A 227,526-nucleotide genomic window follows, 5' to 3' on the forward strand; every position below is an offset into this window, starting at 1 on the left:
CCAAGCTTACGACGAGGGTTCGATTCCCTTCACCCGCTCCAGCCGCTCATCTGAAAAGCGCGCACCAGGTCTAGCCTTCCAACGTTGATCCACCGGGACGAGCAGGCACGATCCCGGGCGCTTCCCGGCCGCTAATATAATCGACGCCGCGTTATCCCGCCGCCCGTCAGATAGCGGCCGTTCAGCTTCGCGCCGCTATGCGCGCGGCGATGTTTACGCGTATCCTGATTACCGCCGGCGCGCTGCTGGCTGCCTTCCCCGCCCTCGCCTGGGGCGCCAACGGCCACCGCATCACCGGCGCTATCGCCGAACAGAATCTGAGCGGGCTGGCGAAGGCCAATGTGCAACTGCTGATTGGATCCGAAACCCTGGCGGAGGCTGCGACATGGCCGGACGACATGAAGTCGGATCCCGCGCCGTTCTGGCAGAAGACGGCCAGCCCGTGGCACTATGTCACCGTCGCCCATGGCGACGCCTACAAGGCGAGCATGGCGCCACCCGAAGGCGACGCGATTACCGCGCTCGGCGCGTTCACCGCAACGCTGCAGGATCCGGCGGCGTCGATCGAGGACAAGCGCACCGCGCTGCGCTTTGTCGTTCACATCATCGGCGACCTGCATCAGCCGCTTCATGTCGGTCGCGGTAACGATCGCGGCGGCAACGATACGCCGGTGGCCTTCTTCAACCGACCGACCAACCTGCACTCGCTTTGGGACTCTGGCCTGATCGAACAGAAGCAGCTGTCCTTCTCGGAATATGCGAGCTTCCTCTCGCGCGCGATCACCCCAGAGGATGTCATTGCCTGGAGCGATCCGCGCCCGGACACCTGGATGACCGAAAGCGTGAAGCTGCGTGAGCAGATCTACCCGCAGGACCCCAAACTCTCCTGGTCGTACGCCTACCAGCATCGTTCGGCACTCGACGGCCGCCTCAAGCAAGCGGGCATACGCATCGCAAGCTACCTGAACTGGCTGTTCTCGCCGGGCGCCCCCGACAAGTCGCAGCATTCATCATCGACGATCGCGGAATAGCTGCATCGGATCAGCCGCCGAGCGGGCCATACGTTAATCGAGGTTTGCGCTTGCGCTCCCACTCGCGGATGGTGGGTCGTGTCGCCCCAACAACGAAGGCTCTTCGATGCTCCACGCCCTTCACCCGCTCGCGCAACAAGCAGCCACGCTGCTGACCCAGCGACGCCAGACGATTGCGGTCGCTGATGGTGCAACCGGCGGGTTGATCCTGGCAGGGCTGCTAACGGTACCGGGCGCGACGCGCTTCTGCCGCGGCGGGGGCGTCATATATTCGCTGAAGGGGCGCGACATCCTGCTCGGCCTGCCGCGTGAAGCGCTGACCGGCATGGAGTCCGTCACCGAAGCCTATGCGCTTCTCCAGGCGCGAGGCATCCGCGACCGTTTCGGTGCCAACTGGGGCATCGCCGAAACCGGCTCCGCCGGCCCCGATCAGCATCCACGCGGTGCGCCGACGGGCCGCAGCTGCATCGCAGTGGTGGGGCCGGACGTCGCGCGGGCAATCACGGTCGACACCGGATCGCCCGACCGCATCGCCAACATGGAGGCGTTTGCCCGGACCGCCCTCACCTTCCTCGTTGACACGCTGAAGGCCGCACCCGCCCCAACGCCCGTCTGACGGTGCCCGCGACGCCGCTACCAGTCTCAGCCGTCGCGGCAGGCCAGCGCGCGTTCAAACACCGCCTCGAACATCGGTGCCGTCAGGCGTCCGGTGTTCTGGTTGTAGCGCGAGCAATGATAGCTATCGATCAGCAGCCGTCCGTCCGGCATGCGATGTTCCGCCAGATGGCCGAACTTCGCCTTCGGCAGCCGCCCGCCCAGCGCCTTCACCGTCGATTGATGCGCGATTTGCCCCAGCGCGACGAACACCTTCGCCTTTGGCAAAGCGGCGATCGGTGCTTCCAGGAACGGGCGGCAGGTGCGGATTTCCTCCGGCGTCGGCTTGTTCTCGGGCGGCAGGCAGCGGACGGCATTGACCAGCATCGCCCCGCGAAGCTGCAGGCCGTCATCAAGTCGCGCCTCGAACGTCCCTTCGCTCAACCCGTATTTGGCGAGCGTTGCGTACAGCAACTCGCCCGCATAATCGCCGGTGAAGGGGCGACCGGTGCGGTTCGCGCCATGCTTCCCCGGCGCCAACCCGACGATCACCAGCCACGCATCGGGGTCGCCGAACGCTGGCACCGGCGCATTCCACCAACCCGGGTATTCGCTGCGCAGCGCGTCGCGGAAGGCGGCGAGGCGTGGGCACAGCGGGCAATCGTGCGGCGGTTCGGTGGCTGGCAAGGCAGAGGGTGCGTGATCCATCGCCGTCCGATAGGCGCAGTGGCATGACGCGCTCAACCTATGTCGTGGGAATCGGCTCAAACCGGCGCGGGCGACATGGCTCCCCTACCGCGGAGGTTGCCGCCGCGCTGGCCGCGCTTCCCGGCCGCCTCGTCGTATTTGCCCCGATCATCGTCACTGCGCCGCTCGGCCCCTCGATCAGGCGCTTTGCCAACACGGTCGCCGTGATCGAGAGCGATTGCGCGCCCGGCGACCTCCTCCGCCGCCTTAAGGCGATCGAGCGGGCCTTCGGTCGCCGGCGTGGACAACGCTGGGGCGCGCGGGTGATCGATCTCGACATCCTGTTGTGGAGCGGGGGCAGCTGGGCAGAACCAGGCCTCATCATCCCGCACGCCGCGCTTCGCACCCGCGATTTCGTTCTGGGCCCGCTGGTGCGGATCGTGCCCGGCTGGCGCGATCCGATCAGCGGTTTGACCATGCGACAGCTCAATGCCCGGTTGACCAGCCGCCGCGCTCTGCCTAGGCGCAGCGGCGCTGGTGCGGGTCCGTAGCTCAGTCGGTAGAGCAAGCGACTTTTAATCGAGAGGTCCCGGGTTCGAGCCCCGGCGGACCCACCAGCATCCCCCTCGATCCGCCGCTGCGGCGCGATAACATTGTCACAACGGCGCTTTAAGTGACACGGGCCATTCCAGGCGTGCTGCCGCGACGCTCCAGCGATCACCGCCGTAGCTGCCAGGCGCCGCCTAGGGGCGGTCGTCGTTCATGATGTGATTGCCGTCGATCGCGTAGGTCGAGAAGTGCTCGGCCTCGGTGTCCATGTAGAAGCCGTAGAGCCGCTTCCACCTGATCACGGCCAGCGCCGCGTTCAGCGCGTTCAGCTCGACCACCTGGATGTTGGTCTCGTAAGGGTCGGCGGTCCGGTCGGCGGCCAGGGGGATCCGGCGCCTGTCCCAAACATGATCCCGCATCGGCGGCGTGCTCGTGGTCACCCGCACGATGCCGGTCAGTCCGCCATCCGCCGCCTGCAGTCCCATGCCGACGTCGATGAAGCTGACGCCGCGATCCTCCAGCCGTTCGATCATGGGGCGCTTGATCGCCGGCTCGTCCAGGCAGAGGAAGACGAAGTCCATCCGATCGAGCAGCGACAGCGTCGCGGGCCCCATCCTCATCCGATGGGGGACGATGCCTCGATGAAGCCGCGAATAGATCCTATCGAAGTGATCGACCTTGGCGCGCCGCTCCGCGAACTCTTCGAGCGCGACAGCGCCGGGGGCCCTGAAGGCGTTGTGTTGCAGGAACTGGTCGTCGTCGAACAGGTGGATGCGGCTGACCGGCGTCTTGCTGACGAAGTCGAGCACATAGCCGCCGGTGCCGCCCAGGCCCACGATCCCGACGGTCTGACCGGAAATGCGCTCGGACAGCCTGCCGATCCCGCTGCGCGGGGTGGCTGTGTCCACATAGTGGAACGGCGATTCGCCGGCACCGGCGGCTACGATCCTGCCGGTGCGGGCCGTGGCGGTGGGATCGAGCGCTGCCGCATGAGCCGATATCTGATCCACGAACGTGACCATCTTTTCGTAATAGTCGACGAACTCGCGCCCGATCGGCCTGCTGCACAGCCAATGATCGACGACCAGGCCGCCGCCGAGATCGCGTCGCTGATGCTGGGCATGAACCATGTTGACGAGGGGGCGGCCCTGACGGTCGCAGGGAAGGGCCCCCACGAACCAGACCTGATGGTCGCGTGGCGCGACCGTGCGGTCACCGGCGAGATCGAGGCGCGACACGAGCTGACCTCGGCGAACCCGCCGATGACGATCGACGTAAGGAACGTCGCGCACGACCAGGAAGCCCGCGATGATGGCCACGTCGTAGCCATCGTCGACAAGGCGCCTGAGGTCCGGGCTACGACTTGTTCGTGGCGCTGACATTGAACACCTCGCCGCGGCGGACCTTGATCGCATCCTGCGACAGCAGCGAGCCCTCGGGACGCTCGGGCGGCCCGCGGCGGTAGGTGACCGTCAGCGCCCGACTTGAGGCGCTGGCGAGGTCGGTCCCGGGAAAGGCCATGCCGACGAGATCCTCGAACGTGACCTCCGGGCGTTCCAGCAGCACCTGCCGCCCGTTGATGACCACCGGCACGGACGAGCGTTCCGGCACCGCGTCGCGCGCATCGATCTGCGGCGGCCAAGGCGTGGTGAGATCGACGACCGACCCGCGGCGCAGCGGCTCGGGATCGCCGTTCATATAAAGGTCGACGTCCTCGCCGATGCCGCCGATCGCGCGGATCTCGCTCTCCGTGATCGCAGGCCCGCCCCAGTCCCAGACCAGGCCTGCCACACGCAGATGATGAACCGTCGAGCCGCGGAAGGTCCGGAAGGCTGGACGGGCGTCGGGCGCCAGCTCGAGGTGCCAGTCCTGCGCGACGTGAGCGGCGCGGCCGCCATCGATGCGTACGACGATCCCCTCACCACCAATTCCCGACTGCTCGAGCACCTCGCTCATCGCGATGGTGGCTGCGGTGACGGAAACCACCTTGCCGTCGATCTCGATCGAGGATCCTTCATCCTGATTCATCTTCTTCTCCTTCTCTTGATCATCCGAGTTGGGTTTCGAGCCACTGCCGCGCGGCGGCGTAGGTGCGGGCCGTCGAGCTCGCGCCCTGCAGACGCGCAAGGTAAGCGATGCCTTCCTCGGCGCGCGGACCGACGCGGTCGATCACGCCGAGGTCGACGGCCGCCTCGGCCAGGATCTCGGCGAGATGCAGCGGCACATCGCGGCCGACGGGAAATCGAAGCTCCACGGGTCGGAGCAGACGCAGGAGATGCGCGGTCAGCGCCTCCGGCTCTTGACCCTGGATCATCCAGTTCACGTGCCGCAGGTCGACGGTCGCACCGCACGCATAGTCCACCCAGCGGCCGGCGGTCTCGGGATCGATCATGCGCGCGAGCTCGGCCTGGCCGGCGGCATCGAGCGCTTCGACGCCGTAGACGCTGACGACCGGGTTGGCGCATCGCGAGACCGCCATTGCGAGCACGGGAGCGGACGGCAGCACGAGATCCGGTCCGCAGCCGCTCGGCCGCAGCTGCTCCATGCCCAGAGGACCGCCCACCGCCACTCCGACGTGCGGCAGACCCGCCAGGTCGGCGATCCGCCGCGCCACGTGCGTGCGCCCGACGCCTGCGGGGCCGCGAAGCAGCAGCGGCGGGAGGGCGAACCAACCGCCCTCGGTCCCGGCGAAGCGGGCGAGACCGCACCCGACGGCCGCACGCAACTCCTCCTGCCAGCCGAAGCCGAGATCGAACGTGAGCCGCTCGCGGTCTCGGCCCGAACCGCCGCGCAGCTCGAGCGCCGTGCTCAGTCCCAGTGGCGACGGCTCCCCGGCGAAGCTCTCCGCGATCACCGCGGACGCACCGGCCGAGACTTTCGAGGCGATTGCCGGAGGACGGTCGCGCCCAGGATCGTGATTCGTGCCGACCATGTTCATTCCCCCCTCCAGAACCGGAGCGGGCGGCGACCGCCGGAGGCCAGGCCGCGGCGCTTCACGTCGGCTTCGGTCTCGCGCATGCCGGCGATGATGACGCGCTCGAGCGCGACCGGCCCTTCGGTCTCGACGATGCCCCGGAAGTCGCGGAAGCGGGGCTTCTGCCAGCGCAACCAGTCCAGCACCCGCTCGCGCTCCCACTTCTCGGAGAAGCGCATGACGAAGAACGGCTGGTCCTCGTCACCGCTCTCCAGGGACAGGCCGGGCCGCTTGTTCTTCGGGTCGAGCACGAACAGCTCGACCCGCTCGTGCAGCCTGCAACGCTCCTCCGCCTTCAGGCGAGCCGTCGCCTCCGCGATGGCGGCCTGCTCTGCGTCGCGTTCCGCACCATCGATCACGACCGACGTGACGGCGTGCTCGCCGAACAGGCAGGCCAACCTCGCCCAAAGTGCCCACTGATCCGGCCGCGCGGCCATCCAGTCGAACACGCACCGTGCCCGCTCGGGCCCGACCTCGCCGCTCCACACGGCATCGCGCCTGCCCGCCTCGCCGGGCACGGCGCGCACGAGCAGCACCGCGCCGCTCTCCGCGTCGAGTGCGGGCCAGCAGCCCTCGCCGGCATCGGGCGCCTCCGTCAGCACGTGGCTGCGATCGGCGGCCCGGTGGCCGCGGCGATGGTCGGCGGTGGTCACAGGAATCTCGTCGTGGGCGAGATCTCCTCGAACGTCGGGCCCAGCGCCCTCGCCGAGGACGAATAGACGTTGGCCGCCAGCCAGAACTCTTCGCGCACGCGCTCGTCGTCCGTGACCTCCGTCCACCAGGTCTTGCGCGCAGGGTCCCAGCGATAACCACGCGAGCGCAGCAGATCCTTAACCGAGAAGTCGGCACCGACCGCCCGCACCACCCAGCTCGGCCTCGCCGAACGCTCGAGCAGATCCGCCAAGGCCGTCCGCCCGTCCTCGAACGGGTGGCGCAGCAGCTGGATCACGGCGTCCACGTCGGCACCCGCGCGGTGGCCGTCGTGGAACCAGCCCGCCTGACACAGGAGGAAGCCGAGGCTGCGCCCGTCGAAGCCGCGCCCCCGCCAGTCGATCTGCTCCATCGAGCACGCCCATGCGAGACCCTGCGCACCGTCCAGCCGCCGCTCGACCCAGCGGCGGTCGAACCGGCTGTGGTGGGCGATCACGACGGTCGCGGACCGCAACAGGCGCGTCGCGGCCTCGTCATCGATGAACCGGCCGGCGACGTCCTCGTCGCGCAGCCCCGTGAGCGCGGCGATCTCCGGCGGAATCGGCTTGCCCGGATCCTCGGTCCATTCGTAGGGCCGGTCGATGTGGGTGATGACGCCCTCATCGTCATAGCGGAACCGGCGAGCGGCGAGCTCGATGATGGCGTCGCGCTCGAAGTCCAGGCCGGTGGTCTCGACGTCGAGCACCAGCCCAACATGCGGGCCCTTGCCTGCGCCCTCACCGGTCGGGCCCTCCTGCACGTCGAGCCTGTGCAGGATGCGGACGGACGAATCGCCGCCTTCCGCGGGCGCGACTTCGCACCCGACGTTCGAGAACGACATGGTTGCCTCCGTATTCGATTGTGGTGTCGGTCGTCTGGTGCGCTCGCCCGGGATCAGGACGGCAGGCGCTGCTCCACCGTGATGTCGAGACCGGCGAGCATGGCGGGGCGGCGCCGGCGGCCGGCGGCGATCAGCGTGTCGACGACGGCGGGCGGCACCATGCCCATCGTCGCGGGGCAGTCTGGGTCGAAGCCGACCCGGATCTCGGCCTGTCCCGCCGCCGCCGAGCCGAACCGCGCGCGGATGCGCTCGCGAACGACGGCCGCCGACGGCGCGACCGACGCGTGGAAGGCGTGGAGCAGCTCGCCGCCCCGGGCGATCACGACGACCGCACTGTAGAGGCGCAGCCGGCGACTACCGGGCGGACCGCTCGCGATCCCTCCACGCTCCCCGCCGAGCCACGGGCCGCCGAGGTCGTCGTCGCCCGGGCTGTCAGCGAGCAGGGCGTCGATGCGAGCCGGCGCGGCGTCCAGCCCGATGGAGAGCCCGTGCAGCAGGACCGCGCGCATGCAGTCGTCGCGCTCGAGACAGGCCTCGATCGCCGCGGCTCCGCGGAACAGCCGGCGCGGGGCGAGCATCCAGGCCACGGGATCGTGGGCGATCCCCTCACGCTGGAAACGGGCGCCCGCCTCGGCGGCGACGAGAGCGAGACGGGTCAGCCCCCGCCGCGAGGTGGCGACGATGCCGTCGTTAGGCTCGTCCGCATCCAGGGGATCCTGGTAGTCGATGTCGCTGGTCGGATAATCGACCCGCATGGCGCCATGATCCGCGCCCAGAGTGATGGCGTTCATAGCCCTACTCCCAGTCGCCGGTGGTTCTGACGCTCACTCGCCCGGCCTTGGCGACGGATGGCCGGACGGCGACGATATGGATCCGTCGCTTCCTATTTCAACCTTTCTAGGAACAACGAAATATATTTTGATGGTTAACGCTCGTTTCACGAGTGTGGCCACGCCGGAACGGCTTGCGGAGGCTGTCGCTTCGACTATTCTAGAGGGGTGGAAAAGATGAAAGCGATCGAGGTGATGAGCGCGCTCGCGCAGCCGACCCGTCTGGAGGTCTTCACCCAGCTCGCCCGCGCGCGGCCGGACGGCTTATCCCCTGGCCAGCTTGCCGAACGCATCGGCACGCCGGCGAGCACCATGTCGGTGCACCTGACCATCCTGTCCCGCGCCGGCCTGATCTCATCGACCAAGAAGGGGCGCAGCATCATCTACAAGGCGGAACCCGACGCGATCCGCGATCTGGCATTGTTCCTCATGCATGACTGCTGCCTCGGCTGCGCCGACGTGAGCGAACCCGATCCCAGCAGCATGGACTGCTGCTGCGGGGAGCGGGTCCGTTCGCGCCTGGGCGACAAGTCGATCGGCTAGAGACAATGATCGCTGGGTCAACCGAGGCATCAAAGCCGCCGGCGACCACCCGCCGTAAGCTCAGGCGTTAAGCAGAAAGGGCATGCTCCGGAGCAAGGGCGCCTCCACTCTGCGATGTCGGCCAGGTTGGTTTTCGGACAGTTCCGGGCTCGCCGTCCGCGGTGCAGGATCTTCGTGAAGCCATTCGTCGCCGCCCCATACGCCGGTGACGTGCCACATCTCGTAATAGTAGAGCCATTCCGCCGCCCAGGGGACGATCGAGTCCGCCAGCAACATCCAGTCGTTCCAGTCGCGGCTCCGCGGATGGAAGAGGCAGAGTTCGGCACCACGCGGATTGTCGTGGCCGCCATAGAGGTGCGGCACCGGCTCATGCGGCGCCTCATCGCGGCGCGACAAGGGGGACAATACGCGAACGCTGGGCCACCGACTGACGAACGCGAACCGGCCATCGTCGGCGCCGCGATGATCAACTATTCGGACGAAATAGGCCTCCGAAACCGGACGCAGCTCGCCCTCCCAGATCGTCACCCAGGGAAGATCGAGCACCGGGCGCAAACCTGGGAACTTATCGGCCATCGCCTTCGCCTGCATCCCGGACAGCACTTCCGCGAACCTCGGACGCCAATTTGTTGAGCCGGCCGTGTAAAGCGGCTCAGACCAACAAACGCCCGGGTTCCGGATCACCGCGCGGGTTCGCCGTAGAAGCGATGCGTCGGCGCCGCGACGCTTCCGGCGGGAACCGCCCCGGCGAAGCTCACCGCACCTGTCTTTCCGGCGGCGAACTGGCCCGACCGGCTCTGCGCGGCGGCTCGGTCCAGTGCCTGCTGGAAGCCACCGCGCGCCGCATTCTCGCCGAACAGGTCCTTTAGGATATCGAGCTTGCGCACCTGAGTGCCGTCGGCACGCGCAAGCTCGTCGAGCCGCTCGGCTAGAAAGACGAGGTCGGCGGCGAAACGATGGTTGGATCCGCTCTTCCTCGGCCAACGGTCGGACAGCACGTCGTCGCGGCACGCGGGGTTCTCCACCCGAAGGTTCGCGACCGATACCTCGCGGGCGACATGCAATGCGGTAGAGCGCAGGTCCGTAACGAGGCCGGTGCCCTGCGGGGCCTGAGCGGCGAGGCAGGACAGCAACACGGACGGACAGCGGTCGTAGCCCCCGCGATCGCAGCGGATGTCGCGGAAGCGCTTGAGCAGCTGGATGGCGAGCAGCCGGTCGGGTTTGTGTTCGGCCGGGGTCTGCTCCGGCACCGGCACCACCTGAGCCCGGGTGGCGCGGGTAGCGATCACGCTGCGCGGGCGCACGCGCCCGTCGAACCAGCGGGCGAAGCCCTCCGGGTTCGCCAGCGCATGGTCGGGACGCTGCGGGTGTCGATCGAAGATCGTTATCACACGCGGATCCCTGAACGGCACCAGCACCGCCGGCGTCACGTCCAGGTGCATGTTGGCGTAGCCGAGCGTCACGCAGCGCTTCTTGATCTCGCAGGTGGTGAACTTCAGCCGACCCTTGCCCTGTTCAAGCGACCGCGCGACGAGGCGCAACACCGCCTCTGGATCCGACTGCGGATCGAGCGCCAGCTCGAGGAGCAGGTCGATGTCGTAATCCTCTCGATCGTCATAGGCCGAGATCGTCGATCCCATGCGGAACGAACCCTGCGGATAGATCACAGGGCTGTAGGCCGGGAAGCCGCTCTCGTGCTCGTCGAGATAGCGGCTGACCGCGTCGAAGTGCCCCACTGCCTCCTTGTAGGCAGTGGGCGTGAGTTGGATCCGCCGGGCCACGTCGGCGAGCAGATCGTCATAGTATCGGTCGACGGGCGTCGAATGCAGCATCTCAGTTCCTCTCGTCGATGTTGGACGGGACGAACGGCTCCCGCGTGCCGATAAAGAAGCATTTCTCGAGGATCGGCAGCTGCGCCCGAGCGCTGGCTCGTCCCATCTGCACCAACGTCTCGACCTTGGATGCATCGTCCAGCGAGACGAAGCCGGGCTCGACCATGGGGTTGATGCGGTGAAGGTGCGGATTGGTATGCGGATGGCCGAGCAGCAGCTTGGCCGTCGCCTGACTGAACCGATCCTGCCCTTGGAACATCAACTCCAGCAGCCACTTCACATCCTTCATGCCGACCACCTCCTTGACCGGATGGAGGGTGTCGGTGCAGCCGAGCGACAGCATACGGACCTGGTCCATCTGCCAGCACAGGATGCTGGCCGCCTCGATGGCCGCCGAACCCATGGGGTTGTTTGCCCAGATGCCGCCGTCGAGCAGGTGCGAAGCACCCTCAAAGCTGTGCGCCGGAAGGAATGAAGGTGCAGCGGCGGTGGCGAGTGCGGCATCGACCGCGAGCCGCTCGTGATCGACTCGGAAGCGCTCGTGATGCGCCGTCTTGAAGACGTAAGGGCCGCCATGGGCGGAGTCATAGGCGGGGATCACCAGCCGCGTCGTGCTATCGCGGATCCGGCGGGTGCCGAACACCTCCTCGAGTGCCCTGCGCAGCTCCGCGGCTTCATACTTGACGGTGCCGACGTGGCGCGCGGTGCGCCGGAGGCCACGCCACTTCGCTCGCAGACCTGCGAGCGGTCCACGCAGTGGCGCCTGGTCGAAGATCGTCGGCCCCCGCTCCACGTAGAAGCGGCAAATCTCAGCCGCGCTGAGTCCCAGTCCAAGTCCAAGCGCGATGATGCCGCCAGTGGATGTGCCGGCGATGAGGTCGAACTGATCGACGACGCGCTTGCCGGTTAGGCGCTCCATCTCGGCGAGGAAGGCAGCAGGGAGCGCACCCTTGAGGCCACCGCCGTCGATCGCGAGGATCCGCCGCGGAAGGTCCGCTGCACTCCTTTTCACCGCGTCCGACTCGTCGACCATCATCAGCCCTTTCCTACATGGTGTAAGATATAGTGAACGAGAAACGTCTTGTAAACCAGCGCGCACGTAGCGTAAGATTCATCAGACGGCGCCGGTTGGTGCCGGGGAGGTATGAGCTTGTCACTTGCCACGAAGCTGAAGGAGCTGCGCACGCGTAGCCGGCAATCGCTTCAGCAGGTCGCCGACGGAGTTGGCGTGTCCAAGGCGCACATCTGGGAGCTCGAGACGGGCAAGAGCCGCAATCCCGGGATCGAGCTGGTGCGAAAACTCGCCGAGCACTTCTCGGTCACCATCGCCTATCTGACCGATGATGCCGAGGCCGAGGAACGCGATCCGGCGGCTCTCCAGTTCTTCCGCGAGTTCGGCGGTGACCTGTCGACACGGGATTGGGAGACGCTCCGAACCGTCGCGGCGAGCCTCAAGGACCGGTGATGGTCAACGAGGCGCTGCTGATGGATCTCGCCGATTGCGGATCCCCCGAGCGCCTCCTCGCGGTCATCCTTGACCACCATCGCGACTGGAGGCCGCCAGTGGATGTCGAGACGTTCGCGCTCAGCGTCGGTATCCTCGAATTCCGCGACTTGGAAGTCGACGGGTTCGTAGGCGCGCTGATGACGGACCTCGAGAAGACGAAGGGCATCATCCTGTCCGCCGTCGGGATGGCCGCGCCCAGACGCCGATTCACGATCGCCCACGAGCTAGGGCACTTCCTGATCGCCGCCCACCGGGGCGACAAGCGCTGCACGGCCAGGGATCTGATGGAGCGCGGACGCGAGACGCTCCACCAGAAGGAGGAGGCGCAGGCGAACCGCTTCGCGGCCGGCCTGCTGATGCCCAAGCCTTGGTTTGCAGCGCAAACGGACGGCATGGGTTCACCCGACGTTGGCCATCTGCGCCCGCTCGCCACGACCTACGACGTCAGCTTGGAGGCGGCAGCGAACCGCTATGCGGAGCTTTCCGGTGAGACGTGCGCGTTCGTCTTCGTCCGCAACGGGCGCGTGCGGTATGCGCGTCCTTCCCGCTCGTTTCCATCGCTCGTCCTGCGTGCAGGCGATGTTGCGCCGACATCATCGTCGACGCGCTTCGGCGGTGGTTCATGGGACCGCGCCGATCCCTCGGACTGGATCCGGCCGGAACGCAGTCGAGCACCCGATCTGCGCATGCAGGTTCTGGACCAGGCTAACGGCTTCCAGACCGTGCTGCTCCACATCGACGCGGACGACGAGGAGGAGGCCGAGGAGCAGGACGATCTCGCGCAAAGCTACCGTGCCCGTTTCCGCTGAATTCGATCCGCTGATGGATTAGCACCAGAGCGTATCGGGCGACGGAAGGATCGGTCAGACCCGATGGATGTTGATCATCAGGATCACATCGGCTATTGCCGATGAATGACCGATGAGATCGCTCTAGCGGCGCTTGCCGCGCTTGCACATCCCACGCGGCTCTCCGCCTTTCGCCTGCTGGTGAGGCACGAGCCCGACGGACTGTCCACGGGCGAGCTCGTCGAGGCAACGGCCCTGACACAGAGCACCTTCTCGACGCATCTCGCGGTCTTGGCGAAGGCGGGACTGGTCCGGGCTGAGAAGCGCGGCCGGCAGCAGATCCAGCGAGCGGAGATCGACACGCTGCGCGCGCTGATGGTCTTCCTCGCCAAGGATTGCTGCCAGGGCCGCGCGGACCTGTGCGAGCCGCTGCTGGCCGAACTCTCCTGCTGCTGACATGAGCCGATACATGCCGACCGACATCGTGATCTACCACAATCCCGAATGCGGGACGTCACGCAACACGCTGGCGATGATCCGCAACGCCGGCATCGAGCCGCACGTCGTCGAGTATCTCAAGACGCCGCCCGCCCGGGCGCTGCTTATCCAGCTGATCGAGCGAGCAGGTCTAACCCCAAGGCAGCTGCTGCGCGAGAAGGGCACGTCATACGGTGAGCTCGGTCTGGGCGACGAAGCCTTGAGCGATGAGGCGCTCGTCGACGCGATGATGGCGAACCCAGTTTTGATCAACCGGCCGCTGGTCGTGACGCCGCTCGGCGTGCGCCTGTGCCGTCCATCCGAGTCCGTGCTCGACATCCTGCCCGGGCCGCAGCGTGGCGCCTTCGCCAAGGAGGACGGCGAACAGGTCGTCGACGCCTCCGGCCAGCGCGTGCGCTGATGGGCACGTTCGAGCGCTACCTGTCGCTCTGGGTGGCGTTGTGCATCATTGCGGGGATCGCGCTGGGACAGGCGATCCCAAAGGTCTTCGCCGCGATCGCTGCCGCCGAGGTGGCGCGCGTCAACCTCGTCGTGGCGGCGCTCGTCTGGCTGATGATCATCCCCATGCTGCTGAAGATCGACTTCGCCGCGCTCGGCTCGGTCCGGCAGCACTGGAAGGGCGTCGGCGTCACGCTATTCGTCAACTGGGCCGTGAAGCCCTTCTCCATGGCCGCGCTCGGGACGATGTTCCTCGGCTGGCTATTCGCGCCGCTGCTGCCGGCGGGGGAGATCCAGTCCTACATAGCGGGCCTTATCCTGCTGGCCGCTGCGCCCTGCACCGCCATGGTGTTCGTCTGGTCGAACCTATGCGACGGCGAGCCGAGCTACACGCTCAGCCAGGTCGCGCTCAACGACGTGCTGATGGTCTTCCTGTTCGCGCCGCTGGTCGCGCTGCTGCTCGGCGTCGCCTCGGTAACCGTGCCCTGGGACACGCTCCTGCTGTCGGTCGCCCTCTACATCGTCGTCCCGGTGATCGTCGCGCAGGGCATCCGCCGGGCCCTGCTCGCCGGCGGCGGCCAGCCGGCGCTAGAAAGGCTGCTGGCAGCGCTCGGCCCCGCCTCGCTCATGGCGCTGCTCGCCACGCTGGTGCTGCTCTTCGGCTTCCAGGGCGAGCAGATCGTGGCGCAGCCCCTCATAATCGCGCTGATCGCCATGCCGATCCTCATACAGGTCTATCTCAACGCAGGCATCGCATACTGGCTGTCCCGGCGGCTCGGCGTGGCGTGGTGCGTCGCCGCTCCGGCCGCGCTGATCGGCGCGTCCAACTTCTTCGAGCTCGCGGTTGCGGCGGCGATCTCGCTGTTCGGCCTCAAGTCCGGTGCAGCCCTGGCGACGGTGGTCGGCGTGCTGGTCGAGGTGCCCGTCATGCTGAGCGTCGTCGCCATCGTCAAGCGCACGCGCTTCTGGTATGAGGGCGCTCCGGCGTGAACCGTACGATCTTCGCCCCACTGGCAGGCGGTGCACGCGACATCCTGAAGCTGGCGCTGGACGCCGCCGGTCTTCCGACCGACGACCTCGACCACCCAGGCCGCGCCTTCTTCGAGCTGTCCGACGACAACGGGCCGATCGGGTTCATCGGCATCGAGGGCGATGGACCGGATCGCCTGCTCCGCTCGCTGGTGGTGCTGCCGAGCCGCAAGCGCCAAGGACATGGTGGGCTTCTCATGGCTCATGCCGAGGCGCTAGCGCGCCGGGAAGGCGTCGAGCGCCTGCACCTGCTTACTACGAGCGTCGCCGGGTTCTTTCGCGGGCGCGGCTATCGCGACGGCGACCGCACGACGGCCCCGGCCGCAATCACCGGCACCGCCCAGTTCTCGTCGCTCTGCCCAGCGAGCGCCTCATATCTCGTCAAGGAACTCGCATGAGCCGCCTCCGCCAGCTGCACGACGTGGACGTCCTGCCGGCGCTCGATCGCGACTTCGTGATCCACCGGCCCGCTGCCGGTCTCGGCGACGACAAACCGCCGCCCCGCATCCTGTTGCTGTATGGCTCGCTCCGTCAGCGGTCGTTCTCGCGCCTGGCGACCGAGGAAGCTGCGCGGCTGCTCCAGCTGTTCGGCGCCGAGACCCGCGTCTTCGATCCGTCGGACCTGCCGCTGCCCGACCAGGTAACCGGTGACGATCATCCGGCCGTCCACGAGCTGCGCGAACACGCGCTGTGGTCCGAGGGCATGGTCTGGTGCAGCCCGGAGCGGCACGGACAGGTGACCGGCATCATGAAGGCGCAGATCGACCATCTCCCGCTCGAGATGAAGGGCATGCGGCCGACCCAGGGCCGCACGCTCGCCGTCATGCAGGTGTCTGGCGGATCGCAGTCGTTCAACGCGGTCAACACGCTGCGGCTGCTCGGCCGGTGGATGCGGATGTTCACGATCCCCAACCAGTCGTCGGTCGCCATGGCCTACAAGGAATTCGACGAGGCCGGGCGCATGAAGCGGTCCAGCTATTACGACCGCATCGTCGACGTGATGGAGGAGCTGGTCCGCATCACGGTGCTGATGCGGCCGCACGCGGCCCAGCTCGTCGACAGGTATTCGGAGCGCAAGGCGGCCGGCCAGAAGGCCGCAGCCGAAGACCCTTCCGCCATCGCGATCAAGGGGAAGGCCTAGGCCAGCGTGGTGGACGCCGACCGCGCCGGAACGAAACCTGGCGGCTTCCGGATCGCCGCCGCCCCTTGACCCTGTAGGGGCTAGAGGGTGCAAGAAGCGAGCGACTCGCAAGAAGCCCTACCATGTCCCGACACGTCGCCGTCATGCTCTACCGCTGGTTCACCTGCCTCGCCGCGACCCTGCTGCTCTCAGGTGCGTGGGCGGCGTCTGCGAGCGCCCAGTCGCGCGACGCGGACGTGCAGACCACCTGGCGGCTGCTCGACTATGTGGCGGTCGACTATCCCGAGGCCGTCTCGGGCGGGCAGGTCAGGAACGCCGCTGAATACGCCGAGATGGGAGATTTCGCGGCGCAGATCGAGGCGCGGGTCGCCGGCCTGCCACCAACTGCCACCAAGCCCGACCTGGTCCGTCGCTCGCAGGCGCTGAGACGCACGATCGCTGGCAAGGCGCCAGCCGACGCGGTCGCAGTCCAGGCCAAGGGTCTCGGGCAGGCGTTGCTCGCCGCATACCCGGTCCCGCTGGCACCGGCCACGCCGCCGGATGTCACGCGGGGGCGGACACTCTATGCGCAGAACTGCGCGTCTTGCCACGGCGCAACGGGAGACGGGCGCGGACCGCAGGCCACCCGCCTCGATCCACCGCCGATCGCGTTCACAGACAAAGGCCGTGCCGACCAGCGCAGCCTCTTCGGCCTCTACCAGGTGATCTCCCAAGGCCTTGAGGGCACCGCCATGCCGAGCTTCGCCGGCCTGCCGGAGGCCGACCGCTGGGCGCTCGCGTTCGAGGCGGGCGGCTTCGCCTACCCCGATGCGCTCGCACGCGAAGGCGAACGGCTCTGGCGCAGTGATGCCTCGATCCGCGCGCGGCTGCCGAATCTCGCCGCCCTCGTCGGCATCACGCCCGCCGCCCTGTCGACCGAGCTCGGGCCGGAGAAGGCAGCGGCCGTCACGGCGTTCCTGCGCCGGCACCCCGACGCCGTGACGAGCCGCCCGGACGGCTCACTGGCGCTCACCCGGGAACGCCTGGACGCCAGCCTGGCCGCATACCGCCGAGGCGACCGCAGGGCGGCCGCCGACCTGGCGCTCTCAGCCTATCTCGACGGGTTCGAACCGGTGGAGCCTGTCCTCGCCGCACGCGACGCGGCCCTGATGGCGCGCATCGAGACGGCGATGGGACGCCTGCGCGCTGCGATCGGCACCGGCAGGCCGGTCGCCGAAGTGGAAGCGGCCAACCACGAGCTCGCCTCGCTGTTCGGCGAGGCCGAGGACGCACTCGCGCCCGAGCGCGCCAGCAGCGCGTCGAGCTTCCTCGGCGCCTTCGGCGTCCTGCTGCGCGAGGGGCTTGAGGCGCTGCTGATCGTCGTGGCCATGATCGCGTTCCTGCGCAAGACGGACCGGCAGTCGGTCCTGCCGCTCGTCCACGCCGGGTGGATGACCGCGCTCGCCGCGGGCGTCGCGACCTGGTTCGTCGCCACCCACCTCATCAGCGTGAGCGGCGCGTCGCGCGAGCTGACCGAGGGCTTCGGCTCGCTGTTCGCCGCCGTCATCCTGCTGATGGTCGGCATCTGGATGCACGGAAAGAGCAGCGCCGAGGCATGGCAGCGCTACGTGCGGGAGCGGGTCACCGCCGCACTGACCAGGCGTTCCGGCTGGTTCCTGTTCCTGCTGGCGTTCGTTGTCGTCTACCGTGAGGTGTTCGAGACCATCCTGTTCTACGCCGCACTCTGGGCCGAGGGGAACGGCGGCGCGATGCTCGCGGGCGCCGGGACCGCCATCGCGCTCCTGGCGGTCATCGCATGGGTGATGCTCCGCTTCAGCGCCCGGCTGCCGATCTCGCGCTTCTTCGGGTGGAGCTCGGCGCTAATCGCGGTGCTCGCGGTGGTGCTCGCCGGCAAGGGCATCTCAGGCCTGCAGGAGGCGGGCATCATCGGTGTCGCGCCCATAGAGAACGTCCCGCGCATCGAGATGCTGGGACTGTATCCGACCGTCGAGACGCTCGGGGCGCAGGTGTGCGCAGTGCTCGCACTGGTCTGGGGCTTCCGGCGGAGCGGCCGCGCCCGGCCGGCAGCCTCAGAGCGGGCGCTACCAGCCGAATAGCCGCACAGTGGCGAGGACGCCCGCAAAGCCCAGGCAGGCGAGCGACGGCAGCACGGTCATCGCCATGCCCAGCGCCCGCGCTCCCGCTCCCCCTGCATAGCGGCGGTAGAACAGCACGCGCCCCACGGCGAACAGCAGGCCGGACGCGGGAAGAAGGGCGAGCACGGCACCGTCCGCGACCGAAGCGAGGACCAGCTGGCACCAGACGCCGACGAAGGCCTGCTCGATCGTGTTCTGGAGGAACGCGGCCTTGACCGCGAGGACGGGACTGGGCGGCCCCGCCGCCGCCCCGCCGATGTCGGCCGCGGACTCGTAGCGTCCCTTCGACACCAGCCGGATCGCCACGACCAAGCAGAGCAGGTGCGGGACGCCCGCCTGGACCCCGAACGCCAGCCGCTCTGCAAGCCCGCCGGGCATCGGGATCAGCTGCGGCAGGAAGACGACCGAGGCTGCGCATACCGCCGACGTCAACAGGAACGCCGTCGCGGCACCCCGCCTGACGAGCCGCTGTTCGGCCGCGATGTCCATGACCGTTCCTCCCACGTCAGCCGGGTCGCAGACCCTCCAGCAGAGTGATGCTGCCCGTGATCGTATGGATGCGGTCGACCTCGCGCACCTTCTCGAAGCCCGCCTCGCGGATCAGGTCCGGAAGGATGCCGTCCGCATTCGGCTGCGTGTCCTCCACCCCGTCGAGCCGCTGGATGGTGAGCCGGAACAACAGGCGCATCAGCCCGCGCTGCCGCCCATAGTCAGCGATCAGCACCCTGCCGCCAGGACGGAGCGCCGCATAGATGGCGGCCATGCCGGCGCGCTTCTCGACCAGAGGCATCTGGTGGAAGACGAGGCTCGACACGACCGCGTCCGCGGGGCCCGTCACGTCGCGCGCGAACCCCTTGCGCCATTCGATCTCAACGCCGGCATCGGCGGCCTTACGCCGAGCGATGGCGAGCGCCTCGTCGTCCGGATCGATCCCGATCACGGTGGAGGCGGGTGCAGCCGACTTCAGCATCACGACGAAGCTGCCCGTGCCGCACCCCACGTCGGCGATCGTCTCGCCGGGTGCCGGCTCGAGCGCCGCCAACATCGCCTGACGCCAGCGCATCTCGCGCGTCCAGCGACGGATCGCCCGGTCGTAGTCGGCCGTGTCGCCGGTGCCGAGCGGGGGCGTGTAGGTCTGCGCAGTCACCTCCGGCCTCTCGGCTTACGCTCGGCCATCTCGCGCCGTGCGTCGCGGATGATGTCATACGCGGAGTGGAGGAAGATCACCGCGATGACGCCCGCCACCACCAGGTCCGGCCAGGCGCTGCCGGTCCACGCGACCAGCGCCGCGGCGGCGATCACCGCCACGTTCGCCAGCGCGTCGTTGCGCGAGAACAGCCAGATGGCGCGTGCGTTCGCGTCGCCGCTCCCGCGGAACCGCGCCAGCACCAGCGCGGCCGCTACGTTCACGACCAGGGCGACGACCCCGATGCCGCCCATCAGGTCGGCCTCGGGCGGGACGGCGTTGAACGCGCGCCAGATCGCCGACACGAGGACGCCGGCCCCGAGGACGCCGAGGAAGACGCCCTGCACGAGGGCGGTGCGGCTGCGGGCGGCCGCCGACCACGCGAGCGCCAGCAGTCCGACCAGCGTGATCGAGCCGTCGCCGAGGAAGTCGAGCGAGTCGGCCTTCAGCGCCTGCGATCCGGCGACGAAGCCGCCGACCAGCTCGCACGCGCCGAAGCCAAGGTTCAGCACGACGACGATCCACAAGGCGCGTCGATAGGCGGGGTCCACACCGGCCCGGGCCGTGTCGGCCTCGCATCCGCAGTCGCTCATCGTCAGCCTCCAAAAGCGAGTCGCGACCCATGTGCACCCTGTAGCCGCTACAGGGTCAACCCGCCCGGATCACGAAGGCCCCAGCGCCTCGATAATGCGGCATTCGGATATCACTCCCTGGCCGCACTGGTCGATCATCCCGCTCAGCTCCTTCCGCAACGAACGCAGGTCGGCGATCTTCTGGTCGACCTGCGCCAGATGCTCGCGGGCGACAACGTCCACCGCCTTGCACGACCTGTCCCGATCGTCGGCCAGCGAGAGCAGCTCCCGCACCTGGTCGAGGGTGAAACCGAGGTCGCGGGCCCTACGCACGAAGGAAAGGCGGGCGAGCTGGTCTGGCCCATAGTCGCGGTAGTTGCCGTCGGTTCGGGCGGGCTCCGGCAGCAGCCCGATCCGCTCGTAGAAGCGGATGGTCTCCACCTTCGTGGCGGTGGCCCGCGCGAGCTCGCCGATCTTCACCCGAACTTCCCCTTGACCCTGCAGCAGCTACAGGGTGCATCTACCCCTCCACGTCGAGTCGCACGAGGTGGAAAATGGCTTGCAGCAGCATTATTTCGGGCAGGCGGCCTTCCTCGGCGAGGACCGCATGAAGCCTTCGCACCCATCATCATCGATCCCCCACCTGGTCGATGCCGAACTGGCGCGCCACCGCGCCGCAGCCCGCGTCGGGGACGTTGGCGGCGCATGGTGGGCGCTCGAGCGTGCCCACATCCTGTCACAGCCCAGGCTGCCGCTGCACCTACGCGTGCACTGGAGCATGCTCATTTACGCGCTTCGTCTGCATGATCTGCGCGAAGTTGCCGGCCAAGTGGCGCGTCTCGCCCTCGCACCCCTCGCTGCGATGACGGGGCGCGTCCCCGTCGGCAACACAGGGCGGTCGAACGTGAGCGCCTTCCGCCCCATGCCGATCCCGGACGATCTCCGCTCGGTTATGGACGGCGGCCCCAGGTAATGCGCCCGTCGCTGACACGCGGCGAGGCCCGTGCTACGAACCGCCCGATGGCCCGGCTGTTCAGCCTGTTCGCGATGCTCGCACTCTCACTGTCGCTGACGGTGGGATCGGTCGCGCACGCGCAATCCTCCATCGCTTGCGCCGAGATCGCCCAGGCCGTCGACGGCGATGCGGACGCGAGTGGCGACCAGATGCCCGGCGGCTGCAAGAAGGGCTGCCTCACCACGCGAGCTGCCACGGGCACCACGTCATGGTGACGTCCGGCGACACCGCCGGCAGGTCGACGGCCATCGCCGAGGCGCAGCCCTTCCCCCGGTCCGAGGCGGCACTCGCGGGCGCATCGACGGACCCGGCGCTCCGCCCTCCGCAGGCCTGACGCGAACCGGCTCACACCGGACCTTTCGAGCGTCAGGAGAAGTGGAAAATGCATCGAATGCTCGCGGCCGCCCTGGCCGCAACCGTCTGCGCATCATCGACGCAGGCGCAGACCGGCCCCACGGCGGCCGTGCAGGACGGGCTCACGCTCGATCAGGCACTCGAACTCGCCGAAGCGAACGCTCCGGGCGTCGGCGCGGCCGATGCGGGCGTCCGGGCCGCCGAGGCGCAGCGCCGCGTCGCCGGACTGCGCCCCAACCCGTCGGTCAACGTCGAGGTGGAGAACGTCGTAGGAACGGGCGAATACAGCGGCATCCGCGGCGCCGAGACCACGGTCGGCATGTCGCTGCCCATCGAGTTTGGCGGCAAGCGCTCGGCGCGGATCGCCGTGGCAGACACGCAGACTGCCCGGGCGCGGCTGGCGGTGGTGGCGGCCCGTGCCGACCTTCGGCTTCGCGTGACCCAGCTCTACAACGAGGCGGTGGCTTCCGAACGCCGGCTGCTGATCGCGCGGGATCAGCTAGGCATCGCCACGGAGGGACTGAGAGCGGCGAACGTGCGCGTGCGCGCGGGCCGGGCATCGCCGCTGGAGGAGCAGCGGGCCGACGTCGCCCGCATCAACGCGACCACAGGACTGTCGCAGGCCGAACGGGCCACCGTGCTCGCACGCGCCAACCTCGCCCGCCTGATCGGACGAGACCCCGGCGCGTTTGACCTCGCCTGGCTGGACAGGGTCGGCGCCGGTGCCGGTCCACGCCTGGCGGCGAACGCCGAGGGCACGCTTGCGCTCGCCGCAGCCGAGGCCGAGGTCGCCACCGCAAATGCACAGGTGCGGCTCGCCCGCAGCCAGCGCGTTCCAGACCTGACGCTGAGCGCCGGGGCTCGTCGGCTTGAGGCCACTAACGACGTCGCGGCGGTCTTCGGCGTCAGCCTGCCGATCCCACTGTTCAACAACGGCCGCGCCAGCATCGACGCCGCCCGAGCCCAGAGCGACCAGGCCGTGGCGCTGCGGCGCGTCGCGCTGCTGGACGCGCAGCAGGCGATCGCCACGGCGGAGACCGACCTAGCCAACGCGGAGGCGAACGCGCGCGCGGCGAACGGACCGGCGCTCGCCGCGGCTCAGGAGGCCGCCCGCGTCGCCCGCATCGGCTACCGCGAGGGCAAGTTCGGCCAGCTGGACCTGCTCGAGGCCGAACGCACGCTCGCCCAGACCCGCTCGGCCGCCATCGACGCGCTCGCCGCCTATCACGACGCCAAGGCACGCCTGGAGCGACTCACCGCCCGCGCGCCCGCCAACACGGAAGCCCAGCCATGAAGAAGACCATACTGCGGGCGCTCGTCCCCGCGACCTTCGCACTGACGCTCGCCGGCTGTGGCGGCGGCGCCGAAGCGCCTGCCGAGAACGCCGCCAACGAGCACGCGTCCGAGGAAGGCCACGCCGAGGAAGGCGTGGTCACGCTCACTCAGCAGCAGATCACCGAAGCAGGCATAGAGGTCGTCCGGCCTACGATCGGCGGCGTCGCGGGCGCCATCGAGGTGAGCGCCACCATCGAGGGCGATCCCCAGGGCGTGCAGGTCGCGTCCGCCGCGATCGCCGGGCGGCTCGTGTCGCTGACCAGGAACCTCGGTCAGCCGGTAGGACGCGGCGACGTGCTCGCCGTGATCGAGAGCCGCGAGGCGGCGTCGCTGAAGGGCGAGATCGAGGCGGCGCGCGCCCGCGCGGCGCTGGCACAGTCCAACCTCCGCCGCGAGCAGCGCCTGTTCGCCGAGCGCGTCTCGCCCGAGCAGGACCTGATCGCCGCCCGCACCGCCGCGACCGAGGCCAACATCGCCCTGCGGCTCGCGCAGCAGCAGCTCGCCGCGACCGGCGGCGGCGGCGGGGCGCTCAACCGCGTCACCGTGCGCTCGCCCATCTCCGGGCAGGTCATCGCCCGGTCCGCGACCCTTGGCCAGACGGTCGCCGCCGACGCGGAGCTGTTCCGCATCGCCAACCTCTCGAAGGTCTCGGTCGCTATGTCGCTGCTTCCGGCCGACGCCGGACGCGTGCAGCCTGGCGCCCAGGTCGAGGTCACGGGCCCGGGGCGCCGGCAGGCGGCACGGGTCACGTTCGTGTCGCCGGTCCTCGACGAGACCACCCGGCTGGTGCCGGTCATCGCGACCCTCGACAACGGCGGCAACACCTGGCGCGTGGGCGAGACCGTCAACGCGTCGATCATCGTGCCGGCAGGCGGCGACCGCACCGTCGCGGTGCCGTCGGCGGCCGTCCAGATGATCGAGGACAAGCCGCACGTCTTCGTGCGCACCGCGACGGGCTTCAAGGCCGTGCCGGTGACGCTGGGCCGGCGCAACGGCGGCCAAGTCGTCGTCACGGCCGGTCTCAACGGTGGCGAACGCATCGCGTCCACCAACTCCTTCACCCTCAAGGCCGAGCTCGGAAAGGGCGAAGCCGAGCACGAGGACTGACCCGTGATCGCCCGCATCGTCACCTTCTCGGTGGAGCGGCGCTGGTTCGTCCTGCTGCTCACCGCCGTCGCCGCCATCGCCGGCATCTTCGCGCTCCAGCGGCTGCCGATCGACGCCGTCCCCGACATCACCAACAACCAAGTCCAGATCAACGTCGTCGCACCCGCGCTCTCACCCGACCAGGTCGAGAAGCAGGTCGCCTTCACCGTCGAGACCGCGCTCGCCGGCATCCCCGGCCTCGAATACACCCGCTCGCTCAGCCGTAACGGCTTCGCCCAGATCACGGCGGTGTTCGACGAGGGCACCGACATCTACTTCGCGCGCCAGCAGGTGTCCGAACGCCTGCGCACCGCCGAGGAGGACCTGCCCGACGGCGTGAACCCCGAGATGGGGCCGATCGCCACCGGCCTCGGCGACATCTTCATGTGGACGGTCGAATACCGCGAGCTGGACAAGGTCAACCACAAGAGCGGCGAACCCGGACTGCAGCCCGACGGCAGCTACATCAGCCCCGAAGGAGACCATCTGGTCAGCGAGGCGGACAAGGCCACCTACCTGCGCACGGTCCAGGACTGGATCGTGTCGCCGCAGCTGAAGGGCACCCCGGGGCTCGCCGGGATCGACTCGCTCGGCGGCTACACCAAGGAATACCTGGTGGTGCCCGACGTGCAGCGCATGGCGGCGATGCGGATCACGCTCCAGGATCTCGCCACCGCGCTCGAGCGCAACAACACCAGCGTCGGCGCGGGCGTCGTCAACCGGAACGGCGAGGGCCTGTCCGTCCGCGCCGACGGGCGCGTCCGGAACGCCGACGAGCTCGCCCGCACGGTCATCGCGACCCGCGAGGGCGTGCCGATCGTCCTCAGCCAGGTCGCTGCCGTCCGCACCGGTCAGGGTCTGCGCATGGGATCGGCTTCGGAGAACGGCCGCGAAGTCGTCGTCGGCACGGCAGTCATGCGGATCGGCGAGAACAGCCGCACCGTGTCCACCGGCGTGTCCGAGAGGCTCGAACAGATCGGTCCGTCGCTTCCGGTCGATGTCATCGTCAAGCCGGTGCTCAACCGGACCGAACTGGTGAACTCGACGATCGTCACCGTGTCGCGCAACCTGGCCGAGGGCGCACTGCTCGTCATCGTCGTCCTGTTCGCGCTGCTCGGCAACTTCAGGGCGGCGCTGATCGCCGCCATGGTGATCCCCATCACGATGCTGCTCACCAGCATCGGCATGCTGCAGGCCGGGGTCTCGGCCAACCTGATGAGCCTCGGCGCACTCGACTTCGGGCTGATCGTCGACGGCGCCGTCATCATCGTCGAGAACTCGCTGCGGCGGCTCGGCGAGGCTCAGTACGGTCGGGACGATCCGCTGCCGCTGAAAGACCGCCTAGGCATCGTCGCGGCGTCCGCCCGCGAGATGATCCGGCCCTCCGTCTACGGCCAGGCTATCATCATCCTCGTGTACGCGCCGCTGCTGACCTTCACCGGCGTCGAGGGGAAGATGTTCGAACCGATGGCGCTGACGGTGATCATCGCCCTCGTGTTCGCCTTCATCCTGTCGCTGACGTTCGTCCCTGCCGCCATCGCTATCTGGCTGTCGAAACGGGTGGAGGAGAAGGAGAGCCGCGCCATCGCATGGCTGCGCCGCCGCTACGAGCCGGGCCTCGACAAGGCCATGCGCCGCCCCAGCGCCACGTTGGGCGTCGCCGTCGGATCGCTCGCGCTCGCCGCCGCGGCGTTCACGACCCTCGGCCAGGAATTCCTGCCGCAGCTCGACGAGGGGAACGTGCTGGTCCAGGCGATCCGGATCCCCGGCACGTCTGTGGACCAGAGCCAGGCCATGCAGGCGCAGGTCGAGAAGGCTATCACGAGGGAGCCGGAGGTGCAGTTCGCCTTCTCGCGGACGGGAACGTCGGAGATCGCGTCCGATCCGATGCCGGCGAGCATCAGCGACACGTTCGTGATCATGAAGCCCCGAAACCAGTGGCCGGACCCAAACCTCGACAAGGCGGAGTTCGTCGAGCGGCTGGAGAAGCGACTGTCCGGGCTCCCCGGCAACGCGTATGAAATCACCCAGCCCATCCAGATGCGCTTCAACGAGCTGATCGCCGGCGTGCGCGGGGACGTGGCGGTCAAGGTGTTCGGCGACGACTTCGCCCAGATGAACGCCACTGCCGAGCAGATCGCCGACATACTGCGTCGGACGCGGGGCGCCACCGACGTCCGCGTCGAGCAGACCGAGGGGCTTCCCATGCTCGACATCCGACCGAACAGGACGGCCATGTCGCGGGTGGGCGTGACGGCCGGCGACGTGCAGGACACCGTCGCGGCCGCCATCGGCGGACGCGAGGCCGGCGTGATCTTCGAGGGGGACCGGCGATTCCCCGTCGTGATCCGTCTGCCCGAAGCCGCGCGTTCCGATCTGACCGCCGTCGCCCAGGTGCCGGTGCCGACGCCCGAAGGCGGGTTCGTGCCGCTGTCGACCGTCGCGGACATCGGCATCGTCGATGGACCGAACCAGATCAGCCGAGAGAACGGTAAGCGGCGCGTCGTGGTGCAGGCGAACGTGCGCGGGCGGGACGTCGCGGGCGTGGTCGCGGACGCGCAGCAGGCGATCGCCTCCGGCGTGAAGATGCCGCCCGGCACGTATCTAGAATGGGGCGGCCAGTTCGAGAACCTCGCGTCGGCGCGGGACCGGCTGCTGATCGTCGTGCCGATCTGCTTCGCGGTCATCATGCTGCTGCTCTACGGGGCGCTCGGATCGGTGCGGGACGCACTGATCGTCTTCACCGGCGTGCCGCTGGCCCTGGTCGGTGGGATCCTCGCACTGCTGCTCCGGGGCATGCCGTTCTCCATCTCCGCAGCGGTCGGATTCATCGCGCTGTCCGGCGTCGCGGTGCTCAACGGACTGGTGATGCTGTCGGCGATCCAGGACCTGATGTCCCGAGGCCTCGACCGGGCCGCGGCCGCCCGCGAGGGCGCGCTGGCGCGCCTGCGGCCCGTCGCGATGACGGCGCTCGTCGCGTCGCTCGGCTTCGTGCCGATGGCGCTCGGGCACGGTGCCGGCGCGGAGGTGCAGAAGCCGCTGGCGACGGTCGTCATCGGCGGGCTGATCTCGGCCACGCTGCTGACGCTGTTCGTGCTGCCGACGCTCTACGCCCGCTTCGGCCAGCGGCGGATCGAGGCGGGCGCGACGGACGCGACCACCGACATCGAAGGACCGCAGACGCATGGCGCATGATCACGGAGCCGGCGGTCACTCCCACGACCACACCGCCGGCGCGAACGCGAGGATGCTCGGCTGGGCGCTCGCCCTCACGTCCACCTACCTGGTGGCGGAGGTCATCGGCGGCTTCGTCTTCAACAGCCTCGCGCTGCTGTCCGACGCGGCCCACATGCTCACCGACGTCGCCGCGCTTGTGATCGCGCTGATCGCCATCCGGATCGGGCAGCGCCCGCCCGACGACAAGCGCACGTTCGGCTATCGGCGCTTCGAGATCTTGGCAGCCGCCTTCAACGCCGTCCTGTTGTTCGGCATCGCGATCTACGTCTTCGTCGAGGCGATCCAGCGCTTCACCGATCCAGAGCCGGTGCAGTCGTGGGGCATGCTGATCGTGGCCGCGATCGGCCTCGTCGTGAACCTGATCTCGATGCGGCTGCTGACCGCCGGCAAGGACGGCAGCTTCAACGTAAAGGGCGCCTATCTCGAGGTGTGGGCGGACATGATCGGGTCGGTCGGCGTCATCGTCGGCGCGCTCGCCATCAAGTTCACCGGCTGGACGTGGATCGACCCGATCGTCGCCGTGGCGATCGGCCTGTGGGTGCTGCCGCGGACCTGGCTCCTGCTGCGCGACACGACGAACGTGCTTCTCGAGGGCGTGCCGTCGGGCCTGCGGCTGGTCGAGGTGCGGGCGGCGGTCTCGGCCGTCCCCGGCGTCGCGGGGCTCCACGACCTGCACGTCTGGTCGATGTCCAACGACGACGTCAGCTGCACGATGCACGTCACGCTGGCAGCCGGCGCCGATGCCAACACCGTCCGCAAGGCGGTCGCCGGGCTGATCGACGAGCGGTTCGGCATCGAGCACGCGACGATCCAGACCGAGGGACCGGGCGAGGCGTGCGAGGAGAGCGGGCATCTCCATAGCTGACGACGGGAAGCCGCCGGCGGCGCGGCGAGCGCCGGGCCGGTGGGACGGACGAGGACGACGCCGAACTCCGCGTCCGCCTTGAGGCGCGCCAGCAGACGGCGCAGATTGCGCGGGAGATGGGAAGGACGATCGACGGCCTGCGAGGCCGGGCGCAGGTGCTGGGGCTCACCCTTACGCCGTCGCAGCGGCCGTGGCGGTCGTATCCGCGGCGCAGGTGATCACGGCTCGAAGGCGGTGATGATCGGGCAGGCCCCGGCGGAGCCGCCGGCACAGGCGTCGGCCAGCCGCGCCAGCGCCGCACGGGCGCCCTGGAGTTCCGCGATCCGGGCATCGAGCGCGGCCACCCGGGAGCGTGCCAGCTCACGAGCCCGAGCCCTGTCATCGATCGCGTCCAGCTCGAGAAGCTCGCCGATCTCGTCCAAGGTGAACCCGGCGCCCTGTGCCGAGCGGATGAAGCGCAGGCGCCGGACATCGGGCTCGCCGTAGCTGCGGAAGCCACCGCCGCCCGGCCGTTCGGGTTCGCGCAGCAGACCCCGCCGCTGATAGTAGCGCACCGTCTCCACGCCCACCCCGCCGGCCTTCGCCAGCCTCGCGATCGTCATCCTCGACATAGGCTCTTGACTCCGGACCATACTACGGACCCCATATGGGCCGGGTGCCGTTGAACCGCAAACGAGGAGCGCACCCGTGTCGACCCGTCCCACCGCCGTCCTTCACCGCATGGTGATGCCCGAACACACCTGTCCCTACGGGCTCAAGGCGCTGGACCTGCTTCGGCGCAAGGGCTTCGAGGTCGAGGACCATCACCTCACCACGCGCGCCGAGACCGACGCCTTCAAGGCCGAGCACGGCGTGAAGACCACGCCGCAGGTGTTCATCGGCGGCGAGCGCATCGGCGGATACGACGATCTGCGGCGGCACTTCGGGTTGCACGTCGCCGAACCCGGCGCCACCAGCTACCGCCCGGTCATCGCGCTCTTCGCCATGACCGCGCTGCTCGCGCTGGCGGCGAGCCATGCCGCCTTCGGCATGCCGTTCACGCTCCACGCGCTGCAGTGGTTCGGCGGGTTCAGCATGGCCGTCCTGGCGCTGCTCAAGCTGCAGGACGTCGAGAAGTTCTCGACCATGTTCCTCAACTACGACCTGCTCGCCAAGCGCTGGGTCCGCTACGGCTACGTCTACCCCTTCGCCGAGGGCTTGGCCGGCGTCCTCATGGTGGCCGGCGCGCTGAACTGGCTCTCCATCCCGATCGCGCTGTTCATCGGCACGGTAGGCGGCGTCTCGGTCTTCAAGGCGGTCTACATCGACAAACGCGAGCTAAAGTGCGCGTGCGTCGGCGGCAGCTCGAACGTGCCGCTCGGCTTCGTCAGCCTGACCGAGAATCTCGGCATGATCGCGATGGCGGTCTGGATGCTGACCGGCAGGGGCGGAATGTGAGGCCGTGCGGGCAGCCGTCGCGCAGCTGCTCGCACCGTCATCCGGCCGCCGAGACCGGCTCCAGCGTGCCCAGCCACGCGACGAGCGCCAGCACCGCGATACCCAGCGCGGCCTCGAACGCCAGGCTCAGCCGCAACGCGCCGATCTCACGTCGCGCCGCCCCCGATGACGCGACCGATCCAAGGGCCGGGGTCAGCCGAAACCTGTTCAAGGATGCCAGCCCCACCATCGCCGCGAACGCCGCGAGCTTAGCCAGCAGCAGCTGACCGTAGAGCGTCGAGGTCAGGCCGGACAGGCCGTCGGGTCCCAGAACCAGCCAGCCGTTCACGATCCCCGTGACGACGATGATCGCAACCGAAGCCGTGCCTGCGCGGGAAAAGCCGTGAAGCGCACGCCAGGACAGATTGAGATGCCCGGCGTCCATCCTCGCCGCCGGTCTGGCGACGAGCAGGACGAGACCGAGAAGCGACCCCATCCAGAACGCGGCCGCGAGCAGGTGCAAGATGTCGGCGCCCAGGTGCAGCGCGCCGAGCGCGCCCTCGCTCATCGCACCGTGACCGCCCCAGGCCAGCGTGGCGGCCGCCAACGCGAAGGCGGCTGCCGACGCCGCGGTGCGCACCCGGGCGGATACCGTGCCGCGGACGGTCGACGCCGATCCGACCGCCAGGACCAGCGCCACCATCCGGATCGTCCAGGCGGCGCCATACGGCGTCTCGTCCACGATCATCGTCAGAGCCTCGCGATCGACCTGCGCCAGCGTCGTGCCGGCCATGGCGGCCGTCATGACGAGCAGCCCACCGGCGGAAAGGACGAGGCCAAGGCACCCGCAAGCGACCAGCACCGCACGCAGCGGCATGACCCTGGCGGTGCCGGCCGGCGCGGTCAGCGCGAAAGCCGCCAGGCCGGAGGCCAGCATCAGGTCGAGGTAGAGCGCGAACCGGATGGCGATTCCCGCCCAGTCCATCGTCAGGCGACCTTGAAGGCGTAGCTGCCCTTGACCCGGTGGGTGTCGGCCGACACGCCGTGCCAATCGAGGCGGTAGGTGCCCTTGGGCAGCGGCTTCGCCAGCGTGAGGATCATCGTTTTGCGATCAGGGCTGACGGCCATCTTGGCAGGCATCTTCATCGGCGGGTGCGAGTCCATCCCGGGCATGCCCGTCATCACGATGTCCGCGCCCGAGAGCTTGGGCAGCAGCGCCTCGGTGAAGGTCACCTGGACCCGCGCCGTCGGTGCGACCGTGGCGTTCGGCGCCGGATTGGCCGAGACCAGCTTGGGGTGGGCCATGGCAGGTGCCGCGATCGCCATGAGGGCGGCAGCGGCGACGACAGCTTGGAAACGCATCTTCGACTCCATCGTGAGATCAGGGATCATCGAGGAATACGCGCCGCGCCGCTCGGACCCTCGCGGACGTCGGTGCACTTCTCGACTGCGCGCACCGGCGAGGGCTGCTAGCAACTAACCCGTATTAGGGGGAATGGAGAACCACATGGACTTCGATCTCGATGCCGCACTCCGTCGGGTCGCCGACGACGAGCATCCCGGGCTGAGCTCGATCGACGCGGCCGTGTTCAATCGCGTGCGGGCCAACCGGACGAGCGCGCGGACCGGCATCGGCGCCGTCGCCTTCGCCGCCGTCGGTGCGATCGTGCTGGGCACGATGACTGCCGGCCCCGCGGCCTCGCCCGCGAGCGCCGCCCCCATCGATCCCTTCGGCGTGGCGGGTCCACTCGCACCGTCGACGCTGCTGCTCACCGAGCGATGACGCGCGGACGCTGGACCGCGCTGGTCGCGGTCGTCGCCTTCCTCGCCGCGATCGGCGGCGTGTTCGTCGGCCGCGTGCTCATCCCGGCGCGGCATGCGCAGACGTCGGAACTGCACGCCCTGCTGCACCATGACCTCAAGCTCGATGCCAGTCAGGAAGCCAGCATCGAGCAGCTCGAGCGCGAGTTCGCGGGCAAGCGCAAGTCGCTGGAGGCGGAGCTGCGCGCCGACAACGCGCGGCTCGCCGCCGCCATCGAGGCCGAGCACGGGAATGGCCCCAAGGTAGCCGCGGCCGTGGACGCGTCGCACCGCGCCATGGGCGAGCTGCAGAAGGCGACGCTCACGCACGTGTTCGCCATGCGCGAAGTGCTGCGCCCCGAGCAGAGGGCGGCATTCGACCGCGCGGTCACCAAGTCGCTGACCACCGGCGACCGGTGAGGGCCGATCTGGCGGCACTCGCCGATGGCGACCTCGCAAGCCGTTCGGCTGCCGGGGACGACGAGGCGTTCGCCGAGATCATGCGAAGGCACCGCCAGCGGGTCTACCGCCTTATCCTCGCCAACGTCGCCGACGCGGACGAGGCGCTGGACCTCGTGCAGGAGACGTTCGTATCGGCCCACGGCGCGCTCCGCCGGTTCGATCCGAACCGGCCCATGTCGGCGTGGCTCGCGCGCATCGCGCTCAACAAGTCGCGCGACTGGGCCCGCCGGCGCGCGGTCAGGCGTATGCTCGGCCTGGCCACGCCCGTCGAGGAGATCGCCGAGCTGCATGCCGACGACCAGCCCCTGCAGGACGTGCAGGCGTCCGACCGAGCCGAGCTCGACCGGCTGGCCCGAGCCGTGGCGCAGCTGCCGTCGTCACAGCGAGAGCCGCTCGTGCTCTGCGCGGTCGATGGGCTCAGCCAGGCCGAGGCGGGCGAGGTGCTCGCGATCAGCGAGAAGGCCGTCGAGACGCGCATCCGGCGGGCCCGGCTGACCCTGGCGCAGCTGCTCGGCCGGAACTGACGCCCGCAGGGGCGCGCGAGGCAGATGATCGCTGAATCGGGCGGCGAGGGCTGGCAGGGCACAAGCCGTATTCGCACCCATGGGGGATACGCCGCGACCGAAGGACGAAAGACGGGAAGGCTGGCAGCCCAGCCACCTTCGCCGTGACGCCGGTGCCGGGGCCTTCGGGTGGATGGACGCGATGCGCTGCGTTCTCGCCACCGCCGTCGCGTTCGCGCACGCATGGTATCTGCTCATCGAGGATTTTCGGCAGCCCGCGTCCGTGCCCGCGACCGCCGGGTATCTTCTCGCAGGCTATTCGCACGCATGCGTCATCCTCTTCTTTGTCCTGAGCGGCTTCTGGATCACGCGCAGCGTGAGCCGGCGGCTCGATCGCGGCTGGCGCTGGCAACCCTATCTGATCGACCGCCTCTCGCGCCTCGGCATCGTGCTGGTGCCCGCGCTGGCGCTTGGCGGCGTGCTCGACTGGATCGGACTCGAACTGCTCGGCTCGACCACCCACCGCGGCCTGACCGACACCTACGTCATGCGGCCGGACCTCCCCGACACGCTCGGCTGGCGCGCGCTGATCGGCAACCTCCTCTTCCTGCAGACCATTCTGGTGGCGCCGTTCGGCAGCAACGGGCCGCTCTGGAGCCTGGCGTTCGAGTTCTGGTTCTACATCTGGTTTCCCGCGCTGGCGGTCAGCCTGCGCTCCCGCCGGCCGTCGCCACTGCTGATCACCGCCGGCCTGATCGCGTTCAACCCACATCTGGCGATCGGCTTCGGCTGCTGGCTCTGCGGCACGCTGCTCCACTGGGCGAACGGCGAGCGGGACGCGAAGGCGCCTCCGCCGCGCGGCTGGCTGGTCCTTTCCGCGCTGATGTTTGCCGCGATGCTCGTCGTCGTGCGGCTGCGCGGGCTGGACGGCCTGGAGCTGCCGCTCGCCGCGGCGTTCGCGGTCCTTCTCCACACGCTGATGCGCGTCGATCCGGCCCTGCCTGCATGGGCCCGGCCGCTGGCGTCCTACGGTTCGAAGGCGAGCTTCTCGCTCTACGCTGTCCACTTCCCGCTGCTCGCGCTGATGGCCGGCATCGTCATAAACGAGCAGCGCCTGCCACCAACGACCGTCGGTATGGCCATGGTGGCTGCCGCCGTCTCGATCACCGTCGCGTTCTGCTGGGCGTTCGCCTGGTGCACCGAGCGCCACACCGGCCGTCTCCGCGACGCGCTGTCGCGCATGCCCCGGCAGCCAGCCCATCCCAGATCCGCTAGCGAATGAGCAAGCGCCCGCCTTTGCTGGATCGAGTGTTGTGGCTGCCACGCCGCTGCATTAAAACGGTCGCCATGTCCGGATCACACCCGTTCCGCATGCTTGCCTTGGCGCTCATCGGCGTCATGCTCGTTGTGCGCGCGGGCCCCGCGTGTGCGGGGATGCTCCAGCCAGTCCCGCTAGTCGCGCAAGCACGCGCCGATGCTAACATGGATTGCCATGGCATGGCTGGGTCCCATGAACGCAGCAAGGACGGCGATCGCAAGAACGTCCAGGCGACCTGTGGCGCCGCCTGCGTGGCCGTGCCCCCGATGTCACCTTCACCTCAGGCCTCGGCGCCTAAGCCTCCGGCAGCGTTGGAAACCGGTGGGCTGGTGATGGCCGGCATGAGCCTGGCGCTGATCCCGCCCCCTCCTCGAGCGTGACCCGCCGACTTCGCACACGAACATCGAGTTAGAGGAATATCACATGAACACGTTGAAGATCATGGGCGCCGCGTTGGCGCTGACCATCTCGGGCGCTGCGGCCGCAGCCACCGCCGACTGCTGCAGGGACATGGCCTGCTGCAAGGAAGGCGCGGACTGCTGCAAGGAGAAGGACGGCAAGAAGTCGGACTGCTGCCACGACATGAAGAAGGGCGGCGATCACGCCGGCCATGACATGTCGGGCACTCCGAAGAAGTGATCGGGGCGGGAGCGGCCATGCCGCCCCCGCAAATCAAGCCGCCCGCAATTGCGGGTGTCCGCCGGTGCAGCGGTGCGGCTCCACCGTGACGTGGACCAGTTCCTCGTGGATCGTCACCCGCGCGGCGTATTCGGCCGGTGACAGCGGCTGGTCGGCGACGAGCGAGACGATCGCTGCGAACTTGCCGGGGCCGACCTGCCAGACATGCAGGTCGGTGATGACCGCATCGCCGTCCTCTATGCCTTCGCGGATCTCCTGCTCGAGCCCTGGATTCGCGCTTGCGTCGACCAGCACCCGGCCGGTGTCGCGCAGCAGCCCCCACGACCAGCGGGCGATGACGACCGCGCCGACGACGCCCATCGCGGCATCGGCCCAGGTCCACCCGAGATAGCGCCCCGCGAGGAGCGCGACGATGGCCAGGACCGACGTCAGCGCATCGGCCAGGACGTGGAAGTAGGCGGAACGCAGGTTGTTGTCGTGATGGCCGTGCCCATGGGCATGGTGGTCGTGACCATGGTGGTCATGTCCGTGCGAATGCCCCTGGTGGTGATCGGCACCGAGCAGCCAGGCGCTGACGAGGTTCACGGCGAGGCCGAGAACCGCGATCCAGAGCGCTTCGCCATAGGCGATGGTCGACACCGCGAAGAGGCGCATGATCGACTCCGCCCCGATCCCAAGCGCTATGAGGGCCAGCACGAGCGCGCTTGCAAACCCGGCGAGCTCGCCGACCTTGCCGGTCCCGAAGGTGAAGCGCGCATCGGAAGCGTGGCGGCGGGCATAGCCGTAGGCGAGCGCCGCGACGCCGAGCGCCCCTGCATGGGTCGCCATGTGGAACCCGTCGGCAAGCAGCGCCATCGAGCCGGTGAGCCAGCCGGCGACGATCTCGACGACCATCATGGCGGCGGTGAGGACGACGACGTAGCGCGTGCGCCGGGCGTGATGGTCATGTGCGTCGCCCAGGAACACGTGTTCGTGCACATGCGCGCTGGTCTGATCGTGGTGCATGGGCTGCCCCGGGTGAAGGTAAAATTGACCGGCGCCTATACAGGCTCAGTCCGATCCCGAACAGTCGGGCGCCTCGATTGGGAAGCGGCCGGTGGCCCCCGCCGCAGCGGGGGCCGGGGGGTCACTGGGTGCGCTTGCCGCGCGCGCGCAGCCACGCGTTGAGCTGCCCGACTTCCCGCGTCTGGTCCGCGATGGTCTTCGTCGCCATCTGGCGGACCCGGGCGTCGCGGGTCTCGCGCAGCACGATGCGCGACATCTCGATGCCGCCGCGATGGTGCTCGATCATCTTGCGGACCCAGGTCTCCGTCGCGTCGGCGCCGACGGCGGCCATCATCTTCTCGTGCATCCGCATCTCGGCCGGCGGATATGGATTGGCAGGCGTCGCCTGCATCGTCATTCCGCCCGGTTGGCGGTGACCGGCATGGCCGCTCTGCTGCGCAACGGCGGTGCCGCCCGCGATGGCGGCGAGGGCGATGGCGCTCAGGACTGCTTTTCTCACACGAACTCTCCAGTTGCCCCGCTCATCCACCATACGCGGGAGCGCCGGCTACCCCTCCGCCCTGCGGCGCCTTCTTCTCGGCCAGCGCAGATAGAGCAGGATCGTCCCGGCGATCGCGAGCAGAAGCCCCCCGGCGGCGAAGGCCTTGAGCCATGGCGTGTTGAAGTTCTCGTGCTCGCTCCAGTCCATGATGTGGAGCGCCCAGAAGAAGTCGTAGAAGCGCCAAGTTTCGGTGCGCACGGCGGCGATCCGCCCGGCCTCGTCGACATAGACGCGCGTCGCATCCGGATCGGCGAACGCGACCTGCCAGGCGGGCAGCCGTCCCTTATACTCGGCGGTGTTGGCAGTGACTCGGGTCACCTCGAACAGGGGTTTCGGTCGGCCCGTGTAGGCGGCCGATGCGATCTCGCCCGCGGCCGGGGCACCGACCGCGGGAAGCAGCGCCCCGGTCAAGGCATCGTGAATCCGAAACGTGCCCGGCGCGGTCTCGATCTCGACGATCGGCCGATCGAGAAGCAGGCGATAGCGCGCGCTGCGTATTTGCGATCCCGCCGCGATCCGCTCCAGCGGGGCATAGGACCGCGTCGGAAGCACCCCGGCGGGTTCGCGCTGCACGAGATGCTCGCCACGCACGCGCTCGATCGGCAGCAGGCTCATCACCAGACCACTGGTGAACCAGAGCAGGAGCTGAACCCCCACGACGAGCGCCAGCCAGCGGTGAAGCCGGCTCGCGCCTATGTGCAGCTGCATCCTCGTGCTTCGCATTCGCCCCCCTTGACGTCAGGCGCGCCTCACTGGCGCGCAAGCATGCCCTTCATCTGATCGATTTCCTGCTGCTGCGAGCGGATGATGTCCTGGCACAGCGTCTTCAGCTCGGGGTCACGCAGCGACGCCTCGCGGCACATCAGGATCGCGCCCGAGTGGTGGGGGATCATCGACCGCAGGAACGCCGTGTCGCCGATCGTCGTCTGCGTGCGGATGAGCGCAAAGCTCGCGACGAACACGACGATCGATCCGACCAGCAGCAAGCCGTTGGCGCGCTTCGACGGGAACATGTGCGGCATGGCGACGATCATCAGCACGATCATCGGCGTGACCATCATCAGCGCCATGTAGAACATGTTGAGGTTGTTGTAGAAGCTCGACAGGCGGTCGATCATCACGAACATGACGAAATACATGATGATGCCGCCGACCAGCGACTGCACCGCGAGGTTCACATAGGGGTTCTTCATCCGGCTACTCCCTGCTGCCCGCTCGCCCCCCGGCCAATCAGAACCAGGCGCGAACGCCCGCCACCACGCTGAAGCCGCCGGTGCCCTCGCCCGCGGCGCGGGCATAGCGCGCCGTGTCGCCGAGCCTGCGCTCCCAAGACACGCCGACATAAGGCGCGAACTCGCGCTTGATCTCGTAGCGCAGCCGCAGCCCGGCTTCCGCGTCCGTCAGTCCGGACCCCAGGCCGCTGGAGCGCACGTCCTGCGCCGACAGGTTCAGCTCGACGCGCGGCTGCAGCACGAGTCGCTGGGTGATCCGCTGGTCGTAATAGCCTTCCAGGCGCCCGAACACGTCGCCCTTGTCGGACAGGAACAGCGCGCCCTCGACGTCGAACCAGTAGGGCGCAAGCCCTTCGAAGCCGACCGTGGCGTAGGTGCGGTCCGGGCCGGGCCCGAAGTCCTGGCGGACGCCAGCCTGCAGGTTGAAATAGGGCCCGACGGCCCGGCTGTAGAGCGCCTGCACCTCGCCCTCGGTATTCTCGCGGAACGTCCCTTCGCCCTCGCTCTTGATCGTCAGGCGGTTGATGTCGCCGCCATACCAGAACTCGCCGTCCCACCTGTAGCCGTCACGGCCGTCGCGGAACTGCACCTCGGCAAGGTTCAGCATCAGCTGCGAATACGACATGCCGCCATGCTCGCGGCGCAGTGCCGTCCGCGCGGGTGCCATCGCGTCGCGGCCCCACACGCGATCGGCGTAGTTCGCCTCCGGCGCAGCGGGCGCGGGTGCGTTCCCGGCCGGCAGCGCGGTGCCGCCCTTGCCCATGGGGGCCGAAGAGACGGCAGGCGCGGTCGCCTTGGGGGTGCAGTGACCCATCGCGGCATGCTCGGGCAGACAATCGGGATCGGTCGCGGCCGCAGCCGCAGGCGCAGGTGCAGCAGCCGCAGCGGGTGCCGACTGTTGCGCCGCCGACGTCTTGGGCGTGCAGTGGCCCATCGCCGCATGCTCGGGCGGGCACGAGGGATCGATCGGTGCCGCACCTGGGGCCGCCGCGGCGGATGATGGCGACGTTGAGGCACGCGGTGCCGGACGCGCAGGCGCCTTGACCGCCGGCTTCGGCTTAGCCTTCGGCTTCGGCCTCGCCTTCGGCGCGGGCTTGGCCGCCGCAGCCTTCGGCTTGGCGGCCACGGGCATCTTGCAATGGCCCATCGCCGCGTGTTCGGGCGTGCACTGGGCGGCCGAAGCCAGCAGCATGGCGCTGAGGACGAGGCTCATTTCGTATCTCCGTCGCGCGGCCGGACGGAGACGACCTGCATCATCCCGGCGTGCATGTGGTAGAGCATGTGGCAGTGGAACGCCCAGTCGCCGACGGCATCGGTGGTGACGTCGAACGTGGCGGTGCCGCCCGGCTGGACCTGGATCGTGTGCTTGCGCGGCGCGAACTCGCCATGACCCGTGACGAGCTCGAAGAAGTGCCCGTGCAGATGGATCGGGTGACCCATCATCGTGTCGTTGACCAGCGTGATGCGCACCCGCTCGTCCTTCAGGAACGGTATCGGCTTCCTGACCTCGCTGAGCTTCTCGCCGTCGAACGCCCACATGTAGCGTTCCATGTTGCCGGTGAGGTGGATGCGCATCGACCGGTCGGGCGCGCGCACGTCCGGGTTGCGGTCGACCGCCATCAGGTCGGTGTAGACCAGAACCTTGTGGCCGACGTCGTCGAGGCCCTGACCCGGCTCGCCCATCCGGTCGACCGGCATCGGCGAAATGGTCTGCACGGTCGGCGTCGTCTTGACCTCCGGCGCGACCGAGAAGTCGCGCATCGAATGATCCATGCCGCCCGAACCGTGGTCCATCGCGCCCTGCTGACCGCCGCCGGACGCAGCGTCGCCGGTCGGCTTGCAATGGCCCATGGCGGCGTGTTCCGGCGGACATGCCGGCGCCGCCGCGCCTGCCGGCTTGGCGGGGTCCATGGCGGAATGGTCCATGCCCGCCATCGATCCGCCGGATCCGTGATCCATGCCGCCCATGCCCATGTCCTTCATGTCGGCGAGCGGGCGGCGGCGCAGCGGCGGGACGGCGGCGGCCATGCCCGCACGCGGCGCGAGGGTCGCGCGAGCCATGCCGGACCGGTCGACGCTCTCGCCGACGATCGTGTAGGCGCGCTCGTCGGCGGGCTGGACGATGACGTCGTATGTCTCGGCGACCGCGATCTGCATTTCGTCAACGGCGACGGGGCGGACCGGCAGGCCGTCGGCCTGAACGACGGTCATCTTGAGGCCGGGGATGCGGAAGTTGAAGGTCGTCATCGCCGAGGCGTTGATAATCCGCAGCCGCACGCGCTCGCCGGGGCGGAAGAGGCCGGTCCAGTTGTCGCGCGGGCCGTGGCCGTTGACGAGATAGGTGTAGGTGCTGCCGGTCACGTCGGAGACGTCGGTGGGGTCCATGCGCATGGCGCCCCATTCCAGCCGTTCCTTGGCCGACTGGTCCTTGCCCGCGAGCAGGCCGGCCAGCGTCTGCTTCTGGAAGTTGAAGTAGCCGCCCTGCTGCTTGAGCTTCTTGAAGATGATGTGCGGGTGCATCTGGCTGTGGTCGGACAGCACGATCACGTGCTCGCGGTCCGACTGGATCGGGTCGACGCCCTTGGGGTCGATGACGATCGGGCCGTAGTGGCCGAGCTGCTCCTGCAGGCCCGAATGGCTGTGATACCAGTAGGTGCCCGACTGCACGATCGGGAATTCGTAGGTGAAGGTCGAGCGCGGCTTGATGCCGGGGAAGCTGACGCCGGGCACGCCGTCCATGTGGAACGGCAGGATGAGCCCGTGCCAGTGGATCGAGCTGTCCTCGTCGAGCGCGTTCTCGACGTGCAGCCGCACGTTCTGGCCTTCGCGCAGGCGGATGAGCGGGGCCGGCACCGTGCCGTTGATGCCGATGGCGTGGCTCTCGCGACCGTCGATCATCATCATCTGGTGCGCGATGCGCAGGGTGATGTCCTCGCCCGACACCGTCGGCAGCGGCTTGACGATCCCTGCGGATACCGACTGCGCCCAGGCGGGCATGTAGGCCGCGAGAGCGAGGCCGCCGCCGGTCAGCGTGGCACCGCGCAGAAGCTGGCGGCGATCGATGGTGCGCGTCATGGATGTTCCGGTGTCTGCCATAGGTGGATCTGCCTTCTGATACGCGCCGGACGCCCTTAGCCCTCGATCGTTCCAGCGCCCGTTCGGGCATGCCTCGCCGAAGCGGGGGCGCTCGTCGCACGCCCGGCTGGCGACGGCTGGCGCGGCGCGCTTCAGATCGGTCCGCGACGAGTGGCCGCGCTTCGGCCAGCGCCGCCGCGTCGATGCGAGGCGGATCGGGAGCGCCGTCCCGAGCGCGATCGCGCCGTCAAGCTGACGGCACCTGACTGCCAGTCCGGGGGGAGGGGCGGGGAAGAGCCTTACGAGAAGGAAAAGAGCATGAGCGAACTCGACCTGTCGGGTATCGACCCGCTGCGTCGCGGCGAGGTCAGGCGCCGGATCGGCGTGCTGGACCGCTATCTCGCCATCGAGCGCCCGACGCGCGCCGATGCGGAACGGCATGCCGGCGAGATCGGCATCGGCGTCGCCCAGTTCTACCGGCTGGCCAAGGCCTGGCGCCTCCACCGCAAGCCGCAGATGGTCGGGGCGGGAGAGCGCGGGCGGCCCAGGACGCGGCGCGACGGCGTGCCCGAGAAATCGCGGTCGATCGTGGTCGAGGTCATCGACGAACTCGGCGCGGATGCGAAGCTGGCCGACCTGCTCCGCGAGGTGGCGCGACGATGCGATGCGGCGGGCACCGTCACGCCCTCGCGCGGAGCCCTTTGGACATATGTCATGGACTCGCGCGCCACCAGCCCCATCCGGACCGACGAGCCGCGCCGCATCGTGGTTGGACGCGTATGGACCGAACTGCCCACGGTGCACGGCGACGGCACCATGTTCCCGGAAGTCGCGATCGCCATGCTGCTGCCCGAACGGACGATCACCGGCGCCGACGTCTCGCTGGATCCCGGCAAGCGCGCCAGCGCGGCGCTGGCCCTCGCCCGAGCGTTCGCGACCATGGACGATGTTCCCGCCGACCTGCAGGTCGAGGTCTCCGCCGCCGACCGCGAAGAGGTGCTGCCGGTGCACCTCGCGCGCCTAGGCCGGGAACCCGTGCGTGCCGGAAGATCAACGGGCTCGACGATCGTCGGCAACCTGGGCCGCACGGTCGGCGGGATGCGGATCCTGCACCGGCCGCACACCGCCAACCCGGATCGCCTGCTCGCCGCCCGCGCCGTCGCTCCGCTAGATCGGCACGCCGCAGCGGCGGAAGTGGAACAGGCGATCCGCCGGCACAATGCCGCGCTCAGCGGCAGCGCCGCCGCAGCCGGACCGGCCTAGTCGTGCTTGCCGCCCAGCGTCGCCAGCGCATCATACAGGTTCGGCGGCGGTTCAGCGGACCCCGCGCGGGCTAGGTCGATCGCGTCGTTGTGCGCGTCGGCCGCGCGGCGTAGCGCATCATAGGCGTCGGCCTCGGTCCAGGCGGTCATGTCGCCGTTCGCGGCGAGCGCCTCGCCTGCCAGGGTGCGCGTCGGCGTGAATGTCACCTTGCCGAGGCGCGGACCCAGCGTCCGGGCGATCATCCGGCCATAGCGCCGCTCGCCGCGCTCGAGGATGAAGTGGGTGTCGCGGAACCGGGCGTTCAGTTCGTGCATGACGCTCGCTATCCTGGCGACGTCCTCGCCTGCCGTGATGCGCATCACGGAGAACACGTTCGACCAGCGCCACCGCCCGCCCTCGCGCTCGATCGTCCGCAGCGCGTCATTCGCAGCCGCGTTGTGCCCCCAAACCACCGCCTCGATCGACCCGACGCCGACGCCCAGCACCGCGCCGGTGCCCGCATCCATGCAGAGGAAGCCGATGTGTGGACGTCCATCCGCGCGGGGCAGCGATGTCGCGACGCAATCGGACAGGATCACCTGGCCGAGCGGCATCGAGGAAGCGATCCGCCGCTGCTCCGCCTGCACGATCTCGCGCAGCTTCGTCGTGCCAGGCAGCTTCGCACCCTCGGGCAGGCGCGCGAAGCGAACCATCCTGTCGACCAGCGCGCTGGTCGACATGTCGCCGAACAGCAGGATCACCTGGCGCGCGGCGTCGGTCAACGCGTCGAGAACGTCGCTGCCGACCTTCGATTTACGCGCGCCCGCGCGCGCGAAGACGCCGAGCGAAGCAAGGGAGGGCGCGCCGCGCCACTCCGCGGCGATGCGGTAGAACCGGCTAACGCTTATGTCGCCGGCGAGAGAGGCGGCCGCCTCGACCTCCAATTCGCCGCGCCCTCCATCCCAGCGCCGCAGCGCCTCGAAGCGCGTCAGCGCCCTTGCCCTCTGCGACGGCGTAAGGCGCCGCCAGACGTCCGCCTCGACGGCCGCACGATCCTCAAAGGCCGCGACCAGCTCCGACGGAAGCGAAAGCTCGCGATCCTTGTCCGTTTCCATTGGCGCTCGTTAACCACCAAAGTCGCGATTGTCGAATAAAAACGCGAGAATTCTGTTGTTGCCCGGTCCAAACCGCATATATGCCACTTCCGAATAAGAATGCGACTGACTGAGTCGACGCGTCGGTGACGCTGCCGCTCCGTCACGCAGGTTGCGGAAGGCGTTGCAGATGTTGCGAGACGAACAGCGGATCGGGGATGCAGATTCCGAGCAGCCGGTGGCCGAGGCGAGCGGTTCGCCAAGTGTGGGTGCGGCGAGTGTCCCCACCTCGCGGCTCCCCGCCTTCATCCACGCGCATCCGCTCGCGCGCTGGAACCCCTCCCGGCGTCCTCCGCGCCACCCCGTCACGCGCGTGCCGCATCGGCATGCCGTCGCCGACCATCTCAACGGCGCCAAGGACCCTGCCGACTGGATCCTGATCGGCATCGAGGCCGCGGACGACCTCGGCATCGTTCGCACGGGCATGACCTACGACAAGGACTACGGGACGAGCGCCGGCTTCTTCGAGAAGCCGAAGCGCCTCCAGTTCTTCGAAGGGCCGAACGAACCGGCCGTCGCCGACCACCTCGAGATGTCGCCACGCTACCTCGACTTCCAGTTCCAGCCGCTCCGGCTGACGTTCCGCCGCGCGGACGGACGCGTGATCCACAAGTATCCCGACGTCGGGATCGAGTACGACGACCACAGCGTCCGCTTCGGCGAGATCAAGTCGGACGACGCGTGGTTCCAGGCGGAGGGCATCCGGAGGCCGCTCGAACGGATCGACATGGCGATGTCGGCCTCGGGCATGGACACGCTGCTCAGGATCAAGGGGACGATCTTCCGCAGGGACGAGGTGCTGAAGGCGCACGGCATCGCCATGGAGGCCCGCCTGACCAGCTTCGATCCGTCGACCGATGGCCGCGCCGCCCGCGCGGCCGTCATGGCCGCCGGCGGCCGAGCCCGCTATGCCGACGTCGTCGCCGCGCTCGGTGGCCAACGCGCGCACGCGGTCGACAAGCTCTACGCGATGCTCATGCGGCGCGTGGTGGACTTCGACCTCTCGTCTGAGCCGACAGCCGACACCGTCGTGACGGCGCCGCGACCCGCGAGCGCGTTCGCGCTGCGCGAGCTGCTCGCGCGCTTCCAGCGGCAGGCCGCCTGATGCCGAGCCCGCTCCGCATCCCCGCCGGCACCGTCTTCGCGCACGACGGCGTGCGTATCTCCTTCGTCGAGGAGGTGGACGACTTCGTCCTGCGTTTCGTCGTCGAAGGGACCGAAGACGAGTTCTTCGTCGAGGCGGCACCCGGCGTGAGGGTGCGCCCCACCGTCCAGTGGCTGCTGGACGAGTTCGCAGCGGGTCGTCTGCGCGAGTTCACCGCAAGCGAGGCGACGCTCTCGGAATGGCGCGGACGCTATCTTGGTTGGGACCGTACGGCCTGCCTCGCCAAGCAGCCCAGGGCCGTCCGCAAATACGAACTCGCGCTCGCAGCGCTCGTCCAGGGCAAGCCCAGATCCGCGACGGTGCTCGAGGACTTCGCCAAGGAGATGTATCCGGACGACGAGATCGCATCGGGCCGCTCGATCATCCGCTGGATGAACAATCTCGAGGACTTCGGCGAGAAGGTCGGCGTCATGATGAATCGCAGCGGCCGGGAGAAGGGCCGCTCGCCGCTGCCGCCGATCGTCGACAGGCTCGTGCATCAGGCGATGGCTCTCCACTGGTCGGTCGACGCCATCAAGAAGATGGACGCCTACGCGCTGACCGTCGCCGCCTGGCACCGGCTGAAGGAGGCGGGGGCCACCGGCCTGGGCGATGCCCCGCCGCACAAGAGCACGGTCGTGAACCGCATCAACAAGTGCGAGGACATGGAGGCCTGGACCTCCAAGCACGGGCCGCACGAGGCCAATCGGTATTTCCTCGCCTCCGGCGAGAGCATGCCGATCACCCGTCCGTTCCAGCTCGCCTACATAGATGGAACCGAGTTCGAGCAGGTGTGCCTGTTCTCGGCCGACGCCGAGATCCCCAGCAACAAGATGAAGATCGTGCAGACGATGGATGCAGCGGCGATCTTCGCCTACCCGACCAACCCTTTCAGTGGCCCCTACAGATCCGAGATGGGGATGTGTGCTCTCATGGGCGCGCTGACGCCGCCTGTCCTCACGGAAGAGGAGATGGCGGCCGACCCCATGCGCGTGCTGTTCTTCGGTCGCCAAGGCCTCCTCCGCGGTGACAACGACAAGGCCATTATACCGCCCTCGGCAATCGGTAACCTCGCGAGCGTCATAGGAAGGGTCGAGCTGGCGAAGAAATATGGACCCGACGAGAAGTCCAACCTCGAGAACTATTTCGGATGGTTGAAGCACCGGCTGGGTGGCGAGCCTGGAACCGTTCTGTCCGCCCGTAGCCGGCGGCGCTCGATCAGGCGAGATCCGATGAAAGAGGCGGCAATGACCCGCGCCAGCTTCGCACGTAAGCTGGAGGCGCTGCGCCTCGAATGGAACGACACCGGCCACGAGGCCATCGGGTGGCGGACACCGAATGAGGTGATGCTCGAGCACATCTCGGCACACCGCGTTCGCTTCAGCTACCCCAAGGACGTCCGGCGCAACCTCGCTCGCACCGTTCCCGGCGTGCTCACCACCGACGGCGTCGTCCACGACAACATCACCTACAGGTGGAACCGCGAGGGCGTGACGCGCACGCTGTCGAGCAACCTCGCCGCCCAGGCTTTCTCCAAGCGGTTGGAAGGCACCGCGAAATGCGACGTGTGGTTGCGGGTCTTCGACTGGAACCTCGACGTCATCGAGATCATGGACGAGGCAGGCAACGACTTCGTCGAGCTCTGGTCGGACGATCCCGACTACACCCTGTTCCTCACGCGATTCGAGCACAGGTTCCACCAGTCCTGCATGATCGAGGGCAGCACCGGCGCGCAGACGGCGGAGCAGCGCGCCCTACGCCGGGCGGAGTCCCTCCAGCAGCAGTGGGAGGATCTGCACAATCTCCCCTATGCCATCGCCAAGAAGGCAGGGGCGGTCCTCGAGCGTGCGGAAGTGCGCGCGAAGGCGCGCAACGTAGCCGACGACCCCGACCTCACCGACTTCTCCGCCTTCATGATCCCAACGGACCTGGGCGGCGCGCAGCGGGCGGACGTTCCGCTCGGTCCCACGCAGTCGCGCTCCGCAGACGGTCCTGACGATGCCACGGACACGCGCGCGGACATGAACCGTGGCCCGGCGGGCGACTGGGGCGGGCTCGATCCCGCGCCCCGGTCCAATCTCGACATGCTCGTCGCCGACCAAGAGCAGGAGGACCTGGACGGCGGCATCGACTGGGACGCGGACGATGACCGCCGCTCCGAGGATTCCTCCCCGGGAGATGATGCATGACCGACGCGAAAAAGGACCCGCTTGGCGTCCAGCCGCCACCCGTCCGCGGTGATTCCAAGCCGGTGTTCACCGATCCCGCCCGCAACGCGAGGGTCGAGGCGGTCGTCCCCTTCTTCAAGACGAACTATATCGAGCACGAGCCCCAGACCATCGTGGTGGAGCAGCTGCTCAGCTACCTCAAGTCCATGCAGTCGCTCCTCGGTGGGCCGATCGACGGCCGCTGCCTTTCCGAACACAGCAACGCCGGAAAGTCGCGCATGATCGAACATCTCGTTCGAATGGCGGCGTTGAGGCGGGCCGAGGCGGGGCTGCCGCCCAACCCGCACCAGATCCTGTGCATCGAGCTGGACAAGACCACGTCGGTCGCGACCTGGCTCCGCCGCATCCTCTACGAGATGGGCGACGACCACTGGAACGATCGCAACGCGAAGATCGAGGATCTCGAGGATCGCATCCTCACCATGTCCCGCAGACTGGGCGTCGAGGGGATCGTCGGCGACGAGGTGCAGCACCTCGATCGAAAGACCACTGATGCCAGGCAGGTCACCGACCGGTTCAAGACCTTCCTGAACCGTGGCATCCTGCCGCTCATTCTCGTCGGGGACGAGGACGCCGAGAAGTTCTTCGAGAAGAACGGCAAGTTCGCCTCCCGCCTCGGCACGCCGCTCCAGCTGAAACCGCTCGATCCCCGCGGTGACGCTCACGACAAGGAGCTCTTCCTCACCTTCTGCGAACGCCTCGACCAATCGATGGTCGACGCAAAGATCATGGATGAGCCGAGCGGCCTCGACAAGGCGGGCTTCCGCACGCAGCTCGTGACGGTCAGCGGCGGGCACGTCGGTCGCGTGTGCCGTGTCGTATGCGAGGCGGCGCAGCACGCGCTACGTCGCGGATCGCCCGTGATCGAGCGGCATGACATGAGCGTCGCGACCCGCGGTTTCGCCATGAAGCTGAAATGGGTGCTCCACGACCCGTTCTCGAAGCGCGGCGGCTCGTGAAGGTCGCCGACGCCCCGTTCAAGCGCCTGCGGTTCGAATACGTGCCCGATCCGCGCGAGAGCCTGGTCGGCGCGCTGGCGGCCGCCTGCCGGCAGCACCGACTCCACGATATCCCGACCGCACTCGAGGGCGGCGGCATCCAGATGCCGAGGACCGGTCTGATCCAATGCACCGGCCCCGACACGATCGAGCGCCTGGCCCGCATCATGCGCACCGAGTCCGAGAACCTGCACGCGATCGCCTTCGCGCCGACGGACCAGAGGAGGCTCGTGGCGCTGGCCGACCTCCACGCGCCACGCAGGTTCTTCGACTTCGAACGTCGGCGGATCGCCCCCCAGTCGCTGCAGGCCAAGCCGTATCACCGCAGCGATTGGCTGAATCGCCTGCTGCCCTACTGTCCCGAGTCACTGGAACTCCTCGTGGACGTCTGCCCGGTATGCGGTCCGCTCGGCTGGCGGCATACGCGTGGGATCGCGGCCTGCGAAAAGTGCGGCGACCCTATCCCACCGTCCAGCGAAGATCCGCTGCCGGTCGCATCGGCCGACGACTACCGCCTCTTCGCCGACCTCATGTCGCGCAATCCCGACATCGGCCAGAATGCCGTGCAACAGCTGCCGGATGCCATGCAGGCGTTCTCCCGCACCGCCCTGGTGAACGTGGCTCTCAAGGCCGCCGTCATCAGCAGCCTGGAATTCAGCGGCCGCGGCGTGGACAGGCTGCTCTCAGCTGATGCCGCCATTGTTGCCGACGTGGTCGGGCGCGGCGCCGCCCTCCTCAGGGGCTGGCCGGCTTCGATCCGTTCGTTCACCGACGCCAGGCTCGGCGAGATCGCGGGGAACGTGGCCGCCTACGACGCGATGCGGCGCGACATCCGATGGATCGCGCAGCGTTCGGTGGCTGAGGAGCAGCAGCTCGTCGCCATGGCGTTCCCCGACATTGACGGCCGCAAGGTCAAGACCTTCGCGAAGGACGTCCGCTACTACACGGCGACGGAGACCAACACGTTGCTGTGGACCTCGTCGCGGCAGCTCGAACAACTCCGCAAATCCGCAGCCCTGAGATGGGAGGAACTGCCCGGCGGCCTGCGCAAGCGCGTGCGATACGACGCGGACGACGTCGATGAACTTCGGCGAATTCTGCGGAATTCGGTATCACCCGAAGCGGTCGGTGCCCGGTTCGAACTTCCTGTATACGCGATCGGGCAGATGATCGCGCTCGAACTGCTCGAAGCGCACGACCATGCGGGCGCCGTGATCCTGCAAGGGCAGCAACTACGCACCGGGTCGGTCGACGACTTTGCCCGCCACCTCCATGCCACGGCGATTCGCCAGACACCACCTGCCGGTTTCGTTCCCCTGCGCAGCGCCATGATGCGGTTCCCTGGCGAGAAGCCGTGGGCACGCGTTCTCAAGGCCATGCGCGACAGGCACATCCCGTTTTACGTAGAAGGCACCCAGGGTGCGACCACGCGCAACATGCACGTCAATCCCGCGAGACTGCCGCGCGCACCATTGTCACAGACCGAGCGCGGCGACGAGATCTTGATTCTGACGCATGTCGCGATCCGAGATGCCTGCGAGATCCTGGGTCTCGGCTTCGAGGAGACGGCGAACGCTACTGCGTCGGCCAAGATCGAGATCATCCGCAGGAAGAAGGGAAAGGGCGTCGCGAGAGACGACCTCGTCAACCTGGCAGCATCAATCGCGTCTACCGGGGAGGCGGCCGCCTTCTCGAACAGGAACGCAGTGGAACTCTATCATGAGTTCAAGCGCCTCGGCGTCACTCGCCTTCACGACGCATGGTGCCGCCGGTCGCTCGTGGAACTCGGCCTAGTCAACGACATGTGCCGAACGCTGCTCGATCGCTGCCGCGGCGACGGCGACGGCGACGCGCTTGCGCCAGACCTATAGAACATGCACCTATCAGCAGGTGCGGCGACCTTCAGACTTTTAGCTTTATGACAAAGTTAAAGCGCCGCAGCGTCCGCAGCGCCCTCCTCGCGCCGTTCCGGCGCTCAGTCGGCCTGCACCTCGTGATCGGGGCGTCCCGTGGCCTCGAACGTGCTCACATTGCGGATCGTGGTCTCGGCGATGCTGGTCATCGCCTCCACGGTGAAGAACGCCTGATGCCCGGTGACCAGCACATTGGGAAAGGTGAGCAGCCGCGCGAACACGTCATCCTGGATCATGCTGTTGGACTGGTCGGAGAAGAACATCCCGTCCTCCTCCTCATAGACGTCCAGCCCCAGCGTGCCGATCGCACCCGATTTCAACCCGTTGATCACCGCGCGCGTATCGATCAGCCCGCCGCGGCTGGTGTTGATCAGCATCGCGCCGCGCTTCATGCCGGCAATCGTCGCATGATCGATCAGGTAATGATTGGTCGTGGTCAGCGGGCAGTGCAGCGTGACGATATCCGATTCCCGCAGCAGCTCCGGCACCTCGACATAGCTGCCGCCCAGCGCCTCGAAGGCCGGCTGGTGCACCGGATCGCTTGCCAGCAGGCGACACCCGAACCCGGCGAGGATGCGCGCGGTCGCCAGGCCGATCAGGCCGGTCCCGATGATCCCCACCGTCCGCCCCTGCATGTTGAACCCGATCAGCCCGTCGAGCGCGAAATTGCCCTCCCTCACCCGGTCTCGCGCGCGATAGATCTTGCGGTTGAGCGACAGCATCAGCGTGACGGTATGCTCCGCCACCGCCTCGGGCGAATAGGCCGGGACGCGCGCGACCACGATCCCCAGGGCGCGCGCCGCCGCCAGGTCCACGTTGTTGTACCCGGCGCTGCGCAGCGCCACCAGCCGCGTCCCCCCGTCATGCAGGGTCGCCAGCGTCTCGGCATCGAGGTGATCGTCGACAAAGGCGCAGACGCACGGCGCCCCCGCCGCGAGCGTCGCCGACTTGGCCTCGAGCCGTGGCTCCAGGAAGGCCAGTTCGTGCTGGTTGCCCAGCCTTTCGTTGGCCTGCGACAGGAACGTGCGGTCGTACGACCTGGCGCTGAAAACCGCGATCTTCACCTGTCATCTCCCTCGGTTCGTGATCGTCGACGTGCGGACCGCACGGATAGCAGCACGCCCAGCGGCACGGCACAACCGCGTGATCGGCACGATGCCCGCACGCCGGGGCGGCCGAAGGGGGAGCGCTTTACCACACCATGCGTTGGAATGACGGCGACATCCGGGGAGAAGCGGGTGATGATGGCAGCGATCGCACGGGCAACCCGGCGCAGGACAAGCGCCAACGGCTGCGCGGCGGCGTCTTGACGGACGCGGGAAACGATCACGCGTGGCACGCCCTGGCCGCAGAGGACGTCTGCGCCACGCTTGAAACCGGCCCGGGCGGGCTTTCTCCGGACAGCATCACGGAGCGCCGGCAACGCTACGGCCGGAACCTCCTCCCCGCCCCGCCTCGCCGCAACCCGCTCATGCGCTTCCTTGCGCAGTTCAACAACACGCTGATCTACGTCCTGCTCGGCGGTGCGCTGGCCGCTTCACTGCTCGATCATGCCATCGACGCCGCGGTGATCATCGCGGTGGTGCTAGCCAATGCGGTGATCGGCTACATCCAGGAAGGCCGCGCGGAGCGTGCGCTGGAATCGTTGAAAGAACTGGTCGCGCCCCATGCCTCGGTCCTGCGTGAGGACCACCGCGTGACCGTGGAGGTCGCCGATCTGGTGCCCGGCGACATCGTGCTGCTGGAGGCAGGCGATCGCGTCCCCGCCGACCTGCGCCTGATTGAAACACATCGCATGCTGGTGGACGAGGCACTGCTGACCGGCGAATCCGTCACCGCGGGCAAGGACGTCGCGCCGCTTCCCGCCGACGCCCCGCTTGCCGACCGGCACAACATGGCATTCTCCGGTACGCTGGTCGCCGCGGGCCAAGCGACGGGCGTGGTGGTCGCGACCGGCGTCGCGACCCAGATCGGCCGCATCAGCACGATGATCCACGCCGTCACCCCGATGGCGACGCCGCTGCTGGAACAGATCGATCACTTTGCCCGGCGCTTCACCTGGTTCGTTCTGATGGGCGGCGTCCTTCTGTTCGCCTTTGCCGTTGCCGTGCGCGGCTATGACTGGATCGACGCGTTGATCGCGGTGGTGGCGATCGCAGTCGGCATCGTGCCGGAGGGGCTGCCCGCCGTCATCACCATCACGCTGGCGATCGGCGTGCGACGGATGGCGCATCGCCACGCTGTCATTCGCAAGCTGCCCGCGGTCGAGACACTCGGCGCCACCTCCGTCATCTGCACCGACAAGACGGGCACACTGACGCGCAACGAAATGACCGTCCGCTCGGTGATCGCCGCCACGGGGCAGTGGTCGATCACCGGTGCGGGCTATGATCCCGCCGCCGGCGAGGTGCGCGGCACGCCCGCAATCGCCGCGGCGGGGGCGGAGCTTCTGTGGTGCGCGCAACTGTGCAACGACGCGGAGCTGCACCAGGAGGACGGCGAATGGCGGGTCGAGGGCGATCCGATGGAGGGCGCGCTGCTCGTCCTGGCCCGCAAGGCCGGGGAGCATGTCGATGCGGTACGCAGCAGCTGGCCGCGCTGCGACTCCATCCCCTTCGATGCGGCGCATCGTTTCATGGCGACGCTCCACCAGGATCCCGATGGCGGCCGTGTCGCCTATATCAAGGGCGCGCCGGAAACATTGTTCGGCATGGCGGCGCCCGGGCTCGACATCAACCGCTGGACGCAGCGCGCGGCCGACGCCGCTTCCTCGGGTGAACGTGTCCTCGCCTTCGGCATGAAGACCTTTGCCGACGATCACGGCACCCTCACCTTTGATGATGTCAGGAGCGGGATCACCTTCCTCGGCATCATCGGCTTCATCGATCCACCGCGTGACGAGGTCGCGTCGGCAATCGCGCAGGCGCGTTCGGCCAGCATCGATGTGAAGATGATCACCGGGGATCACGCCGCCACCGCGCTCGCCATCGCGCGCCAGCTCGATCTCGCGCCCGATCCGCGCGCGCTGACCGGCGTCGAGATCGAGGCGATGGACGACGCGACGCTCGCCGCCAATGTGCGTGACACCGCGGTGTTCGCGCGCACCAGCCCGGAGCACAAGCTGCGCATCGTGCGCGCGCTCCAGTCGCACGGGCTGACCGTCGCGATGACCGGCGACGGGGTCAATGACGCGCCCCCGCTCAAGCAGGCCGACGTTGGGGTCGCCATGGGCATCAAGGGCACCGCTGCGGCCAAGGAAGCCGCAGAAATGGTGCTGCTCGACGACAATTTCGCCTCGATCGTCAGCGCGGTGCGCGAAGGGCGCACCGTGTACGACAACATCCGCAAGGTGATTACCTGGGAAATCCCCACCAACGGGGGGGAAACGCTCACGGTCGTCCTCGCCATCATCCTTGGCTTTGCACTGCCGATGACCGCGACGCAGATCCTGTGGATCAATCTTGTGCTGTCAATAACGCTCGGCCTCGTCCTGGCTTTCGAGCCGTCGGAGCCCGGCGTGATGCAGCGAGCGCCCCGCCGTCGTGACGCGCCGCTGCTTTCGCCTTTTCTGTTATGGCGGGTCGTGATCGTGTCGATCCTGTTGGCGATCGCCACGCTCGGCATCTTTTTCTACACGCTGGATCAGGGGCGAGGGCTTGAGGTCGCCCGCACGATGGTCGTCAACATGTTCGTCGTTGGCGAAATATTCTACCTGTTCAACGTGCGTTACCTTCACCTCACGTCGTTCAGCTGGACAGGCGTGCTCGGAACGCCGCTGGTATTGTTGTCCATTGCCGTCCTGGTCGCGCTGCAATTGTTGTTCACCTTCGCACCATTCATGAACCGCGTGTTCGGCAGTCGTCCGCTGACCCTGGTCGATGGCATGATGATCATTGCCGTCGGTGCCACGCTGATGATCGTGCTGGAACTGGAAAAGCTGCTGATGCGGCGGCTCGGCTGGTTCTCCGAACTGCGCGATTGATCCCTCTTGTCGAGCCCGAACACTCGACGGCCTGAGGTAAGACGGAAACGCTGCTTTTCTCTATTACCGCAGGCCGATGCACGATCGGTGTTTATTCTTGCGTCTTGACCGGCTTACGGCTCCAATCGCCATGACCGACGTTATGCTGCACATGCGCATGTCCAGCGCGCTGCCGCAAAGCTGATCCAACAGGAGAATTACTGTCCATGTCGGACAAGATTGAAATGGGCGTGTCCCGCCGCGGCGTGCTTGCCGGCAGCGCCGCCACGGTCGCGGTCGCTGCCACGCCGGCGCATGGTGCGCCCCTCTCCCCGCCCAGGAAGCCGGAGGCGCCGATGATGCCCGTCCGTTTCACCGTGAACGGCGAACCGCGTTCGCTGACGCTCGATCCGCGTACCACCCTCCTCGATGCATTGCGGGAGCATCTCACGCTCACCGGCACCAAGAAGGGCTGCGATCATGGCCAGTGCGGCGCCTGCACCGTAATCGTCGATGGGCAGCGGATCAATTCCTGCCTCAGCCTTGCGGTGATGCACGAAGGCGACGCGATCACCACGATCGAAGGGCTCGGCACGCCGGAGAAGCTGCATCCGATGCAGGCCGCCTTCGTGAAGCACGACGGCTATCAATGCGGCTATTGCACCCCGGGGCAGATCTGCTCCGCGGTCGCCGTGCTGGAGGAGATCAAGGCCGGCATTCCCAGCCACGTTCAGGCGGACGTTGCCCAGCGTCCGGGCTTCACCACCGTTGAAATGCGCGAACGGATGAGCGGCAACATCTGCCGCTGCGGCGCTTATTCCAACATCGCCGATGCCATGGCCGAGGTCGCTGGCGCTGACGTTGCGGAGGCAAAGGCATGAGGGCGTTCACTTACGAACGGGCGACCGATCCCGTCGCCGCCGCGCGCATCGTCGCGACGAAGCCGGGGGCAAAGTTCATCGCCGGCGGCACCAACCTCCTCGATCTGATGAAGATCGAGGTGGAAACACCGACCCATCTTGTCGACGTGCAGGATCTCGACCTGGACCGGATCGAGGCGACGCCCGAGGGCGGCCTGCGCATCGGCGCCTTGGTCAGCAACACCGCGCTCGCCGCCGACGATCGCGTACGCCGCGATTATGGCGTGCTGACCCGCGCGATCGTTGCCGGCGCCAGCGGCCAGCTGCGCAACAAGGCGTCGACCGCCGGCAATCTGCTCCAGCGTACGCGCTGCCCGTATTTCTACGACGTCAACATGCCCTGCAACAAGCGCAAGCCCGGCTCAGGCTGCGCCGCGATCGGCGGCTATTCGCGCCAGCTTGGCGTCATCGGCGTGTCCGACAAATGCATCGCCACCTTCCCCGGCGACATGCCCGTGGCGCTCCGGCTGCTCGATGCGGTGGTGGAAACGGTCGACCCGCAGGGGCAGCGCCGCTCGATCCCGATTGCCGATTTCCATCGCTTGTGGGGCGACCGGCCGGAACAGGATACGGTGCTCAGTCGCGGTGAGCTGATCACTGCGGTCACCCTTCCCGCCCCGCTCGGCGGCAAGCATTTCTATGAAAAGGTGCGCGATCGCGCCTCCTACGCCTTTGCCTTGGTCTCGGTCGCGGCGGTGATCCAGCCCGATGGCACCGGCCGCGTCGCCTTTGGCGGCGTCGCGCCAAAGCCGTGGCGCGTGGAGGAGGCGGAGGCGCTGCTGCCGCAGGGCGCGGCGGCTGTTACCGCGCGCGCCTTCCAGGGCGCCACCCCCACCAAGGACAATGCGTTCAAGCTGCCGCTCGCCACGCGCGCGCTGGCTTCCGTGATCGCTCAAGCGAAGGCCTGATCCCATGAAGTTCGAAACTGCCGAGGGTCAGAACCCGATCGACCGCCTGAAGGTCGTCGGTCGTGCGCACGACCGTATCGACGGCCCGCTCAAGACCAGCGGCCTTGCGCCCTACGCCTATGAGCATCACGAGGGGATCGAGAATCCGGCCTATGGCTATATCGTCGGCGCCGGCGTGGCGAAGGGGCGCATCACCCGTATCGACACCGCGGCGGCCAAGGCCGCACCCGGCGTCATCGCCATCGTCACCGCGGCCGATGCAGGCAAGCTCGGCAAGGGCAAGAACAACACGGCGAAGCTGCTCGCCGGCCCCGAGGTCGAACATTACCATCAGGCGGTCGCGCTGGTGGTGGCCGAAACCTTCGAACAGGCGCGTGCCGCAGCCGGTCTGGTACGGGTCGATTATGCCCGCGCGAATGGCCGCTATGACCTCACCGAACAGCTGAAGGTCGCGCCGCTCGTCGGCGGGTCGGGCGGCCCGAACAGCGGCAGCTCGCCGGTGGAGCGCGTCGGCAAGTTCGAGGAGGGGTTCGCCGCCGCCCCGGTGAAGCTCGACGCCCAATATCACACCCCCGATCACAGCCACGCGATGATGGAGCCACACGCCTCGATCGCAGTGTGGAACGGCGACGAGCTGACCCTTTGGACATCGAACCAGATGATCGCCTGGAGCAAGCGTGATGTCGCGCTGACGCTCAACATGCCGGAGGACAAGGTCCGCCTGATCTCGCCCTATATCGGCGGCGGGTTCGGCGGGAAGCTGTTCGTGCGCGCCGACGCGGTGATGGCCGCGCTCGGCGCGCGCGCGGCGAAGCGCCCGGTGAAGGTCGCGCTGCAACGCCCACTCATCGCCAACAACACCACGCACCGCCCCGCCACGCATCAGCGCGTCCGCATCGGCGCGATGAAGGACGGCACGATCACCGCGATCGCCCATGAAAGCGGCTCGGGCGACTTGCCCGATGGAGGCCCGGAGACGGCGGTGCAGCAGACCAAGCTGCTCTACGCGGGCCCCAACCGCATGACCGCGATGCGCCTTGCAGTACTCGATCTGCCTGAGGGCAATGCCATGCGCGCGCCGGGCGAGGCACCGGGCATGATGGCGCTGGAGATCGCGATGGATGAAATGGCCGAGAAGCTCGGCATGGATCCCGTCGCCTTCCGCATCAAGAACGACACGCAGGTCGATCCCGAGAAACCGCAGCGCCGCTTCTCGCAGCGCCAACTCGTCCGTTGCCTCACCGACGGCGCGCAGCGTTTCGGCTGGGACCGCCGCCAGGCGAAGCCGGCGCAGGTGCGCGATGGCCAGTGGCTGATCGGCATGGGCGTCGCCTCCGCCTTCCGCAACCACCTCAACATGACGTCGGGCGCGCGTGTGCGCCTGTCGCCGGACGGCATCGTGACGGTCGAAACCGACATGACCGACATCGGCACCGGCACCTACACGATCCTCGCGCAGACCGCGGGCGAGATGCTGGGCGTGCCGGCCGAGGCGGTGGTGGTGAAACTGGGCGATTCCTCCTTCCCCGTCTCGGCCGGGTCGGGCGGGCAATGGGGCGCGGCGAACTCGACCGCCGGCGTGTACGCCGCCTGCGTGAAACTGCGCGAGCAGGTCGCCCAGCGGCTCGGCTTCAACTCGGCCGATGCGGTGTTCGACGCCGGCCGAGTCACCAGCGGCAATCGCGCCGCCGCGCTGCGCGATGCCGCCGCTCAGGGTGAGCTGGTCGCGGATGAGAAGATCGAGTTCGGCAAGCTCGACGACGAATGGCAATTGTCGACCTTCGGTGCGCATTTTGTCGAGGTCGGCGTCAACGCCTATACCGGCGTCACCCGCGTCCGCCGCATGCTCGCGGTCTGCGCCGCGGGCCGCATCCTCAATCCCAAGGCCGCGCGCAGCCAGGTGATCGGCGCGATGACGATGGGCGTCGGCTCGGCGCTGATGGAGGAGCTCGCCGTCGACAAGCGCTTCGGTTTCTTCGTCAACCACGATCTCGCCAGCTACGAGGTGCCGGTCCATGCCGACATCCCGCATCAGGAGGTCGTCTTCCTCGACGAGGCCGATGACAAGGCCAATCCGATGAAGGCCAAGGGCGTCGGCGAACTCGGCATCTGCGGCGTCGGCGCGGCGGTGGCGAACGCGATCTACAACGCCACCGGCGTGCGCGTGCGCGATTACCCGCTCACGCTCGACAAATATCTCGACAAGCTGCCGGCGGTCGCCTGACCGGCGACGCTTCAGCGACGCGTGGCGGCGCTGCGCCGGGCCGGCAGGGCCTGGCGCACCGCTGGCACGATGCGGCGAACGATGATCTCAACCCCGCGCGCATTGGGGTGCCGCCCGTCCGCCTGGAACAGCGCCTGGTTGCCCGCCACGCCCTCCAGGAAGAACGGATAGAGCGGCACGCCATGCTTGCGCGCCAGCCGGGGATACAGCCCCTCAAAGGCACGCCGATAATCACTGCCAAGATTCGGCGCCGCGCGCATCCCGACCAGCAGCACCGGGATGTCGCGCCGCTTCAGCTCGGTCAGGATCAGGTCGAGGTTCTTCTCCGTCGCGGCGGGCGGCAGGCCGCGCAGCATGTCGTTGGCGCCCAGCTCGACGATCACCAGGTCCGGCTTGCGCTTCAACCCGCGCAATCCCCAGGCCAGCCTCGCCCGTCCCTGCGCGGAGGTGTCGCCGGCGACGCCGCCATTGCGCACCGTTACGTCGGGCATCGACCGGCGCAGCGCCGCCTCCAGCCGCGTCGGAAAGCCCTGCGCCGGTGGCAGGCCATAGCCGGCCGTCAGGCTGTCGCCGAACGCCCAGACCAGCCGCTCCGCCCGCACCGGCGTCGCCACCAGCAGCACGCCCGCGATCAGCAACGGGACGGCCAGCAATGCGACAGCCGGGGATTGGACAGCGGCCATCATCGCCCTGTATCCGCGCCATTGTGACAGCATCCGCTTCTCCTTCGCCGACCGGCGCCAGCCCGGATGACCGCCCGGACGGCAGACCCGGCGATACCATCGTCATCGACGCGCGCAATCTGACGCTGGCGCTCGGCCGTCCGCCGGCCCGCACGCAGATCCTGCGCGGTATCGACCTCACGGTGCGGCAAGGGGAAAGCGTCGCGCTGCTCGGCCCGTCCGGATCGGGCAAATCGTCGCTGATGGCGCTCCTGTCGGGCATGGAACGGCCCACCGGCGGCAGCGTCAGCGTCGCCGGGCTCGAATTCGACCGGCTGAGCGAGGATCAGCTCGCAATCGCGCGGCGCGGCCGCATCGGCATCATCCTGCAGGCGTTCCACCTGCTGCCGACGATGACCGCGCTCGAAAATGTCGCCGTGCCGATGGAACTTGCCGGCATGGCGGAGCCGTTCGCCCGCGCCAAGGAGGAACTGACCGCCGTCGGCCTGGGCCATCGCCTGACCCATTATCCCGCCGAGCTGTCGGGCGGCGAGCAGCAGCGGGTCGCCATCGCCCGCGCACTCGCCCCGCGCCCCGCGCTCCTCTTCGCGGACGAGCCGACCGGCAATCTCGATGGCACGACAGGCGCCGCGATCATGGACCTGCTGTTCGCGCGCCATGCCGCCGCCGGCACCACGCTCTTCGTCATCACCCACGATCCCGCGCTCGCCGCGCGCTGCGGACGCGTGATCGCCCTGGCCGACGGTCGCATCGTCAGCGACAACGCCGCCGCATGACCAACGCCTGGCGGCTCGCGCTGCGTGATCTGCGCGCCGGCGGCCGCGGCTTGTGGCTGCTGCTGATCTGCCTCTTCCTCGGCACCGCCGCGCTGGCGGGCATTGGGTCGCTGTCGGCCTCGATCACCGGCGCGCTCGACGCGCAAAGCCGCCAATTGCTCGGCGGAGACCTCGAACTGCGCGTGTCGCAGCGCCGCGCCACCGTGGAGGAAAACGCCGCCTTCGCCAGCTTCGGCCGAACGTCGGAGACGATTGCCGTCAACACCATGGCCCAGCCGCTCACCGGCGGCACCCCGGCGTTGATCAACCTGCGCGCCGTCGACCATGCCTGGCCCTTGATCGGCCGCTTCACGCTGGAGCTGGGGGCTTTGCGCCCACGCCCTGCCGGCAACCAGGTGGCGATCGCCCCCGCACTGGCGCAGCGGTTGAACGTGAAGGTCGGCGACACCGTCCGGATCGGCGCCGCCCCGATGCGCATCATCGGCCTGATCGCCGACGAACCAGACGCCCTCGGGTTCAGCTTCGGGCCGACCGCCCTGGTTGACATGGCGGGGCTCGACGCCACCCGCGTGCTCCAACCCGGCAGCCTTTATCAGGCGCGCACCCGCATCCTGCTGCGCCCCGGCCTCGATCCGGCATCGGTCGGCAACACCGTCACCCGCCGCTACCCCAGCGCGGGGTGGAGCGCGCGGACGCCGGAGGATGCCTCCGGCAATGTGAAGCGCAGCATCGACCAATTGGGCCAGTTCCTGCTGCTCGTCGGCCTCGCCGCGCTGGTCATCGCCGGCATCGGCATCGGCAGCGGGGTCAGCGCCTATCTCGCCCGCAAGAGCCGGATGATCGCCACGCTGAAGGTGCTGGGCGCGCATTCGCGCACGATCGCCGCGGTGTTCCTGATCCAACTCGGGCTGGTGGCCTTGCTGGCGGTGGTCGCCGGCCTGGCGCTCGGCACCGCGATCCCGTGGCTGGTCGCGCAGCTCGCCGGGGACGCGCTGCCGGTGCCACCACGCCTCGGCATCTATCCCGCGCCGCTGCTGGTCGCGGCTGGCCTCAGCCTGCTCGTTGCCCTCCTCTTCTCGCTGCCCGCGCTTGCGCGCGCGCGCTCGGTCCCGGCGGCCAGCCTGCTGCGCGACGCCATCGGCAGCGTGACGCGGCCGTCGCCCCGCGTCCTCGCCGGCATGGGCGTCGTCCTTGCCCTGCTCGTCGCGCTGACCGTGCTGACCGCCAGCAACCGCGCGATCGCCCTGGGATTCACCGCCGCAACCGGGGCTGTGCTCGCGCTGCTCTGGCTGCTCGGGATCGCGTTGCGCGCGGCGTTGTCCCGCCTTCCCCGCCCGCGCCGCCCCTTGTTCCGGCTGGCGCTCGCCAATCTCTATCGTCCGGGTGCTCAGACCGACCGGCTGGTCGTTGCGCTCGGCCTCGGCTTCTCCCTGTTCGTGGCGCTCGCCGTCATCGACACCAGCCTGTCGAACGAGCTCGCCAGCGCCGCGCCGGCCAAGGCCCCCCGCTTCTTTGCCATCGATGTGCAGCCGGAGGATGAACCTGCCTTCCGGGCCGCCGTCCGCCGCGCCGCCCCTGCCGCGACGATCGAGGCGGTGCCCTCGCTGCGCGGCTCGATCGTCGCGCTCGAGGGGCAACGCGTGGCGGACATGAAGAACCTGCCGGAGGATGCATGGATCGTCCGCGGCGACCGCACCATCACCTGGTCCGCCACCGTGCCGCCGCGCAACAGCGTGGTCGCGGGCACATGGTGGCCGCGCGACTATCGCGGTCCGCCGCTCATTTCGCTGGAGGATCGCGCCGCGCAGCAGCTCGGCCTGAAGGTCGGCGACACGATCACCGTCGCGGTGCTCGGCGTCGATGTCCCCGCCCGTATCGCCGCGCTGCGAAAGGTCGATTGGCAGGGGCTCGGCCTCAACTTCGCCCTGATCTTCTCCCCCGGCTATATCGAGGAAGCGCCCCACGGCATCCTCGCCAGCGTCTATGCCCCCGCCGGCCGCGACGGCGCGATCGCGGGTGAAGTGGCCCGCGCGCTCCCCTCCGTCACCATGCTCCGCACCGGCGACGTGATCGGCCAGATCAGCGAATTGCTCGGCCGCGTCGCCATCGCGATCCGCGCCGCGGCCGCCGTCACCGTCGTTGCCGGCATTGTCGTCCTCATCGGCGCGGTAACCGCCTCGGGACAATCGCGGCGATACGACACTATCATCCTGAAGCTGCTGGGCGGCAGCCGCGCGCAGCTCCTCACCGGGCAGGCACTGGAATATGCCCTCCTCGCTTTCCTGCTCGCCGGGGTTGCTTTGCTCATTGGCATGGCGGGGGGCTGGTACGTCGTCACCCAGGTGCTCGATCTGACATGGGCGCCCGACCCGCTCGTGGTCGCGCTGACGCTTGGCGCCGCGATCGTCGCGACGCTCGGCATCGGCGTGCTCAGCAGCTTGCCCGCACTGCGCGCCTCCCCCGGAGAGGGGCTGCGCAGCGACTGAGGCACGCGCCCCGCGCGACGATCATCGTTCCCTGTCCGTTCCCACGCTGCTATGGCGTGCCGCATGTCCGGCGGTCCGACTCGAAAGATCATCCATGTCGACATGGACGCCTTTTTCGCGTCGGTGGAACAGCGCGATGATCCCGCGCTGCGCGGCCGTCCCGTCGCGGTCGGCCATGCCGCGGCGCGCGGCGTCGTTGCCGCCGCCAGCTACGAGGCGCGTGCCTTTGGCGTGCGCAGCGCACTGCCCTCGGTCACGGCGCTCCGCCGCTGTCCCGACCTCATCTTCGTCCCGCCACGCTTCGACGTGTACAAGGCCGTCTCGCGGCAGATCCATGCGATCTTCGCCGAATTCACTCACCTCATTCAGCCCTTGTCGCTCGACGAGGCCTATCTCGACGTAACCGAGAACCGCGCCGGCCTCCCCACCGCCTGGGCCACCGCAAAGGCAATCCGCGCGCGCATCCTGGAGGAAACCGGCCTCACCGCCTCGGCCGGCGTATCGTACAACAAGTTTCTAGCGAAGCTCGCCTCCGACCATCGCAAGCCGAACGGCCAGTTTGCGGTAACGCCCGACATGGGCGCCGCCTGGGTCGAAACGCTTCCCGTCTCGCGCTTTCACGGCGTCGGCCCCGTCACCGCCGCAAAGATGAAGCGGCTCGGCATCGAAACCGGCGCTGACCTGCGCGCCAAGTCGCGCGACTTCCTAGAACGGCATTTCGGCAGTTCCGCCGACTGGTATCATGCCATCGCACGCGGCATCGACGACCGCCCGGTCAATCCCAACCGGGTGCGTAAATCCTCCGGCTCGGAAACCACCTTCGACCGCGATCTCACCGACCCGCAGGAGATTGAGGCCGGCATCATCCGCATGGCCGACGACGTCTGGGCGTGGTGCGAAAAGGCGCAGGCCTTCGGCCGTACCGTGACCGTGAAGATCAAGTTCCAGAGCTTTCGCCAGATCACCCGCAGCCGCAGCCACAGCCAGGTGGTGGACAGCCGCGACCTGCTGGTCAGCGCCAGCCTCGATCTCGTCCGCTCGATCTACCCGCCCGAAACCGGCATCCGGCTGGTCGGCGTCACCGTCTCGAACTTCGACACTGCCGCCCGCGACGATCCCCAGGATCTGCCGCTGTTCGACGCCGCCACGTCCTGATCGGCGGGATCAGCGCCCCGGCATCGAAAAGGACGGCGGATCGCTCGCGGGGAAGCTTTCGTCCGACGCCTCGTCCACTTCGGACCAGCGCGGCTGCGGATCGCGGATCGCCTCGGGCCCAGCGTCGCGCACCTGGCTGAAGCCGCCCTGTTCGCCCGCTGGCCGGGCCAGTGCCGCGGGCGGCGCGGAGGCCACTTGGTCGCGACGATCGTCCTCGTCATCCTCCTCGCGGCGCAGGCGTCCGGCGGCATAGCCCAGCACCAGCGCGACCAGGATCCACGGCAGCATGGTGCTGCGCGTCTCCCGGGCCCGATCGCGACCGCCCGGCGCCGGGCGGAGCGCTTCGGCATAGGCGACGCCGGACACCTCCTCGACGACAATGACCTCGTCCACCGTGTCGACCGTTCGGTGATAGCCCGGTGCCGCGCGATCCGCCGCGCCCTCACCGCGCATGCCATTGTCGCCAGGCGCCTGGTGGTTGGAGGAATCCGCCATGCCATAGATGCGCGTGTCGGGGTCGGCCATCGGATTGCCTCCTGGCGGCTATCGTTTCTGCGTCACGGAACAAGCCGTGACGCCGCATCCCGGTTCCGCATCCCGCCTGCGCTTTTAACCTGAGTCAGGGTTTCTCTTCCCTAGATTCCCCGCGCCTCCGGCACATCGAGCGCGCTCAGCCGCGCCTCATGCCCCGCGCGGTCGATGCGGTAGAATTTCCACACCGCGATCGACAGGAAACTGAGCGCCGTGACCAATGTCAGGAACGTCCAGCCAAGCGACGCCAGCGTTTCCGCCGGCACCTGCCCCGGCAGCGCGCGGGGCGGAAAGGCGATCAGCGTCAGGATCATGCCGCCCATCACCGTTCCCATCGCGGTAATCAGCTTCTGGATGAACTGGTCGGCCGCCGTGATCAGCCCCTCCGACCGCCGCCCGGTCTTTGCCTGCGCATCCTCCACGATGTCCGCGATCATCGAACTGACCAGGATGAACCCACCATAATAGAGCACCGCCGAGGAGAAGGCGAAGCCGATCAGCGTCGGCAGCAGCCGCGGATCGCCATTGTCGAAAAACATTCCGGACAGCCGCAGCAGCAGCGGCGTGTTGACGAGGATCGTCCCTACGAAGAACAGCCCCATGCATGCCGGCTTCTTGCCGAACCGCCGCGACAGCATCGCGCCGACGATGGCCCCGAACGGCGTCGCGACGAACCCCGCGACCGTGGTGAGCAGCAAGGCCGACGCCGGCAGCCCCCAGATGAACGTCGCGACATAGGCTTCCAGCACGGTACGGATGCCAAAGCCGATGCCGGCAAGCGCCCCCGCGATCACCGCCACAGCCATGTTCCGGTTGCGCAGCGTCTCCGCCGCCTCGCGCAGCGACTGGCGCCACCCGCCGGTGCGCTCGGGCGGCTCGTACAGGACGCTGCGGTACCGCCGCGTGCCGAATGCGTTGACGAACATCGCGGTCAGCATCAGCAGCGCGGACGCAATCCCCAGCTTGCCATAGCCTGATCGTACCAGCTGCCCGACCGCGCCGGCCTCGGGCGACAGGAACCAGCCGAGGCCAAGGAAGGCGGTGATCATCGCCCCCACCGTGCCCAGCACCCAGCGCCAGGCGACCAGATTGGTGCGCACATGATATCCCGGCGCCAGTTCCGGCGTCAGCGCATTGGCCGGCACCTCGAAGAAACTGTAGCACAGGTTCAGCAGCATGGCGCACGCCAGCAGCCAGGCAAAGGTCATGCCGGGCGACATGCCGACCGGCGGGTTCCACAACATCGCGCACAGGATCGCGGTCGGGATCGGTGCGGCGAACATCAACGTGTGCCGCCGCCCCCAGCGCGATCGCAGGGTATCGGAAAAATGCCCGATCGCCGGGTCCCACACCGCATCGAAGGCGATGACGATGCCCAGCGCAAGGCTCACCGTCCACGCCTCCAGCCCGACGACCTGGCTGTAGAACAGGAGCATCAGCGACCTGAGGTAGATGATCGATCCGCCCGCAATCGCGCCGGACCCATGCGCGACCTTCGTCGACAACGGCAGGGACGCGGGCGCAGGCCGTCTCGGTGTCTCCGCCACGCCGGCTGCAATGGTGGCCATGATCCTCTCCTACCGTGCGCCTGGATGCCCCAGGCTTGCCATGCCGTGCAGCGGCGCCCCCATGCTGGGGCGTCCGCTGCGGAACTTCAGAACCTGAATTGCACTTCCACCCCGGCCTGGCGGGGGAAGGTGTAACTGTAGACTTGGCGGTAATTGGTCCCCGCGCCGGTCGAGAAGGCACCGTCATAGCCCAGCGTGTCGAACAGGTTGCGGGCGTAGAGGATCACGGTGATGCCATCGTCCGGCCGTGTGTAGGTGATGCGCGCATCGACCTGGTCCCACCCCGGCGCACGGCTGATCGGGCTTTCGAACACCGAATAATAAGCGTCCGACCGATAGGCGTAGCTCGCCGCCAGGAAGATGTGGTCGTTGGCGCCCACCTCGATATCGTAGAGGCCGGAAATGGCGACCTTGTGCTTCGATGCCGCGGGCAACCGGTTGCCGGTGATGTCCTCCAGGATGTTGCCCGGCATCCCCTCATCGTCGAACCGCCGCGGGGCACGCAAGATCTTGGTGTCGTTGAACGAATAATTGGCGGAGATTTCCAGCGACCGCGTGACGTTCCACGCGCTCTCCACCTCGATGCCCCACGACCGCGACTTGTTGATGTTGAAGAAATTGGTCGTGGTCAGCGTCGATCCCGGCCGCACCACCACGATCGGAATCTGCGCATTCTTGTAGTCGTAATAGAAACCGGTGACGTTCAGCATCAGCGACGACAGCGGGCGGCTTTTCACGCCCACTTCGAACGCGTCGACGATCTCCTTGTCGACCACCGGGCTGTCGGCATAGCTCCCCAGGTTGAACCCGCCCGCCTTCAGGCCGCGGCTGTAGCTGCCGAACACCAGCGTGTCGTTGTTCGCCTTCCAGTCGAGCCCCAGCCGCCAGGAAAAGCCCGACCAGCTATCCTCCAGCTCGCGCGTCGCCGCCCCAACACCGGGCAGGTTTAGGAGGAAGCGGGTGAGGTCCTGCGCCGCCGCCGCCGCGCCGCACGCGCCCAGCCCCACGACGGTCGCATCCGCCCCCGGCGTCAGCGTGCAATAGGTCGCCGCGCCCGCGGGCTGCCACTGGATCACGCGATAGCTTTCGAACCCGCGCTTCTTGTCCCAGGAATAGCGCAGGCCAGCGGTCGCCTTCAGATCATCGACCAGCTCGTAATCAACCTGGCCAAACCCCGCGAGGCCATCGGTGCGCAAATCCCCCGACCCCTCGTAAAAGGCGCGCCGCGGGTTGGTGGGGCAATTGGGCACGATCGCGAAGGTCCCCGGCGCAACGCAGATCGGCGCCGCAATCCGCTGACTCAGCGTGTCGCTATTGTCGCCATCGACGAACCAGGTGACTGGCTGGAAGTATTTCTCGTGGAATTGATACGCGCCGACGATCCAGTTGAACCGCCCCTGCGTCGCATTGGATAACGTCAGCTCGTTGGTGTAGTACTTCTTGTCTTCCTGATAATCCTGCACATAGGTTGCATTGTAGGAATAGGTACGGAACGCATTGGCCAGCCCGAATGGCGCCAATGCCGGGATCGGCGCAGAACCGAAATTGGTCACCACCAGCTGGTTGGCGGTATAATCCAGGTCGGCAAACGCCTGATATTTATACTGTGTGTACCCCCCGACATATTTCAGCGCCACGCCGCCGATATCCGCGGTGAAGTTCGCGACGATGGTATGATTGTCGCTCAGCAGCGACTGGTTCAGCGTGTTGCTGTTGATCCGCCGCGGGTCGGTGACCGATGGATTGGGAACACCATAGCCGAATGCCGCTGCCGGGGTCAGCGAACTGTCCGTCGCCCCGTCAATGTCATTGGTGACATAGGGGCTGACCTGCGCGCCGATCGGATTGCTGTCGTTCCACTCGGCATGGCTGTATTTCAGCCACAACTGCGTGGTGTCGGAAAAATCATACTGAAGCTGACCTTCCAGGAAGAAGCGATTGACGAACCCCTCGTCGCGGGACGTCGCGGTGCGCGCGATATTCTCGTACCGCGACCCCGTCGCCCGCGTGACCTGCGCGGACAGCCGGGCCTTCAGCCCGCCCACGATCGGCCCCGACAGATACCCTTCCGATACCAGCTGCAGATTATCGACGGACGAGCGCCACTCTCCGGCCTGCTCTTCCGTAGGCCGTTTTGAAATGACGTTGATGGCACCGCCCACCGAGTTGCGGCCGTAGAGCGTTCCCTGCGGCCCGCGCAGGAACTCCACCCGCTCGACGAACATCGGCGTCTTGGATGCCTCGGCATTGGACGCGGTGTAGAAACCGTCATTGTAGATCGCGACGCCGGGGTCGGATCCGATCGTGTTGGTCAGCCGCCCGATGCCGCGCAGCGACAGCCGGTCGAGCGACGATGAAAAGGTCAGCCCGGGCGTGAAGTTCGCGAAATCTTGGATCGACCGGATGCCGCGCCGGTCGCGGTCGCTCGATTCAAAGACGCTGATCGCGATCGGCACGTCCTGGATCGCTTCGGCCCGGCGTTGCGCGGTGACGACGATGTCGTTGATTGTCGCAAGATCGAATGGCGCCGGCGGCCCCGCCTGTGGCCCCGCCTGTGGCCCCGCCTGTGGCCCAGCCTGTGGAGCGCCGGCAACGCCTCCTGGCGCCGGGGGATTGCCGGGGTCGCTCGGGGGAACCGCCTGCACGCCCCCTTGCTCGCTCGCGTGCGCCGCCGCATGCCCACTCAGCAGCGCGATCGCTGTCGCGCCTGCCCGCATCCTCGCCTTCATCGCCGTTCCTCCTCCTGAAAGAGGCGGCCGGGGGCGCTCGCGTCGCTCCCGTGTCCGCTAGACCAAGGTCATCAGCTTCTCGTTTCCATGTATTGAGGGGCTCACCGCGCCATTCGGACGCGCGATGCGGGATGCCGTCGTCGACCACGCCAGCCACCGCCACCTGCTTGTGCGCCGCAGGATGTTCGATGCCGAAGGGTCGAGACGAAAGAGTGAAGGATCACACGCGTGGTGGCCGATGCCTCGCGGCATCGTTGCGCCGATCGACGGCCCGATGGGCCCGATCCGGCATGCCTGACCGATGGCCGGCGCGAATGGTTCCGCGTACCGCCGCATGATCTTCCTCTCCGTAACCAGTTTTGGAAGAACTGTCGCGACTGTCAAGTTTCAATAATGGCTATGGGTAGTGCCACGCGCCGAAATGGCCTATGTTCGTGCCGTGACACGCAGGATCTCCTCGGATCACGATCGTACCGCCCGCTTCACGCAGCGGCGCTCGCAGATCCTCGATGCGGCATCGGCGCAGATCAACCGCCACGGCGCGCGCGGCATGACGCTGACTGCCGTCGCCAGGGCGCTCGGCCTCGATACCAGCAGCGTGACTTATTATTTCAAGCGCAAGGATCAGCTCGCCGCCGCCTGCTACGAACGAACGCTCGACTGGGCGCTCGACACGGCGCGGGAGGCAGCACGCCAGCCGACCGCCGAGGCGCGGGTCCGCCACCTGATCGCCGCGCAATTCGATCTCTATCGCCGCGCGCGCGAGGGGAAGGCCGGCGACTTCGCCGTCCTGTCCGACATCGGCGCGCTGGACGCCAAAATCCGCGAGCCGCTGGAGGCGGCCTATTTCGAAAGCTTCGCGATCATCCGCGGCTTCTTCGCCCCTGCGGGCACGCCGGCATCGGGATCGCGCTCGGCCATCGCCGCGACTCACCTCGCCGCCAGCCTGCAATGGCTCCCCGCCTGGATCGACCGCTATCAGACACGTGATTTCCCGCGGGTGGAGGAGCGGCTCTACGACGTCCTCGCGCACGGCCTCGCGCGCGGCGCGGCGCCCTGGCCGGTTAGCGTCGAACCGCTGCCGGTGGATGCGGCGGACAGCGCGCAGGGCCGCTTCCTCGCCGCCGCCACCCGTCTCATCAACGCCCATGGCTATGCCGGCGCCAGCGTGGAGCGGATCGCGGCCGAGCTGGGGGTCAGCACCGGCAGCTTCTACCACCATCTCGACAACAAGGACGATCTGGTCCTCGCCTGCTTCCGGCGCTCCTTCGACACGATCGAGGCGGCTCAGGCTGAAGGGGACAGGCTTGGCCATGATGAGGGCGAGCGCCTCGCCATCAGCCTCGCGTCGCTGATCGGCCTTCAGTTCACCGACGACAGCCCGCTGCTGCGAATGAGCGCCTATCAGGCGCTGCCACTGGAGCTTCGCAGCGACATGCTCGCGCTCGCCGGGCAGCTCACCCGCCACGTCGCCGGCACGATCGCGGACGGCATTGCCGATGGCTCGATCCGCCCGGTCGACCCGCTGGTCGCCAGCCAGACGGTCATGGCGGCGGTCAGCGCGGCGTCCGACATGCGGCGCTGGGCGCAGGCGCGCGATCCGGTCGCGGCGGTGCAGGCCTATCTCGAACCGTTGCGGGCCGGAATTTTCCACTAGGCGGCCGCCGCTGACGCAGGCGAGGCCAATGGTCTCCGCTATCGATCCGCCGCCGTCGCCGCCGGGCCCGGGGGCGGCGCCCCGAACGTCGCCCAGTCATCCTCCCCGCCCGGGTGCGGCGGATCGCCCGCAATACTGTTCGGCTCGACGATCGCCCCGGTCCGCAGCCGGTGCAGGTGCACCTTGGCGATCATGTTCGCGGAGATCGGCGCAGTGATGAACAGGAACACGCAGATCAGCAGCTCGTGCGCCGTCCACACCCCCAGCCGCGCCTGGAAAAAGATCATCGATCCGATCAGCAGCGCGCCCAGCCCCAGCGTCGTCGCCTTGGTCGGCCCATGCAGCCGCTCCATCGTCGATGGCAACCGCACCAGCCCCCAGCTGCCGATCAGCACGAACGCCGCGCCCAGCAGGATCAGCAAGGCAATCAGGGCCTCCACCGCCATGCTCATTCGACGATGTCCCCACGCAGCACGAACTTGCAATAAGCGATCGTGCTGACGAACCCTACCATCGCCATCAGCAACGCCGCCTCGAAATAGGCGTTGGTCTCCCCGATCATCCCGATCAGGATGATGATCGCGATCGCATTGATCACCATCGTGTCCAGCGCCACGATCCGGTCGCCCAGCGCCGGACCGCGCATCAGCCGCCAGCAATTGCACAACAGCGCCAGGGACACGGCGGCAAAGGCGAGGTGGAGCGCCGTCCCGATCATGCGAACACCCGCTGCAACCGCGCCTCGTACCGCTGCTTGATGCGCGCGATCTCGGCTTCGGGATCGGGCACATCCAGCGCATGGACCAGCAGGAAGCGGCCGTCCGCCGACACGTCGGACGACACCGTCCCCGGCGTCAGGCTGATCGTCCCCGCCAGCACCGTGATCGCCTCGGGCGTGTCGAGCTCCAGCGGAATCACCAGCCAGCGCGCGCGCAGGTCGCGATTGCGGCGGAACAGGATGACAGCAGCGACCTGGAAATTGGCCACCACGATGTCGAACAGCACGATGGCCGTATAGACCAGCAGGTCGCGGCCGAACCGCACCTTCGGCCGGTCGGGCCAGAACGGCGCGGTGAAGCGCGGCAGCACCACCGCGAAGACGGCGCCCAGCACCAGCGCCCCGACCGACAGGGTGTTGGCCATTAACAGCCAGATGACGAGCAGCAGGGCCGACAGGCCGGGATGGGGCAACAGCTTCCTCATCGCCCGTCCGCCGATCCCAGCGTCGCCGTGATATAGGCCTGCGTGTCGAAAAGCTGGTCGGCCGCCGCCACTGCCCAGCCGCTCGCCGTGCCCGCCGCGATCGTCAGCGCAACCAGCGCGGCAATCGCTAGTGCGGGCCCGAGAAACGCGGCGCGCGACAATGGCGCGGCGGTGATCGCCGCCGCACCCGGCGCCGCCGCCTTCCAGAAGATCGTGCTGCCGGTGCGCGCGAACCCGATCACCGCCAGCAAGGTGGTGACAAGGATGGTTGCCCAGATCGCAGCCTGGGCCGGCATGTCCGCCGTGGCACGCAGCATCAGCAGCTTGCCGATGAAGCCCGACAAGGGCGGCAGCCCCGCCGCCGCGATCGCCGCCGCCAGGAACAGGAATCCCGTCGCCTGCTGCCCCGCGAAGCGCGGGGCCGCGACCGCCGCCTCGCCATATTGACCGCGCAGCCGCAGCGTCACGTCCGCGACCAAGAACAGCGCCGCGCCGGCAAAGGTCGAATGCATCAGATAATATATCGCGGCCGCCGTGGTCACCGGCGTCCAGTCGGACAGGATCAGCATCACCGTGCCGGTCGATCCCATTACCGCAAACGCCGCCTGCTCACGCAAGCCCCGCGCCGCCAGCACCCCGGCAAAGCCGAGCGCCGCCGTCAGCAGCGCGGCGGGAAACAGCCAGGGCGACGGCACCCATGCCGCTGCGCCTGCGCCGGCGCCGAAGATCAGCGGCACCACACGGATCAGGGCATAGACACCCACCTTTGTCATGATCGCGAACAACGCCGCCACGACGGGCATGGTCGCACTATAGGTCCGCGGCAGCCACAGGTGCAGCGGCACCGCCGCCGCCTTCAGCGCAAAAACCACCGTCAGCAGCAGCCCCGCCGCCCGCATCAGGCCAGCGTCGCCAGGCGGCACCTCCGTCACCCGCCGCGCCAGATCGGCCATGTTGAGCGTACCGGTCAGCCCGTACAGCAGGCCCAGCGCGATCAGGAACAGCGCTGATCCGACAATATTGACGATGACATAGGCCACCCCCGCCTTCAGCCGCGCCGCGCCCTGCCCGTGCAGCATCAGGCCATAGGATGCGATCAGCAGGACCTCAAAAAACACGAACAGGTTGAACAGGTCGCCGGTCAGGAATGCGCCGTTCAGCCCCAGCAGTTGAAACTGGAACAAGGGATGGAAATGCCAGCCGCGCCGATCAGCGCCGGTCGCGAGCGCATGAACCATCACGATCACGCCCAGCACCCCCGCCAGCACCAGCATGGCGGTGGACAGGCGATCGAGCACCAGGACGATCCCGAACGGTGCCGGCCAATTGCCCAGCGGATAGGTGCGGATCACCCCATCGGCCGCCTGCGCGAACAGGACGATGCCCGCCAGCAGCGACAGGATGCAGCCTGTCAAAGAGACACCCGCGCCCAGATGGCGGCGCCGACGCATCACCAGCAGCGCCACCGCCGCCGTGATCGCCGGCAGCACCACCGGCGCGATCACCAGTTGATCGGCCAGCGTCATGGCTGGTCCTCGATCTCGTCGGGCTCGATCCGCCCATCGACCTGGTCGGAGCCGCTTTCGAGGAAGCTGCGCAGCGACAGGATGACCACCAGGGCGGTCATGCCAAAGGTGATGACGATCGCGGTCAGGACCAGCGCCTGGGGCAGCGGATCGGTGTGTTCCGCCACCGCCTTGTCATACAGTGGTGGTCGATTGACGATCAGCCGCCCGACCGCGAACAGGAACAGGTTCACCGCATAGGACAGCAGGGTCAGGCCCAGCACGACTTGAAAGGTGCGGCCCCGCAGCGACAGATACACGCCGCCCGCGACCAGCGCGGCGATGGCGGTCGCCACCAGGAATTCCAGGCTCATGCCGCGCCCCCGTCGTCGGGCTGGCGTGCCGCGCGCTGCGCCACATGGCTCAATTGCGCGAGCGCCATGGTGACCGCGCCCAGCACCACGCAGGCAACGCCCGTATCGAACAGCATTGCCGTCGCCAGCTCGAACTCGCCGATCAGCGGCAGGTGGAAATAGCCGAAGCTGCTCGACAGGAACGGCGCACCAAAGGCGAGCGAGCCAAGCCCCGTCGCCACCGCGATCAGGACGCCAAAGGCGATCAGCGGATGCTCGCCGATCTTTCGCCGCTCGTCGGTCCAGTCGAAACCGGACGCCAGATATTGCAGCAGGATGGCGATGGCGAACACCAGCGCCGCGACGAACCCGCCACCGGGCTGATTGTGGCCACGCAGGAAGATGTAAATGCCGACCAACAATGCGATCGGCAGCAGCAGCCGCGTCACCATCACGAACATCACCGGGTGGCGTTCGGGCGAATGCGGCATGTCGCTGCGCCACGCGCGCAGCCGCCGCCCCGCGACGCCGCGCACCGCCGGCTCTAGCAGCGCAAAGATCGCCAGCCCGGCAATGCCAAGCACGATGATCTCGCCCAACGTGTCAAAGGCGCGAAAATCGACGAGGGTCACGTTGACCACATTGGTCCCGCCCCCACCGGCGTAGCTGTTCGCCCAATGGAAGGCGGAAATCGTGTCGCCCTGCACCCGCGTCATGATCGCCCAGGCGCCCACGCCAGCGGCGCCGCCGACGAACAGCCCGAGCAGCCCGTCACGCACTCGCCGCCCCCTGCCCGACAGCAACCGCGGCGTCTTGGGCATCAGGTGAAGCGCGAGCAGCAGCAAAAGGATCGTGACCACTTCGACCGCGATCTGGGTCAGCGCCAAGTCCGGCGCGGACAGATGGATGAACGCCAGCGCCATCACCAGCCCGATGACGCTGATGAAGATCAGCACCAGGAACCGCTGCCGATGCATCAGGACAACCGCCAGCGTCGCGACCAGCAGCAGCAGCCAGGCAATGATTGCGGTCATGCTCGCCGGCGTTGTCGCCCGGTCGCCGGTGACGATCGTGCCGGCCACGCCGGCGCCATCGACGGCGAACAGCGCCGCGACCGCGAAAACCATCAGCAGCGCGCGTTGCAGCGACGGCGCGTGGATGGTGAGCGTCATCCGCCGCGTGGCGGCTATCAACGCCTCAAGCCAATGCTCGAACAGCCTCTTCGCATCTGGCGTCTTCCACGCCCGGACGCGTCGTTCCAGCAGCGGATAACCCGACAACAGCAGGGCACCGACCAGTACCGCACCGATACTCAGCACCAGGGCGACGTTGACCCCGTGCCAAAGCGCAAGGTCGACTTTCACCGCTGCGCCACCGGTCACTGCCGCTGCGGCCTCGATCACCAGCGGCCCGGCAATCGCCATCGGCAGCAGCCCCAATGCCAGCGCCAGGACAGCCAGCAGCAGCGAGGGTCCCAGCATCAGCGCGCCGGGGTCATGCGGCGCCGGCACATCGCCGGTGCGCGTACGTCCGACATAGAGGCCGATGGCGTAGCGCAAGGAATAGGCCACCGACAGCGTCGCACCGATCGCCGCCAGCGCCGGTACCAGCCACGGCTGCCCCAACGCCACGGTATGGGCGCTCTGCTCCAGCATCATTTCCTTGGAAATGAACCCGCCAAGCGGTGGCAGCCCGGCCATCGCCGCGGCAGCCAGCGTGCCGCCAACTGCGGTCAGCGGCATCAACTGCGCCAGCCCGCCCAGCCGACGGATGTCGCGCGTTCCCGTCTCGTGATCGACGATCCCCGCGTTCATGAACAGCGCAGCCTTGAACGCGGCATGGTTGAGGATGTGGAATATCGCCGCCACTACCGCCGCGGGCGTCGCAAAGCCGAGCAGCATCACCATCAGGCCCAACTGGCTGATCGTCGAATAGGCCAGGATCGCTTTCAGATCGTCACGGAACAATGCGACGCTCGCGCCGAAGATCAACGTGACCAGCCCGGTGGTCGCCACCAGCGCGAACCACAAATCGGTACCGGCCAGCACCGGCCACAGCCGCGCGAGCAGGAACACGCCCGCCTTCACCATCGTCGCCGAATGCAGATAGGCGCTCACCGGGGTTGGCGCGGCCATCGCGTGCGGCAGCCAGAAGTGAAACGGGAATTGCGCCGATTTGGTGAACGCGCCCAGCAGGATCAGCGTCAGTATTGCCGGGTAGAGCGGCGATTGCTGCACCAGTTCGCGCTGAGCCAGCACTGCGGGCAGCTCATAGGAGCCGGCGACCTGCCCCAGCAGCAGCACCCCGGCGATCAGCGCCAGCCCGCCGCCGCCCGTCACGGCCAGCGCCATCCGCGCACCCTGTCGCGCGTCGGCCCGGTCGCGCCAGAAACCGATCAGGAGGAACGACGACAGGCTCGTCAGTTCCCAGAAGATCAGCATCAGCAGCAGGTTGCTCGACAGGGCAATGCCGATCATCGCGCCCTGGAACAGCATCAGGAACGACAGGCACCGCCCCGTCGCCTCCGCCCGCGCCAGATATCCTTGCGCATAGATGACGACGAGCAGGCCGATGCCAAGGATCAGCCCGGCGAACAGTAGCCCCAGCGGATCAAGCCACAGGCTGACGTCGAGGCCGAGCGCCGGTACCCACGGCACCTGCACCGCAATCGGCGCGCCTGCCAGAACCTCCTGCGCACGCGACAGCAGCAGCGCCAGCCCGGTCGCACTGGCCGACGCCGCAATGGCGACGTGCACCGAGCGCGGAAAGCGCGCCAACAGGCCGATCGCGACTGCGGCTGCGAACGGCAGCGCCAGAAGAACAAGAAGGGTCAAACGAGATCCTGCATCGTCTGGCCCCTCTTACATGCCTGCGCGCTCAGGTCGACCTGCGTTGATCCGCCGACCAAGCCAGCGCCGTGACGTGTCAGTCTGGCAGGGCGGCGGTGGCGATGATCTCCACCTTATAGTCCGGGGATGCGAGCTTCACCTCGCCCGTCGCGCGGGTCGGGGCATTGCCGCCGCCGATCCACTCTTCCCACACCATGTTCATGGCGTCGAAGTCGGCGATGTCCGCCAGCCAGATCGTCGCATGCAGCAGGTTCGACTTGTCGGTCCCGGCCAGGGCCAGCAGTGCGTCGATTTCGGCCAAAGTTGTCCGGGTCTGGGCCGAAATGTCCTCGCCGGGATTGCCCACCTGGCCGGACAGATACACGGTACGGCCGTGAATCACGACCTGGCTCATCCGGCCATCCTGGTCGATCCGGGTAATCGTCATCGCGTTTCTTCCCTTCAGTAGCGGTCGAGGCCCAGCCCATCGACGGGAATGGGCGGCTGCTTTCCGCTGATCATCGCCGCGGCAACCGCGCCCGATCCGCACGCCATCGTCCACCCCAGCGTGCCGTGGCCGGTGTTGAGGAACAGGTTCTTCACCTTTGTGGCGCCGATGATCGGCGGGCCGTCCGGCGTCATCGGGCGCAGCCCGCTCCAATACCCGGTCTCGCGCGTTTCCGCCGCGCCCGGGAAGAGATCGTTTAGGCAATGGAGCAACGTCGCCTCGCGGCGCGGGGGGAGCGAGCGGTCAAATCCGGAAATCTCCGCCATGCCCCCGACGCGGATCCGATCGCCCAATCGCGTGATCGCGATCTTGTACGTTTCGTCCAGCAGCGTCGATTCCGGTGCACGCGTCGTATCGGTGATCGGCACGGTGATCGAATAACCCTTGACCGGGTACACCGGCACCCGCAGCCCAACCGGCGCGACGACGTGCGGCGAATAGCTGCCCATCGCCACCAGATAGGCGTCGCCGCGGATCACCCCGGCGCTCGTCCGAACGCCGGTAATCGCTCCGCTTGCCTGCTCCAGCGCCTCCACGTTGGTGGACCAGCGGAAATCCACCCCCTCGGCCGCCAATCGCTCGGCAAGCTTGGTCGTGAAGATGTGGCAATCCCCGGTCTCATCATTGGGCAGACGAAGGCCGCCGGCGATCAGGTGCCGCGACGAGGCAAGACCCGGCTCCGCCCGCACGCAGCCATCGGCGTCCAGCAGTTGGAATGGTACGCCGTAGGAGCGAAGCACCTCGACATCCTTCGCGCTGCCCTCAACCTGCTTGGTCGTACGGAACAGCTGCAGCGTACCCTGCGCCCGTTCGTCATAGGCGATGCCCAGGCTCGTGCGCAGCGCGCGCAATTCATCGCGGCTGAACTCCGCCAGTCCCACCATGCGGCTCTTGTTCAGCGCGTAACGCTCCTCGGTGCAGTTGCGCAGCATCATCGCCAGCCACGCCAGCATCTGCGGGTCCAGCTTGGGCCGCAGGATCAAGGGCGCGTGGCGCATCATCAGCCATTTGATTGCCTTTGCCGGGATGCCGGGCGCTGCCCAGGGTGAGGCATAACCGGGCGAAATCTCGCCCGCATTGCCGAAGCTGGTTTCCAGCGCGGCGGCAGGCTGGCGGTCGACCACGACCACCTCATGCCCCTCCTGCCGAAGATAGTAAGCAGCAGTCACGCCGATCACACCGGCGCCGAGAACGACGACCTTCAACGTACCTCTCCAGCGATGCAGGCGGTGGCCATGCCGTGCTCCTTGTAGAAGCGCGCGTGCCGCCGGCCCAGGCTTGTCAAAATTTCGTAGGGGATGGTGCCGGCATCCGCGGCGACCTGGTCCAGGCTCTGCCCAGGGCCGATCAGTTCGACGAGGTCACCCTCGCCCAGCGCGCCCTCGTCCAGCGCGGTAATATCGACCATGATGCTGTCCATCGAGACCCGGCCGACGATCGGCAGTCGCTTGCCGTCGTGCCATGCAGCGCCCCGGTTGCTCAGCGCGCGCGGCCAGCCGTCCGCATAACCAATGGCCAGCGTCGCCAGCCGCCGCGTATCCGGTGCGGTGTAGGTCAACCCATAGCCTACGCCGGTGCCAGCAGCGATCTGGCGCGTCTGCAGGATGCGCGCGCGCAGGCCCACCACCGGCTGGATCACCGCCGCGCCCGGCGGCAGTGGCACGCCGTACAGGGCAATTCCGGCACGCACGACGTCATTGTGGAAAGCCGCCGGCAAGGCGCTTCCGAAACTGTTCGCGATCGATCGCGGCACGCCGGGGAATAGCGCGGTAAGCGCATCGAAGGTGCTCAATTGCGCGGCATTGCTCGGCGCACCCGGCTCGTCGGCCGATGCGAGGTGGGTCATCACCAGCCGCAGCTCCACCTCCGTGGCAAAGCCCGGATCACAGGCCACCCGCCGCGCTGTGGCGCCATCCACGCCCAGACGCGACATCCCGGTGTCGAACTGCAGCGCAGCCGGCAAACGCTGCCCGCGCCGACGCGCCGCCTCACGCCACCGCTGGAGCGCGCCGGGCGCATTGAGCGCCGGAACGAAGCCATGGTCTGCGCAGAGGTCCTCTGCCCCCCGATCGAGCCCGTTCAGGATCACGAGCGTGCAATCGTCGCCAAGAACGTCGTGAAGCTCGATTGCTTCGCACAATTGCGCGACAAAGAACGTCCGGCATCCCGCTTGGTACAGGGCCGGTACGGCGCGCCGTGCGCCAAGGCCATAAGCGTCCGCCTTGACGACGGCGCCGCATTGCGCGGGCGCGACATGATCGCGCAGGTTCCGGTAGTTTGCCGCGAGCGCGTCCAGATCGATCGTCAGCTCGCTGGAAAAGGTCATTTCGTGCGTCATCGCCCTTGGCATTATTACGCGCATGGTGGATGCGGCACCTGCAAATGTCCGCTCCTTTCTGCGACGGATGTTGCGAAATATGGTGTTCATTAGCAAAAACCGCTCAGTCTTCGAAGGATTCTGCAACCATGCTCGACGCGGTGGATCGTCGCATCCTGAACCAGTTGCGGCTCAACGCGCGGATCACGAATACGGCCCTCGCGCGGGAGGTCGGATTGTCGGAATCCGCTTGCCTTCGACGGCTGAAGATCATGGAGAAATCGGGCGTCATCCGCGGCTACACTGCCGTGGTCGCTGGCGTCGATACGGATGAGGGGACGGTCGCCATCGTCCAGGTCGAATTGCTGCGCCAGTCCGAGGAATATCTCTCCCGCTTCGAGGCCGCGATGCGCAAACATGCCCAGATTCGCGAATGGTACCTGCTCACCGGGATGGGCGATTACCTACTCCGCGTGCAGATCGCCGACATGGAGGATTATGCGACCTTCCACCGCGAAGTGCTCTCGCGGCTGCCGGGGGTCTCGCGCATCACGTCCAGTTTCGCGATGCGCAGCCACCGCAAGGCCTGAGGTCACGCGGCGCCTGGATCAGGCGACGGCAAGCTCGCGAAACGGCGCGCCGGTGCATGCGCGCACCTCGTCCCGCGTGACGCCGGGTGCCAGCTCAACCAGGGTCAGCCCCTCCTCACCGCATTGCATGACGCACCGGTCCGTGATCACCAGATCGACGCAGCGCGCGCCGGTCAGCGGCAGGGTGCAATTCTCCAGCACCTTCGGCTTCCCGTGCTTCGACACGTGATCCATCACCACTATCACGCGCTTCACGCCGGCCACCAGGTCCATCGCCCCGCCGACGCCCTTCACCATCGCGCCCGGTATCGTCCAGTTCGCGATGTCACCGCGCGCCGAGACTTCCATCGCCCCAAGGATGGTCAGGTCGATATGCCCGCCGCGAATCATCGCGAAGCTGTCGGCGGAGGAGAAGAAGCTTGATGTCGGCAGCAGGCTAATCGTCTGCTTGCCCGCATTGACCAGGTCGGGATCAACCTCATCGTCATAGGGGAATGGCCCCATGCCCAGCATGCCGTTTTCCGACTGCAGGATCACGTCGATCCCTGCCGGAATGTGATTGGCCACCAGCGTCGGAATGCCGATGCCCAGGTTGACGTAATCACCATCGCGCAATTCGCGCGCGGCACGCGCCGCCATTTGGTCGCGAGTCCAGGCCATCACGCCACCTCCCGGGGTCGAGTCATCAGCTTCTCGATGCGCTTTTCGTTGATCGTGCATTGGACGATGCGGTCGACGTAGATGCCGGGCGTATGGACCAGATCGGGGTCGATGCTCCCGGCGGGCACGATCTCCTCCACCTCGACGACCGTGACTCGGGCTGCGGTCGCCATCTCGGGATTGAAGTTTCGCGCGGTGCGGCGGAACACCAGATTGCCCGCGGGGTCCGCCTTCCACGCCTTCACGATGGCAAGGTCTGCGCGCAGCCAAGTCTCGCGCACATAGTCCCGCCCCTCGAACATCTCCGCCGGCTTGCCTTCGGCCAGCAGGGTGCCCGCCCCCGTTGCGGTGTAGAAGGCGGGGATGCCAGCCCCGCCCGCACGGATGCGCTCCGCCAACGTCCCTTGCGGCGTCAGCTCCAGCTCCAGCTCGCCCGACAGATATTGCTGCTCGAACAGCTTGTTGTCGCCAACATAGGACGCGATCATCTTCGTGATCTGCCGCGATTGCAGCAGCATCCACAGGCCGAAGTTGTTCGCGCCCGCGTTATTCGAGATAACCGTCAGCCGCTGGACCCCGGAGGCCCTGATCTCGGGTATCAGGCTCTCCGGGTTGCCGGTCAGGCCGAAGCCGCCCGACATGATGGTCATACCGTCGAACAGCACGCCCTCCAGCGCCTGAGCCGGGCTGTCGTAGATCTTGGAGCGCATCGCCGTGCCTCAGGCCTGGTGGATTGCCTTGACGTTCAGGAACGGCTCCAGCCCCTCGCGCCCGCCCTCGCTGCCGAAGCCGCTGTGCTTGACCCCTCCGAACGGCGAATCCGCGCCGCTGATGGCAAAGCTGTTGATGCCCACCATGCCTGCCTCGATCGCATCCGACACACGCGCGGCACGGCGTCCGTTCTCGGTAAACATGAACGATGCCAGGCCATACGGCAGGCGATTGGCGCTGCTGATCGCCTCTTCCTCGGTGTCAAACGGCTGGATCAGGGCGACCGGGCCGAACGGCTCGTTCGACATGATGTCCGCCTCCAGCGGCACGTCGGCCAGCACGGTCGGCTGATAGAAGAAGCCGCCATCGATCCGGCCGCCACCCGCCATCACCCTCGCGCCGCGCGACACGGCATCGTCGACCAGTGCCTCGATCGCATCCGGACGGCGGCCATGTGCCAGCGGGCCCATCTTCGTCTGCGGATCCATGCCATTGCCTACCGCCACGCCGCGCGTACGCTCGGCAAAGCCGTTGGCGAACTTCTCATAGATGCTGCGCTGAACGTAGAAGCGGGTCGGCGATACGCACACCTGCCCTGCATTGCGGAACTTCTGCGGCACGACCATGTCGAGCGTACGCTCCAGATCGCAGTCATCAAAGATCAGCACCGGTGCGTGGCCGCCAAGCTCCATCGTCGTCCGCTTCAGATCTTCCGCTGCCAGCTTCATCAGGTGGCGACCGACAGGTACCGAGCCGGTGAAGCTCAACGCGCGGATCACCGGCGATCCCAGAACGTGCCGGCTGACGAGGTCCGGATCGCCGAACACCAGCTGCAGCACCTCGCCCGGCAAACCCGCGTCGAGCAGGCAGCGAACGGCAGCGCTGGTACAGCCGGGCGTTTCCTCCGGCGGCTTGGCCACGACCGAGCACCCTGCCGCCAGCGCGGGCGCCAGCTTCTTGATCATTAGATAGACCGGGAAATTCCACGGCGTGAACGAGGCGACCGGACCAACCGGCTGGCGAATGACGATCGATCGCGAACCCGCCGGCCGCATCAGCACGCGTCCTTCGATCCGGGTCGCTTCGGCGGCATAGAAATCGAGCAGCTCGGCGCTCGCGCCCACTTCGCCGCGCGCCTCACCGATCGGCTTGCCCTGCTCGGTGGTCAGCAAGGTGGCGATCGCCTCCACCCGCTCGCGCATCAGCGTCGCCGCCTTGCGCAGGACCGCCGCGCGCTGCGCAGGTTCGGTGTTGCGCCACGTCACGAAACCACGGCCGACCGAATCCAGCGCGCGGTCAAGATCGTCCTTGGAGGCGAGCGGTACCGCCGCGATCGCATCGCCGTTTGCCGGGTTCAGCACGGGCTGAGCATCGCGTCCTTCGCTGCCCTGCCACGCGCCGTCCACGAACAACTGCAATTCAGTATCGTAAGCCATAATCCTCCGCGCGGGACGATCGTTGCGTCCCGACTGTTGATGTTCGCATAGCGCCGGAAAGTTCGCTTTACGAGCAAAATTCGCGGCGATATGGCTCTACCATGACTGAAGCACTTAGCGGAAAGACCATCCTTCTGACCGGCGCGTCGAAGGGCATCGGGGCAGCAACGGCGCGCATCCTGCTCGATGCCGGCGCGCACCTGATCGCCCATTATGGCAGCGACGAAGCCGGCGCGCGGCGGGCAGTCGACGGCTTTCCGGAAGACCGCGTGACGCTGCTCTCCGCGAACCTGGGGGATCGGGCATCGACGCTCGCGCTGTGGGATGCGGCGCTTGCGTGGCGCGGGCGGATCGACGTGCTCGTCAACAATGCGGCGGTGATGCCGTTCAACGGAGCATTCGACGGGCCGGATGAGGATTTCGAGGCGGCGTGGGACCAGTCGTTGGAGGTCAACGTGCGCGGGCCAGCGCGGCTGATGCGCGCGGCCGTGAACCACTTCAAACAGGCCGGAGGTGGTGCGATCGTCTCCATTTCGAGCTGGGCAGCGCAGCGCGGCGTCACCAATCCGGCCACCATCGCTTACGGAGCGTCGAAGGCGGCGGTGCGATCCGCCACCCAGTCGATCGCGCGCGCCTACGCTCGCGACAATATCCAGGCCTATATCATCGCGCCCGGCGTCGTCCGCACGCGCTTGTCAGAGGAGTTTGCCGCCAGCCAGGGCGGCGAGGAGGCGGTCAACGCCACCTTGGCGAGCGGCGAATGGGTCACACCTGAGGAAGTCGGCAACATCGTCGCCTTCGTCGCCAGCGGCGCGGCGCGGCAGCTGTCGGGCGCGACGCTCGACGTGAACGGCGCGACGTACATCCGCTGACATGCGCATCACCCTGCCCGGAGCGGAACGCCGCGGCTCACCCTTCGCGCTGACCTTTGATGGGGAGACGATCGAGGCGTGGCCGGGCGAAAGCGTCGCCGCCGCACTGACCTCGGCGGGCAAGCGGGCGCTGCGGGAGGCGTCCACCGGCGCGCCGCGCGGCATGTGGTGTGGCATGGGGGTATGCGGCGAATGCCGGGTGGAGGTAGATGGGCAGGTCCGCCTTGCCTGCATGACACCGGCCCAGCCCGACCAGCAGATCAAGCAGGCGCCTGCCCGCGTCGTGGCAGGCGAAAAGACGATAATGCCCGCCCCCGGCGCGGCTACGGTGGAGACCCCCGACGTGCTGGTCGTCGGCGCTGGGCCGGCGGGTTTGTCCGCCGCGCGCATCGCGGCTGCCGCCGGCCTCGACGTCCTGATCGCCGACGAGCGCGCAATGGCGGGCGGGCAATATTTCAAGCAACCGGCCAGTGCCTTTGCGATCGATCCTGAGCGCAGCGATCGGCAGACCGCCGAGGGGCGGGCGCTCATCGGGCAGACACTGGCGGCCGGCGCGCGCCTGCTGCATGGGCGTACGATGTGGGCCGCCACGCGAGACGAGGCGGGGCAGCTGTCGATCAGCCTTTCCGGTGATGCAGGCGCGGTGGTGGTGCGACCGAAGCGGCTGGTGCTGGCGATGGGCGCCTATGAGCGGGCGTGGCCGGTGCCCGGCTGGACGCTGCCGGGCGTCATGACGGCGGGGGCGGCGCAGACGTTGCTGCGCGCCTATGCGACCGCGCCGGGGCGGCGCGTGCTGGTGGCGGGCAATGGCCCGCTCAACATTCAGGTTGCGCGCGAATTGCTGCGCGCAGGATGTGAGGTGGTGGCGCTGGTCGAGGCTGCACCGGCACCGGGGCCCAGACGCACGCTCGATGTGCTTCGCATGGCCAAGGCTGCACCAAGGCTGGTGATGGATGGCGCGGGGATGCTGGCTGCGTTGCGCCGGGCGAAGGTGCCGATGCTGTACGGCCATGTGGTGACCGGGATCGAGGGCTTCGACAAAGCGGAGAGGGTCACGGTCGCGAGGACCGATGCCGACGGTACGATCGTCCCCGGCAGCGAGCGGTCGTTCGCGGTTGATGCGGTGTGCCTGGGCTATGGCTTCCTGCCGCAGGCGGAGGCGGCGCGGGCGCTGGGATGCGCGACGGAGAGCAGCGCCGATGGCACGATCCGGGTGGTGCGCGACGATGCCGGGCACACCACGATCGAGGATGTTCAGGTGATCGGCGACGGCGGCGGACTGGGCGGCGCGCGGATCGCGATGGCGCAGGGTGTGCTTGGCGGCGCGGCGCTGGTGGAGGCGCTGGGCGGGCGACCTGTTGCCGCCGCGGAGCGTGCGAAGGCGGTCCGCGAGTTGGGGCGGCATCGTGTGTTCCAGGATGCGCTGTGGCGCATCTACGCGCCCGTGGGGCTGCCGAATTTGCGGCCTGACGCGCTGCTGTGCCGGTGTGAAAGCGTAACTGTTTCGGCCGTGGATTCGCTGGTGTCGGCCGGTCTGCGGGATATTTCGGCCATCAAGCGCGCGACCCGCGCGGGCATGGGCGCGTGCGGGGGAAGATATTGCGCCGCCGTGATCGAAGCGCGCCTGAAAGCGGCCGGCGAGGGCAACGTGGCCACCGCGCTGCCGGGCTTTGCGCCGCGCGCCCCGTTCAAGCCGACGACGATCGATCAGATCGTCGCTACCGCAACGAATGGTCGCATAAAGAACGAAAGTTCGACAGAAGAACATTGACTGGCCGGAGGGTCATTGTCATTCGACGCAGCGGGGAGGGCTGCCGTGCTGCGCCTGTGCTGGATGTTATCGTTTCTGATTGCTGTGGTGGCAGGCGGGATGGCGCATGCGCGCACGCTGGAGGATGTCCGCCAATCGGGTGAGATCCGCGTCGGGGTGAACCCCAATTTCCCGCCGATGAGCAGCTATGGCGACGACAACCGGCTCGCCGGTTTCGACGTCGATGTGGCGCGGCGCATCGCCGACGCGCTCGGCGTCAAATTGACGCTGGTGCCGACCGAGGCCGCGCAGCGGGTCCCGTTCCTGGTGTCGGGCCGCATCGACATGTCGATGGGCGCGCTGACCATCACGCCCGAACGCCAGGCGCTGATCGATTTCACCATTCCGCTCCATTCGGAAGCGATGGGGGTCATCACCACCGATCGCGTGAAGGCGGAGCGCTGGGAGGATCTGAACCGCCCCGACATCACGCTGGTCAACATGCGCGGCAACCAGTCGGTCAGCGTGCTGCAGGAAAAGCTGCCCCTGCCCCGCCGCCTGCTGGTCGACGGCAACGCCGACACGATCCGCGCGATCGCGCAGGGGCGCGCCGACGCGCTGATTGAGAACACCGATTTCTTCCTGGGCTTCACGCGCAACTATCCCGAGGTCAAATGGCGCGTCCTGCCCGACCCCATCTTCGCCGCCTGGTGCGGGATCGGCGTCGCCAAGGGCAATGCCAGCCTTCAGGCCGAACTCGACCGCGTGCTCCATGCGCTGCACAAGGACGGCAGCATCGCCGCCATGTGGCGCGACCATTATGCCGCGGACATGAGCGTGCCGGTGGGCGAGGAGCAGATCGCGCCAGCGCTGCGCGATCGTCCCGCCGCGACGCAGGCGGAGACCAGCGGCTACGCCTTCGATTTCAGCGGGGTGATCGGCCAGATTCCCTATCTGCTGGGCGGCGCGGCGATATCGCTGCAGATCGCGTTCCTCGCCTTCATCATCGGCGCCTCGATCGGCCTCGGTGGGGCGATGGCGCTGCTTTATGCGGCGGGGCCGGTTCGCAGATTCGTCAGCGGCTATGTGACGCTGTTCACCAACACGCCTGCGCTGGTGCAGATCTTCCTCATTTATTACGCGCTGCCGGACGCGGGGATCAAACTGGGCTCTTTCACTGCGGTGGTCATCGGCCTGACGCTGAACGCCGGCGCCTATCTGACCGAGATCATCCGCGCGGGCGTCGCATCGGTGCGGCCGGCGGAACTCGAGGCGGCGAGCGTCCTTGGTCTCCACCGCCGCGACGTGATGACTCATGTCATCGTGCCGCACGTGTTGCGCACGGTGTACCGCCCGCTGGCCAATTTCTTCATCGTGCTGGTGCTCGGCAGCTCGATGGCCGCGCTGTTCGGCGTCGAGGAACTGACCGGCCGCGCGATCAACGTCAGTACCACGAGCCTGCGCACGATCGAGACGTTCGCCGTCGCGGGCCTCATCTACATCGCCCTGACCCTGATCGCCTCCGCGGCGCTGGCGTGGTTCGGGCGCACCTTCTTCCGCGTCCGCACGGGGGCCTGACCATGATCGAGTCCATCGTCGAAAGCGCGCCGCGCTTCTTCACGCCGGGGGTCGCGCTGTTCCTGCTCGGCGCGCTGTGGCGCACGATCGTGATGACGGCGATCGGCTGCTCGCTCGGCTTTGCGTTCGGCATGGGACTGGCCGTCCTGCGGCGCACCCGCGCGCCGGCGCTGGCGCCCTTGCGGTTCGCCGCGATGCTGGTCGTCGAGACGTTCCGCCGCCTGCCCTTCCTGGTGCTGCTGATCCTGTCGCTGTTCGCAACGCAGATCATCGCGCCGGAGCTGTCGCTGCTCGGCATCGCGACGGTGGCGATCACGCTTTATGCCACCGCCTATCTGTCCGAGATCATCCGCGCCGGCCTCGATTCCGTGCCGCGTACCCAGGTGGAGGGCGCCGAGGCGCTCAACTTCAACGCCTGGCAGGTGTTCTGGCTGGTGGTCCTGCCGCAGAGCTGGCGCATCATCCTGCCGCCCGCCACCGCCTTCATCGTCATGTTCATCAAGGATACCTCGCTCGCCTCGCACCTAGGCGTCGTGGAACTGACCTTTTCGGGCAAGATCCTGGTGAACCGCGGCTTCCCGCCGACTTTGGGCTTCGGCGCGGTCCTGATCCTCTATTTCCTTCTGTCTTGGCCGCTCGGCCTGCTCGCCAAGCGCCTGGAGAACCGCCTTGCACCATCTCGACGTCCGTGACCTTGAAGCCAGCTATGCCGGCAACCCTGTCCTGCGCGGCGTTACCCTGTCCGCCGACAAGGGCGAGGTCGTCAGCCTGATCGGCCCGTCGGGATCGGGCAAGAGCACGCTGCTGCGCGTCCTGATCGGCCTGACGCCGCCGACGGCGGGGGCGGTCTGCATCGGCGGCACAGCGGTCGATTATGCCGACAAGCGCAGCCTGCGCGCGCTGCGCAGCCGAATGTCGATCGTGTTCCAGCAGTTCAACCTGTTCCAGAACATGACCGCGCGGGCCAATGTCGCGATCGCGCCGGTGAAGGTGCACGGCGTGCCCAAGCGCGAGGCGGAGGAGCGCGCAATGGCGCTGCTGGAGAAGGTCGGCCTGGGGCACAAGGGCGACAGCTACCCCGATCAGCTGTCGGGCGGCCAGCAGCAGCGGGTGGCGATCGCCCGGGCGCTGGCGGTCGAGCCGGAGATCCTGCTGCTCGACGAAGTGACCTCAGCGCTTGATCCCGAGCGTGTCGGCGAAGTGCTGGACACGGTTCGCGCGCTGGCGGGGGACGGCATCACCATGCTGCTGGTCAGCCACGAAATGGCGTTCGTGCGCGAAATATCGACCCGCGTGGTGATGATGGATGCCGGGCAGGTGGTGGAGACCGGGACATCGGCGGAGATCTTCACCGCGGCAAAGATGGAGCGGACGCGTGCCTTTGTCGGTGCCGTCATCCGGCACGCGGCCTGAAGGCGTCGAAGGGCGCCGCCATCGGGGGCGCCTTGCCCTGCACCATGCTGGCGATCGCGCGCGCCGCCGCCGGGCCGCCGGTGAAGCCCATCCACGGCACATAGTTCAGGAACACGCCGGGCGCGCCGGGCAGCTCGCCCAGGATCGGCAGCCAGTCATCGGTGCCGTTGACGAAGGCCGCCCAGCTGCGCACCAGTTTCAGCCCGCCGATCGCCGGCACCGCAGCGCGGGCGAGCGACAGGTTCTGCGCCAGGTTTTCGATATCGACCACCGGCCGCCCCTCCGCGTCGAGCCGCGCCGACCAGCCGCCGCCGATCAGGATGCTGCCCGCGCGCGTCTGCTTCATGGTGAGCTTTTCGCCAGCACTGTAGACGAGATGCTTGATCAGCGGCGCGGCCGGCTCGGTCACGCTCACCTGGATCGGGAAGGCCTGAACGCCCAGCGTCACGCCCAGCGACTGCGTCAGCGCGCCGCTGGCCGAGCCGGCGGCGATCACGATCCGATCGGCGGTGTAGCGGCCAGTGTCGGTGGTGACGGTATAGGCCCCCGCCTCGCGCCGGAGCGCCGCTGGGCCGCTGTAGCTGGCGATCTGCGCGCCCGCCGCCTGCGCGGCGCGGGCGAAGGCGGGGGCGACCAGCATCGGATTGGCCTTCCCCTCGATCGGGCAAAGCGCGCCGCCGATCAGCGATTCGGAAAGATAGGGTGCGTGTTCGCGCAGCGAACGGCTGTCGAGCAGTTCCATCGGCAGCCCGGCGGCCCGCTCAACCTGCGCCTTGGCCGCGATCTCCGCCATCTCCGCCTCGGTCGCACCGACCAGCAGGCCGCCGCCGAAGCCGATTTCGAGATCGGTGCCAAGCTCCGCCTCCAGCGTGCGCCAGATGTCGAGCGACGCCATGTAGAAGGGGATCGCTTGCGCATAGTTCTGCGCCCATTCCGGGCCGAGATTGCGGAAGGGATCGTGCGGGATCTGGGCGTGAAGGCTCCCGGCATTGGCGCTGCTCGCCAGGCCGCTGAGCCCCGCCTGTTCGACCAGCGTCACGGCAACGCCATCACGCGCCAGATAATAGGCCGTCGCACATCCGGCGATCCCGCCGCCGACCACGATCACCTCGTCCACGCGCATGCTCCCGTTATTAACCAACACCGTAACGTTCCCATCTTGCCACTGCAAAGTTGGGCGCTATGGTTACAAGTGTTCGCTTATCGCATCGCATGACGAAAGCATATCCGTCATGCGTCCCCAGACAGAAAGCAGGTTCATGAAGAAATTCCGCGGTAGCTACACCGTCGCGGTCACGCCGTTCTCGACCGATGGCGCCACCGTCGATGTGGGCGCGCTTCGCTCCTTCCTCGACTGGCAGATCGACTGCGGCGTGCCGGGCATCATCATGCTGGGCACCACGGGCGAGTTCCTGACCATCAGCCGCGAGGAACGCCGCACGATCGTCAAGGAGACGGTGAAGCATGTCGATGGCCGCATGGACGTGCTGGTCGGCACGATGGATGCCTATACGCCCAACGCCGTCGCGCACAGCGCAGAGGCGCAGGCGCTGGGCGCCGATGGCCTGATGATCATCCCGCCTTATTATTACACGCCGACCGACGACGAGATCTTCGCCTATTATCGCGCCATCTGCGACGCGGTCACCGTGCCGATCATGGTGTACAACAATCCGGTGACGTCGAACCGCGACATGAGCGCGGCGCTGATCGCCAGGCTGACGAACGCGTTCGAGCAGGTCCGCTACATCAAGGAGGCGAGCATGGACGTCGCCCGGGTGTACGACATCGTCGAGGAAACCGGCGGGGTGATGAACGTGTTCGCCGGCGAGCGTCCGGTGGAAAGCTTCCTGCTAGGCGCGGTCGGCTATGTGAACCCTTACGGCAACTACCTGCCCTATTCGACGACACGGATGTGGGAGCTGCTGGAGGAAGGGCGCGTGCGCGATGCCGCCGCGATCCAGCATCTGGTGCACCGCGCCGATCGCATCATCGCGGAGGGCCACCCGACCTATGGCCATCAATGCTATTCCAAGGCGCTGGCCGCTGCGGTCGGCCATCCGGTCGGCGATGTGCGCCAGCCGCTGACGACCTTCGCCAGCCTGGGGGATGAGGGCAAGCAGAAGCTGGCCGCGATCCTCGCGATCTTCGAGGAGATCGACGCGCTGATGAAGGACATTGACGCGCGCAAGACCGACACCGTCGGGACCGCCGCGTGAGCGAGACGCCCGCCCTCTTCACGCCCTTTGCGTGCCGGGGCGTGGCGTTCCGCAACCGCATCATCCTGTCGCCGATGTGCCAGTACGTCGCGCAGGACGGGCACGTCACCGACTGGCACCGCGCCCACCACGCCCGGTTCGCGCTGGGGGGCGTGGGCGGCGCGCTGGTCGAGGCGACGGGCGTCACGGCGGACGGGCGGATCACGCCCGGGTGCCTTGGCATCTGGTCCGACGATCATGTCGCCGGGCTGTCGACGATCACCAGGCTGTACCACGATCATGGTGCCGCCGTCGGCATCCAGCTGGCCCATGCCGGCCGCAAGGCGAGCGCAGAGGTGCCGTGGGACGGGGCGCAGCCGATCGACCCGGCGGACCCGCGCGCGTGGCAGACGGTGGCGCCGAGCGCGCTGCCGTTCCTCGATGGCTGGCCGACGCCGCATGCGCTAAGCGAGGATGAGATTGCCGGCGTCATCGATGCGTTCGCTGCCGCTGCGCAGCGCGCGGTCGCTGCTGGCTTCGATTTCGTCGAGGTGCATGGCGCGCACGGCTATCTGATCCACAGCTTCGTCTCGCCGCTGAGCAACCAGCGGAGCGACAGCTGGGGCGGCGACGAGGCCGGGCGGTTCCGGCTGCCGCTGGAGATCGTGCGGCGGCTGCGCGCCGAGCTGCCCGAGGGCATGCCGATCTTCTATCGCCTGTCGCTGTTCGACGGCGTCGACGGCGGGCTGACGGTCGATGACATGGTGCGGCTGGCAGCGGCGCTGCGCGCGGCGGGGGTCGACGTGGTCGACTGTTCGTCGGGCGGCGTGCGCGGCAGCTCGGGCGTGGCCGATGCCCCCCCCTCCCCCGGCTATCTCGTGCCCCATGCAGGGCGCATCCGTGCCGAAGGCGGCGTCGCGAGCATGGCGGTGGGGCTGATCGTCACGCCCGAAATTGCCGAGCAGGCGATCGCGTCGGGCAGTGCCGATCTGGTCGCGATCGGGCGCGAATTGCTGGCCGACAGCAACTTTGCCTATCGCGCCGCGGCCGAGCTGGGGATGGAGCGGCCCAATGCGGTGTTCCCGCGTAACTACGCCTTCTTCCTGGAGCGTCGGCGGTATCGCTGAGCTCGCTTAACCGACAAGGAAACGCCCGCGTCGCCCCTGGCAGCGCGGGCGTCTTCGTTTCGTCCCGAGCCCCGCCGGTATCATCGACGGGGCTCCGGCGATCAGCGCATCGTGCGAACCTGATCGTCCTTGCCGGTCATTTCCCAGCGGATCAGCGCGATCGGAATGATACCCGACTGGATGAACCGATCATGGAATTTGGTCAGATCGAAATCATCGCCCTTGGCCAGCCGCTCCTCGGCCAGCAATTGTTCGAGCTGAACCTTCCCGAAATAATAGTTCAGGCCAAGTCCCGGCTGACGCAGGTAGAGCGCCATGTCGTAGATCGCGGTGTCGTCGGTCTTCTCCATCCAGCGCGGGGTGCGACCGGAGAGTGACTCGAGCGCCTGGTCGAACGTCCATTCATTCGCCTGCGCCAGCAGCTCCGCCTTTAGCCGTGCGCCGCGATTGGCCTGCAGCACATAATGGATCTCACGCGCCTTGGGCCGATCGTCGAGCCAGCCGGACTGGAGCAGCATTTCCTCCAGATAGAAGGCCCAGCCCTCCAGCCGTCCGCTGTCGATGAACCCAAGTCGCTCGTCGCCGCGGATCGGCCGGGTGTCGCGCTTGCGATAGGCGCTGTCGAAGATGTGCCCCGGCAGGTTGTGCGCGCGCAGGCTGCGCGGATCGCGATCCTCCGCCTCGCGGAAGAAGTTGCGGTCGATCGGCGCGTCGAACGGCCCCGGCACCGCCGGATCCTGGTTGGCGGGCATGACATAGGGGCCCTCGGGCGGCGGCACCGTCAGCCAGTCGGGCACGGTCATGATCCGTCGTTCCTTCAGGAAGCGCAGCAGATCCTCATCCGCCTCACGCCGAAGCGCCTCGAACCCCTCGAGCGACGTCACCGGCGCCGGCATCGGCGTCGCCTTATGCTCATGTTCCTCAAGCGCGAGGAAGGCCATGCTGCGTTCCCATTCGCGTTCGCCCAGCGCCTTCAGCTCGGCGAAGGTCCACGGCATCAGCATGACATTCTTGATGTACCAATCGAAGTCCGCAACGCCGATGCCGGCATGCTGCTTCACCCGCGGCTTTTCGGCGCGCAGCCATGCCGCGAAGTCGCTCGAGGCCTTTTCTGCGGCACGCGCCGGGCCGACCAACTCTGGGTGATGCTTCGCCAGATCGCGCGCCATCCGGCCATAGACGCGCGTCTCAATATCATGGTGCATGATGCCGAGGTCGATCAGGTCGCCGCGCGCATCGGTCAGCGTCAGGCGCGCATTGACCAGGATCGTCGGCGTTGCCCGCAACTGCGCCGCAAATGTCGCCTTTGCGGCCGCGTCGGTGATCGGCAGCTTGGGCGGGGAAAAAGCGGTCTTCACCTTCGGTCCCCAGCCAAGGTCGAGCGTCGACCACCAGCTTGGGTCGCGCGCCCACGGGCGCAGGACGCGGTGTTCGAAATCGACCCCGCGCATTTCGGCAAGCGCCAGCATCAGGTCGGCGCGCTGCGGGATCGGCCACGCCTTGTCATCAATCGCGCCGATCTGAGCGACCGCACGCTGCGCCGCCTGCTGCCGCGCGGCCATCGCCGCTTCGGACACGTCGGGCACATGGTTGCGGACGGTGAAGTCCACGTCCTTGCGCGCCTGCTGATAGAGCGCGACCAGACCGTCATGCGTGCGCACGCTGCCTGTCGGCGTCGTCATGGATGGCGCGGCCTGAAGCGCCGCGGGAGCCGCGATAGCTGGGGCGAGCGGCACCATCAGCGCCAGCGACGCGCTCATCATTCCCCGGAACATTCTATTCATCAAACCCCTCCCTTGTCCGCCAACCGAAACACGATCACAGTGCGAACGCAAGTTCGCATGGCGCATTTAAGTGAGAAGGATCGGCGATGCAGGATGCCAAGCCGTGGATGATCCCGCAGGACGAGTTACGTTCGCTGATCAACCGCGTACGCGCGGGACGAACGTTGCAGCCCGCATCATGGCCGGACGGGGCGCGCTTCGCCGTCGCGCTGTCGTTCGACTGCGATCATGAATCGTTCGAGATCGGCGCCGGCGGGCGTGCGATCGGGCGCCTCGCCTGGGGCGAGTTCGGGCGAAGGGTGGGCCTGCCGCGCGTGCTGGACGTGCTGCGTCGTCATGACGTGCCGGCAAGCTTCTTCATGCCTGCGCTGTGCGCCATCCTTGATCCGGACGAGACGCGTGGGCTGATCGGCGCGGGTCACGAGGTCGGCATGCATGGCTGGGTGCATGAGAATAACAGCCTGCTCGACGCGGCGACCGAGCGCGAGTTGATGCTGCGCGCGCATGACGTGCTCACCCCGCTGATCGGGTCGCCGCCGGTCGGCTTCCGCTCCGCCAACTGGGACCTGTCACCCAACACGATCGCGATCGTCGCGGAAATGGGGCTGCTGTACGACAGTTCGCTGATGGCGGACGAGGTCCCGTACGAGCTGCTGCTCGACGGGCGGGCCACGGGGGTCGTCGAGATACCGGTCGAATGGCTGCGCGACGATGCCGTCTACATGATGTTCAACCGGACGCCCGCCACCCGCCCGTGGATGACCCCTGACGACGTCTATTCAATCTTCAAACGCGAGCTGGAAGCCGCGGCGGTCGAGGGCAGCGTGTTCCAGCTGGTCATGCACCCCTTCGTCATTGGCTACCGATCGCGCATCTGGATATTGGAGGCGCTGATCGAGGCGGCGAAGGATCTGGGCGGCGCGTGGTTCGCCACCCATGCCGACATCGCGCGCTGGGTGCGCGACGCCGGCGGGCTGGGCGGCCGGGGCGAATAGCCACCGGCTGCCCTTCATCGGTTACGGCTTGATCCCCAGCTTTTCGAGTTCGTCGGTCTTGCCCAGCATTTCCCAGCGGATCAGCGACAGCGGGATCATCCCGTGGCGGTTCAGGCCGTCGAAGAATTCGCGCGGACGGAATTGCTGGCCGCGATCCTCCGCCATTTCGGTCAGCAGCCGCTCGACCATCGCCTTGCCGGTGATGTAGCTGGGGCCGTAGCCCGGCAGCCGCAGGTACATCTGCTGTTCAAAGCCGAGCAGCGGCAGCGTCGGCGACATATAGCCGTTGGGCGTGCGCGCGACCTGCATGTCCATCGCCGCCTTCAGGTCGATCATGTTGGCCTGCGCATACAGCGAGGCGAGGCCACGCGCGGCGCGCTGCGCCTGCATGATCCACACGAATTCGCGCGACCGAGGCTCATCGTCGAACAGCCCGGCGTGGAGCATCAGTTCCTCGACCGCAGTCGCCATGCCTTCCGAGCGGCTGAGCCACACATTGTACAGCAGGGGCCCGCGGCGCACCTCGCTCGGGTGCGGATCGGCCTGCATCATGCGCAGGTCCCACCAGTGATAATAATGCGTCCACAGCGTCATCGGCGCGCGGTGCATCACAATGTGGAAGAAGTTCTGCTTTTCCGGCGGGACATAGCTGCCCACCCGCTTCATCAGCTCCGGTTCCATATAGTCCCGGATGGTCAGGATGTCCTTGTCCTTCAGGAACTGCATGTACTTGCGCACCGATGCGGCGGCGAGCGCGTCATATTCCTGCGGGGTGGAGGCGCCGACCAGCTGCGGCAGGTTGCGATTGCGCTGTTCCTCCATGCGCAAGGCGGCGTGCGAGCGATCCAGCTCGCGCTGCATGATCGCGACCTCGTCGGCCCAGGTGAGCGTCGACAGCTGAACGTTCTTCAGGAACCAGTTGTAATTCTCGATGCCAACGCCCGACGGGCCGGTCTTGCGCGGCGCCTCGGCCTTCACCCAGGCGATGAAGCTGCGCGTGGCGGTCGCGGCATCGCTGACGGCGCGCACCAGCTTCGGATCGCCGCCGGCAACCTTGCGCTGAAGGTCGTCGAGCGCCTCCTGCTGGCCGCCCAGCGTGACGAGGCTCGCGGTCCACAGGTCGCGGGCGTTGCCGGTCAGGTTGACGCGCGCCTGGCGCAGCAGCTCGGGGATATGCGCCAGCTCGCCCGCCAACTTCTTCGACGCGGCGGCATCGAGCGGGAAGCTGTAGGTCCATAGTTCGACCGGCATCGGGTGGACCGGGCCTTCGTGCGCGGGCGTATCGCTCTGCGCCGCCCAGACGGAAAGGTACCAGGCGGGGTCACGTTCCCACGGCTTCGCGACGCGCAGGTCGAAATCGAGGCCGTTCATCTCCGCGCGGATGATCTCGCGATCGACCTTCTGCGACACGGTCCAGCCGGTGGTGGGCAGCGCGTCGAGCCGGGCACGAAGCTGCTTCAGCCCCGCCGCCTGCCGCGCCAGCGCGGGGGCGCTGTAATCCGTCGCGCCGTTCTTCACCTCACCAAGCTGCAGCGTGCGCCAGTCGCGGAACACGCTTTCCAGCGTGTCGTGCCGTACCTGCGCCGCCAGCGGGGTCGGCACGGCGAGCGCCGCCATCGTCCCCATCATCGCCGCCGCCAGCAACAAACCATGTTTCATCTACCATCCCCTTCCCGCGCGGTGCCGGCCACCTACCGGTCATCCATCAGGCGCACCGGCAACTTGCCTTCGCCGGCCATGACACAGCAGCAGTGGTCGCACCAGATACAATGTGCGCAGAGCGGCTATGTGTTCGCCTGACGATATCTTTCTTGACAGTTCGGATGCCCGCACACGATAGTACGCACAGAGAGCAGGATGTTCGCTGAGCGACCAAGGTTGGATCGGCGCCCGCACCTGCCGACGTGCACACTGCGCGAAGCAACAAATGCCAAAAGGAGTCGATGCCATGTCCTTGAAACGCCGGCCAATGACGCTGGTGATCGCTGCCGCGCTGATGACGACGGCGATGCCGGGCATTGCCGTTGCTCAGGGCGGAACGACGCTCGCCGCAGCATCCACCACCGCACGCCCGCCCTCGGGCCAAGGCAGCTACCAGGACCTGCTGCGGACTTGGGGTGAGTTCCTGGAATGGCGCACGGCGCAGGCCAAGAGCAAGGATTTCACCCCAGCCGCGATCGAGGCACGCCGTGCGCAAGTGGGCGGCTACCTCAGCGCGATGGAGAATATGAACGTCGCCGGCTGGGAGCGGGCGCAGCAGGTCGACTGGCTCGCCGCGCGCGCCAAGATGAACGAGGAGGATTTCCTCCTGCGTGTCTCGAAGCCGTGGGAGCGTGATCCCGGTTTCTACGTCGACCAGATGCTGCGCGTGTCGTTCACCGAACTGCCCGCCAAGGGCGCCGCGCTGATCACGCTGCGCGGCCAGCTCCGCGAGATGCCGACGATCGTCGCGCGCGCCAAGGCAACGCTGCGCAACGTGCCCGGCGACTATGCCGATCTGGCGCTGCATAACCTGACCAACGCCGATGGCGTCGGCCATGGCCATCCGTACCGCAAGGTGCCGCCCGCCGGCATCATCGGCTGGTTCGACGATCTGGAAGCGCGCGCGAAGACCACGCAGCCGGCGATCCTCCCCGACATTCGCGCCGCGCGCGCCGCCGCGGCTGACCTTCGTACGTGGCTGGAAGCGGAGCGGCCGAAGATGACCGCGCCGGCCGGCGTCGGCGAAGCGAATTTCAACTGGTATGTGAAGAACGTGAAGCTGCTGCCGTACAATACGGACCAGCTGCGCACGATCGGCCATCGCGAAACCGAGCGCCTGTGGGGCATGCACGCGCTGGAGAAACATCGGAACCGCAACCTGCCCGAGCTGACGCTGCCGGCCAGCGAGGCGGACTATGAAAAGCGCAAGGCCGACACGCTGCGCGACATCCACGCCTTCCTGAAGGACGAGGAGATCATCACCGTCCCGGCGGACATCGGCTATCTCTATGTCAACGTTCCGTGGATCGTGCGGCCGAACGGGCCGAATTTCTGGGAGCAGATCCAGTATCGCGATCCCAGCCCCGACCTGTTCCACGCCACCATCCCCGGCCACGCCTTTGACGGGCAGATGGACAAGCGTGACACCCATCCGATCCGCAGCAAGATCGACGATGGCGTGCGGACCGAAGGCTGGGGCACGTATCTGGAGGAAGCCGCCCAGCGGCTCGGCTTCTTCGACAAGGATCGCGCGCGCACGCGTGAGCTGATCGACCTGTTCGGCATCTTCCGCGCGGTACGCGTCGCCGGCGACCTCGACCTGCAGCTCAACCGCGCCAATGTCTCGCAGGTCGTGGCCGAGTGGCAGAAATATACGCCCTGGCTCGACGCGGACGTGGCGCGCGTCGACGCCGAAATCTACCTGCGGCGGCCGCCGGGCTATGGCCTGGGCTATACGATCGGCATGGTCGAGATGCAGAAATTGCTGGGTGACGTTCGCCGGCATCAGGGCGACAAGTTCGTCCTCCGCGATTTCCACGATCGCATGATGACGATCGGCCGCATACCCTTGTCACTGATCCGATTCGAGATGACCGGCAACGACGACGAAGTGTCCACTTTCTGGCGACGCGACCCTCTCCCCGGAGGGGCGTAGTCGGAAACGGCCGCCATCGCTCCCCAGCGATGGCGGCCGTTTCCCCGGTGTCATCATGCATGTTCCCGCGCCGGGGGAACCCAGAAACTCAGGGGTGCTGACCGGCCATGGTCGGCCCCCTTTTTTTCGTCCCGGCCGCGGGCCGGACGTGATGTGTCATTTGTGACTTGTTGGATCGGCGGGTCAAGCACTTAACTGGCGACAAGCACAAAAAAGGCGCGGAGCATCAGCCCCCGCGCCCTTTTCGTTGCCTGATGTGGTTGTTCAGATCGCTTGCGTGCCGATCCATTCCTCGATCCGCTGTTCCAGCACGCCGAGCGGCATGATGCCCGACAACAGCCCCGCATCATGGAAGGCACGGATGTCGAAGCGCGCGCCGAGCCGGCGACGTGCGTCCTCCCGCAGGCGGATCCATTCGCGCTGGCCGATCTTGTAGCTCGGCGCCTGCCCCGGGATTAGGCAATAGCGATCGACCTCCGACGTGACGGAGTCGCGACTGCTGCCCGTGGCCGCGACCATATAATCGACCGCTTTCTCGCGGCTCCAGCGATGGTGGTTCAGGCCGCTGTCGACCACCAGGCGCGCCGCGCGGAACAATTCGCTCTGCAAATAGCCGAGGCGGCCAAGCGGATCTTTCTCGAACACGCCCATCTCGTCGGCGACGGTCTGCGCGTAGAGTGCCCAGCCCTCGACATAGGCGCTGCATTCCATCGTTCGGCGCCACATCGGGATGCTTTCATTCTCCTGCGAGAGCGAAATCTGCATGTGGTGGCCCGGAACGGCCTCGTGATGGGTGAGCGTGGCCAAGCCGACGATGGAGCGATCCTCCATCTCGCGCATGTTGATGAAATAGGAGCCCGGCACGCTGCCATCGATGCTGCCGCGGCTGTAATAGCCGCCTGCCTTGCCGGCCTCGATCGCCTGCGGGATCCGCTTGGCGACAACCAATGCGCGTGGCTGGGTGCGGAAATAGCGCGGCAGCAGCGCGCTGATCTCCTCGATTTGGCGCGTGGCATCGACCAGCATCTTCTCCCGGCCGGCGTCCGAATTCTCGTACACGCCGTTCATGTCGATCGCCATCGCGTGGATGCGCTGGCCCAGGGTGCCTCGGGTATAGCCGCCCGGTTTCAGGATCGCCTCGATATCGGCGGTGTTCTGCGCCACCATCTCCAGGCCAAGGCGGTGGATCTCGTCACCGCTGAAGGCCTTGGTGTTGAAGAGGCGGATGCCCCAATCGTAATAAGCTTCGCCGTCCGGCAGGCGCCACGCGCCGGCATCATGATCGGCGGTCTGCCGCTGGCGTTGCAGCTCGGCGATCTGGCGGTCGAGCGCGGGATAGACGCGCTTCTCGACCAGCTCGGTCGATCGCTTCGCCCAGTCTCCCGCCACGCCGCGCGCGGCCGCACGCCGCGCCACCGACGTGGCGAGCATCGATTGCGCCGCGGGCACGCCGCGCAGCAGTGAAATCTGCCTGATGCACGTATCGAGGATGAAATCGGGGGCCGACGCACCATTGGAGGCGTCGCGCCGCGAGCGTTCGGTGTCCTGATCCAGCACCGTCGCGAAGGCATCCAGGCGGCTGAGATAAGCCTCGGCGTCCTCCGCCGTCTCGACCCGGTGAGCGGTGTCGAGGAAGTCGGGGATGTTGTTGTACGTGCCATCGAGCTGGTTGACGGCATAGGCGCGCGGGTAACCCGGCTCGCCATATTTGAACCGGTCATACCCCTCGAGGGTGATGTCGGCGTAGAATTTCATCGATCGATGATTGACCAGGTCGATCCCGGCCAGCTTCGTCGTGTCGATCTGCGCCAGCTCCGTGCGGGCACGCCGCAGCGTGTCCATCGAGCGGGCGAACGCGCCCTTCGACCGGTCGTTCAGCAGGCGCCGTGCCGCGGCATGTTCCGCGCCGCGGTCCAGCCCGAGCGAGGTCAGCCGCTGCGGCGACGACGCGATCTCTTCGCGCCACACACGGGCGTAAAGAGCATCGAGCCGCGCCGCCGTGGCAGGATCGGATCGGGGAGCCCCCTTCCCGGCCCGGGCCATGGCCCCACCGGGAAGTGCGGCGACTGCGGCACACGCAACGCCGGATTTCAGAAGGCTCCGCCGATCCATCATCTTACTGCTTCCTTGCCTCAGAACTTCGCGACAGCGCCGATCCGGAACATGCGGCCCAGGCCGTCATAGGTGCCCGGATAGGTATTCGCGGTGGCGCCGAGGCCGCCCACGTCGTTGCCGAACACCTGCGGCTGGCGATCGAACAGGTTCGAGATGCCGGCCGTGAGCGTGAAGGCTTCCGACACGTTGAGCGAGGTATCGAGGTCAAAGTAGTTCGCCGCACGCAGGCTGGTGACCGGCGACGGACGGGTGTCGGTGCCGAGCGCGAAGCGATCGAGTTCCACCTTGCCGATGTGGCGCCAGCGCAGCGACACGATCGTACCGCCATTTTCGTAGGCGAGACGGCTGGTCGACTTGAACTGCGGGATCAGGCCGTTGCAGATCGCGCCGAACCGGCCCGAGCATTCATAGGCCGGCAGCCCTTCGCCACCCTGACGGATGAAGCTGTCGACATAAGTGGCGTTGCCGCCGAAGCGGACCTGGCCCGAGCCGATCGGCACGGAATAGTTCACCGCGAAGTCGAAGCCCTTGGTCTCGATCCGGCCAGTGTTGACGAGCGTGGCGTAAACGCCGGTTTCGTTGCCACCGAACAGCGAGCCGTTGATCGGATCACGCAGGATCGACTGACAGAACACCGAATTGATGTTCTGCGTGTTGAAATAGCAGGCGTTGAGCGCGTTCTGTGCGCCGCCGGCCAGCGATTCAATCGCATCGACGATCTTCAGGCTGTAATAATCGACCGAGACGACGAGCCGCGGGATGAACGACGGCTGGAAGATCGCGCCGATCGTATAGGTGTCCGACTTCTCGACGTTCAGGTTCGGGTTACCGCCCGTGAAGCCCTGGAACTGGCCGGCCGGCGGCAGCGGCACGGCGCCATAGCGGCCGCCGGGGACGCCGGTCGCCTCGCACAAGGCCTGGCTGGCAGTCGGGTTGACGCCCGCGCACGGATCGATGCCGGTGACGGCGGTCTCAACGCGCGGCTGGAACAGCTCGTTGATGTTCGGCGCACGAACCGCGCGCTGGTACAGGCCGCGGAAGCGAATGTCGCGGACCGGGGCCCAGTCACCGCCTGCCTTGAAGGTGTGAACCGTGCCGGCAGCCGTCGAATAGTCCGAGATGCGATAGCCGCCCTCGAACGACAGCGCCTCGAAGAAGGGCCGCGATTCGATCAGCGGGATGCGGATTTCGCCAAAGGCTTCCTTCACGTTGAAGTTGCCGATGACGGTCGCCGCGGTGCCGAAGCCGGCCGAGCGGCCTGCCTCGTAATTGGCGTCGGGGCGGTAGCTCGACCCTTCCTCGCGATATTCGACACCGAAGGCGAGGCCGATCGGATTGTCGGCGAACGGCGAGCGGATATTGCCGAGGTCACCCGACAGCGTACCACCGGCGACCGTCTGACGGGTCATCGCCTGAACCTGAAGGTCGAGCGAGATGAAGTCGAGCGCGGCCTGGCTCACCGACGAGGGATCGTTGGTGAAGATGTTGAGCGGGACGCAGCCGCCGGTCGGATCGATGCACTGCGGCGTGCCGTTGACGTCACGCACCAGCAGCGCCTGCTGAATGAGGCCAAGGTTGGCGTCGCCGGTCAGCTGGGTGTTGAGGTCAGTGCGCGAATGCTGGGCGAATACTTCCCAGTTCCAGCCGCCCACCTTGCCGCGCAGGCCGCCCTGCACCTGGAAGGCGTTGCGGGTGAATTCGGAGAAGCGCGGCGCGGCGAAGCGATAGCCGATCTGCGTGCGCAGATTGCCGTTGGCGTCGACACCGCCGGCACCCGCCTCGACCCGCAGCGCCGCGACGGTCGCCGGCGCAAGGAACGGATTGTCCGGATTGAGGCCGAACGAGGCGAAGAAGGTGCCGCTCGGCGCAAGCTGCGTGGACACGCGGTTGTGCGCAAAGGTGAAGCGGCCGAACGCCTCGATCCCGTCGGTCACGTCATAGCGGACGTTCGCACCGCCCAGCCAGCGCTCCTGCGGGACCTGCAAATAGTTGACCGGATTGGTGTTGTAGAAGCTCGCCTCGCCGTTGAGCGTGCCGCCGGGACCGAACGAGACGGTGCCGTCGCCATCGGCGTCGATACCGCGGTTACCCGGGGCCGACAGGACGATGTTTGCGGGGAAGGAAGTGGTCGAACCGGCGCGGATCAGGCTGGTGCGGTCGCGGCTCGGCTGCAGTGCGTAGCGCGAGAATTCGCGCTGGCCCTGGAAGATCGGCTCACGCTTCGTATAGCCGCCCCACATGGTCATGTGGCCGCGACCGTCGGCGAATTCGCCGCCGACCGTCAGGTTTGCGTCGAACAGATGCCCGTCGCCACGCTCGGTGATCTGCGAGGTCAGGCCAAGCTGCGCGCCCTCGAAGCGGTCGTTGAAGATGAAGTTGACGACGCCCGCCAGCGCGTCCGAGCCGTACACGGCCGATGCGCCGCCGGTGACGACTTCGACCCGCTTCAGCAGGGCGACCGGGATGGTGTTAAGATCGACCACGCCGGTGTTGCCCGATGGCATCCAGCGCTTGCCATCGACGAGGACGAGCGTGCGGATATCGCCAACGCCGCGCAGGTTGACGGTCGTCGTACCGTTGCTGCCGTTGTTGTTGGTGCTGCTGGTGCCAGGCGTCGCCTGCGGGATTTCGACCAGCGAATCCTCAACGTTGACGGTGCCCTGAAGCGCGAGTTCCTGCGAATCCGTGGTGTTGATCGGGCTGTTCGACAGGAGGTTCGGCACGGCGATGCGCGAGCCGGTCACCACGATATCGCCGCCGCCATTGTCCGCGGCGGGCTGGCCCGCCAGTTCACCGCCCACCTCCTGCGCGGCCGCCGGAAGCGACACAAACAGCGCAGCAGTGGTCAACAGGATACGCCTGGCTGCGGAAGCCCTAGTCATCAACAAACCCCTTTGCTCTTTTCGTTCGCACGGCGCAGTTTTGTTCGTAGAGCGCACTTGTCGTCAAGCATTTTCCTGCGTAGTTCGAACGCGGGGCACAACAAATTTGCGATTTCCTCGCACTACGTGGAACTTTTTGGAGGGATCTGATGCGCTTAGTTCGGGCTGCAACAGCCGGCGTTTTTTTGGTGGCATGCAGCGGGGCGGCTGCCGCCCAGCCTAATGAAGCCGCCTACAAGGACGCGCTGAGCCTGCGTGAGCGCACGATGTACCTGACCGATGGGGTGGCGGATGCGGCCGTCTGGTCAAACGACGGCAGCCACTTCCACTATCGTCGGACCGAGAAGGACGGTTTTCGCTTCATCAGTGTTCGCTTGGCGGACAGGGAGAAGCGCGATGCGTTCGATCATGCGCGTCTTGGCGGTGCGATCGGCAAGATCACTGGCGACACCTATCGCGCCGATCGCCTGCCGTTCAGTGAGTTCGCGCTCTCCCCCGACGATCGCGCCATCCTGATCGCGGTTGGTGACCGGCGGCTCACCTGCGCGCTCGACACCTATGTCTGCCGCCCCACACCTGCCGCGCCGGGTCGTCCCAAGGCGATCGGCGTGCTGCGTGACCTAAGCGTGCCGGCCGACAACACGCCGCGCGTGTCACCGGATGGCCGCTATGTCGCGATGGTCGAGGGCGACAATCTGGTGGTGCGCGCTACGGCCGACGGACGCGAGCTGGTCCGCAGCGGCGACGGCTCACCCGGCAATTTCTACGATCCGGAGACGATCACCTGGTCGCCGGATTCTACGCGCGTCGTCATCAACCGCGTGCGCGCGGGGCATCGCCGCGAGATCTATCGCGTGGCGAGCTCGCCCACCGACCAGCTCGAACCCAAGCTGATCACCCAGCTGTACCCGAAGCCCGGCGACGTGATCGATATCGATCGCCCCATCCTGTTCGATGTCGCTGCCGCCAAGCAGATCGACGTCGACCCGGCATTGTTCGACAATCCCTATCAGCTGGGCAAGGTGACGTGGCGCAAGGATTCCGCCAGCTTCGCCTTCACCTACAATCAGCGCGGTCATGCGGCGTACCGGCTGATCGAGGTGGATGCGCGTACCGGCAAGCCGCGCGAGGTGATGGCGGAGAAGTCCGACACCTTCGTCTATGCGCCCCGCATGGACCATCGCGATGTCGATGGCACCGGGCGCGAGATCATCTGGATGTCGGAGCGCGACGGCTGGAACCACCTCTACCTGGTCGACGGGCGCGGGGGCAGGATCCGCAACCAGATCACCAAGGGTGACTGGGTGGTGCGCCGCATCGTCAGCGTCGACCCCGCGACCCGCACGATCATCTTCACCGCCAATGGCCGCGAGGGCGGCGATCCATATCTCCAGCATTTCTACCGCATCGGCTTCGACGGCCGCGGCCTGACGCGGCTGACGCAGGCGGACGCGTTCCACGATGTCGTCTTCTCGCCGGACGGGCAGCATTATGTCGACATCTATTCGCGCACCGACATGCCGCCGGTCGCCGAGCTGCGCCGCACCGCCGACGCCTCGCTGGTGGACACGATCGAGAAAGCCGACATCTCGCGCCTGCTCGCCGCTGGCTGGAAGGCGCCGGAGACGTTCGTCGCCAAGGGCCGTGACGGGAAGACCGACATCTGGGGCGTGATCGTCCGCCCGGCCGATTTCGACCCGACCAAGAAATATCCGGTGATCGAGAACATTTACGGCGCCGGCTTCGACGCCTTCGTGCCGAAGAAATGGTGGCCGTTCGGCTTCCACGCCGGCGGCGACGAAGTGGTCGGCATGCAGGCCCAGGCGAACCTCGGCTTCATCGTCGTCCAGATCGACGGCATGGGCACGCTGCACCGCTCAAAGGCGTTCCATGATGTGACGTGGAAGAATGTCGGCGAAGGCGGCGCGCCCGATCGCATCCTGTGGCACCGCGCCGCCGCGGCCAAGTACAGCTATTATGATGCCGATCGCGTGGGCCTGTATGGCGGCTCGCTGGGCGGGCAGAACGCGCTTGGCGGCCTGCTGTTCTTCCCCGATTTCTACAAGGCGGCGGTGGCGTACAACGGCTGCCACGACAACCGCATGGACAAGGTCAGCTGGAACGAACAATGGATGGGCTGGCCGATCGACGAAAGCTATTCGCGGTCGTCCAACGTCGACAATGCCTGGCGCCTGAAGGGCGACCTGCTGCTGATCTCCGGCGAGCTCGACATGAATGTCGATCCGGCGGTGACGATGCAGGTGGCCGATCGCCTGATCAAGGCGGGCAAGGATTTCGACCTGCTGGTGGTACCGGGCGCCGATCACGGCGTGGGCCGGTCGGAGGAGCCGATGGAGTACGTGCTGCGTCGCCAGTACAGCTTCTTCGTGCGCACGCTGCGCGGGGAAAGCACGCCCAAATTCAACCGGAGCGATGCCACGCCGCCGGCGCGCGCCGCGCTGACAAGCGCGAACTGATCGGTCGGGAGGCGAGCGGACCGGCGTACTTCGCCGGCCGCTCGTCCTCCTGCCCCCCGCCCCGTATGACGCCGGCGGAAAGCGATGCCCTTACATGCCGCGCGTCACCGTCTGCGACGCCGCGATCAGTTCCGGCAGGATGTTCTTGCGCATGTCCTCCGACGTCACGCGCGCCGTCGGGCAGCACACGTTTAACGCGGCGAGTACCCGGCCCTCTCGGTTGCGCACCGGGACGGACAGCGAGCCAAGCCCGATCTCCAGTTCCTGGTCGACGAAGCTATAGCCTTCCAGCCGGACCTTTTCGATCTCGGCACGCAGCTTGACCTTGGACGTCACCGTGTGCGGCGTGATCGGTTCCAGCTTCACGCGATCGATGTAGCGTTCCAGCGCATCGTTCGGTTCGGCCGCCAGCAGAACGCGCCCCGTCGACACCGCATGGGCGGGAGTCGTGCTGCCGATCGTGATGCTCACGTTCACCAGCCGTTCGGATGTCGCCCGCGCGATATAGGTCACGTAGTCACCCGTCAGGACCGCGGCGAAGACCGATTCCTGAAGCTCTCGCGAAAGGTCATTCATGACGGGCTGGATGACGTCGAGAATACCCATCGACGACAGCGCCGAATAGCCAAGCTCAAGCACCTTGGGCTTCAGGCTGAAAAGCTTGTCGTCCTTTTCGGCATATCCTTCGCGCACCAGCGTCAGCAAGAACCGCCGCACCGTGGCGCGCGTCATACCAGTCGCCCGGGAGATTTCACTCAAGGTCATCTTCGGCCGTGTACGCGTGAAGGACGATATCACTTCGAGCCCGCGGGCCAGCGAATTGACATAATCGCGATCACTGACGTCCTGTTCGGCTGAAACCATATTCACTCCTTTGCCGTGCCCGACCGTCGATCGAGGCGGCGTTGTTTGAACCCGGCCTACAATGCTTCAGCCATTGCGTCGATTCCGCGCAGCGCAGAATGCGCCATCCCCTTGCGCGATCGCGCCCCGCGGCATTATTACCACATAGCGCACATGTGTTCGCGTGACGAGCGAGGGGTTTTACGTAATGGCAGTGAGCAGTTCCGGTCTCAGCACGGCGGAGATCGACCGCAAGTTCGTGTTCCACCCCTTCACCATGCTGGCCGACCATGAGCGCAGCGGCCCACCCGTGGTGATCACGCACGGCAAGGGCGCCGTCCTGACCGATGAGCGCGGTATCGACTATGTCGATGCGATGGCCGGCCTGTGGTGCGTCAACGTCGGCTATGGTCGCAGCGAGATTGCCGACGCGCTGCGCGATCAGGCCAATCAGCTTTCCTATTGCCACGCCTTTTCCTCGATGAGCAGCGACAAGCCCGCCCTGCTCGCCCAGCGGCTGATCGACATGGCACCCGCCGGCATGTCGAAGGTGTTCTTCGGCAATTCGGGCTCGGACGCCAACGACACCCAGGTGAAATTGGTGTGGTATTACAACAATGCGCTGGGCCGCGCGCAGAAGAAGAAGATCATCGCCCGCCAGCGCGGCTACCATGGCGTGACGATCATGACCGCCGGTCTGACCGGCCTGCCGGGCCTCCACGCCGGGTTCGACCTGCCGCTGCCGATGGTGCGCCACACCACTGCCCCGCGCCGCCTGTGGGAAGGCCATGGCCTGACCGACGCGGAATTCACCGCCAAGCTGGTCGCGGACCTCGAGGAACTGATCGCGCGCGAGGGCGCGGACACGATCGGCGCGATGATCATGGAGCCGGTGATGGGCGCCGGCGGCGTGATCGCTCCCCCGGAGGGCTATTATGCCGCGATGCGCGACGTGCTTCGCCGCCACGACATCCTGCTGATCGCCGACGAAGTGATCTGCGGCTTCGGGCGCCTGGGCGCGATGTTCGGGTCCGAGCTGCTCGACATGCAGCCGGACATGATCACCGTCGCGAAGGGCCTGACCTCCGCTTACTTCCCGCTCTCCGCCTGTATCGTCGGGCAGCGGGTGTGGGACGTGCTGAGCGGCGCGGGCAGCCAGTTCGGCGCCTTCGGCCATGGCTACACCTATTCCAGCCACCCGCTGGGCGCGGCCGCCGCGCTCGCCAACCTCGACCTGATCGACAAGGAGAACATGCTCGCCCGCGTCGCCGACGAGGGTGCGCATATGCAGGCGGCGCTGCGCGCGGCCTTTGCGGATCATCCCCTGGTTGGCGAAGTACGTGGGCAGGCGCTGATCGGCGCGGTCGAGTTCGTGAAGGAAGTGCGCGATACCGGGCCGGTCGCGTTCGATCCGGCGCTGAAGGTCGCGGCGCGCATCGTGAAGGGCGCGCTAGACCGCGGCGTTATCGGCCGCGCGCTGCCGTCCGCCGACACCGTCGCCTTCTCGCCCCCCTTCGTCATCCAGCGCGAAGAGATCGACCGCTCGGTTGCTGCGTTCCGCGATGCCGCGGATCAGGTTCTGGCCGAGCTGCGCGGCAGCGGCGACGCCTGATCTGAAACTCGGTGCCGCCGCACCCCAAAAAGCGGCGGCACAGACAAGCGAAAAGGGGCGCGCACCATATCGGTCCGCGCCCCTTTCCATCTGCGGTCACGACTGCCGTTCAGGCGCGGGCGTTCTTCCGCTGATGCGCGGCCCAGGTGGTCGAGCCGATCGCCGGATCATCCAGGTTGCGCGGGGCCAGCGGCTTCACGACCTGATTGTGCGGTCCGGTCTTCACCATCTCCGGATCGCGATACGCCTCATCGACGACATGGGCGAGAACATCGATCCAGTAATCCACGTCCTCGCGCGACCACATCTCGCCGGCTTCCGGCGTGAACGGCTGCGGCACGATCCATGGCTCATGGCTCAGCCAGAATGCGTCGATGCCGAAATCGCCCATGCGGTTCTGCACATCGAGCGCGCTGACGCCGGTGTCCTCGAACAGTTTCTCCATGCTGAAGCGGGTCATTTCCAGACGCCAGCCGGGCATGTCGGGGTGCGAGCGGGTGACACCGCGCACCTCAAGCAGGCGCTTCTCCATGTAATTGTTCAGCAGCACCGACATGTCGGACGCTTCGGACAGCCCCTCGACGCCCATCGCGCGGACCCAGGCATATGCCTTGAACACCTGATGCAGGTTGCCGAGATATTCGCGCACCTTGGGCGCATCGACCGATCCGTCCTCAAGCGTGAAGCGATCCTCGGCACGCACCACGCGCGGCCCCGGCAGGAACGGCAACAGCTCTGCCGAACAGCCATAGGCGCCGACAGCCGGCCCACCGCCGCCCTTCGACACGCCGAACGTCTTGTGCAGCATGAACATGCACGCATCGAAGCCCAGGTCGCGCGCGCGGATCTTCGTCATCACGCCGTTGAAATTGGCGTGATCGTAGAAAGCGAGGCCACCGGCGGCCTTTACGATCCGCACCCATTCGTCGATCTCGGGGTTATAAACGCCCATGTCGTCGGGGTTGTTGATCATCAGCGCTGCCGTCTTCGACGACACCGCGGCGCGCAGCGCGTCCAGTTCGGGATAGCCGTTCGGCCCCAGCGGAAGCGTGATGACATCGAAACCGGCGGTCGCGGCGGTCGCCGGGTTGCACGGATGCGACTGGATGCTGGTGATGATCTCGGTGCGCTGCCCCGCCTCGCCACGCGACGCGTGCCACGCGCGGGTGATGCATGCCTGCGTATAGGCGGCGTCCGCCCCGCCCGCCGGCTGGAAAGTGAAACCGTCCATGCCCGACAGCGCGCGCAGCGCCTCTTCCATCCCATGAACCGCGGCCAGCAGGCCCTGAATCGTATCGGGATGCTGCGCCGGATGGACGCCCGCGATCTCGCGCCGCATCGCCGTCTGCTCGCCGCGGCGCGGATTGTATTTCATCGTGCAGGTGCCGAACAGGCTGATGCCGATCATGCCCATCGTCTCCTGCGACAGGCGCAGGTAATGGCGCAGCACGTCCGGCTCGGAATTTTCCGGCAGCGCGGGCGGGTTCGCACGGCGCAGCGCGGCGGGCACGCGGGAGGCCCCGCCCTCCACGCGCGGGAAATGCTGTCCACGCCGGCCCGGCGCGCCCATTTCCATGATGATCGGCTCGTCCCAGACGGGTGCGTGATAGCGACGGAGCGTCATGCCAGGATCTCCTGCAGCGCGACGCCCAGCGCATCCACACTGGCGTCGTCATGAATTTCGGTGAAGGCGTAAAGCGCGGCCGACGGCAGCTCGGGGCACAGCTTGCCCACGTCGATCCCGCCCAGGATGTTGCGCGCGCGCAGCGCCGCATCGACGCTCGCGAAGTCGGCACGATCGTAAGAGACCGGGAATTCTTTGAAGAACCCGCCCGTCTCGGGGACGGACACTCCGGCAATTCCGGCCAGCCGCTCGGCGGCCCGGTGCGATCGATCGAGGATCAGTTCACCCACTTCGCGAAAGCCGGCCGGGCCGAGCAGCGCCATGTACACGCTGGCGCCAACCGCCCAGAGGTAGGTCGAATTGCCGGTCCAGTCCTTCCCCTCCTCACGCGAACCGTAGGAGGATTGGTGGAACCGCATCATGCCGAACGCCATCTTGCCATCGACCGTCTCGGTGATGCTGTTCAGCAGCGTCGGATATTCGGCGGTGTAGCGTTCCTCGTCGCGCGACGCGATGAAGCCGCCCAGACCGCCGCCAGCATGCATGTGGATGCCCAGCGTCTGGATCGTGCCAACTGCGATGTCCGCGCCATAGGCGCCCGGTGCAGCAATGACGCCCAGGCTGATCGGGTCGACACCAACCACCGCCTCGGCACCCACGGCGTGCGCGATATCGACGATATCGGCCACGCGATGCTCCAGCCCGCCGAGGAATGCAGGATTCTCGAAATAGACCGCCGCGATCCCGTCATCCGCCAGCGTACGCAGCGCATCGACATCGGCGCGGCCCAGCAGGTCGCACGGATATGTCTCGACCACGATCCCGCGGTCGGCACCGGCGGAGGCGCAATAGGAATGGAGCACCGCGCGCCGCTCCGGGCACATCCGCGCCGGGACCAGCACGCGGCGTCGGCCGTTCAGCCGCACCGCCATGCGCAGCGCGTGCCCGGCGGCACAGCCCCAGCTGTACACCGGCAGGCCGACCATCTCGAGCTCGAGCAGCGCGCCGAGCTGGCTGGTGAATTCGAACCAGGCCTGGTTGCGCCCGAAGTCGGACGAGGGCGTGCCCCACACCGGCGTCAGGAATTCGGCGCGGTTGACGATCTCGTCCACCACGGCGGGGACGTGATGCTGCCAACAGCCCCCGCCAAGAAAGCTCGTCATCGACGCCGCCGGCCGGTTCTGCGCCAACAGCCCGTCAAGATGCCGCGCCAGCTCCACTTCGGAGCTGAGCGTCGGCGCCATTTCGATCGGCGTGCGCAGGCGGTGATAATCTGGGATTTGCCCAAACAGGGCCTCGGTCGTGTCGGCGCCAATCGCCCGCAGCAGGTCTGCGCGTTGCTCGGCCGTCGAATTGGGCATGTAAGGATGCGCGCGATCCGGTGCTGGCATGGAGTCTCTCATGGATTTGTGCTAACAGCGCACATTATGATTGCTGTGCGAACAGGACTTGCGTGCGCCTCGGCCTGATTGTCAACCCGGTCGCCGGGATTGGCGGGCCGCTCGCGCTGAAGGGATCCGATGGCGTGAGCGGCTCCGCGCTGGCGACGACGGCTCCGTCGCTGACAACGGCGCGTGCCGCGGCGGCGCTGGCCGCGCTTGCCGGCGAACCGTGCACGATCGTGACCAGCGCAGGCGCGATGGGCGAGGATGCCGCCCGGTCCGCCTCCCTACCGTGCGACCTGGCCCACGCGGCAGCTGCCGAGCGGACCACCTCAGCCGACACGATTGCGGCAGCGCGAGCGATCCTGTCCGCCGGGGTCGACCTGCTGGTCTTTGCAGGGGGTGACGGCACCGCGCGTGACCTTCTTGCCGCTGACCTGGGGCGCTTGCCCGTCATCGGCATACCCGCCGGGGTGAAGATGCACAGTGCGGTCTTTGCGACGAGTCCCGCGACGGCTGGCACCATCCTGAAAAGCTGCCTCACCGGCTACGGTCGCCCGCCCGTTGCGGCGGACGTGATGGATCGCGATGACCGGGGTGCTATCACGCTATATGGCGTACTGCATGTGCCGCGGGCGCGCGGGATGCAGGCGGCCAAGGCAACATCGGCCAGTACCTCGGCCGCTGATCTGGAGCGTGCCGCCGCCGCGCTGGCGCGCGAATTGCGCGGCGAACCGCTGGCGATCATCGGTCCTGGCGCCACGATGATGATGGTGAAGCATGCGCTGGCGGGATGCGGCACCTTGCTGGGCGTCGATGCCTTTGCGCATGGCGAGCCGGTGGCGATCGACGCCCGTGCCGCGACGCTGCGCAGGCTGACCGCCGATACGCCGCCGCGCCTCGTGCTGGGCGTGATCGGCGGCCAGGGCATCCTCCTTGGCCGCGGCAACCAGCAGATCGACGCCGAGGTAATCGCCCGCGCTGCGCCGCAGGGCCTGATCGTCCTGGCGGACGCCGGGAAGCTGGCCGCGCTCAGCGATGCGACATTGCTGGTCGACAGCGGCGACGCGGCGCTGGACCGCGCCATGGAGGGCTATGTCCGCGTGCGGACCGCGCCCGGCCGTTCGATGATGATGAAGCTGCGCGCCGCTTGAGCCAGGCGACTTCTGCTCACGCCCCGCGCGGTGATGAGCGCCTGATGTCATATGCATCGCCGGGCTCTCCAGCGACAAACCGGTCCGGCGCAAAGCCCATCGCACGCGCGGCGGCGGCGAGCAGCCGCGGTGGCTCCTCACGCGGTTCGTCGGTGAGCTGGAACGTGCCCCAGTGGATGCCGATTGCCTGTGCCGCGCCGACCTGCTCGCAGATGCGCACGGCTTCGGCCGGGTCGACATGCTGGGGCGCCATGAACCAGCGCGGGGCATAGGCGCCGATCGGGATCAGCGCGGCGTCCGGGCTGCCGAGCCGCTCGGGCAATTGTTCAAAGATCGCGCCGTCGCCATAGCCAGTGTCGCCGGCGAACCAGATCGTCCCCGCCGGCGTCGTCAGATAATGGCCGCTCCACAAGGACATGCGCACGTCCGTCGGCCAGCGGTTCGCCCAATGATAGGCGGGGGTCAGCGTCGTCGCCACGCCCTCGCCCAGCCGCAGCGTGTCCCACCAATCCCCCGCGAGACAGCGTGCGCCGGGCACGCCGGCGCGGACGATCGCGTCATTGCCCAGCGGCATCGCCATCAGCGGATCATGCGCCGCCTGCAGCCGGCGCAACGTCGCGATATCCAGATGATCGTAATGCGCATGGCTGATCAGCACGACGTGGATCGGCGGCAGATCCTCGAACCGGATGCCGGGCGCCGTCACACGCCGGGGCCCGAGCCGGCTGAACGGACTGGCGCGCGGCGACCACACAGGATCGGTCAGGATGTTCCAACCCGCCGCCTGGATCAGCGTGGAGGCATGGCCGACCATGGTGATGCGGATCCCCGGCACGTGCGCGTCGGGGACCGCGGGCGATACCGGCACCGTTTCGGGCCAGCGTGCTGCGCCCCCCGCCAGTTTCCACCGCAAGATGGCGCGCAGCCCGCCCTCCGGCCCCGATTGCCCGGGGTTGAAGAAGCGGGTGCCGTCGAAATGGTCGGTCGGGGCCCCTTGGTAATAACGGTTGCGCGCCACGCCGGTCAGCGACGCTCGACCGATCCAGCAAAGGTGACGCCCCCGCGCATCGCGCTCACGCCGCCGCCGCGCCGCGATCGGGATTGCGCTGCCACACCTGTTCGGCGAGCAGGGTGGCAAAGCCGAGCCAGGCGACGAACGGCACGCCGAGCAGCCCGGCCGGTCGGTCTACCCGGCTGGCCGCGACGACATAGCCTGCGCCGGTGCCCATCATCATCGCCGATGCCGCGGTGCTCGCGCCAAGCGCGCGCTTGCGGAAGAACAATTCGGTCCAGCCGCCGATCATCCCGGTGTTGAGCAGCCACAGGCCCACGCCCAGATTTCGGCTCGTGCTCGCGGGTGCGCGGAGCAGGCGATAGCCGCCCACCGCGAGCCCCGTTTCGAGCGCCGGCCAGACCGCGCCGAAGGCGGCGTCGGGCGGGGTGAACGACGGCTTGTCCAGCCGGCGATACCACCCGCGAATGCCGGGGTGGCTCTTGTCAGGGGCGTTGCGTCGACCGACCAGCGCGCTCACGCCCATGACCCCAGCAACGATCGTCGCTGCTGCGACGCGCGAAAGCCCGGTCGCGGGCTGCGTGCGGGCGGCGATCATGCGCCGAGATACCGCTGCAGATCGTCGCTGCCGCCGATCCGTTCACCATCGATGAAGACCTGCGGCGTGGTCTCCACACCCTGGTCCGCCTTGAACGCATCCACCTCTTCGCGCGTCGAGAGAATGCGATCGTCAACGGCATATCCCTCCGTTTCCAGCATCTCCTTCGCACGCACCCCGAACGGGCAAACATGGTCGGGCAGCACCATCCGGTACAAAATCGCAGACTTTTGATCCGCCACCAGCGTCTCCATCACATCAATGATCCTTGTCGCGGAACACAGCGCAGGATGGCGTCGTCAGTTCCCATGGCCGCCCCGCCCCGGTCAGCCACCGACCATGAGCGGCGATTCGATGTTCCACCTTCGTTCCGGATCAGCTATAGCCGCTGCCATGCCGATCCGGCCGATCACCCGCCGTTCCCACCGCGCGCTCCTGGCGGATCACCGCTGATGGCGCGGCGCGCGGGCAGTGCCGATCTGCCGCTGCATGGCGGCCGCGTGCCTGCGTGGCTGGGGCAGCGGATGGCGCGACTGGGCGCGGTGATCGCAGAGGCGATCGTAATCGAATATGGGCGCGACGAATTCCTTCGCCGGCTGGCCCATCCCTTCTGGTTTCAATCTTTTGGCGCGGTGATGGGGATGGACTGGCATTCCTCCGGCATCACCACCAGCGTGCTGGGCGCGCTGAAGCGGGGGCTGGCGCCGCGCGCGGGCGACCTTGGCCTCCACGTCTGCGGCGGGCGCGGCCGCCATAGCCGCGCCACGCCGGCGGAACTCGCCGCGGTGGGTGCGCGCGTCGGTATCGACGGCGACGCGCTTGCCCGCGCCAGCCGGCTGGTCGCCAAGGTGGACAGCGCGGCGGTGCAGGACGGGTTCGATCTCTATCTTCACGGCTTCATCGTCGGCGACGACGGGCGCTGGGTGGTCATCCAGCAGGGGATGAATGGCGATCGCCGTCAGGCCCGGCGTTACCACTGGCTGTCGGAAGGGATGGAAAGCTTCCTCGATGCGCCCCATGCCGCAATCGAGGGGAACAGCCGCGGGCGAATCGTGAACCTGGCAGACACCCGCGCCGCCGCCTCCCGCGACCGGCAACTGTCGCTGCTGCGTGATGAGGGCCCGGACGGCGTTGTCGGGCTGCTCCGCGACATCGATCCGGAAGCGGGCGGCCACCGACCCGCGCCGCCCGATCCGCAGGCGATGCTGCCGCATCTCGCGATGCCGGCCCATCACGATGTCAGGTCGGAGAACGTCGTCACCCGCCGCCTCCATGGTGCGCTTGCCGCTGCGGCTGAGCGCGGGCCGGCGGACTTCCCGGAGCTGCTGCTGATCCCCGGCATCGGTGCGCGTACCGTCCGCGCGCTCGCGATGGTGGCGGAGGTCGTGCACGGCGCACCCTGTCGGTTCAGCGATCCGGCACGCTTCAGTCTGGCGCATGGCGGCAAGGACGGCCACCCCTTCCCGGTGCCGACGCACGTTTATGATCAGACGATCGGCGTGATGAAGGCGGCCGTCACGGCCGCACGGCTCGGGCAGGATGAGAAAAGCGCCGCGCTCCGCCGCCTCGATCGACAGGCACGCCGGCTCGAGGCGCGTGCGCGCGGCCCGTCAGTCGAGGCATTCATCGCCGAGGAACGCCGCCAGTCGCACGCCTACGGCGGTCGCAGCGTGTTCGGCCATGAAGTCGCGCCGCGCGACGCCGCGGCACAATGATGGCCATGGACATGCTGTTCGACCTGCCTGCCATGCCTGCGCAGCCTGCCCTCCCCGGCCTGTCCACCACCAGCGATCTGGTCACGGCAGCGGAGGAGCAGCAACTGATCGCCGCGATCGATGCCACGGCGCTCGCGCCATTCCGCTTCCAAGGCTGGACCGGCAAGCGGCTGACCAGCTCCTTTGGCTGGCATTATGATTTCGATCGCGGTCGGCTGGAGCCGGGGGTGCCCTTCCCCGACTGGCTGATTCCGATCCGCGATCGGGCCGCCGCCTTTGCCGGCATTGCCGCCGCCGATCTCGTCCAGGCGCTCCTCATCCGCTACGATCCCGGCGCTGGCATCGGCTGGCATCGCGACCGGCCTGCCTTCGGCCATGTGCTCGGCATCTCGCTCGGCGCGCCGGCCGCGATGCGCTTTCGTCGCCGGGCAGGCGCGAAATTCTCCCGCGTCACCGTGCCGCTGGCGCCGCGCGGCGCCTATCACCTCAGCGGCATGGCACGCGACGACTGGGAACATAGCATCGCCGCGATGGAGGAAACCCGCTGGTCGATCACCTTGCGCAGCCTGCGCACTGCGGTCGGAGACGCGCGCTGACGGTCGCCGCTCCGTAAGATTGCTGAGCGCACCCGCGCGCACGGCCTGTCATTCCCTGTGATCCGCACAGCGGACAAAAAGCCAACGGGAGCGGAGGACAGGAGATGGCGCATCGCGCGCGGATCGTGCTCGCGTTTGTCGCCGTACCGCTGTTGCTGAGCATCCTGTGGGCCTTCAGCATGATGCGCACCCCAGGCTCCGGCGGCTTCTGGGGGGTTCGCCATACGCTGATCAATTACACCGGGCTGGTGGCGATCGGGCTCATGTCCGTCGGGTTGATCCTGGCCGCGCGCCCCGTCCAGATCGAAGGCTTCCTGGGTGGGCTGGATAAATACTACCGCCTGCACAAATGGTTCGGGATCGCGGCGACGATCGTCGCGATCATCCATTGGTTGATCGAGATCCTGCCGCGCAATTTTGTGCGTTGGGGTTGGCTGGAAGCACCCGTGCGCCGCCCACGAAGCGGCGCCGCAGTACCGGCCGGCTTCGACCCGTTCCGCGACTGGCATGGCGCCGCGGTCAGCGTGGCGGAGCCTGCGCTGTACCTGATGATCGCGCTGGTGCTGATCGCCTTGTGGAAACGCTTTCCCTATCGGCTGTTCTTCACCACCCACCGGCTGCTTTCGGTCGTCTTTCTCGTGCTGGTGTTCCACGCCACGATCCTCATGGGGCGCACCTATTGGGCGGCGCCGATCGGGCCTTTCCTGAGCGTGCTGATGGCCGCCGCATCGGTCGCGGCCATGGCATCGCTGTTCCACCGCATCGGCAAATCGCGCCGTGCGACGGGTACGATCGAGGCGGTCGAGCATTATCGTGACAGCAACGTGACCGAGGTGGTCGTCCGCCTCACGACTGCCTGGCCCGGGCATCTTGCCGGCCAGTTCGCCTTTGTCGACTTTGGCGACCGGGAGGGCGCGCACCCCTTTTCGATCGCCTCTGCCTGGCGCCATGACGGCCGTCTCCGCTTCGGCATCAAGGGGCTGGGCGATTATACCAAGGCGCTGCCCGACCGCCTGTTTCCCGGACAGACCGTCACGATCGAGGGGCCCTATGGCCGGTTCGATTTCGATTCCGGCCGCCGCCAGTTGTGGATCGCCGGCGGGATCGGCATCGCCCCCTTCGTCGCCGGGCTCGAATGGCTGGCGGATGAGGATCGGCCAGCCAGCGTCGACCTGATCTATTCCACCAGGATGCGCGACGATGCACTGCTGCATCGTCTGTCCGAGCTGGTCGATCGCACCGGCGTGCGGCTGCACCTGCTCGTCACCCCGCCCGACCCGCAGCTGACGGTTCCACGCCTTGAGGAAATGGTGCCCGACTGGCGATGTGCCGATGTCTGGTTCTGCGGCCCCGCCGCCTTCGGGGATGCGATGCGCGGCGGCATGATCGCCAACGGCTTTCCGGCGTCCCGCTTCCATCAGGAATTCTTTGAGCTGCGCTAGCCGCCTGCCCAGCCGCGTGGCGGCAGCACCTGTCGTCGTGCCCTGTAATGGCCACGGCCACCCGAGCCATCCGTGCATCCCCTCACTAGACCTCGGCGCTGATCCGCTGAACTCTGGTTTCCGGACAGCGTTCAACCCGTGCTGCCCTACTCGAAGGAGTTTCCAATGACGCGAAGCTTTGTAATCGCGGGGGCAATCCTGGCCGCCTGCGCAGCTACCACCGGTTCGGCCCAGACGACGCCCCAGATCGAACGGCAGGCCCAGGTGCCGCAGAAGGACGGCATGACCTACATCGACGTGTTCAAGGTGAACAAGAAGATGGAGACGATCACCTGCCGCGACTTCAACCTCGTGGACGTCAATTATCGCCCGCAGGCCGTCGTCTTTGCCGCGAATTATGGCCCGAAGGGAAAGATGTCCGATCCGTCGGTCACCGTCGACGGCGTCGCCAGCGTCGTGCCAGTCGTGGTGGACGCTTGTCGTGCAACCCCGGGCAACAATTTCGTCGCCGCCGTCCGCCGTGCCATGGCGCAGCAGCGTGCCGGCATGAAACGTTAACTCCCCGCCTCGGTGCCGGCGCTGACCGCGTCGGCACACTTTTTGGCGCGGTTGCGTGAACCCGATCGATAATGGCCGGCACGGATCGCGCACGACGGTGCCGTCTTGGCGGACTGACGCTCGCACGAACCTGGATCGTGACCGTTCCGATGGGATGGCGACGGTTTAGCCGCCGCGGCACGCTGCAGCCGTGTGGCTCGCAAGTGCGCCTCACCGCGCGATCACGCGCTGTGGATGGATCGTAATGTGGTGGAAATGGTGGAGCCGAGGGGGATCGAACCCCTGACCTTCGCAATGCCATTGCGACGCTCTCCCAGCTGAGCTACGGCCCCATTCCGTTGGGAAGGCGCCCACTAACGGGGCGCTTCAGACTTGGCAAGCGGCCTTTTTGAAGAAAGCCGCCTGCCAGCCTATTTTTCTTCAGACGATCAGTTGTTGTCGTCGTCGTCGGTCGGCGCTTCCACGCCCAGATCGTCGTCACCGCCCAGATCGACTTCGTCGTCAGCGTTGGGCTCCTCGTCCTCGTTCTCGACCAGATCCGTATCGTCATCGCCAGCGAGATCGCTGTCGGCTGCCTTCTCGGACTTCGCCGCCTCGAACGGCATCGGCTGCTTGGACTTGAGGATCGGCTCCGGCTCCCATGCGTAGCCGCATTCGATGCACGTGACCGGCTCGTCCTTCTGCAGGTCGTAAAAACGCGTCGCGCATTTCGGACACGTCCGCTTCGTGCCCCATTCCGGCTTGATCATGCCGTCTCTTGCCTTTCGGAAAATTGGTTCAGCAGGTATTGACCTGTGAAGTGGCGCGCGCCTTGCCATAGCGCAACCCCGCTGGCAAGGCGCGGCGCGCAATGGCGCACCCTGATCCCCGTCCCGTCTCCGTTCATTCGGCCCCTCGCCTCGCCGGCCGCATTCGCGTCCCAGGCGACAAGTCGATCAGCCACCGTGCGCTGATGCTCTCCGCGCTGGCGGTTGGCGAAAGCCAGGTTGAGGGACTGCTGGAAGGGGAGGACGTGCTCGCCACTGCCGCCGCGATGCGCGCGATGGGCGCCACCATCGTACGCGGCGATGACGCAATCTGGCGGATCAACGGCGTCGGCGTCGGTGGGCTGCTCCAGCCACAGGCCGCGCTCGAGATGGGCAATTCGGGCACCTCGACGCGCCTCCTGATGGGGCTGGTCGCCAGCCATCCGATCACCGCCACCTTCACCGGCGACGCGTCGCTGTCAACGCGGCCCATGAACCGCGTCATCGATCCGCTCTCGACGATGGGCGCGGAGTTCACCGCCTCGCCGGGCGGCCGGCTGCCGCTGATGGTGCGCGGCCTGTGCCCTGCGGTGCCGATCACCTATCGCCTGCCGGTCGCCTCGGCGCAGGTGAAGTCCGCCTTGCTGCTGGCCGGCCTCAACACGCCCGGCATCACGCGCGTCATCGAACCGGTGCCGACGCGCGATCATAGCGAGCGGATGCTGGCCGGATTTGGCGCGGAGATCAGCGTCGAGGAGAGCGATGAAGGGCGCATCATCTCGCTCACGGGCGAGGCGGAGCTTCGCCCACAGTCGATCGTCGTGCCGGGCGACCCCTCCTCCGCCGCCTTCTGGATGGTCGCCGCGTCGATCGTCCCGGGCAGCGACGTGGTGATCGAGAACGTCGGCCTGAACCCGACCCGCGCCGGCCTCGTCACGGTGCTTCGCCTGATGGGCGCGGACATCGTCGAACAGGATCCGCGCGTCGTCGGCGGGGAGCCGGTCGCGGACCTGCGGGTGCGCCATGCCGCGCTGTCGGGGATCGAGGTGCCGCATGACGTCGCGCCGTCGATGATCGACGAGTACCCCGTATTGTTCGTCGCCGCCGCCTTTGCCAGCGGCCGGACGATCGCGCGTGGCGCGGACGAGCTGCGCGTCAAGGAATCGGATCGCATCGCGGTGATGAAGGCCGCACTGGAGGCCAATGGCGTCCCTTGCGAGGAGCATGAGGACGGGTTGACGATCGAGGGGACGGGCGGCGATCCGATCCCCGGCGGCGGCACGGTTGCCTCGCGGCTCGACCATCGTATCGCGATGAGCATGGCGGTGGCCGGCCTACACGCCGCGCAGCCGATCGCGATCGATGACGCGAGCCCCGTCGCCACCAGCTTCCCCAGCTTCTTCGATCTGCTGACCCAGCTTGGCGGCCGCGTCACATGGGCCTGAGCACGGGCCTGAACAGGGGCCCGAACAGGGGGCCGACCGGCGCCGCATTGATCGACCGCCGCGCGCTGATCGCTGGCGGTGCCAGCCTGGCGGGCGTCGCACTCGCCGGTGCCGGCCCGGCGCGGGCGCGTGATCTCGCCCGGCCGACGCGCGAGCTGATGGTCCCGGTCGAGGGCGGGCGCGTCTATGTCCGCGTCGATGGCGACCTCGCCGGCGCGCGCGCGCCGATCATCATGGCCCATGGCGGCCCTGGGGGAACGCACGCGAGCTTCCTCGAAGCGCTCGCGCTCGCCGGCAAGCGGGCGGTGATCCTCTACGACCAGCTCGATTCCGGCCGCTCCGATCACCCCAACAATCCTGCCAACTGGCGCGTCTCGCGCTTCGTTGATGAGCTGGAGGCGATCCGCGCCGCGCTGGGCGTCGCTCGCTGGCACATGCTCGGCGCAAGCTGGGGCGGAACGATCGCGCTTGAATATGGCGCCCGCCGGCCAACGGCCCTCGCCGGACTGGTGCTCGCCAGCCCGCTGATTTCGACCCGCAGCTGGCTGGCCGATGCGCGCGCGCTGATCGGGGAACTGCCCACCCCCATCCAGGAGGAGCTGCGTCGCTGCGGCGCGCTCACCCTGCCCGCCCCGCCGCCCAGCTGCGACGAGCCGACCCGTGCATTCTATGCGGCGTTCAACCGGCGCGAGCCGCCGGCGCCTGATATCAAGGCCTACACCGGTCAGGGCCGCGGCTTCAACGCGGAGCTGTATCGCGCGATGTGGGGCGCCAGCGAGTTCGTTTCGACGGGGACGCTCAAGGATTATGATGGCGAGCCGTTGCTCGCCAAGCTCGAGGGGAAGCGTACCTTGTTCCTTTGCGGTCAGTATGACGAGGCACGCCCCGTCACCGTCGGCGCCTTCGCCGCGCGGGTGCCCGGCGCCGGCTTCGGCGTCGTCCCGGGGGCCGCCCACGGCCTGTTCAACGATCGCCCGGCGGAGACGATCGGCATGCTGCGTGCCTGGCTCGCCCGGCAGGACGTGCTGGCATGATCATCGCCGTTGATGGCCCCGCCGCGTCGGGCAAGGGCACGATCGCCAAGGCACTGGCGCGCCACTATAATCTCCCGCATCTCGACACCGGGCTGCTGTACCGCGCGGTGGCCGCGACGGTGCGCCGGCTGGAACTCGATCCGACGCGCGAGGCCGATGCCGTCGCCGCGTGCGACTTCGACGAACTGACGCTCGCAGACCCGGTGCTGCGCGAGGAGGAGATCGGCAAGCTCGCCTCCGTCGTCTCCGCGCATCCGCTGGTCCGCGCCGCGCTGCTCCAGCGGCAGAAAAGGTTCGCACATCAGGAGGGCGGCGCCGTCCTCGACGGGCGTGACATCGGCACCGTCATCGCGCCTGATGCCGATGCCAAGCTGTTCATCCGCGCGACGCCTACGATCCGCGCCCGCCGCCGCCACAATGAACTGATTTCCCACGGCGCATCGGTCAGCTTCGACCAGGTGCTCGCCGACATCCGGGCGCGCGACACGCGCGACAGCTCCCGCTCGACCGCGCCCCTGGTGCCCGCGAATGACGCGGCGCTGCTCGACACCAGCTTCCTGTCGATCGAGGCGTCGATCGAAAAGGCGATCGCCCTGGTCGAGGCACGGCGCCGCAAGGAGGGCTGACGACTCGGGGCCAGGGGTTGGTCGGCGGCGCGGTGAGCGCCTCGCAAAATTGCCCCGCCTTTCCGCCCCACCTTGCTCCCACGCCGGTGCTACGCCAACCTTGCTCCCGGCCGTCCTTTGCAGTATGGCGCACCGTCCGGCGAACCTGGGTTCGTGGAGGCATGGCGCGGAGGAGCACTCCAGCGCCCTTTTCGCATTTCGTGCGTCTTGGCCCTTCCCACCCCGGTTGCACGGATGCTGCGACGGCATGCGGCTGCCGCGGCAACGATGGCCAAGACCAGCGGAACCAACCGCTTGGCCGGAAACGAACTGACTAGGACGAACGATTTTATGGCCTCAACGGCAGCTCCCACGCGGGACGATTTCGCGGCGATGCTCGATGACATGTTCGGCGGCGCCGACAGCTTCGAGGGCCGCGTGGTGCTCGGCACCGTCACTGGCATCGAGAATGACCTCGCCGTCATCGACGTCGGCCTGAAGAGCGAAGGCCGCGTGCCGCTGCGCGAATTCGCGCCGGCGCCGGGCCAGAAGGCCGAGCTGAAGGTCGGCGACGAAGTCGAAGTGTACGTCGACCGCGTCGAGAACATGCATGGCGAAGCGATGCTGTCGCGCGACCGCGCACGCCGCGAAGCTGCATGGGACAAGCTGGAGACCGAATTCGCCAAGACCGCGCGCGTCGAGGGCGTGATCTTCGGCCGCGTGAAGGGTGGCTTCACCGTCGACCTGAACGGCGCCGTGGCCTTCCTGCCGGGCTCGCAGGTCGATATCCGTCCGGTGCGTGACGTCACGCCGCTGATGGACATCCCGCAGCCGTTCCAGATCCTGAAGATGGACCGCAAGCGCGGCAACATCGTCGTGTCGCGTCGCGCCGTTCTGGAAGAGACCCGCGCCGAGCAGCGTTCGGGCCTGATCCAGAGCCTGGCCGAGGGTCAGATCATCGAAGGCGTGGTGAAGAACATCACCGATTACGGCGCCTTCGTGGACCTGGGCGGCATCGACGGTCTGCTGCACGTCACCGACCTCTCCTACAAGCGCGTCCAGCACCCGTCGGAGATGATCAACATCGGCGACACGGTGAAGGTGCAGATCATCCGCATCAACAAGGACACGCAGCGCATCTCGCTGGGCATGAAGCAGCTCGAGAGCGATCCGTGGGATGGCGCATCGGTCAAGTATCCGGTCGGCGCGAAGCTGTCGGGCCGCGTCACGAACATCACCGAATATGGTGCGTTCGTCGAGCTGGAGCCGGGCATCGAAGGCCTGGTGCACGTCAGCGAAATGTCGTGGACCAAGAAGAACGTCCACCCGGGCAAGATCGTGTCGACCTCGCAGGAAGTCGACGTGGTGGTGCTCGAGGTCGATGCCGACAAGCGTCGCATCTCGCTGGGCCTGAAGCAGGCGCAGCAGAACCCGTGGGAGCGTTTCGCCGCCGAGCATCCGGTCGGTTCGACCGTCGAGGGCGAAGTCAAGAACTCGACCGAGTTCGGCCTGTTCATCGGCCTCGACAACGACGTCGACGGCATGGTCCACATGTCCGACATCGCCTGGGGCGTGTCGGGTGAGGACGCGCTCAACCTGCACCGCAAGGGTGAGACCGTTCAGGCGATCGTGCTCGACGTCGATCCGGAGAAGGAGCGCATCAGCCTCGGCATGAAGCAGCTGGAGCGTGGCGCACCGGTCGTGGGCGGTGCCACCGCTGGCGATCGCCTGTCGAAGAACCAGGTTGTCACCGTCACCGTTCTCGAAGTCCGCGACGCGGGCCTCGAGGTTCAGGCGGGCGACGATGGCGCGACCGGCTTCATCAAGCGCACCGATCTCGGCCGCGACCGCGACGAGCAGCGTCCGGAGCGTTTCCAGGTCGGCCAGAAGTTCGACGCGATGGTCACCGGCTTCGATCGTTCGAAGAAGCCGACCTTCTCGGTCAAGGCGATGCAGATCTCCGAGGAGAAGCAGGCTGTGGCGCAGTACGGCTCGTCCGACTCGGGTGCCTCGCTCGGCGACATCCTGGGCGAAGCGCTCAAGGCTCGTCAGAACAAGCAGTAATCCTGCATCCCAGGATTACCGAAAGGGGGGTCGGGTGGCACATGCCGCCCGGCCCCTTGTCGTTTCACGGGCGTAATAATTAAACTTTCGTTTCGGCCCTATTCTGATAGAGCTTTATCTGTATTAAGGTGAATCGAAGCCGGCGACGGCCACGGGCAGATCAAGGACGGGACAGATGATCCGATCGGAACTGGTGCAGCATCTGGCAGAGGCCAACCCGAGCCTCTCCCTGCGCGAGGTCGAGGCGATCGTCTCCACGTTCTTTGACGAGATCGTGCGCCGCCTGGCGGAGAACGGCCGGGTCGAGCTGCGCGGCTTCGGCGCCTTCTCGACGCGGGCCCGCGACGCGCGTACCGGGCGCAACCCGCGCACTGGCGAGGTGGTCGAAGTGACCGCCAAGCGCGTCCCATATTTCAAGCCTGGCAAGGAAATGCGCGTTCGCTTGAACGTGTAACGCTTGACGGCGGCGCTTCCCTGTCGCTTTTCGTCGGGCGTGATGCGCGGACGTGGCGGAACCGGTAGACGCCGGAGACTTAAAATCTTCTGCCCTCAGGGGCGTGCGGGTTCGAGTCCCGCCGTCCGCACCATCGCTCTCTCCCTGCTCCTGGCCACTACGGCCTGTGAGCGTCGGCCCGATGTCGGCGCGGTGATCGTCAGCGCGGCCGGCACCGCGCCGCGCCTGAGCCCGGTGATCCCGGCACCGGACGACCTCGCCGGGCTTCTGCTGGCCGATGCCGCAGCGCAGGGGCTGGTCCGGTTCGACGCCGCCGGGCAGATCGAACCCGGCATTGCCGAACGCTGGATCGTCACGGACGAGGGGCGCACCTACATCTTCCGCCTGCGCGAGATGACATGGACCAACGGGCGGCCGGTCCGCGCGGCAGAGATCGTCACCATCCTGCGCAGCCGGCTGCAGCAGCGCGCGCGCAACCCGCTCGCCGACTATCTCACCGCGGTCGATTCGGTGGTGGAGATGACGCCGCAGGTCATCCAGGTCGAATTGTCCCGCCCCCGCCCCGATCTGCTGAAGCTGTTCGCCCAGCCGGAGATGACCTTGGTCGACCCCGCCCGCGCGATCGGCAGCGGCCCGATGCGGATCGTGCGCCAGGCCGGCAATGTCACGCGCCTCACCCCGCGTCCGGACCCGAACCGCGCCGCCGACGAACAGCACGAGCCAGTGCCCGAGGACGACGTTCTGCTGGTGGCCGAGCGTCCTGCTGCGGGCATCGCCCGCTTCGCGGAGCGCAAGTCCGATCTGTTCGCCGGCGGGCGACTGTCCGAATGGCCGCTGGTCGCCGCGGCCGGCGTGGCGCAGGTCAACATCCGCGTCGATCCGGCGGCCGGCGTCTTCGGGCTGGCCGTCAGCCGGCGGGAGGGTTTCCTGGCGCTGCCTGAGAATCGCGCCGCCATCGCCATGGCGATTGACCGCACCGCGCTTACCCGCAGCTTCAGCCAGGATTGGCGCCCGGCGGAGGACCTGCTGCCGGCCGCGCTCGATTCAGCCGCGCCGCCTGCCCACGGGGCCTGGCAGGCGGTTCGCCCGGCCGACCGGATGGCCACCGCGCAGGCCCGCGTCAGCGCATGGCGCGAGGCGGGAAATCCCGTCCCGACGCTGCGCCTGGCCCTACCCGGCGGCTCGGGTGGCACGCTGCTGTGGGCGCGGCTGGCGGCGGATCTGTTCGCGATCGGGGTGCGCCCGGTCCGCGTGAGCGCCACTGACGACGCGGACCTGCGGCTGGTCGATCTGGTCGCCCCCTATGACAGCGCCCGCTGGTACGTGGACCAGGCCTGCCGGCCGTGTGACGAACGCGCCGCCGTCGCGATCGAGGCCGCGCGAGTCGCGCCAACGCTGGCGATCCGCGCGCGCGAGCTTGCCGCCGCGGACGAGGCGCTCGCCGCGGATGTCGCCTTCATCCCGCTCGCCCGGCCGTTCCGCTGGGCGCTGGTGGCGCAGCGGCTGCGCGCGTGGCAGCCCAACGACCGCGCGTGGCACCCGTTGAACCTGCTGCGCCGCGCCCCCAATTGATATCATCATGATCAAAGCCGATCCCAATTCGCCCATGGCATTCGCCGCGACGCTGCCGCTGGGGCGCGATCCCGAGTCCGTCCGGCGCCGGATCGAAGCGATGGAGCGCCTGCTGGAGGGCGTGGTCGACGTCCCCGGCATGAACCGCAAAGTGGGGCTGGACTTCTTCCTCGGCCTCATCCCCGTGGTCGGCGATGCGGTGGCTGCGGCGCTCGGCGCGTGGATCGTATGGGAAGCGCGCAACCTCGGGATGAGCCGGCTTCAGCTCGCGCGGATGGGCGCGCGCGTCGGCTTCGACACGTTGCTGGGCATCGTCCCTTTTGTCGGGGACGCCGCGGATTTCTTCTATCGCTCCAACACCCGCAACCTGAAGACGATCAGGCGCCACCTCGACCGCCATCACCCCTCGACGGTGACGATCGAGCGCTGATCGGATCGGCGGGGCTTGCCGTCCCGCCGCTCAGCCGGCGCTCGCGCTCGCCGGGTCGTGCTGCACCCCACCGGTCATGGGCGCTGGCACGCCGGTTGTTCCGGGGAAGGAGATCGGCAGGTCGCGCAGCGTACGCACCGCCATATAGGCGAAGCCTTCCGCCTCCATCGCGTCGCCGTTCCACCCCAAGGCATCGACCGGCTCCGGCACCAGGCCGGTCCGCTCCGCGATCATCCGCAGCATCACCGGATTGTGCCGCCCGCCGCCCGCGACTAGCAGGCGAAGCGGCCGCTCGGGCAGGTGCGACAGCGCTTCCGTCACCGTCGCTGCGGTGAACGCCGTCAACGTGGCCGCACCATCGGCCGCCCCCAGCCCGCGCACCGGCTGCACGGTGAAATCGTTGCGATCGAGCGACTTGGGCGCCGGTTGCCCGAAGAACGGATGGTCCAGCATCGCGTTAAGGATCGCCTCGTCGACGCGCCCGCTCGCCGCCAGCGCGCCATCGGCGTCGAACCGCGCCCCCGTCTCCTGCTCGACCCAACTGTCGATCAGCCCGTTCGCGGGGCCGGTGTCGAATGCCACCAGCTCGCCGTCCGCGCCGATCCAGGTGATGTTGGCGACCCCGCCCAGGTTCAGCACCGCCAGCGGCCGCGGCAGTCCGGCAGTCAGCGCGGCGTGATAGATCGGCAGCAGCGGCGCGCCCTGCCCGCCCGCTGCCACGTCCGCGCTCCTCAGATCGGCGATCGTGACGATCCCGGTGGCATCCGCCAGTGCCTGTCCGTCGCCGATCTGCCACGTCCAGCCACGATCGGGGCGATGCGCCACGGTCTGCCCGTGAAAACCGATCACGTCGACATCGGCGGCGCTCAGCCCTGCGTCGCGCAGCAGCTTCTGCACCGCCAGCACGTGCGTCCGCGTGATCAGCTCCGCCGCCGCCACCATGTCGGGGTTGGCGCGTGGCCGGTCGAACGTCAGCGCCAACGCGGTCGCCGCGGCAAGCTGCGCGCGCGCGGTGTCCGAATAAGGCTCACCACGGAATGCGACCGCCCTCACCATCGCCTCGCCGTCCGTTTCGATCAGCGCCGCATCGATCCCGTCGAGCGACGTGCCGGACATCAGCCCGATCGCCAGCATCATCTTGTCCCCATCTTGCCTGCGCTGTCCCGCGATAAGGCCAGCCTTTCAACGCGCATAGCGGCGCAGATATGGCAAAATGGTGCATTGCACATTATGTGCGCCACCACTCATGGCAACGCGTCTTCCCTCACCGCCCCGCGTGGGCATGGTGTCGCTCGGCTGTCCCAAGAACCTGGTCGACAGCGAACGTATCCTCACCCAGCTGCGCGCAGACGGCTATCAGATGTCGCCCGACTATGCCGGCGCTGACGTCGTGCTCGTCAACACCTGCGGCTTTCTCGATTCGGCGAAGGAGGAAAGCCTGGAGGCGATCGGCGAAGCGATCGCGGAGAACGGCCGCGTCATCGTCACCGGTTGCATGGGCAAGGAAGCCGATGTCATCCGTGCCCGCTTCCCCAACGTCCTCGCGATCACCGGCGCGCATGAATATGAGCAGGTGGTGGAGGCGGTGCATGAGGCGGCGCCCGCGAACCTGTCGCCCTATATCGATCTAATCCCCGATGCCGGGCTGAAGCTGACCCCGCGTCACTACAGCTATCTTAAGATTTCGGAGGGCTGCAACCACCGCTGCTCCTTCTGCATCATCCCGTCATTGCGCGGCGACCTGGTCAGCCGGCGCCCCGACGCGATCCTGCGTGAGGCGGAGAAGCTGGTCGCGGCCGGCACGCGCGAGCTGCTGGTGATCAGCCAGGATACCTCCGCCTACGGACTCGACCTGCGCCATGCCAGCTACCCGGTGAAGAGCGGCGGGCCGCTTTCCGGGCAAGCGCCACGCGACGTGCGTGCGCACATGACCGATCTGGCGCGCGAACTGGGCCGCATCGCGCCCTGGGTCCGCCTGCACTATGTCTACCCCTACCCGCACGTGGATCAGGTCATCCCGCTGATGGCCGAGGGGCTGGTGCTCCCGTATCTCGACATTCCGTTCCAGCATGCCGCGCCCAACGTGCTGCGTGCGATGAAGCGCCCGGCGAACGATGCCAAGGTGCTCGCCCGGCTGCGCGGCTGGCGCGAGATCTGCCCCGATATCGCGATCCGCTCGACCTTCGTCGTCGGCTTCCCGGGCGAGACCGAGGCGGACTTCGAATATCTTCTCGAATGGCTCGACGAGGCGCAGCTCGACCGCGTCGGCGCCTTCCGCTTCGAACCCGTCGAGGGCGCCAGCGCCAACGCGCTGCTCAACCCGGTGCCAGAGGAGGTGAAGGAAGAACGCTACGCCCGCATCATGGCCAAGACGGCGGCGATCAGCGCGGCCAAGCTCCAGGCCAAGATCGGTCGCAGCTTCGACGTCATCATTGACGCCGTGGGCGATGAGGGCGCCACCGGCCGCTCCTATGCCGACGCGCCGGAAATCGACGGCGAAGTCCACCTGCGCGACGCCGGCCACCTCAACGAAGGCGACATCGTCCGCGTCACGATCGAGGACGCCGACGAACACGACCTGTTCGGCGTACCCGTCACCAACTGACAATCAGCCGGGCGGCCGCAGCAATGCGCCGCCCGCTCTACCCCGCCGGCGCCGTCCGCATTACGACTGTGGACGCGACGGGCGTTTCTACCCGCGTCCTGCGCACGTGGCCGGATCGTGTGGGGAAGCGCGTGGCGCTATCGTCAAACTATACGCGGGCTTTGATTAGCCCATACGTTCCGGTGGCTGACGGCCAAGGACCTTTAGAAAGCCATCGAGGCATTGCTGGGCCAGTGCCTGTTTCCCGTCGACCTGAAGGACCGCGATCGCATAGATGATGAAGCGTAATGCGCTCGCTTCGCGGTGCTCTATGCCGCTGATTGTAATGCGACTCGCGGGCAAGCCGCTATCGTGCGCATAGAGGATCTTGTTGCGACTGTTCGCGGCCTTTAGAATCAGTTTGTCCACATTGCGATCACCTGCCGCTGCTGCGACAGATTCGTCGAAATAGTCTCCCGCTGGCACTCCGTGACGACTCCTCACCATATCCAACGGGTGCACCAGTTCCATGTGGAGGTCCGCCGGCAAGTTTCTAAGCTTGTCAAATTGGTTCAACGGCAGCGCCACCGTGACACTTGGCGGCTTCACGGCGATGGAAATGGTCAGCTTTACCTCGCGATTTGCCGCGACTGAGTGAAGGACGGCGTTCATGAAAAATGGTGCCGCTGCCTTGTGCTGATGGCTGCGCGAGTTCAATTTTTCAGCGCCCGTATAGCCGCGAACTTGAAGCGCCTTAAACAAGGCTGTGACCGCCTCTTCCTCTGCTGTTATTGCGCGGAACGACGCCATCTCCCGGTCAAGGTCAAATAGCCTCTTGGCGCGCCGGAACCCTTCAAGCGAGTTTAGCGCTCTGTACCGCACAGTTGGCAGTAAATTCACGACAGCTTTCTCGATTATGGGCTTGAAGAGCACGATTGAACCCGACGGCTCATTGCCCTCGTCGGGCATTGCTTCTTCGTCGCTCATTCCGTCAACATGAAGAAGGCAGGCAGCGGGTCAAGCCCAGACGGCGCGGACGAAAGCAGTTACGCTCTCAACCGCCTGCTCCGTGCCGCATCCATGTCGCACGGAGGCGTCGTGACGGTATCGGAAATGGCGAAAGCCGCGGTTATCAACGATGCGCAACGACAACGCTGAAAAGCGCCCCGCAAGCGCCGGCCCCGCCCGTCAAGTTATTGATTTGACAAGCGTCGCGAGTGGTAGCGGAGGAGGGACTTGAACCCCCGACCCCAGGATTATGATTCCCGTGCTCTAACCAGCTGAGCTACTCCGCCGCGCCTTCGTGAAGGGGCAAGTACCGCTCGCGAGGCGCGGGCTATAGCAGGGGTTCGCGGGGCGTCAAGCGCTGAACATGTGCCGCGACAACAACTCCCACGGACCGCCCCGATACCAATAAGCCGCCAGTCCCGTGATCTGCACCGCGCGCGGCCGGAACCCGCCCTGCAATTGCGCCAGCAGCGCGCGCGCAACCGCCGGCTCCACCTTGTTCTGCACCGTCACGTGGGGGCGCCAGCCGGCCTGATCCTGCGGCGTCAAGACGCCGGCAAAGCCATCCGCCAACCGCGCACGGATCGCCTGCAGTTCGTCGCTGGCCATGCGGTAGGCGACGCCGCGCCCGAGCGAGAATGGCGCTTCCACCCGTGCCGCAGGTGCGGGCACACCGCGTGTCTCCGCGATGAGCCGCTGCTTCACCTCTGCCGCCATGCTGGGCGGCAGATGGTGGAACATCGTCAGATGCGCGGCGAGGACGTTTCGCTCCGGCGGAAAGTGCGCCGCGCGCTGTTGATCGAACCATGCCTGGTCCGCTTTGCCGAACACGGCAGCGATGATGATCGGCGCCGCAAGCGGGCCCGGCGGCTGGGTGGGCGCGGGCTCGCTCAAATCTCGATCTGGCTGCCCAGCTCGACCACGCGGTTGGTCGGCAGGCGGAAGAATTCCATCGCGCTTTCGGCGTTGCGCAGCATCCAGGCGAACAGCTTCTCCCGCCAGATCGCCATGCCCGGCCGGGCGGAAGGCAGCAGCGTTTGTCGCGACAGGAAGAAGCTGGTCTCCATCATGCGGAACTCGCCACCGCATTCGTCAAACGATTTGAGCGCCGCAGGGATGTCCGGCGATTCCATGAAGCCGTAGCGCAGGATCACGCGGTGGAACCCCTCGCCCAGCGCCTTGTGCTCGAACCGCGACTCTTCGGCGACATAGGGCATGTCGCTGACCTTCACCGTCAGCAGGATCACGCGCTCGTGCAGCACGCGATTGTGCTTGAGGTTGTGGAGCAATGCGTGCGGCACGCCCTCGGGGGTGGAGGTCATGAACACCGCCGTCCCCGGCACCCGCGTCGCGCTGCCCGCGGCGGAGCCGATGAACACCTTGATCGGCATCGCCCCCTCGCGCATCCGTTCCAGCATCAGCTTGCGGCCCGTGGCCCAGGTGGTCAGCAGCACGAAGACGATGATCGCCACCAGCAGCGGGAACCAGCCGCCGTCGGGCACCTTCGTGAGGTTGGATGAGAAATACAGCCCGTCGATGCACAGGAACACCGCGACGAACGGCACCACCGCCCACAAGGGCCAATGCCAGACGCGCTGGATCAGCACCGCGACCATGCAGGTGGAAATGAACATCGTCCCCGTCACCGCGATGCCATAGGCCGCCGCAAGGTTGGACGATTCGCGAAAGCCCAGGATCAGCAGCAGCACCATCGTCAGCAGCGCCCAGTTGATCGACGGGATGTAGATCTGCCCCGCGGCCGACGCGCTGGTATGTTCGATCCGGATGCGCGGCATCAGGCCCAGCTGCACCGCCTGCTGCACCACCGAATAGGCGCCGGTGATCACCGCCTGGCTGGCGATGACGGTCGCCATGGTGGCCAGGATCACCAGCGGCAGGCGCCATTGCTCGGGCGCCATCAGGAAGAACGGGTTTTTCGCCGCCGTTGGGTCGCTCAGCATCAGCGCGCCCTGCCCCAGGTAATTGAGCATCAGCGCCGGGAACACGAACCACAGCCAGGCATAAGCGATCGGCTTGCGCCCGAAATGCCCCATATCGGCGTAGAGCGCCTCGGCGCCGGTCACCGCCAGCACGACCGAGCCGAGCGCCAGGAACGCCAGCATCCCGTCGGCCGCGGCGAAACGGAACGCCCAGCGCGGATCAAGCGCCAGCAGGATCTCCGGCTGCGCCACCACATGGTACAGGCCAAGTGCGCTAAGCGTGACGAAGTAGATCGTCATGATCGGCCCGAACAGCCGCCCCACCCGCGCGGTGCCGACCGATTGCAGGTAGAACAGCCCGATCAGGATCGTGACCGAAATCGGGATGACGAAGCTGTCGAACCGCTGCTCGACCGTCGCCAGTCCCTCCACCGCCGATAGCACCGAGATCGCCGGCGTGATCATGCAGTCGCCAAAGAACAGTGCGGTGGCGAGCACGCCCAGCACGACCAGCCCCGGCTCCCACCGTTTGCCCGCCCCGCTGCGCCGCTGGATCAGCGCCAGCAGCGCCAGGCTTCCGCCCTCGCCATTGTTGTCCGCGCGCAGGATGGTCATCACATATTTGCACGTGACGATCAGCACCAGCGACCAGAAGACGAGGCTCACCACGCCAAAGATATGCAGTTGGTCGACGGCGAGCGGATGGTGCCCGACGAACACCTCCTTCATCGCATACAGCGGGCTCGTCCCGATATCGCCATAGACGACACCGATCGCGCCCAGCGCCAGCTTGCGCAGCGAATCGCTGTGATGATGGCCATGCGCTTGGGGCACAGCTGCGCCGGCGGCCGGGCTCATCAAAGCGCCGCTGACGCCAGGTTCAAGGGGAAGAAAGCCACCGTCATCCTGTCAAAGCCTCGGCGCGCCTAGCACTTGTTCCCATCCGCGCAAGCGGGAACGTTACAAGAACATAGGAGTTGCTGCTCCTGAAAGGAAGAGTTTCATGAGCGACTCGAACCCAAAGAGCGAACCCTTTTCAAACGCGGAAAAGGATCCCGACGACTGGACGACCGGCGACGAGCCGATGACCGGCGCGCAGGCAAGTTACTTGAATACGTTGAGCGAGGAAGCCGGCGAACCGTTCGAGGAACAACTTAGCAAGGCCGACGCCTCAAAGCGGATCGACGCGCTTCAGGAGAAAACAGGCCGCGGACGCTGAGGCGATTCGTCGCCGCGGGCTTGCGGATCAGCGGCCCGCCTGCTCCGTCGCGGCGATGAACTGGTCCAGCACCTTGAGCTGGTTGGCGATGGTGGTGCGGTAATCCATGCCTTCGGGCGACAGGATCACCGCGCGCGCCAGCATCCGCCGCGCGGCGGGCAGGTCGCCGGCGCGGACGTAGGCGATGCCGGCATAATAAGGCGGCGCCGGATGCTCGGGCGCCAGTTGAAACGCCCGCCCGAACGCCAGCTTCGCTGCCGGCGACATCTGGTCGCCATCCAGCATCACCAGGTTGCTGCCCAGCTGAGTCCACAGGATGAAGCTGCGCGGCAACGCCCGCACCCCGCCGAGCACGACCTGCGCGGCGGCGCGCTTGTCGCCCGCGCGCAGCATCGCGTCCGACGCGACGATATAGGCGGTGTCGGCGGTGTAGCGGCCCATCAGCCGCTCGCGCAGCATGATCGCCTCGGGTTCGATCGGCACCGCGTCGACTCGCGGCTTGGCCGGGGCCGCCGCCTGCCCCGGCCGCCCCTGCCAGGCATAGCCCGCCGCGCCCAGGAACAGCGCCGCCCCCGCGAACGACCACAGCAGCCGCGGCAGCCGAAGCAGCACCAGCGCGCCAAAGACCAGCGCACCGACCAGCGCCAGGCCGATGAAGCCGCTCACGGCTCCAGGCTCTTCGTCTCGTGCATCTTCCCGGCCAGCTCAGGCGGCATGTACTTTTCGTCATGCTTGGCGAGTAGGTTGGATGCGACAAACGATCCATCCGGGCGGAAACGCCCCTCCGCCACCACGCCCGATCCCTCGCGGAACAGGTTGGGGACAATTCCGGCGAACTGCACCGGGGTCGTCGCGCGACCATCGCTGACCGTGAACAGGATCGTCACGCCATCGGCGGCGCGCGCCACCGATCCCGCCGCCACCATGCCGCCCAGCCGCACCGCGCGGTCGGAGGCGAGCACCTCCTGCGTCACGTCGGACGGCGCATAGAAGAACGCCGCCTGGTCACGCAGCCCCGACAGCGCGAGCAGCGCCGCCAGCGTGATCGCCAGCAGCGCGGCGCCCGCCAGCCACAATCGCTGATGCTTCGCCTTCACTTGCCGCCCTTCTCCGCCTCGCGCATCGCGCGCCAGCTGACGAGCACGATCACCGCCGTCGCGGACAGCGCGACCGCATAAGCGGCAATGACATAGGGCCAGGCGATCATGCGCGTGCCTTCCGGCGCATCCGCGCCTCTGCCTTGGCGACCGCCAGCAACGTGCGCATCCGCATCAGCACCACCGCGCCGAACAGGAACGAAAACCCGAACAGCATGATCGGCAGCGGCCACAGGATCGACAGGTCGATCGTCGAATGGGTGAGGCCGATGCTCGGCCCCTGGTGCAGCGTGTTCCACCACACCACCGAATAACGGATGATCGGCAGCAGGACGGTCCCCGCCACGCCGAACAGCGCCGCGATCCGCCCGTCGCCGCCGCGCTCGCGGTCGGCCCGCGCCAGCGCGATATAGCCGAGATAGACGAAGAACAGCAGCAGCATCGACGTCAGCCGCCCGTCCCACTGCCAGTACGTGCCCCAGGTCGGCCGGCCCCAGATCGCGCCGGTCAGCAGGCAGATGGCGGCAAAGGCAGCACCCGGCAGGGCGATCGCGCGCGCCGCCACGTCAGCCAGCGGGTGGCGCCAGACGAGATAGGCGATGCTGGAAATCGCGATGCCGCTCCATCCGCCCATGCCCAGCCAGGCCGACGGCACATGGACGTACATGATGCGGACGGTCTCGCCCTGCAGGTAGTCGGGCGGCGTCTGCGTCAGCCCGGCCCAGCTGCCGACGATGATCAGCACAAGGCCAAGCCACCCCAGGATCGGGGTCAGCGGACGCGCGATCTTCAGGAAGCGCGCAGGATTGGCGAGGGCGTGAAGGGCAGACACGATGGGCTTCCCTTATGGGGAAATTGGCGGCGCGTCATCTGCTTGAACGCATCGGCCCGGCGCGCTGATCGCCCGGGGGCCGGCCTGGCGGGCGCCGCGATACCCGCCGGCGCCCGGAAAGCGGCGGAAGGCAGCCAGGGCCGCCTCCACCCGTCACCTCAGGCGCGGCCGATCAGGCGGCGCGCAATACGGTCGGCGACGTCGGCGGCGGGATCGCCGCTGCTGTCGCTCTCGTCCCACACCTCGACCAGGCGGTCCGGGATGCGGGCGATGCGCGCCTTAACCTCGGCCTCGTCACCCTGCCCGAGATATTCCAGGCCGACGTTGATGATGCCGCCAGCGTTGATGACGTAATCGGGCGCGAACAGCACGCCGCGCTCATGCAGGCGGCGGCCGTCCGCACGGGTGGCGAGCTGGTTGTTCGCACCACCGGCGACCACCTTCACCTTCAGCGCCGCGATCGATTCCTCAGTCAGCACCGCGCCCAGCGCATTGGGGCTGACGAGATCGACGTCGGACGCCAAGATCGATTCGGCCGGGGCAGTCGTCGCACGCAGCTCCGCCGCCAGCGCCGCGGCGCGATCGGCGTTCACATCGGCCAGCGTCAGCACCGCGCCATCGGCCGCCAGCAGGCGAGCGAGGCCGCCACCGACCGAACCGACACCTTGGATCGCGACGCGCACGCCCTTCATGTCGGTCGCGCCCAGCCCGCGCTTCGCCGCGGCCTTCACGCCCAGATATACGCCAAGTGCGGTGTACGGCCCGGGGTCGCCGCCCGCCGCGCCGCTCGCCACCGGCAGGCCGGACACGTAGCGCGTTTCCTCGGAAATCACCTTCATCCGCGCTTCGGACATGCCGACGTCCTCGGCGGTCACATAGCGGCCACCCAGCGATTCGGTCGCGCGGCCGAACGCGCGCAGCTGCTCCTCGGTGATCGTCGCGCCCGGCTTGTCGGCCAGCACCACGCCCTTGCCACCGCCCAGCGCGAGGCCGGCCATGGCGTTCTTGAAGCTCATGCCGCGCGACAGGCGCAGCGCGTCGGTGATCGCGGCAGCGTCGGTCGCATAATGCCAGAAGCGCACGCCGCCCGCGGCCGGGCCAAGCGCCGTCGAATGCACGGCAATGACCGCGCGCAGACCCGATGCCGGGTCAGTGAACAGATGGACGCCCTCATGGTCGTCAAAATCGGGGAAGCCCCACGCGGTCATCTCAACCCTCCGGTGGTCGTACGAAAATTGTCGACAGGCGCAATAATGTTGCCGCCGCGAAAAGGCGAGGATGAAATTGCGAGGGGGAAAATGGGGCGATCGACGGGACTTGAACCCGCGACCCTCGGTACCACAAACCGATGCTCTAACCAACTGAGCTACGATCGCCGTCAGAATGGGCGCCCCTACGGCCGGGCGCTGGCGGCGTCAAGGGACTTGGCTCGCCCCAACCTCAAAACTCCCACTCGGCGGCGTCAGCGTGGTTCGTTCAGAACCTGCCCTCGATCGCCAGTTCCATGCCCGTGTCGGTCTGGACGAAGCCGGCCGCCTGCAACCGCAGCGCCGCCGCCGGATCGCTCGGTTGCAGCGTCAGTTCGGCACGGTACCGCCCGTCCGGCCACAGCCTGATGGTGCTTCCTTCATTCCCGGCCGCGCTGACCAGCGGCAGCATCAACGCCCCGCCGTCACAGCGCGCATTGCCCGTCAGCGTCGCCGGCACCGGCAATTCGCCGATGTCGCCGGCAAGGGTGGCGCGAACCCGTCCCTCGGCCGATTCGCACTGGTCGCCGCTGAACCGCACACTGACCTGCTCCAGATCCAGCACCGTCACCGGAACCGGGCGAAATGCCGTTCCCACCGGCAGCGTTGCCGTGATGTCGTGCAGGGCAAAGCTGTGCCGGCTGACCGCGATCGCCCCGCTGAGCCGCGGCGCCGGCGGCACGGCGACACCATCCAGCACAACCTGCGCACGCCCCAGCAACAATGGCAGCGGCGACACCCCGGCCGACAGGTCACCCAGCGCGATCTGCCCGAACCGTGCCTCGCGCAAATGGCCGGACCAGATGCTGCCGCTCACCGACCGCGCGGTCAGCCCCTGCTCCGCCAGCCCGAACCAGCCAAGCGCCAGCCGCAGCGGCAGGAACACGATCAACGCCACCACGAACATGGCGAGAAACAGCGCGTTGGGTCCTGTCTTCAGCCGGATACGCTTCATGCCTCGCGCCCCCTCAGCGTCATCGTCGCCGATACCGTGCCGTCGCCATTGCCGGTGATCGTGGTCGCATCGACCAGCAGCCCGTCCGCTTCCAGCGTGGCGATCCAGCCGAGCAGCGCGCCGGGCTTCGCGGTGGCGATGGCGATGCGAACGGCATTGCCGTCCGGCTCCAGCGTGGTCAGCGTAAAGCCTGCCTCGTCGGCGCGCGTGCGGATCGCATCGGGCAGCGGGCCTTCGATCGGGCTGGGCCGCGCGCGCTGAATCGCCTTCACCTGCGCCACCTCGCGCTGAACCTCGCCCAGCCGAACGACGGCAGTCGCATATCGCTCGCGGCTGGATGCCAGGCCGTCGCGCACCGGGCGGATCACGCCGGCCCACAGGATCGTCACCACCAGCAGCGCCAGCATGACCAGGATCAACCGCCGCTCGCGCAGCGACCGCCCCTGATACCAGCTCATCAGATTGCTCATCGCAGGGCCCTCATGGCAGCGCCACCGTCACATCGCCGCGCAGGCGCTGGCCGTTCGACTCGAACGTGCTCGCGGTCACGACGAACCCGGCCTCGCGCAGCCGGGCAACGATCTGGTTGGCCTGCGCCTCCCCTTCCGCCGCGACGGTCGCGCGCAAGGTACCGTTGGGCTCGAAGGTTAGCGCCACCAATTCGGTGCCCGCGACGCCGCGCACCGCGCTCGACAGCGCCGCCGCGGTCGCGGTGAAGCCGGCGCCGGGTCCGCGCAGCCGCGCCAGCCGTTCCGCCAGCAATCGATCCGCATCGCCCTGATCCGCGCCGCGCGGCAATCCGTCACGCGCGATCGCCTCGGCCCGCGCGTCGGCGGCGTCGGCAGCGGCGGAATATTTGGCGATCCGAACCACGTCGATCGCCAGCGTGGCCAGCAGGATCAACCCGCCCAGCACCGCCAGCCGACGCACCAGCCGCCAGTCGATCGCCCGCCGCCGACGCTTCGCAAACGGCCCCTGCCGCAGGTCCAGCTCGGGCCGGCCAACCGCCGACACGATCGCGGCGTCCAGTGCATCGCGTCCCAGCGTTTCGGGCGAATCGTCGCCAGTGATCAACGCGGTCAGCCGCGCTTCATCGGCAAAACCGCTCGACGGGCCACGCACCACCGATTGGGGGCCGAATTGTGCCCGAACATATCCGCTATCGGGCCGCGGCAGCAGCATCGGTGCCGGAATAACGGCCGCCGGATCGATGCCGATTCCGGCCAGCGCGTCGAGCCACGCGCGCATCCGCTCCGCCGCCACCACGCCGATCGGGCGCTCGCGCGGGTCGGTCTCGCCACCCCCCGCTTCGGCCGCCCCCACCGCCACATGAAGCCGCTCGATCGGCGACGCACTCGCATCGCTGACCAGAATGCGCGCCGCGGCGGCGGCCTGCGCGGCGGAGCGCGCGGGGATATCCGCCCAGTGAAGCGTCACCGCATCGGCCGGCGCCACCGCGATCACCGCCCCCGCGTCTCCCTCGGGCAGCCCCTCACCGCGATCGACGATCGCATCCCGGTCGATCCGAAGCCACTGCCACGGATCATCGGCGCCGGGCGGCAGGAAAAGCAGCGTGGCCGTCATGACAATTCCCCCCATTGCCGCGAAACAAGCCGTGCCGGCAGCCGCGTCGCGTCGATCAACGCCCGCTCCTGCAATTGGCTGTTCGCGACCGTCACGTCGACCCGCAGGTCGAACCATTTCGTCTTCACATCGGCCTGCTGCTGCGCCGCCGGATCGGGCGTAATCCCCTGTTCGGACAAGGGCTTCCAGAAATCGGCTATCTCGCCATAGCCAGCCGCCGGTCGGCGCAGCAGCAACGCGCGCGCCTGATCGACGCCCAGCGTGTCCGGCAACAGCATGGCGATCAAGGGCGCCTGCTCCGGCGTCAGCGTGTTCACGTTCAGCCGCGATCGTTCGGCGGTGGGCAGCGTGCACAGCCACGGGCGCAGCTTGGCATAGGCCTCCGCCGTCACGCCGGCCACCGCACGCAACTCGCTGGGGTCGACCATCAGCGTGCCGCCGGTCCGGTACGGCGTCGCCAGCCCACCATAAGCGCTATCCTCCGCCCCCGCGCCAAGCGGCTGGTCATCGCTGTCGATCCAGTCCGCTGCGGCGGCGGCAATTCCGTCGCCGCCCGGCACGTTGAGCAGCCGGGCAAGCCGCGCGAACTGAGTCACCGCGGTCGGATCGGCGACATAAACGCCATCAAGATCGGTCACCAGGCTGTTGAGGTTGAAGCAGTTTCCCCCGTCGGTCACGCGCGCGGTGGCAACCCCGCCCGGCAGCGGGATCGTATAGGGTCGGTCGCTCCAGCCGCCTGCCAACGTGATCCGGCCGGGCTCGCGTTGCAGCATGTCGGTGATCCGCCCCGTGGCCAGCGCCTCTGCGGCAAAGGCCAGCGCGCGCGCCTGATCCAGTGCGACCGCGTTGGCGGTCAGCCGTGTCGACAGCCGCAATCGCTCCAGCGCGGTCGCCGCCATCACCGCGATGATCGCCACCAGCAGCAGGACGGTAAGCAGCGCGGCACCGCGCTCTCCCTCACGTTTGCGGCGCATCGGGTTGCTCACGCGGCCGCGGCGGCGCACCGCTCCCAACCAGGAACATCTGGCGAAACACCGTGCCGTCATCACGCTGGATCGCCAGCTCGAACGCCTGGGGCAGCGGCGCACCCGGCACGCCATCCCAGCGGTCGTTCCAGGCGCCAGCGACCCGATAACGCATCCGCACGCCCCGAACGCCGGTGATCGTCGTCGCTGCCGGCAGCGCCGGCGCGCCGTCCACCATCGGCCATGCGATCCGCTCCAGCGCGTCGCCTGCCAGCCGATAGCTGACCTTCTGCAGCGTCGATCGTGGTTGCGCGTCGATATTGCTCCAGCCGGCACGCACCAGGGTCACGCTATTCTCGTTGCCAACAAAGGCGGGAAAGCGCGTGCCCCGCTCGTCACGTGCCGGCCGGTCGATCGCCTGCGCCAGATCGGCCCCCATCAATGACGACAGGCGCGCCAGCGCCCCGACATCGTCCAGCCGCTCGACCGTCGCACCCTGCGCGCGCACGCTGAACGCCAGCAGCCCGACCCCGGCGGAGGCGATCATGCCAAAGATCATCAGCGCCACCATCACCTCGACCAGGGTGAAGCCGTTGGCGCGGCGCCGGGCGGGCCGGGCGGTCACGATATCTGAACCTCGAGCTGCGGCGGCCGGATCATGGTCAATCGACCCAGCGGCCGCCCCTGCGCATCCGCCACCGCGACGTCGATCCTCAGGATACGCGCGTCGCCGGTCGGGCGAACATCGCGCACCCAGCGCCATGCCCGCCCGCCATTTTGCTCCACCCCCGCCGCCCGGCCGAGCGCCGGCGCGCGCGCCGACGTCACCGCATCGATTGCGACATTACGCGCCACCATCTGGGCGACCACCGTATCGCCGAGCAGTGCGGTGGAGCGGATCGTCGCGCCTTCCAGCCGGATCAGCGCCAGCGCAGCCAGGCTGAACACCGCCAGCGCGACCATCACCTCGATCAGCGTGAATCCGGCGCTGCCGCCGCGTCGCGGAGCAGGTTCAGCCATCGACCCGCGCGCCTCCGTCCGACCCCAGCGTCACCGTCACGCGGGTCCGCTCACGCCGCAACGGCACCACCAGTGCGCGGTCGGCCATGCCGGTCGGATCAAATGTCACCCGCGTCCGCTCGGCCACCAGCGCCTCGGTCCCCTCCCCCCATTGCGATACGCGCAGCGGCTTGTCCGCCAATGCCATCCATTGGCCACCGCGCCGCTCGTCAAAGCCGTAGCCGCTGCGATCCACCCAGACGCTGACCGGCCGCCCGCCAATGACGGCGGCATCATGCGCGGCACGCACGCGCGTCGCAAAGCGCGCGCCCTCATCGATCAGGCGGCCGCGCGGGTCGGGCATCGCCAGCACGGCAATGGCGGAGGCAAGGCCGATGATGGTGATGACGATCATCAGTTCGACCAGCGTGAACCCGCGCGACCCCGCATCGCGCCGCCACGCCGGACCGGGGCGCTCGCGGGTCCAGTATCGGGACCGGGCTGATCGCATCATCGGGCCTCGCCGCTCTGGCCAGCCTCTATCGGCCGCTTACTGCCAGGATCCGATATCGGCATTGATCCCCTCGCCGCCTTCCTTCCCGTCGGCGCCGTTGGTCCAGACGTCGAACGCGCCATGCTTGCCCGGCGAGGCGTAGAGATAGGCGTTGCCCCACGGGTCATCCGGCAGCTTCTTGATATAGCCGCCCGCCTGATAGGCCGCCGGGTTGGGCAGCCCTGCGGGCGCGGACGTCAGCGCCGCCAGCCCCTGCGCCGTGGTCGGGTAATTGCTCTGCTGCAGCCGGTACATTTCCAGCGCCTGCTCGATCGTGGCGATATCGGCCTTCGCCTTCTGCACCCGCGCCGTATCGCCCGAAGGGATCACGTTCAGCGCGACGATCGTCGCCAGCAGACCGATGATGACGATCACCACCATCAACTCGACCAGGGTAAAGCCGTTCTTCCTGCGGCGCTTAAGCTGTTTTGTTTGCATGATGTCTCTCATTGCCCGGCCAGCGTGTTGAGCTGGAGGATGGGAAGCAGGATCGCTAGCACGATCGTCGCCACCACGCCGCCCATGACGACGATGATGGCCGGTTCCAGCAGCGACATCGCCGTCGCGGTGAAGCGATCGAACTCGCGCTCCAGATAGTCGGCGGCGCGCTCCAGCATTTCGTCGAGCTGCCCCGCCGCCTCGCCCGACGCCGCAAGATAGGTGAGCAGCGGGGGGAATACGCCGGCGCGCCGCATCGCCGCGGACAGGCTGCCGCCGCCACGGATCGCGTCGGTGATCTCATCCGACGCCAGCTTCAGCCGCCGGTTGTGGATCGTGCCGGCGGTGAGCGTGAGCCCCTCGAGCAGCGGCAGACGGCTCGCCACCATCGTCGCCAGAGTACGCGCCATGCGCGCGGCATGAAGATCGCGCAGCAGCCGTCCCAGCAAGGGGATCCGCAGCAACCAGCTGTCGAACGCCAGCCGGATCGGTGGCTGACGCAGCGCGACGACAAACCCGGCGACCGCGGCGCCAAGCACCAGCAGCATCAGCCACCACGAGCGGACCAGCAAGTCCGAGATGCCGATCACGATGCGGGTCAGCAGCGGCAGTTGCTGCCCCACCGTGTCGAACTGCTCCACCACCTGCGGGACGACGAAGATCATCAGCGCAGCCACCACGCCAGTCGCGACAAGCGCGAGAATGACGGGATAGGCGAGCGCGGTCAGCAACTTGCCGCGTATTTCTGCCTGCCGCTCGAGCAGCGTCGACAGCCGTTCCAATATCGCCGGCAACGTGCCGGAGCTTTCGCCCGCCGCGATCATCGCGCGGTACAATGGCGGAAAGCTTCGTGGCTCGCGCGCCATCGCATCGGCCAGCCGCCGCCCCTCGACGACGCCGGCATGGACATTCTCCACGACGGCGCGAACCTTGTCCTGTTCGGTCTGGCGCGTGATCGTCCGCAGCGACTCTTCCAGCGGCGACACCCGCGACAAGGTGGCGAGCTGGCGGGTGAACAGCGTCAGCTGCTTGGCCGACATCTTCGGCGCGCCAAGTTGCAGGCCGAACAGCGGGCGACCGCGCGCTGCCGGCGCACTGCCCGGCGCGATCCTCACCACGTACAGCCGCCGGCGATCCAGCGTCGCGCGCGCCGCCTCCATGCTCGCTGCGGCAATATGCCCGCGCATTTCCTGGCCGCGCGTGTCGATCGCCAGATAGTCGAAATCAGCCATCCGAACGCGCCATGGATCGGACGCCGGCCAGGGGTCGCTCAGCCATGGGTATCGCGGCGAGATACGCGCACCGCTTCCTCAGCGGTGGTGACGCCCTGCTCCACCATCCGTCGCGCCGCGCTGCTCAGCGTGTCGCTGCGGGCAAAGGCATGCGCCGCAATCGCGCTTTCGTCCGCGCCGTCATTGATCATGCGCCGTACGGTATCGTCGATGCGGATCGCCTCATACACGCCCACTCGGCCCTTGTAGCCGGTCCCGTTGCACTCGGCGCAGCCCTGTGCGGCATAAACCACGGCGTCGCGCGCGATGCCGAGCAGCGGGGCGACCGTTTCCTCCGCCGGCACCGGCCGCCGGCACGCCGGGCACAGCCGCCGCACCAGCCGCTGCGCAATCACCGCGCGCAAGGTGGAGGCGAGCAGGAACGGCTCCACCTTCATGTCGCGCATCCTGGTGATCGCGCCTACCGAATCATTGGTGTGTACCGTGGACAGCACGAGATGCCCGGTCAGGGAGGCCTGAACCGCGATCTCCGCCGTTTCGCGGTCGCGGATCTCGCCGACCATCACCACGTCCGGGTCCTGCCGCAGGATCGCGCGCAGGCCCGCCGCAAACGTCAGCCCGACCTTCGCGTTGACCTGAGTCTGCCCGACGCCGTCGACCGCATATTCGACCGGGTCCTCGACGGTCAGGATATTGCGGCTGCCATCGTTCAGCAGCCGAAGCGCGGCGTACAGCGTCGTCGTCTTGCCGCTGCCGGTCGGCCCCGTGACCAGCACGATGCCATTGGGCTCGTTGATCGCCCCTTCCAGCAGGTCGTGCATGGCCGGCGACATACCCAGCGCGTCGAGGTCGATCCCGGCATTATCCTTGTCGAGGATACGCAGCACGACCCGCTCGCCCGCGCGGCTCGGCAAGGTGGAAACCCGCACGTCGAGCAGCTTGCCCCCCAGCGTCAGGCCCATTCGCCCGTCCTGCGGCACGCGCCGCTCGGCAATGTCGAGCCGCGCCATCACCTTGATCCGGCTCACCACCACCGGGGCAACATGCGGCGGCATGCGCAGCGTCTCGCGCAGCACGCCGTCGATCCGCATCCGCACGACCAGCCCGGTCTCGTACGGCTCGATATGGATGTCCGACACGCCGTTGCGCGCCGCATCGGCGATCACGCCGTTGATCAGGCGGATCGCCGGCGCATCGTCCGCCGTGTCGAGCAGATCCTCGGCGGTGGGGATGCCGTCGGCCAGCAGGTCGAGCTCATCCCCCATGCCCACGGCGGCAAGCGCGGTCGCCTGACCGTCCATCGCATAATTGTCGCCCAGCAGCCGGTCGAAGGCCGCCGGTTCCAGCACGACCACGTCGAACGGACGCCCCAGCACACGCCGCACCTCGATCAGCGCCTTGGGATCTGCGCCCTCGCGCAACGCCACCGCCTCGCCCGACAGCGTCACGCCGAACTTGCGCGCAAAGGCATAGGGCAGCGCGACAAAGTCCAGCTCGGGCACCGGGGTGACAGCAGACCCGGTCACAGGGTCCGGCGCATCCGTCCCGATATCGGGCACGACCATGGCGTCAGGGATGGTGCCGGCGACACCAGCCCCCTCCGCGTCGACAGACAGGTCGTGCCCGGTGCGGATCATCTGTCGCGCCGCTTGATGGTGACGGCGGAATTGCGCTGCACGGGCACCTGGATCCTCGGATCCTCGATATTGCCCGGCACCGGCGCGGAGGGGATCGGCGCCGCCGCCCCCATGTAATCGCGCACCAGTTCGTCGATCGACGGCTCGCGCGCGGGATCATGCAGCCCCTGCTGCAACCGCAGATAGCCGTAGCGCTGCTCGGTCACCCGGCGGTTGTCCTCCGGCGTGCGCAGGATCGTGGGGCGGATGAAGACCATCAGGTTCGTCTTCGTGCGCTGCTTGCCCTTTGATCGGAACAGATTTCCCAGCACCGGAATGTCACCCAGCAGCGGCAGCTTTTCCAATGTGCGCCGCTCGTCGTCGCTCAGCAAGCCGCCGATGATCGCGATCTGTCCGTCGTCGACGGTCAGCGTGGTCTCCACCTCGCGCTTGTTGAGGATCAGGTCCGAATTGTCGTTGCTGACCGGGCCGGCGATCGAACTGACCTGCTGGTGCAGAAACAGCTTGATCGAGCCGCTGGAGTTCACCTGCGGCCGCACCTCCAGCTGGATGCCGACATTCTCGCGCTGCACCGTGCGGAACGCATTGTCGAAATTCTGGCTCAGCGCCTCACCCGTTGTGATCGGGATTTCCTGACCGACCAGGATGCGCGCTTCCTGATTGTCCAGCGTGATGAGGCTCGGCGCTTGCAGCAGGTTCGATGTGGTGTCGGATTTCACCGCATTGATGATCGCACCGAACACCGTGTCGCCGCCCAGCGTGCCGCCATAACCGCCAAAGGCGCCGCTCGCGCCCAGCACCGAATTCAGCGCCTGCTGCGCCAGCGCGTCGGCGGCGGGATTGGGCGTGCTCGTCGTGGTGCGCGACCCATCCGCGCCGACAACGGTGGTGGTCGTCCCGCCGATCTCGCGCGCAGCGACCGCGCCGGCGATGGTCAACAGGCTGGGCGCGGTGTTGGAGAAGCTCGTCGCCCCGAACGCCCCACCCGACAGGCTGCCGAGCAGGAACTGAAAGCCGAGCCGGCTGGCCGTCTGATCGGACACTTCGGCAACGATCGCCTCGACCAGCACCTGTTCGCGGCGCGTGTCGAGCTGGCGGACCACCTCGCTCAACTGGCGCTGGATATCGGCCGGCGCCGCGATCACGATCGCATTGGCGCCGACGAAGCGAGTCACCACCGCCGGCGCGCGGCCGCCCTGCGCCTGCACCGCCGGCGTGCCGCTAGCCCCGCCCCCCGGCGCCGCCTGGCTCTGCGTTTGCCCGCCGGTGTTCACCGTGGGTTGCCCGCCGGCGTTTCCGCCATTGGTAGAGGCGCCGAAATTCGACTGGCTCAGCTGATTCTGCGGGATCGTATCGGGCGTTTGCCCGACAAGTTGCTGCAGGACGGGCAGCAATTGCCCGGCATCGGCATGTTCGAGGAACACGACCCGGATCTCGGTCCCGCTCTTTGCCTTCTGGTCGAGATCCGCGGCGACCTGCGCCAGCCGGGCGACGGTGGTCGGGTCACCGCGCAGCGCGACCGAGTTGGCGCCCTCAACCGCGACCACACTCGCCGTCGCCGTCTGCCCCTGCGCGGGCGTCCCGATCAGGCCCTGCAGCGCCGTCGCGATATCGCGCGCGCCGGCATTGCGCAGCGCGATCACCCGCGTCGAATTGTTGTCGGTATCGATCCGCCGCAGCACTTCACGCACGCGGCGCACATTGTCGGCGAAATCGGCAATGACGATCGAACTGCCGGCGCGATTGGCGCTGACCGATCCCTGCGCCGACACCAGTGGCCGCACCGTGTCCACCGCGGATTGCGCATCGACCGAACGAAGCCGCACGATCTCCGTCACGAACTGGTTGCGCGCCGCGCCCGCGCTGCCGATCCGCCCCGGATTGGCGGCGGCATTCTCGATCGGCTGGACGCGCAGCGCGCCATTGGCGGTCGGCACCGTCACCAGCCCGTTGGCGCGCAGCGTGGACAGGAACACCTCGAAATATTCCGATCGGCTCAGCGGCCGGTCAGTGACGACGGTCACCTTGCCCTGCACCCGGCTGTCAATGATGAAGGTACGCCCCGTGACCTTGGCGGCATCGGCGATGAACGCGCGAATGTCAGCGTCGCGCACGTTGAGCGTGGTCTGCGCCTGCACCGGCGCGGCAAGCACGGCTGCGGCGAGCACCGGCGCGAGCGCCGATGCCAGGATCCAGTGCTTCATTGTCCGGTCACCTGAACGCTCAACGCCACCGTCTGCCCCCCTCGTTCCACCGTCAGGCCGATCGTGCCCCCACCGGCAAATTGCGCGGACAGCCGCTCGATGTCACCCGGTCCCTGCACCGCCCGCCCGCCAATCTCGGTCACGATATCGCCGTCGCGCAGGCCGGCCGCCCGAAAGGCCGCGCCCGATCCCGCCGGCCGGACTACCAGTCCGTTCATCCGGCCGCCTTCGACGCGTGGCACGAAGCCGATCTCGTTCTGGAACTGCTGGACCGTGATCCCTGCCGTCGTCGGTGCGGCGGCCGGCTGCGGCACGCCGGGCACCGGCGCCGGGACAGCGGCAGCCGCTGCGCCGTCAGACTGATCGAGGAACAGATCCTCGCGCGCGCCGCCGCGTTCCAGCGTGACATGGTCGAATGCCACCGCGCGCAGCACCACGCCGGGGATGATCTCCTCGCCGACCGCGACGCTTTGCTGCACCCCGTCGGGGCCCGCCAGAATGGCCGAGCCGCGTCCGGTCGCTTCGTCGATGCGGGTGCCGAACAGCTTCAGCTGCAACGATGTCACCACGGCAGGACCGCTGCTCGCCGCCCCGCTGATGCGGTAGAACGGATCGAAACCGCGCAGCACCTCGCCGGGCGCGATCGGCAATGTCGGCCCCGCCGGCCGCCATTCACCCAGCGGGGTCACCGGCGTCACCACCGTCCACACCAGCCGCGCGCCCTGCACCGCCAGCGCCGCCAGCAGCGCCAGTTCCGCCAGCGAATACACATTCACCACGGGGATCCGCCGCAGAAGCGCTCGCGCACGAGCGTCGAAACTCAATCGCATGTGCTTGCCAATCCCCGCCCCGGCCGCCGCCCGGCCGCCGCTATGTCCGTGATGTTACAGCGCGATTGCAGCCAAGTGTAATAATTCCGCACTGGCCCCTCTCGCGATCGGCTGGCACACCCTGCGGCGATGCGGAATATTGCTCCCGACCCCCGGCTCGTCGGCGACCATGATGGCACCGTCGCCGCACGGCTCACCGCTGTCCCGGGGGTGCAGCGTGTACCTACCCCGCGCGCCAGCCTGTTCCTGCTACGCGACTTTCTGGATGCCGAGACCTGCGCGGCGCTGATCGCGCTGATCGAGGCCGATCGCCGCCCCTCCACCGTCTCCGACGCCAATGGCGATTCGGCATATCGCACCAGCGAGACCTGCGATCTTGCCGCGGCCCATCCGGTGGTTCACCGCGTGGAGCAGGCGATTGCCGAGCTGACCGGGATCGACCCCGCCTATGGCGAACCGCTGCAGGGCCAGCGCTATGCGATCGGGCAGGAGTTCAAGGCGCACACGGACTATTTTGAGCCGGGCGGGATCGACTTTCATCGTTACTGCGCGGTCGCCGGGAACCGCACCTGGACGGTGATGGTCTATCTGAACGCGCCCGAGGCCGGCGGCGCGACCCGTTTCAAGGCGCTCGACAAGACGATCCAGCCCGAACCGGGCAAGCTCGTCGCCTGGAACAACCGCCGCGACGACGGCACGCCCAACCCCGCCACCATTCACCACGGGATGAAGGTGCGCGCCGGCGTCAAATACGTCATCACCAAATGGTTTCGCGAGCGCCCGTGGGGCTGACCCTGCGCGCCGCACCGGGCGCGCAGAGCCGTCTCATCCGGCCGATCAGAAGGTGACGCTGGCGCCCAGCGTGAACAGCCGGCCCTGCTCGAACCGGTTGATGTATACCCGGCGCCCACCCTCGAACGTCTGATATTCCTGATATTTCGTGCCCGACAGATTGCGCGCCTCGCCCTTGATCTCGACACGCGTGCCAAGGAAGTCGACCGTCTGGCGCGCCACGAAATCGACCCGGATGCCCGGCCGCTCGATGATGTCGGGCTGGAACCCGACGCCGCCCAGCAGCGACGGCCCGCGGTTGGTCACGCGGTCGCTGGCGTAGTTGAACAGCAGCGTCAGCTGCGTTTCATTGTCCTTGTCCTCATAGCCCAGCTGCAGGTTGACGAGATGGTCGGACTGCCCCGTCAGCGGCGCGCCGTCACGGAACTGGAGGTTCGCCGGCGCGAAGCCACCCGGGCATCCGCCAAGCGACACACCCAGCACGCTCGGCACGCATTCGGAATTCGCCGTGATCTTGGACTGGGTGTAGGTGTAGTTGGCAATGAGGACCGCGCGCTTGCCGCCCAGGCTCTCCGAGATGAAATCGAGCGGGAAATACTTCTGCGCCTCGATCTCGCCGCCCCACAATGTCGCCTTGGGCAGATAGGTGAAGCCGGTCTGCAACCGTGCATCCGGCGTCGGATAGAAGCCGACCTGCTCGATCGGATTGTCGATCCTCTTGTAGAAGCCCGCTGCGGTCAGACGCTGGTCACGGTCGAAGAACCATTCGTAGCGCGCTTCCAGATTGTAGAGCTCCGAGTCGCGCAGCAACGGGTTGCCGAAGAACAGGCGATCCGATTCGAAGTCGCGGAACGCCTGCGGCGCCAGCTCGCGGAACTGCGGACGCGCGATCGTCTTTGCCGCCGCAAGCCGCAGCTGCATGTCGGCCGCGAAATTCCACGTCAGCGTCGCCGCCGGCAGGAAATAGTCGTTGTTGAGCCGCGTGGACGGCGCCGCCAGCGGTGTCACCGTCTGCTTGGCGGTTTCGTAGCGTACGCCGATGATCGCGCGCACTCCATCGATCGCCTCCGCCTCGGCCTGCACATAGCCGGCATGGATCAGCAGGCTCGCATCATAGCGGGTCGATCCGTTCAGGCCCGCATCGAACCGCAGCTGCACCGCATTGCTCGCCGGCGTCCCCGTGGTCGCCACCGGGCAGCCGTTCAGCACCTCGGGCGACAGCAGGTAATCGGGGCGGTACAGGTTGCACGGGAACGGGATCGCCCCGCCGGCGACCGTCTGGTAAGTGTAGGGCAGGCGCGTCGAGGTCCGCTCGTTCTGCGAGTAATAATAGCCCGCCGACAGCGTGAACGGCCGGTCGCCCGGCAGCTTGTAGGCGACGTCCGCCTGCCCCGAATACAGATCCTCGTTCAGCTCGCTGAACACGACCGTGGCAAAGCGGCCGAACGAGTTGCTCGCCTCCCACACGCCGGGGCATTGCAGCTCCGACCCGCCGACCGAATTAGCGCCGGTCACATTGTAGCTGGTGTTGCAATTATAGACGAACTGCCGCTCGTACGGCGAATTGCGCTTCGAATTGGCATAAGCGCCGCGCACGTCGAGCGACAGATCCTCGACCGGCTTGAACTCACCCACCAGCTGGGTCTCGATCAACTGGCGCTCGAACCAGTTGGTGTTCTGCTGGAACAGCGGGTTGCCCGACGAATTGTTGTACACTGTCGCCGCCGAGGCACGCCCCTGCTTCAGCGTGTCGTGGATATAGACATTAGTCCAGCGGATGCGGTTCTCGTCAAACTCATAGCCGAGGCCGAGCATCCCGTTCACCACCGCGCGCATGTCGGTGATGACGGTGTTGAAATCGTTGCGCAGCGTGCCGTCTTCGCTGATCGTGTCCTGCTGCAGCGTGGCGCGGGTGCGCCAGGTGTTGGAGACGCTGCCGGTCGCGATCATGCCGACGCGCCCCGCTCCCAGATCGCCCGTCAGGCCGACGTTGATGTCGGCCGACCAGTTCGCCGGAATGTCGCCGTTGCGCTGGAGCAGCGTGGTGCGCGCATTGGACAGTTGCGCCACCTGCTCGGTCGGGATGATGCCGCTGCCCTGCGCCCCGTTGCGGATGAAATCCGGTACCTTGCGCTCGCCATTGTCATAGCCCAGCCAGTCGGTCTTGGACCCGTAATAGGTATAGCCGAGCTTGCCGGTGGTCTGGGTATCGATCCCGCCCGACGCGCCGATGGTGACGAAATTCTCGTCCGGGATCGCCTTGGTCGTCAGGTTGATGACGCCGCCGCCGAACTCACCCGGATAGTTCACCGAATAGGTCTTCTGGACCAGCGCCGACCCGACGATGGTCGTCGGGAAGATGTCCAGCGGCACGGTGCGGCGCAGCGGCTCGGGGCTGGGCAGCGGCGATCCGTTGAGCAGCGCCGAGGAATAGCGATCGCCCAGGCCGCGTACGAAGACATAGCCGTTGCCGACCACCGACAGGCCGGTGACTCGAGTCAGCGCGCCGGCGATGTCGCCCTCACCCGTCCGCGCGATGTCGGCGCTCGACAGGACGCTGATGACCTGCGCCGTCGAGCGCACCGTATTGGGGATGTTGCGCCCCACCACCACGATGTCACCGCCGGAGGAGGCGTCGATCCCCGGCGCGGAGACCTCCGGGACGCCCTGTTCGGCGTCAGGCTGAGCGGTGGTTTCGGCCTGCGGCCGGGCAGGATCGATGCCGGTCGACATGGTGCTGGTGGCCGGCGGCCCGGCGGGCGTGCTCGTGGAGGGCGCGACCTGGGCCAGGGCAGCCGGCGCGACCAGCGTGGTCGTGAGAAGAAGCAAGGTGGAATAGGCGGTGCGCTGGCGCAGCATGGTCGGGCCTTCCGGTCAGATGGCAATGGGCGGGCCCGCGGCCGCGTCGAAACGCTCGCCGGGGCCCGCCTTGGTCATGGATGCCGAAGGGGGCTCAGCGGCCCTGGCACTGAAAATAGACCGAGTTGAAGGTCGGCGGGCCGACATCCTGCAGCTCGGCATTCGCCGGCCGGATCGTGGTCCGGTTCGCGCCCTCGCCCGCACCGGCGACGATGTTGATGCACGCCTGCCCGGCGGCGGATTTCACCACGCCGTTGATGAAGGCGAAGTCCGCACCGCCACGCAGGCGGATCGCGGCCGGCGCCGACGGCGTGGTCTGGATGAAGGTGAAGTTGGCGTAGCGGCCGTAGGTGCGCGGCAGCAGGTCTTCCGAACCGTTCGAATCGATTTCGGTCGCGAAGGAATCGGCGGTCGTGCCCGACGGCTTCTGCGCGGCAATGATGAACTGCATGAACCCGCGCCAGCCGTTGTCCACGTCGAACGCGTCGTCGTCCGACCCGGTCACCGCAAAATATTTGAGGTTGGTCGTGCCGCCGAAGATCTCGATCCCGTCATCGGCCGAATTGTGGCTCTGCACGTGGTCGATCGTCGTGCCGCTGCCCGTGCCGCCCAGCGTCAGCCCCTGCAGCTCGTTGCCCTCGCTGATCGCGATGCCGGTGTAGCGGATCTGGACATAGCGCAGCGTGCCCGAATTGCTCGTCTGGTTCGGCCCGCCATAGAAGCGGCCGGTGACGCCCTCGATCGGGTTCTGGCAGCTGGTGCTGGTGCCACCTGCATTGTTCGGGCCGGTGCCCGTGGCGCACACCGCGGTCGGTGCCTGGCCCAGGATGACGAGGCCACCCCAGAAGCCCTGCGAGGCTTCCGACACGCCGTTGTTGGTCAGGTTCTGCTGCGCGGTGAAGATGATCGGCGCTTCGGCGGTGCCGACCGCGTTGATCTGCGCGCCGCGGTTGACGAGGATCAGGTCGTTGGAGCTCTCGCTCGAATCCGCCGCCAGCACCACGCCCGGCGCGATCGTCAGCACCACGCCCGAGGCGGCGCCGGTGGAGCCGACATCGGTGCCCACTTCGGTCTGCCCGCGGAAGCGGTAGAAGACCCCCGGGATCTTCGGCAGCGTCAGGCTGGTGGTGATCGTCTGCGGCAGGCGGCATGCCTTGAAGCCGCCGACGGTCACATTGTCATCGATCGTGCCAGTCGGGCAGGCCGTGCCCGCCGCCAGGGTGCCGATGTTCGGCACCGCGGTGCAGGCAGCGGTGGTGCCACCGAAATTTGCCGAGGTCGAATTGCAGGTCCAGCCCTGGAACGACGTGTCGTTCGGGCCATTCAGCGCGCCGACAAAGTTCGTCGCGGTGAAGAACGGGTTGATCGTGGCCGGGTTCGTCGCCGGGGTCAGCGAGGTCGCGCTGACCGGATAGACACCGTTCAGCCCCGCGAAGCCGTTGACGTTGTTGTTCGCGCCCGCGTTGACGATGGCGAGCTGCTCTTCGGCGGTGATGGTGACGCCGCTCTGCGTCGTCGCAAGGGCGAACTGCGCCGCGGTGATCGGGCCGGGGTTCGGCGTGCCGGTCGGCGCGGGGGTCGGGGTCGGGGCCGGCGTGACGATCACGTCGATGTTGCCCGCGCCCGGCGAAGCGACGCCGTCAGCGCCGCCACAAGCGGCCAGCAAAAGGCAGGCGGTACCGGCAAGAAACTGATTGCGGCGGCTGAAGCTCAGCATGTCTCACTCCCGTTGAACAGACGGTCCGTCCCCTGGACCGGAAGCGAGTCGAGCTGATTGCCCGCCGCCCTCCCCAGCGCCGCTAGGCGCGGCGCGTGACAGCCGCGTGGAGGTTCAGGGTCGGATGCGTGACGATACTGTTTCGGATCCGTGACAGCGCACGGCCGGCTTTATTCGTCGATGCCGAAGTTCAGGCTGCGCGAGACGAGCGGGTCCGCGACACCGACCAGCAGATAGGCGATGAACTGCTTCGCCCGCTGCCACAGGCCGGTCGCCGCCATGTAGCGGTCGAGCGTGATCTCCTCCGACTGGGCGATCTCGCCATCAATATATTGCCGGACATGGGCGGCGAACGCCGGGTCATCGATCCGCAGCATCAGCTCGAGGTTGATGAACAGGCTGCGCATGTCGAAATTGGCGCTGCCGATGTGAACCGCATCGTCGATCGCGTACAATTTGGTGTGCAGCTTGGTCGGCAGATATTCGAACACCCGGATGCCCCGCCGCAACAGCCCGCGATAGGTGAAGCGTGCAGCGGCAATGGTGGCATTGTTGTCGGACTTGCGCGCCGTAACGACACGAACTTGCTGTCCCAGCCGCCCGGCCCTGTCGATCCGCCGCAGCAGATTGGGGCTCGGCGTGAAATAGGCCGCGATGATGTCGATCCTGCGTGCCTTGCTCATGTCGCGCCGGATCGCGCGGGCCCAAGGCGACAGGCGCCGCGTCGGTCCGCCGATCAGCCAGCGCACCGGCCCGGCATGTTCGCTCCACTGCGACAACGCACGGTTCACGTGGCGCAGCTTGCCGTCATCGGACCGCACCCACGCCCGCAGCGCATCGAAATAGCCGGCGATCCGCGCTGCCGCCGGCCCCTCCATCAACAGGCCAAGATCGCGCCACGCCTGGTCGCCGGTGGTGCCGAAATAATCGTCCTCGATGTTGAACCCGCCGATGATGATGCGCGGATTGGCTTCCTCCGCATCGGCCAGCGCCAGCTTCTGGTGGTTGCGCAGCAGGTAGCGTCGGCCCAGCCGCGGTACGAAGCGGCAGACATGGACCCCCGCCTCGTCCAGCGGATCGAAGAAGCGCCGGTCGGCGGCCTCGTCGCTGCCGAATCCGTCGACGATCAGGTTCACGTCGACACCGCGGCGCGCCGCCGCGATCAGCGCCGCATTCACCCGCTCCCCCGCCTGATCATCGGCGTAGATATAATAAAGAATGCGCAGCGATCGCGTGGCCCCCGCGACCAGGTCGATCAGCGCGTCGAGCCGCTCCGGACCCTCGACCAGCAGGCGCAATCGGTTTCCGTCTACGGTGAAGGGCGCTGCATGGTTCATCCGCCCTGCCTTGGCCGCCCGGGCCCGCAGCGGCAAGGACGCGCTTTTCTTGACTTCCCCAAGCCCCTCCCCTAGATCGCCGCCCTTCATCCAGCGATAGTTAAGCGAAGGAAGCGTCTATGGCGCGCGTCACGGTCGAGGATTGCGTCGACAAGATCCCGAACCGGTTCGATCTGGTTCTGCTCGCAGCACAGCGCGCGCGGCAGGTGTCCGGTGGCGCCGAGCTGACGATCGATCGCGATCGGGACAAGAACCCGGTGGTCGCGCTGCGCGAGATCGCCGAACAGACGGTCAAGCCCAAGGATCTGAAGGAAGCCGTGGTGCAGAGCCTGCAGCGCGTCCAGATCGACGACGAGGAAGAGGCGGATGCCGTCGGCTCGCTGGCCGCATCGGCAGAGGCGCTCCGCCTCACCGCCGCTGCCCCGCCGCGCAACCAGAACCTGGGCGCCGACTACGACGGCTGACGCCCGCGTCGGCCGGCGCAGCGATCGGCCGCACCAGCGTTGAAAACCAAAAAAGCCGCGGCATCCGTCGCGGCTTTTTTGTTGTCCTCGTTCGCTGCCCGCAGAGTTGATGGCGTGGCCTCCTGTCGCCGAGGTCCGCCAGTAGCTGCTTGAGGATTCAGCGACTTACGCGACGGCGGATAGGTCTATTCCCCTATCGCGGCTCCTTCCTTCTTCGATGATTGTAGCTCTTCCGGCGCGTGGCGCACGAAGCAGGCCGCCAGAATCGCGCATGTCGGGAAGGAGAGACCCATGGCTGAAAGCGAGCAACTCACCTTGATGCGCGAGGAACGCGCGGCGCGGCGGGGCGCCGGGCGGCGTGACTTCTTCAAGCTGGCAGCCGCGGGTGCGGTCGGTCTGGGCGCCGCCGGGCTCGCCGGGCGTGCAGCGGCCCAATCCACCGCGCCCAGCGATACCGATCTCCTCAATTTCGCGCTCAACCTCGAATATCTCGAGGCGCAATTCTACAGCTTCGCCGCGATCGGCACCGGCATTCCACCCAATCTGCTGACCGGAACGCAGACGCAGGGCGCCGCCACCGGCGCGCGCAAGGCCAACCTGCAGGATCCGGTGGTGATCCAATATGCGCGGGAAATCGCCTCGGACGAACTGGCGCATGTCACCACGCTGCGGCGCGTGCTGGGCTCCGCCGTCGTTGCCCAGCCGGCGATTGATCTGTCGCCGCAGATCTTCACCACCGCCGCTACGTTGGCGGGGATCGACCTGTCGGCCAGCGGCGGGGTGTTCGATCCCTATGCCAGCGACGATAACTTCCTGCTCGCCGCCTATATTTTCGAGGATGTCGGCGTCACAGCCTACAAGGGTGCGGCGCCGCTGCTCAGCGATATCGACAATATCGACGGGGCGGCCGGCATCCTCGCGGCGGAGGGCTTCCATGCCGGGATCATCCGCGGCGCGCTTTATCGCCGCGGGGTGGAAATCCCCGCCTTGTGGACCGACACCGACAAGATTTCCGCGCTGCGCAATCAGGTCGACGGCAACGTCAATTCGCCCGGACCGCCCCAGCGTGTCGCCAATGACGATTCCGGTGTCTCGCCGGTGCAGACGCAATTCGGCCTCACCGCCAATTTCGTCCCCACCGACAGCAACGGGATCGTCTTCAGCCGCAACGCCGAACAGGTGCACAACATCGCGTACCTGACGCCCAATGCGGCGACATCGGGCGGCTTCTTCCCCAACGGGACCAACAATCCGAACCCGGCGCTGCGCCGCTCGGGCGCGAACTGAGGAGGCGGCGATGAGCGACAAGATGGAATTCCTCGACCTCATGGAGCGTGCCGAGGCCCAGCGGCAGGCGCGGCGCAACTTCATCCGCCTGTGCGGCGGAGCAGCAGCGATGACCGGCGGCCTGTCACTGCTGGCGGCGTGCGATGACGACGATGACGATGGCCCCTTCCCACCCCCGCCCCCGCCCGGGGCCGGCCCCTCTCCTACCCCGCCGGCCTTGACCGATCAGGACGTCCTGAACTTCGCGCTGCAGCTCGAATATCTGGAGGGCAATTATTATTCCTATGCGGTCTCCGGACAGGGCATCCCCGCCGCGCTGCAGACCGGCACGGGCGCACAGGGCAATGTCGTGACAGGGACGGGTCCAGGCGCGGCACGCCAGGTGTCCTTCACCGATCCAGTGGTTCAGCAATATGCGCGCGAAATCGCCTTTGACGAGATCGGCCATATTACCTTGCTGCGCGGCGCCCTGGGCAGCGCAGCGACGGCGCAACCGGTCATCAACCTGTCGGGCAGCGCAACGGTAACGGTGGGCAATGCAACGCCGGTTGGCGCCTTCACCGCGGCGGCCCGGGCGGCGGGCGTGGTCGGGCCCAACGCCATCTTCGATCCCTTCGCCAATGACGAGAACTTCCTGATCGGGTCGTATCTCCTCACCGACGTCGGGGTCAGCGCCTATCGCGGCGCGGCGCGGCTCATCACCAACAAGACCTTCCTGGAGGCATCGGCCGGCATCCTCGCCACCGAATGGGACCATGACGGGGTGATCCGGGCGGAACTGTGGCGGCGCGGGCTGACCGTACCCGCCATCTACGATGCCGTCGCGCGGATCTCCGCCGGGCGCGACGCGCTCGATGGCTCGTTCGATCTCGATCAGGACATCGGCAATGCAGCGGTCGCCAATCTGGTCCCGACCGATCCGGGCGGCCTCGTCCTCGGGCGAACCGGGCGGCAAGTGCTGAACGTCGTCTATCTCAACCCGGCGGCTACGCAGGGCGGCGGCTTCTTCCCCTCGGGTGTGAACGGGACAATCCGTGACAGCGGCGGCCCGTAAGCCTCGTCAGCCTTAGCCAGCGGCGGCCGCATCACCTCCCCCGTGATGCGGCCGCATTTGTTATGGAGCCTGCCGGTTCCGCGGCCGATCAATCCTGATCGGCGTTGCCCTCGTCCCGCTCAGCCATGTCGCCGCGCCGGCCCTTGAAGCCCTGCGCCACGACGAACCACTCCACCGATCCCTTGCGGCTCGACGGCGGCTTGGCGTGTTTCACCGTGGCAAAATTCTTCTTCAGCAGCGCAACCAGCGTCGAATCCGCACCCCCGGCGAAAACCTTGGCGACGAACGTCCCGCCCGGCTTCAGCACGCTGATCGCAAAGTCGCTCGCCGCCTCGACCAGCGCCATCGTGCGCAGCGCATCGGTCTGCGGATGGCCGACGGTGTTCGCCGCCATGTCGGACAGCACGATGTCGGGTGCACCGCCCAGTTCGGCGATCAGCCGGTCGGGCGCCTCATCGGCCATGAAGTCCATCTGCAGAATCGTCACGCCGTCCAGCGGATCGACCGGCAACAGGTCGATCCCGACCACCGCCGCCCCCGGCAGCTTGCGCCGCACCACCTGGCTCCACCCGCCCGGCGCCATGCCAAGGTCGACGATCCGCTTGCCGCCGCGCAGGAAGCCGAAACGCTCGTCCAGCTCGATCAGCTTGTACGCGGCCCGGCTGCGATACCCTTCCGCCTTGGCGCGCTTGACGTACGGGTCGTTCAGCTGCCGCTCCAGCCAGCGCGTCGATTGCGCCGTGCGTCCGCGCGCCGTCTTCACGCGCGTGCGAAGTCCGCCCCCACCCCTCATGCTGCAGTCGCCATCAGGCGGCGAAGGATGCCCTCGCGGATGCCGCGATCGGCCACGCCCAGCCGCTCGGCCGGCCACAGGTCCAGGATCGTTTCCAGGATGGCGCACCCTGCGACGACCAGATCGGCGCGTTCGCGGCCGATGCACGGCAGCTTCGCGCGTTCGGCGATCGGCAGATGCGCCAGCCGCTGGCTGATCGCACGCATCGACGCCGCCGGCGCGATCAGGCCATCGACCTGCGCACGGTCATAACGGTCCAGCCCCAGATGGACGCTGGCCAGCGTCGTCACCGTCCCCGACGTACCCAGCAGCCGCCGTGGCCCCTCGACCTTCGGTAGCCGCGCGGCAAAGGGCGCAAAGCTCTCGCGCACCAGGTTGCACATCCGCTCATAGGCGCTCGCCAGGCCCGCCGCGCCATCACCGTCGCCGCCGCCAGCGCTCTCGGTCAGCGACACGACGCCCCAGGGCGCCGAATGCCAGTCGATCACCGTCGGCACCGTGGTCGATGTGTCGATCAGCACCAGTTCGGTCGATCCGCCGCCAATGTCGAACACCAGCGCCGGGGCGTTACCCGGTTCCAGCAGCACATGGCAGCCCAGCACGGCCAGCCGCGCCTCTTCCTCTGCCGATATCACGTCGAGATGAATGCCCGTTTCCCCATAAGCGCGCTCGATGAACGCGGGTCCGTTAATGGCGCGCCGGCACGCCTCGGTCGCAACCGATCGCGCCAGCGTGACGTTGCGCCGTTTCAGCTTGTCGGCGCAGATCCGAAGCGCGCCGATCGTCCGCTCGATCGCCGCATCGGACAGCCGGCCGCTGGTCGCCAGCCCCTCGCCCAGCCGAACGATTCGCGAAAAGGCGTCCACCACCGCGAAACCATCGCCCTGCGGCCGCGCAATCAACAGCCTGCAATTGTTGGTGCCGAGATCCAGCGCGGCATAATGGCGCGCGAAATGCTGGCGAAAAGGGGCCGATTGGTGACCCTCCAGTGCCGAACGGGCGCGGCGATGATCGCGCCGGTACGGCAGGTCGGCGTGATGATGCGCCACGTGCCGTCGTCTTTCTTTTGTTCTTCCGTCGCGGGTTGGCCCGCCCGGTGCTTGGCAGCGAAGCTAGCGTGCACCGCCCCCCACTGCAACCCGCGCACGCAATCAGGTGCTTGACCTTGCGAAACAGCGGGATTAGAGGCGCCCTCCTGTCGCTGCTTCATCGCTGCGACGCGGCTGTTGCCCGATCCTCTAATGGTAAGAGAGCGGACTCTGACTCCGTCAATCAAGGTTCGAATCCTTGTCGGGCATCCACCTTTCTATCTTCGCCGGCGCACCAAAGGCCGCTGACGTTCCTGCTGGCAAGCCACCACGGCGCCCCCTGTTTTCCTGAATAGCGCGCGGGTTGCCCATGCTGATCCTGTCCTTGCTGCTCCAGGCAGCGGTTGCCACGCCCACGCCCGGCCTGCCGCCTCAGCCACCCGCAACCATGGTGGTGGAACCGGTCGGCATGCTGATCGCGACCTTCGACACCGATGGCGACGCCCGCGTTACCAAGGCGGAGCTTGAGGCCGGCGTTCGCCGCACCTTCGAGGCGATGGACACCGGTCGCACCGGCTCGCTTGGCTATATCGCCTTTGCCGATTGGGCGGAGCGGTATCTGGGCGATCGCAATGCCCTGCCCAGCCCGTTCGAGACTGATCGCAACGCCGACAACCGGATCACGCTGGATGAGCTTCAGGCAACGCTGGCCGGCTATTTCGCGCGTTTCGATCGCGATCGCGACGCGGTCGTGACTCGCGCCGAACTGCTCACCATCCGCGCCAACGCCACGCGCTCAACCCCCGATCTGCCGCCCGACGGCAAGAAGAAGAAGCGCTCCCGCCGATGACCGATCGTTTTGCCTTCACCATCGCCGCCACTGACGGTGCTGCCCGCACCGGCAGCATCGCGATGCACCGCGGCACCATCCGCACCCCCGCCTTCATGCCGGTCGGCACCGCCGCCACGGTGAAGGCGATGAAGCCGGCCGATGTCGAGGCGGCGGGCGCGGACATCATCCTGGGCAACACCTATCATCTCATGCTGCGCCCAGGCGCGGAGCGGGTCGCGCGGCTCGGCGGGCTTCACCGCTTCATGGGCTGGAACAAGCCGATCCTGACCGATTCGGGTGGCTATCAGGTGATGAGCCTGTCCGATCTCACCAAAAGGTCGGAAGAAGGCATCACCTTCAAATCGCACCTCGACGGTACCCGCCACCTGCTCAGCCCGGAACGCTCGATCGAGATCCAGCGGCTGCTCGGCTCGAACATCGTCATGGCGTTCGACGAACTGGTGCCGACCACGTCGACGCGCGAGGTGCAGGCCGCGGCAATGGAACGCTCGATGCGCTGGGCACGCCGCAGCCGCGACGCCTTCGACAGCGGCAGCGATCACGCCGCGCAGAACGCGATCTTCGGCATCCAGCAGGGCGCGCTGGACGAGGGGCTTCGCCGCACCTCCGCCGACGCGCTGATCGACATCGGCTTCGACGGCTATGCGATCGGCGGCCTCGCGGTCGGCGAGGGGCAGGAGGCGATGTTCGCCTGCCTCGATTTCGCGCCGGGTCAGCTACCCCCCGATCGCCCGCGCTACCTGATGGGCGTCGGGAAGCCTGACGATATCGTCGGCGCGGTGGAGCGCGGCATCGACATGTTCGATTGCGTGCTGCCGACCCGCTCGGGCCGCACGGGCCAGGCGTTCACCCGCTCGGGTCCGATCAACATCCGCAACGCGCGTTTCAACGAGGATCAGGGTCCGCTTGATCCCGAATGCGGCTGCCCGACCTGCGCCACCTGGAGCCGCGCCTATCTCCATCATCTGGTCCGCGCGGGCGAGATCCTCGGCGCCATGCTGATGACCGAACACAATATCTTCTTCTACGAAACGCTGATGGCCGACCTGCGCTCTGCGATCGCCGAACAGAGGCTCAAAGCCTTTGCCGATGCGTTCCGGTCGCGGTACCAGCGCGGCAAAGGAGAGTAAGCGTGTCTGACGAACCCAACGAAATTCTCGCCGCCGCCGCTGCCGCCAAGCAGCATGAAACCGCGGCCAAGGATGCCAAGGCCGCGCGTCAGAAGCGTGGCTGGGATCTGGGCAAGATCGGGCTTGGCGTTGGCATCGGCTCCGCCGCCATCGCGGCCGCCGTCCTCTTCACCCGCAAGAAGGACTGACGCGAACAAGGGCGTGCGCGGGTGGTTCCGGCGACACGCCCTCGCTTCTGTTTGCGGCGCCGCAACGGGGCCGCGGTCGAGCGGCGATCATCCCCGCGGCACGCGGATCCGATCGCCGCTTCCCCTCAGCCCGCCAGATCCTTGAACGCGGCATCCTTGTCCGTCCGGATCTCGCCCGGCAGGCCAAGCACCCGCTCGGCGATGATGTTCTTCAGGATCTCGTCGGTGCCGCCCGCGATGCGCAGGCCCGGCGCGTTCATCACCGCGCCTTGGAATAGCCCCTTCAGCGGCAGCAGCGCGGGATCGTTGATGATCCCATACTGATCCTCCGCCTCGACCGCGGCATTGCCCAGGTCCTGAAGCACGTTGGCGGCGATGATCTTGCCGATCGAGCTTTCCGGCCCCGGCGTCTGCCCGCGGCTCAGCGCGGTCATCGTGCGCATCCGGGTGTTCTTGAGCCCCTCGGACTGGACGTACCAGTCGGCCAGCCGCTGGCGGAACGCGCTGTCCTTGATCAGCGGGCCGTCCGCCGCGTCCAGATCCTTGGCCAGCGCCAGTATCTCCTTCGGGCTCGCTCCGCTCGCCCCGCCGACCGCGAGCCGCTCGTTCATCAGCGTGACCAGCGCGACCTTCCAGCCGTCGTCCACCGCACCCAGCCGCTGCGCGTCGGGGATGCGCACGTCGGTGAAATACACCTCGTTGAAGTTCGAGCCGCCCGACATCTGGTGGATCGGCCGGATCTCGACACCCGGCGATTTCAGGTCGAGCCAGAACATCGTCAGGCCCTTGTGCTTGGGCACGTCCGGGTTGGTACGGACCAGGACGATGCCATAGTCGGAATAATGCGCGCCGGACGTCCACACCTTCTGACCGTTCACCACCCAATCGTCGCCATCCCGCACCGCGCGGGTACGGATCGCCGCCACGTCGGAGCCACCGGCGGGCTCAGAGAACAGCTGCGACCAGATCTCCTCGCCGCGCAGCGCCGGGCCGACGAAGCGCTTCTTGGTGTTGGCATCCGCGAACGCCATCACGGTGGGCACGCACATGCCAAGGCCGATGGTGAAATAGCCGTACTGAACGGGGAACTTGGCCTCTTCCTGGCCAAAGATCACCGACTGGATCGGCGTGCCGCCGGCCCCGCCCCATTCCTTGGGCCAGGTGATCTGCGCATAGCCGGCCTCGGCCTTGCGCCGCTGCCACGCCTTGCCCGCCGCCATGTCGTCGGCGTGATTCATCGCCTTGTGCTCGGCGACGTTCTTTTCCAGCCAGGCGCGCGCCTTGGCGCGATACTCGGCTTCTTCCGGGGAATCGTTGAAGTCCATCTCGCTATCCTCTCACGCGCTCAGGCGGCGTTCTTCATTTCAAGCTGGCTCACCAGCCGCTCGCGCCACGTCGCGGGCGCACCCGCCACGAGGCTGAGCTGCCGCGAGCGACGGTAATAAAGCTGCGGGTCCGCTTCCCAGGTGAAGCCGATGCCGCCATGCGTCTGGATATTCTCCTTGGACGCGAACCAGAACGCCTCGCTCGCCGCAACGCGCGCGGTCGCCGCCGCCAGCGGCAGCTCGCCCGCATCGGTATTGAGCGCCCAGGCGCCATAATAAGCGTTCGACCGCGCGATCTCGTTCTTCACATAGATGTCGGCCAGCTTGTGCTTGATCGCCTGATAGCCGCCGATCACGCGCCCGAACGCCTGACGATCGAGCGCATAGGCCTTAGCCATCTCCAGGCACTTGTCCGCGCCCCCGACCTGCTCGAACGCCAGCAGGATCGCCGCGCGGTCGAACACCGCCTGCATCGCCGCGATGCCATCCTGATCTCCCAGCCGCTCGGCCGGGGCGCCCGAAAAGGTGAGCTTCGCGGCCGACCGCGTCGGGTCCAGCGTCGTCAGCACCTCGGCCGACACGCCCTCGCCCTTCTCGACCAGGTACAGCCCGTCCTTCGCCAGCACCACAATCAGGTCAGCGACATCGCCATCGGTCACCGGGATCTTCTCGCCGGTCAGCTTGCCGCCCGACACGCTGGTCTTGATCGACCGCGCCGTCACCGGCCCCTTGCCCTCGGCCGTCGCAAAGGCGCCGATCACCTCGCCAGCGGCGATCTTCGGCAGCCACTTGGCCTTCTGCTCCTGCGAGCCGAACTTCATCAGCGCCTCGGCGACGAAATACACCGTGGAGGCGAACGGGATCGGCGCGCACGCACGGCCCAGCTCCTCGGCCAGCGCGCACAGCTCGACATGGCCAAGGCCAAGCCCGCCGAACTCCTCGGGGATCGCCGCGCCCAGCCACCCCTGCTCCGCGACGCCCTTCCACAGCGCCTCGTCATAGGCGCGGTCGTCATGGTCGAGCACGCCGCGCACCACCTTGCCGTCGCACTTCGCGGCGAGGAACTTGCGCGCCTCGTCCTTCAGCATCTTCTGGTCGTCGGAATAATCGAAGTTCATCTAAACTCTCCCCGCCCGCGCCGTTCGTGCTTCGGCCATGCCCAGCACGAACGGGAAGCTGCCATCCTGTTGGTTACTTCGGCTGCATCCGGATCGCGCCGTCCAGCCGCACGTCCTCACCGTTGAAATAGCCGTTGCGCAGCATCTCGACCGCCAACGCGGCATATTCTTCCGCCATGCCCAGCCGTTTGGGGAACGGCACCATCGCCGACAGCGCCGCCTTCACCTGCGGCTTCGCGCGCGCCAGCAGCGGCGTGTCGAAAATGCCCGGCAGGATCGTGTTGCAGCGGATACCCTCGGCCGACAGGTCGCGCGCAACGTTCAGCGTCATGCCGATCACGCCCGCCTTGGCGGAGGCATAGGCCACCTGCCCGATCTGTCCTTCCTCGCCCGCGACGCTGGCGGTGTTGACGATCGCCCCGCGATCCCCGTCCTCGGTCGGGTCCAGCGTCATCATCCCGGCCACCGATCCGACGATGCAGCGGAACGATCCGACCAGGTTCAATTCCAGCGTCTTCTGGAAATTCTCGATCGGATAAGGCACGATCGATCCGTCCTCCTTCGACCGCGCCACCGTCTTGTTCGGCCCACCGAAGCCGCCGCCGGCGCAATTCACCAGCGCACGCTCCTGGCCGTTCGCCGCGCGCGCCTTGGCAAAGCCGGCGTCCACCGATGCCTGGTCCATCACATCGACTTCGCAGAACACCGCGCCGATCTCCTCCGCGACGCCCGGGCCGATCTCGGCATTCTTGTCGAACAGCGCGACCTTCACGCCCTGCGCGCGCAGCGCCTTGGCGGTGGCCAGCCCCAGTCCCGAGGCCCCCCCGGTGATGACGGCAGCAATATCCGGTCCGAGCTTCACGCCCCTCTCCCCTAAACTCCTGGCGGCGGCCCCATTGGCCGTCCGCGATTGCAGGATAACTTTAGTTATGTAGAGTGCGCCGTCAACAAGCATCGCAACAAGCATGAGTGGGAGAGGCATCGTGGAATATAAGATGATCTCGGTCGAGCGCCGGGACGAAGTCGACTGGGTGACGATGAACCGCCCGCACGTCCTGAACGCGCTCAACGATCGCCATGTCGAGGAACTGAACCATTATTTCGGCGCGCTCCACAAGGATCGCGACTGCCGCGTCGTCGTGCTGAAGGGCGCCGGCCGCGCCTATTGCGCCGGCCTCGATCTGCAGGAGGGCGGCCGTTCCGAATTCGACACGATCGGCCGCCTCGCGCACCAGCGCTCGATCGCCGAGATCGTGATGAAGATGCGCTATTGCCCGCAACCGATCATCAGCCTCGTCCACGGCCCCGCGTGCGGCGGCGGCTTCGCCATGGCGCTCGCGTCGGACATCCGCATTGCCGGCGAATCCGTCCGCATGAACGCCGCCTTCATCCGCATCGGCCTTTCCGCCTGCGACATCGGCGTCAGCTACTTCCTCCCCCGCCTGGTCGGCGCGAGCGTGGCGGCCGAGTTCATGCTCACCGGCAATTTCATCACCGCCGATCGCGCGCTTGCCACCGGCCTCGTCAGCCGCGTCGTGCCCGATGATCAGATGGAGGAAGCGGCCGCGCCGCTGATCGAACAGATGCTCACCACCTCGCCGATGGGCCTTCGCCTCACCAAGGAATGCCTGCGCATGTCGATCGACGCGCCCAGCCTCGAAGCGGCGGTGGCGATGGAGGACCGCAACCAGATCCTGTGCGCGACCTCCCCCGATTTCGGCGAAGGGATCAAGGCGTTCTTCGAGAAGCGCCGCCCGGATTATACCAAGAAGAAGGAGCAGGCTGCATGAGTGCCAAGAGCGAGAGGGGATTGGACGGACGCGTCGCACTGGTAACCGGCGGGGGCCGCGGCATCGGGCGCGAGATCGCGCTCCGACTGGCGCGGGACGGCGCCGACGTCGCAGTGAACTACCGCCGCGATGCCGAGGCCGCCGAGGAAGTCGTGCGCGAGATCGAGGGCCTCGGCCGCCGCGCCAAGGCTTATGCCGGCTCGGTCGACCGGTTCGAGGATTGCGAAAAGCTGGTCGACGCGGTCGTCGCCGACTTTGGCGGCATCGACATTCTCGTCAACAACGCCGGCATCGCCAGCCGCGGCCAGAGCGTCGCCGATACCGACCCGGCCGAGTTCGAACGCGTCATGCGCACGCACTGCTTCGCGCCGCACTACATGTCGAAGCTGGTCCTCCCCTCGATGCGCGAACGCGCCAAGGAGAAGGGTCGCGGCGACATCATCATGATCTCCAGCGTCGCGACGCTCTACCACGCCCCCAACGGCGCGCCCTATTCGATGGGCAAGGCCGCGGCCGAGGCGCTCGCGCTGGTGCTGTCGAAGGAGGAGCGCGGCAACAACATCCGCACCAACATCGTCGCCCCGGGCCTCACCGTCACTGACATGGGCGAACGGCTGGCGAAGGCGACCCGCGGCGTCGCGGACATCCACGATCTCGCCGCGCAATCGCCCTTCGGCCGCGTCTCCACCCCGGCGGATGTCGCCGCGGCGGTCGCCTATTTCGTCTCGGCCGATGGCGAATATGCCAACGGGCAGAAGATCAACCTCCACGGCGGCGGCTGATCGGACACGCCATGCCGGGCCCCGCCCGGCATGGCCGTCATTCGGCGCGCAGGCGCCGCTCTTCCTCATGGATATAGTCGCGCGTCACCGGCACGGAGAATCGCCCGCGTGTCAGCTGCACCTGGTAATTGCACAGGCCGCCATGCCGGAACGCCGCCGCTGCCCCGGCGAGGTAGAAGGTCCACATGCGGAAGAACTTCTCGTCATACAGCGCGACGATCTCGTCCTTCGCCGCCACCGTGCGATCGTACCAATGGTCCAGCGTCCAGGAATAATGGACGCGCAGCACCTCGATATCGGTCGGGAACAGCCGCATCCCCTCGTAACCGCGAACGATCTCGCTCAGCGCCGGGTTGTAGCCGCCGGGGAAGATGTATTTCAGCGTAAACTGGTCGGTCACGCCCGGGCCGCCCAGCCGCCCGATCGTGTGCATCAGCATCACGCCATCCTCGGTCAGCAGCTCGCGGCACTTCCCGAAGAAGGCGCGATAATGTTTCACGCCGACATGCTCGAACATGCCGACCGACACGATCCGGTCGAACTGCCCGGTCACGTGGCGATAATCGATCAGCTCGAACCGCACCTTGTCGGCGACGCCCGCTTCCTCGGCGCGGCGGCGCGCGACCTTCAGCTGTTCCTCGGACAGCGTCACCCCCAGCACCTCGGCGCCGGTCTTCTGGTGCAGGTACAGCGCCATCCCGCCCCAGCCGCAGCCGATGTCGAGCACGCGCATCCCCGGCTTCAGCGCCAGCTTGGCGGCGATATGCGCCTTCTTGTCGGCCTGCGCCTGCTCCAGGCTGTTCGCCGGGTCGGTGAAATAGGCACAGCTGTACTGCCGGTCGGCGTCGAGGAAGAGGTCGTAGAGGCGATCCGACAGGTCGTAATGATGCGCCACGTTGCGCTTGGACGCGCGCTCCATGTTGATCCGGCCGAAGCGATGCGCCGCCGCCGCGACGGCGCGGCGCAGCGGGCTCGCCGCCAGCGCCGACCGCCCGTCCTCCCACGGATCGTTGGAGGTCAGCAGCTCGACCAGCGCGCGAATGTCGCCCTGCTCGATCACCAGCCGGCCATCCATGAACGCCTCCGCCGCGCCCAGCCCGGGGTCGGACACGATCGAGCGGCCGACATTCTTGTCGGCGAAGCGGATCACCACATCGGGGAAGCCGGCTTCGGACGTGCCGAAGGTCTTGGTCGCGACATCGGGACGATGGAGGGTCAGGGTACCGCGTGTCACCGCGCGCGAGAGAAACAGATCGATCAGCGCCATGGGCCACCTGCTAGCCGCCTCGTCCGATCGTTACCAGTACGTACCTACCCGTCAGATCCCGGCATACCAGTCATAGTCGACATTATCCTCCCAATAGCCGCCCCTGCCCTTGCCGATCCCGGCCAGGCTGGCGACCGCGGTGGCACGCATCAGATATTTGGCGTGCTTGTAGCCCAGTTGCCGCTCGACCCTGAGGCGGCACGGCGCCCCGTTCATCACCGGCAGGAAGCGGTCGTTCAGCGCCCAGGCCAGGATCGTCTGCGGGTGAAACGCGTCCACCAGATCGATCGACTCATAATAAGGCGCCCCGCCATACATGTCGGCGCAGGTGAACACGATGTAGCGCGCGCCGTCGCGCATCCCCGCCGCCTTCAGCACATCGCCCAGCTTCGGCCCCTGCCATTTGGCGATCGCGCTCCACCCCTCGACGCAATCGTGCCGCGTGATCTGCGCGCGCTGCGGAAAGGCGGCAAGGTCGGTCAGCGCCAGCGACAGCGGCCGTGCCACCAGCCCATCGACCTGCAACCGCCACTCGGCGAACCGGCCCTCGCGCAGCGCATCATATTCGGGCGTTCCCGGGTCACGTGTGCCGTTGGGCCGGAAGAAGGGCGATCTTTGCTCGGGCGTGAATTCGGGCGCCAATGCGTTGCGGTCGACCAGCGCGCGTTGCAGCCCGCGCTGCATGTCCTCGCCCATGAACAGGATGCGGCGCGCGGCGGGATGCTCGATCACCCTGTCACACCCGGCGAGCAGCGTCGCGCCCCCTGCCACGCCGCCGGCGATCAGGTCGCGTCGTCCGACGATCATGGCCGCGGCTCCTCGGGCACCCGCCACCAGCCGGTGATCATCGCGCGCACCTCGTTGACCGGCCCGGCAAGGATCACCAGCGCCAGATGGCCGACGATGAACACGCTCAGCCCCACCATGCACAGGAAATGGATCGACCGCGCCGATTGCCGCCCGCCGAACAGGTCGAGCATCCAGGGGAAGCCGGCGTTCATCATCGGCGACAGCGCAATCCCGCTAAAAATCACCAGCGGCAACAGCACGAACACGACCGTCACGTACGACAGCTTCTGGAAGATATTGTACGCGGTCGGATCGGCCGGATCATGGAAACGCAGCGCCAGATGCTCGCGCACGTCCGCGGCCAGGTTGTGCGGCGACAAGTCGCGCCGCCGCACCCGCAGGTCCCGGGCGAAATGCCGGTTCAGCAGGCTGACGATCATATAGGCCAGCAGGCCAAAGCCCAGCACCAGCGCAAAGAACAGATGCCAGCGCCGCGACAGCGCCAGATTGTAGTTCGCCGGGATCGTCAGCCAGGCGGGAAAGCGCGGCAGCTCCAGCCACGCCGCATCGAAGTTCGCGCCATAGCGCCCCCAGTACAATCGCGGATGCGCGTTGGAGATGCCCAGCCCCGATCCGATCAGCACGAAAATCGCAACCGCATTGATCCAATGCCACAATCGGGTGGCGAGACGGTGGCGGAAAACGGCGCGCATCGGCCGCAGGCTACCATCATTCCGCGCGGCGTCCATCCGTGGCCGATTGTCGCCGGAAGGCGGCCGCGCCGCCGCCGAAATCAGCCGTAGGCGCGCCAGAAAAAAACGATCGTCGTCGCGCCCGACAGCAGCAGCGTCCACCACCGGATCACCGCCCCGGGCAGCATCTTGCCGATCACCGCCCCAGCCCAGCCGCCGACCAGCGCCCCGACCAGCATCGGCACCGCGGATCCCCAGTGGATCATCCCAGCCGCGACAAAAACGATCGCCGCCGCGGCATTGGCCACCGCCAGCATCAGCGTGCGCGGCGCGAACATGGCCCGCGGGTCCATCCCGGCGAGCAGGCCATAGGTCGCTGTCATCATCAGCCCGACGCCGCCGCCGAAATAGCCGCCATAAATGCCCAGCAGCGCCTGCGCCGCGATCAGCGTGCGCCCGCCAATTGTCACTCGCTGCGCGAGCCACACGGACGCGCGCTTGCCGATCGCCAGCACGACAAAGGCGTAAAGCACCAGCCACGGCACGATCACGTCGAACGTGGTCGCCGGCGTCAGCACCAGCAACATGCTGCCGACCAGCCCCGCGACGAACGTCACCCAGCCAAGCACGCGCAGGTCGACGCCGCCCAGCGGCGTGCGCTCATGCCGGAACGACCAGCTGCTCATCGCCGCGCCCGGCAGGACAGCAAAATTGGAGGTCGAATTGGCGATGTTCGCCGGCAGCCCGATGGCAAGCAGCGCCGGCATGGTCGCGAACGATCCGCCGCCGGCGAGCGCATTCATGGCGCCGCCAAGGAATCCGGCACCGGTGACAAGGGCAATAATAGCAAGATCAGGCACGCGCGGCTCTTTGCCGCGCATGCCCTGCTTGTCGAGGGGCCGTGTTGCCGCGAGGGACCGCGCGGCCCGTCGCGAATCAGATTCGGCTGGTGCCCGTATAGGCGAACAGCAGGTCGGCATCCTCCGACGCATGGAGCAGCTCGGGACCGGTCACCATCACGCACTCGCCCGCGCGCCAGGCGACGCCACTAACGACACCCTCGCCGCGGATCGGCACCAGCCACCCGCTCTTGCCCTCAGGAAGGTCGATCTCGCGCTTGCCGCCGCCCCAGCGTTCCAGCACGAACTTGGGCCCTTCGACCAGGATCGTTCGCCCCGGCGCAATCTCGCCCGGCCGCGGCGGCGCGACATAGGGCTGCAGGTCGGCGACCGCGATGCCGTCATCCAGATGCAATTCACGCGGCCGGCCATAATCGTACAGGCGATAGGTCGTGTCGGAATTCTGCTGCACCTCGATCAGCGTCAGCCCGGCGCCGATCGCGTGGATCACGCCGGAATGCGAATAATAGAAGTCGCCCGCCTTCACCGGCTTCCAGTCGAGCTTGTCCTCGATCGACCCGTCCAGCGCGCTCTGGCGCAATTCGTCCGCGGTCATCGGCTGCTTCGGCCCGATCGCGATCGTCGAATCGGGCTCGGCATCCAGGATCAGCCAGCATTCGTCCTTGCCGCGCGGCAGGCCGCGCTTCTGCGCCTCCTCGTCCGACGGGTGATCCTGCACCGACAGCTTCTCGCTGGTGAACAGATATTTGATCAGCAATTCCGGCTCTTCGGGATGCGGCGACTGGAACCACACCTCACCGATCGGTTCACCGCCGGGGGCCGGATCGGGAAATCCCGGGTACAGCCTATGCCGCCCCCACGGCTTCTCGACCCGCTTGGTGGCCAGCAAGGTTGCAGTCATATGAGGTCCCATAATGATAAGGCTTAGTCCTATCCGCCGAACGCCGCCGCCCTCAATGCGTTTCATTCACGACGTTTCAGCATTGTTCGCGTGCGCGGCCCTGCGCTAAAGGCCACAACGATGCGTAAACTCCCGTCCCGTCCGCTCGTCGCCCTGCTCCTTGCGGCGATGGCACTGCCGATCGCAGGTTGTGCGCGTAATCGCGCCGGCGGCGATCTCCCGTACGTCGCGCGCGACGTGGGCACCTTGTACACCGCGGCCCGGCAAAAGCTGGACCAGGGCCAGTACAAATTGGCGGCGGCGCTGTTCGACGAGGTGGAGCGCCAGCACCCTTATTCGGTCTGGGCGCGCCGGGCGCAGCTGATGGGCGCGTTCAGCAACTATCTGGCGAAAAATTACACGGAGGCGATCCAGGGCGCACAGCGCTTCCTGTCGGTCCACCCGGGCAATCGCGACGCCCCGTACGCTTATTACCTCATCGCGATCAGCTATTATGAGCAGATCAACGACGTCACGCGCGATCAGAAGATCACCGCGCAGGCGCAGGATGCGCTGGGCGAGCTCACCCGCCGCTATCCCAACAGCCGCTATGCCGCGGACGCCCGGCTGAAAATGGATCTCGTGCGCGATCACCTCGCCGGCAAGGAAATGGAGATCGGCCGTTTCTACGAACGGCGTGGCCAGTGGCTGGCGGCAACGCTGCGCTTCCGCAAGGTGATCGACGATTATCAGACCACCACCCACACGCCGGAGGCGCTGATGCGCCTGACCGAGACCTATCTGGCGCTCGGCGTGCGCGAGGAGGCAAAGCGCGCCGCGGCGGTGCTCGGCGCCAACTATCCCGAAACCTGGTGGTACAAGCGCGCCTACGATCTGCTGGGCGAGAACCCGACCACGCCGATTCGTCCGCTCGCCCCGGGCGAGCAGATCATTCCCCAGGCGACCGTCCCCGCGCCCGAGGCGCCGATCCGCAAGGAGGTGGAGGTGCTGCCGGTCGAGGAAACGCCCACGCCGCGTGCCGAGGCGCCGGGCGCCCCGACGCCGGCGACCACCAGCGGCGGTGCCGGCGCGACGCCGGGTGGCAACGCCCCGTCCACCGCGACGCCGACCGGCGTGCAGCCGGGCACGCCCCCCGCTCCAGCGGACGTCCCGCCGCCGCAGGACCAGTGAGCGCAGCACTGCTGATGCACCGCCCGGCCGTTCGGGCGTTGGGCCCTTCATGCTGACGGCGCTCTCGATTCGCGATGTGGTCCTGATCGAGGCGCTTGACCTCGATTTCGGCCCCGGCCTTGGCGTCCTCACCGGTGAAACCGGCGCGGGCAAGTCGATCCTGCTCGACGCACTCGGCCTGGCGCTCGGCGCGCGCGGCGACAGCGGGCTCGTGCGGCACGGCGCGGCGCAGGCCAGCGTCACCGCCACCTTCGATCCGCCGGCCGGCATCGCCGCGCTGCTCGACGACAACGGGCTGGAGGCGGAGGATGGCGAACCGCTGATCATCCGCCGGGTGGTGAAGGCGGACGGCGGCAGCCGCGGGTTCGTCAACAATCAGCCCGCCTCGGCTGCGCTCCTGCGCGAACTCGGCAGCCGGCTAGTCGAGATCCACGGCCAGCACGACGATCGCGGCCTGCTCAACCCGCGCGGCCACCGTGCGCTTCTCGATACCTTCGCGCGACTCGACACCGCAGGCGTCGCTGCCGCCTGGCACGACTGGCGCGCCGCCGAAGCGTCGCTGGCGTCGGCGCGGGACGAAATCGAGACTGCCGCCCGCGATCGCGAGTGGCTCGACCACGCCGTCACCGAACTCGATTCGCTCGCGCCCGAGCCCGGCGAGGAGGAAACGCTCGCCGAGCGCCGGCGCATCATGCAACGGTCGGAAAAGATTGCCGAGGATCTGAACGCGCTCGTCGACGCGCTCGACGGCTCGGACGGCGCACTGGCCAGGATGCGCCAGGCAGCGCGCATCCTCGACCGAATCGCCCCCGACCATCCGGCGCTGACCGAGGCGCTGGCCGCGCTCGACCGTGCGATGGTGGAAACGGGCAACGCCGGCGATCAGGTGAGCGAGGCCAGCCGCGCGCTGGCGTTCGACCCCCGCGACCTCGAACAGGACGAGGCGCGGCTGTTCGACCTGCGCGGCATGGCCCGCAAGCACCGCGTACAGCCCGATGATCTCGCCGCTTTGGCCGATGAATTGCGCGAGCGCCGCGACCGGCTCGAGGCGGGTGAGGAAGGCATCGCCGCACTGGAGCAGCGCGCGCGGGCGGCGCGCGACCTCTATCTCGCCGCCGCCGCGTCCCTGTCCACGGCACGCGCGGCCGCCGCCGAGCGGCTCGACGTCGCGGTCGCTGGCGAGCTTCCCCCGCTCAAGCTCGATGCCGCGCGTTTCCGCACCACCATCGCGCCGCTGCCCGAGGATCTCTGGGGCCCGGCCGGCCAGGATCGGGTCGAGTTCGAGATCGCGACCAATCCCGGCGCGCCCTTCGGCGCACTGATCAAGATCGCGTCCGGCGGCGAACTGTCACGCTTCATCCTCGCGCTGAAGGTCGCGCTCGCGGAAGAAGGCGGCGCGGCAACGATGATCTTTGACGAAATCGATCGCGGCGTCGGTGGCGCGGTCGCCTCGGCGATCGGGGAGCGGCTGCATCGCCTCGCCACGCAGGCGCAGCTGCTGGTGGTCACCCACTCGCCACAGGTCGCCGCCCGAGGTGCCGCGCATCTGCTGATCGCCAAGCGCAATGACGGCATCGTCACGCGCACCGGCGTGCGTCAGCTCGACAATTCGGAACGGCGCGAGGAAATCGCCCGGATGCTGTCCGGCGCGACGATCACCGACGAGGCCCGGGCGCAGGCCGACCGCCTCATCGAAACAGCCTGATCGGAAACGCCTAAGGTCGGCACCGGGGCTCATCACCCCGGCACCATTCTCGCTCGCTGCTCAGACCCGCATCGGCATCAGCACGTACAGCGCCGGCGCCTTGTCATTCTCGCGGATCAGCGTCGGCGCCGCCGCATCGGCCAGGTGCACCTCGACCACGTCGCCATCGATCTGGCCCAGGATGTCCATCAGATACCGGCTGTTGAAGCCGATCTCGAACGGTGCGGCGACATATTCGCCGGGCACTTCCTCGGCTGCGGTGCCATTCTCCGGGCTCGTCACCGACAGCGTGATCTTGTCGCGATCCAGCGCCATCTTCACCGCGCGGGTCTTCTCGGTGGCGATGGTCGACACGCGATCCACGCCCTCCATGAACGCCGACGGGTCGAGCTTCAGGATCTTGTCGTTGCCGGTCGGGATGACGCGGCTGTAATCCGGGAAGGTACCATCGATCAGCTTGGACGTCAGGATCGCCTGACCCAGGTCGAACCGGATCTTGGTGCCGCTCAGCGACACGCCGACCGAACCGTCCACCTCATCGAGCAGCTTGCGCAACTCCGCCACGCACTTCCGCGGCACGATCACATCCGGCATGTTCTCCGCGCCCTCGGGCCGCGGCAACGTGACGCGCGCCAGGCGATGGCCATCGGTCGCGGCAGCCTTCAGCACCGGCTGCGATCCGCCATCCTCCGACACGTGGAGGAAGATGCCGTTCAGATAATAACGCGTTTCCTCGGTCGAGATCGCAAATCGCGTCTTGTCGATGATCTGCTTCAGCGCCTCAGCCGGCATCTCGAACTGGGTCGGCAGCTCGCCCTCGGCGATCACCGGAAAATCGTCCCGCGGCAGCGTCGCGAGCGAGAATCGCGCCCGCCCGGCGACGATCGTCATCCGGCCGTCGGCGGCGCTCAGCGACACCTGCGCGCCCTCGGGCAGCTTGCGCGCAATGTCGAACAGCGTGTGCGCCGACACGGTGGTCGCGCCCGGCTGTTCCACGGATGCCGCGACACTCTCGTTGATCTGCAGGTCGAGGTCGGTCGCCATCAGGCGCAGCGCACCCTCGACCGTCGCTTCGATCAGCACGTTGGACAGAATCGGAATGGTGTTGCGGCGTTCCACCACGGACTGGACATGGCTCAGCCCCTTCAGGAGCGTTGCGCGTTCGATCGTCGCCTTCATCACTTGATCCCCCGGCCCGCCGGATTCGACCAGGGGCAACTCGCCCGTTTCCTAGCCAAACAGAAAGGGCCGGAGCAAGCGCCCCGGCCCTCTTTTCGGTGGATTGTTCACATCCACCGCCTGTCGGGCGCGGCCAGCGGCCGCGCCCGTCCGCATCAGAAGCGGAAGCCGAGGCCGGCCGCCACCTGGTGACGGTCGGTGTCAACGCCGAACGTGCCGGTCGTCGCGCCGTTCGGGTAACGCAGCTTCGCCTCGCCGTAGTTCGAGTAGCGATACTCGAGCTTGGCGTAGGTGTTCGGCGAGAGCGACTGCTCGACACCGGCACCCAGACGGAAACCGTCGAGGTTGAAGTTGCGGCCGGTCACCGTCGTGGTGTCGTCGCGGGTCAGGTCGAGGCGGGCGTTGGTGTAGCCGACCTTGCCGTAGATCAGCGTGGTCGGGGCGGCGATCACGCCGATACGGCCACCGATGTACAGGTCACGGCCAGCCTTCACGCGGCCATAGCCGAAATCGTTCGGGTTGCGCGGATCGTTGGTCACCTTGCCGGTCGAACCGGTGATTTCGGCCTCGGCGCCAACCACCAGGTTGTTGAACGCCACGTCATAGCCGATGTCGCCACCGTACAGGAAACCGTCGCTGCCCTGATCGCCACGGATCAGAGAATCCTGCGTGTCGCCGGGGCGCAGCGCGTCATAGCCCAGGATCACGCCGGCGCGCGGGCCGGTGAACGGGCCGGCGTCCTGCGCAGCAGCCGGAACAGCAACGGCAGCGGTGGTGGCGGCGAGCGTCGCCAGGATAAGCTTACGCATAAACAACTCCATTTGCGTTTCCGTCCCACAAGCGTGGGCGGGTGACGGTCAAATGATGAATTTCGCGGGCCGTTGCATGAACCTCAGATAAACAAGGATTTTCGTTGTTTTTGCGCCACAGGGGCTTGAACAACGATCCTGCCGACCTATCCGCGACAAGCCGTTTGTTTCGTTGGAACCTCGCCCCGACACGCGAGGTCTTGACGACCGGTTTGACTGTTTTCGCGCGCGCCCGATCGGCAAAAATCGTTGCTTTCGCGTCCCGTCCGACCAAAAGCAGCGCCATGGCAATCGATCCCACCCAGCGGCGTGGCCGCGATTTCGTCGCCCGTCACGGCGAAACCGTCTTCAACGCCGCGCGCCGGCTGCAGGGGGATGCCCCGCACACCCCCCTCACCCGCGCCGGCTTCGCTCAGGCGGAGGAGATGGGCCGCGCGCTGCGTGCGCATCTCGGCGCCAGGCCGAAGCTGACCATGTGGGCCTCCTCGACGGGTCGCGCGCTGCAGACGCTGGCGATCATTGCCGAGCATCTCGAACTCGACTGGCACGACGCCCGCCACGACGATCGCCTGATCGAAATCGGCATGGGCGCATGGGGTGGCCGTTATTACGCCGATGTCGTCGACGAAGTCGGCCCGGTAATCGACGAACGTGGGCTGCTGCGTTGCGCCCCGGACGGTGAGCGCTATGAGGCGATCGCGACGCGGGTCGGCGGCTGGCTCGCCGATACCGCTGACGACGATGGCGATCGGCTGGTCATCATGCATGGAATCTCCAGCCGCGTGATGCGCGGGGTGATGACGGGTGCGCCGATCGATCCGTGCGGCGCGCCGGTGCTGCCCGGCCACCCACAGGGCACGGTGACGATGATCGAGCGCGGCCGCGAGACGGTGGTGCATCTGGGCACCGGCCACGCCCCGGCCTGATCCTGGCCGCGTGGTCCTGTGAGCATGATCCTCGTCGCCGCGCTCCTGCTCGCCGGGGAGCCGACGGCGATCGGCGTGTACGACGCGTGGGGCGCGTTTCACACCGGGTCGCCGCCGCGCTGTTACGCGATCACCTCTCCCGTGCGCTCGGGCAGCGGCGCTTTCGCCAGCATCGCCGCGCGCTTCGGCACCAGCCGCCGCCCCGCGCTCTACGTCCGCCTGTCGCGCCCGCGCGATGCGGCAGCGCCGGTCACGCTGGCGATCGGTGAGCGGCGCTTCGTGCTGACCGGCAACGATCGCGCCGTGTGGTCGCCCGACGCCGCCACCGACCGCGCGATCGTCGCGGCGATGCGCGGCGCGCGCAGCATGAGCGTCTCGACGCTCAACCGCGCCGGCCGCCCCTTTGCCGACAGCTATGCGCTGGGCGGCGCCGCTACCGCCATCGACGCCGCGACGCTGGGCTGCGCCGGCTAGGCGCCGCTGTCCGGCGGCCGTGCTGGAAATTCCCCCTGTCCTGCGCTATATGCGCGCGATGCAGACAGTGTCGGCCGCGCCCATGCCCATCCCGGGGCACTTCGATCCCGTGCCCGTTGCCCGTGCGGTCACCCCGCGCGCCGATGGCCGCATTGACCTCGTCGGGCTGTCCAAGGACGAATTACGCGAGACGCTCGCCGCCGCCGGGCTTGAGCCGCGTCAGGCAAAGCTGCGCGCCAAGCAGATCTGGCACTGGATCTACAATCGCGGCGCGACAGAATTTACCGCGATGACCGACATCGCGAAGGCGCAGCATCCGTGGCTGACCGAACGGTTCGTGATCGGTCGCCCGCAGGTGGTCGAGGCGCAGGTATCGTCGGACGGCACGCGCAAATGGCTGCTGCGTTCGGACGACGGCCAGGATTTCGAAATGGTCTTCATCCCCGATGCGGACCGCGGGACGCTGTGCGTGTCCAGCCAGGTCGGCTGCACGCTCAACTGCACCTTCTGCCACACCGGCACGATGAAGCTCGTGCGCAATCTTACCGCCGGCGAGATCGTCGGTCAGGTCATGCTGGCGCGCGATGGCCTTGGCGAATGGCCCAGCCAGCCGGAAGGCCGCATGCTCACCAACATCGTGATGATGGGCATGGGGGAGCCGCTCTACAATTTCGACAATGTGCGCGACGCGCTCTCGGTGGTGATGGACGGCGACGGCCTTGCCCTGTCTAAGCGTCGTATCACCCTTTCCACCTCGGGCGTCGTGCCGATGATGGCGCGCGCGGGGGCGGAGATTGGCGTCAACCTCGCCGTGTCGCTCCACGCCGTGACGAAACCGGTGCGGGACGAGATCGTGCCGCTCAACCGCAAATACGGCATCGAGGAACTGCTCCAGGCGTGCGCCGATTATCCCGGCGCCAACAATGCCCGCCGCATCACGTTCGAATATGTGATGCTGAAGGACAAGAACGATTCGGACGATGACGCGCGTGAACTGGTGCGCCTGCTGCGCCACTATCGCCTGCCGGCAAAGGTCAATCTGATCCCGTTCAATCCCTGGCCGGGCACCGCCTATGAATGTTCGACGCCGGAGCGGATTCGCGCCTTCTCGAACATCATCTTCGAAGCGGGCATTTCCGCGCCGGTGCGCACCCCGCGCGGCCGCGACATTGACGCCGCCTGCGGCCAGCTCAAGACCGCGGCCGAGCGCAAGAGCCGCGCCCCGCTGGATCGCGAAGCAGCGGCCGAAGCTGCCGCCGCCTGATCCCATCGGCACAAACGCCATGAAGGGGAGGGCATTGCCCTCCCCTTCTTGCGTTCAGTCGCGGCGGTCGCCGCGTGGGCTGAGCTGCCCCGGGGAGATGAAGCCGATCGGCTGGATCGATGCCGCGTCCTGCTTCAGCCGGGACGCGATCTGCTGGTAATCGCGCTCCATCTCGTCGGTAACGCTGGCGCGCGATTCGCCCAGCGCCGCCTCGAAGTCGCCCATGTAGACCTCGCGCGCACCCAGCGACCGGCGAAGCGCGATCAGGCCCGCCCGCCGCACCACGTCGCCAAGGTCAGCGCCGGTGAACCGCTCGGTCCGCCGCGCCACCACGTCGAGATCGACGTCATGCGCCAGCGGCATCTTGGCGGTCTGGATGCCAAGGATCCGCCGCCGCCCGGCCTCGTCCGGCACGCCGACATAGATCAGCTCGTCGAACCGCCCCGGCCGAAGCAGCGCGGGATCGACCAGGTTGGGCCGGTTGGTCGCGCCGATCACCACCACGGACTGCAATTCCTCCAGCCCGTCCATCTCGGCAAGGATGGTGTTCACCACCCGCTCGGTCACCTGCGGCTCGCCGAGGCCACCGCCGCGCGCCGGCACCAGGCTGTCGAGCTCGTCGATGAAGATCACCGTCGGCGCCACTTGCCGCGCGCGCTGGAACAGGCGGGCGATCTGCTGCTCGCTCTCGCCATACCATTTGCTCAGCAGGTCGCTCGATTTGGTGGCGATGAAATTCGCCTCCGCCTCGCGCGCCACCGCCTTCGCCAGCAGAGTCTTGCCGGTGCCCGGCGGGCCATAGAGCAGGAAGCCCTTGGCCGGCCGGATGCCGAGGCGCCGGAACGCATCCGGGTCCTTCAGCGGCAGCTCGACGCCTTCCTTCAGGCGCATCTGGGCATCGTCCAGCCCGCCGACATCGTCCCAGCGCACCGTGGGTGCCTGCACCATCACTTCGCGCATCGCGCTCGGCTGGACGCGCTTCAGCGCCTCCATGAAATCCTCGCGAGTCACTGCCAGCGTGTCGAGCACCTCGGGCGGGATGGTCCGCTCCTCCAGGTTCAGCCGCGGCATGATCCGGCGCACCGCCTCGATCGCGGCCTCGCGGGTCAGCGCGGCAAGGTCCGCACCGACGAAGCCAAACGTCGTGCGCGCCAGCTCACCCAGGTCGACCTTGTCGCCCAGCGGCATGCCGCGGGTGTGGATGCCCAGAATCTCGCGCCGCCCGCGCTCGTCCGGCACGCCGACCACGATCTCGCGATCGAACCGCCCCGGCCGACGCAGCGCCTCGTCCAGCGCCTCCGGCCGGTTGGTGGCGGCAATGACGACCAGGTTCGCCCGCGCCTCCAGCCCGTCCATCAGCGTCAGCAACTGCGCGACGACGCGCTTCTCCGCCTCGCCCGATACCTGTCCGCGCTTGGGCGCGATCGAATCGATCTCGTCGATGAACACGATCGACGGCGCTGACTTGGACGCCTCCTCGAACACCTGCCGCAGCCGCCCCTCGCTCTCGCCATAGGCGGAGCCCATGATTTCGGGGCCGTTGATCAGGAAGAATTGCGCGTCGCTCTCGTTGGCGACGGCGCGCGCCAGCCGCGTCTTGCCGGTGCCGGGCGGGCCGTGCAGCAGCACGCCCTTGGGCGGATCGACGCCCAGCCGCTGGAACAGCTCCGGGTAACGCAGCGGCAGCTCCACCATCTCGCGCAGCTGGTCGATCGTCGCCGCCATGCCGCCGATATCGTCATAGGTGACGTCGGCACGCCGCGCCTCGTTCGGCTCCTCATATTCGGGCCGAAGCTCGACCTCGGTATTCTCGTCGATGTGGACGATGCCCTTGGGCGCCGCGGAGACGACGACCAGGCGGATCTCCTGCAGCGCATAGGCCGGCGCGTTGACGAACTGCTGCATGCCCGGCGGCATGTTCGCCACGCGCTGATGCCCTGCGGTCGCCACCACGTCGCCCTGCGCCAGCGGCCTGCCGATGAAGGTGCGCTTCAGCGCCACCGTCGATCCCTGCAGCCGCAAATTCTGCGCCGCCGGCGCGAACACCACCCGCGTCGCGGGGTTCGATTCGGCCTTGCGCACTTCCACGAAATCGCCCGAGCCGACGCCGGCATTGGCGCGCTGCAGGCCGTCGATCCGGACGATCGCCAGCCCCTCGTCCTCAGAATAGGGCCCAACCGCGCGCGCCGGAGTCGTTTTCTTGCCGACGATCTCGATCACATCGCCTTCCGTCAGGCCCAGCGATGCCATGAACGCACGCGGCAGGTGGGCGATGCCCCGGCCGCTGTCCTCCGGCCTCGAATTCGCGACCTGCAGCTTTTGCGCCTGTGTCTCGACGTCCGCCAATGCACTTCTCCTCCGGGCTAGGCGACGATAGATATGGAAGCGCGCCCGCGTTTTTAGAGGGGTGCCACCCGTGATCGTAACGCTTCGGGTCCGACGACGTGCCCGCGCGCGCGCGACAGGCAAAAAAAAAGGGCCGGTCCGAAGACCAGCCCATGAAAGTTTTTAGGAGAGGATGCCTGAAAGGCCCGCCCTAATTGCCGTCGGGGTGTCTTTTGTGCAAGTGCGAAGAAACGAATGATGAATGCAAAACCTGCAATCGTCACTCGTGCCGCTTGTTCCGGCACCGGGCCGGTCTCATGATGGCCGGATATAGGGGGAATGATCAGTCTATGCGCCGTTTGCCGCCGCTGACTGCGATCGAGGCCTTTGTGGCCGTGGCACGGCTGGGCTCGATCAAGGCCGCCGCGCAGGAACTGGCGCTGTCCAATCCTGCCTTGAGCCGCCGGATCCAGACGCTCGAACGCTTCCTTGGCCGCCCCCTGTTCGACCGGCGGCATCAGGCGATGGTGTTGAACGGCGATGGCGAACGGCTGCTGGCGCAGATCGCGCCGCTGCTCGATCAATTGTCCGACGCGGTCGAATCGATGACCAGCGCGGTCGACGTGCTGCGCCTGCGCCTCGGCGTCCTCCCGCTGTTCGCCTCGCAGCGGCTGTTCCCGCGGCTGGGCGAGTTGCGCAGCGCGCACCCGGAAATCCATCTCGACATCGATACCGGCGCCCACGGCATCGCCCGGCTCGGCGAGGGGCTCGATGCGGTCATTGCGCTCGCCCGCGATATCGACCCCAGCCTCTATGCCCGCCGGCTCGACCGCAACAGCGTCTATGTCATCGGCAGCCGCACCTTGGTGGATCGCGCCGACCCGATCGTCCGGCCGCAGCAACTCGCGACGCTGACCGCGCTCGTCCATCGCGAGATGCCCGACACCTTCACCGCCTGGCGCCAGGCGGCGGGGCTCCACGATATCGAGCCGCTGGCGGTCGACCATTTCGATTCGGGCGCGCTGATGCTGGAGGCGGCGGCACAGGGGCTCGGCGTCGCCTTCATGCACGAAAGCCATTTCCAGGACGCGGCCGACCCGCGCCTCGTCCGGCTGTTCGATATCGAGGTGGTGAGCCCGTACAGCTATTGGTTCGTCTGCCGCCCGCGGGCGCTGCAGCTCAAACAGGTGCGGATCTTCCGCGACTGGCTCGTGACGACGCTCGCGGCCGAGAACGTCTGACTGTCAGCGGGTATCGGCAGAACACCGGACGGCGCGGGCGGATCTCTCCGCCCGCACCCCGGCGGAACGGTCACGCAGCCACCCGGCGGCGTGACCCGTCGCTTACTCGGCGCGTGCCTTGACGATCTTGCCCGGCTCGCGCGGCGGCTCGCCCTTGGGCAGTGCGTCGATCAGCTCCATGCCGTTCGTCACTTCGCCCCACACGGTGTACTGGCCGTCGAGGAAGCGCGCGTCGTCGAAGCAGATGAAGAACTGCGAATTGGCGCTGTTCGGATCGTTGGTCCGCGCCATCGAGCAGACGCCGCGCACGTGCGGCTCCTTCGAAAACTCCTGCTTTAGGTTCGGCTTGTCCGACCCGTGCATGCCGGTGCCCGTCGGATCACCGCCCTGCGCCATGAAGCCCGGGATCACGCGGTGGAACACGACGCCGTCGTAAAAGCCCTCGTTGGCCAGTTCGGCGATGCGCTTGACGTGCTCGGGCGCCAGATCCGGGCGCAGCTTGATCGTCACGTCGCCGCCATCCAGCGTCAGCGTCAGGGTGTTGTAGGTATCGGCCATCGCAAGCCTCCTTCGGGTTATCCGGAAAGCCGGCGCCCTACCCGTCGGCCCTCCCGAACGCAAACCCGCAGGCGGTTGGCACGCGACTTTCCGCCCGCTAGGAGCCGCACGGATCAACCCGCCGGAGGAGGCCAGCGATGAGCGAAACCGAACTCCGTCATGCCGATCGCGCGGGCGAGGATGAAGGCCAGCTCGACGCGGATGATCGGCTGAAGCCCGATTTTGTCGATGCGGTGCTCGATGCGGTCGAGCGCGGCGATACCGAGGAAGCGCAGCGCCTCGTCGAACCGCTCCACCCCGCCGACATTGCCGACCTGTTCGAGCTGACGCCGGAGGACCGCCGCGCCGCTCTGGCCTCGGCGGTCGCCGACCTGCTCGATGGCGACGTGTTCGCCGAGATGAACGATTACGTCCGCGAACAGCTGATCGACGCGCTCGACGCGCGGCAGGTCGCGGACATCGCGTCCGAACTCGACACCGATGACGCGGTCGCGATCATCGAGGATCTCGACGCCGACGACCAGCGCGAGGTGCTCCGCGCGATGGAGCCCGACGATCGCGCGGCGATCGAGGAGGCGCTGAGCTATCCGGAGGAATCCGCCGGCCGCCTGATGCAGCGCGAGCTGATCGCGGTGCCGGAACATTGGACGGTCGGCGACACGCTCGATTTCCTGCGCGGTGACGAGGAACTCACCACCGACTTCTGGGAAATCTTCGTCGTCGATCCGCAGCACAAGCCGGTCGGCACCTGCGCGCTGTCCTGGATCCTGCGCACGCCGCGCGCGATCGCCATCTCGGACGTCATGGCGCGCGAACAGACGCTGATCCCGGTCGACATGGATCAGGAAGAGGTCGCGCTCCGCTTCCAGAAATACGCGCTGATTTCCGCCGCGGTGGTCGACAATTCCGGCCGCCTGGTCGGCATGATCACCGTCGACGATATCGTCCACATCATTCAGGAAGAGGCCGGCGAGGACGCGCTCTTGCTCTCGGGCGCTGGCGAAGGCGACATCAACGAGCCGGTGTTCGACAGCTACAAGGCGCGCGTCCGCTGGCTGATCGCCAACCTGTTCACCGCGCTCCTCGCCTCGTTCATCATCTCCCGGTTTGAGGGTACGATCGAACGCATGGTCGCGCTCGCCACCTTGATGCCGATCGTCGCTGGCGTCGGCGGCAATGCCGGCACGCAGACGCTGGCCGTCACCGTGCGCGCCATGGCCACCAACCAGCTGACGCAATCCAACACCGCGCGCGCGATCGGCCGCGAGATCCGCGTCGCCCTGCTCAACGGCGCGACCATCGCGCTGGTGATCGGCACCGGCGTCGCGCTGATCTTCGCCAACGTCCTCTTGGGCGGCGTGATTGCCGCGGCGATGATGACCAACATCCTCGTCGCCGGGCTCGCCGGCGTCCTCGTGCCGGTGGTGCTGGAACGGCTGCGCGCCGATCCCGCGGTCGCCTCCTCGGTGTTCGTCACCATGACCACCGATTCGATCGGCTTCCTCGCCTTCCTCGGCCTCGCCAGCGCCTCTGGCCTGGTGGGCTGACACTCCCCACATGGCAGCCTCCCCTGCTGCCGGAGAGCCATGCCGCTTCACATCACGAAAGTCGCTTTCGGCCACACGGCCGTCGAGCATCTCGCCGATCGGCTGCGTAAGCGCGGCGAGGAAGGCCCGCTGTTCCTGACCACGCGCTATCTGCCCAAACGGCATGAGGAGATCGCCGGCCAGGGCTCACTGTTCTGGATCATCAAGCACCAGCTCGTCGCCCGTTCGCCGATCCTCGGCTTCGGCGAGGCGGAGGGCGGCCGCGTCGCGATCCACATCGATCCGGTGCTTCGCATGGTCGCCGCCCGGCCCAAGCGCGCGCACCAGGGCTGGCGCTATCTTGAGGATGCCGATGCGCCCGCCGACCTCGACGGCGACGGCAGCGGCATGGCCACGTTGCCCCCCGCCCTGCTCGGAAAGCTGGCGGAGCTTGGCCTCGTCTGACCACGCGGACGCCGCTCAGATCAGCGCGCGCACCGTTTCCATGAACCGCACCAGGCTGATCGGCTTCGACACATAGGCTTCCGCCCCCGCCGCCCGGATTCGATCCTCGTCGTCGCGCCCGGCATAGGCGGTGACCGCCATCACCGGGATGCGCCGCAATTCCTCGTCCGCCTTCAACTCCAGGATCAGCTCATAGCCGGTCACATAGGGCATCTGGATGTCCATGATGATGAGGTCGGGCAGGCAGGCCCGCGCCTGCGCCACCGCCTCGCGCCCGTCGCGCACCGGCTCGGCCTCGAATTCATGCGCCCGCAACAGGTCGCAGAACAGCTTGAGGTTGAGTTCGTTGTCCTCGACAACGAGCACCTTCTTTGCCACGCGCGTTGGATCCCCCGATTGGTGAACGACAATAGGCAATGAAAATAGCCGATTCAAACGGAGAACCTGCCGACGCGCTCGCGCAGCAGGCGCTGGCCTGGACATTGTCCGATTCCGACCGCGCGGGACGCCTGCTGGCGCTCACCGGGCTTCACCCCCATGATCTGCGCGAACGCATTGGCGAGCCCTCCGTCCTCGCCGCCTGCCTCCTGTTTCTGGAGGCGCATGAACCCGATCTCATCGCCTGCGCGTCTGTGCTGGATTGCAAACCCGAGGCGCTGGTGCGCGCCCGCCACGAACTGGAGAGGCTATGACCCGACCGCTGCTGATTTCCGATTGCGACGAGGTGCTGATCCACATGGTGCGCCATTTCGGCGACTGGCTGGATGAGGCGCACGATATCGAATTCACGCCCTCGAGCTGGGAACTGGGACGCAACATGCGCCGGCGCAGCGGTGGCGACGCCCCCAGCCGGGAGGAGATGCGCGGCTTCCTCGATGGCTTCTTCCCGGCCGAGATGCACCGCCAGACGCTGGTCCCCCACGCGCGCGACGCGCTGGCGCGGATCGCCGAGGTTGCTGACATCGTCATCCTCACCAACCTGCAGGACAGCTGCCGCACCCACCGCATGGATCAGCTTGCCGCCTTCGGCATCGCGCACCGCGTGGAATGCAACCAGGGGCCAAAGGGCGGCCCGGTCGCCGCGCTCGTCGCAGAGCATGGCAATCCGGTAACGGTGTTCGTCGATGATCTGCCGATGCACCATGAATCGGTCGCCGAACATGCGCCGCAGGTCCATCGCCTGCACATGGTGGCCGAGCCTGCGCTTGCCCCCGGCGTGCCCGCCGCCCCGGCCGCGCACGCGCGGATCGATGCCTGGCCGGATGCGCTTCCCTGGATCATCGATCGTCTCGCCAGCGGTCAGCACGCGCCCACCCCGCTGCGCACCGCCGCCGCGCACGGTTGACCGCGAACGGCGGCTGGTGTTCTACCCCGGACCATGACTGACCGTATCGATCGCAAGCTCGAAGAGCTCGGGCTCACCCTCCCCACGGCGGCTGCGCCCGTCGCCACTTATGTCCCGACGGTCGAGGCCGGCGGCCTGCTCCATGTCTCGGGCCAGCTGCCGTTCCGCGATGGCAAGGTCGTGACCGGCCGCCTCGGCGACGATCTCGATGTCGCCGCCGGTTCGGACGCTGCCGTGCTTTGCGCGCTGATGGTCGTGGCGCAGGTCAAGGCCGCGCTCGGCGACCTGTCGCGCGTCGCGCGCATCGTGAAGCTCGGCGTGTTCGTGAACTCGGCCCCCGGCTTCGGCGATCAGCCCGAAGTCGCCAATGGCGCGTCGGACCTGATGGTCGCGCTGTTCGGCGATGCCGGCAAGCACGCCCGCGCCGCGGTCGGCGTCGCTGCCCTGCCGCGCAACGCTGCGGTCGAGATCGATGCCATCATCGAAGTGGCGCGCTGAACCTTCGCGCTACCCGGTCGTTCCGGCCAAGCCGTGCGCTTGCCTGACCAGATCTTTTCCGAATCGGCGCCAGCCGCGGCTTATCCCCGCGCGCTGGCGCGCTTCCTCCATCCTGTCTGCCCCCAGGACATGACGCGGACTGTCGCCAAATGAAGCTGTCGGCCCGCATGATGCAGGGCGTCGCCAGCATCGCGGCGGAGCAGTGGGATGCCTGCGCCGGCACCGCCCATCCCTTCGTCAGCCACGCCTTCCTCTCCGCACTGGAGGATTCGGGCAGCGTCGGCGGTCGCACCGGGTGGCAGCCGGTACCCGTCGTCGTCGATGGCGCGGATGGCGCGCCGATCGCCGTCGCCCCCGCTTATGCAAAGGCGCACAGCCAGGGAGAATATGTCTTCGACCATGCCTGGGCCGATGCGTGGGAGCGCGCAGGCGGGCGCTATTATCCCAAGCTTCAGGTCGCCGCCCCCTTCACCCCCGTGCCCGGCCCCCGGCTGCTGTTGCGCGATCCCAGCGCCGCGCCGGCGCTGATTGCGGCGCTGGAGGCGGTGACCGATCAGCATGATCTGTCCTCCGCCCATGCCACCTTCGTCGCCCCCGATCAGATCGACGCCTTCGAAGCCGCCGGCTGGCTGATCCGCGAGGGCACGCAATTCCACTGGCGCAACCAGGGCTTCGCCAGTTTCGACGATTTCCTCGCCACCCTCGCCAGCCGAAAGCGCAAGGCGATCCGCAAGGAACGCGCCGCCGCCGTTGAGGGGCTGACGATCCGCCACCTTGTCGGCGATCAGATCGGCAAGCGCGAATGGGACGCCTTTTGGACCTTCTACCAGGATACCGGCAGCCGAAAGTGGGGCCGCCCGTATCTCACCCGCGCCTTCTTCCCGATGCTGGGCGAACGGATGGGCGATCGCGTGCTGCTGATCCTCGCAGAGCGTGACGGCCAGCCAATCGCCGGCGCGCTCAACCTGATCGGCGCCGACACGCTCTACGGCCGCTATTGGGGCTGTACGGAGGACGTGCCGTTCCTGCACTTCGAGCTGTGCTATTATCAGGCGATCGACATTGCGATCGAACGCGGGCTTTCGACGGTGGAGGCCGGCGCGCAGGGCGAGCACAAGCTGATGCGCGGCTATGCGCCCGTCCCCACCTGGTCGGCGCATTATTTCCCCAACCCCGGCTTCCGCCGCGCGGTGGCCGATTTCCTCGCCCGCGAACGCGTCGCGGTGGAGGCAGACCAGGAATTCCTCGGTCAGCTCACTCCCTTCCGCAAGAGCTGATCGCTACCGCACGCGCTCGCGGTCGGGCAGCGGCTGCAATCCCGGCCCGGTCGTCGGCACCACCTTGGGCGGGACGATCTTGGTGGACAGCTGGAACGATATGCCGATCACTGCGGCATGGTTCATGTTGGCGCGGCCGTTCACCGCCCGCTGTCGCTGGTTCAGATAACCAAGCTCCAGCGCCGCCGCCTCGGAAATGGGCGTGCGGACCCCGGCAAAGGTCCAAAGGTCGTCATATCCCTTGCGCGCGGCCCAGTCGGCGTCGGTCAGGTTCCAGTACAATTCGACCGAGACGACGCCCACCGGCCCGCCGCTTTCCTTCTTGGTCAGCGGCGTCGCCAGCAGCAATTGCTGCGCCACGCGCAAATTCCAGTCCTTGCCGGTCGATCGCTGGCGCTGCTCGAAGCGCGTTTGCGCACGGACGCCCACCCGCCCGATCGCCCCGATGCGATAGGATGCCTGTTGCAGGAACCGGTTCTCGTGCAGGTCCTGCGGCAGCCGCGCGCCATCGATGAAGGCATAAAGATACCCCGCCGACAGGATCAGCGACTCGCTCTTTCGCCAGGAAATGATCGGCGGGATGACCGTGATCGGTGCGGTCGCGGCATTCTTGGTCGACCAGCGTGGCTGTATCTCACTGGTGATGAAAACATCGTCGGAAAGCGGCGCCGTCACCTGGATCCCGCCCCAGATCTGCCCGCCGTGGTTGGTCTCGGCCGCCACCGGTAGCGCAACCCCCATCGCACATGCAGCCACAGCTGCCGCCCAGCATCGGTTCAATGGCCGGTCCTCCCCTCTCCTTCTTCAACACCTTAAGGATCGGAAAGGTGCCGCAGCGCGGCGCATTTTTTTGCGCTGCGGCTTTATGAGGGTTCAGCCCAGTGCTCGGGGCGTCACGAACGCGGTGGCGGCGGCAGCTCCAACTTGCGCTCGCGCATCCGCCGCTCCCGCAGCTCCAGGAACCATTTGGGGTACAGTTCCTCGTCGGCGATCTGCGGCGTGGGACGGTCGCGGTTCACCTTCAGCAGCGCGCTCGCCCCGGTCGGCGACCGCCATACCCGATCGAGGTCGCTGGCATAACGCGAATTGAACGGCGGCGTGCGGATCAGCCACACATAATCGAACGCCTCACGAGGGAATCGCGCCATCGAAAAATCGATCGGCTTCCACCATTCGCGCGGGCACCAGCCCGGCGTCACGATCTCCGAGGGATCATGCGCGAACATGCCCGCCTTGCTGTATTTCGCGGTCAACAGCTGGGCACCCGGCATCGACCATTGGTCGTTGGCATAGGCCAGCCGCCGGGTCAGCGCGATGGCCGGCAAATGCTCCAGCCGGCTCATCTTCCATTCGTTGCGGCAATTGGTGCCGACGAACGTCACGACCCGCGCGCCCTCCGGCAATTCGTCCAGCGCAGCAAGCTCGGTGTCGTAATCGCGATCGAACAGCCAGTAGCTGACCGTATTGCCCGCGATCCGCGCGACGAAGAAACTGGTCGCCAGCATCGCCAGGATACCGGCCTTGCGCGCGCTCATTCCCGGCAGCGGACGGATCGCGATCAATGTCACCGCCACCACGAACGGCGCCAGCCGCATGTCGGCATAGGCCGATCCGAACACGATCCGCGGCAGCAGCGCGTACACCGCCGCCAGGAACAGCGCCGACAGCACGAGGTTGCGCGAAAAGCCAAGCACCGGGTCCCGCACCGCGTAGAACAGCAGCAGCAGGTAAACCGCGGTCGAGGCGACGTCCCACAGCTCCCACCGATCGCGCAGCACCATCAGCAGCCAGGCGACTTTCGCCTGCCAGTTGAACCAATCCGCCGTCTGGCCGGTGACATGGTCGCCCGACCGCCAGAAGATCATCAGCAACATCGGCAGCGCCAGCGGCACGCAACCCAGCCCCGCGCGGATCCAGCTTTCCACCCAATGGCCCGATCCCGCATCCTTGCGGATATCGTGCTGGCGGATCATCTCGGCGGAAAATGCGAGCACGCCCAGCACGCCCCAGCCGAACGTATGGCACAGCCACAACAGGCAGGAGATCGGCACGAAGATGATCGCGCGCAGCCGCAACCGGCCGAGCCGCGCCAGCCGCAGCCACAGCGCGAACAGGCATAAAGCCAGCGCCATCGACAGCGAGAAATTCACGAAACCGAACTGGAATGGATAGCAATAGGCCAGCGGCAGCGCGAACATCGCGGTCGGCGGGATGCGGCCATGCACTTCGCGCGCGATCCACAGCAGACCGGCGACGGTCAGCGCCGGGATCGTCATCACGATCAGCTTGACGCCCAGTTCCAGCCCAAAGACCTTGGCAAAGGGGACGACCAGCAGGTCGATCCCCAGGTTGCCGATCAGCGACCATTGGAAATTATACCATTCGGCCAGCCACGGCGCCTGTTCCACCGGCGTCAGCTGGACGCGGTAGCGGCCCATATGCCCCGGCAGGTCGACCAGCGGCGGAATGTCCGGCCAGATCAGCGGCACGATCGAAATAAGCGTCGCGATCACGACAAACGTGCGCGTCTGCCACCAACGAAGGGGCGCCCCCATGTGATCCATCGCTTTGCCTTACGGGCGTCGGGCGACGGGGGGCAAGGGCCGAATGACCCGCCACGCCAGCGCCGGGGTGCCGGTCTCGACCGGCTCCAGCCAGTCGAACCGCTCGCCAGCTTGCAACCGCGCCCAGAAGCCTTCCGGAAAATCGCGGCGATAGATTTCCGTCTCGCTCAGCCCCGGGCAACCGGCGATATACGCTGCCCCGCTCGCCATCACGATCCCCCGCGCCTGTTCGGGCGACCCGGTGAAGGCGGTCAGCACCTGCTCCATCGGGCGCGGCGCGCGATGGTATCCGCCCGCGATCGCGTCATGATGGGTGGTCGCGATGATGTCCGGTCCAATGTCGATGGGGGCAAAGACAATGCCCGGCGGCAGCCGCCCGATCACGCGAACGTCGCCGACTTTTTCGCATGACGGGCGCTGCTGGCCGGACGCCGTCCCGGCGCGGCCGATATTCGCCGGGGACAGGCCGGATGTCGCCGCCGATCGGTCGTCCGCGGCCACTGCCTTCCCGGCCACCACGCCGATCGCCGCGACCTGTCCGGGGGACGCGACCAGCAACGCCCCCGCCGTCGCGACCAAGCGCTTGCCGGTCCCCGGCACCGCCCGCGCCCGCTTCAGCAGCGTCAGCAACAACGTCGCCGCCCCCGGGATGGCCAGCGCATTGGCCGTCGCCCCCGCGCGATTGACAAGCACCGCCACCAATGTCGCAAGAGCTAGAATAGCAAGCAAAAGCAACCACCTGACCCTGACGTCGCCCTTTGTCGAACGATAGCCGCGCCACGTGGCGAAAAGGCCCACCAGCGGCAGCCCGATCGTCATCGCCGCCCAGTGCGGCTTCTGCTCCCACAAGGGCCGCCCCTCGCTCACCCCAACATACCAGATGTCATGAACGATCGGCGGCAGGCTCGCGAACGGCCCCGCCAAACACCCCGGCGATACCACTACCAACACCCCCGCGGTCAGCACCCCCACCCCCAGCAATCCGCCGAGTCTAACGCCCGCCCGCCGGCGCTGAAACACCGTCGTCACGACGCTCGTCCCAACGGCCGCCGTACCCAGCATCGCCAGCCAACTAGGTGCAACCGCGTCGCAGGCCGGCGCGAAAAAGCTTGGCCCGCGTGTTGCCACGTGAAGCAGCAGCGCGCCGCCAAACAGGCTCCACACCAGCCCAAGCAAGAACCCGCGCCGCTCCGGCTGCCACACCCAGGCCAGCGCCGCGACGCCGGCAATCGCCGCCGCGATCGGCATTCCTTCCAACGAGATCGTCAGCAGCATCGCCAGCGCAATGCCGGCCACGGCGCCATCACGCACCCGCCCGCGCCTGATCAGCATCGCCACCGCGACCAGCGCCAGCACGATCTGCCAGCCATGGTGATCGATCCGCAGCGGCCGCAGCTGGTACACCAGCGGCGCCGACAGCGGCACCAGCAGCACGGCGTAGCGCGCCGCCTCCGCGCCTGAGAGCCGCCGGGTCATTGCCGCAACCAGTGCCATGACGGCCAGCAACGACAGCAAGGGCACGATCGCCATCGTCACGCGCGTCGCCGCATCCTCGCTCATGACGAGGCGGATCCCGGCCAGCACCATCGCCATTGGAAGATCCACCAGCCGCGACCAATGCATCGGAAAGTCGCCGCCGTTCAGCCGATGCTGCGCCACATTCCACCAGCTTTGCCCTGCAAGCCAGTCGCGCACCTCCATCAGGCGCATCGCATCATCGGGATCGGGAAAGCGCAGCGACATAATATCGCCGGCAGTGGCGAGTAGCAGAACGATGGCGGAGAGCAGCCACCCGATCAGGACAGGGCGGACGATACCGCGGCCCCGTTCTCGCGCGCCGGAGGCTAGGATTTGTCCATCCGACGCACGCCCACCCCCGACGAGGGCGCCCGTCACCGCGTCGTCTGCTGCCGCGTGCCCCACAAGGTCACGCCGCCTTCAGGCGTTCCGGCACCGCACGTACGCTGGCGAGCGCGGCGCGCTCCCCCTCGTTGCCGCTCTCATGGTATTCGGCGTCCTCGTTCACCGCCCAGATGTCATAGACCCGCGCGCCGGCTTCGATGTTTCGCACCGTCAGCATCGCGGTCATCATCGCGTGATCCTGATTGTTGTAGCGGTGCATCCCGTTGCGCCCGACACAATGCAGCGTCGGATAGCGCGCCTCGATCTCCTGGCGCAGCACCTCGACATTCGCGCCATAATCCTCGTCATAAACGGGATAGGCCTTCTCCTGCCGTACCACCGTGCCGCCGACCACCTGCTCCGCCTCGCATAGCCCAAGCTGCGCCATCTCCTTCGTCGCCAGCGCTACGAGTTCGTCATCGCTCGCGGACCAGAGCCCGTCGCCCTCGAAGCAGAAATACTCCAGGCCCACGCAGGCGAGATCGGGATCGGGCACCATCTCCGGCGACCACGACCGGAAGTGCTGCACCCGCCCCACCTTCACCTTCGAATCGTGGATGTAGATCCAATTGTCCGGAAACAGGTCGGGCGAGCGGATCATCAGCGCAACCGTCAGGAAGTCGCGATACTTGAGGTTCGCCGCCTCGGACAATGCAGCCGGCAGCGGATGCAGCCGGCTCGCCAGTTCGCGCATCGGGGCGGAGGAAATCACGTGCGCCGCCTTGATCGCGACCTGCGCACCCTCGCCGTCGGTGGCGGTCATCGTCCACTGTTGCGTGACGTCGTTGAACGCCAGCTGCTTCAGCTTGTGATCCATCAGCACATGGTTACCGTGCGCGACCACATGATCGCGCGCCGCTTCCCACATCATGCCCGGCCCGAGCCGCGGATAGCGGAAGCTTTCCAGCAACGTCTTCACCGCCATCCCGTCGTTTGGCCGCTTGTTGAGGCCAAGGCTCCGCTTCAGCCCGTCGGTCACCGCGCCCCACAGGCTTAGCCCCTTGATCCGCTGCGCCGCCCAATCGGCGCTCATCGCATCGCACGGCATGCCCCACACCTTCTCGGTGTAGGTTTTGAAGAAGATCGAATACAGCTTCCATCCGAAGGCGTTGACGGTCCAGTCCTCGAAGCTCTTCACGCTCCTGTTGGGCAGAAGCTTGGCCTTGGCGAAGCTCGCCATGCACAACGCCGATCGCCACACGCCAAGGTTCCACAGCGCCTCGAACGCGCGCAGCGGATAGCTGTAGAATTTGCCCTCGTAGTAGATACGGCTCATCCGCGGCCGCTCGATGAAATCGTCGGGCAGGATCTCATTCCAGAGGTCGACCACCTCCTTCGATCGCGAGAAGAAGCGGTGCCCGCCGATGTCGAAGCGGAAGCCCTCATGCTCGACGGTGCGGCTGATCCCGCCGACGTAGCGCGGGTCCTTCTCGATCACCGTGACGGAATAGCCCGCCTTTCCGAGCAGATAGGCCGCCGTCAGCCCCGCCGGTCCCGCGCCGATGATCGCCACGTCCACCGTGCCGACAGGATTCGCCATCTGATGCTGCCCCATAGCAATGCAGCATCGGCAATGAAGGACGATGATTGAGGCGTGGTTAATGCGCCGCCCGCGCGGCGCACCAGATCACCGGCTGGCGAGATGCTGCAGGGCGGGCGAATCGCGATCATAGACATCGGCGACATATTTCACGCCGCGTCCCGTCTCGGAGGGACTGGCCGTGAAATACATCAGATACACCGGGACCGGCTCGGGCACCGGCACATGCTGCTCGGGCTGCGAGCTGTCGGGCTTCAGCGGGCGATCGAACAGCCACCGGCCCAGCCGCGGCGCATCCTCCAGCCGGACGCAACCGTTGGAGAAATGCCGGTCCGCCTTGGCGAACAAATTCTTCTGCGGCGTATCGTGCAGGTAGATGCCGTGATCGTTGGGGAACATGAACTTGACCGACCCCATCGAATTGCCCCGCCCGGGCAGCTCGCGAACGCGCGGCTCGACCGTGCCGTCTGCCACCCCCTGCCAGTCGATCGAGGCGGAGGGAATGACGGTGGCGTCATGCGTCCAGTCCGACAGCGCCTCATAGCCCTGCCGCTCCAGCGAGGTACCCGCCAGCACCTTGGGGGCGATCCGCTTGCGCACGAGGTCGACCGGGACATTCCAATAAGGGTTGAGCGTCGCGTAACGCACCAGCCCCGCCATCATCGGCGTCTGCGTCTCGGGCGTGCCGGCAACGACGCGCATCGTGCCCTGCTCCGCCCCGCCACCGTAATACCACAGGCGCGCGGCGGCCGCGTCGACCACGATATGCCGGGTATAGGCATCGGGCAGCAGCCGTGCGCGCTCCAGGTTCAGCCGCAATTGCGCGATCCGGTCCTCGCTCGCCCCGCCCTCGCCGTTCAACGCGGCGATCGTCTGTGCGCCCGCAATGCCATCGACCGGCAAGCCGCGCGACGCCTGGAAGCGGCGCACGCTGGCCCTCAGCTCCGCATCGTAAGTGCCGCCATCCGCCAGCCCCAGTCGCTGCCGCAGCAGCATCACGCGCTCGCCAATCATGCCTGGCTTCAGCAACGGCCCGCCGGGCACGGTGACGTCGCTTCCAGGCACATCACGGTCATCGTCCGGCGCCGTCGTCGGCAATGCCGCGCGCAGCTGCACGTACAGCGGGCTCATCCAGCCCATGTTGCGCACATAATCGGTCATCGACTTGGCCAGCGCCGCGCGCCGCAGCACCTCTTCCGGGCGCAGGCGCTTCGGCTTCAGCGATTCCTCGAGATATTCGATCTCGATCGTCGGCTCGCGCATGTCGCGGACCAGATTGCCGAGCGCGCCGCTCAATGCCACCTCAAGATAGGCGAGCGCGCGCGGATTGCCGTCCTGCCCCTCATCGATCAACCGGCGCAACCGGTCCGGCGAATAGCGATCGGGGTTGAGGCCATCGACGCGCACGCTTTCGATCACGCCGACCAGTGCTTCGGCCTGCGGGCCGGGCCGGTCATCGACGATCCACAGCGGCCAATAGCCGCGCGCGCGATAGAAATCCTTCAGCCGGCCGCCGACCTGGCCCCGAATTGCCTGGGCAACCGCGTTGGTCGACTCGCCGACCGGAACATCGTCCTGCGCGGCGGCGACGCTAGGAAGCGCCGCCACCGGCAGGAGCAATGACAGGATAAGCGCCAGCCGGCTCGCGCGCCGCGCCGGCGCGCCCTCGCCGGCCGACAAGCTCAGCCTCGTTCGCCGCGCGGGGTGGGCGGCGGCGGGGGCGGCGGCGGCGGCGGGCACGGCGGCGCCTGGAACGCTACATAGACGCCGTCCGGCGTGTAATAGCCATCGACGAGGCCATCGCCGTTGCGATCAGCTGCGACCGTTCCGGCCAGTGCACCCGGGCCAAGCGGCGGCGCCGGAGCGACCACGTCCTGGCGGTTTTCGGCGCAGGCGGTGAGCACGGTGGCCCCCAGCAGCAATGCGCCAAATGTTGCACCCTTCATCGCAATCTCCCTCAGACTCGGGGCCTTGAGCCGCCCCAGGCGCGGAAAGAACGTCGATGGCGGCAGGATCGTTCCTGATCGACAACGATCATACGCGTTGTCCGCAGTGGCCGGCATGCCGGAGATGGCAGGAATCCTCCCCCGGCGTGCGATAGGCCGATTACAGGCGGTCGCGACGGCCGAGCAGGCGCAGGCGCAGCGCGTTCAGCTTGATGAAGCCTTCCGCGTCGCGCTGGTCATAGGCGCCCTGGTCGTCCTCGAACGTCACCACCTTCTCGCTGTAGAGCGAGTTGGGCGACTTGCGGCCGACCACGTTGACGCTGCCCTTGTACAGCTTCAGCCGCACCGTGCCGGACACCTTCTCCTGGCTATAATCGATTGCCGCCTGCAGCATCTCGCGCTCCGGCGCGAACCAGAAGCCGTTGTACACCAGCTCGGCGTAACGGATCGCCAGCTCGTCCTTCAGGTGCGCCGCGCCGCGATCCAGCGTCAACTGCTCGATGCCGCGATGCGCCAGGTGATAGATGGTGCCGCCCGGCGTCTCGTACATGCCGCGGCTTTTCATGCCGACGAAGCGGTTCTCGACCAGGTCGAGCCGGCCGATGCCATGCTTGCGGCCAAGCTCGTTCAGCTTGGTCAGCAGCGTCGCGGGCGAACATGCCTCGCCGTTCAGCGCCACGCCGTCACCACGCTCGAAATCGACCGTGATATATTCCGGCGCGTCGGGCGCGTCCTCCGGGTTCACCGTGCGCGAATAGACGTAATCGGGCACTTCCTCCCATGGATCCTCCAGCACCTTGCCCTCGGACGAGGTGTGCAGCAGGTTCGCGTCGGTGGAGAACGGCGCTTCGCCGCGCTTGTCCTTGGCGACCATGATCTGGTTCTGCTCGGCGAACTCGATCAGGCGGCTGCGGCTGGTGAGATCCCATTCACGCCACGGCGCGATCACCTTGATGTCGGGTGCAAGGGCATAATAGCCCAGCTCGAAACGGACCTGGTCGTTGCCCTTGCCGGTCGCGCCATGGCTCACGGCATCGGCGCCGACCATCTTGGCGATCTCGATCTGGCGCTTGGCGATCAGCGGCCGGGCGATGGAGGTGCCCAGCAGGTACAGTCCCTCGTACGTCGCGTTGGCGCGCATCATCGGGAACACGTAATCCTTGACGAACTCCTCGCGCAGGTCGTCGATGAAGATATGCTCGGGCTTCACGCCGGCCAGCTCCGCCTTGCGGCGCGCTGGTTCCAGCTCCTCGCCCTGGCCGAGGTCGGCGGTAAAGGTCACGACTTCGCAGTTATAGGTCTGCTGCAGCCACTTCAGGATGACGCTGGTGTCGAGGCCGCCGGAATAGGCGAGCACGACGCGCTTGATGGAGGATTCGGTCATGGCGCGCGCGTCTATTCGCTCGCCGCCTTGACGGCAATCGCGTTTAGATCACCGGGTCGTCGAATGCCGCGACTTCCTGCTCATCGGGCTCCTGCAGCGCGAACCAGCAATAAGCGAACAGCGCGACGCAGCCGACCGCCGCGATTAGATACGGCAGCGAATGCCAAAGGCCGTACAGGCCGACGCCGATCGATGGCCCCAGCACGAAACTGGCGCCATTGACGCTCGTCACCTTGCCCGCGACCGATCCTTGCGCGGCGGGCCCGACGGCAAGGCTCGAGCCCGCGGTGAAGCCCGGCCGCGTGAAGCCGAAGCCAAGGCTGGCGAGCGCATAGCCGGTGGCGATGCCGTACAGCGACGTGGCAAAGCCGGTCATCACCGTTCCCGCCGCAGCGAAGACGAGGCCGACCAGCACCAGCGCGCGCGGCGCGAGGTTCAGCGTCGGGATAATGCCCCATTGCGCCAGCAGTGCGGTGCCGGCACCCATCATCAACACGATGCCGGTCGGCTCCAGCGCCTGCGAGGGCGGCAGGTTCAGCCGGTCGATCACCAGGAACCCGATTGCCTGGCCCGTCATCGCCTGCGCATGGCCCATCACCAGCCCGGCGATCATCCAGCCACGGATCCGCCGATCGAAATAGCTGACCTTGACGCCGCCCTTGGGCGCCGTTGCGCCGCGCACGCTGGCCCCCGTGCCCTGCCCGCCGATCGACGGATAACCGGTCGTCCCGCCGTGGCCGCCCAGCGGCGTGGCGCGATCCTCCGGCAGCATCGTGCGCACGGTCAGGAACATCGCGATGCCGAACAGGGTGAACACGAACGCCGGCCCGGCCAGCCCGATCTCGATCTCCCCGATATGCCCCAGCAGCAGATAGGGCGCGATCGCTGGTCCCAGGATCGTGCCCAAGCCGAACGCGCTGGCGATCAGCGTCAGCGCGCGCGTGCGCTCCTCGCGCGTCGTCTCGCCCGCCACGATCGCCTGCACCGCGGGCGGCGCGGCCGATCCGAACGTGCCATAGATCAGGCGCGCCATGATGAAGAGCAGGAACGCCGCCGATCCGCTGATCCACCCGTTGATGCCCGCGGCCAGGAACAGCCCGCAGGTCGCGAGGCTCACGCAGAATCCGCCCATGCCCAGCAGGATCATCAGCCGTCGGCCATAACGGTCCGATCGATTGGCCCAGAACGGCGCCGCGATCACCCACAGAAGCGCCGATACCGAAAATGCCGCCGCGACCGCGCTGTCCGCCACACCCAGCGAGCGGCCCAATGCGGGGAGTACCGATTGCAGTGCCGTATTGCCCGCTGCGATGGTCAGCATCACCATGAACATCAGCGCAAACCGACGGTCGAACGCGCGTCGAATCCTCGGGCGCCTGGGGATGGCGCTCTGCTTGTGCCCCCGTTCCTCTACCATGACGCTCGATTAGGCGCTTGGGAGCGCCGCGCAACCCCGCTATGGCAACTGTCTAGGCCGTGCCGCGTTCGGCACAATTGACGACTTTTCCGGGGAGTTACTTTTCCTCCATGCCCAGCTCAACCAGTGCGGTGCGCCGCGCCCGAACCAGCAAGGCCGGCGTGCCGAAGCCGTGGCAGATGTTCTTCTCCGGCTTCCTGAAGCATCCGGTGATGGTGGGTTCGGTAATCCCGTCCTCCGCCAAGCTGATCGACAAGATGCTGGCGCCGGTCGACTGGGCGAATTGCAAGGTGTTCGTCGAATATGGTCCGGGCGTCGGCACCTTCTGCCGCCCGATCCTGGAGCGGATGGCGCCGGACGCGACGCTGATTGCGATCGACACCAATGCGGATTTCGTTCGCTATCTCGATCACACGATCGTCGATTCCCGCTTCGTGGCCGTCCACGGGTCCGCGGCCGACGTTGAGGCGATCGTGGCCGAAAATGGCCACGAACAGGCCGACTTTGTCCTGTCTGGGCTCCCCTTCTCGACGCTGCCGGCCGGGATCGGCCCGGCGATCGCGGAGGCGACGCACCGCGTCATCCGCCCCGGCGGCGCCTTCCTCGTCTATCAGTTCAGCCCCAAGGTGCGCGACTTCCTGTCCCCGCACTTCGCCCGCATCGACCATGACATGGAATGGTGGAACGTGCCGCCGGCGCAGCTCTACTGGTGCTGGAAGGACTGATCGCGGCGAGGATCTGGCCCGTCTGGGGGGAGCAGGCGCATCGCCGCTCCTCTCCCGCCGGGCCGCGTGACAAGTCGCGCCACCACAATGGCTTGAGGCACGAAGCTCAGGCCCCGTGATACAGGAAGCCCCGCCGGTCGATCGACCTGCGGGGCTTTGTATATGGTGGGCGCGACAGGGATTGAACCTGTGACCCCACCCGTGTGAAGGGTGTGCTCTACCGCTGAGCTACGCGCCCGGAGAGCCTTTCAGCTCGAAACCGGAAGCGGGCCTTTAGGAGGCATCGCGCCGCCTGTCCAGCCCGCCATCATCAAATTAGTTCAACGAATCCTTCAGCACCTTGCCCGCCTTGAACTTCGGCTGGCTCGACGCCTTGATCGTCATCGGTTCGCCAGTCCGCGGATTGCGACCCGTCGACGCCTTGCGCTTCGTCACCGCAAAGGTGCCGAAGCCGACCAGGCGCACTTCATCGCCCTTCTTGAGCTGCGCAGTAATCGTGTCGAACACGGCCTCGACCGCGCGCGTGGCATCGCCCTTGGCGAGTCCCGACGCGGTCGCAACCGTCGCGATCAACTCCTGCTTATTCATGCACCGACCCCCGTTTGGCTTTGCGGATATTCGAAAAAATACGGATTCGGCCCGCGCGAGGCCGCTCGTTCCAGTAAGACGGCTGGCCCGTTCAGTGTCAAACGAAACCACGGCGGTCGCGATGAACCGCCGTGTCCCGTTTTCGCTGCCTTAAAGGAACTTAGTGGTGAAGCTCCCCCCCGGCCGGCGCGATCGGGGCCGGCGGCTGCGCCGCCAGCTCGTCCGCGTCAGTCCAGTCGATCGCTTCCAGCGGCTCGGTCAGTGCGAGGCGAAGCACCTCGTCGACATGCATCACCGGTACGATCTTCAGGCCGTCCTTGATGTTCTGCGGGATGTCCGCGAGGTCCTTCTCATTCTCCTGCGGGATCAGCACCGTGGTGATACCGCCGCGCAACGCCGCGAGCAGCTTCTCCTTCAGGCCGCCGATCGGCAGCACGCGGCCGCGCAGCGTGACCTCGCCGGTCATCGCCACTTCCTTCTTCACCGGCACGCCGGTCAACGTGGAAACGATGCAGGTGACGAGGCCGATACCGGCCGACGGGCCGTCCTTCGGCACCGCGCCTTCCGGCAAGTGGACGTGCACGTCCTTGCGGTGGAACAGGCTCGGCTTGATCCCGTAGGACGGCGCGCGCGCCTTGATGAAGCTCATCGCCGTCTCCGCCGATTCCTTCATCACATCGCCCAGCTTGCCGGTCAGCTTGATCGCGCCCTTGCCGGGCACCGTCACGCTTTCGATCGTCAGCAGTTCGCCGCCCACCTCGGTCCAGGCGAGGCCGGTCACGGCGCCGATCTGGTTCTCCTCCTCGGACAGGCCATGGCGATACTTCTGCACACCCGCGAACTCGTGGAGGTTCTCCGGCGTGATGGTGACGCTGGTCGCCTTGCCCTCAAGGATCTGGCGCAGCGCCTTGCGGGCGAGCTTGGCGATCTCGCGCTCCAGCGTGCGCACGCCGGCCTCACGAGTATAGCGTTGGATCAGCGCGCGCAGGCCCTCCTGGGTCAGCGTGAACTCGCCGTCCTTCAGGCCATGCGCCTCGATCTGCTTGGCGATCAGGTGACGCTCGGCGATCTCCACCTTCTCGTCCTCGGTGTAGCCTTCGAGGCGGATGATCTCCATGCGATCGAGCAGCGGCTGCGGCAGGTTCAGCGTGTTCGCCGTGCAGACGAACATCACGTCCGAAAGATCGATATCGATCTCCAGATAGTGATCATTGAACTTGCTGTTCTGCTCCGGATCCAGCACCTCGAGCAGCGCCGAGGCGGGATCGCCGCGGAAATCCTGGCCGAGCTTGTCGATCTCGTCGAGCAGGAACAAGGGGTTCGCCGCCCCTGCCTTGCGCAGGTTCGTCACGATCTTGCCCGGCAGCGAGCCGATGTACGTCCGGCGATGGCCACGGATCTCGGCCTCGTCGCGCACGCCGCCCAGCGACTGGCGGATGAACTCGCGGCCGGTCGCCTTGGCGATCGACTTGCCGAGGCTCGTCTTGCCCACGCCCGGCGGGCCGACGAGGCACAGGATCGGCCCCTTCAGCTTGTTGGTGCGGGCCTGGACCGCGAGATATTCGACGATCCGGTCCTTCACCTTCTCCAGCGCATAATGATCCTCGTCGAGGATCGCCTGCGCCGCGGCAATGTCCTTCTTCAGCTTCGACTTCTTGCCCCACGGCAGGCCGAGCAGCACGTCGAGATAATTGCGCACGACGGTCGCCTCGGCGCTCATCGGCGCCATGGTCTTCAACTTCTTCAGCTCGGCCGTGGCCTTGGTGCGGGCCTCCTTGGAAAGCTTCAGCGTCGCGATCTTCTGCGTCAGCTCGCCGATCTCGTCGCCTTCGCCTTCCTCGCCCTCGTTACCGAGTTCGCGCTGGATCGCCTTCAGCTGCTCGTTGAGGTAATATTCGCGCTGCGTCTTCTCCATCTGGCGCTTGACGCGGCTCTTGATCTTCTTCTCGACCTGCAGGACGCCAAGCTCGCCTTCCATGAAGGCGTAGACCATCTCCAGCCGGCGGGCAGGATCGGACTCGATCAGCAGCGACTGCTTGTCCGCAACCTTGATCGAGATGTTGCCAGCCACCGCATCGGCGAGGCGCGACGCGTCCTCGATCTCGCCCAGCTGCGAGGCGGTTTCCGCGGGCAGCTTGCGGTTGAGCTTGGCGTAATTCTCGAATTGGTCGATCACGGACCGCATCAGCGCGGACACTTCAGTGCCCTCCGCCTCAACCTCCTCGATCGGGGTCACTTCGGTCGTCACATAGCTGCCAGCGTCGACGAGACCGCCGAGCCGGCCGCGCTGCTTGCCCTCGACGAGCACGCGCACCGTGCCATCAGGCAGCTTCAGCAGCTGAAGCACCGTCGCGGTGACGCCAATATCATAGAGGTCGTCCGCCTTGGGATCATCCTCGGCCGGATCAAGCTGCGCGACGAGGAAAATCTCCTTGTCCGCGGCCATTGCTGCCTCAAGCGCAGCGACCGACTTGTCGCGACCGACGAACAGCGGCACGATCATGTGCGGGAAAACGACAATGTCGCGCAGGGGCAGAAGAGGGTAGGTCTGGGTCATGCAAACTCCGGCGCCGCTTCGAACAGGCGGCGATTTGCAGTGTATATGGGGTGGCGCGCTTGTCCATCAATCGCCGCATATCGCTTGCGGAGCCGATGACGTGCTGCGGCATTCTTATTCTGCATGATCTCGCTTCTTCTGCTGATTGCGGCGGCATCCTCGCTGCCGGACAAGGGCCAGCCACCACTAACCGCCCAAACCCGAATATCCGGCGGGCCGAGGCCGGCCGAGCAGACGGCGGTCAGCTTTGACCACGCCGACCTGTCGTTCGAAGTCGTGCCGCGGCAGCGCCGCATCCGTGGCGATGCGCTCCTGACCTTCACCGCGCGCGCGCCACTGACACGGCTGGTGATCGATCTGGATCGCAATCTTCCCGTATCGTCGATCGCGATCGACGGATCACCGCTGCCCCGGCGGGCGTGGAGCAATCCGGACGGGCAGTTGGTCATTGCGCTGCCGAAACCGTTGGCCGCCGGCGAGAAGGTGCAGGCGCGGATCACCTATGGCGGCACGCCGCACGTCGCGCTGAACGCGCCCTGGGACGACGGCATCGTCTGGAGCAGCACGCCCGATGGACGCCCCTGGGTTGCCACCACCACGCAGGGCTACGGCTGCGACCAATTATGGCCATGCCTCGACTTCCCCGCCGGCGAGCCGGCAGCGGTCGATCTCCACATCACCGTACCACCGGGGCTGAAGGCGCCGTCGAACGGGCGGTTGATCGGCGTCGATACGCTCAGCGAGGGTCGCACGCGCTGGAACTGGCGCGCCCGGCAGCCGAATACCTATGCCATCGCGCTCGCCGTGGGGCCGTTCGAGGAACTCACCGGGACGTACCGCAGCCGCTACGGCAACGAAATCCCGCTGCATTACTGGCACTTACCAGGAAAGATCGAACAGGCGAAGGCGCTGTTCGCCGAATTTGCGCCGACCCTCGACTTCTTCGAACAAGTCATCGGCCCCTACCCATTCGCCGACGAAAAGGTGGGGGTCGTCGAAACGCCGCACATGGGCATGGAGCACCAGACCATCAACGCTTATGGCAACAATTACGCCAAGGCACCGGAAGGCTTCGACTGGCTGTTTCACCATGAATTCGCGCATGAATGGTTCGGCAACCAAGTAACGGCGGGGAACTGGGATGATTATTGGCTGCATGAGGGCTTTGCCCAATATATGCAGCCATTATACGGTCTCTGGCGCGAGGGCGACGCGCGTTACCTCACCATGCTGGAGACACAGCGCAACCGGATCACCAATCGCGCGCCGATTGTCCGGGACAAGTTGCTGAGCGAGGAGGAGGTGTATGAGCCGTCCCTCGGGGGTGCCGGGACCGACATCTACTATAAGGGCGCGCTGACACTGCACACGCTGCGAGGGCTGATCGGTGACGACGCCTTTTATCGTGCGGTACGCCGGCTGGTCTACGGCCGTAAAGATCCTGCACCCGGCAACTTTCGGCCGCGTTTCGGCTCCACGCGGGAGTTCGAGGCGATCGTAAAGGAGGAAAGCGGCCAGGATCTCGGCTGGTTCTTCGATGCCTATCTTCGACGCGCCGAACTGCCCGACCTGACCGTACGGCGTGACGGTGACACGCTGCGGCTGGACTGGCGCGAGGGCAGTCGCTTCCCCATGCCGATCGAGGTGAAGATCGGCGATCGCGTCGAACGGGTCGCGATGGCGGGTGGCAGGGGCACCTTGACCGTTCCCGCTGGTCAGCACGTCGTGATCGACCCGATGGCGCGGGTGCTGCGCCGCTCGCCCGCAGTGGAGCAATATCAGGCGTGGCAGGCCCGCGCGCGCCAGTAATGCTGATTAGCCGAAGAGCCGCCGCAGACTTCGTTCAAGCATCACGAACTGCCACAAGGTCCGTCCATGCTCGGCCCGGCCGGAGCGATGCGCTTCGGCGAGATCCGCCAGCGCGGCAAGATCGAACCAGCCGGTATCGGCGAGGGTGCGCGACCGTGCGAGGGCCGCGGCTTCCCCGGCGAGCGGCCCACGGAACCAGGCGCTCACCGGCGTCACGAAGCCCATCTTGGGTCGGTACAGCACCTGCTTGGGCAAATAGCGCTCCATCGCCTTCTTCATCAGCCACTTGCCCTCGCCCCGCCGCAGACGAAGCGAGGCGGGGAGCGACGCGGCAAAGGAAACCAGCCGGTGATCGAGCAATGGTTCGCGCGCCTCCAGGCTGACGGCCATGCTGGTGCGATCCGTCTTGGCCAGGATATCCCCCGGCAGCCAGATCTTGATGTCGGCATATTGCGCCCGGTCGATCGCGTCGCGTGCGGGGGCCGCAGCCATGGCGGCGACGTAGCGATCCTCCGCCCGATGCCCGCCGAGCACCCGACGCGCGGCACCGGTGAACAGCCGGCGTCGCAGCGCTGGATCGGTCACGCCGACGGCGCGTGCATATCCCTCCCCGCCGTCCATCGCGAGCGACAGCAACGTCGTCTTCGCGCGCAGCGGCCGCGGCGCCCAATCCGCCTTCGGATAAGCGGCGCCTACCGCGCCGAAGACCCGACGGCGCCACTCAGCGGGAAGGATCGCGCGCACGCGTTCCTCCGCCGCCTGGAAACGATAGCGACGGTATCCGGCGAATATCTCGTCCGAGCCATCACCCGACAGCGCCACGGTCACCTTCTCCCGCGCCATGGCACAGACCTGATAGGTGGCGAGCGCGGACGCGTCAGCGAAGGGTTCATCAAAGGCGGCGACGATGCGGTCGATCAGACCGAAATCGTCGGATCGGACCACCCGCTCGCTATGATCGGTGCGAAAGCGATCCGCGACCAGCGCAGCATAGCCACGCTCGTCATGGCCTGCCTCGTCAAAGCCGATCGTACAGGTGCGCACCGCCTGTGGGGTCGCCTCCGCCATCAGGGCAACCACCGCCGAACTGTCCACCCCGCCCGACAGGAACGCACCCAATGGTACATCCGCGACGAGGCGCGACCGCACCGCGGTGCGCAGATGGTCGACCAGTTCCTCTTCCAGCGCGCGCACCGAGCCACGCCGCCGATCGGCAAAGGATACGTCCCACCATTGAATGGGTGCGGGGACAGGCTTGCCGCGCTCCACCAACAGGTAGTGGCCGGCGGGAAGCTTACTCACCCCGGCGATGATGCAGGCGTCATCCGGCACATAGCCGAAGGCCATGAAGTCCTCGACCGCGCGCACGTCTGCGACGCGGCGCAGGAGCGGGTGCGCCAGCAACCCCTTCAGCTCGGAGGAGAAGGCCAGCGCGCCATCAGCAAGGCGGGCATAGTGTAGCGGCTTCACGCCCAGCCGATCGCGCGCCATGAACAGCCGCTGCGATCTCGAGTCGTGCAGCACGAAGGCGAACATCCCGTCGAGCCGGTCCAGCATCGCCGGACCCCAGGCGGACCATGCCGCCAGCAGCACTTCGGTGTCGCCAGCGGTCTGAAACGTCCACCCCTTCGCGCCAAGCTCCGCGCGCAATTCGCGATAATTGTAGATGCAGCCGTTGAAGAGCACCGACAGCGCGCCCGAAGGATCGTGCATCGGCTGCGGCGAGCCTTCGACGTCGATGATCGACAATCGCCGGTGACCAAAGCCGACGCCCGGCGCGGTCCAAACCCCCTCCCCGTCGGGGCCGCGCGCGGCCATGGCGTCGATCATCGTGCGAATGCGCGCGGGATCGACCGGCTTGGGCGTCTCGGGATAATAGAGACCGGCGAGGCCGCACATCAGCGCATCACCGCAGCGGTTACCTCATCGAGCGGGCCAAGTGCCGCGCGTAAACGTGCCACGTCGGCAGCCGGATCGACATCGGGCACCTTCACCGCGGACAGGTGAAGCGCCACCGCCCCCGGCTCACCACCGAGCAGACGGGCGCGAAGTGTGGCGAGTTTGACGATGGCGGGCTGGCTGGTCACGATTCCGCCGACCCGGTACCATGTGACCACGAGACGCTCCACCGGCTTCCCATCACTTGCCGCCGCGGTGATCCGCATGGCCGAACCACCGTCGATAGGTGGCGGGTTTGCGATACGGACCCAGCGATCCCCCTCGCGCAGGACGCCGGTGCCATAGGAGATGATCTCCTTGCCCTCTTCCTGGTGGCCGAACACCGCGATCGCCACGTCGACGGCGCGCGCCTGGGCATCAACATAGCGGCCGATCACCTGATGATCGGCAGAGGGATAGAACGGCTGCCACGACGCCCGGGTGCTCAGCGGTGCACGCGTCCAGCCCGGCACCTCCGGCAGGTCGATCCCCCTCGGCAATGGTTGCGTACGCGCGCCAAGTGCGTCGGCCCATGCCGGAAAGATCGCGGTGGTGGCGATCACTAGAAGGGCGGCGACCGGCGCGGTAATGACCCTGGTCGAAGGCGCTGGGAGCGTGGCAGGATCAAAGGCGGGATCATCGGGCGCCCGGTCGAACCACCGCCAGCCGACCGCCATGACAACGGCCATGACAAGCGCGAAGAACAGCCAGCCGTACACAATGTGGTCAAATCCGGTGGCGGCTTGGAGCCCGACGAGTTGCGCGGCGTAGATCGTGCCGAACGCACGCACCCCGTTGGCGAGCACCGGCAGCACCAGCGACACCGCAAGGAATATAGCCCGGCGGCGGCGCGACCGGAAGCAAGTGTTCGCCACCAGCGCGGCGAAGGCGAGCATCGACAGCACGAACTTCGACCCGGAACATGCCTCTGCCACTTCAAAATAATAGGGGCCTGCATGGATCAGGACGCCGTCCGCCGCGGCCGGCACACCGGCCAGATGCAGGAGCGGCATGACGATCCGCACCGTCACCTGTTGCAGCGGCGGCTCAAGCCATTCGCCGAAGGGGATCGCGAAAAAAGCGTAAGCGAGAGGAAAGAGGAGCGCGCGGCCGACATGCGGCCCCAGAATGGTGACGACGGCACCCTCAAGCGTGATCAGAACGCCGAAATGACGCGCAGCCGCAACCCCGGCGGCCTCCCCCATCAGCCATCCCGCCCCGCCAGCCGCCACCAGCGCGAGGCCGGGCCACCAGGCGGCGGGGCGCAGCGCGGCAAGTTCCCGCCGCCGCGTCCAGACGAGCCACCCGACCACTGGCAGGATGAACAGGCAGTGGCCGTAGGTCGTACTGGTCCACCACAGCGTCAGCAGGTCGGCAACGTCGCGACGGAACAGCAGGAGGATCGCCGCCGACGCCAGCACAAGCAACGAGAGATGCACCCTCCACGCTGCGGCTGCCGGGGCAGCGGGGCGAGAGAGCGCGAGCCTCATGCCGGCCCCAGACCGAGAAGCGTGTCGAGCGGCTTCAGCCGGGCATCCCAGCCGTAGCGGCCGATCACCTGCCGCCGCGCAGCTGTGCCGAGTTGGTCGGCCTGCTCAGGACCGGCGAGTAGTTCCCGGATCGTGGCCGCATAATCCTCCGGCTGCACCGCGACACGAAGGGTGCCGGCATGATCGATGCCCTCCGCCGCGGCAGGGCTGGCAACCACCGGACGAGCCATCGCCATTGCCTCCAGCACCTTGTTCTGGATCCCGCGCGCGAGATGCAGCGGTGCAACGACGACGTCCGCAGCGGCCAGCCAGGAGCGAACGTCGGCGACCTCCCCCGTCACCGTGACGCGGGGGCCAGCCAATGCGCGAACCCGGGGCGTGGGCGCACGACCGACAATCGCGAAATGCGCATCGGGGAGCAGCGGCATGACCCGCTCGGCAAACCAGGCAACGGCGTCCACATTGGGGCGATACTCCATCTGGCCCGTGAAGACGATCAACGGATGGGCTGCGGGCACCGGCGTGACCAGCCCCGGATCGTAGCGGAGCGTGTCGATGCCGTTTTCGACAGCCAGGCTTCCGGGAAGAAGCGCGGCCTCGGGTTCGCTGACGAACAGGCTGGCGGTAACGCGACCCGCAACCTGCCGCTCGAACGCGTGGAGCAGCCGTGCCTCGCGCTGCATCATCCACCGCATCGGTCCGTGTGCATCGGCGGCGTAGGCGGCGAACTTCGCGGAATCGAGATCGACGAAATCCATGATGACGCGCGGGAACTGCCCCGGCAGATATTGCGCCATCTGCCCCGAAAAGGCGTAGATCGCGCCGATCGACCGGCGGGCGAGCAGATCGTTCACCGCGGTCTTGATCCGGCAGTCGGCGAAGGCAGTCAGCGACACTGGGCGACCGGTGGCGAGTGCCTCGGCCGCGGCACGCACCTGCGACTTGGTCCGGCGCACCAGGATGCATTCGTCGACCCGCGCTCGGTGCTCTGGCGCAATGGCTCCGTCCTCCTCGACAAAGGCGACCAGATGCACCCGCGCCCGCGCTGCCAGATACGACAGGATGTTGAAGCTGCGGATGCGATCGCCGCGGTCAGGCGGGAACGGCGCACGATGCGCCAGGAACAGGATCTCCACCCTAGCCGAGCCCGCGGCTGATCCAGGGACCGACAAGTGTCGCCAGCGGAAGCGGCAGTTTCTTCCACCCGCGCACCATCAGGGCATATTTCGGGTTGAGGGGATTAACCTCTCGCGCGGGGCCGTCCGACCATCGCGCGTAGGTCAGCGGCACGCCCTCGAACCCCCAGTTCTTCTTGAACGCCGCGGGCCCGGTCCCCGTCTTGGACCGGCCAAAGTCGAAATGCGTGCAGCCACGCGCGCGGGCATGCGCCATCAGCGCGAAATACATCCGGTCATTGGCGCGCAGCGCACGCGCCGCCACGGTGCCGCCGCCCCAAAAGGGATAAGCCACGCCGTTGAAATACAGGCTGAGGACGCTCGCCACGGCGCGGCCCTGCCAGCGCACCGTCAGAATGTCACTGTCGAGACGCGCCAGCGCCTCGGTAAAGAGGCGGCGGGGAAACACAGGCGTGCCCAGGTTGCGAACCGATTCGGCGTATACCCGGTAATGTTCGCCAGCGAGTTCAGCGCCGCCGGTGACCACCTCAAGATCGCTGGTGAGCGACTTGCGCACCTCGGCGCGCTGCTTGCGGGGGATGGCGAGCAGTTCGGCGTCGTCATCCGCCGCGAGCGGTCGCGCAAAGCCGAGATAGCTGCTGCTGTCGCTCGACCAGCCGTCCGGCACCGGACCGCCGCGCAACTCCACGGAGGGACAGCCAAGCGCGCGGGCGGCGGCGGCGAGCGGCCGGGTGCCTTCGCCCAGCACGCCCCCGCCGACGGCGAAGCCAGCCGATACCAGCGCCTTGCCGAAGAGGGGGGACCGCATCTCGGTCAGCGGCAGCAGGCCGATAATTACTCCGTCGCGTTCGGCGATCAGGAAACGGCCACGCTGCCCGCAACCCACCTCCACCGCTTTCGTCCAGCCGGTCAGATGAAAGGGGGTGGCATCCGGGTGCGCGCGCACGAAGGCATCTATACGCTCATCCTCGCCGACGGCATCGCGAACGAGGACCCGGTCCGCGACGGCACCCAGCGCGCCGCTCACCAGCGCCGTTCCTGCACGGCCACGGCGTCGACACGGCCCCAGCGATGGCGTCCGAGCAGGCGGCGCAACTTGCCGGCCATGGCGCCGAGCCGGCTGTAGTGCCGCAGCCTGGAGCGAAGCGGGGCTCCAGCGACGCGCGGCTGGGCCGGATCGACCTCCCAGGGATGAAAGTAGAACATGCCCGCGTGGCCAGCCTGGTTGGACTGGCGTACCGCCGTGTCGGTCAACGCGGCCGGCAGCAGGCGGAAGAAGCCACCTCCGACGGCCATGCGCCGACGCGCCAGCTCGGCAGTGGAAACCGGCAGCTCGATCAACGATGCGTCGGCGAGGGGTCGCCACGGAAAACGTGGGCTCTCCCGCCAGCCATAATGGTCATGCGCCACAGGGGCCACGCTGGAGGAATAGGCATAGCCGTCCTCCGCCAGCACGGGATGCGCCCACGGCGTGCGCGTGTCGATGGAGAAGCTGGGCGCGCGATAGCCCGTCACGGCGACGCCGCCGGCATCCTCCAGCGCAATCCGTGCCCGCTGCAGATCGGCACGGAACTGATCCGCGGTCATGGTGAAAACCCGCTGATGATCCCAGCCGTGGCTAGCGACCTCATGCCCTTCCGCAACGATCCGCCGGATCAACGCCGGGTGACGATGCGCCACCCAGCCGAGCGTGAAGAATGTGGCCGTCACCCCTGCCTCGCCGAACAGGTCGAGGACGGCGCCGGTGTTCGCGACGACCCGGCTTTCGAGGCGGTCCCAGTCGTTCTTGTCGATGGTGCGTTCGAAGGCGCCGACCTGGAACCATTCCTCCACGTCGACCGACATTCCGTTGACGATGGTCATGTCATGCAGCCGCGCCGCGTACTGCCTCCAGGCTGCCGCGCGGGGCGGGCGTGTCGCTTTCCACCCAGTCGACCAGCAGCGTGAGGATGCGGCGCAGGGCGGCATCCTGCTCCTCCACCCGCGACTCCAGCGCGGCAATGCGCTGCCGCAGCTCGGCGTCGGTGTCGGCGCTAGGAGACACGGCCTCCAACGGCGCGGACCGGATCGGGTCGGGCACGGCGCGCACCGCCGGCGTCACCCGTGCAGCGCTCGGCAGGTCCTTGGCGGCGTCGGCGCGCACGGTATTGACCAGCGCCGCATCGATCACCGTCGCGTCGGTGATCGCTGCGTGCAGCAGGACACGGCCCATCAACTGGTTCAACCGCCGCGGTACGCCGCCGGTCGCACGGTGCAAAACCTGGAACACGTTGTCGGCGAAATCGGGTGTGCCCTTCCACCCCGCAATGCGTAGCCGGTGGGCGACGTAATCGGCGACTTCCTCTGGCTCCATCGGGTCGAGATGATGGATGGCGATCACGCGCTGGCGCAGTTGCTCCAGCCGGTCGGATCCGTTCAGCCGCTCGCGGAACTCGGGCTGACCCAGAAGGAATATCTGCAGCAGCGCGCGGTTGCCGGCCTGGAAGTTGGACAGCATGCGAAGCTCTTCGAGCGCCGACACAGGAAGCGCCTGCGCCTCGTCGACGATCAGCAACGTGCGCCGGCCAGTCCGCGCGACTGCGTGAAGCCCGCGTTCGATCAGCGTCAGCAGCTCGGCCTTAGTTCGGCCTACGGGATCGATATCAAGCCCGCTCGCCACCACCCGCAACAGATCGTCCGCCTCGATCGCGGTCGACACGATGGTAATGACCGAAAGGTTCGCCGGATCAATCTGTTCGGTCACGTGGCCCACCAGCGTCGTCTTGCCGGCGCCGATGTCGCCCGTGATGACGATGAAGCCCTCACCCTGCGCAAGGCCATAGCCGAGATAGGCCATCGCCTTCTTGTGCGTGGCCGAATCGAACCAGTAACGCGGGTCCGGCGTCAGCTGGAACGGGCGTTCGGTCAGGCCGAAATGATCCTCGTACATACCAAGCTTCCTCAGAAGGTATAACGCGCGCCGAGCAGCGCCTGTGCCGACCATTGGCTATCGAAGCGTTCCTGGTCGAAGGTGTAAACGCCCAGCGACGCCACCGTGCCGATCCGGCCGAACTGGTGGCTGTAGGTGCCCGTGGCGCCCAGGTTGAACACGCCGTCCGCGCCCGGCAGCCCGCTTTCATAATAATTGGCGAACAGATTGGCATCGACCTGCGACACGCGGCTGAGCGCGCGTGACCAGAAAAGCTGCGCATAATAGCTTTCGTCGGTGATCCCGTAGGCGACGGTCCCCTCCGCAAGCTGCGGCACGTTGAGCCGGCGGTTGGCGTAGCCCGCGCCAAAGCCATATGCGGTTCGGCCACGACGGGTGGAGATCACGCCGTCGATGCCCCGCGCGCGATAGCTGGCGGTGGAGATCGACTGGAAGACGTCGTTGAGACATGCCCCTGCGCCGCCGACGGCGCCTCCGCCGGGGTTGCCGCCGAAGACACAGCCGTTGAACTGCTGACCGAACGGGTTGGCCGAGCCCTGAAAGGCGGTGGGCAGATCGCGCAGGCCGTTGCGCAGCTGTCGCCCGAACGTACCGATGCCATCGTACAGCACGATCTGGAGCCCGCTGTCGCGCGCGATGTTCCAGTTGAGCGAGCCGAAATAGGTGTCGCCGCCATAGCGGTATCCAGCGTTGGCCTGAAGCTCGAGCCGGGGGCTGGGCCGCCAGATCACCCCGGCATCGTAGATGAGGCCGTCGGTGTTGTAGGCGATCCGCGCTGGTGAGCCCGGATCAGTCACGAAGCGTCCGTTGCGATCGATCACCGGATTGCCGCTCGCGTCGAGCAGCGCGTCGCGCTGGGTCGTTTCGATCTTTTCGTAGCCCGCGCCCGCCCGGAGCGCGACGGTGCGACTGACCGGCACCGTCACGTCGCCCCGCGCGAAATACCCCTCGTATGTCTGGTCGAGCTGGCCCGCCTCCTCGCGTTCATACGCGCCACTGACCGTCACGCCGACGGGCAATACGGTGCCCGCCGCAACGCCGGCCGACGCCTGCGCCACGACGTTGCGCGAATCATCGTAGTAATCGAGCCGCTGCTGCCCTGGTGCGACCCCAGTCGCACGCGGCGCTTCCACCTTCGTGTAGCCGGCAAAGGCGGATGCTGCGATCCGCACTGGCCCGGCCTGCGTCGTGACGCTGGGACCGGCGTAGAGCGAATAGACCTGGGTCAGATTGTCGGCCGGCCCGACAAATGTGCCTGGCGCCGCACCGCGAATGTCGCTGCGCGCCCGCGTCGCGATGGCACCGCCCTCGATGGAAAAGCCCGGGGCGACCCGCGCCGAGGCACGGGCGAGGCCGGTGTGCACGCTATCGTCGGCGTAGCGATCGTTCCACTGGATCCGCCGTTCGTAGCGGTAGCTGACCTGCCCCTCGACATTCCGGCCCGAGACGCCGGCATCGACCCCGACCGCAACCTGAGAATAGGTCAGCACTTCATCGTTGGTGAGATCCGCTGCAACGACCTGCGAAAGCTCAACATAAGGCTGCACATAGCGGGTACGCGCCTCAGCCGCGTTGGACGCGACCAGCGCCGCCAGAGCGACGCCGCCAGCCAAGTGATGCCGCATGCCCACCGGGTTACCCCTGATGACCATAATAGCTGCCGAAGCGGCCGCCGCCCGGCTCATAGGACCGCGAATTCAGCACCAGACTGATCTGTTCACAACCGTCGAGCAGCGCGACGGCCTCGCGCACATCCGCTTCCGTGGTCCGGTCGGCACGAACGACCAGCATCACCTGGCCGACCAGCAGGGCGAGGACGGAGGCTGGCGACGCGGCGAGCGCCGGCGGCGTATCGAATACGATGATGCGGCGAGGATCGTTGGCCAGCAGCTGATCGATCACGTCGCCGGTCCGCGCGCTGGCGAGCAGTTCCGTATCGGAATGGCTGCGCTTGCCGGCGGGCAACAGCGACAGTTGCGGCACGTCGGTGCGGACGACAAACGCCTCGGGATCGAGCGTTTCGTCCGCCAGGATGTCGAGCAAGCCGGTTGAATCATCGAGCCCGAGCGAGGCCATGATGTCGGGCTTCGCGAAGTCGCTGTCGACGAGCAGCACCTCGACATCGCGCTCGGCGGCGAGGCTGATCGCGAGATTGATCGCGCAGAAGGTCTTGCCGTCACCAGGCTTGCCGGACCCCACCAGGATCGTGCGGGACCGCTCGCCCAATGGCCCTTTCGCGATGGCGCGGGCGTTGAGCAGCAGCTGCCGCTTTACCAGCCGGAACTCCTCGGCCAGCGCGCCGATCGGTGCGCCCGGGACGAGCATGCCCTTCTCCGCCAGCATTGCCCGATCGATCCGCGCGATACCGTCGTCGTAGAGGATCGGCGCATCTTCTTCCTCGGCCCCAGCGCGAAGCTCGGGCGGAATGGCCATCAGCGTTGCGGCGGCCATCGGTGACAGCGCCTCGGCCCCCTCCGGCGCAGGCGGCGCAGCAGCGAGAAGGTCAAAGGTGAGGTCGAGCGGCTCGTCGTCAGCCGACGGTTGATCATGCGGCGCCGCCTCTGGCACGGTAGCGTCGACCGGGTCGTCCGCATCGGGGGGCAAAGCAACAGGATCGTCGGCGAGCAACCGGGTGGCGACCGGATCCTGCGCTGGCGCCTCCGGCGCCGACCCCGGCACCACGTCGCGGCGGCGGAGGTGAGCGCCAAAGTCGTAGACCTGCGCTGCACGCTCGATCAGCGACTCTTCGCGCTTTCTGGCGTTGGTCATGCCGCTAATCCCCGCTGGAGCATTTCGACGCCAAGCAGCGCCACGTAGCTGACACCCAGCGCACCGACGCCGCCAGCAAACAGCTTCAGCCGCTTGCGCCGCAGTTCGGCCTGCTGACGCGTCAGCATTTCGCCGATCGATCCGATCACCGGCATGCCCGACGCCTTCTCCAGCCGCTGCGCCGTCGGGAACGTCGCCTGCACCCGGGACATGGCAAACGCGCCGCCGATGCCGCCAAAGATGCCGGCGATCAGCACACCCGTCAGCAACAGCACCCGGTTGGGCGCGGACGGAGCGCGCGGTTGGGTGGGCGGATCGATGACCGAGAATTTGACCGCGTCTGTCTGGGTCTGCGCCTGGCTGCGCAGGTTCACCTGTTCGCGCTGTGCGAGCAGACGATCGTATTGATCCTTGAGGACCGTGTAATTGCGCTCGATCTCTCCCTGTTGCGCGGCGACCTGGGGATCCTCCGTCAGCTTCGCGTTCAGCGTGTCGAGATCACCCTGCAATTGCTGGCGACGGATGCGCAGCGCAGCGACATTGGCCTGACGGTCCGCCATCATCGATTGCAGCGACACATAGGCGGGGTTCGGGACCCCGCCGGCGGCAGCGGCGCCCGCCGGTTCGCTGCGCGCAGCGGCCTGTGCCTGGGCGAGTTGGGCCTTCAGTGCCACCACGTCCGGGTGATTATCGGTATAGCCACGGCCACGCGCGTCGGCGAGCTGGCCCTGAATCGCAGCGACCCGCGCGCGTGCAGGGCCAACACCCGGCGCACCGCCCCCGCCGCCCGCGATCGTTGCAGGCGTACCGGCGAGTTGCCCCTGCAACGCAGCGAGGCTGGTCGAGGCAGCGGCGAGATCGCCGTCCACCTGGCTCAACTGCGCGCGCGCTGCGCCGATACGGTCGCTGACCGATCCGGTGCCCGGCAGCGAGCCGAGATAGCGGTTCTGAAAATCGGCGCGCTTCGCCTCGGCGTCTTGCAGCTTGCCGCCGAGTGTTTCGAGCTGGCCGTCGAGGAACTGCAGCGTCTGGCTGCTCTGCTGGCGGTCGTCCGACAGGTTGGTTTCGACGAAGATGTCAATCAGCTTTTGGGTGATGCTGGTGGCGAGTTTCGGCGACGCGGCGGCCGACACGATCTCGAACAGATTGTCCTGCTGCGCGGTGATCTTGATCGCATTCTGCAGCCCGGCAGCACGATCCGCGATGTCCCGATCGGACGAGACCGTCTTCGCCAGGTCGGTGCCGCGCACGACCTTCTGCAGGTTGACCGACGAGGTCAGCGTCTGGCGCACGGTATCGATGTCGCGCCGCTGGTCGCCCATCGCCGAAGGGTCAGCGCCGGCGGGCAGGATGGAGCGCATCTGAACGAATACGCGCGCCCGGCTTTCATACCGGCTCGGGATCTGGCTGACGGCGAGCCAACCCAGGATGCAGATGCCCCAGGCGATCGCCAGCGCCAGCCAGCGCCGCGTCCAGATCGCATGGGCCGCGATCCTGATCTCTTCGTAAAGGCCGGTCACGCGATCGTCCTTTTAGAACATGCTCTCGGGGATGATGATCACATCGCCCGGTTCGAGCCTGACGTTGGCGGATGAATCGCCGTTCTTCAGCAGCCGGTTGATGCTGAGCTTATATTCCTTTTGCTTGCCGGTCGCGCGATCGTAGCGGATCAGCCGCGCGCGGTTTCCGGCGGCATATTCGTTCAGTCCCCCGACGGCGATCATCGCGTCGAGCAGCGTCATGTTGGCGCGATAGGGTAGCGCGGCCGGCTTTTCGGTCGCACCGACGATGCGGACCTGCTGGCTGTACGTTCCCGAAAAACTGTCGACGATGACGCTGACGATCGGGTCCTGGATATATTCCGCGAGCGCCAGCTTCATGTCGTCGGCGAGCATCGCCGGGGTCTTGCCAACCGCCGGCATGTCGTTGACCAGCGGCGTCGTGATGCGGCCGTCGGGGCGCACCTGGACCTTGGCCGACAGTTCCGGGTTGCGCCACACGAAGATCTGGAGCGAATCGAGCGGACCGATGACATATTCCTCGCCCGGTTGCTCCTTGCTGGCGACAAAGGCGGCCGGCGGCAGTTCGGGTCGGGCGCCGCCATTCGTCGCGCAGCCCGCCAGCATGGTGGCGGCCAGCAAGACCGGTGACAGCAAACTCAACCCACGCGAAACACGCATCGAAAAACCTCCGTCGGGCGCACACAACCGGCACGGAAAACATGGTTCCCGACCAGCATCGCTCACGGTCAACTATGTAAGTAAGATGTGAAGATAGCGTTTAGGGGCGCTGGACGACACACTCTACCGCCGGGGGGTGTCCCAGAAAGAGACCGGGGCTCGCCGTCGCGCCATAGGCACCAGCGATAAAGATCGCAATCGTGTCGCCGACATCGGCACGCGGCAGGGCGACCTTGTCGGCGAGGCGATCGAGCGGGGTGCACAGGCAGCCGACCACCGACACCTCCTCGTCACCCGCCTCGGCCATGCGGTGCGTCACAGCGACTGGATAGTTGCGCCGGACGACGGTGCCGAAATTACCGCTGGCGGCGAGCTGGTGGTGAAGCCCGCCATCGACCACCAGGAAGGTTTCGCCGCGGCTTTCCTTCCGGTCGATGACTCGGGTGAGATACACGCCGCTTTCGCCGACCAGCCAACGGCCCAGCTCGATGGCAAAGGTCGATCGAAGCCGGGTGCGACTTAGGGCGTCACCAAGCGCCGCGCCGATCGCTGCCAGATCGATCGGCGTGTCGCCGGCAAAATGCGGGATACCGAAACCGCCCCCAAGATTGACCAGGGGCGGCATATGCCCCGCCTCGTCGCTGAGACGTTCGGCGAGTGCGAGCGTCGCGGCCTGTGTCTCGATCAGCGCCTGGCTGTCGAGCGCCTGGCTGCCAGCGAAGATGTGAAAACCGCGCCAGTCACCCCCACCAGCGACGATCGCCCGCACGAGAGCGGCGGCCCGTTCCGCATCGACGCCGAAGGGTGATGGGCGCCCGCCCATCTTCATGCCGGACCCCTTGAGCTCCATGTCCGGATTGACGCGAACCGCGAGCCGCGGCGCTGTTCCAAGTCGCCCGCCGATCGCCAGCGCGCGCGCCGCCTCCCCTTCGGATTCCACGTTAAGCGTGGCGCCCGCAGTGATCGCAGCCTCCAGTTCCGCATCGCGCTTGCCCGGACCGGCAAAGCTGATTGCGCCGGCTGGCTTTACGCGCAGCGCCTTGTCGAGTTCGCCGGCCGACGCGACGTCCAGACCGTCGACCAGCGGCGCCATCGCCTGAAGCAGCGCCGGGTGCGGATTGGCCTTGATCGCATAATGAAGATCGACAGCCGGGAAGGCCGCGCGAAAAGCGCGTACCCGGTCGGCCACGATCGCTGGATCATAGACAAAGAGCGGCGATCCGTGTTCGGCCACCCATGCCGATGCGGAGCGATCGCCGATCATCAGCTCACCGCGCTGAGCGGCAAATTCCGGGGGTAGCGGCCCGAACGGCTTGCTCATGCTTTTTCCTCGCCGAGCGCGGCAGGCGCCTGCCGCGACAGCATCGCCGCGCGCAGCCCCGCACGGTCCAGCTTGCCATTGGCATTGCGCGGCAGATCGTCGCGCCACTCGAACTGCGCCGGCTGCATGAAATTGGGCAGATCACGCCGCAGTCGGTCGCGCAACGCGGCTTCGTTCGCCGGATCACCCCGCACGATGACCATGATCGTCTGGCCCAGGCGAGGATCGGGAACGCCGATCGCCACCGCCTCCAACGCCTCGCCGCCGGCGACGATTGCTTCCTCCACCTCGCCCGGGCTGATCCGGTTGCCCGCCGATTTGATCATCTCGTCGTCGCGGCCGACAAAGCGGAGCAGTCCGTCCGTCCCGCACAGTGCGGTGTCGCCCGACCAGACAGCGACGCCGCCATAGCGCGAAAAGCTCGGGGCCGCGCGAAAGCGTTGCGCGGTCCGTTCGGGATCGCGCCAATAACCCTGCGCTACCAACGGTCCAGCATGGACGAGCTCCCCCGCCTCTCCCGGACTGGCCTCGCCGCCGTCGGCGCGGACGATCATCACCTCGGCATGGGGGACGGCCGCACCGATCGCATCCGGATGAGCATCGACCAGCGACGGATCGAGGAAGGTCGATCGAAACGCCTCGGTCAGGCCATACATCGGGTACAGATCAGCCCGCGGAAAACGCGCGCGCAGGTTGCGGACGAGCCGGGGCGTCAGCGCGCCGCCGGAATTGGTCAGCCGTCGCAGCCTGGCCGCCGTTTCGGTTGGCCATTCCGCCTCAAGCAACTGAACCCACAGCGGCGGGACGCCTGCCAGCGTGGTGGCACCGACACGCTCCACGCCCTTCACCACGTCGCGGGGCGTGAGATAATCGAGCGGTGCGACGGTGGCGCCGGCCGCCCAGGTGGAGAACAGCTGGTTCTGGCCATAATCGAAGCTGAGCGGGAGGACGCCGAGGACCACGTCGTCTGCGGCGAGGCGCAGATAATGCGCCACGCTGTTCGCGCCGAGCCAAAGGTTCGCGTGGCTGAGCATCACGCCCTTCGGCCTGCCGGTGGAGCCGGACGTGTACAAAATGGCCGCAAGCGAGTCCGGATCGGCCGCGGACGGAGGCATGGGCGGCCCGTCTCCGGCCAGCAGGTGAACAGCGATGTCGAGCGTGTCCGCCGCGTCGAGAGTCGCCGCCCGCGCAGGCTGGGTGAGCAGGAGCCGGGTACCGCTGTCGGCGAGGATGTGCGCCACCTGCGCCCGCTTGAGCAACGGGTTGATGGGCACGTGCACCAGACCGGCGCGGGGCGCGGCGAGCGGCATCAGACATGCCTCACGCGTTTTGGGCAGCCAGGTGGCGACTCGGTCGCCCGGCGCGAAGCCCTGTGCCGCCAGCCAGCCGGCGAGCCGCGCCACGCGATCCTCAAGCTCTGCGTAGCTCAGCGTGCCCGAACGATCGACCAGTGCGGGCGCGTCTGCTGCACCCGCGAGAACATGGTCGATCGGCTGCGGAACGGGGTCGATTGGCACCATATCGGCTGACCTTGCCCCGGAAAGTTGCGGAATTCATCCCCCCGGCTTAACGGCGGTGCAACAAAATTGAGGGGACGCAGGTGATTCCTGAAGGCAAGCCCGAAGTTGACGCCACGTTGCGCGCGATACTCAAGGACGTGCTTGGTCTGTCGAACGAACAGGTGGCTGGGTTCGACGATAGCACCCCGCTGTTCGGCGCGTTGCCGGAGCTCGATTCGATGGCGGTCGCCGGCGTGCTGACCGAGATCGAGGATCGGCTGGGCATCGTGATCGACGATGACGAGGTCGATGGCGAGATGCTGGAGACATTCGGCGCGTTGAGCACCTTCGCGTCCGCCAAGGCGCTGGTCTGAGCGAATGGCCGGGACGTCCGGCCTGACCATCAGACATTATGACTGGGCCGGTGGGCGTGAGGCGATGCTCCGCTTCGGACCGGATCGGGGACCGGTCGTGGTCGCCGCCCTGCCCTTTTACGAAGAAGCCAATCGGACGCGCGCCGCGCTGATCGATGTGCTTCGGCGACTGGCCGCACGGGGGATCGCCGCCGCCCTGCCCGACCTGCCGGGCACCAACGAAAGTCTGCTGCCGACAGGCGAGGCGACGCTGGCGAGGTGGCGCGATGCCTTTGCCGCTGCCTGCGCCAGCATGTCGGGGCCCGTGCACAGCATGGCGTGGCGGACCGGCGCGCTGGTCGACGGGACCGCGGAAGTGTCGAGCCGCTGGTATCTGGCGCCGCAGACCGGGGAAGCTGCCGAGCGCGAGCTGCGGCGCCTGCAACGGGCGGGCGGTGGCGAGGACGCTGGCGGCAATATCATCTCGGACGCGATGCTGGCGCAGCTGGCCGGGGCACAGCCGACGACCGAGGGCAGCGTCCGCGTGGTGCGGCTGGAAAGCGACCCCAGAGCCGCTGATCGCAAGCTTCCCGGCAGCGCCCTGTGGCGTGCGGCCGAGCCGGGCGTGGACCCGGCGCTACAGGCGCTGATCGCGGACGACGTGGCGCGCTGGATCAACGGGGATACCGCTTGAGCCGCCGGCTGCTGACCTTTCCTTGCGATGGCCACACGCTGGTCGGGACGCTGGATGGTCCACCGGAAGGGGGAGGCGGCGCGACCGGGTTGCTGATCGTCACTGGCGGGAACGAGATACGGGCTGGGGCGCATCGCGGCATGGCTGAGCTTGCCGCGCGGCTGGCGGCGGACGGCACGCCCGTCTTTCGCTACGATCGGCGGGGCGTCGGCGATTCGAGCGGGATCAACAGCGGCTTTCGCGGCGCGCGCGACGATCTGCTCGCTGCGGCGGCGACATTCCGTGCGGCGGCGCCGCAGGTCACGCGGCTGATCGGGTTCGGCAATTGCGATGGCGCGACCAGCCTGGCCTGGTGGGGCCGCGAGGCCGGGTGCGATGCATTGGTGCTTGCCAACCCCTGGGCGGTCAAGCCGAGCGACACGCTGCCGCCGCCGGCCGCGGTTCGCGCGCATTATGCGGCGCAGCTACGCGATCCTGCGGCATGGGCGCGGATTCTGCGCCGGGGCCTTTCGCTGCCCAAGCTGGTGCGCGGGTTGCGCAGCATCGCAGCCTCGCCGCGTGATGATGGCGTTACCGGCCGCACCATCGCGTCGATTGCGCAATGGGGGCCGGATGCGACGATCGTGCTGGCGCGCGGCGACGGCACCGCCATCGCCTATGCCGATGCGGCGCGGCGCGCGGGGATTTCCCCGCGCACCGTCACCGTGGACACCGGATCGCACAGCTTCGCCCGTTCCGGCGATGCGGCCGCGTTGGAAGCGGCGATCCGGCAGGTCCTCAGCGCGCCTTGATGAAGGCCCGGATGTCGTTCGACAGCTTCCGCAGATCCTCATCCCGAACGTACATCATGTGGCCGGCATTGTACCAATGCCAGCTGATGCGCCCGTCATTGGGGATGCCGGTGCGGTTGAGCGAATATTCCGCGCCGAAGAAGGGCGTCGCGAAATCATAATAGCCCTGGCCGACGAACACGCGCAGGCCGCTGTTCTCGCGCAGCGCCTTGCCGATGTAGGGCGCCACGTTGAGATAGCCCTCCCCGCCACGCGGGCCGCCGATCTTCCAGTCCCAGTCACGCACGCCACCGATCGACACGTACGTCACGTCGGGCGAGTATTTCAGCGTCTCGCGCGAGTAGGCGTTCATCGCCGCGGTATAGGCGCCGTCGATGGCGTAGAAGCTGGGATCATTGTCGGGCGTTTCGCCGGCGTCGTCATAATCCTTGCCGACGTAGCGCGTGTCGAGGCGGCCGATCGTCTGCCCACGATCGCGCAGCAGTTCCTTGTAGAAGCGGCCGGGCGAGAGGCGAAGATCGGCGCGGGCAAGGTAATCCTGCGACACGCCGGTGTAGCGCGACAGCTGCGGCAGAACCTGCTGGCGCTCCTGCGCGGTGAGCGAATTACCCTTCAGCAGCGCCGCGGCATAAGGGCCGATGGCAAACGCCTTCGCCTCGGCGATGAATTCCTCGACCGTCGCGGGGCGATTGGCGACCTTGTTATGATACCAGGCGGTCGCCGCCATCGACGGCAGGTTGGTCACATAGCCCAACTCGTTGCCCGGCGAATCCGCCGCGACGCTGAAATCGAGGATCGAGGAGATCAGCAGGATGCCGTTCACCGCCACGTCGGTGTAGGTGCCCTCCAGCTCGTTGATCACCGCCGCCGAGCGCGTGGTGCCGTAGCTTTCGCCACCGATGAACTTGGGCGCGTTCCAGCGGCCATGTTCGTTCAGCCACAGCCGAATGAAGTCCGCCATCGATTTGGCATCCTTCGTCACGCCCCAATAATCCTTGGGATCGGTCTTCCCCAGCGCGCGGCTGAAGCCGGTGCCGACCGGATCGATGAACACGATGTCGGTGACGTCGAGCAGCGAATCGACATTGTCGATGACGGGATAGGGCGGCGCGCCATCGTCGCGGGCGTCCGAGGGAAGCACGACGCGCTTCGGCCCGAAGGCGCCCATGTGGAGCCACAAGGAGCCGGAACCCGGGCCGCCGTTCCACAGGAACGTCACCGGACGCTTGGGATCGACCGGGCCCTCCTTGATGTAGCTGTATGACGTGATCGCGGCGAGCGGCTTGCCCGCCTTGTCCTTCAGATAGGTTTCACCGGCGATCGCGCGATAATTGATGCGGGTGCCGCCGAAGGTGCCGGAATGGCGGGTGACGGAGACGACTGGCGGCGGAATGCTGGTGTCGTCGGCAGCCTGTTCGGCCTTGCTGTTCGGCTTGTCCTGCGCGCTCAACGGCGCGGCAACGAGCGCGGCGCCAAGCGCCAGCGCGATGCGTAACTTCATGCAATCCCCCAAATAGGCCGTGCCGGCCCGATCCCGGCATCCACTCTTTTTCCGCGTGATAAACGCGCGCCGAGACTGCGGCAGGGTGGATGCCGGGACAAGCCCGGCACGGCTGTTTTTTGGAGGTTTACTCTGCGGCTTCGGCCATTTTCTCGAAGTCCGCCTCGGCGAGGAAGCGTTCGGCGTCGAGCGCGGCCATGCAGCCGGTGCCCGCCGCGGTGATCGCCTGGCGATAGGTCTTGTCCATCACGTCTCCGCAGGCGAACACGCCGGGCACGCTGGTGCGCGTCGAGCCGGTATCGACCTTGATATAATGATCCTCGTCCAGTTCGAGGTGGCCGCGGAACAGCTCGGTCGCCGGATGGTGGCCGATCGCGACGAAGCCGCCCTCCACGTCGAGGCGGCTGTGCTCACCAGTGACCGTATCGACAAGGTCGATCGCGACGAGGCCGGCATTGCCGCCGCCGTCGACGAACTCACGCACTTCCTTGTTCCACAGCACCTTCACCTTCGGATGGGCGAACAACCGCTCCTGCAGGATGCGCTCGGCACGAAGCGAGTCGCGGCGGTGGATCAGCGTCACGTCATCGGAATGGTTGGTGAGGTAGAGCGCCTCCTCCACCGCGGTGTTGCCGCCGCCGATCACCGCGACCTTCTTGCCGCGATAGAAGAAGCCATCGCAGGTGGCGCAGGCGGAGACGCCCTTGCCCTTCATCGCATCCTCGCTGGCGAGGCCGAGCCACTTGGCCTGCGCGCCGGTGGCGATGACGAGCACGTCGCCCTCATAGATATCGCCGCTGTCGCCGGTAAGGCGGAACGGGCGGCGCGACAGATCGACCGAGACGACCGTGTCCCACACCAGCGTGGTGCCGACATGCTCCGCCTGCTTCTGCATCTGCTCCATCAGCCACGGGCCCTGGATCACCTCGGCAAAGCCGGGGTAATTTTCCACGTCGGTGGTGGTCATCAGCTGGCCGCCGGGCTGGATGCCCTGCACCAGGATCGGCTTCATGCCCGCGCGGGCACCATAGATGGCGGCGGACAGGCCAGCGGGGCCCGAGCCGAGGATGAGCATGCGAGTCGAGTGAGTGGTCATGCCCGCGATGTAGGATGCGGCGCGACCCAAGGGAACCGCGCGTTGCGCCGACGGTGAAGTCCTGCTTTGCTGGCCCCATGACCGACTTTTCCAGCCTGCTCGCCCCCGACCGGGGCCAGCCTGCCCGCACCATCCATGTCGTCCACCCCGACCGGTTCGAGGAATGGCTCATCGCCCAGCCGGCGCGCACGCGCACCGCGGTGGCGGCCAACAAGGTGGTGGGAAAGCCGGGCAATCGCGCGATCCTTCCCGGCGATGCGCCCGACGACTGGGCGATGCTGCTGGTGTGCAACGAGGATGTGACATCGCCGTGGCGGATTGCGTCGCTGGGTGATGGCCTGCCCGAAGGCACGTACCGGCTGGCGGAGGGCGAGCCGGGCGCGGCGATGCTGGGCTGGTGCCTCGCGCAGCATCGCTTCACCCGCTATCGTAGCGCGCCCGACGCGCAGGGGCCGCGCGTGCTGCTGACCGGCGAGCCGGGGCGGATCGAGGAGATCGTCCGGCTGGCGGAGGCGACCGCGCTGGTCCGCGATCTGGTCGACACCGGCGCATCGGACCTGGGGCCGGCGGATCTGGAGGCGCAGGTCGAGCTGCTGGCGAAGGCGCATGGTGCGACGACGCGAGTGACGCGCGGCGATGCGCTGGCGGTGGAATATCCGATGATCAACGTCGTCGGCCAGGCAGCGAGCAAGGAACGTGCGCCGCGGCTGATCGAGCTGGAATGGGGCGATCCTGCCCACCCCCGCATCGCGCTGGTCGGCAAGGGCGTCTGCTTCGATTCGGGCGGGCTCGACGTCAAGACGTCGGGCGGGATGCGGCTGATGAAGAAGGACATGGGCGGCGCGGCGCACATGATCGCGCTTGCCGGGCTGGTCATGGGCGCGAAGCTGAAGGTGCGGCTGCACCTGCTGGTGCCGGCGGTGGAGAATGCGATTGCCGGCAATGCCTTTCGTCCCGGCGATGTGCTGCGCAGTCGGGCGGGGCTGATGGTGGAGAATACCAACACCGATGCCGAGGGGCGACTGATCCTGGCCGACGCACTGACCCGCGCGGTGGAGGATCGGCCGGAGTTGATCGTGGACTTTGCGACGCTGACCGGTGCGGCGCGGGTTGCGCTGGGGCCGGACCTGCCACCGTTGTTCGCCAATGACGAGGAGCTGGCGGCCGACTTCCTTGCCGCAGGCACCGCCGCGCATGACCCTTTGTGGCGGTTGCCGCTGTGGGATGGCTATGACGACATGCTGAAGTCGGACGTCGCAGACATGGTCAATGCGCCCGATGGCGGCTTTGCCGGTGCGGTGACGGCGGCGCTGTTCCTGCGGCGCTTCGTGCCCAAGGATATCGCCTGGGCGCATGTCGATACATTCGCGTGGCGCCCTGCCCCCCGGCCGGGCAGGCCCAAGGGCGGCGCGGCGCTGGGGCTGGCCGCCGCCTGGGGTGTGCTGCGCAAGCGCTACGGCTGACGCTTCTGCCAGCGTCCGGCGTCGCGCACGGGCGCGACGCCGTGGCGCGGATCAGCCAGCTGCTTTGATGATCGGGACGAACTTGGCCGCGGTCAGGCTGGCGCCGCCGACCAGCGCGCCATCCACATTGGCCGCATGGAGAAGGCCGGCGGCGTTTTCCGCCGTCACCGAGCCGCCGTAGAGCAGGCGGATGCTGTCCGCCTGATCCACACCCAGCGCCTCTGCCAGCGCCGCGCGAATGGCGGCGTGCATCGCCTCCACATCGGCGACCGTCGCAACCTTGCCCGTGCCGATCGCCCAGATCGGCTCATAAGCGATCGACAGCCAGTCACCCGACGCGCCATCCGGCAGTGAGGCACGCAGCTGCGCCGTGACGACTGCTTCCGCCTTGCCCGCCTCACGCTGCTCCAGCGTTTCGCCGACGCACAGGATGGCGGTGAGGCCGTGGCGGTGCAGCGCCTCCGCCTTGGCCTTCACGTCGGCGTCGCTTTCATGCTGGCCCTGCCGCCGTTCGGAATGGCCGACGATCGAGAAGGACGCGCCCGCCTCCTTCACCATCGGAGCGGAGACGCAGCCGGTATGCGCGCCGCTGTCGGCGCCGTGCACGTCCTCGGCACCGATCGGAAAACGCGCGCGGCCAGCGGCCGGATGGATCAGGGTCGCCGGGACCGCGATCGCCACATCGACACCGCCGTCCGCCGCGTCATTGATCGCATCGAGCTCGGCCAATGCCGCGAGGCTGCCGTTCATCTTCCAGTTTCCGGCTACCAACTTGCGCCGCATGATCTCTCCCCACTTGGTTGTGCCGTTGCGGTAACGAAGGCGGCACCCTAAAGCGAGCGTCGTTCAACGGATTGGCGCTGCATGCTCGGGTTCTTTCGTCGTATCATCAATTCGCGCGTCGGCGTGATCGTCACCATGGGTGTCCTTGGCCTTATCGCGATCGCGTTTGCGCTGGGTGACATCACCGGCCTCCAGACCGGCGGCGCGTCTGGCGCGACCGTCGCCAAGGTGGGCGGCCAGAGCGTCAACGAGACCGAACTGACCCGGCGCGTGCAGGACGAACTGCGCGGCGCGCAGCAGCGCAACCCGGGGCTCGAGATGAGCCAGCTGGTCGCCGAGGGCGGCGTCGAGGCGATCCTCGACCGGATGCTGAACGGCCTGGCGCTGCAAGCGTTCGGCCGCGACCAGGGCATGGTCGTCAGCAAGGCGCTGGTCGGCAGCGAATTGCGCAACATCCCCGGGCTGCAGGGCCCGACGGGCAAGTTCGACCAGGCGGTGTATGAGCAGGTGCTCGCCCGCAACCGGCTGACCGATGCGCAGGTGCAGGAAGACATTGCGCGCGAGACGATGGTGCAGTTCCTGTTGCGGCCGCAGATGGGCGCGACGCAGGTGCCGGAATCGCTGGCGCTGCCCTATGCCTCGCTGCTGCTGGAGCGTCGTGCCGGTCAGGTCGCGCTGATCCCGGCCGCCGCGATGCCGGGCGGTGCCGCGCCGACCGACCCGGAACTGCAGGATTGGTACAAGCGCAACATCGCGCGCTACTCGCTGCCCGAGCGTCGCATCGTTCGCTACGCCATGGTGACGCCCGAGTTCGTGAAGGCCCGCGGCACGCCCACCGATGCCGAGATCGCCGCAGCCTACAATGGCGACAAGGCCCGCTGGGCAGCGCGCGAGACGCGCACCGTGTCGCTGGTCACCGTGCTTGACCAGAATGCCGCCAATGCCCTGGCGACCAAGATCCGCGGCGGCACCCCTGTCGCGGATGCGGCGCGCGCCGCCGGGCTGGAGGCACGCCGCCTCGAGGCGCAGGACAAGCAGGCGCTGACCGGCGCGACCTCTGGCGCGGTGGCCGATGCCGCCTTCGCCGCGCCGGCCAATGGCGTGATCGGCCCCGTCCGCGGTTCGATCGGCTTCGTCGTCGGCAAGATCGAGAAGGTCGCGCAGGTCCCCGGCAAGACGCTGGCCGAGGCGCGCCCGACGCTGGTCGAGGAATTGACCAAGAAGAAGACCGCCGACGCTCTGACGGCGATGCGCGACTCGCTGGAAAATGCGATCGCTGACAATGCCAACTTCTCCGAGCTGGTGGCCGAGCAGAAGCTGAGTGCCGCGACCACGCCGGCACTGACCGCAACCGGCGCCAACCCGGAGGCTCCGGCCGCGCAGCCTGACGCGGCGCTGATGCCGATCCTGTCCGCCGCCTTCCAGTCCGAAGAGGGCGACGATCCGCAGGTGGTGCAGACCGGGCCTGACGGCAGCTTCGCCCTCGTCGCGCTCGACCGGATCGTTCGCGCCGCGCCGCGCCCGATCGCGCAGGTCCGCGACCAGGTGACCAAGGACTTGCAGGAGGATCGCGCCCGCCGCGCCGCGCGCACCGCCGCGAGCAAGGCACTGGCCGCGATCAACAAGGGTGTGGCGTTCGACAAGGCACTGGCCGAGGCTGGTGCCAAGGGCGCGAAGACCGACAGCGTGGTCGCCGCCCGCTCACAGATCAACGCCGATCCGCGTGGGCCGAACCCGGTACTGGCCCTGCTGTTCAGCATGAAGGGCGGCACCGCCAAGATGCTGGAAGCGCCCGATCGCAGCGGCTGGCTGATCGTCAAGGTCGACAAGATCTCGCCGGGTGACGCCGCCAAGGCGCCGCAGGTGATCGCTGCCACGCGTCAGGACCTTGGCCGTGCGATGGGGCCGGAATATGCCCAGCAATTCACCGAGGCGGTGAAGCGGGCGATGAAGGTGTCGCAGAACGCGGACGCGCTGGCCCGCGTGAAGGCCAGCCTCTCCGGCGAGGGGGGCTCCAATCCGTAACGCTGGGCAGGACGCAGCCGCGGCTGCGCTGACGAACGGGCGGCCGGCGCTGCTGTGGCGCCGCCGCATCGCGGACACCGAGACGCCGGTCGCCGCGGCGCTGAAGCTGATCGAGCCGGGGCGCGGCGATTACCTCCTCGAATCGGTCGAGGGCGGCGCGATCCGCGGTCGTTACAGCATGTTGGGGCTTGCGCCTGACCTCGTCTTCCGCGCCGAAGGAAACGACGCCGCGATCAACCGCCAGTGGCTGACGGATCGGTCGGCGTTCGCGCCATGCGACACCCCGACGCTGGCCGCGCTGCGCGCGCTGGTCGCCTCCTGCCGGATGGACGTGCCAGCGGAACTACCGCCGGCGCTCGCGTGCCTGGTCGGCTATTTCGGTTATGAGACGATCGGGCTGGTCGAGAGCCTGCCCGCGCCAAAGACCGATGCGCTTGGCCTGCCGGACATGATGTTCGTCCGCCCGACCGTGATCCTTGTTTTTGACCGGCTGGCGGACGCCCTGTTCCTGGTGGCGCCTGTTTGGCCCGACGACCAGCGATCGCCCGAGAGCGTGATCGCCGCGGCGGCCGAGCGGCTGGACGCGATCGAGGCGCGGCTGGAGGCCACTGCCCTGCCCCCGCGCGTTCGGGCCGAGGCCAGCGACGTGGCGCTGTCCCCGGTGCTGCCGGAGGGGCGCTATGCCGAGATGGTGCGCGCCGCGAAGGACTATATCGTCGCTGGCGACATCTTTCAGGTCGTCCTGGCGCAGCGTTTCACCGCGCCGTTCACGCTGCCGCCGTTCGAATTGTACCGCGCGTTGCGGCGAATCAATCCGTCGCCGTTCCTCTACCACCTCGACCTGCCCGGCTTCGCGCTGACCGGATCGAGCCCGGAGATCCTGGTGCGGGTGCGCGATGGCGAGGTGACGATCCGGCCGATCGCCGGCACCCGCCCGCGTGGCAAGACCGCGAGTGAGGACGAGGCCAATCGGACCAGCCTGCTTGCCGATCCGAAGGAACGCGCCGAGCATCTGATGCTGCTCGACCTCGGGCGCAACGACGTGGGCCGCGTGTCACAGGCCGGGTCAGTCACGGTCACCGACAGCTACACGGTCGAATTCTACAGTCACGTCATGCACATCGTGTCGAACGTGGTCGGTGCGCTCGACCCCAAGCGTGACGCGATCGACGCGCTGTTCGCCGGCTTCCCGGCGGGGACGGTCAGCGGCGCGCCCAAGGTGCGCGCCTGCCAGATCATCGCCGAACTGGAGAGCGAGAAGCGCGGCGCTTATGCGGGGGGAGTTGGTTATTTCTCGCCCGACGGATCGATGGACTCGTGCATCGTCCTGCGCACCGCAGTGGTGAAGGACGGCACCATGCACGTCCAGGCGGGCGCGGGCATCGTGGCGGACAGCGACCCGGCCTATGAGCAGCGCGAGTGCGAGGCGAAGTCGGGAGCGTTGCGGGCCGCCGCGCGCGAGGCGATCGCGCAGGCGAGTGCCGGCGGCTTCGGCCAGTGAGCGACGGCGCAGCCACCGACGGCCATTTCCTGCTGCGATACGAACTGGCGGCGGACTATCTGGAACGGCGCGGTACGTTGCGCGACGCTCATCTGGCGCTTGCATGGGAAGCGGCGGATCGCGGCGCCTTGCTGCTGGGCGGCACGGTGGGAGAGCCGATCGAGTCCGCGCTGCTGCTGTTCACCGATCGCGCGGCGGCCGAGGCCTTTGCCAATGCCGATCCTTATGTGCGCGAGGGATTGGTGATGCGCTGGCAGGTCAGCCGCTGGCACACCGTCGTCGGATCGGGTGCCGCGACACCGCTGCGCTGAGCCGGCCGTAATCCGCGGGCTTCTCAACCGGCGATCCGCCCGATACGCACGGGGCATGCGCCTCCTTCCCCTGCTGCTGATCGCCGCCGCCGCGCCCGCCGCTGCCCAGACCACCCAGCCAGTCGCCACGCCGGCGAACCCTGCGCCCGCGCCGACGAACTGGCCCACCAGGGAAGGCGATGTGACGCTGCCGGGCTTTCGCTTCGGCACGGGCGAGACGATGGACCTGAAGATCCACTACACGACGCTCGGCACGCCGCGGCGCGGCCCTGACGGCGGGATCAACAATGCG

Annotated in this window: 211 protein-coding genes and 7 tRNA genes (1 of these 218 only partly in view); 97 read left to right on the top strand and 121 right to left on the bottom strand. The window is 67.5% G+C overall.

Annotation, left to right across the window (positions count from 1 at the left end):
* Positions 1–209: 209 nt before the first annotated feature.
* Both L8F96_RS11710 and L8F96_RS11715 read left to right on the top strand, forming a co-directional pair.
* Positions 210–1,031 (top strand): S1/P1 nuclease, encoded by an 822-nt coding sequence (locus tag L8F96_RS11710; protein WP_334656081.1) that lies wholly within the window; start codon positions 210–212, stop codon positions 1,029–1,031.
* Between the two features lie 106 nt (positions 1,032–1,137).
* Entirely contained in the window at positions 1,138–1,647 is a 510-nt protein-coding gene (locus L8F96_RS11715; RefSeq protein ID WP_046411398.1) for a CinA family protein, read from the top strand.
* A 26-nt stretch (positions 1,648–1,673) separates the two neighbouring features.
* On the opposite strand, the gene L8F96_RS11720 is transcribed toward L8F96_RS11715, so the two are convergent.
* Positions 1,674–2,333, bottom strand: a complete 660-nt coding sequence (locus L8F96_RS11720; protein WP_334656082.1) for a uracil-DNA glycosylase — start codon at positions 2,331–2,333, stop codon at positions 1,674–1,676.
* A gap of 23 nt (positions 2,334–2,356) precedes the next feature.
* On the opposite strand from L8F96_RS11720, the gene folK reads away from it, so the two are divergent.
* Together folK and L8F96_RS11730 are read left to right on the top strand one after the other, a co-directional pair.
* Positions 2,357–2,863 carry a 2-amino-4-hydroxy-6-hydroxymethyldihydropteridine diphosphokinase gene (gene folK, locus L8F96_RS11725; RefSeq protein ID WP_046411960.1) on the top strand — a complete coding sequence of 169 codons (507 nt, stop codon included), beginning with the start codon at positions 2,357–2,359 and terminating at the stop codon, positions 2,861–2,863.
* Positions 2,854–2,929 (top strand) — tRNA-Lys (locus tag L8F96_RS11730). Before folK ends, L8F96_RS11730 begins: the two co-directional genes overlap by 10 nt.
* 126 nt (positions 2,930–3,055) lie before the next feature.
* On the opposite strand, the gene L8F96_RS11735 is transcribed toward L8F96_RS11730, so the two are convergent.
* The 6 genes from L8F96_RS11735 to L8F96_RS11760 are packed head-to-tail and all read right to left on the bottom strand — an operon-like array spanning position 3,056 to position 8,157.
* Positions 3,056–4,276 (bottom strand): ThiF family adenylyltransferase, encoded by a 1,221-nt coding sequence (locus tag L8F96_RS11735; RefSeq protein ID WP_334656083.1) that lies wholly within the window; start codon positions 4,274–4,276, stop codon positions 3,056–3,058.
* Positions 4,218–4,889, bottom strand: a complete 672-nt coding sequence (locus L8F96_RS11740) for a multiubiquitin domain-containing protein (protein ID WP_334656084.1) — start codon at positions 4,887–4,889, stop codon at positions 4,218–4,220. The genes L8F96_RS11735 and L8F96_RS11740 overlap by 59 nt, the downstream gene beginning before the upstream one ends.
* Positions 4,890–4,908: 19 nt before the next feature.
* Positions 4,909–5,799 carry a P-loop NTPase family protein gene (locus L8F96_RS11745; protein ID WP_334656085.1) on the bottom strand — a complete coding sequence of 297 codons (891 nt, stop codon included), beginning with the start codon at positions 5,797–5,799 and terminating at the stop codon, positions 4,909–4,911.
* Entirely contained in the window at positions 5,796–6,488 is a 693-nt protein-coding gene (locus L8F96_RS11750) for a hypothetical protein (RefSeq protein WP_334656086.1), read from the bottom strand. Before L8F96_RS11750 ends, L8F96_RS11745 begins: the two co-directional genes overlap by 4 nt.
* The gene (locus L8F96_RS11755; protein WP_334656087.1) at positions 6,485–7,366 is read right to left on the bottom strand and encodes a 3'-5' exonuclease; all 882 of its coding nucleotides are present in this window, start codon (positions 7,364–7,366) and stop codon (positions 6,485–6,487) included. The genes L8F96_RS11750 and L8F96_RS11755 overlap by 4 nt, the downstream gene beginning before the upstream one ends.
* A 53-nt stretch (positions 7,367–7,419) precedes the next feature.
* Positions 7,420–8,157, bottom strand: coding sequence for a hypothetical protein (locus L8F96_RS11760; RefSeq protein WP_334656088.1), 738 nt, complete (start codon positions 8,155–8,157; stop codon positions 7,420–7,422).
* Positions 8,158–8,391: 234 nt separating this feature from the next.
* On the opposite strand from L8F96_RS11760, the gene L8F96_RS11765 reads away from it, so the two are divergent.
* Positions 8,392–8,739, top strand: a complete 348-nt coding sequence (locus tag L8F96_RS11765; protein WP_241212523.1) for an ArsR/SmtB family transcription factor — start codon at positions 8,392–8,394, stop codon at positions 8,737–8,739.
* 60 nt (positions 8,740–8,799) lie between these two features.
* On the opposite strand, the gene L8F96_RS11770 is transcribed toward L8F96_RS11765, so the two are convergent.
* The 3 genes from L8F96_RS11770 to L8F96_RS11780 all read right to left on the bottom strand — a co-directional run bounded on the left by L8F96_RS11770 (position 8,800) and on the right by L8F96_RS11780 (position 11,607).
* The gene (locus tag L8F96_RS11770; protein ID WP_296220293.1) at positions 8,800–9,315 is read right to left on the bottom strand and encodes a type II CBASS E2 protein; all 516 of its coding nucleotides are present in this window, start codon (positions 9,313–9,315) and stop codon (positions 8,800–8,802) included.
* A gap of 104 nt (positions 9,316–9,419) precedes the next feature.
* Positions 9,420–10,571: a nucleotidyltransferase domain-containing protein gene (locus L8F96_RS11775; protein WP_125944763.1), complete on the bottom strand. Its 1,152-nt coding sequence runs from the start codon at positions 10,569–10,571 to the stop codon at positions 9,420–9,422.
* 1 nt (position 10,572) lies between these two features.
* On the bottom strand, positions 10,573–11,607 hold the full coding sequence (locus tag L8F96_RS11780; protein WP_296220289.1) for a CBASS cGAMP-activated phospholipase: 1,035 nt from the start codon (positions 11,605–11,607) through the stop codon (positions 10,573–10,575).
* Between the two features lie 108 nt (positions 11,608–11,715).
* Between L8F96_RS11780 and L8F96_RS11785 the strand changes: the two genes are divergently transcribed.
* From L8F96_RS11785 to L8F96_RS11820, 8 genes are all read left to right on the top strand, one after another.
* Positions 11,716–12,036 carry a helix-turn-helix domain-containing protein gene (locus L8F96_RS11785; RefSeq protein ID WP_125944765.1) on the top strand — a complete coding sequence of 107 codons (321 nt, stop codon included), beginning with the start codon at positions 11,716–11,718 and terminating at the stop codon, positions 12,034–12,036.
* Entirely contained in the window at positions 12,036–12,887 is an 852-nt protein-coding gene (locus tag L8F96_RS11790) for an ImmA/IrrE family metallo-endopeptidase (RefSeq protein ID WP_334656089.1), read from the top strand. Before L8F96_RS11785 ends, L8F96_RS11790 begins: the two co-directional genes overlap by 1 nt.
* Positions 12,888–12,992: 105 nt before the next feature.
* A complete protein-coding gene (locus L8F96_RS11795; RefSeq protein WP_125944767.1) occupies positions 12,993–13,322 on the top strand; it encodes an ArsR/SmtB family transcription factor in 330 nt (109 codons plus the stop codon).
* 13 nt (positions 13,323–13,335) lie between these two features.
* Entirely contained in the window at positions 13,336–13,764 is a 429-nt protein-coding gene (arsC, locus tag L8F96_RS11800; RefSeq protein WP_296220280.1) for an arsenate reductase (glutaredoxin), read from the top strand.
* Positions 13,764–14,792, top strand: coding sequence for an ACR3 family arsenite efflux transporter (gene arsB, locus L8F96_RS11805; RefSeq protein WP_125944769.1), 1,029 nt, complete (start codon positions 13,764–13,766; stop codon positions 14,790–14,792). Before arsC ends, arsB begins: the two co-directional genes overlap by 1 nt.
* Positions 14,789–15,229, top strand: a complete 441-nt coding sequence (gene arsN2 / locus L8F96_RS11810) for an arsenic resistance N-acetyltransferase ArsN2 (protein WP_241212524.1) — start codon at positions 14,789–14,791, stop codon at positions 15,227–15,229. Before arsB ends, arsN2 begins: the two co-directional genes overlap by 4 nt.
* The gene (arsH, locus tag L8F96_RS11815; protein ID WP_125944770.1) at positions 15,226–15,972 is read left to right on the top strand and encodes an arsenical resistance protein ArsH; all 747 of its coding nucleotides are present in this window, start codon (positions 15,226–15,228) and stop codon (positions 15,970–15,972) included. The genes arsN2 and arsH overlap by 4 nt, the downstream gene beginning before the upstream one ends.
* A gap of 122 nt (positions 15,973–16,094) precedes the next feature.
* On the top strand, positions 16,095–18,068 hold the full coding sequence (locus L8F96_RS11820; RefSeq protein ID WP_334656090.1) for an FTR1 family protein: 1,974 nt from the start codon (positions 16,095–16,097) through the stop codon (positions 18,066–18,068).
* Here the strand turns inward: L8F96_RS11820 and L8F96_RS11825 are convergent.
* The 4 genes from L8F96_RS11825 to L8F96_RS11840 all read right to left on the bottom strand — a co-directional run bounded on the left by L8F96_RS11825 (position 18,054) and on the right by L8F96_RS11840 (position 20,345).
* Positions 18,054–18,611, bottom strand: coding sequence for an MAPEG family protein (locus L8F96_RS11825; protein ID WP_334656091.1), 558 nt, complete (start codon positions 18,609–18,611; stop codon positions 18,054–18,056). The genes L8F96_RS11820 and L8F96_RS11825 overlap by 15 nt on opposite strands.
* A 1-nt stretch (position 18,612) precedes the next feature.
* The gene (locus tag L8F96_RS11830) at positions 18,613–19,254 is read right to left on the bottom strand and encodes a class I SAM-dependent methyltransferase (RefSeq protein ID WP_069318664.1); all 642 of its coding nucleotides are present in this window, start codon (positions 19,252–19,254) and stop codon (positions 18,613–18,615) included.
* Positions 19,251–19,886 (bottom strand): cation diffusion facilitator family transporter, encoded by a 636-nt coding sequence (locus tag L8F96_RS11835; RefSeq protein WP_069318665.1) that lies wholly within the window; start codon positions 19,884–19,886, stop codon positions 19,251–19,253. Before L8F96_RS11835 ends, L8F96_RS11830 begins: the two co-directional genes overlap by 4 nt.
* Positions 19,887–19,955: 69 nt before the next feature.
* Complete coding sequence (locus tag L8F96_RS11840) at positions 19,956–20,345, bottom strand: MerR family transcriptional regulator (RefSeq protein ID WP_334656093.1); 390 nt, start codon at positions 20,343–20,345, stop codon at positions 19,956–19,958.
* Positions 20,346–20,379: 34 nt separating this feature from the next.
* Between L8F96_RS11840 and L8F96_RS11845 the strand changes: the two genes are divergently transcribed.
* The 6 genes from L8F96_RS11845 to L8F96_RS11870 all read left to right on the top strand — a co-directional run bounded on the left by L8F96_RS11845 (position 20,380) and on the right by L8F96_RS11870 (position 27,817).
* On the top strand, positions 20,380–20,838 hold the full coding sequence (locus L8F96_RS11845) for a DUF3703 domain-containing protein (protein ID WP_241212525.1): 459 nt from the start codon (positions 20,380–20,382) through the stop codon (positions 20,836–20,838).
* Positions 20,839–20,885: 47 nt separating this feature from the next.
* Positions 20,886–21,095 (top strand): hypothetical protein, encoded by a 210-nt coding sequence (locus tag L8F96_RS11850; RefSeq protein ID WP_334656094.1) that lies wholly within the window; start codon positions 20,886–20,888, stop codon positions 21,093–21,095.
* A 167-nt stretch (positions 21,096–21,262) separates the two neighbouring features.
* Positions 21,263–22,528: a TolC family protein gene (locus tag L8F96_RS11855; RefSeq protein WP_069318668.1), complete on the top strand. Its 1,266-nt coding sequence runs from the start codon at positions 21,263–21,265 to the stop codon at positions 22,526–22,528.
* The gene (locus tag L8F96_RS11860) at positions 22,525–23,676 is read left to right on the top strand and encodes an efflux RND transporter periplasmic adaptor subunit (RefSeq protein ID WP_294015452.1); all 1,152 of its coding nucleotides are present in this window, start codon (positions 22,525–22,527) and stop codon (positions 23,674–23,676) included. The genes L8F96_RS11855 and L8F96_RS11860 overlap by 4 nt, the downstream gene beginning before the upstream one ends.
* A 3-nt stretch (positions 23,677–23,679) precedes the next feature.
* Entirely contained in the window at positions 23,680–26,910 is a 3,231-nt protein-coding gene (locus L8F96_RS11865) for an efflux RND transporter permease subunit (protein WP_334656095.1), read from the top strand.
* 52 nt (positions 26,911–26,962) lie between these two features.
* Positions 26,963–27,817 carry a cation diffusion facilitator family transporter gene (locus L8F96_RS11870; RefSeq protein ID WP_334656096.1) on the top strand — a complete coding sequence of 285 codons (855 nt, stop codon included), beginning with the start codon at positions 26,963–26,965 and terminating at the stop codon, positions 27,815–27,817.
* A 218-nt stretch (positions 27,818–28,035) separates the two neighbouring features.
* Here the strand turns inward: L8F96_RS11870 and L8F96_RS11875 are convergent, their stop codons facing one another.
* Positions 28,036–28,428 carry a MerR family transcriptional regulator gene (locus L8F96_RS11875; RefSeq protein ID WP_079246837.1) on the bottom strand — a complete coding sequence of 131 codons (393 nt, stop codon included), beginning with the start codon at positions 28,426–28,428 and terminating at the stop codon, positions 28,036–28,038.
* A 109-nt stretch (positions 28,429–28,537) separates the two neighbouring features.
* Here L8F96_RS11875 and L8F96_RS11880 point away from each other — a divergent pair, with 109 nt between their 5' ends.
* Positions 28,538–29,254, top strand: coding sequence for a glutaredoxin (locus tag L8F96_RS11880; RefSeq protein WP_334656234.1), 717 nt, complete (start codon positions 28,538–28,540; stop codon positions 29,252–29,254).
* 37 nt (positions 29,255–29,291) lie between these two features.
* Here L8F96_RS11880 and copD read toward each other — a convergent pair whose 3' ends face one another.
* Positions 29,292–30,218 carry a copper homeostasis membrane protein CopD gene (copD, locus tag L8F96_RS11885; protein WP_334656097.1) on the bottom strand — a complete coding sequence of 309 codons (927 nt, stop codon included), beginning with the start codon at positions 30,216–30,218 and terminating at the stop codon, positions 29,292–29,294.
* Between the two features lie 2 nt (positions 30,219–30,220).
* Positions 30,221–30,595, bottom strand: a complete 375-nt coding sequence (copC, locus tag L8F96_RS11890; protein WP_069318734.1) for a copper homeostasis periplasmic binding protein CopC — start codon at positions 30,593–30,595, stop codon at positions 30,221–30,223.
* A 145-nt stretch (positions 30,596–30,740) separates the two neighbouring features.
* Here copC and L8F96_RS11895 point away from each other — a divergent pair, with 145 nt between their 5' ends.
* The 5 genes from L8F96_RS11895 (at position 30,741) to L8F96_RS11915 (ending at position 33,955) form a co-directional block, all read left to right on the top strand.
* A complete protein-coding gene (locus L8F96_RS11895; protein ID WP_069318675.1) occupies positions 30,741–31,016 on the top strand; it encodes a hypothetical protein in 276 nt (91 codons plus the stop codon).
* Positions 31,013–31,453 carry a periplasmic heavy metal sensor gene (locus L8F96_RS11900; RefSeq protein WP_066686836.1) on the top strand — a complete coding sequence of 147 codons (441 nt, stop codon included), beginning with the start codon at positions 31,013–31,015 and terminating at the stop codon, positions 31,451–31,453. The genes L8F96_RS11895 and L8F96_RS11900 overlap by 4 nt, the downstream gene beginning before the upstream one ends.
* Entirely contained in the window at positions 31,450–32,019 is a 570-nt protein-coding gene (locus L8F96_RS11905) for an RNA polymerase sigma factor (protein WP_069318677.1), read from the top strand. The genes L8F96_RS11900 and L8F96_RS11905 overlap by 4 nt, the downstream gene beginning before the upstream one ends.
* Positions 32,020–32,191: 172 nt before the next feature.
* On the top strand, positions 32,192–33,280 hold the full coding sequence (locus tag L8F96_RS11910; RefSeq protein ID WP_334656098.1) for an acyltransferase family protein: 1,089 nt from the start codon (positions 32,192–32,194) through the stop codon (positions 33,278–33,280).
* A gap of 459 nt (positions 33,281–33,739) precedes the next feature.
* Positions 33,740–33,955, top strand: coding sequence for a hypothetical protein (locus L8F96_RS11915; protein ID WP_125944782.1), 216 nt, complete (start codon positions 33,740–33,742; stop codon positions 33,953–33,955).
* Positions 33,956–33,988: 33 nt separating this feature from the next.
* Here the strand turns inward: L8F96_RS11915 and dmeF are convergent, their stop codons facing one another.
* The 6 genes from dmeF to L8F96_RS11945 form a co-directional block, all read right to left on the bottom strand.
* Complete coding sequence (gene dmeF / locus L8F96_RS11920; protein ID WP_334656099.1) at positions 33,989–34,960, bottom strand: CDF family Co(II)/Ni(II) efflux transporter DmeF; 972 nt, start codon at positions 34,958–34,960, stop codon at positions 33,989–33,991.
* A gap of 121 nt (positions 34,961–35,081) precedes the next feature.
* Complete coding sequence (locus L8F96_RS11925; protein ID WP_125944784.1) at positions 35,082–35,492, bottom strand: DUF305 domain-containing protein; 411 nt, start codon at positions 35,490–35,492, stop codon at positions 35,082–35,084.
* 15 nt (positions 35,493–35,507) lie between these two features.
* A complete protein-coding gene (locus tag L8F96_RS11930; RefSeq protein WP_125944785.1) occupies positions 35,508–36,209 on the bottom strand; it encodes a PepSY domain-containing protein in 702 nt (233 codons plus the stop codon).
* 41 nt (positions 36,210–36,250) lie between these two features.
* Entirely contained in the window at positions 36,251–36,694 is a 444-nt protein-coding gene (locus tag L8F96_RS11935) for a DUF305 domain-containing protein (RefSeq protein ID WP_066686856.1), read from the bottom strand.
* 37 nt (positions 36,695–36,731) lie between these two features.
* The gene (locus L8F96_RS11940; RefSeq protein ID WP_334656101.1) at positions 36,732–37,946 is read right to left on the bottom strand and encodes a copper resistance protein B; all 1,215 of its coding nucleotides are present in this window, start codon (positions 37,944–37,946) and stop codon (positions 36,732–36,734) included.
* Complete coding sequence (locus L8F96_RS11945; RefSeq protein WP_334656102.1) at positions 37,943–39,808, bottom strand: copper resistance system multicopper oxidase; 1,866 nt, start codon at positions 39,806–39,808, stop codon at positions 37,943–37,945. The genes L8F96_RS11940 and L8F96_RS11945 overlap by 4 nt, the downstream gene beginning before the upstream one ends.
* A 318-nt stretch (positions 39,809–40,126) precedes the next feature.
* On the opposite strand from L8F96_RS11945, the gene L8F96_RS11950 reads away from it, so the two are divergent.
* Positions 40,127–41,071, top strand: a complete 945-nt coding sequence (locus L8F96_RS11950) for a hypothetical protein (RefSeq protein ID WP_334656103.1) — start codon at positions 40,127–40,129, stop codon at positions 41,069–41,071.
* Here the strand turns inward: L8F96_RS11950 and L8F96_RS11955 are convergent.
* Positions 41,068–42,165 carry a hypothetical protein gene (locus tag L8F96_RS11955; RefSeq protein WP_334656104.1) on the bottom strand — a complete coding sequence of 366 codons (1,098 nt, stop codon included), beginning with the start codon at positions 42,163–42,165 and terminating at the stop codon, positions 41,068–41,070. The two genes, L8F96_RS11950 and L8F96_RS11955, sit on opposite strands and share 4 nt — an antisense overlap.
* Positions 42,166–42,334: 169 nt before the next feature.
* On the opposite strand from L8F96_RS11955, the gene L8F96_RS11960 reads away from it, so the two are divergent.
* Genes L8F96_RS11960 through L8F96_RS11975 form a run of 4 tightly spaced genes read left to right on the top strand, consistent with a single transcriptional unit; the run spans position 42,335 to position 48,445 of the window.
* A complete protein-coding gene (locus tag L8F96_RS11960; RefSeq protein ID WP_334656105.1) occupies positions 42,335–43,309 on the top strand; it encodes a hypothetical protein in 975 nt (324 codons plus the stop codon).
* Positions 43,309–45,537, top strand: a complete 2,229-nt coding sequence (locus L8F96_RS11965) for a hypothetical protein (protein ID WP_334656106.1) — start codon at positions 43,309–43,311, stop codon at positions 45,535–45,537. The genes L8F96_RS11960 and L8F96_RS11965 overlap by 1 nt, the downstream gene beginning before the upstream one ends.
* Entirely contained in the window at positions 45,534–46,535 is a 1,002-nt protein-coding gene (locus L8F96_RS11970; RefSeq protein ID WP_334656107.1) for a TniB family NTP-binding protein, read from the top strand. Before L8F96_RS11965 ends, L8F96_RS11970 begins: the two co-directional genes overlap by 4 nt.
* Positions 46,532–48,445 carry a hypothetical protein gene (locus L8F96_RS11975; protein WP_334656108.1) on the top strand — a complete coding sequence of 638 codons (1,914 nt, stop codon included), beginning with the start codon at positions 46,532–46,534 and terminating at the stop codon, positions 48,443–48,445. The genes L8F96_RS11970 and L8F96_RS11975 overlap by 4 nt, the downstream gene beginning before the upstream one ends.
* A 104-nt stretch (positions 48,446–48,549) precedes the next feature.
* On the opposite strand, the gene L8F96_RS11980 is transcribed toward L8F96_RS11975, so the two are convergent.
* Positions 48,550–49,551: a 2-hydroxyacid dehydrogenase gene (locus L8F96_RS11980; RefSeq protein WP_334656109.1), complete on the bottom strand. Its 1,002-nt coding sequence runs from the start codon at positions 49,549–49,551 to the stop codon at positions 48,550–48,552.
* 137 nt (positions 49,552–49,688) lie between these two features.
* Between L8F96_RS11980 and L8F96_RS11985 the strand changes: the two genes are divergently transcribed.
* The 4 genes from L8F96_RS11985 to paoC all read left to right on the top strand — a co-directional run bounded on the left by L8F96_RS11985 (position 49,689) and on the right by paoC (position 56,500).
* Positions 49,689–52,469: a cation-transporting P-type ATPase gene (locus L8F96_RS11985; RefSeq protein WP_334656110.1), complete on the top strand. Its 2,781-nt coding sequence runs from the start codon at positions 49,689–49,691 to the stop codon at positions 52,467–52,469.
* Between the two features lie 206 nt (positions 52,470–52,675).
* A complete protein-coding gene (paoA, locus tag L8F96_RS11990; RefSeq protein ID WP_334656111.1) occupies positions 52,676–53,329 on the top strand; it encodes an aldehyde dehydrogenase iron-sulfur subunit PaoA in 654 nt (217 codons plus the stop codon).
* Complete coding sequence (locus tag L8F96_RS11995) at positions 53,326–54,276, top strand: FAD binding domain-containing protein (RefSeq protein ID WP_125944798.1); 951 nt, start codon at positions 53,326–53,328, stop codon at positions 54,274–54,276. The genes paoA and L8F96_RS11995 overlap by 4 nt, the downstream gene beginning before the upstream one ends.
* 4 nt (positions 54,277–54,280) lie before the next feature.
* Positions 54,281–56,500, top strand: a complete 2,220-nt coding sequence (gene paoC, locus L8F96_RS12000) for an aldehyde oxidoreductase molybdenum-binding subunit PaoC (RefSeq protein ID WP_334656112.1) — start codon at positions 54,281–54,283, stop codon at positions 56,498–56,500.
* An 11-nt stretch (positions 56,501–56,511) separates the two neighbouring features.
* Here paoC and L8F96_RS12005 read toward each other — a convergent pair whose 3' ends face one another.
* A complete protein-coding gene (locus L8F96_RS12005; protein WP_417158981.1) occupies positions 56,512–57,183 on the bottom strand; it encodes an arylesterase in 672 nt (223 codons plus the stop codon).
* A 98-nt stretch (positions 57,184–57,281) separates the two neighbouring features.
* On the opposite strand from L8F96_RS12005, the gene L8F96_RS12010 reads away from it, so the two are divergent.
* The 3 genes from L8F96_RS12010 (at position 57,282) to dinB (ending at position 61,600) form a co-directional block, all read left to right on the top strand.
* The gene (locus tag L8F96_RS12010) at positions 57,282–57,959 is read left to right on the top strand and encodes an ABC transporter ATP-binding protein (protein WP_417158982.1); all 678 of its coding nucleotides are present in this window, start codon (positions 57,282–57,284) and stop codon (positions 57,957–57,959) included.
* Positions 57,956–60,445 carry an ABC transporter permease gene (locus tag L8F96_RS12015; RefSeq protein ID WP_334656115.1) on the top strand — a complete coding sequence of 830 codons (2,490 nt, stop codon included), beginning with the start codon at positions 57,956–57,958 and terminating at the stop codon, positions 60,443–60,445. Before L8F96_RS12010 ends, L8F96_RS12015 begins: the two co-directional genes overlap by 4 nt.
* Before the next feature lie 63 nt (positions 60,446–60,508).
* A complete protein-coding gene (gene dinB / locus L8F96_RS12020; protein WP_334656116.1) occupies positions 60,509–61,600 on the top strand; it encodes a DNA polymerase IV in 1,092 nt (363 codons plus the stop codon).
* A gap of 9 nt (positions 61,601–61,609) precedes the next feature.
* Here the strand turns inward: dinB and L8F96_RS18600 are convergent, their stop codons facing one another.
* From L8F96_RS18600 to L8F96_RS12035, 3 genes are all read right to left on the bottom strand, one after another.
* The gene (locus L8F96_RS18600) at positions 61,610–62,125 is read right to left on the bottom strand and encodes a hypothetical protein (protein ID WP_417158986.1); all 516 of its coding nucleotides are present in this window, start codon (positions 62,123–62,125) and stop codon (positions 61,610–61,612) included.
* Positions 62,126–62,235: 110 nt separating this feature from the next.
* Positions 62,236–63,699: an MFS transporter gene (locus L8F96_RS12030; RefSeq protein ID WP_334656117.1), complete on the bottom strand. Its 1,464-nt coding sequence runs from the start codon at positions 63,697–63,699 to the stop codon at positions 62,236–62,238.
* Positions 63,700–63,785: 86 nt separating this feature from the next.
* Positions 63,786–66,428 (bottom strand): TonB-dependent receptor, encoded by a 2,643-nt coding sequence (locus tag L8F96_RS12035; RefSeq protein WP_334656118.1) that lies wholly within the window; start codon positions 66,426–66,428, stop codon positions 63,786–63,788.
* Positions 66,429–66,834: 406 nt separating this feature from the next.
* Here L8F96_RS12035 and L8F96_RS12040 point away from each other — a divergent pair, with 406 nt between their 5' ends.
* Positions 66,835–68,085 carry a TetR/AcrR family transcriptional regulator gene (locus L8F96_RS12040; RefSeq protein ID WP_334656119.1) on the top strand — a complete coding sequence of 417 codons (1,251 nt, stop codon included), beginning with the start codon at positions 66,835–66,837 and terminating at the stop codon, positions 68,083–68,085.
* A 38-nt stretch (positions 68,086–68,123) separates the two neighbouring features.
* On the opposite strand, the gene L8F96_RS12045 is transcribed toward L8F96_RS12040, so the two are convergent.
* From L8F96_RS12045 to alr, 9 genes are all read right to left on the bottom strand, one after another.
* Complete coding sequence (locus L8F96_RS12045; protein ID WP_334656120.1) at positions 68,124–68,537, bottom strand: Na+/H+ antiporter subunit G; 414 nt, start codon at positions 68,535–68,537, stop codon at positions 68,124–68,126.
* Positions 68,534–68,803 (bottom strand): K+/H+ antiporter subunit F, encoded by a 270-nt coding sequence (locus tag L8F96_RS12050; protein ID WP_136451431.1) that lies wholly within the window; start codon positions 68,801–68,803, stop codon positions 68,534–68,536. Before L8F96_RS12050 ends, L8F96_RS12045 begins: the two co-directional genes overlap by 4 nt.
* Positions 68,800–69,288, bottom strand: coding sequence for a Na+/H+ antiporter subunit E (locus L8F96_RS12055; protein ID WP_046411419.1), 489 nt, complete (start codon positions 69,286–69,288; stop codon positions 68,800–68,802). The genes L8F96_RS12050 and L8F96_RS12055 overlap by 4 nt, the downstream gene beginning before the upstream one ends.
* On the bottom strand, positions 69,285–70,814 hold the full coding sequence (locus tag L8F96_RS12060) for a monovalent cation/H+ antiporter subunit D (protein ID WP_334656121.1): 1,530 nt from the start codon (positions 70,812–70,814) through the stop codon (positions 69,285–69,287). The genes L8F96_RS12055 and L8F96_RS12060 overlap by 4 nt, the downstream gene beginning before the upstream one ends.
* On the bottom strand, positions 70,811–71,167 hold the full coding sequence (locus L8F96_RS12065) for a Na+/H+ antiporter subunit C (protein WP_186313973.1): 357 nt from the start codon (positions 71,165–71,167) through the stop codon (positions 70,811–70,813). Before L8F96_RS12065 ends, L8F96_RS12060 begins: the two co-directional genes overlap by 4 nt.
* Complete coding sequence (locus L8F96_RS12070) at positions 71,164–73,980, bottom strand: monovalent cation/H+ antiporter subunit A (protein ID WP_334656122.1); 2,817 nt, start codon at positions 73,978–73,980, stop codon at positions 71,164–71,166. Before L8F96_RS12070 ends, L8F96_RS12065 begins: the two co-directional genes overlap by 4 nt.
* A gap of 91 nt (positions 73,981–74,071) precedes the next feature.
* On the bottom strand, positions 74,072–74,422 hold the full coding sequence (locus tag L8F96_RS12075) for a RidA family protein (protein ID WP_046411425.1): 351 nt from the start codon (positions 74,420–74,422) through the stop codon (positions 74,072–74,074).
* Between the two features lie 14 nt (positions 74,423–74,436).
* Complete coding sequence (locus L8F96_RS12080; protein WP_145119701.1) at positions 74,437–75,687, bottom strand: D-amino acid dehydrogenase; 1,251 nt, start codon at positions 75,685–75,687, stop codon at positions 74,437–74,439.
* Positions 75,684–76,808 (bottom strand): alanine racemase, encoded by a 1,125-nt coding sequence (gene alr / locus L8F96_RS12085; RefSeq protein WP_222119859.1) that lies wholly within the window; start codon positions 76,806–76,808, stop codon positions 75,684–75,686. The genes L8F96_RS12080 and alr overlap by 4 nt, the downstream gene beginning before the upstream one ends.
* Before the next feature lie 140 nt (positions 76,809–76,948).
* Here alr and L8F96_RS12090 point away from each other — a divergent pair, with 140 nt between their 5' ends.
* Positions 76,949–77,389: an Lrp/AsnC family transcriptional regulator gene (locus tag L8F96_RS12090; protein WP_046411430.1), complete on the top strand. Its 441-nt coding sequence runs from the start codon at positions 76,949–76,951 to the stop codon at positions 77,387–77,389.
* 18 nt (positions 77,390–77,407) lie between these two features.
* Here L8F96_RS12090 and L8F96_RS12095 read toward each other — a convergent pair whose 3' ends face one another.
* Genes L8F96_RS12095 through L8F96_RS12105 form a run of 3 tightly spaced genes read right to left on the bottom strand, consistent with a single transcriptional unit; the run spans position 77,408 to position 80,196 of the window.
* Positions 77,408–78,049: a 3-oxoacid CoA-transferase subunit B gene (locus tag L8F96_RS12095; RefSeq protein WP_145119705.1), complete on the bottom strand. Its 642-nt coding sequence runs from the start codon at positions 78,047–78,049 to the stop codon at positions 77,408–77,410.
* Entirely contained in the window at positions 78,049–78,759 is a 711-nt protein-coding gene (locus L8F96_RS12100; RefSeq protein WP_334656129.1) for a CoA transferase subunit A, read from the bottom strand. The genes L8F96_RS12095 and L8F96_RS12100 overlap by 1 nt, the downstream gene beginning before the upstream one ends.
* Positions 78,760–78,768: 9 nt before the next feature.
* On the bottom strand, positions 78,769–80,196 hold the full coding sequence (locus tag L8F96_RS12105; protein WP_334656131.1) for an NAD-dependent succinate-semialdehyde dehydrogenase: 1,428 nt from the start codon (positions 80,194–80,196) through the stop codon (positions 78,769–78,771).
* 101 nt (positions 80,197–80,297) lie between these two features.
* On the opposite strand from L8F96_RS12105, the gene L8F96_RS12110 reads away from it, so the two are divergent.
* The 5 genes from L8F96_RS12110 to L8F96_RS12130 all read left to right on the top strand — a co-directional run bounded on the left by L8F96_RS12110 (position 80,298) and on the right by L8F96_RS12130 (position 85,809).
* Positions 80,298–81,068, top strand: a complete 771-nt coding sequence (locus tag L8F96_RS12110) for an SDR family NAD(P)-dependent oxidoreductase (protein WP_334656133.1) — start codon at positions 80,298–80,300, stop codon at positions 81,066–81,068.
* A 1-nt stretch (position 81,069) separates the two neighbouring features.
* Positions 81,070–82,839, top strand: coding sequence for an FAD-dependent oxidoreductase (locus L8F96_RS12115; protein WP_334656135.1), 1,770 nt, complete (start codon positions 81,070–81,072; stop codon positions 82,837–82,839).
* Positions 82,840–82,902: 63 nt separating this feature from the next.
* Complete coding sequence (locus L8F96_RS12120) at positions 82,903–84,396, top strand: ABC transporter substrate-binding protein/permease (RefSeq protein ID WP_334656137.1); 1,494 nt, start codon at positions 82,903–82,905, stop codon at positions 84,394–84,396.
* A gap of 2 nt (positions 84,397–84,398) precedes the next feature.
* A complete protein-coding gene (locus L8F96_RS12125; protein ID WP_046411442.1) occupies positions 84,399–85,088 on the top strand; it encodes an amino acid ABC transporter permease in 690 nt (229 codons plus the stop codon).
* A complete protein-coding gene (locus L8F96_RS12130; RefSeq protein WP_046411444.1) occupies positions 85,066–85,809 on the top strand; it encodes an amino acid ABC transporter ATP-binding protein in 744 nt (247 codons plus the stop codon). The genes L8F96_RS12125 and L8F96_RS12130 overlap by 23 nt, the downstream gene beginning before the upstream one ends.
* Here the strand turns inward: L8F96_RS12130 and L8F96_RS12135 are convergent.
* Complete coding sequence (locus L8F96_RS12135) at positions 85,790–86,926, bottom strand: NAD(P)/FAD-dependent oxidoreductase (RefSeq protein WP_296221057.1); 1,137 nt, start codon at positions 86,924–86,926, stop codon at positions 85,790–85,792. The two genes, L8F96_RS12130 and L8F96_RS12135, sit on opposite strands and share 20 nt — an antisense overlap.
* A gap of 142 nt (positions 86,927–87,068) precedes the next feature.
* Here L8F96_RS12135 and L8F96_RS12140 point away from each other — a divergent pair, with 142 nt between their 5' ends.
* Together L8F96_RS12140 and L8F96_RS12145 are read left to right on the top strand one after the other, a co-directional pair.
* The gene (locus L8F96_RS12140) at positions 87,069–88,028 is read left to right on the top strand and encodes a dihydrodipicolinate synthase family protein (protein ID WP_334656142.1); all 960 of its coding nucleotides are present in this window, start codon (positions 87,069–87,071) and stop codon (positions 88,026–88,028) included.
* The gene (locus L8F96_RS12145) at positions 88,025–89,134 is read left to right on the top strand and encodes an NADH:flavin oxidoreductase/NADH oxidase (RefSeq protein WP_334656143.1); all 1,110 of its coding nucleotides are present in this window, start codon (positions 88,025–88,027) and stop codon (positions 89,132–89,134) included. Before L8F96_RS12140 ends, L8F96_RS12145 begins: the two co-directional genes overlap by 4 nt.
* Before the next feature lie 101 nt (positions 89,135–89,235).
* On the opposite strand, the gene L8F96_RS12150 is transcribed toward L8F96_RS12145, so the two are convergent.
* A complete protein-coding gene (locus L8F96_RS12150) occupies positions 89,236–90,918 on the bottom strand; it encodes a DUF885 family protein (RefSeq protein WP_334656145.1) in 1,683 nt (560 codons plus the stop codon).
* Positions 90,919–91,004: 86 nt separating this feature from the next.
* Here L8F96_RS12150 and L8F96_RS12155 point away from each other — a divergent pair, with 86 nt between their 5' ends.
* Positions 91,005–91,913, top strand: coding sequence for a polysaccharide deacetylase family protein (locus L8F96_RS12155; protein WP_046411452.1), 909 nt, complete (start codon positions 91,005–91,007; stop codon positions 91,911–91,913).
* A 21-nt stretch (positions 91,914–91,934) separates the two neighbouring features.
* On the opposite strand, the gene L8F96_RS12160 is transcribed toward L8F96_RS12155, so the two are convergent.
* Positions 91,935–93,572 (bottom strand): DUF885 family protein, encoded by a 1,638-nt coding sequence (locus L8F96_RS12160; protein ID WP_125944823.1) that lies wholly within the window; start codon positions 93,570–93,572, stop codon positions 91,935–91,937.
* Between the two features lie 289 nt (positions 93,573–93,861).
* Here L8F96_RS12160 and L8F96_RS12165 point away from each other — a divergent pair, with 289 nt between their 5' ends.
* Entirely contained in the window at positions 93,862–95,550 is a 1,689-nt protein-coding gene (locus tag L8F96_RS12165; RefSeq protein WP_334656147.1) for a DUF885 family protein, read from the top strand.
* Between the two features lie 264 nt (positions 95,551–95,814).
* Here the strand turns inward: L8F96_RS12165 and L8F96_RS12170 are convergent, their stop codons facing one another.
* Entirely contained in the window at positions 95,815–97,593 is a 1,779-nt protein-coding gene (locus L8F96_RS12170) for a DUF885 domain-containing protein (RefSeq protein WP_334656148.1), read from the bottom strand.
* 89 nt (positions 97,594–97,682) lie between these two features.
* Positions 97,683–100,547 (bottom strand): TonB-dependent receptor plug domain-containing protein, encoded by a 2,865-nt coding sequence (locus tag L8F96_RS12175; RefSeq protein WP_334656149.1) that lies wholly within the window; start codon positions 100,545–100,547, stop codon positions 97,683–97,685.
* 266 nt (positions 100,548–100,813) lie between these two features.
* Here L8F96_RS12175 and L8F96_RS12180 point away from each other — a divergent pair, with 266 nt between their 5' ends.
* Positions 100,814–103,024: a DPP IV N-terminal domain-containing protein gene (locus L8F96_RS12180; RefSeq protein WP_334656150.1), complete on the top strand. Its 2,211-nt coding sequence runs from the start codon at positions 100,814–100,816 to the stop codon at positions 103,022–103,024.
* 90 nt (positions 103,025–103,114) lie between these two features.
* Here L8F96_RS12180 and L8F96_RS12185 read toward each other — a convergent pair whose 3' ends face one another.
* Positions 103,115–103,888, bottom strand: coding sequence for an IclR family transcriptional regulator domain-containing protein (locus tag L8F96_RS12185; RefSeq protein WP_046411458.1), 774 nt, complete (start codon positions 103,886–103,888; stop codon positions 103,115–103,117).
* A 187-nt stretch (positions 103,889–104,075) separates the two neighbouring features.
* On the opposite strand from L8F96_RS12185, the gene L8F96_RS12190 reads away from it, so the two are divergent.
* Positions 104,076–105,479 carry an aminotransferase gene (locus tag L8F96_RS12190; RefSeq protein ID WP_296220803.1) on the top strand — a complete coding sequence of 468 codons (1,404 nt, stop codon included), beginning with the start codon at positions 104,076–104,078 and terminating at the stop codon, positions 105,477–105,479.
* Positions 105,480–105,588: 109 nt separating this feature from the next.
* Here L8F96_RS12190 and gcvPB read toward each other — a convergent pair whose 3' ends face one another.
* Together gcvPB and gcvPA are read right to left on the bottom strand one after the other, a co-directional pair.
* Positions 105,589–107,103: an aminomethyl-transferring glycine dehydrogenase subunit GcvPB gene (gene gcvPB, locus L8F96_RS12195; protein ID WP_125944830.1), complete on the bottom strand. Its 1,515-nt coding sequence runs from the start codon at positions 107,101–107,103 to the stop codon at positions 105,589–105,591.
* Positions 107,100–108,494 carry an aminomethyl-transferring glycine dehydrogenase subunit GcvPA gene (gene gcvPA, locus L8F96_RS12200; RefSeq protein WP_334656152.1) on the bottom strand — a complete coding sequence of 465 codons (1,395 nt, stop codon included), beginning with the start codon at positions 108,492–108,494 and terminating at the stop codon, positions 107,100–107,102. Before gcvPA ends, gcvPB begins: the two co-directional genes overlap by 4 nt.
* A 62-nt stretch (positions 108,495–108,556) precedes the next feature.
* Here gcvPA and L8F96_RS12205 point away from each other — a divergent pair, with 62 nt between their 5' ends.
* Complete coding sequence (locus L8F96_RS12205; RefSeq protein ID WP_186313978.1) at positions 108,557–109,639, top strand: ATP-NAD kinase family protein; 1,083 nt, start codon at positions 108,557–108,559, stop codon at positions 109,637–109,639.
* A 16-nt stretch (positions 109,640–109,655) separates the two neighbouring features.
* Here the strand turns inward: L8F96_RS12205 and L8F96_RS12210 are convergent, their stop codons facing one another.
* Genes L8F96_RS12210 through L8F96_RS12220 form a run of 3 tightly spaced genes read right to left on the bottom strand, consistent with a single transcriptional unit; the run spans position 109,656 to position 111,503 of the window.
* Complete coding sequence (locus L8F96_RS12210) at positions 109,656–110,657, bottom strand: MBL fold metallo-hydrolase (protein ID WP_334656153.1); 1,002 nt, start codon at positions 110,655–110,657, stop codon at positions 109,656–109,658.
* Positions 110,658–110,712: 55 nt separating this feature from the next.
* Positions 110,713–111,249, bottom strand: coding sequence for a TspO/MBR family protein (locus tag L8F96_RS12215; RefSeq protein ID WP_301089545.1), 537 nt, complete (start codon positions 111,247–111,249; stop codon positions 110,713–110,715).
* Complete coding sequence (locus L8F96_RS12220) at positions 111,246–111,503, bottom strand: glutaredoxin domain-containing protein (RefSeq protein WP_334656154.1); 258 nt, start codon at positions 111,501–111,503, stop codon at positions 111,246–111,248. Before L8F96_RS12220 ends, L8F96_RS12215 begins: the two co-directional genes overlap by 4 nt.
* A gap of 198 nt (positions 111,504–111,701) precedes the next feature.
* Here L8F96_RS12220 and L8F96_RS12225 point away from each other — a divergent pair, with 198 nt between their 5' ends.
* From L8F96_RS12225 to L8F96_RS12240, 4 genes are all read left to right on the top strand, one after another.
* A complete protein-coding gene (locus tag L8F96_RS12225) occupies positions 111,702–112,964 on the top strand; it encodes a DUF763 domain-containing protein (protein ID WP_334656155.1) in 1,263 nt (420 codons plus the stop codon).
* 5 nt (positions 112,965–112,969) lie between these two features.
* The gene (locus L8F96_RS12230; protein WP_417158975.1) at positions 112,970–113,560 is read left to right on the top strand and encodes an alpha-ketoglutarate-dependent dioxygenase AlkB; all 591 of its coding nucleotides are present in this window, start codon (positions 112,970–112,972) and stop codon (positions 113,558–113,560) included.
* Between the two features lie 104 nt (positions 113,561–113,664).
* The gene (locus L8F96_RS12235) at positions 113,665–115,002 is read left to right on the top strand and encodes a ferredoxin reductase family protein (protein WP_046411471.1); all 1,338 of its coding nucleotides are present in this window, start codon (positions 113,665–113,667) and stop codon (positions 115,000–115,002) included.
* 165 nt (positions 115,003–115,167) lie between these two features.
* On the top strand, positions 115,168–115,560 hold the full coding sequence (locus L8F96_RS12240) for an HdeA/HdeB family chaperone (protein ID WP_046411989.1): 393 nt from the start codon (positions 115,168–115,170) through the stop codon (positions 115,558–115,560).
* Between the two features lie 256 nt (positions 115,561–115,816).
* Here the strand turns inward: L8F96_RS12240 and L8F96_RS12245 are convergent.
* Positions 115,817–115,892, bottom strand: a tRNA-Ala gene (locus L8F96_RS12245).
* Between the two features lie 96 nt (positions 115,893–115,988).
* Positions 115,989–116,309, bottom strand: a complete 321-nt coding sequence (locus L8F96_RS12250) for a TIGR02300 family protein (protein WP_046411472.1) — start codon at positions 116,307–116,309, stop codon at positions 115,989–115,991.
* A 101-nt stretch (positions 116,310–116,410) separates the two neighbouring features.
* Between L8F96_RS12250 and aroA the strand changes: the two genes are divergently transcribed.
* The 8 genes from aroA (at position 116,411) to L8F96_RS12290 (ending at position 123,910) form a co-directional block, all read left to right on the top strand.
* The gene (aroA, locus tag L8F96_RS12255; RefSeq protein WP_136451457.1) at positions 116,411–117,751 is read left to right on the top strand and encodes a 3-phosphoshikimate 1-carboxyvinyltransferase; all 1,341 of its coding nucleotides are present in this window, start codon (positions 116,411–116,413) and stop codon (positions 117,749–117,751) included.
* Positions 117,742–118,785 (top strand): alpha/beta fold hydrolase, encoded by a 1,044-nt coding sequence (locus L8F96_RS12260; protein ID WP_334656156.1) that lies wholly within the window; start codon positions 117,742–117,744, stop codon positions 118,783–118,785. Before aroA ends, L8F96_RS12260 begins: the two co-directional genes overlap by 10 nt.
* Positions 118,782–119,411 carry a (d)CMP kinase gene (gene cmk, locus L8F96_RS12265; protein ID WP_046411475.1) on the top strand — a complete coding sequence of 210 codons (630 nt, stop codon included), beginning with the start codon at positions 118,782–118,784 and terminating at the stop codon, positions 119,409–119,411. The genes L8F96_RS12260 and cmk overlap by 4 nt, the downstream gene beginning before the upstream one ends.
* Positions 119,412–119,741: 330 nt before the next feature.
* Positions 119,742–121,454 (top strand): 30S ribosomal protein S1, encoded by a 1,713-nt coding sequence (gene rpsA, locus L8F96_RS12270; protein WP_046411993.1) that lies wholly within the window; start codon positions 119,742–119,744, stop codon positions 121,452–121,454.
* A gap of 175 nt (positions 121,455–121,629) precedes the next feature.
* The gene (locus L8F96_RS12275) at positions 121,630–121,908 is read left to right on the top strand and encodes an integration host factor subunit beta (RefSeq protein ID WP_046411477.1); all 279 of its coding nucleotides are present in this window, start codon (positions 121,630–121,632) and stop codon (positions 121,906–121,908) included.
* Positions 121,909–121,954: 46 nt separating this feature from the next.
* Positions 121,955–122,041, top strand: a tRNA-Leu gene (locus L8F96_RS12280).
* A gap of 59 nt (positions 122,042–122,100) precedes the next feature.
* The gene (locus L8F96_RS12285; protein ID WP_334656158.1) at positions 122,101–123,480 is read left to right on the top strand and encodes an ABC transporter substrate-binding protein; all 1,380 of its coding nucleotides are present in this window, start codon (positions 122,101–122,103) and stop codon (positions 123,478–123,480) included.
* 7 nt (positions 123,481–123,487) lie between these two features.
* Positions 123,488–123,910 (top strand): DUF4112 domain-containing protein, encoded by a 423-nt coding sequence (locus L8F96_RS12290; protein WP_125944838.1) that lies wholly within the window; start codon positions 123,488–123,490, stop codon positions 123,908–123,910.
* 30 nt (positions 123,911–123,940) lie between these two features.
* On the opposite strand, the gene L8F96_RS12295 is transcribed toward L8F96_RS12290, so the two are convergent.
* Positions 123,941–125,044: an anhydro-N-acetylmuramic acid kinase gene (locus L8F96_RS12295; protein WP_046411997.1), complete on the bottom strand. Its 1,104-nt coding sequence runs from the start codon at positions 125,042–125,044 to the stop codon at positions 123,941–123,943.
* A 112-nt stretch (positions 125,045–125,156) separates the two neighbouring features.
* On the opposite strand from L8F96_RS12295, the gene rimO reads away from it, so the two are divergent.
* Complete coding sequence (rimO, locus tag L8F96_RS12300; protein ID WP_334656159.1) at positions 125,157–126,515, top strand: 30S ribosomal protein S12 methylthiotransferase RimO; 1,359 nt, start codon at positions 125,157–125,159, stop codon at positions 126,513–126,515.
* Between the two features lie 165 nt (positions 126,516–126,680).
* On the opposite strand, the gene L8F96_RS12305 is transcribed toward rimO, so the two are convergent.
* From L8F96_RS12305 to L8F96_RS12320, 4 genes are all read right to left on the bottom strand, one after another.
* Positions 126,681–127,481, bottom strand: a complete 801-nt coding sequence (locus L8F96_RS12305) for a hypothetical protein (protein ID WP_334656160.1) — start codon at positions 127,479–127,481, stop codon at positions 126,681–126,683.
* Positions 127,482–127,712: 231 nt separating this feature from the next.
* Positions 127,713–127,789: transfer RNA gene (locus L8F96_RS12310), tRNA-Met, on the bottom strand.
* Between the two features lie 64 nt (positions 127,790–127,853).
* Positions 127,854–128,396 (bottom strand): 2'-5' RNA ligase family protein, encoded by a 543-nt coding sequence (locus L8F96_RS12315; RefSeq protein WP_334656161.1) that lies wholly within the window; start codon positions 128,394–128,396, stop codon positions 127,854–127,856.
* Complete coding sequence (locus L8F96_RS12320) at positions 128,393–130,300, bottom strand: potassium transporter Kup (RefSeq protein WP_136452288.1); 1,908 nt, start codon at positions 130,298–130,300, stop codon at positions 128,393–128,395. Before L8F96_RS12320 ends, L8F96_RS12315 begins: the two co-directional genes overlap by 4 nt.
* 145 nt (positions 130,301–130,445) lie before the next feature.
* On the opposite strand from L8F96_RS12320, the gene L8F96_RS12325 reads away from it, so the two are divergent.
* Positions 130,446–130,661: a DUF3072 domain-containing protein gene (locus tag L8F96_RS12325; protein ID WP_334656162.1), complete on the top strand. Its 216-nt coding sequence runs from the start codon at positions 130,446–130,448 to the stop codon at positions 130,659–130,661.
* A 27-nt stretch (positions 130,662–130,688) separates the two neighbouring features.
* Here the strand turns inward: L8F96_RS12325 and L8F96_RS12330 are convergent, their stop codons facing one another.
* The 17 genes from L8F96_RS12330 to L8F96_RS12410 form a co-directional block, all read right to left on the bottom strand.
* Positions 130,689–131,327 carry a tetratricopeptide repeat protein gene (locus L8F96_RS12330; protein WP_334656163.1) on the bottom strand — a complete coding sequence of 213 codons (639 nt, stop codon included), beginning with the start codon at positions 131,325–131,327 and terminating at the stop codon, positions 130,689–130,691.
* On the bottom strand, positions 131,324–131,758 hold the full coding sequence (gene ccmE, locus L8F96_RS12335) for a cytochrome c maturation protein CcmE (RefSeq protein ID WP_125944843.1): 435 nt from the start codon (positions 131,756–131,758) through the stop codon (positions 131,324–131,326). The genes L8F96_RS12330 and ccmE overlap by 4 nt, the downstream gene beginning before the upstream one ends.
* Positions 131,759–131,864: 106 nt before the next feature.
* Complete coding sequence (gene ccmC / locus L8F96_RS12340) at positions 131,865–132,590, bottom strand: heme ABC transporter permease CcmC (protein ID WP_334656164.1); 726 nt, start codon at positions 132,588–132,590, stop codon at positions 131,865–131,867.
* 158 nt (positions 132,591–132,748) lie between these two features.
* Positions 132,749–133,798, bottom strand: coding sequence for a Glu/Leu/Phe/Val dehydrogenase family protein (locus L8F96_RS12345; RefSeq protein ID WP_334656165.1), 1,050 nt, complete (start codon positions 133,796–133,798; stop codon positions 132,749–132,751).
* Between the two features lie 91 nt (positions 133,799–133,889).
* A tRNA-His gene (locus tag L8F96_RS12350) sits at positions 133,890–133,966 on the bottom strand.
* 100 nt (positions 133,967–134,066) lie between these two features.
* Positions 134,067–134,792, bottom strand: coding sequence for a type II secretion system protein N (locus L8F96_RS12355; protein WP_334656166.1), 726 nt, complete (start codon positions 134,790–134,792; stop codon positions 134,067–134,069).
* A complete protein-coding gene (gene gspM, locus L8F96_RS12360) occupies positions 134,789–135,262 on the bottom strand; it encodes a type II secretion system protein GspM (RefSeq protein ID WP_046411494.1) in 474 nt (157 codons plus the stop codon). The genes L8F96_RS12355 and gspM overlap by 4 nt, the downstream gene beginning before the upstream one ends.
* 10 nt (positions 135,263–135,272) lie before the next feature.
* Positions 135,273–136,376 (bottom strand): type II secretion system protein GspL, encoded by a 1,104-nt coding sequence (gspL, locus tag L8F96_RS12365; protein WP_334656167.1) that lies wholly within the window; start codon positions 136,374–136,376, stop codon positions 135,273–135,275.
* Positions 136,373–137,350: a type II secretion system minor pseudopilin GspK gene (gene gspK, locus L8F96_RS12370; protein WP_334656168.1), complete on the bottom strand. Its 978-nt coding sequence runs from the start codon at positions 137,348–137,350 to the stop codon at positions 136,373–136,375. The genes gspL and gspK overlap by 4 nt, the downstream gene beginning before the upstream one ends.
* Positions 137,334–137,966 carry a type II secretion system minor pseudopilin GspJ gene (gene gspJ / locus L8F96_RS12375; RefSeq protein WP_082103209.1) on the bottom strand — a complete coding sequence of 211 codons (633 nt, stop codon included), beginning with the start codon at positions 137,964–137,966 and terminating at the stop codon, positions 137,334–137,336. Before gspJ ends, gspK begins: the two co-directional genes overlap by 17 nt.
* Positions 137,963–138,361: a type II secretion system minor pseudopilin GspI gene (gene gspI, locus L8F96_RS12380; protein ID WP_296218892.1), complete on the bottom strand. Its 399-nt coding sequence runs from the start codon at positions 138,359–138,361 to the stop codon at positions 137,963–137,965. The genes gspJ and gspI overlap by 4 nt, the downstream gene beginning before the upstream one ends.
* Positions 138,354–138,854, bottom strand: a complete 501-nt coding sequence (locus L8F96_RS12385; protein ID WP_314470073.1) for a GspH/FimT family pseudopilin — start codon at positions 138,852–138,854, stop codon at positions 138,354–138,356. The genes gspI and L8F96_RS12385 overlap by 8 nt, the downstream gene beginning before the upstream one ends.
* 36 nt (positions 138,855–138,890) lie before the next feature.
* A complete protein-coding gene (gene gspG, locus L8F96_RS12390) occupies positions 138,891–139,331 on the bottom strand; it encodes a type II secretion system major pseudopilin GspG (RefSeq protein WP_334656169.1) in 441 nt (146 codons plus the stop codon).
* A gap of 8 nt (positions 139,332–139,339) precedes the next feature.
* A complete protein-coding gene (gspF, locus tag L8F96_RS12395; protein ID WP_334656170.1) occupies positions 139,340–140,563 on the bottom strand; it encodes a type II secretion system inner membrane protein GspF in 1,224 nt (407 codons plus the stop codon).
* Between the two features lie 38 nt (positions 140,564–140,601).
* Positions 140,602–142,128: a GspE/PulE family protein gene (locus L8F96_RS12400; RefSeq protein ID WP_417158983.1), complete on the bottom strand. Its 1,527-nt coding sequence runs from the start codon at positions 142,126–142,128 to the stop codon at positions 140,602–140,604.
* Positions 142,129–142,196: 68 nt separating this feature from the next.
* Positions 142,197–144,404: a type II secretion system secretin GspD gene (gene gspD / locus L8F96_RS12405; protein WP_046411504.1), complete on the bottom strand. Its 2,208-nt coding sequence runs from the start codon at positions 144,402–144,404 to the stop codon at positions 142,197–142,199.
* Entirely contained in the window at positions 144,401–145,234 is an 834-nt protein-coding gene (locus tag L8F96_RS12410; protein ID WP_296218894.1) for a type II secretion system protein N, read from the bottom strand. The genes gspD and L8F96_RS12410 overlap by 4 nt, the downstream gene beginning before the upstream one ends.
* Before the next feature lie 129 nt (positions 145,235–145,363).
* Between L8F96_RS12410 and L8F96_RS12415 the strand changes: the two genes are divergently transcribed.
* Positions 145,364–146,026 carry a prolyl hydroxylase family protein gene (locus L8F96_RS12415; protein WP_136452278.1) on the top strand — a complete coding sequence of 221 codons (663 nt, stop codon included), beginning with the start codon at positions 145,364–145,366 and terminating at the stop codon, positions 146,024–146,026.
* Positions 146,027–146,071: 45 nt separating this feature from the next.
* On the opposite strand, the gene L8F96_RS12420 is transcribed toward L8F96_RS12415, so the two are convergent.
* The 3 genes from L8F96_RS12420 to L8F96_RS12430 all read right to left on the bottom strand — a co-directional run bounded on the left by L8F96_RS12420 (position 146,072) and on the right by L8F96_RS12430 (position 151,939).
* Positions 146,072–148,885: a TonB-dependent receptor domain-containing protein gene (locus tag L8F96_RS12420; RefSeq protein ID WP_125944857.1), complete on the bottom strand. Its 2,814-nt coding sequence runs from the start codon at positions 148,883–148,885 to the stop codon at positions 146,072–146,074.
* Positions 148,886–148,979: 94 nt separating this feature from the next.
* Positions 148,980–150,602: a hypothetical protein gene (locus L8F96_RS12425; RefSeq protein WP_125944858.1), complete on the bottom strand. Its 1,623-nt coding sequence runs from the start codon at positions 150,600–150,602 to the stop codon at positions 148,980–148,982.
* Positions 150,603–150,772: 170 nt separating this feature from the next.
* Positions 150,773–151,939 (bottom strand): phospholipase D-like domain-containing protein, encoded by a 1,167-nt coding sequence (locus tag L8F96_RS12430; protein ID WP_334656236.1) that lies wholly within the window; start codon positions 151,937–151,939, stop codon positions 150,773–150,775.
* A gap of 119 nt (positions 151,940–152,058) precedes the next feature.
* Here L8F96_RS12430 and rpoZ point away from each other — a divergent pair, with 119 nt between their 5' ends.
* The 3 genes from rpoZ to L8F96_RS12445 all read left to right on the top strand — a co-directional run bounded on the left by rpoZ (position 152,059) and on the right by L8F96_RS12445 (position 154,744).
* The gene (gene rpoZ, locus L8F96_RS12435) at positions 152,059–152,403 is read left to right on the top strand and encodes a DNA-directed RNA polymerase subunit omega (protein WP_046411514.1); all 345 of its coding nucleotides are present in this window, start codon (positions 152,059–152,061) and stop codon (positions 152,401–152,403) included.
* Positions 152,404–152,694: 291 nt separating this feature from the next.
* Positions 152,695–153,690, top strand: coding sequence for a ferritin-like domain-containing protein (locus tag L8F96_RS12440; protein WP_046411516.1), 996 nt, complete (start codon positions 152,695–152,697; stop codon positions 153,688–153,690).
* A gap of 10 nt (positions 153,691–153,700) precedes the next feature.
* Positions 153,701–154,744 carry a ferritin-like domain-containing protein gene (locus tag L8F96_RS12445; RefSeq protein WP_334656174.1) on the top strand — a complete coding sequence of 348 codons (1,044 nt, stop codon included), beginning with the start codon at positions 153,701–153,703 and terminating at the stop codon, positions 154,742–154,744.
* An 88-nt stretch (positions 154,745–154,832) separates the two neighbouring features.
* On the opposite strand, the gene L8F96_RS12450 is transcribed toward L8F96_RS12445, so the two are convergent.
* Entirely contained in the window at positions 154,833–155,537 is a 705-nt protein-coding gene (locus L8F96_RS12450) for an RlmE family RNA methyltransferase (protein ID WP_296222877.1), read from the bottom strand.
* Positions 155,534–156,586: a Ppx/GppA phosphatase family protein gene (locus tag L8F96_RS12455; RefSeq protein ID WP_417158976.1), complete on the bottom strand. Its 1,053-nt coding sequence runs from the start codon at positions 156,584–156,586 to the stop codon at positions 155,534–155,536. The genes L8F96_RS12450 and L8F96_RS12455 overlap by 4 nt, the downstream gene beginning before the upstream one ends.
* Positions 156,587–156,764: 178 nt before the next feature.
* Here L8F96_RS12455 and L8F96_RS12460 point away from each other — a divergent pair.
* From L8F96_RS12460 to L8F96_RS12475, 4 genes are all read left to right on the top strand, one after another.
* Positions 156,765–156,838 (top strand) — tRNA-Gln (locus tag L8F96_RS12460).
* Between the two features lie 97 nt (positions 156,839–156,935).
* A complete protein-coding gene (locus L8F96_RS12465; protein ID WP_046411521.1) occupies positions 156,936–157,415 on the top strand; it encodes an EF-hand domain-containing protein in 480 nt (159 codons plus the stop codon).
* Complete coding sequence (tgt, locus tag L8F96_RS12470; RefSeq protein ID WP_145119921.1) at positions 157,412–158,548, top strand: tRNA guanosine(34) transglycosylase Tgt; 1,137 nt, start codon at positions 157,412–157,414, stop codon at positions 158,546–158,548. Before L8F96_RS12465 ends, tgt begins: the two co-directional genes overlap by 4 nt.
* Before the next feature lie 2 nt (positions 158,549–158,550).
* Positions 158,551–158,736: a hypothetical protein gene (locus L8F96_RS12475; protein WP_046411525.1), complete on the top strand. Its 186-nt coding sequence runs from the start codon at positions 158,551–158,553 to the stop codon at positions 158,734–158,736.
* Positions 158,737–158,861: 125 nt separating this feature from the next.
* On the opposite strand, the gene L8F96_RS12480 is transcribed toward L8F96_RS12475, so the two are convergent.
* From L8F96_RS12480 to L8F96_RS12490, 3 genes are all read right to left on the bottom strand, one after another.
* Positions 158,862–160,061 carry an acyl-CoA dehydrogenase family protein gene (locus L8F96_RS12480; protein WP_334656176.1) on the bottom strand — a complete coding sequence of 400 codons (1,200 nt, stop codon included), beginning with the start codon at positions 160,059–160,061 and terminating at the stop codon, positions 158,862–158,864.
* Between the two features lie 20 nt (positions 160,062–160,081).
* Positions 160,082–161,179 (bottom strand): acyl-CoA dehydrogenase family protein, encoded by a 1,098-nt coding sequence (locus L8F96_RS12485; protein ID WP_334656177.1) that lies wholly within the window; start codon positions 161,177–161,179, stop codon positions 160,082–160,084.
* Between the two features lie 73 nt (positions 161,180–161,252).
* Positions 161,253–162,041, bottom strand: a complete 789-nt coding sequence (locus L8F96_RS12490; protein WP_125946088.1) for an SDR family NAD(P)-dependent oxidoreductase — start codon at positions 162,039–162,041, stop codon at positions 161,253–161,255.
* 133 nt (positions 162,042–162,174) lie between these two features.
* Here L8F96_RS12490 and L8F96_RS12495 point away from each other — a divergent pair, with 133 nt between their 5' ends.
* On the top strand, positions 162,175–162,969 hold the full coding sequence (locus L8F96_RS12495) for an enoyl-CoA hydratase/isomerase family protein (RefSeq protein ID WP_334656238.1): 795 nt from the start codon (positions 162,175–162,177) through the stop codon (positions 162,967–162,969).
* Positions 162,966–163,751 carry an SDR family NAD(P)-dependent oxidoreductase gene (locus L8F96_RS12500; protein WP_334656178.1) on the top strand — a complete coding sequence of 262 codons (786 nt, stop codon included), beginning with the start codon at positions 162,966–162,968 and terminating at the stop codon, positions 163,749–163,751. Before L8F96_RS12495 ends, L8F96_RS12500 begins: the two co-directional genes overlap by 4 nt.
* Before the next feature lie 37 nt (positions 163,752–163,788).
* Here the strand turns inward: L8F96_RS12500 and L8F96_RS12505 are convergent, their stop codons facing one another.
* The 5 genes from L8F96_RS12505 to L8F96_RS12525 form a co-directional block, all read right to left on the bottom strand.
* Positions 163,789–165,018 carry a cyclopropane-fatty-acyl-phospholipid synthase family protein gene (locus tag L8F96_RS12505; protein ID WP_334656179.1) on the bottom strand — a complete coding sequence of 410 codons (1,230 nt, stop codon included), beginning with the start codon at positions 165,016–165,018 and terminating at the stop codon, positions 163,789–163,791.
* A 51-nt stretch (positions 165,019–165,069) separates the two neighbouring features.
* Positions 165,070–165,825 carry a molybdopterin-dependent oxidoreductase gene (locus tag L8F96_RS12510; RefSeq protein ID WP_136452264.1) on the bottom strand — a complete coding sequence of 252 codons (756 nt, stop codon included), beginning with the start codon at positions 165,823–165,825 and terminating at the stop codon, positions 165,070–165,072.
* A complete protein-coding gene (locus L8F96_RS12515; protein ID WP_241212672.1) occupies positions 165,822–166,520 on the bottom strand; it encodes a cytochrome b/b6 domain-containing protein in 699 nt (232 codons plus the stop codon). The genes L8F96_RS12510 and L8F96_RS12515 overlap by 4 nt, the downstream gene beginning before the upstream one ends.
* Positions 166,521–166,600: 80 nt before the next feature.
* Positions 166,601–167,359, bottom strand: a complete 759-nt coding sequence (locus L8F96_RS12520; RefSeq protein ID WP_334656180.1) for a sulfite exporter TauE/SafE family protein — start codon at positions 167,357–167,359, stop codon at positions 166,601–166,603.
* Between the two features lie 76 nt (positions 167,360–167,435).
* On the bottom strand, positions 167,436–168,260 hold the full coding sequence (locus L8F96_RS12525; RefSeq protein ID WP_334656181.1) for a class I mannose-6-phosphate isomerase: 825 nt from the start codon (positions 168,258–168,260) through the stop codon (positions 167,436–167,438).
* A 120-nt stretch (positions 168,261–168,380) separates the two neighbouring features.
* Between L8F96_RS12525 and L8F96_RS12530 the strand changes: the two genes are divergently transcribed.
* Positions 168,381–169,430 carry an outer membrane protein assembly factor BamD gene (locus L8F96_RS12530; RefSeq protein ID WP_314470044.1) on the top strand — a complete coding sequence of 350 codons (1,050 nt, stop codon included), beginning with the start codon at positions 168,381–168,383 and terminating at the stop codon, positions 169,428–169,430.
* A 49-nt stretch (positions 169,431–169,479) separates the two neighbouring features.
* Positions 169,480–171,135, top strand: coding sequence for a DNA repair protein RecN (gene recN / locus L8F96_RS12535; protein ID WP_334656182.1), 1,656 nt, complete (start codon positions 169,480–169,482; stop codon positions 171,133–171,135).
* A 60-nt stretch (positions 171,136–171,195) separates the two neighbouring features.
* Here recN and dnaN read toward each other — a convergent pair whose 3' ends face one another.
* The 3 genes from dnaN to L8F96_RS12550 form a co-directional block, all read right to left on the bottom strand.
* The gene (gene dnaN, locus L8F96_RS12540; RefSeq protein ID WP_125946095.1) at positions 171,196–172,314 is read right to left on the bottom strand and encodes a DNA polymerase III subunit beta; all 1,119 of its coding nucleotides are present in this window, start codon (positions 172,312–172,314) and stop codon (positions 171,196–171,198) included.
* A gap of 155 nt (positions 172,315–172,469) precedes the next feature.
* Positions 172,470–173,123, bottom strand: a complete 654-nt coding sequence (locus L8F96_RS12545; protein ID WP_046411544.1) for an outer membrane protein — start codon at positions 173,121–173,123, stop codon at positions 172,470–172,472.
* Positions 173,116–173,409 carry a hypothetical protein gene (locus L8F96_RS12550; protein WP_334656184.1) on the bottom strand — a complete coding sequence of 98 codons (294 nt, stop codon included), beginning with the start codon at positions 173,407–173,409 and terminating at the stop codon, positions 173,116–173,118. The genes L8F96_RS12545 and L8F96_RS12550 overlap by 8 nt, the downstream gene beginning before the upstream one ends.
* On the opposite strand from L8F96_RS12550, the gene L8F96_RS12555 reads away from it, so the two are divergent.
* The 3 genes from L8F96_RS12555 to rlmN all read left to right on the top strand — a co-directional run bounded on the left by L8F96_RS12555 (position 173,408) and on the right by rlmN (position 175,787).
* A complete protein-coding gene (locus tag L8F96_RS12555; RefSeq protein WP_046411545.1) occupies positions 173,408–174,049 on the top strand; it encodes a histidine phosphatase family protein in 642 nt (213 codons plus the stop codon). The genes L8F96_RS12550 and L8F96_RS12555 overlap by 2 nt on opposite strands.
* A 24-nt stretch (positions 174,050–174,073) precedes the next feature.
* A complete protein-coding gene (locus L8F96_RS12560; RefSeq protein WP_334656239.1) occupies positions 174,074–174,523 on the top strand; it encodes a hypothetical protein in 450 nt (149 codons plus the stop codon).
* Positions 174,524–174,605: 82 nt separating this feature from the next.
* Complete coding sequence (rlmN, locus tag L8F96_RS12565) at positions 174,606–175,787, top strand: dual-specificity RNA methyltransferase RlmN (RefSeq protein WP_417158984.1); 1,182 nt, start codon at positions 174,606–174,608, stop codon at positions 175,785–175,787.
* Between the two features lie 54 nt (positions 175,788–175,841).
* Here the strand turns inward: rlmN and L8F96_RS12570 are convergent, their stop codons facing one another.
* Positions 175,842–178,133: a CDC48 family AAA ATPase gene (locus L8F96_RS12570; RefSeq protein ID WP_046411548.1), complete on the bottom strand. Its 2,292-nt coding sequence runs from the start codon at positions 178,131–178,133 to the stop codon at positions 175,842–175,844.
* Between the two features lie 329 nt (positions 178,134–178,462).
* Here L8F96_RS12570 and L8F96_RS12575 point away from each other — a divergent pair, with 329 nt between their 5' ends.
* Positions 178,463–179,353 (top strand): LysR substrate-binding domain-containing protein, encoded by an 891-nt coding sequence (locus tag L8F96_RS12575; RefSeq protein WP_046411550.1) that lies wholly within the window; start codon positions 178,463–178,465, stop codon positions 179,351–179,353.
* A gap of 102 nt (positions 179,354–179,455) precedes the next feature.
* Here L8F96_RS12575 and L8F96_RS12580 read toward each other — a convergent pair whose 3' ends face one another.
* Complete coding sequence (locus L8F96_RS12580) at positions 179,456–179,911, bottom strand: peptidylprolyl isomerase (protein WP_046411551.1); 456 nt, start codon at positions 179,909–179,911, stop codon at positions 179,456–179,458.
* A 137-nt stretch (positions 179,912–180,048) separates the two neighbouring features.
* Here L8F96_RS12580 and mgtE point away from each other — a divergent pair, with 137 nt between their 5' ends.
* Positions 180,049–181,458, top strand: coding sequence for a magnesium transporter (gene mgtE / locus L8F96_RS12585; protein WP_046411553.1), 1,410 nt, complete (start codon positions 180,049–180,051; stop codon positions 181,456–181,458).
* Positions 181,459–181,497: 39 nt separating this feature from the next.
* Positions 181,498–181,902, top strand: a complete 405-nt coding sequence (locus L8F96_RS12590; protein WP_334656185.1) for a DUF1489 family protein — start codon at positions 181,498–181,500, stop codon at positions 181,900–181,902.
* 15 nt (positions 181,903–181,917) lie between these two features.
* Here the strand turns inward: L8F96_RS12590 and L8F96_RS12595 are convergent, their stop codons facing one another.
* Positions 181,918–182,280: a response regulator gene (locus L8F96_RS12595; protein ID WP_296220518.1), complete on the bottom strand. Its 363-nt coding sequence runs from the start codon at positions 182,278–182,280 to the stop codon at positions 181,918–181,920.
* A gap of 38 nt (positions 182,281–182,318) precedes the next feature.
* On the opposite strand from L8F96_RS12595, the gene L8F96_RS12600 reads away from it, so the two are divergent.
* The 4 genes from L8F96_RS12600 to L8F96_RS12615 all read left to right on the top strand — a co-directional run bounded on the left by L8F96_RS12600 (position 182,319) and on the right by L8F96_RS12615 (position 185,022).
* Positions 182,319–182,594 (top strand): DUF3572 family protein, encoded by a 276-nt coding sequence (locus tag L8F96_RS12600; protein ID WP_334656186.1) that lies wholly within the window; start codon positions 182,319–182,321, stop codon positions 182,592–182,594.
* The gene (locus L8F96_RS12605) at positions 182,591–183,247 is read left to right on the top strand and encodes a hypothetical protein (RefSeq protein WP_046411560.1); all 657 of its coding nucleotides are present in this window, start codon (positions 182,591–182,593) and stop codon (positions 183,245–183,247) included. Before L8F96_RS12600 ends, L8F96_RS12605 begins: the two co-directional genes overlap by 4 nt.
* 33 nt (positions 183,248–183,280) lie before the next feature.
* A complete protein-coding gene (locus L8F96_RS12610; protein WP_046411562.1) occupies positions 183,281–183,745 on the top strand; it encodes a RidA family protein in 465 nt (154 codons plus the stop codon).
* Positions 183,746–183,894: 149 nt separating this feature from the next.
* The gene (locus L8F96_RS12615; RefSeq protein WP_334656187.1) at positions 183,895–185,022 is read left to right on the top strand and encodes a GNAT family N-acetyltransferase; all 1,128 of its coding nucleotides are present in this window, start codon (positions 183,895–183,897) and stop codon (positions 185,020–185,022) included.
* A gap of 3 nt (positions 185,023–185,025) precedes the next feature.
* Here the strand turns inward: L8F96_RS12615 and L8F96_RS12620 are convergent, their stop codons facing one another.
* From L8F96_RS12620 to L8F96_RS12655, 8 genes are all read right to left on the bottom strand, one after another.
* Positions 185,026–185,763, bottom strand: a complete 738-nt coding sequence (locus L8F96_RS12620) for a DUF2490 domain-containing protein (RefSeq protein WP_334656189.1) — start codon at positions 185,761–185,763, stop codon at positions 185,026–185,028.
* Between the two features lie 152 nt (positions 185,764–185,915).
* Positions 185,916–187,577: a hypothetical protein gene (locus L8F96_RS12625; RefSeq protein WP_417158977.1), complete on the bottom strand. Its 1,662-nt coding sequence runs from the start codon at positions 187,575–187,577 to the stop codon at positions 185,916–185,918.
* Positions 187,578–187,595: 18 nt separating this feature from the next.
* The gene (locus tag L8F96_RS12630) at positions 187,596–189,482 is read right to left on the bottom strand and encodes a hypothetical protein (RefSeq protein ID WP_334656190.1); all 1,887 of its coding nucleotides are present in this window, start codon (positions 189,480–189,482) and stop codon (positions 187,596–187,598) included.
* Positions 189,483–189,513: 31 nt separating this feature from the next.
* Positions 189,514–191,028 (bottom strand): NAD(P)/FAD-dependent oxidoreductase, encoded by a 1,515-nt coding sequence (locus tag L8F96_RS12635; protein ID WP_334656191.1) that lies wholly within the window; start codon positions 191,026–191,028, stop codon positions 189,514–189,516.
* An 87-nt stretch (positions 191,029–191,115) separates the two neighbouring features.
* On the bottom strand, positions 191,116–192,708 hold the full coding sequence (locus tag L8F96_RS12640; protein WP_334656193.1) for a L,D-transpeptidase family protein: 1,593 nt from the start codon (positions 192,706–192,708) through the stop codon (positions 191,116–191,118).
* 2 nt (positions 192,709–192,710) lie between these two features.
* On the bottom strand, positions 192,711–192,974 hold the full coding sequence (locus tag L8F96_RS12645) for a hypothetical protein (RefSeq protein WP_046411568.1): 264 nt from the start codon (positions 192,972–192,974) through the stop codon (positions 192,711–192,713).
* Between the two features lie 160 nt (positions 192,975–193,134).
* Positions 193,135–194,358 (bottom strand): argininosuccinate synthase, encoded by a 1,224-nt coding sequence (locus tag L8F96_RS12650; protein ID WP_145119950.1) that lies wholly within the window; start codon positions 194,356–194,358, stop codon positions 193,135–193,137.
* Between the two features lie 43 nt (positions 194,359–194,401).
* Positions 194,402–195,685, bottom strand: coding sequence for an MFS transporter (locus L8F96_RS12655; protein ID WP_417158978.1), 1,284 nt, complete (start codon positions 195,683–195,685; stop codon positions 194,402–194,404).
* A gap of 200 nt (positions 195,686–195,885) precedes the next feature.
* Here L8F96_RS12655 and L8F96_RS12660 point away from each other — a divergent pair, with 200 nt between their 5' ends.
* A complete protein-coding gene (locus L8F96_RS12660) occupies positions 195,886–196,500 on the top strand; it encodes a class I SAM-dependent methyltransferase (protein ID WP_125946104.1) in 615 nt (204 codons plus the stop codon).
* A gap of 163 nt (positions 196,501–196,663) precedes the next feature.
* Here L8F96_RS12660 and L8F96_RS12665 read toward each other — a convergent pair.
* From L8F96_RS12665 to lon, 3 genes are all read right to left on the bottom strand, one after another.
* Positions 196,664–196,738: transfer RNA gene (locus L8F96_RS12665), tRNA-Val, on the bottom strand.
* A gap of 77 nt (positions 196,739–196,815) precedes the next feature.
* Positions 196,816–197,088, bottom strand: coding sequence for an HU family DNA-binding protein (locus L8F96_RS12670; RefSeq protein ID WP_046411576.1), 273 nt, complete (start codon positions 197,086–197,088; stop codon positions 196,816–196,818).
* A 160-nt stretch (positions 197,089–197,248) separates the two neighbouring features.
* Positions 197,249–199,645 (bottom strand): endopeptidase La, encoded by a 2,397-nt coding sequence (gene lon / locus L8F96_RS12675; protein WP_334656197.1) that lies wholly within the window; start codon positions 199,643–199,645, stop codon positions 197,249–197,251.
* A 123-nt stretch (positions 199,646–199,768) separates the two neighbouring features.
* Here lon and L8F96_RS12680 point away from each other — a divergent pair, with 123 nt between their 5' ends.
* The gene (locus L8F96_RS12680; RefSeq protein ID WP_334656199.1) at positions 199,769–201,454 is read left to right on the top strand and encodes a M1 family metallopeptidase; all 1,686 of its coding nucleotides are present in this window, start codon (positions 199,769–199,771) and stop codon (positions 201,452–201,454) included.
* 6 nt (positions 201,455–201,460) lie between these two features.
* On the opposite strand, the gene L8F96_RS12685 is transcribed toward L8F96_RS12680, so the two are convergent.
* The 12 genes from L8F96_RS12685 to L8F96_RS12740 form a co-directional block, all read right to left on the bottom strand.
* A complete protein-coding gene (locus L8F96_RS12685; RefSeq protein ID WP_334656200.1) occupies positions 201,461–203,353 on the bottom strand; it encodes an XrtA/PEP-CTERM system amidotransferase in 1,893 nt (630 codons plus the stop codon).
* Positions 203,353–204,882: an exosortase A gene (gene xrtA / locus L8F96_RS12690; protein ID WP_334656201.1), complete on the bottom strand. Its 1,530-nt coding sequence runs from the start codon at positions 204,880–204,882 to the stop codon at positions 203,353–203,355. Before xrtA ends, L8F96_RS12685 begins: the two co-directional genes overlap by 1 nt.
* Positions 204,879–206,018, bottom strand: a complete 1,140-nt coding sequence (locus tag L8F96_RS12695) for a TIGR03087 family PEP-CTERM/XrtA system glycosyltransferase (RefSeq protein ID WP_334656202.1) — start codon at positions 206,016–206,018, stop codon at positions 204,879–204,881. Before L8F96_RS12695 ends, xrtA begins: the two co-directional genes overlap by 4 nt.
* Position 206,019: 1 nt before the next feature.
* Positions 206,020–207,045, bottom strand: coding sequence for a FemAB family XrtA/PEP-CTERM system-associated protein (locus tag L8F96_RS12700; RefSeq protein WP_417158979.1), 1,026 nt, complete (start codon positions 207,043–207,045; stop codon positions 206,020–206,022).
* Positions 207,042–207,881: an XrtA system polysaccharide deacetylase gene (locus tag L8F96_RS12705; RefSeq protein WP_046411586.1), complete on the bottom strand. Its 840-nt coding sequence runs from the start codon at positions 207,879–207,881 to the stop codon at positions 207,042–207,044. Before L8F96_RS12705 ends, L8F96_RS12700 begins: the two co-directional genes overlap by 4 nt.
* Before the next feature lies 1 nt (position 207,882).
* Positions 207,883–208,947 carry an AAA family ATPase gene (locus L8F96_RS12710; protein ID WP_046411587.1) on the bottom strand — a complete coding sequence of 355 codons (1,065 nt, stop codon included), beginning with the start codon at positions 208,945–208,947 and terminating at the stop codon, positions 207,883–207,885.
* A gap of 11 nt (positions 208,948–208,958) precedes the next feature.
* Positions 208,959–210,572 carry a hypothetical protein gene (locus L8F96_RS12715; RefSeq protein ID WP_334656203.1) on the bottom strand — a complete coding sequence of 538 codons (1,614 nt, stop codon included), beginning with the start codon at positions 210,570–210,572 and terminating at the stop codon, positions 208,959–208,961.
* 10 nt (positions 210,573–210,582) lie between these two features.
* A complete protein-coding gene (locus L8F96_RS12720) occupies positions 210,583–211,716 on the bottom strand; it encodes an AAA family ATPase (RefSeq protein ID WP_046411590.1) in 1,134 nt (377 codons plus the stop codon).
* Complete coding sequence (locus tag L8F96_RS12725) at positions 211,713–213,236, bottom strand: XrtA system polysaccharide chain length determinant (RefSeq protein WP_334656205.1); 1,524 nt, start codon at positions 213,234–213,236, stop codon at positions 211,713–211,715. The genes L8F96_RS12720 and L8F96_RS12725 overlap by 4 nt, the downstream gene beginning before the upstream one ends.
* 12 nt (positions 213,237–213,248) lie before the next feature.
* Positions 213,249–213,896: an XrtA/PEP-CTERM system exopolysaccharide export protein gene (locus tag L8F96_RS12730; protein ID WP_046411593.1), complete on the bottom strand. Its 648-nt coding sequence runs from the start codon at positions 213,894–213,896 to the stop codon at positions 213,249–213,251.
* Between the two features lie 100 nt (positions 213,897–213,996).
* Positions 213,997–215,217, bottom strand: coding sequence for a pyridoxal-dependent decarboxylase, exosortase A system-associated (locus L8F96_RS12735; RefSeq protein ID WP_334656206.1), 1,221 nt, complete (start codon positions 215,215–215,217; stop codon positions 213,997–213,999).
* Positions 215,214–216,737 carry an AMP-binding protein gene (locus tag L8F96_RS12740; RefSeq protein ID WP_334656207.1) on the bottom strand — a complete coding sequence of 508 codons (1,524 nt, stop codon included), beginning with the start codon at positions 216,735–216,737 and terminating at the stop codon, positions 215,214–215,216. Before L8F96_RS12740 ends, L8F96_RS12735 begins: the two co-directional genes overlap by 4 nt.
* A gap of 80 nt (positions 216,738–216,817) precedes the next feature.
* Here L8F96_RS12740 and L8F96_RS12745 point away from each other — a divergent pair, with 80 nt between their 5' ends.
* Genes L8F96_RS12745 through L8F96_RS12755 form a run of 3 tightly spaced genes read left to right on the top strand, consistent with a single transcriptional unit; the run spans position 216,818 to position 218,554 of the window.
* Positions 216,818–217,090 carry an acyl carrier protein gene (locus tag L8F96_RS12745; RefSeq protein ID WP_046411598.1) on the top strand — a complete coding sequence of 91 codons (273 nt, stop codon included), beginning with the start codon at positions 216,818–216,820 and terminating at the stop codon, positions 217,088–217,090.
* A gap of 4 nt (positions 217,091–217,094) precedes the next feature.
* On the top strand, positions 217,095–217,763 hold the full coding sequence (locus L8F96_RS12750; RefSeq protein WP_046411600.1) for an alpha/beta hydrolase family protein: 669 nt from the start codon (positions 217,095–217,097) through the stop codon (positions 217,761–217,763).
* Positions 217,760–218,554: a hydrolase 1, exosortase A system-associated gene (locus tag L8F96_RS12755; RefSeq protein WP_334656208.1), complete on the top strand. Its 795-nt coding sequence runs from the start codon at positions 217,760–217,762 to the stop codon at positions 218,552–218,554. The genes L8F96_RS12750 and L8F96_RS12755 overlap by 4 nt, the downstream gene beginning before the upstream one ends.
* On the opposite strand, the gene L8F96_RS12760 is transcribed toward L8F96_RS12755, so the two are convergent.
* Together L8F96_RS12760 and trxB are read right to left on the bottom strand one after the other, a co-directional pair.
* The gene (locus L8F96_RS12760) at positions 218,541–220,055 is read right to left on the bottom strand and encodes a S10 family peptidase (RefSeq protein WP_125946118.1); all 1,515 of its coding nucleotides are present in this window, start codon (positions 220,053–220,055) and stop codon (positions 218,541–218,543) included. The genes L8F96_RS12755 and L8F96_RS12760 overlap by 14 nt on opposite strands.
* Before the next feature lie 127 nt (positions 220,056–220,182).
* Positions 220,183–221,151 (bottom strand): thioredoxin-disulfide reductase, encoded by a 969-nt coding sequence (gene trxB, locus L8F96_RS12765; protein ID WP_334656209.1) that lies wholly within the window; start codon positions 221,149–221,151, stop codon positions 220,183–220,185.
* 77 nt (positions 221,152–221,228) lie between these two features.
* Between trxB and L8F96_RS12770 the strand changes: the two genes are divergently transcribed.
* Complete coding sequence (locus L8F96_RS12770; RefSeq protein WP_334656210.1) at positions 221,229–222,614, top strand: leucyl aminopeptidase family protein; 1,386 nt, start codon at positions 221,229–221,231, stop codon at positions 222,612–222,614.
* Between the two features lie 51 nt (positions 222,615–222,665).
* On the opposite strand, the gene tpiA is transcribed toward L8F96_RS12770, so the two are convergent.
* Positions 222,666–223,400 (bottom strand): triose-phosphate isomerase, encoded by a 735-nt coding sequence (tpiA, locus tag L8F96_RS12775; protein WP_046411606.1) that lies wholly within the window; start codon positions 223,398–223,400, stop codon positions 222,666–222,668.
* Positions 223,401–223,478: 78 nt separating this feature from the next.
* On the opposite strand from tpiA, the gene L8F96_RS12780 reads away from it, so the two are divergent.
* The 4 genes in view from L8F96_RS12780 to L8F96_RS12795 are tightly spaced (at most 55 nt apart) and all read left to right on the top strand, a layout consistent with a single transcriptional unit that may run on beyond the window.
* On the top strand, positions 223,479–225,422 hold the full coding sequence (locus tag L8F96_RS12780) for a SurA N-terminal domain-containing protein (RefSeq protein WP_145119978.1): 1,944 nt from the start codon (positions 223,479–223,481) through the stop codon (positions 225,420–225,422).
* Complete coding sequence (gene trpE / locus L8F96_RS12785) at positions 225,415–226,923, top strand: anthranilate synthase component I (RefSeq protein WP_334656241.1); 1,509 nt, start codon at positions 225,415–225,417, stop codon at positions 226,921–226,923. Before L8F96_RS12780 ends, trpE begins: the two co-directional genes overlap by 8 nt.
* Complete coding sequence (locus tag L8F96_RS12790) at positions 226,920–227,234, top strand: YciI-like protein (RefSeq protein ID WP_334656211.1); 315 nt, start codon at positions 226,920–226,922, stop codon at positions 227,232–227,234. Before trpE ends, L8F96_RS12790 begins: the two co-directional genes overlap by 4 nt.
* A gap of 55 nt (positions 227,235–227,289) precedes the next feature.
* Positions 227,290–227,526, top strand: partial view of an alpha/beta fold hydrolase gene (locus L8F96_RS12795; RefSeq protein WP_334656212.1) — the start only. The gene runs 861 nt beyond the window's last position; the window shows 237 of its 1,098 coding nt (coding positions 1–237); its start codon is at positions 227,290–227,292; its stop codon lies off the right edge, out of view.

The organism is Sphingomonas panaciterrae, assembly GCF_036890205.1.
GTDB lineage: Bacteria > Pseudomonadota > Alphaproteobacteria > Sphingomonadales > Sphingomonadaceae > Sphingomonas > Sphingomonas panaciterrae.

Coding starts and splice junctions, on each gene's coding strand:
- L8F96_RS11710 (WP_334656081.1), top strand. CDS start 210: ATGTTTACGCGTATCCTGATTACCGCCGGCGCGCTGCTGGCTGCCTTC.
- L8F96_RS11715 (WP_046411398.1), top strand. CDS start 1,138: ATGCTCCACGCCCTTCACCCGCTCGCGCAACAAGCAGCCACGCTGCTG.
- L8F96_RS11720 (WP_334656082.1), bottom strand. CDS start 2,333: ATGGATCACGCACCCTCTGCCTTGCCAGCCACCGAACCGCCGCACGAT.
- folK (WP_046411960.1), top strand. CDS start 2,357: ATGACGCGCTCAACCTATGTCGTGGGAATCGGCTCAAACCGGCGCGGG.
- L8F96_RS11735 (WP_334656083.1), bottom strand. CDS start 4,276: ATGCGATCAAGGTCCGCCGCGGCGAGGTGTTCAATGTCAGCGCCACGA.
- L8F96_RS11740 (WP_334656084.1), bottom strand. CDS start 4,889: ATGAATCAGGATGAAGGATCCTCGATCGAGATCGACGGCAAGGTGGTT.
- L8F96_RS11745 (WP_334656085.1), bottom strand. CDS start 5,799: ATGAACATGGTCGGCACGAATCACGATCCTGGGCGCGACCGTCCTCCG.
- L8F96_RS11755 (WP_334656087.1), bottom strand. CDS start 7,366: ATGTCGTTCTCGAACGTCGGGTGCGAAGTCGCGCCCGCGGAAGGCGGC.
- L8F96_RS11760 (WP_334656088.1), bottom strand. CDS start 8,157: ATGAACGCCATCACTCTGGGCGCGGATCATGGCGCCATGCGGGTCGAT.
- L8F96_RS11765 (WP_241212523.1), top strand. CDS start 8,392: ATGAGCGCGCTCGCGCAGCCGACCCGTCTGGAGGTCTTCACCCAGCTC.
- L8F96_RS11770 (WP_296220293.1), bottom strand. CDS start 9,315: ATGGCCGATAAGTTCCCAGGTTTGCGCCCGGTGCTCGATCTTCCCTGG.
- L8F96_RS11775 (WP_125944763.1), bottom strand. CDS start 10,571: ATGCTGCATTCGACGCCCGTCGACCGATACTATGACGATCTGCTCGCC.
- L8F96_RS11780 (WP_296220289.1), bottom strand. CDS start 11,607: ATGATGGTCGACGAGTCGGACGCGGTGAAAAGGAGTGCAGCGGACCTT.
- L8F96_RS11785 (WP_125944765.1), top strand. CDS start 11,716: ATGAGCTTGTCACTTGCCACGAAGCTGAAGGAGCTGCGCACGCGTAGC.
- L8F96_RS11790 (WP_334656089.1), top strand. CDS start 12,036: ATGGTCAACGAGGCGCTGCTGATGGATCTCGCCGATTGCGGATCCCCC.
- L8F96_RS11795 (WP_125944767.1), top strand. CDS start 12,993: ATGACCGATGAGATCGCTCTAGCGGCGCTTGCCGCGCTTGCACATCCC.
- arsC (WP_296220280.1), top strand. CDS start 13,336: ATGCCGACCGACATCGTGATCTACCACAATCCCGAATGCGGGACGTCA.
- arsB (WP_125944769.1), top strand. CDS start 13,764: ATGGGCACGTTCGAGCGCTACCTGTCGCTCTGGGTGGCGTTGTGCATC.
- arsH (WP_125944770.1), top strand. CDS start 15,226: ATGAGCCGCCTCCGCCAGCTGCACGACGTGGACGTCCTGCCGGCGCTC.
- L8F96_RS11820 (WP_334656090.1), top strand. CDS start 16,095: ATGTCCCGACACGTCGCCGTCATGCTCTACCGCTGGTTCACCTGCCTC.
- L8F96_RS11835 (WP_069318665.1), bottom strand. CDS start 19,886: ATGAGCGACTGCGGATGCGAGGCCGACACGGCCCGGGCCGGTGTGGAC.
- L8F96_RS11850 (WP_334656094.1), top strand. CDS start 20,886: ATGGCCCGGCTGTTCAGCCTGTTCGCGATGCTCGCACTCTCACTGTCG.
- L8F96_RS11855 (WP_069318668.1), top strand. CDS start 21,263: ATGCATCGAATGCTCGCGGCCGCCCTGGCCGCAACCGTCTGCGCATCA.
- L8F96_RS11860 (WP_294015452.1), top strand. CDS start 22,525: ATGAAGAAGACCATACTGCGGGCGCTCGTCCCCGCGACCTTCGCACTG.
- L8F96_RS11870 (WP_334656096.1), top strand. CDS start 26,963: ATGCTCGGCTGGGCGCTCGCCCTCACGTCCACCTACCTGGTGGCGGAG.
- L8F96_RS11875 (WP_079246837.1), bottom strand. CDS start 28,428: ATGTCGAGGATGACGATCGCGAGGCTGGCGAAGGCCGGCGGGGTGGGC.
- L8F96_RS11880 (WP_334656234.1), top strand. CDS start 28,538: ATGGTGATGCCCGAACACACCTGTCCCTACGGGCTCAAGGCGCTGGAC.
- copD (WP_334656097.1), bottom strand. CDS start 30,218: ATGGACTGGGCGGGAATCGCCATCCGGTTCGCGCTCTACCTCGACCTG.
- copC (WP_069318734.1), bottom strand. CDS start 30,595: ATGCGTTTCCAAGCTGTCGTCGCCGCTGCCGCCCTCATGGCGATCGCG.
- L8F96_RS11895 (WP_069318675.1), top strand. CDS start 30,741: ATGGACTTCGATCTCGATGCCGCACTCCGTCGGGTCGCCGACGACGAG.
- L8F96_RS11900 (WP_066686836.1), top strand. CDS start 31,013: ATGACGCGCGGACGCTGGACCGCGCTGGTCGCGGTCGTCGCCTTCCTC.
- L8F96_RS11910 (WP_334656098.1), top strand. CDS start 32,192: ATGGACGCGATGCGCTGCGTTCTCGCCACCGCCGTCGCGTTCGCGCAC.
- L8F96_RS11915 (WP_125944782.1), top strand. CDS start 33,740: ATGAACACGTTGAAGATCATGGGCGCCGCGTTGGCGCTGACCATCTCG.
- dmeF (WP_334656099.1), bottom strand. CDS start 34,960: ATGCACCACGATCAGACCAGCGCGCATGTGCACGAACACGTGTTCCTG.
- L8F96_RS11925 (WP_125944784.1), bottom strand. CDS start 35,492: ATGGTGGATGAGCGGGGCAACTGGAGAGTTCGTGTGAGAAAAGCAGTC.
- L8F96_RS11930 (WP_125944785.1), bottom strand. CDS start 36,209: ATGCAGCTGCACATAGGCGCGAGCCGGCTTCACCGCTGGCTGGCGCTC.
- L8F96_RS11935 (WP_066686856.1), bottom strand. CDS start 36,694: ATGAAGAACCCCTATGTGAACCTCGCGGTGCAGTCGCTGGTCGGCGGC.
- L8F96_RS11940 (WP_334656101.1), bottom strand. CDS start 37,946: ATGAGCCTCGTCCTCAGCGCCATGCTGCTGGCTTCGGCCGCCCAGTGC.
- L8F96_RS11945 (WP_334656102.1), bottom strand. CDS start 39,808: ATGACGCGCACCATCGATCGCCGCCAGCTTCTGCGCGGTGCCACGCTG.
- L8F96_RS11950 (WP_334656103.1), top strand. CDS start 40,127: ATGAGCGAACTCGACCTGTCGGGTATCGACCCGCTGCGTCGCGGCGAG.
- L8F96_RS11955 (WP_334656104.1), bottom strand. CDS start 42,165: ATGGAAACGGACAAGGATCGCGAGCTTTCGCTTCCGTCGGAGCTGGTC.
- L8F96_RS11960 (WP_334656105.1), top strand. CDS start 42,335: ATGTTGCGAGACGAACAGCGGATCGGGGATGCAGATTCCGAGCAGCCG.
- L8F96_RS11965 (WP_334656106.1), top strand. CDS start 43,309: ATGCCGAGCCCGCTCCGCATCCCCGCCGGCACCGTCTTCGCGCACGAC.
- L8F96_RS11970 (WP_334656107.1), top strand. CDS start 45,534: ATGACCGACGCGAAAAAGGACCCGCTTGGCGTCCAGCCGCCACCCGTC.
- L8F96_RS11985 (WP_334656110.1), top strand. CDS start 49,689: ATGCGTTGGAATGACGGCGACATCCGGGGAGAAGCGGGTGATGATGGC.
- paoA (WP_334656111.1), top strand. CDS start 52,676: ATGTCGGACAAGATTGAAATGGGCGTGTCCCGCCGCGGCGTGCTTGCC.
- L8F96_RS11995 (WP_125944798.1), top strand. CDS start 53,326: ATGAGGGCGTTCACTTACGAACGGGCGACCGATCCCGTCGCCGCCGCG.
- paoC (WP_334656112.1), top strand. CDS start 54,281: ATGAAGTTCGAAACTGCCGAGGGTCAGAACCCGATCGACCGCCTGAAG.
- L8F96_RS12005 (WP_417158981.1), bottom strand. CDS start 57,183: ATGGCCGCTGTCCAATCCCCGGCTGTCGCATTGCTGGCCGTCCCGTTG.
- L8F96_RS12015 (WP_334656115.1), top strand. CDS start 57,956: ATGACCAACGCCTGGCGGCTCGCGCTGCGTGATCTGCGCGCCGGCGGC.
- dinB (WP_334656116.1), top strand. CDS start 60,509: ATGTCCGGCGGTCCGACTCGAAAGATCATCCATGTCGACATGGACGCC.
- L8F96_RS18600 (WP_417158986.1), bottom strand. CDS start 62,125: ATGGCCGACCCCGACACGCGCATCTATGGCATGGCGGATTCCTCCAAC.
- L8F96_RS12030 (WP_334656117.1), bottom strand. CDS start 63,699: ATGGCCACCATTGCAGCCGGCGTGGCGGAGACACCGAGACGGCCTGCG.
- L8F96_RS12035 (WP_334656118.1), bottom strand. CDS start 66,428: ATGAAGGCGAGGATGCGGGCAGGCGCGACAGCGATCGCGCTGCTGAGT.
- L8F96_RS12045 (WP_334656120.1), bottom strand. CDS start 68,537: ATGAGCATGGCGGTGGAGGCCCTGATTGCCTTGCTGATCCTGCTGGGC.
- L8F96_RS12050 (WP_136451431.1), bottom strand. CDS start 68,803: ATGATCGGGACGGCGCTCCACCTCGCCTTTGCCGCCGTGTCCCTGGCG.
- L8F96_RS12055 (WP_046411419.1), bottom strand. CDS start 69,288: ATGAGGAAGCTGTTGCCCCATCCCGGCCTGTCGGCCCTGCTGCTCGTC.
- L8F96_RS12060 (WP_334656121.1), bottom strand. CDS start 70,814: ATGACGCTGGCCGATCAACTGGTGATCGCGCCGGTGGTGCTGCCGGCG.
- L8F96_RS12065 (WP_186313973.1), bottom strand. CDS start 71,167: ATGAGCCTGGAATTCCTGGTGGCGACCGCCATCGCCGCGCTGGTCGCG.
- L8F96_RS12075 (WP_046411425.1), bottom strand. CDS start 74,422: ATGACGATTACCCGGATCGACCAGGATGGCCGGATGAGCCAGGTCGTG.
- alr (WP_222119859.1), bottom strand. CDS start 76,808: ATGACCTTTTCCAGCGAGCTGACGATCGATCTGGACGCGCTCGCGGCA.
- L8F96_RS12090 (WP_046411430.1), top strand. CDS start 76,949: ATGCTCGACGCGGTGGATCGTCGCATCCTGAACCAGTTGCGGCTCAAC.
- L8F96_RS12095 (WP_145119705.1), bottom strand. CDS start 78,049: ATGGCCTGGACTCGCGACCAAATGGCGGCGCGTGCCGCGCGCGAATTG.
- L8F96_RS12100 (WP_334656129.1), bottom strand. CDS start 78,759: ATGCGCTCCAAGATCTACGACAGCCCGGCTCAGGCGCTGGAGGGCGTG.
- L8F96_RS12105 (WP_334656131.1), bottom strand. CDS start 80,196: ATGGCTTACGATACTGAATTGCAGTTGTTCGTGGACGGCGCGTGGCAG.
- L8F96_RS12110 (WP_334656133.1), top strand. CDS start 80,298: ATGACTGAAGCACTTAGCGGAAAGACCATCCTTCTGACCGGCGCGTCG.
- L8F96_RS12115 (WP_334656135.1), top strand. CDS start 81,070: ATGCGCATCACCCTGCCCGGAGCGGAACGCCGCGGCTCACCCTTCGCG.
- L8F96_RS12120 (WP_334656137.1), top strand. CDS start 82,903: ATGTTATCGTTTCTGATTGCTGTGGTGGCAGGCGGGATGGCGCATGCG.
- L8F96_RS12125 (WP_046411442.1), top strand. CDS start 84,399: ATGATCGAGTCCATCGTCGAAAGCGCGCCGCGCTTCTTCACGCCGGGG.
- L8F96_RS12140 (WP_334656142.1), top strand. CDS start 87,069: ATGAAGAAATTCCGCGGTAGCTACACCGTCGCGGTCACGCCGTTCTCG.
- L8F96_RS12150 (WP_334656145.1), bottom strand. CDS start 90,918: ATGAATAGAATGTTCCGGGGAATGATGAGCGCGTCGCTGGCGCTGATG.
- L8F96_RS12155 (WP_046411452.1), top strand. CDS start 91,005: ATGCAGGATGCCAAGCCGTGGATGATCCCGCAGGACGAGTTACGTTCG.
- L8F96_RS12160 (WP_125944823.1), bottom strand. CDS start 93,572: ATGAAACATGGTTTGTTGCTGGCGGCGGCGATGATGGGGACGATGGCG.
- L8F96_RS12165 (WP_334656147.1), top strand. CDS start 93,862: ATGTCCTTGAAACGCCGGCCAATGACGCTGGTGATCGCTGCCGCGCTG.
- L8F96_RS12170 (WP_334656148.1), bottom strand. CDS start 97,593: ATGGCCCGGGCCGGGAAGGGGGCTCCCCGATCCGATCCTGCCACGGCG.
- L8F96_RS12175 (WP_334656149.1), bottom strand. CDS start 100,547: ATGACTAGGGCTTCCGCAGCCAGGCGTATCCTGTTGACCACTGCTGCG.
- L8F96_RS12180 (WP_334656150.1), top strand. CDS start 100,814: ATGTACCTGACCGATGGGGTGGCGGATGCGGCCGTCTGGTCAAACGAC.
- L8F96_RS12185 (WP_046411458.1), bottom strand. CDS start 103,888: ATGGTTTCAGCCGAACAGGACGTCAGTGATCGCGATTATGTCAATTCG.
- L8F96_RS12190 (WP_296220803.1), top strand. CDS start 104,076: ATGGCAGTGAGCAGTTCCGGTCTCAGCACGGCGGAGATCGACCGCAAG.
- gcvPB (WP_125944830.1), bottom strand. CDS start 107,103: ATGACGCTCCGTCGCTATCACGCACCCGTCTGGGACGAGCCGATCATC.
- gcvPA (WP_334656152.1), bottom strand. CDS start 108,494: ATGCCAGCACCGGATCGCGCGCATCCTTACATGCCCAATTCGACGGCC.
- L8F96_RS12215 (WP_301089545.1), bottom strand. CDS start 111,249: ATGATCGCCGCCCGCACGCAGCCCGCGACCGGGCTTTCGCGCGTCGCA.
- L8F96_RS12220 (WP_334656154.1), bottom strand. CDS start 111,503: ATGGAGACGCTGGTGGCGGATCAAAAGTCTGCGATTTTGTACCGGATG.
- L8F96_RS12225 (WP_334656155.1), top strand. CDS start 111,702: ATGGCGCGGCGCGCGGGCAGTGCCGATCTGCCGCTGCATGGCGGCCGC.
- L8F96_RS12230 (WP_417158975.1), top strand. CDS start 112,970: ATGGACATGCTGTTCGACCTGCCTGCCATGCCTGCGCAGCCTGCCCTC.
- L8F96_RS12235 (WP_046411471.1), top strand. CDS start 113,665: ATGGCGCATCGCGCGCGGATCGTGCTCGCGTTTGTCGCCGTACCGCTG.
- L8F96_RS12240 (WP_046411989.1), top strand. CDS start 115,168: ATGACGCGAAGCTTTGTAATCGCGGGGGCAATCCTGGCCGCCTGCGCA.
- L8F96_RS12250 (WP_046411472.1), bottom strand. CDS start 116,309: ATGATCAAGCCGGAATGGGGCACGAAGCGGACGTGTCCGAAATGCGCG.
- aroA (WP_136451457.1), top strand. CDS start 116,411: ATGGCGCACCCTGATCCCCGTCCCGTCTCCGTTCATTCGGCCCCTCGC.
- L8F96_RS12260 (WP_334656156.1), top strand. CDS start 117,742: ATGGGCCTGAGCACGGGCCTGAACAGGGGCCCGAACAGGGGGCCGACC.
- cmk (WP_046411475.1), top strand. CDS start 118,782: ATGATCATCGCCGTTGATGGCCCCGCCGCGTCGGGCAAGGGCACGATC.
- rpsA (WP_046411993.1), top strand. CDS start 119,742: ATGGCCTCAACGGCAGCTCCCACGCGGGACGATTTCGCGGCGATGCTC.
- L8F96_RS12275 (WP_046411477.1), top strand. CDS start 121,630: ATGATCCGATCGGAACTGGTGCAGCATCTGGCAGAGGCCAACCCGAGC.
- L8F96_RS12290 (WP_125944838.1), top strand. CDS start 123,488: ATGATCAAAGCCGATCCCAATTCGCCCATGGCATTCGCCGCGACGCTG.
- L8F96_RS12295 (WP_046411997.1), bottom strand. CDS start 125,044: ATGCTGGCGATCGGGCTGATGTCCGGCACGTCGCTCGACGGGATCGAT.
- rimO (WP_334656159.1), top strand. CDS start 125,157: ATGGCAACGCGTCTTCCCTCACCGCCCCGCGTGGGCATGGTGTCGCTC.
- L8F96_RS12305 (WP_334656160.1), bottom strand. CDS start 127,481: ATGAGCGACGAAGAAGCAATGCCCGACGAGGGCAATGAGCCGTCGGGT.
- L8F96_RS12320 (WP_136452288.1), bottom strand. CDS start 130,300: ATGAGCCCGGCCGCCGGCGCAGCTGTGCCCCAAGCGCATGGCCATCAT.
- L8F96_RS12325 (WP_334656162.1), top strand. CDS start 130,446: ATGAGCGACTCGAACCCAAAGAGCGAACCCTTTTCAAACGCGGAAAAG.
- L8F96_RS12345 (WP_334656165.1), bottom strand. CDS start 133,798: ATGACCGCGTGGGGCTTCCCCGATTTTGACGACCATGAGGGCGTCCAT.
- L8F96_RS12355 (WP_334656166.1), bottom strand. CDS start 134,792: ATGAAGCGTATCCGGCTGAAGACAGGACCCAACGCGCTGTTTCTCGCC.
- gspM (WP_046411494.1), bottom strand. CDS start 135,262: ATGAGCAATCTGATGAGCTGGTATCAGGGGCGGTCGCTGCGCGAGCGG.
- gspL (WP_334656167.1), bottom strand. CDS start 136,376: ATGACGGCCACGCTGCTTTTCCTGCCGCCCGGCGCCGATGATCCGTGG.
- gspK (WP_334656168.1), bottom strand. CDS start 137,350: ATGCGCCGCAAACGTGAGGGAGAGCGCGGTGCCGCGCTGCTTACCGTC.
- gspI (WP_296218892.1), bottom strand. CDS start 138,361: ATGGCTGAACCTGCTCCGCGACGCGGCGGCAGCGCCGGATTCACGCTG.
- L8F96_RS12385 (WP_314470073.1), bottom strand. CDS start 138,854: ATGATGCGATCAGCCCGGTCCCGATACTGGACCCGCGAGCGCCCCGGT.
- gspG (WP_334656169.1), bottom strand. CDS start 139,331: ATGCAAACAAAACAGCTTAAGCGCCGCAGGAAGAACGGCTTTACCCTG.
- gspF (WP_334656170.1), bottom strand. CDS start 140,563: ATGGCTGATTTCGACTATCTGGCGATCGACACGCGCGGCCAGGAAATG.
- L8F96_RS12400 (WP_417158983.1), bottom strand. CDS start 142,128: ATGGTCGTGCCCGATATCGGGACGGATGCGCCGGACCCTGTGACCGGG.
- gspD (WP_046411504.1), bottom strand. CDS start 144,404: ATGAAGCACTGGATCCTGGCATCGGCGCTCGCGCCGGTGCTCGCCGCA.
- L8F96_RS12410 (WP_296218894.1), bottom strand. CDS start 145,234: ATGCGATTGAGTTTCGACGCTCGTGCGCGAGCGCTTCTGCGGCGGATC.
- L8F96_RS12415 (WP_136452278.1), top strand. CDS start 145,364: ATGCGGAATATTGCTCCCGACCCCCGGCTCGTCGGCGACCATGATGGC.
- L8F96_RS12420 (WP_125944857.1), bottom strand. CDS start 148,885: ATGCTGCGCCAGCGCACCGCCTATTCCACCTTGCTTCTTCTCACGACC.
- L8F96_RS12425 (WP_125944858.1), bottom strand. CDS start 150,602: ATGCTGAGCTTCAGCCGCCGCAATCAGTTTCTTGCCGGTACCGCCTGC.
- L8F96_RS12430 (WP_334656236.1), bottom strand. CDS start 151,939: ATGAACCATGCAGCGCCCTTCACCGTAGACGGAAACCGATTGCGCCTG.
- rpoZ (WP_046411514.1), top strand. CDS start 152,059: ATGGCGCGCGTCACGGTCGAGGATTGCGTCGACAAGATCCCGAACCGG.
- L8F96_RS12440 (WP_046411516.1), top strand. CDS start 152,695: ATGGCTGAAAGCGAGCAACTCACCTTGATGCGCGAGGAACGCGCGGCG.
- L8F96_RS12445 (WP_334656174.1), top strand. CDS start 153,701: ATGAGCGACAAGATGGAATTCCTCGACCTCATGGAGCGTGCCGAGGCC.
- L8F96_RS12450 (WP_296222877.1), bottom strand. CDS start 155,537: ATGAGGGGTGGGGGCGGACTTCGCACGCGCGTGAAGACGGCGCGCGGA.
- L8F96_RS12465 (WP_046411521.1), top strand. CDS start 156,936: ATGCTGATCCTGTCCTTGCTGCTCCAGGCAGCGGTTGCCACGCCCACG.
- tgt (WP_145119921.1), top strand. CDS start 157,412: ATGACCGATCGTTTTGCCTTCACCATCGCCGCCACTGACGGTGCTGCC.
- L8F96_RS12480 (WP_334656176.1), bottom strand. CDS start 160,061: ATGGACTTCAACGATTCCCCGGAAGAAGCCGAGTATCGCGCCAAGGCG.
- L8F96_RS12485 (WP_334656177.1), bottom strand. CDS start 161,179: ATGAACTTCGATTATTCCGACGACCAGAAGATGCTGAAGGACGAGGCG.
- L8F96_RS12495 (WP_334656238.1), top strand. CDS start 162,175: ATGATCTCGGTCGAGCGCCGGGACGAAGTCGACTGGGTGACGATGAAC.
- L8F96_RS12500 (WP_334656178.1), top strand. CDS start 162,966: ATGAGTGCCAAGAGCGAGAGGGGATTGGACGGACGCGTCGCACTGGTA.
- L8F96_RS12505 (WP_334656179.1), bottom strand. CDS start 165,018: ATGGCGCTGATCGATCTGTTTCTCTCGCGCGCGGTGACACGCGGTACC.
- L8F96_RS12510 (WP_136452264.1), bottom strand. CDS start 165,825: ATGATCGTCGGACGACGCGACCTGATCGCCGGCGGCGTGGCAGGGGGC.
- L8F96_RS12515 (WP_241212672.1), bottom strand. CDS start 166,520: ATGCGCGCCGTTTTCCGCCACCGTCTCGCCACCCGATTGTGGCATTGG.
- L8F96_RS12525 (WP_334656181.1), bottom strand. CDS start 168,260: ATGACTGCAACCTTGCTGGCCACCAAGCGGGTCGAGAAGCCGTGGGGG.
- L8F96_RS12530 (WP_314470044.1), top strand. CDS start 168,381: ATGCGTAAACTCCCGTCCCGTCCGCTCGTCGCCCTGCTCCTTGCGGCG.
- recN (WP_334656182.1), top strand. CDS start 169,480: ATGCTGACGGCGCTCTCGATTCGCGATGTGGTCCTGATCGAGGCGCTT.
- dnaN (WP_125946095.1), bottom strand. CDS start 172,314: ATGAAGGCGACGATCGAACGCGCAACGCTCCTGAAGGGGCTGAGCCAT.
- L8F96_RS12545 (WP_046411544.1), bottom strand. CDS start 173,123: ATGCGTAAGCTTATCCTGGCGACGCTCGCCGCCACCACCGCTGCCGTT.
- L8F96_RS12555 (WP_046411545.1), top strand. CDS start 173,408: ATGGCAATCGATCCCACCCAGCGGCGTGGCCGCGATTTCGTCGCCCGT.
- L8F96_RS12550 (WP_334656184.1), bottom strand. CDS start 173,409: ATGGCGCTGCTTTTGGTCGGACGGGACGCGAAAGCAACGATTTTTGCC.
- L8F96_RS12560 (WP_334656239.1), top strand. CDS start 174,074: ATGATCCTCGTCGCCGCGCTCCTGCTCGCCGGGGAGCCGACGGCGATC.
- rlmN (WP_417158984.1), top strand. CDS start 174,606: ATGCCCATCCCGGGGCACTTCGATCCCGTGCCCGTTGCCCGTGCGGTC.
- L8F96_RS12575 (WP_046411550.1), top strand. CDS start 178,463: ATGCGCCGTTTGCCGCCGCTGACTGCGATCGAGGCCTTTGTGGCCGTG.
- L8F96_RS12580 (WP_046411551.1), bottom strand. CDS start 179,911: ATGGCCGATACCTACAACACCCTGACGCTGACGCTGGATGGCGGCGAC.
- mgtE (WP_046411553.1), top strand. CDS start 180,049: ATGAGCGAAACCGAACTCCGTCATGCCGATCGCGCGGGCGAGGATGAA.
- L8F96_RS12590 (WP_334656185.1), top strand. CDS start 181,498: ATGCCGCTTCACATCACGAAAGTCGCTTTCGGCCACACGGCCGTCGAG.
- L8F96_RS12600 (WP_334656186.1), top strand. CDS start 182,319: ATGAAAATAGCCGATTCAAACGGAGAACCTGCCGACGCGCTCGCGCAG.
- L8F96_RS12605 (WP_046411560.1), top strand. CDS start 182,591: ATGACCCGACCGCTGCTGATTTCCGATTGCGACGAGGTGCTGATCCAC.
- L8F96_RS12610 (WP_046411562.1), top strand. CDS start 183,281: ATGACTGACCGTATCGATCGCAAGCTCGAAGAGCTCGGGCTCACCCTC.
- L8F96_RS12615 (WP_334656187.1), top strand. CDS start 183,895: ATGAAGCTGTCGGCCCGCATGATGCAGGGCGTCGCCAGCATCGCGGCG.
- L8F96_RS12620 (WP_334656189.1), bottom strand. CDS start 185,763: ATGGGGGTTGCGCTACCGGTGGCGGCCGAGACCAACCACGGCGGGCAG.
- L8F96_RS12625 (WP_417158977.1), bottom strand. CDS start 187,577: ATGGGGGCGCCCCTTCGTTGGTGGCAGACGCGCACGTTTGTCGTGATC.
- L8F96_RS12635 (WP_334656191.1), bottom strand. CDS start 191,028: ATGGCGAATCCTGTCGGCACGGTGGACGTGGCGATCATCGGCGCGGGA.
- L8F96_RS12645 (WP_046411568.1), bottom strand. CDS start 192,974: ATGAAGGGTGCAACATTTGGCGCATTGCTGCTGGGGGCCACCGTGCTC.
- L8F96_RS12650 (WP_145119950.1), bottom strand. CDS start 194,358: ATGACCGAATCCTCCATCAAGCGCGTCGTGCTCGCCTATTCCGGCGGC.
- L8F96_RS12655 (WP_417158978.1), bottom strand. CDS start 195,685: ATGGTGATGCTGACCATCGCAGCGGGCAATACGGCACTGCAATCGGTA.
- L8F96_RS12660 (WP_125946104.1), top strand. CDS start 195,886: ATGCCCAGCTCAACCAGTGCGGTGCGCCGCGCCCGAACCAGCAAGGCC.
- L8F96_RS12670 (WP_046411576.1), bottom strand. CDS start 197,088: ATGAATAAGCAGGAGTTGATCGCGACGGTTGCGACCGCGTCGGGACTC.
- lon (WP_334656197.1), bottom strand. CDS start 199,645: ATGACCCAGACCTACCCTCTTCTGCCCCTGCGCGACATTGTCGTTTTC.
- L8F96_RS12680 (WP_334656199.1), top strand. CDS start 199,769: ATGATCTCGCTTCTTCTGCTGATTGCGGCGGCATCCTCGCTGCCGGAC.
- L8F96_RS12685 (WP_334656200.1), bottom strand. CDS start 203,353: ATGTGCGGCCTCGCCGGTCTCTATTATCCCGAGACGCCCAAGCCGGTC.
- xrtA (WP_334656201.1), bottom strand. CDS start 204,882: ATGAGGCTCGCGCTCTCTCGCCCCGCTGCCCCGGCAGCCGCAGCGTGG.
- L8F96_RS12705 (WP_046411586.1), bottom strand. CDS start 207,881: ATGACCATCGTCAACGGAATGTCGGTCGACGTGGAGGAATGGTTCCAG.
- L8F96_RS12710 (WP_046411587.1), bottom strand. CDS start 208,947: ATGTACGAGGATCATTTCGGCCTGACCGAACGCCCGTTCCAGCTGACG.
- L8F96_RS12715 (WP_334656203.1), bottom strand. CDS start 210,572: ATGCGGCATCACTTGGCTGGCGGCGTCGCTCTGGCGGCGCTGGTCGCG.
- L8F96_RS12720 (WP_046411590.1), bottom strand. CDS start 211,716: ATGACCAACGCCAGAAAGCGCGAAGAGTCGCTGATCGAGCGTGCAGCG.
- L8F96_RS12730 (WP_046411593.1), bottom strand. CDS start 213,896: ATGCGTGTTTCGCGTGGGTTGAGTTTGCTGTCACCGGTCTTGCTGGCC.
- L8F96_RS12735 (WP_334656206.1), bottom strand. CDS start 215,217: ATGAGCAAGCCGTTCGGGCCGCTACCCCCGGAATTTGCCGCTCAGCGC.
- L8F96_RS12740 (WP_334656207.1), bottom strand. CDS start 216,737: ATGGTGCCAATCGACCCCGTTCCGCAGCCGATCGACCATGTTCTCGCG.
- L8F96_RS12750 (WP_046411600.1), top strand. CDS start 217,095: ATGGCCGGGACGTCCGGCCTGACCATCAGACATTATGACTGGGCCGGT.
- L8F96_RS12760 (WP_125946118.1), bottom strand. CDS start 220,055: ATGAAGTTACGCATCGCGCTGGCGCTTGGCGCCGCGCTCGTTGCCGCG.
- trxB (WP_334656209.1), bottom strand. CDS start 221,151: ATGACCACTCACTCGACTCGCATGCTCATCCTCGGCTCGGGCCCCGCT.
- L8F96_RS12770 (WP_334656210.1), top strand. CDS start 221,229: ATGACCGACTTTTCCAGCCTGCTCGCCCCCGACCGGGGCCAGCCTGCC.
- L8F96_RS12780 (WP_145119978.1), top strand. CDS start 223,479: ATGCTCGGGTTCTTTCGTCGTATCATCAATTCGCGCGTCGGCGTGATC.